General features: G+C 72.1%; 185 protein-coding genes, 2 tRNA genes, 2 pseudogenes and 2 riboswitches. Of the genes and pseudogenes, 101 read left to right on the top strand and 88 right to left on the bottom strand.

What is annotated here, in order from left to right:
- Positions 1 to 47: 47 nt before the first annotated feature.
- Complete coding sequence (locus tag AC5JJ1_RS29395; RefSeq protein WP_495788666.1) at positions 48 to 641, top strand: D-glycero-alpha-D-manno-heptose-1,7-bisphosphate 7-phosphatase; 594 nt, start codon at positions 48 to 50, stop codon at positions 639 to 641.
- Here AC5JJ1_RS29395 and AC5JJ1_RS29390 read toward each other — a convergent pair.
- Complete coding sequence (locus tag AC5JJ1_RS29390) at positions 590 to 2254, bottom strand: glycosyltransferase family 2 protein (RefSeq protein WP_495788665.1); 1665 nt, start codon at positions 2252 to 2254, stop codon at positions 590 to 592. The two genes, AC5JJ1_RS29395 and AC5JJ1_RS29390, sit on opposite strands and share 52 nt — an antisense overlap.
- Before the next feature lie 107 nt (positions 2255 to 2361).
- On the opposite strand from AC5JJ1_RS29390, the gene AC5JJ1_RS29385 reads away from it, so the two are divergent.
- The 3 genes from AC5JJ1_RS29385 (at position 2362) to AC5JJ1_RS29375 (ending at position 5588) form a co-directional block, all read left to right on the top strand.
- The gene (locus AC5JJ1_RS29385) at positions 2362 to 3471 is read left to right on the top strand and encodes a hypothetical protein (protein ID WP_495788664.1); all 1110 of its coding nucleotides are present in this window, start codon (positions 2362 to 2364) and stop codon (positions 3469 to 3471) included.
- Between the two features lie 143 nt (positions 3472 to 3614).
- Entirely contained in the window at positions 3615 to 5006 is a 1392-nt protein-coding gene (locus tag AC5JJ1_RS29380) for a leucyl aminopeptidase family protein (RefSeq protein ID WP_495788663.1), read from the top strand.
- A gap of 168 nt (positions 5007 to 5174) precedes the next feature.
- On the top strand, positions 5175 to 5588 hold the full coding sequence (locus AC5JJ1_RS29375) for a MarR family transcriptional regulator (protein ID WP_495788662.1): 414 nt from the start codon (positions 5175 to 5177) through the stop codon (positions 5586 to 5588).
- 54 nt (positions 5589 to 5642) lie between these two features.
- Here AC5JJ1_RS29375 and AC5JJ1_RS29370 read toward each other — a convergent pair whose 3' ends face one another.
- From AC5JJ1_RS29370 to AC5JJ1_RS29350, 5 genes are all read right to left on the bottom strand, one after another.
- Entirely contained in the window at positions 5643 to 6575 is a 933-nt protein-coding gene (locus AC5JJ1_RS29370; RefSeq protein WP_495788661.1) for a 2-hydroxyacid dehydrogenase, read from the bottom strand.
- A 3-nt stretch (positions 6576 to 6578) separates the two neighbouring features.
- Entirely contained in the window at positions 6579 to 7022 is a 444-nt protein-coding gene (locus tag AC5JJ1_RS29365; RefSeq protein WP_495788660.1) for a hypothetical protein, read from the bottom strand.
- Positions 7019 to 8620, bottom strand: a complete 1602-nt coding sequence (locus AC5JJ1_RS29360; RefSeq protein WP_495788659.1) for an ABC transporter ATP-binding protein — start codon at positions 8618 to 8620, stop codon at positions 7019 to 7021. Before AC5JJ1_RS29360 ends, AC5JJ1_RS29365 begins: the two co-directional genes overlap by 4 nt.
- Positions 8617 to 9651, bottom strand: a complete 1035-nt coding sequence (locus tag AC5JJ1_RS29355; RefSeq protein WP_495788658.1) for an ABC transporter permease — start codon at positions 9649 to 9651, stop codon at positions 8617 to 8619. The genes AC5JJ1_RS29360 and AC5JJ1_RS29355 overlap by 4 nt, the downstream gene beginning before the upstream one ends.
- A 75-nt stretch (positions 9652 to 9726) precedes the next feature.
- On the bottom strand, positions 9727 to 9945 hold the full coding sequence (locus AC5JJ1_RS29350; protein WP_495749972.1) for a DUF3072 domain-containing protein: 219 nt from the start codon (positions 9943 to 9945) through the stop codon (positions 9727 to 9729).
- A gap of 188 nt (positions 9946 to 10133) precedes the next feature.
- Here AC5JJ1_RS29350 and AC5JJ1_RS29345 point away from each other — a divergent pair, with 188 nt between their 5' ends.
- Together AC5JJ1_RS29345 and AC5JJ1_RS29340 are read left to right on the top strand one after the other, a co-directional pair.
- Entirely contained in the window at positions 10134 to 11279 is a 1146-nt protein-coding gene (locus AC5JJ1_RS29345; protein WP_495788657.1) for an extracellular catalytic domain type 1 short-chain-length polyhydroxyalkanoate depolymerase, read from the top strand.
- Positions 11280 to 11330: 51 nt separating this feature from the next.
- On the top strand, positions 11331 to 12281 hold the full coding sequence (locus AC5JJ1_RS29340; RefSeq protein ID WP_495788656.1) for an aldo/keto reductase: 951 nt from the start codon (positions 11331 to 11333) through the stop codon (positions 12279 to 12281).
- A gap of 3 nt (positions 12282 to 12284) precedes the next feature.
- Here the strand turns inward: AC5JJ1_RS29340 and AC5JJ1_RS29335 are convergent, their stop codons facing one another.
- Positions 12285 to 12605 (bottom strand): hypothetical protein, encoded by a 321-nt coding sequence (locus AC5JJ1_RS29335; RefSeq protein WP_495788655.1) that lies wholly within the window; start codon positions 12603 to 12605, stop codon positions 12285 to 12287.
- A gap of 170 nt (positions 12606 to 12775) precedes the next feature.
- Between AC5JJ1_RS29335 and AC5JJ1_RS29330 the strand changes: the two genes are divergently transcribed.
- The 4 genes and pseudogenes from AC5JJ1_RS29330 (at position 12776) to AC5JJ1_RS29315 (ending at position 15890) form a co-directional block, all read left to right on the top strand.
- Positions 12776 to 13654, top strand: coding sequence for a manganese catalase family protein (locus tag AC5JJ1_RS29330; protein ID WP_495788654.1), 879 nt, complete (start codon positions 12776 to 12778; stop codon positions 13652 to 13654).
- A 371-nt stretch (positions 13655 to 14025) separates the two neighbouring features.
- Positions 14026 to 15351, top strand: coding sequence for a chromate efflux transporter (gene chrA, locus AC5JJ1_RS29325; RefSeq protein WP_495788653.1), 1326 nt, complete (start codon positions 14026 to 14028; stop codon positions 15349 to 15351).
- Between the two features lie 78 nt (positions 15352 to 15429).
- A pseudogene (locus AC5JJ1_RS29320) lies at positions 15430 to 15549 on the top strand (LysR family transcriptional regulator); the annotation flags it as partial.
- A gap of 14 nt (positions 15550 to 15563) precedes the next feature.
- Positions 15564 to 15890 carry an NIPSNAP family protein gene (locus AC5JJ1_RS29315; protein ID WP_495788652.1) on the top strand — a complete coding sequence of 109 codons (327 nt, stop codon included), beginning with the start codon at positions 15564 to 15566 and terminating at the stop codon, positions 15888 to 15890.
- 61 nt (positions 15891 to 15951) lie between these two features.
- Here the strand turns inward: AC5JJ1_RS29315 and AC5JJ1_RS29310 are convergent, their stop codons facing one another.
- The 8 genes from AC5JJ1_RS29310 to msrA form a co-directional block, all read right to left on the bottom strand.
- Positions 15952 to 17127 carry a BaiN/RdsA family NAD(P)/FAD-dependent oxidoreductase gene (locus AC5JJ1_RS29310; RefSeq protein ID WP_495788651.1) on the bottom strand — a complete coding sequence of 392 codons (1176 nt, stop codon included), beginning with the start codon at positions 17125 to 17127 and terminating at the stop codon, positions 15952 to 15954.
- Positions 17124 to 17528 (bottom strand): hypothetical protein, encoded by a 405-nt coding sequence (locus AC5JJ1_RS29305; protein WP_495788650.1) that lies wholly within the window; start codon positions 17526 to 17528, stop codon positions 17124 to 17126. Before AC5JJ1_RS29305 ends, AC5JJ1_RS29310 begins: the two co-directional genes overlap by 4 nt.
- A gap of 48 nt (positions 17529 to 17576) precedes the next feature.
- Positions 17577 to 18539, bottom strand: coding sequence for a sensor histidine kinase (locus tag AC5JJ1_RS29300; protein ID WP_495788649.1), 963 nt, complete (start codon positions 18537 to 18539; stop codon positions 17577 to 17579).
- 179 nt (positions 18540 to 18718) lie between these two features.
- A complete protein-coding gene (locus tag AC5JJ1_RS29295; RefSeq protein ID WP_495788648.1) occupies positions 18719 to 19663 on the bottom strand; it encodes a sterol desaturase family protein in 945 nt (314 codons plus the stop codon).
- A gap of 5 nt (positions 19664 to 19668) precedes the next feature.
- On the bottom strand, positions 19669 to 20436 hold the full coding sequence (locus tag AC5JJ1_RS29290) for a polysaccharide deacetylase family protein (protein WP_495788647.1): 768 nt from the start codon (positions 20434 to 20436) through the stop codon (positions 19669 to 19671).
- Positions 20412 to 21554: a YncE family protein gene (locus AC5JJ1_RS29285; RefSeq protein ID WP_495788646.1), complete on the bottom strand. Its 1143-nt coding sequence runs from the start codon at positions 21552 to 21554 to the stop codon at positions 20412 to 20414. The genes AC5JJ1_RS29290 and AC5JJ1_RS29285 overlap by 25 nt, the downstream gene beginning before the upstream one ends.
- A 70-nt stretch (positions 21555 to 21624) precedes the next feature.
- Positions 21625 to 22062: a peptide-methionine (R)-S-oxide reductase MsrB gene (gene msrB, locus AC5JJ1_RS29280; RefSeq protein ID WP_495788645.1), complete on the bottom strand. Its 438-nt coding sequence runs from the start codon at positions 22060 to 22062 to the stop codon at positions 21625 to 21627.
- Between the two features lie 12 nt (positions 22063 to 22074).
- Positions 22075 to 22623: a peptide-methionine (S)-S-oxide reductase MsrA gene (msrA, locus tag AC5JJ1_RS29275; RefSeq protein WP_495788644.1), complete on the bottom strand. Its 549-nt coding sequence runs from the start codon at positions 22621 to 22623 to the stop codon at positions 22075 to 22077.
- Positions 22624 to 22759: 136 nt separating this feature from the next.
- Here msrA and AC5JJ1_RS29270 point away from each other — a divergent pair, with 136 nt between their 5' ends.
- From AC5JJ1_RS29270 to AC5JJ1_RS29250, 5 genes are all read left to right on the top strand, one after another.
- Entirely contained in the window at positions 22760 to 23596 is an 837-nt protein-coding gene (locus AC5JJ1_RS29270; RefSeq protein ID WP_495788643.1) for a hypothetical protein, read from the top strand.
- Between the two features lie 22 nt (positions 23597 to 23618).
- Positions 23619 to 24734 carry a THUMP domain-containing class I SAM-dependent RNA methyltransferase gene (locus tag AC5JJ1_RS29265; protein WP_495788642.1) on the top strand — a complete coding sequence of 372 codons (1116 nt, stop codon included), beginning with the start codon at positions 23619 to 23621 and terminating at the stop codon, positions 24732 to 24734.
- 56 nt (positions 24735 to 24790) lie between these two features.
- Positions 24791 to 26479: a tetratricopeptide repeat protein gene (locus AC5JJ1_RS29260; RefSeq protein ID WP_495788641.1), complete on the top strand. Its 1689-nt coding sequence runs from the start codon at positions 24791 to 24793 to the stop codon at positions 26477 to 26479.
- The gene (locus tag AC5JJ1_RS29255) at positions 26479 to 27330 is read left to right on the top strand and encodes a 4-(cytidine 5'-diphospho)-2-C-methyl-D-erythritol kinase (RefSeq protein WP_495788640.1); all 852 of its coding nucleotides are present in this window, start codon (positions 26479 to 26481) and stop codon (positions 27328 to 27330) included. Before AC5JJ1_RS29260 ends, AC5JJ1_RS29255 begins: the two co-directional genes overlap by 1 nt.
- A 53-nt stretch (positions 27331 to 27383) precedes the next feature.
- A tRNA-Gln gene (locus AC5JJ1_RS29250) sits at positions 27384 to 27458 on the top strand.
- Positions 27459 to 27753: 295 nt separating this feature from the next.
- Here AC5JJ1_RS29250 and AC5JJ1_RS29245 read toward each other — a convergent pair.
- A complete protein-coding gene (locus AC5JJ1_RS29245) occupies positions 27754 to 29130 on the bottom strand; it encodes an MFS transporter (protein ID WP_495788639.1) in 1377 nt (458 codons plus the stop codon).
- A 128-nt stretch (positions 29131 to 29258) separates the two neighbouring features.
- Between AC5JJ1_RS29245 and AC5JJ1_RS29240 the strand changes: the two genes are divergently transcribed.
- Positions 29259 to 29777: a MarR family winged helix-turn-helix transcriptional regulator gene (locus AC5JJ1_RS29240; RefSeq protein WP_495788638.1), complete on the top strand. Its 519-nt coding sequence runs from the start codon at positions 29259 to 29261 to the stop codon at positions 29775 to 29777.
- On the opposite strand, the gene AC5JJ1_RS29235 is transcribed toward AC5JJ1_RS29240, so the two are convergent.
- From AC5JJ1_RS29235 to pal, 4 genes are all read right to left on the bottom strand, one after another.
- The gene (locus AC5JJ1_RS29235) at positions 29765 to 30556 is read right to left on the bottom strand and encodes a cupin domain-containing protein (RefSeq protein WP_495788637.1); all 792 of its coding nucleotides are present in this window, start codon (positions 30554 to 30556) and stop codon (positions 29765 to 29767) included. The genes AC5JJ1_RS29240 and AC5JJ1_RS29235 overlap by 13 nt on opposite strands.
- A 155-nt stretch (positions 30557 to 30711) precedes the next feature.
- Complete coding sequence (locus AC5JJ1_RS29230; protein ID WP_495788636.1) at positions 30712 to 32601, bottom strand: monovalent cation:proton antiporter-2 (CPA2) family protein; 1890 nt, start codon at positions 32599 to 32601, stop codon at positions 30712 to 30714.
- A 3-nt stretch (positions 32602 to 32604) separates the two neighbouring features.
- Entirely contained in the window at positions 32605 to 33150 is a 546-nt protein-coding gene (gene kefF, locus AC5JJ1_RS29225) for a glutathione-regulated potassium-efflux system oxidoreductase KefF (RefSeq protein ID WP_495788635.1), read from the bottom strand.
- Positions 33151 to 33220: 70 nt separating this feature from the next.
- Entirely contained in the window at positions 33221 to 33751 is a 531-nt protein-coding gene (gene pal, locus AC5JJ1_RS29220; RefSeq protein WP_495788634.1) for a peptidoglycan-associated lipoprotein Pal, read from the bottom strand.
- 112 nt (positions 33752 to 33863) lie between these two features.
- Here pal and AC5JJ1_RS29215 point away from each other — a divergent pair, with 112 nt between their 5' ends.
- On the top strand, positions 33864 to 35264 hold the full coding sequence (locus AC5JJ1_RS29215; RefSeq protein WP_495788633.1) for a phospholipase D-like domain-containing protein: 1401 nt from the start codon (positions 33864 to 33866) through the stop codon (positions 35262 to 35264).
- A gap of 17 nt (positions 35265 to 35281) precedes the next feature.
- On the opposite strand, the gene AC5JJ1_RS29210 is transcribed toward AC5JJ1_RS29215, so the two are convergent.
- A complete protein-coding gene (locus AC5JJ1_RS29210) occupies positions 35282 to 36067 on the bottom strand; it encodes a hypothetical protein (RefSeq protein WP_495788632.1) in 786 nt (261 codons plus the stop codon).
- 166 nt (positions 36068 to 36233) lie between these two features.
- On the opposite strand from AC5JJ1_RS29210, the gene AC5JJ1_RS29205 reads away from it, so the two are divergent.
- From AC5JJ1_RS29205 to AC5JJ1_RS29185, 5 genes are all read left to right on the top strand, one after another.
- Positions 36234 to 36761 carry a prolyl-tRNA synthetase associated domain-containing protein gene (locus AC5JJ1_RS29205; protein WP_495788631.1) on the top strand — a complete coding sequence of 176 codons (528 nt, stop codon included), beginning with the start codon at positions 36234 to 36236 and terminating at the stop codon, positions 36759 to 36761.
- Positions 36762 to 36859: 98 nt separating this feature from the next.
- A complete protein-coding gene (locus AC5JJ1_RS29200; protein ID WP_495788630.1) occupies positions 36860 to 37810 on the top strand; it encodes a tetratricopeptide repeat protein in 951 nt (316 codons plus the stop codon).
- Between the two features lie 10 nt (positions 37811 to 37820).
- Complete coding sequence (locus AC5JJ1_RS29195) at positions 37821 to 38492, top strand: LON peptidase substrate-binding domain-containing protein (RefSeq protein ID WP_495788629.1); 672 nt, start codon at positions 37821 to 37823, stop codon at positions 38490 to 38492.
- A 10-nt stretch (positions 38493 to 38502) separates the two neighbouring features.
- Complete coding sequence (locus tag AC5JJ1_RS29190; protein ID WP_495788628.1) at positions 38503 to 38700, top strand: Trm112 family protein; 198 nt, start codon at positions 38503 to 38505, stop codon at positions 38698 to 38700.
- Between the two features lie 6 nt (positions 38701 to 38706).
- On the top strand, positions 38707 to 39078 hold the full coding sequence (locus AC5JJ1_RS29185; protein ID WP_495788627.1) for a gamma-butyrobetaine hydroxylase family protein: 372 nt from the start codon (positions 38707 to 38709) through the stop codon (positions 39076 to 39078).
- Between the two features lie 106 nt (positions 39079 to 39184).
- Here AC5JJ1_RS29185 and AC5JJ1_RS29180 read toward each other — a convergent pair.
- The 3 genes and pseudogenes from AC5JJ1_RS29180 to AC5JJ1_RS29170 form a co-directional block, all read right to left on the bottom strand.
- Positions 39185 to 39439 (bottom strand): annotated as a pseudogene (locus AC5JJ1_RS29180) (PIN domain-containing protein); the annotation flags it as partial.
- Positions 39433 to 39660: a type II toxin-antitoxin system Phd/YefM family antitoxin gene (locus AC5JJ1_RS29175; protein WP_495788671.1), complete on the bottom strand. Its 228-nt coding sequence runs from the start codon at positions 39658 to 39660 to the stop codon at positions 39433 to 39435. The gene AC5JJ1_RS29175 and the pseudogene AC5JJ1_RS29180, both read right to left, overlap by 7 nt.
- A 90-nt stretch (positions 39661 to 39750) precedes the next feature.
- Entirely contained in the window at positions 39751 to 41022 is a 1272-nt protein-coding gene (locus tag AC5JJ1_RS29170; RefSeq protein ID WP_495788626.1) for a UbiH/UbiF/VisC/COQ6 family ubiquinone biosynthesis hydroxylase, read from the bottom strand.
- Between the two features lie 182 nt (positions 41023 to 41204).
- Between AC5JJ1_RS29170 and AC5JJ1_RS29165 the strand changes: the two genes are divergently transcribed.
- From AC5JJ1_RS29165 to AC5JJ1_RS29145, 5 genes are all read left to right on the top strand, one after another.
- Positions 41205 to 41543, top strand: a complete 339-nt coding sequence (locus AC5JJ1_RS29165; protein ID WP_495788625.1) for a P-II family nitrogen regulator — start codon at positions 41205 to 41207, stop codon at positions 41541 to 41543.
- A 55-nt stretch (positions 41544 to 41598) separates the two neighbouring features.
- On the top strand, positions 41599 to 42930 hold the full coding sequence (locus AC5JJ1_RS29160) for an ammonium transporter (RefSeq protein ID WP_495788670.1): 1332 nt from the start codon (positions 41599 to 41601) through the stop codon (positions 42928 to 42930).
- 87 nt (positions 42931 to 43017) lie between these two features.
- Positions 43018 to 43818, top strand: coding sequence for a TorF family putative porin (locus tag AC5JJ1_RS29155; protein ID WP_495788624.1), 801 nt, complete (start codon positions 43018 to 43020; stop codon positions 43816 to 43818).
- 131 nt (positions 43819 to 43949) lie between these two features.
- On the top strand, positions 43950 to 46460 hold the full coding sequence (locus AC5JJ1_RS29150) for an FtsK/SpoIIIE family DNA translocase (protein ID WP_495788623.1): 2511 nt from the start codon (positions 43950 to 43952) through the stop codon (positions 46458 to 46460).
- On the top strand, positions 46460 to 47050 hold the full coding sequence (locus AC5JJ1_RS29145; RefSeq protein ID WP_495788622.1) for a DUF4412 domain-containing protein: 591 nt from the start codon (positions 46460 to 46462) through the stop codon (positions 47048 to 47050). The genes AC5JJ1_RS29150 and AC5JJ1_RS29145 overlap by 1 nt, the downstream gene beginning before the upstream one ends.
- Here the strand turns inward: AC5JJ1_RS29145 and AC5JJ1_RS29140 are convergent.
- Positions 47008 to 47997, bottom strand: a complete 990-nt coding sequence (locus AC5JJ1_RS29140) for a hypothetical protein (protein ID WP_495788621.1) — start codon at positions 47995 to 47997, stop codon at positions 47008 to 47010. The genes AC5JJ1_RS29145 and AC5JJ1_RS29140 overlap by 43 nt on opposite strands.
- Positions 47998 to 48127: 130 nt before the next feature.
- Here AC5JJ1_RS29140 and AC5JJ1_RS29135 point away from each other — a divergent pair, with 130 nt between their 5' ends.
- The 6 genes from AC5JJ1_RS29135 to AC5JJ1_RS29110 all read left to right on the top strand — a co-directional run bounded on the left by AC5JJ1_RS29135 (position 48128) and on the right by AC5JJ1_RS29110 (position 52708).
- Positions 48128 to 48769 carry a LolA family protein gene (locus AC5JJ1_RS29135; protein WP_495788620.1) on the top strand — a complete coding sequence of 214 codons (642 nt, stop codon included), beginning with the start codon at positions 48128 to 48130 and terminating at the stop codon, positions 48767 to 48769.
- Between the two features lie 69 nt (positions 48770 to 48838).
- A complete protein-coding gene (locus AC5JJ1_RS29130; protein WP_495788619.1) occupies positions 48839 to 49612 on the top strand; it encodes a gamma-glutamyl-gamma-aminobutyrate hydrolase family protein in 774 nt (257 codons plus the stop codon).
- 356 nt (positions 49613 to 49968) lie between these two features.
- On the top strand, positions 49969 to 50655 hold the full coding sequence (locus AC5JJ1_RS29125; protein ID WP_495788618.1) for a fumarylacetoacetate hydrolase family protein: 687 nt from the start codon (positions 49969 to 49971) through the stop codon (positions 50653 to 50655).
- Between the two features lie 118 nt (positions 50656 to 50773).
- Entirely contained in the window at positions 50774 to 51616 is an 843-nt protein-coding gene (locus AC5JJ1_RS29120; protein ID WP_495788617.1) for an exodeoxyribonuclease III, read from the top strand.
- A gap of 1 nt (position 51617) precedes the next feature.
- Positions 51618 to 52283, top strand: a complete 666-nt coding sequence (gene tsaB, locus AC5JJ1_RS29115; RefSeq protein WP_495788616.1) for a tRNA (adenosine(37)-N6)-threonylcarbamoyltransferase complex dimerization subunit type 1 TsaB — start codon at positions 51618 to 51620, stop codon at positions 52281 to 52283.
- Complete coding sequence (locus tag AC5JJ1_RS29110; protein ID WP_495788615.1) at positions 52280 to 52708, top strand: GNAT family N-acetyltransferase; 429 nt, start codon at positions 52280 to 52282, stop codon at positions 52706 to 52708. The genes tsaB and AC5JJ1_RS29110 overlap by 4 nt, the downstream gene beginning before the upstream one ends.
- On the opposite strand, the gene AC5JJ1_RS29105 is transcribed toward AC5JJ1_RS29110, so the two are convergent.
- Positions 52695 to 52880, bottom strand: a complete 186-nt coding sequence (locus AC5JJ1_RS29105) for a sulfurtransferase TusA family protein (protein ID WP_495788614.1) — start codon at positions 52878 to 52880, stop codon at positions 52695 to 52697. The genes AC5JJ1_RS29110 and AC5JJ1_RS29105 overlap by 14 nt on opposite strands.
- 160 nt (positions 52881 to 53040) lie before the next feature.
- On the opposite strand from AC5JJ1_RS29105, the gene AC5JJ1_RS29100 reads away from it, so the two are divergent.
- From AC5JJ1_RS29100 to AC5JJ1_RS29090, 3 genes are all read left to right on the top strand, one after another.
- On the top strand, positions 53041 to 53508 hold the full coding sequence (locus tag AC5JJ1_RS29100) for a Ros/MucR family transcriptional regulator (protein WP_495788613.1): 468 nt from the start codon (positions 53041 to 53043) through the stop codon (positions 53506 to 53508).
- A gap of 155 nt (positions 53509 to 53663) precedes the next feature.
- Positions 53664 to 54146 carry a Fur family transcriptional regulator gene (locus AC5JJ1_RS29095; protein ID WP_495788612.1) on the top strand — a complete coding sequence of 161 codons (483 nt, stop codon included), beginning with the start codon at positions 53664 to 53666 and terminating at the stop codon, positions 54144 to 54146.
- A complete protein-coding gene (locus AC5JJ1_RS29090) occupies positions 54143 to 54985 on the top strand; it encodes a GNAT family N-acetyltransferase (RefSeq protein WP_495788611.1) in 843 nt (280 codons plus the stop codon). Before AC5JJ1_RS29095 ends, AC5JJ1_RS29090 begins: the two co-directional genes overlap by 4 nt.
- Before the next feature lie 34 nt (positions 54986 to 55019).
- Here AC5JJ1_RS29090 and AC5JJ1_RS29085 read toward each other — a convergent pair whose 3' ends face one another.
- The 8 genes from AC5JJ1_RS29085 to AC5JJ1_RS29050 form a co-directional block, all read right to left on the bottom strand.
- Positions 55020 to 56339 carry an ABC transporter substrate-binding protein gene (locus tag AC5JJ1_RS29085; RefSeq protein ID WP_495788610.1) on the bottom strand — a complete coding sequence of 440 codons (1320 nt, stop codon included), beginning with the start codon at positions 56337 to 56339 and terminating at the stop codon, positions 55020 to 55022.
- A gap of 113 nt (positions 56340 to 56452) precedes the next feature.
- Positions 56453 to 56662 carry a hypothetical protein gene (locus tag AC5JJ1_RS29080; protein ID WP_495788609.1) on the bottom strand — a complete coding sequence of 70 codons (210 nt, stop codon included), beginning with the start codon at positions 56660 to 56662 and terminating at the stop codon, positions 56453 to 56455.
- 81 nt (positions 56663 to 56743) lie between these two features.
- Positions 56744 to 57493, bottom strand: a complete 750-nt coding sequence (locus tag AC5JJ1_RS29075; RefSeq protein ID WP_495788669.1) for an ABC transporter ATP-binding protein — start codon at positions 57491 to 57493, stop codon at positions 56744 to 56746.
- 86 nt (positions 57494 to 57579) lie between these two features.
- The gene (locus AC5JJ1_RS29070; protein WP_495788608.1) at positions 57580 to 58368 is read right to left on the bottom strand and encodes an MlaE family ABC transporter permease; all 789 of its coding nucleotides are present in this window, start codon (positions 58366 to 58368) and stop codon (positions 57580 to 57582) included.
- Positions 58368 to 59444: an alanine racemase gene (alr, locus tag AC5JJ1_RS29065; RefSeq protein ID WP_495788607.1), complete on the bottom strand. Its 1077-nt coding sequence runs from the start codon at positions 59442 to 59444 to the stop codon at positions 58368 to 58370. Before alr ends, AC5JJ1_RS29070 begins: the two co-directional genes overlap by 1 nt.
- Positions 59431 to 60957 (bottom strand): replicative DNA helicase, encoded by a 1527-nt coding sequence (locus AC5JJ1_RS29060; protein ID WP_495788606.1) that lies wholly within the window; start codon positions 60955 to 60957, stop codon positions 59431 to 59433. Before AC5JJ1_RS29060 ends, alr begins: the two co-directional genes overlap by 14 nt.
- A gap of 164 nt (positions 60958 to 61121) precedes the next feature.
- Entirely contained in the window at positions 61122 to 61571 is a 450-nt protein-coding gene (locus AC5JJ1_RS29055; protein WP_495788605.1) for a family 16 glycosylhydrolase, read from the bottom strand.
- A gap of 328 nt (positions 61572 to 61899) precedes the next feature.
- Entirely contained in the window at positions 61900 to 63030 is a 1131-nt protein-coding gene (locus AC5JJ1_RS29050) for an MFS transporter (RefSeq protein WP_495788604.1), read from the bottom strand.
- 99 nt (positions 63031 to 63129) lie between these two features.
- On the opposite strand from AC5JJ1_RS29050, the gene AC5JJ1_RS29045 reads away from it, so the two are divergent.
- From AC5JJ1_RS29045 to AC5JJ1_RS29025, 5 genes are all read left to right on the top strand, one after another.
- Complete coding sequence (locus tag AC5JJ1_RS29045; protein WP_495788603.1) at positions 63130 to 66069, top strand: helicase-related protein; 2940 nt, start codon at positions 63130 to 63132, stop codon at positions 66067 to 66069.
- A 15-nt stretch (positions 66070 to 66084) separates the two neighbouring features.
- The gene (locus tag AC5JJ1_RS29040; RefSeq protein ID WP_495788602.1) at positions 66085 to 66387 is read left to right on the top strand and encodes an RNA-binding S4 domain-containing protein; all 303 of its coding nucleotides are present in this window, start codon (positions 66085 to 66087) and stop codon (positions 66385 to 66387) included.
- A gap of 74 nt (positions 66388 to 66461) precedes the next feature.
- Positions 66462 to 66794 carry a ferredoxin FdxA gene (gene fdxA, locus AC5JJ1_RS29035; RefSeq protein WP_495788601.1) on the top strand — a complete coding sequence of 111 codons (333 nt, stop codon included), beginning with the start codon at positions 66462 to 66464 and terminating at the stop codon, positions 66792 to 66794.
- Positions 66795 to 67070: 276 nt separating this feature from the next.
- Positions 67071 to 67868 carry a CarD family transcriptional regulator gene (locus tag AC5JJ1_RS29030; protein ID WP_495788600.1) on the top strand — a complete coding sequence of 266 codons (798 nt, stop codon included), beginning with the start codon at positions 67071 to 67073 and terminating at the stop codon, positions 67866 to 67868.
- A gap of 2 nt (positions 67869 to 67870) precedes the next feature.
- Positions 67871 to 68812 (top strand): ketopantoate reductase family protein, encoded by a 942-nt coding sequence (locus AC5JJ1_RS29025; RefSeq protein ID WP_495788599.1) that lies wholly within the window; start codon positions 67871 to 67873, stop codon positions 68810 to 68812.
- Here the strand turns inward: AC5JJ1_RS29025 and AC5JJ1_RS29020 are convergent.
- From AC5JJ1_RS29020 to AC5JJ1_RS29000, 5 genes are all read right to left on the bottom strand, one after another.
- Positions 68792 to 69988 carry an MFS transporter gene (locus tag AC5JJ1_RS29020; protein ID WP_495788598.1) on the bottom strand — a complete coding sequence of 399 codons (1197 nt, stop codon included), beginning with the start codon at positions 69986 to 69988 and terminating at the stop codon, positions 68792 to 68794. The genes AC5JJ1_RS29025 and AC5JJ1_RS29020 overlap by 21 nt on opposite strands.
- Positions 69989 to 70044: 56 nt before the next feature.
- Complete coding sequence (locus AC5JJ1_RS29015; protein WP_495788597.1) at positions 70045 to 70440, bottom strand: GFA family protein; 396 nt, start codon at positions 70438 to 70440, stop codon at positions 70045 to 70047.
- Positions 70441 to 70465: 25 nt separating this feature from the next.
- The gene (locus tag AC5JJ1_RS29010) at positions 70466 to 71155 is read right to left on the bottom strand and encodes a DJ-1/PfpI family protein (protein ID WP_495788596.1); all 690 of its coding nucleotides are present in this window, start codon (positions 71153 to 71155) and stop codon (positions 70466 to 70468) included.
- Between the two features lie 150 nt (positions 71156 to 71305).
- The gene (locus AC5JJ1_RS29005) at positions 71306 to 71866 is read right to left on the bottom strand and encodes a TIGR04282 family arsenosugar biosynthesis glycosyltransferase (RefSeq protein ID WP_495788595.1); all 561 of its coding nucleotides are present in this window, start codon (positions 71864 to 71866) and stop codon (positions 71306 to 71308) included.
- Complete coding sequence (locus tag AC5JJ1_RS29000) at positions 71863 to 72522, bottom strand: TIGR04283 family arsenosugar biosynthesis glycosyltransferase (RefSeq protein WP_495788594.1); 660 nt, start codon at positions 72520 to 72522, stop codon at positions 71863 to 71865. The genes AC5JJ1_RS29005 and AC5JJ1_RS29000 overlap by 4 nt, the downstream gene beginning before the upstream one ends.
- A gap of 89 nt (positions 72523 to 72611) precedes the next feature.
- On the opposite strand from AC5JJ1_RS29000, the gene AC5JJ1_RS28995 reads away from it, so the two are divergent.
- Positions 72612 to 73730 (top strand): PA0069 family radical SAM protein, encoded by a 1119-nt coding sequence (locus AC5JJ1_RS28995; protein WP_495788593.1) that lies wholly within the window; start codon positions 72612 to 72614, stop codon positions 73728 to 73730.
- Positions 73731 to 73774: 44 nt separating this feature from the next.
- On the opposite strand, the gene AC5JJ1_RS28990 is transcribed toward AC5JJ1_RS28995, so the two are convergent.
- Positions 73775 to 74161: a cupin domain-containing protein gene (locus AC5JJ1_RS28990; RefSeq protein ID WP_495788592.1), complete on the bottom strand. Its 387-nt coding sequence runs from the start codon at positions 74159 to 74161 to the stop codon at positions 73775 to 73777.
- A 110-nt stretch (positions 74162 to 74271) separates the two neighbouring features.
- Between AC5JJ1_RS28990 and AC5JJ1_RS28985 the strand changes: the two genes are divergently transcribed.
- The 4 genes from AC5JJ1_RS28985 to AC5JJ1_RS28970 all read left to right on the top strand — a co-directional run bounded on the left by AC5JJ1_RS28985 (position 74272) and on the right by AC5JJ1_RS28970 (position 77649).
- Positions 74272 to 74646 carry a cupin domain-containing protein gene (locus AC5JJ1_RS28985; RefSeq protein WP_495788591.1) on the top strand — a complete coding sequence of 125 codons (375 nt, stop codon included), beginning with the start codon at positions 74272 to 74274 and terminating at the stop codon, positions 74644 to 74646.
- Between the two features lie 7 nt (positions 74647 to 74653).
- A complete protein-coding gene (rnhB, locus tag AC5JJ1_RS28980) occupies positions 74654 to 75262 on the top strand; it encodes a ribonuclease HII (protein ID WP_495788668.1) in 609 nt (202 codons plus the stop codon).
- A gap of 84 nt (positions 75263 to 75346) precedes the next feature.
- The gene (locus tag AC5JJ1_RS28975) at positions 75347 to 76435 is read left to right on the top strand and encodes a site-specific DNA-methyltransferase (RefSeq protein ID WP_495788590.1); all 1089 of its coding nucleotides are present in this window, start codon (positions 75347 to 75349) and stop codon (positions 76433 to 76435) included.
- Positions 76432 to 77649, top strand: coding sequence for a M20/M25/M40 family metallo-hydrolase (locus AC5JJ1_RS28970; RefSeq protein WP_495788589.1), 1218 nt, complete (start codon positions 76432 to 76434; stop codon positions 77647 to 77649). Before AC5JJ1_RS28975 ends, AC5JJ1_RS28970 begins: the two co-directional genes overlap by 4 nt.
- 7 nt (positions 77650 to 77656) lie before the next feature.
- On the opposite strand, the gene AC5JJ1_RS28965 is transcribed toward AC5JJ1_RS28970, so the two are convergent.
- On the bottom strand, positions 77657 to 78703 hold the full coding sequence (locus tag AC5JJ1_RS28965) for an A/G-specific adenine glycosylase (RefSeq protein ID WP_495788588.1): 1047 nt from the start codon (positions 78701 to 78703) through the stop codon (positions 77657 to 77659).
- On the opposite strand from AC5JJ1_RS28965, the gene AC5JJ1_RS28960 reads away from it, so the two are divergent.
- The 3 genes from AC5JJ1_RS28960 to AC5JJ1_RS28950 are packed head-to-tail and all read left to right on the top strand — an operon-like array spanning position 78704 to position 84401.
- Positions 78704 to 79168 carry a DUF721 domain-containing protein gene (locus AC5JJ1_RS28960; protein ID WP_495788587.1) on the top strand — a complete coding sequence of 155 codons (465 nt, stop codon included), beginning with the start codon at positions 78704 to 78706 and terminating at the stop codon, positions 79166 to 79168.
- 17 nt (positions 79169 to 79185) lie between these two features.
- Positions 79186 to 79794, top strand: a complete 609-nt coding sequence (locus AC5JJ1_RS28955; protein ID WP_495788586.1) for a DsbA family protein — start codon at positions 79186 to 79188, stop codon at positions 79792 to 79794.
- Positions 79791 to 84401 carry an AAA family ATPase gene (locus AC5JJ1_RS28950; RefSeq protein ID WP_495788585.1) on the top strand — a complete coding sequence of 1537 codons (4611 nt, stop codon included), beginning with the start codon at positions 79791 to 79793 and terminating at the stop codon, positions 84399 to 84401. The genes AC5JJ1_RS28955 and AC5JJ1_RS28950 overlap by 4 nt, the downstream gene beginning before the upstream one ends.
- 3 nt (positions 84402 to 84404) lie before the next feature.
- Here AC5JJ1_RS28950 and AC5JJ1_RS28945 read toward each other — a convergent pair whose 3' ends face one another.
- Positions 84405 to 85463 (bottom strand): DUF4118 domain-containing protein, encoded by a 1059-nt coding sequence (locus tag AC5JJ1_RS28945; RefSeq protein ID WP_495788584.1) that lies wholly within the window; start codon positions 85461 to 85463, stop codon positions 84405 to 84407.
- A 140-nt stretch (positions 85464 to 85603) separates the two neighbouring features.
- Here AC5JJ1_RS28945 and AC5JJ1_RS28940 point away from each other — a divergent pair, with 140 nt between their 5' ends.
- From AC5JJ1_RS28940 to AC5JJ1_RS28910, 7 genes are all read left to right on the top strand, one after another.
- On the top strand, positions 85604 to 87469 hold the full coding sequence (locus AC5JJ1_RS28940; protein WP_495788583.1) for an ABC transporter ATP-binding protein: 1866 nt from the start codon (positions 85604 to 85606) through the stop codon (positions 87467 to 87469).
- Positions 87470 to 87603: 134 nt separating this feature from the next.
- The gene (locus AC5JJ1_RS28935) at positions 87604 to 87900 is read left to right on the top strand and encodes an AtpZ/AtpI family protein (protein ID WP_043338289.1); all 297 of its coding nucleotides are present in this window, start codon (positions 87604 to 87606) and stop codon (positions 87898 to 87900) included.
- Between the two features lie 19 nt (positions 87901 to 87919).
- Positions 87920 to 88678, top strand: a complete 759-nt coding sequence (locus tag AC5JJ1_RS28930) for a F0F1 ATP synthase subunit A (protein ID WP_495788582.1) — start codon at positions 87920 to 87922, stop codon at positions 88676 to 88678.
- Positions 88679 to 88732: 54 nt separating this feature from the next.
- Positions 88733 to 88957 carry an ATP synthase subunit C family protein gene (locus tag AC5JJ1_RS28925; protein WP_043338292.1) on the top strand — a complete coding sequence of 75 codons (225 nt, stop codon included), beginning with the start codon at positions 88733 to 88735 and terminating at the stop codon, positions 88955 to 88957.
- A gap of 61 nt (positions 88958 to 89018) precedes the next feature.
- Positions 89019 to 89621 carry a F0F1 ATP synthase subunit B family protein gene (locus AC5JJ1_RS28920; protein ID WP_495788581.1) on the top strand — a complete coding sequence of 201 codons (603 nt, stop codon included), beginning with the start codon at positions 89019 to 89021 and terminating at the stop codon, positions 89619 to 89621.
- On the top strand, positions 89621 to 90127 hold the full coding sequence (locus AC5JJ1_RS28915; protein WP_495788580.1) for a F0F1 ATP synthase subunit B: 507 nt from the start codon (positions 89621 to 89623) through the stop codon (positions 90125 to 90127). Before AC5JJ1_RS28920 ends, AC5JJ1_RS28915 begins: the two co-directional genes overlap by 1 nt.
- Before the next feature lie 120 nt (positions 90128 to 90247).
- Positions 90248 to 91825 (top strand): ABC transporter substrate-binding protein, encoded by a 1578-nt coding sequence (locus AC5JJ1_RS28910; protein ID WP_495788579.1) that lies wholly within the window; start codon positions 90248 to 90250, stop codon positions 91823 to 91825.
- Between the two features lie 40 nt (positions 91826 to 91865).
- Here the strand turns inward: AC5JJ1_RS28910 and AC5JJ1_RS28905 are convergent, their stop codons facing one another.
- The gene (locus AC5JJ1_RS28905; protein ID WP_495788578.1) at positions 91866 to 92957 is read right to left on the bottom strand and encodes a TRAP transporter substrate-binding protein; all 1092 of its coding nucleotides are present in this window, start codon (positions 92955 to 92957) and stop codon (positions 91866 to 91868) included.
- A gap of 14 nt (positions 92958 to 92971) precedes the next feature.
- Between AC5JJ1_RS28905 and AC5JJ1_RS28900 the strand changes: the two genes are divergently transcribed.
- Positions 92972 to 93997: an NAD(P)-dependent oxidoreductase gene (locus tag AC5JJ1_RS28900; protein ID WP_495788577.1), complete on the top strand. Its 1026-nt coding sequence runs from the start codon at positions 92972 to 92974 to the stop codon at positions 93995 to 93997.
- Here AC5JJ1_RS28900 and AC5JJ1_RS28895 read toward each other — a convergent pair.
- From AC5JJ1_RS28895 to AC5JJ1_RS28860, 8 genes are all read right to left on the bottom strand, one after another.
- A complete protein-coding gene (locus tag AC5JJ1_RS28895; protein ID WP_495788576.1) occupies positions 93963 to 94886 on the bottom strand; it encodes a DMT family transporter in 924 nt (307 codons plus the stop codon). The genes AC5JJ1_RS28900 and AC5JJ1_RS28895 overlap by 35 nt on opposite strands.
- Positions 94887 to 94937: 51 nt before the next feature.
- Entirely contained in the window at positions 94938 to 95126 is a 189-nt protein-coding gene (locus AC5JJ1_RS28890; protein WP_495788575.1) for a hypothetical protein, read from the bottom strand.
- Complete coding sequence (locus AC5JJ1_RS28885; protein ID WP_495788574.1) at positions 95123 to 96061, bottom strand: alpha/beta hydrolase family protein; 939 nt, start codon at positions 96059 to 96061, stop codon at positions 95123 to 95125. The genes AC5JJ1_RS28890 and AC5JJ1_RS28885 overlap by 4 nt, the downstream gene beginning before the upstream one ends.
- Before the next feature lie 50 nt (positions 96062 to 96111).
- Positions 96112 to 96663, bottom strand: coding sequence for an NUDIX hydrolase (locus AC5JJ1_RS28880; RefSeq protein ID WP_495788573.1), 552 nt, complete (start codon positions 96661 to 96663; stop codon positions 96112 to 96114).
- A gap of 2 nt (positions 96664 to 96665) precedes the next feature.
- Positions 96666 to 99563 (bottom strand): aminomethyl-transferring glycine dehydrogenase, encoded by a 2898-nt coding sequence (gene gcvP, locus AC5JJ1_RS28875; protein WP_495788572.1) that lies wholly within the window; start codon positions 99561 to 99563, stop codon positions 96666 to 96668.
- Complete coding sequence (gene gcvH / locus AC5JJ1_RS28870; protein ID WP_495788571.1) at positions 99560 to 99937, bottom strand: glycine cleavage system protein GcvH; 378 nt, start codon at positions 99935 to 99937, stop codon at positions 99560 to 99562. Before gcvH ends, gcvP begins: the two co-directional genes overlap by 4 nt.
- Positions 99938 to 99949: 12 nt before the next feature.
- Positions 99950 to 101056, bottom strand: a complete 1107-nt coding sequence (gcvT, locus tag AC5JJ1_RS28865) for a glycine cleavage system aminomethyltransferase GcvT (RefSeq protein WP_495788570.1) — start codon at positions 101054 to 101056, stop codon at positions 99950 to 99952.
- A gap of 46 nt (positions 101057 to 101102) precedes the next feature.
- Positions 101103 to 101198, bottom strand: a riboswitch (glycine riboswitch).
- A 3-nt stretch (positions 101199 to 101201) separates the two neighbouring features.
- Positions 101202 to 101293, bottom strand: a riboswitch (glycine riboswitch).
- A 58-nt stretch (positions 101294 to 101351) separates the two neighbouring features.
- Positions 101352 to 101879, bottom strand: a complete 528-nt coding sequence (locus tag AC5JJ1_RS28860) for a hypothetical protein (protein WP_495788569.1) — start codon at positions 101877 to 101879, stop codon at positions 101352 to 101354.
- A gap of 107 nt (positions 101880 to 101986) precedes the next feature.
- Between AC5JJ1_RS28860 and ispH the strand changes: the two genes are divergently transcribed.
- The 6 genes from ispH (at position 101987) to AC5JJ1_RS28830 (ending at position 107287) form a co-directional block, all read left to right on the top strand.
- Positions 101987 to 102970 carry a 4-hydroxy-3-methylbut-2-enyl diphosphate reductase gene (gene ispH / locus AC5JJ1_RS28855; protein WP_495788568.1) on the top strand — a complete coding sequence of 328 codons (984 nt, stop codon included), beginning with the start codon at positions 101987 to 101989 and terminating at the stop codon, positions 102968 to 102970.
- A 7-nt stretch (positions 102971 to 102977) separates the two neighbouring features.
- Positions 102978 to 103958: a homoserine kinase gene (locus AC5JJ1_RS28850; protein ID WP_495788567.1), complete on the top strand. Its 981-nt coding sequence runs from the start codon at positions 102978 to 102980 to the stop codon at positions 103956 to 103958.
- Positions 103948 to 104409 carry a ribonuclease HI gene (gene rnhA, locus AC5JJ1_RS28845; protein WP_495788566.1) on the top strand — a complete coding sequence of 154 codons (462 nt, stop codon included), beginning with the start codon at positions 103948 to 103950 and terminating at the stop codon, positions 104407 to 104409. Before AC5JJ1_RS28850 ends, rnhA begins: the two co-directional genes overlap by 11 nt.
- An 84-nt stretch (positions 104410 to 104493) precedes the next feature.
- Positions 104494 to 104994, top strand: coding sequence for a Pvc16 family protein (locus tag AC5JJ1_RS28840; RefSeq protein ID WP_495788565.1), 501 nt, complete (start codon positions 104494 to 104496; stop codon positions 104992 to 104994).
- Positions 104995 to 105073: 79 nt separating this feature from the next.
- The gene (locus AC5JJ1_RS28835; protein ID WP_495788564.1) at positions 105074 to 106114 is read left to right on the top strand and encodes an SDR family oxidoreductase; all 1041 of its coding nucleotides are present in this window, start codon (positions 105074 to 105076) and stop codon (positions 106112 to 106114) included.
- A gap of 6 nt (positions 106115 to 106120) precedes the next feature.
- Positions 106121 to 107287, top strand: a complete 1167-nt coding sequence (locus AC5JJ1_RS28830; RefSeq protein WP_495788563.1) for a patatin-like phospholipase family protein — start codon at positions 106121 to 106123, stop codon at positions 107285 to 107287.
- Here AC5JJ1_RS28830 and AC5JJ1_RS28825 read toward each other — a convergent pair.
- From AC5JJ1_RS28825 to AC5JJ1_RS28810, 4 genes are all read right to left on the bottom strand, one after another.
- A complete protein-coding gene (locus AC5JJ1_RS28825) occupies positions 107275 to 107412 on the bottom strand; it encodes a hypothetical protein (RefSeq protein WP_495788562.1) in 138 nt (45 codons plus the stop codon). The two genes, AC5JJ1_RS28830 and AC5JJ1_RS28825, sit on opposite strands and share 13 nt — an antisense overlap.
- Positions 107413 to 107987: 575 nt before the next feature.
- Positions 107988 to 108815 (bottom strand): aldo/keto reductase, encoded by an 828-nt coding sequence (locus AC5JJ1_RS28820; RefSeq protein WP_495788561.1) that lies wholly within the window; start codon positions 108813 to 108815, stop codon positions 107988 to 107990.
- Complete coding sequence (locus AC5JJ1_RS28815) at positions 108796 to 110022, bottom strand: MFS transporter (protein ID WP_495788560.1); 1227 nt, start codon at positions 110020 to 110022, stop codon at positions 108796 to 108798. Before AC5JJ1_RS28815 ends, AC5JJ1_RS28820 begins: the two co-directional genes overlap by 20 nt.
- Positions 110019 to 111317: a family 1 glycosylhydrolase gene (locus AC5JJ1_RS28810; protein ID WP_495788559.1), complete on the bottom strand. Its 1299-nt coding sequence runs from the start codon at positions 111315 to 111317 to the stop codon at positions 110019 to 110021. Before AC5JJ1_RS28810 ends, AC5JJ1_RS28815 begins: the two co-directional genes overlap by 4 nt.
- 177 nt (positions 111318 to 111494) lie before the next feature.
- Between AC5JJ1_RS28810 and hflX the strand changes: the two genes are divergently transcribed.
- From hflX to AC5JJ1_RS28770, 8 genes are all read left to right on the top strand, one after another.
- The gene (hflX, locus tag AC5JJ1_RS28805) at positions 111495 to 112799 is read left to right on the top strand and encodes a GTPase HflX (RefSeq protein WP_495788558.1); all 1305 of its coding nucleotides are present in this window, start codon (positions 111495 to 111497) and stop codon (positions 112797 to 112799) included.
- 71 nt (positions 112800 to 112870) lie between these two features.
- Positions 112871 to 113290, top strand: a complete 420-nt coding sequence (locus AC5JJ1_RS28800) for a cupin domain-containing protein (protein ID WP_495788557.1) — start codon at positions 112871 to 112873, stop codon at positions 113288 to 113290.
- 67 nt (positions 113291 to 113357) lie between these two features.
- Positions 113358 to 114272, top strand: a complete 915-nt coding sequence (locus AC5JJ1_RS28795) for a dioxygenase family protein (protein WP_495788556.1) — start codon at positions 113358 to 113360, stop codon at positions 114270 to 114272.
- A 31-nt stretch (positions 114273 to 114303) separates the two neighbouring features.
- A complete protein-coding gene (locus AC5JJ1_RS28790) occupies positions 114304 to 115566 on the top strand; it encodes an amino acid ABC transporter substrate-binding protein (protein ID WP_495788555.1) in 1263 nt (420 codons plus the stop codon).
- Positions 115567 to 115572: 6 nt separating this feature from the next.
- Positions 115573 to 116454: a branched-chain amino acid ABC transporter permease gene (locus AC5JJ1_RS28785; protein ID WP_495788554.1), complete on the top strand. Its 882-nt coding sequence runs from the start codon at positions 115573 to 115575 to the stop codon at positions 116452 to 116454.
- The gene (locus AC5JJ1_RS28780) at positions 116451 to 117434 is read left to right on the top strand and encodes a branched-chain amino acid ABC transporter permease (protein ID WP_495788553.1); all 984 of its coding nucleotides are present in this window, start codon (positions 116451 to 116453) and stop codon (positions 117432 to 117434) included. The genes AC5JJ1_RS28785 and AC5JJ1_RS28780 overlap by 4 nt, the downstream gene beginning before the upstream one ends.
- Positions 117431 to 118147 carry an ABC transporter ATP-binding protein gene (locus tag AC5JJ1_RS28775; protein WP_495788552.1) on the top strand — a complete coding sequence of 239 codons (717 nt, stop codon included), beginning with the start codon at positions 117431 to 117433 and terminating at the stop codon, positions 118145 to 118147. Before AC5JJ1_RS28780 ends, AC5JJ1_RS28775 begins: the two co-directional genes overlap by 4 nt.
- Entirely contained in the window at positions 118134 to 118868 is a 735-nt protein-coding gene (locus tag AC5JJ1_RS28770; RefSeq protein WP_495788551.1) for an ABC transporter ATP-binding protein, read from the top strand. Before AC5JJ1_RS28775 ends, AC5JJ1_RS28770 begins: the two co-directional genes overlap by 14 nt.
- A gap of 1 nt (position 118869) precedes the next feature.
- Here AC5JJ1_RS28770 and AC5JJ1_RS28765 read toward each other — a convergent pair whose 3' ends face one another.
- The 4 genes from AC5JJ1_RS28765 to AC5JJ1_RS28750 all read right to left on the bottom strand — a co-directional run bounded on the left by AC5JJ1_RS28765 (position 118870) and on the right by AC5JJ1_RS28750 (position 124418).
- Positions 118870 to 119283, bottom strand: a complete 414-nt coding sequence (locus tag AC5JJ1_RS28765; RefSeq protein ID WP_495788550.1) for a DUF2237 family protein — start codon at positions 119281 to 119283, stop codon at positions 118870 to 118872.
- A gap of 107 nt (positions 119284 to 119390) precedes the next feature.
- Complete coding sequence (locus AC5JJ1_RS28760; RefSeq protein ID WP_495788549.1) at positions 119391 to 121592, bottom strand: DUF6311 domain-containing protein; 2202 nt, start codon at positions 121590 to 121592, stop codon at positions 119391 to 119393.
- 351 nt (positions 121593 to 121943) lie between these two features.
- On the bottom strand, positions 121944 to 123539 hold the full coding sequence (locus AC5JJ1_RS28755) for a phosphoenolpyruvate carboxykinase (RefSeq protein WP_495788548.1): 1596 nt from the start codon (positions 123537 to 123539) through the stop codon (positions 121944 to 121946).
- Positions 123540 to 123692: 153 nt separating this feature from the next.
- Positions 123693 to 124418, bottom strand: coding sequence for a HugZ family pyridoxamine 5'-phosphate oxidase (locus tag AC5JJ1_RS28750; protein ID WP_495788547.1), 726 nt, complete (start codon positions 124416 to 124418; stop codon positions 123693 to 123695).
- 83 nt (positions 124419 to 124501) lie between these two features.
- Between AC5JJ1_RS28750 and AC5JJ1_RS28745 the strand changes: the two genes are divergently transcribed.
- Positions 124502 to 125203: a response regulator transcription factor gene (locus tag AC5JJ1_RS28745; RefSeq protein WP_495788546.1), complete on the top strand. Its 702-nt coding sequence runs from the start codon at positions 124502 to 124504 to the stop codon at positions 125201 to 125203.
- 59 nt (positions 125204 to 125262) lie between these two features.
- Here AC5JJ1_RS28745 and AC5JJ1_RS28740 read toward each other — a convergent pair whose 3' ends face one another.
- Both AC5JJ1_RS28740 and AC5JJ1_RS28735 read right to left on the bottom strand, forming a co-directional pair.
- Positions 125263 to 126351 carry a fatty acid desaturase gene (locus tag AC5JJ1_RS28740; protein WP_495788545.1) on the bottom strand — a complete coding sequence of 363 codons (1089 nt, stop codon included), beginning with the start codon at positions 126349 to 126351 and terminating at the stop codon, positions 125263 to 125265.
- A 246-nt stretch (positions 126352 to 126597) separates the two neighbouring features.
- Positions 126598 to 126897 carry a hypothetical protein gene (locus tag AC5JJ1_RS28735; protein ID WP_495788544.1) on the bottom strand — a complete coding sequence of 100 codons (300 nt, stop codon included), beginning with the start codon at positions 126895 to 126897 and terminating at the stop codon, positions 126598 to 126600.
- A 379-nt stretch (positions 126898 to 127276) separates the two neighbouring features.
- Between AC5JJ1_RS28735 and AC5JJ1_RS28730 the strand changes: the two genes are divergently transcribed.
- The 8 genes from AC5JJ1_RS28730 to AC5JJ1_RS28695 all read left to right on the top strand — a co-directional run bounded on the left by AC5JJ1_RS28730 (position 127277) and on the right by AC5JJ1_RS28695 (position 135825).
- Positions 127277 to 127399 (top strand): hypothetical protein, encoded by a 123-nt coding sequence (locus AC5JJ1_RS28730; protein ID WP_495788543.1) that lies wholly within the window; start codon positions 127277 to 127279, stop codon positions 127397 to 127399.
- Between the two features lie 132 nt (positions 127400 to 127531).
- Positions 127532 to 128428, top strand: coding sequence for a hypothetical protein (locus AC5JJ1_RS28725; protein ID WP_495788542.1), 897 nt, complete (start codon positions 127532 to 127534; stop codon positions 128426 to 128428).
- 41 nt (positions 128429 to 128469) lie between these two features.
- Positions 128470 to 129369 (top strand): LysR family transcriptional regulator, encoded by a 900-nt coding sequence (locus tag AC5JJ1_RS28720; protein WP_495788541.1) that lies wholly within the window; start codon positions 128470 to 128472, stop codon positions 129367 to 129369.
- A gap of 118 nt (positions 129370 to 129487) precedes the next feature.
- Entirely contained in the window at positions 129488 to 131317 is a 1830-nt protein-coding gene (locus AC5JJ1_RS28715) for an MHYT domain-containing protein (RefSeq protein ID WP_495788540.1), read from the top strand.
- A gap of 43 nt (positions 131318 to 131360) precedes the next feature.
- On the top strand, positions 131361 to 131840 hold the full coding sequence (locus AC5JJ1_RS28710; protein WP_495788539.1) for a response regulator: 480 nt from the start codon (positions 131361 to 131363) through the stop codon (positions 131838 to 131840).
- A 511-nt stretch (positions 131841 to 132351) separates the two neighbouring features.
- On the top strand, positions 132352 to 133476 hold the full coding sequence (locus AC5JJ1_RS28705; RefSeq protein ID WP_495788538.1) for an FIST signal transduction protein: 1125 nt from the start codon (positions 132352 to 132354) through the stop codon (positions 133474 to 133476).
- The gene (locus AC5JJ1_RS28700; RefSeq protein ID WP_495788537.1) at positions 133476 to 134831 is read left to right on the top strand and encodes a sensor histidine kinase; all 1356 of its coding nucleotides are present in this window, start codon (positions 133476 to 133478) and stop codon (positions 134829 to 134831) included. The genes AC5JJ1_RS28705 and AC5JJ1_RS28700 overlap by 1 nt, the downstream gene beginning before the upstream one ends.
- 112 nt (positions 134832 to 134943) lie before the next feature.
- Positions 134944 to 135825, top strand: a complete 882-nt coding sequence (locus AC5JJ1_RS28695) for an NAD(P)-dependent oxidoreductase (protein ID WP_495788536.1) — start codon at positions 134944 to 134946, stop codon at positions 135823 to 135825.
- 2 nt (positions 135826 to 135827) lie between these two features.
- On the opposite strand, the gene AC5JJ1_RS28690 is transcribed toward AC5JJ1_RS28695, so the two are convergent.
- The 6 genes from AC5JJ1_RS28690 to AC5JJ1_RS28665 all read right to left on the bottom strand — a co-directional run bounded on the left by AC5JJ1_RS28690 (position 135828) and on the right by AC5JJ1_RS28665 (position 143871).
- Positions 135828 to 137192, bottom strand: a complete 1365-nt coding sequence (locus tag AC5JJ1_RS28690; protein ID WP_495788667.1) for an HlyD family type I secretion periplasmic adaptor subunit — start codon at positions 137190 to 137192, stop codon at positions 135828 to 135830.
- 498 nt (positions 137193 to 137690) lie between these two features.
- Complete coding sequence (locus AC5JJ1_RS28685; protein ID WP_495788535.1) at positions 137691 to 138974, bottom strand: iron-containing alcohol dehydrogenase; 1284 nt, start codon at positions 138972 to 138974, stop codon at positions 137691 to 137693.
- On the bottom strand, positions 138971 to 140491 hold the full coding sequence (locus tag AC5JJ1_RS28680; RefSeq protein ID WP_495788534.1) for a xylulokinase: 1521 nt from the start codon (positions 140489 to 140491) through the stop codon (positions 138971 to 138973). Before AC5JJ1_RS28680 ends, AC5JJ1_RS28685 begins: the two co-directional genes overlap by 4 nt.
- Before the next feature lie 10 nt (positions 140492 to 140501).
- Complete coding sequence (locus AC5JJ1_RS28675) at positions 140502 to 142025, bottom strand: ABC transporter substrate-binding protein (protein ID WP_495788533.1); 1524 nt, start codon at positions 142023 to 142025, stop codon at positions 140502 to 140504.
- A 38-nt stretch (positions 142026 to 142063) separates the two neighbouring features.
- Positions 142064 to 142954 carry a carbohydrate ABC transporter permease gene (locus tag AC5JJ1_RS28670; RefSeq protein WP_495788532.1) on the bottom strand — a complete coding sequence of 297 codons (891 nt, stop codon included), beginning with the start codon at positions 142952 to 142954 and terminating at the stop codon, positions 142064 to 142066.
- 8 nt (positions 142955 to 142962) lie between these two features.
- Complete coding sequence (locus AC5JJ1_RS28665) at positions 142963 to 143871, bottom strand: carbohydrate ABC transporter permease (protein ID WP_495788531.1); 909 nt, start codon at positions 143869 to 143871, stop codon at positions 142963 to 142965.
- Positions 143872 to 144055: 184 nt separating this feature from the next.
- Between AC5JJ1_RS28665 and AC5JJ1_RS28660 the strand changes: the two genes are divergently transcribed.
- The gene (locus AC5JJ1_RS28660; protein WP_495788530.1) at positions 144056 to 144856 is read left to right on the top strand and encodes an HAD-IIB family hydrolase; all 801 of its coding nucleotides are present in this window, start codon (positions 144056 to 144058) and stop codon (positions 144854 to 144856) included.
- Between the two features lie 7 nt (positions 144857 to 144863).
- Here the strand turns inward: AC5JJ1_RS28660 and AC5JJ1_RS28655 are convergent, their stop codons facing one another.
- The 14 genes from AC5JJ1_RS28655 to AC5JJ1_RS28590 form a co-directional block, all read right to left on the bottom strand.
- Entirely contained in the window at positions 144864 to 145721 is an 858-nt protein-coding gene (locus AC5JJ1_RS28655; RefSeq protein ID WP_495788529.1) for a TIGR01459 family HAD-type hydrolase, read from the bottom strand.
- Positions 145722 to 145726: 5 nt separating this feature from the next.
- The gene (locus AC5JJ1_RS28650; RefSeq protein WP_495788528.1) at positions 145727 to 146986 is read right to left on the bottom strand and encodes an FGGY-family carbohydrate kinase; all 1260 of its coding nucleotides are present in this window, start codon (positions 146984 to 146986) and stop codon (positions 145727 to 145729) included.
- Positions 146983 to 147987 carry a class II aldolase/adducin family protein gene (locus tag AC5JJ1_RS28645; RefSeq protein ID WP_495788527.1) on the bottom strand — a complete coding sequence of 335 codons (1005 nt, stop codon included), beginning with the start codon at positions 147985 to 147987 and terminating at the stop codon, positions 146983 to 146985. Before AC5JJ1_RS28645 ends, AC5JJ1_RS28650 begins: the two co-directional genes overlap by 4 nt.
- The gene (locus tag AC5JJ1_RS28640; protein WP_495788526.1) at positions 147984 to 149519 is read right to left on the bottom strand and encodes a glycerol-3-phosphate dehydrogenase; all 1536 of its coding nucleotides are present in this window, start codon (positions 149517 to 149519) and stop codon (positions 147984 to 147986) included. The genes AC5JJ1_RS28645 and AC5JJ1_RS28640 overlap by 4 nt, the downstream gene beginning before the upstream one ends.
- Positions 149516 to 150193 carry a class II aldolase/adducin family protein gene (locus tag AC5JJ1_RS28635; protein WP_495788525.1) on the bottom strand — a complete coding sequence of 226 codons (678 nt, stop codon included), beginning with the start codon at positions 150191 to 150193 and terminating at the stop codon, positions 149516 to 149518. The genes AC5JJ1_RS28640 and AC5JJ1_RS28635 overlap by 4 nt, the downstream gene beginning before the upstream one ends.
- 13 nt (positions 150194 to 150206) lie before the next feature.
- Positions 150207 to 151250 carry a 2-hydroxyacid dehydrogenase gene (locus tag AC5JJ1_RS28630; RefSeq protein ID WP_495788524.1) on the bottom strand — a complete coding sequence of 348 codons (1044 nt, stop codon included), beginning with the start codon at positions 151248 to 151250 and terminating at the stop codon, positions 150207 to 150209.
- Positions 151240 to 152808: an FGGY family carbohydrate kinase gene (locus AC5JJ1_RS28625; protein WP_495788523.1), complete on the bottom strand. Its 1569-nt coding sequence runs from the start codon at positions 152806 to 152808 to the stop codon at positions 151240 to 151242. The genes AC5JJ1_RS28630 and AC5JJ1_RS28625 overlap by 11 nt, the downstream gene beginning before the upstream one ends.
- On the bottom strand, positions 152805 to 153899 hold the full coding sequence (locus AC5JJ1_RS28620) for an ABC transporter ATP-binding protein (protein ID WP_495788522.1): 1095 nt from the start codon (positions 153897 to 153899) through the stop codon (positions 152805 to 152807). Before AC5JJ1_RS28620 ends, AC5JJ1_RS28625 begins: the two co-directional genes overlap by 4 nt.
- Complete coding sequence (locus tag AC5JJ1_RS28615; protein ID WP_495788521.1) at positions 153896 to 154990, bottom strand: ABC transporter ATP-binding protein; 1095 nt, start codon at positions 154988 to 154990, stop codon at positions 153896 to 153898. Before AC5JJ1_RS28615 ends, AC5JJ1_RS28620 begins: the two co-directional genes overlap by 4 nt.
- Positions 154987 to 155838 carry a carbohydrate ABC transporter permease gene (locus tag AC5JJ1_RS28610; RefSeq protein WP_495788520.1) on the bottom strand — a complete coding sequence of 284 codons (852 nt, stop codon included), beginning with the start codon at positions 155836 to 155838 and terminating at the stop codon, positions 154987 to 154989. Before AC5JJ1_RS28610 ends, AC5JJ1_RS28615 begins: the two co-directional genes overlap by 4 nt.
- The gene (locus tag AC5JJ1_RS28605; protein WP_495788519.1) at positions 155831 to 156769 is read right to left on the bottom strand and encodes a carbohydrate ABC transporter permease; all 939 of its coding nucleotides are present in this window, start codon (positions 156767 to 156769) and stop codon (positions 155831 to 155833) included. Before AC5JJ1_RS28605 ends, AC5JJ1_RS28610 begins: the two co-directional genes overlap by 8 nt.
- A gap of 46 nt (positions 156770 to 156815) precedes the next feature.
- Complete coding sequence (locus AC5JJ1_RS28600; protein ID WP_495788518.1) at positions 156816 to 158258, bottom strand: extracellular solute-binding protein; 1443 nt, start codon at positions 158256 to 158258, stop codon at positions 156816 to 156818.
- A complete protein-coding gene (locus AC5JJ1_RS28595; RefSeq protein WP_495788517.1) occupies positions 158255 to 159298 on the bottom strand; it encodes a sugar-binding transcriptional regulator in 1044 nt (347 codons plus the stop codon). Before AC5JJ1_RS28595 ends, AC5JJ1_RS28600 begins: the two co-directional genes overlap by 4 nt.
- 342 nt (positions 159299 to 159640) lie before the next feature.
- Positions 159641 to 160231 (bottom strand): TetR/AcrR family transcriptional regulator, encoded by a 591-nt coding sequence (locus AC5JJ1_RS28590; RefSeq protein ID WP_495788516.1) that lies wholly within the window; start codon positions 160229 to 160231, stop codon positions 159641 to 159643.
- 187 nt (positions 160232 to 160418) lie between these two features.
- On the opposite strand from AC5JJ1_RS28590, the gene AC5JJ1_RS28585 reads away from it, so the two are divergent.
- The 3 genes from AC5JJ1_RS28585 to AC5JJ1_RS28575 all read left to right on the top strand — a co-directional run bounded on the left by AC5JJ1_RS28585 (position 160419) and on the right by AC5JJ1_RS28575 (position 167077).
- Positions 160419 to 161549, top strand: coding sequence for an efflux RND transporter periplasmic adaptor subunit (locus tag AC5JJ1_RS28585; protein ID WP_495788515.1), 1131 nt, complete (start codon positions 160419 to 160421; stop codon positions 161547 to 161549).
- A gap of 126 nt (positions 161550 to 161675) precedes the next feature.
- Positions 161676 to 164843: an efflux RND transporter permease subunit gene (locus tag AC5JJ1_RS28580; RefSeq protein WP_495788514.1), complete on the top strand. Its 3168-nt coding sequence runs from the start codon at positions 161676 to 161678 to the stop codon at positions 164841 to 164843.
- Between the two features lie 1043 nt (positions 164844 to 165886).
- Positions 165887 to 167077, top strand: coding sequence for a sensor histidine kinase (locus AC5JJ1_RS28575; RefSeq protein ID WP_495788513.1), 1191 nt, complete (start codon positions 165887 to 165889; stop codon positions 167075 to 167077).
- Positions 167078 to 167423: 346 nt separating this feature from the next.
- Here AC5JJ1_RS28575 and AC5JJ1_RS28570 read toward each other — a convergent pair whose 3' ends face one another.
- The 3 genes from AC5JJ1_RS28570 to ygfZ all read right to left on the bottom strand — a co-directional run bounded on the left by AC5JJ1_RS28570 (position 167424) and on the right by ygfZ (position 172189).
- The gene (locus AC5JJ1_RS28570; protein ID WP_495788512.1) at positions 167424 to 170801 is read right to left on the bottom strand and encodes a hypothetical protein; all 3378 of its coding nucleotides are present in this window, start codon (positions 170799 to 170801) and stop codon (positions 167424 to 167426) included.
- 87 nt (positions 170802 to 170888) lie between these two features.
- Positions 170889 to 171356, bottom strand: coding sequence for a M23 family metallopeptidase (locus AC5JJ1_RS28565; RefSeq protein ID WP_495788511.1), 468 nt, complete (start codon positions 171354 to 171356; stop codon positions 170889 to 170891).
- Entirely contained in the window at positions 171353 to 172189 is an 837-nt protein-coding gene (gene ygfZ, locus AC5JJ1_RS28560) for a CAF17-like 4Fe-4S cluster assembly/insertion protein YgfZ (protein ID WP_495788510.1), read from the bottom strand. The genes AC5JJ1_RS28565 and ygfZ overlap by 4 nt, the downstream gene beginning before the upstream one ends.
- Positions 172190 to 172289: 100 nt before the next feature.
- On the opposite strand from ygfZ, the gene AC5JJ1_RS28555 reads away from it, so the two are divergent.
- The 7 genes from AC5JJ1_RS28555 to yghU all read left to right on the top strand — a co-directional run bounded on the left by AC5JJ1_RS28555 (position 172290) and on the right by yghU (position 179302).
- Positions 172290 to 173210, top strand: coding sequence for a glycosyltransferase family 9 protein (locus tag AC5JJ1_RS28555; protein WP_495788509.1), 921 nt, complete (start codon positions 172290 to 172292; stop codon positions 173208 to 173210).
- Positions 173207 to 173971, top strand: coding sequence for a glycosyltransferase family 2 protein (locus AC5JJ1_RS28550; RefSeq protein ID WP_495788508.1), 765 nt, complete (start codon positions 173207 to 173209; stop codon positions 173969 to 173971). The genes AC5JJ1_RS28555 and AC5JJ1_RS28550 overlap by 4 nt, the downstream gene beginning before the upstream one ends.
- A 40-nt stretch (positions 173972 to 174011) precedes the next feature.
- The gene (locus AC5JJ1_RS28545) at positions 174012 to 175031 is read left to right on the top strand and encodes a glycosyltransferase family 4 protein (protein ID WP_495788507.1); all 1020 of its coding nucleotides are present in this window, start codon (positions 174012 to 174014) and stop codon (positions 175029 to 175031) included.
- On the top strand, positions 175028 to 176116 hold the full coding sequence (locus AC5JJ1_RS28540) for a glycosyltransferase (protein ID WP_495788506.1): 1089 nt from the start codon (positions 175028 to 175030) through the stop codon (positions 176114 to 176116). The genes AC5JJ1_RS28545 and AC5JJ1_RS28540 overlap by 4 nt, the downstream gene beginning before the upstream one ends.
- Positions 176116 to 177876, top strand: a complete 1761-nt coding sequence (asnB, locus tag AC5JJ1_RS28535) for an asparagine synthase (glutamine-hydrolyzing) (RefSeq protein ID WP_495788505.1) — start codon at positions 176116 to 176118, stop codon at positions 177874 to 177876. Before AC5JJ1_RS28540 ends, asnB begins: the two co-directional genes overlap by 1 nt.
- Positions 177877 to 177902: 26 nt before the next feature.
- Entirely contained in the window at positions 177903 to 178367 is a 465-nt protein-coding gene (locus AC5JJ1_RS28530; RefSeq protein WP_495788504.1) for a DUF302 domain-containing protein, read from the top strand.
- Positions 178368 to 178435: 68 nt separating this feature from the next.
- On the top strand, positions 178436 to 179302 hold the full coding sequence (yghU, locus tag AC5JJ1_RS28525) for a glutathione-dependent disulfide-bond oxidoreductase (protein ID WP_495788503.1): 867 nt from the start codon (positions 178436 to 178438) through the stop codon (positions 179300 to 179302).
- A gap of 41 nt (positions 179303 to 179343) precedes the next feature.
- Here yghU and AC5JJ1_RS28520 read toward each other — a convergent pair whose 3' ends face one another.
- Positions 179344 to 180672: an MFS transporter gene (locus AC5JJ1_RS28520; protein WP_495788502.1), complete on the bottom strand. Its 1329-nt coding sequence runs from the start codon at positions 180670 to 180672 to the stop codon at positions 179344 to 179346.
- Between the two features lie 191 nt (positions 180673 to 180863).
- Complete coding sequence (locus tag AC5JJ1_RS28515; protein ID WP_495788501.1) at positions 180864 to 181598, bottom strand: calcium-binding protein; 735 nt, start codon at positions 181596 to 181598, stop codon at positions 180864 to 180866.
- Between the two features lie 202 nt (positions 181599 to 181800).
- On the opposite strand from AC5JJ1_RS28515, the gene AC5JJ1_RS28510 reads away from it, so the two are divergent.
- Positions 181801 to 183129, top strand: coding sequence for a dihydroorotase (locus tag AC5JJ1_RS28510; protein WP_495788500.1), 1329 nt, complete (start codon positions 181801 to 181803; stop codon positions 183127 to 183129).
- A 3-nt stretch (positions 183130 to 183132) separates the two neighbouring features.
- Here the strand turns inward: AC5JJ1_RS28510 and AC5JJ1_RS28505 are convergent, their stop codons facing one another.
- Together AC5JJ1_RS28505 and AC5JJ1_RS28500 are read right to left on the bottom strand one after the other, a co-directional pair.
- On the bottom strand, positions 183133 to 183822 hold the full coding sequence (locus AC5JJ1_RS28505) for a hypothetical protein (RefSeq protein ID WP_495788499.1): 690 nt from the start codon (positions 183820 to 183822) through the stop codon (positions 183133 to 183135).
- A 73-nt stretch (positions 183823 to 183895) separates the two neighbouring features.
- Positions 183896 to 184210 carry a hypothetical protein gene (locus AC5JJ1_RS28500; RefSeq protein WP_495788498.1) on the bottom strand — a complete coding sequence of 105 codons (315 nt, stop codon included), beginning with the start codon at positions 184208 to 184210 and terminating at the stop codon, positions 183896 to 183898.
- Between the two features lie 80 nt (positions 184211 to 184290).
- On the opposite strand from AC5JJ1_RS28500, the gene AC5JJ1_RS28495 reads away from it, so the two are divergent.
- The 9 genes from AC5JJ1_RS28495 to AC5JJ1_RS28455 all read left to right on the top strand — a co-directional run bounded on the left by AC5JJ1_RS28495 (position 184291) and on the right by AC5JJ1_RS28455 (position 195251).
- Positions 184291 to 184935 (top strand): tetratricopeptide repeat protein, encoded by a 645-nt coding sequence (locus AC5JJ1_RS28495; RefSeq protein WP_495788497.1) that lies wholly within the window; start codon positions 184291 to 184293, stop codon positions 184933 to 184935.
- Complete coding sequence (locus AC5JJ1_RS28490; RefSeq protein ID WP_495788496.1) at positions 184935 to 186281, top strand: outer membrane protein assembly factor BamB family protein; 1347 nt, start codon at positions 184935 to 184937, stop codon at positions 186279 to 186281. The genes AC5JJ1_RS28495 and AC5JJ1_RS28490 overlap by 1 nt, the downstream gene beginning before the upstream one ends.
- Before the next feature lie 143 nt (positions 186282 to 186424).
- Positions 186425 to 187765: a ribosome biogenesis GTPase Der gene (gene der, locus AC5JJ1_RS28485; RefSeq protein WP_495788495.1), complete on the top strand. Its 1341-nt coding sequence runs from the start codon at positions 186425 to 186427 to the stop codon at positions 187763 to 187765.
- A gap of 132 nt (positions 187766 to 187897) precedes the next feature.
- Positions 187898 to 187988 (top strand) — tRNA-Ser (locus AC5JJ1_RS28480).
- Positions 187989 to 188663: 675 nt separating this feature from the next.
- Positions 188664 to 190052: a UvrD-helicase domain-containing protein gene (locus AC5JJ1_RS28475; RefSeq protein WP_495788494.1), complete on the top strand. Its 1389-nt coding sequence runs from the start codon at positions 188664 to 188666 to the stop codon at positions 190050 to 190052.
- Positions 190049 to 190690, top strand: a complete 642-nt coding sequence (locus AC5JJ1_RS28470) for a DarT ssDNA thymidine ADP-ribosyltransferase family protein (RefSeq protein WP_495788493.1) — start codon at positions 190049 to 190051, stop codon at positions 190688 to 190690. The genes AC5JJ1_RS28475 and AC5JJ1_RS28470 overlap by 4 nt, the downstream gene beginning before the upstream one ends.
- Positions 190687 to 192435: an ADP-ribosylglycohydrolase family protein gene (locus AC5JJ1_RS28465; RefSeq protein WP_495788492.1), complete on the top strand. Its 1749-nt coding sequence runs from the start codon at positions 190687 to 190689 to the stop codon at positions 192433 to 192435. Before AC5JJ1_RS28470 ends, AC5JJ1_RS28465 begins: the two co-directional genes overlap by 4 nt.
- 585 nt (positions 192436 to 193020) lie before the next feature.
- The gene (locus AC5JJ1_RS28460; protein WP_495788491.1) at positions 193021 to 193713 is read left to right on the top strand and encodes a uracil-DNA glycosylase family protein; all 693 of its coding nucleotides are present in this window, start codon (positions 193021 to 193023) and stop codon (positions 193711 to 193713) included.
- 608 nt (positions 193714 to 194321) lie between these two features.
- Positions 194322 to 195251, top strand: coding sequence for an MYG1 family protein (locus AC5JJ1_RS28455; protein ID WP_495788490.1), 930 nt, complete (start codon positions 194322 to 194324; stop codon positions 195249 to 195251).
- Positions 195252 to 196001: the final 750 nt, after the last annotated feature.

Here is a 196001-nt window from a genome sequence, read left to right as displayed (position 1 = left end):
GGCCGCATCGCACAGGACGGAACCATCACCGAGGTGCTGGGGGAAGCGTGAGGCGCGCTCTCTTCCTCGACCGCGACGGCATCATCAACATCGACCACGGCTATGTCCACCGGCCGGAGCAGGTGGCGTTCGTCCCCGGCATCTTCGCGCTGTGCCGGCTGGCGGCGGCGCGCGGGCTGCTGCTGGTGGTCGCCACCAACCAGTCAGGCATCGGGCGGGGGCTCTACACGGAAGGCGATTTCCACGCGCTGATGCGCTGGATGGGCGAGCGCTTCGCGCGTGAGCGCGCGCCGCTGCATGCGGTGGAGTTCTGCCCGGACCATCCGGAACACGGCATCGACCCCTATCGGCGGGAGAACCTGCGGCGGAAGCCGGGGCCGGGGATGCTGCTGGATGCGGCGGCGGCGCATGGCATCGCGCCCGGTGCCTCGCTGATGCTGGGCGACAAGGCGAGCGACATGCAGGCGGCGCTGGCAGCGGGCATCGGCACGCGCATCCTGGCGAGCGGGGATGCCGCCGAGATCGCGCGAGCGCCGGCCGGGACCCTGGTGCTGCCGTCCGTCGATGCGGTCGCCGAGTGGCTCGCGGCTCAACCCTGGCGCGGCGGCGAGTCGGACAGCACCGGGACCGAGCGGCCGTAGTCGAGATTGGGGTTGGCGAAGGGGTCGCGCCGCAGCGCCTCGCCCCAGCGCCTTTGCATATGGCCGATCTCGCCGGCGAAGCGCCGCGCCTTCGCCCCGGTCACGTCGCCGCCGCGGGTGGCGGATTCGTGGTGGTAGAGCTCCGCCAGCGGCGTCCAGAGGATGCGCCATCCGGCCTCGCGGATGCGCAGGCAGAGATCGACATCGTTGAAGGCGACGGCCAGCGCCTCCGCATCCAGCCCGCCCACCGCCTCGAACACCGCGCGCCGCACCGCGAGGCAGGCGGCGGTCGCGGCCGAAACCTCGCGCACCAGGACGAGGGAGCCGGCATGGCCCGTGGCGCCGCGCGCGGCCTGCGGCAGGTAGTGTCCGGCGACGCCGCCCTGGCCGATCACCACGCCGCCATGCTGCAGGGTGCCGTCCGGATACAGAAGCTTGGCCCCGACCGCGCCGATGCCCGGCCGCAGCAGCAGCCCGACCATCTCCCGCAGCCAGTCGGGGCCGATGACCTCGATGTCGTTGTTCAGCAGCAGCAGCACCTCGCCCCGCGCCTCGGCCGCCGCCCGGTTGTTGAGGGCGGAGTAGTTGAAGGACCCGGGCGCGGCGAGGATGCGCACCCGCGGGTCCTGGCGCAGCCGGCTGAACAGGGCGAAGGTCTCCGGCGCCGCGCTGCCGTTGTCGACGATCAGCAGCTCGATCGAGGGATAGTCGGTGCGCTCCAGCAGGCCGGTGGCGCAGGTCTCGAGCATCGCCGCGCCGTCCCGCGTCGGAACGATGACGGAGACCAGCGGGGCCGGCTCCGGCAAGGCTGCCGAGAGCGGTTGCCAGGCGGGGGCCGGACCGGCCTCCCGCCGCCTGTGATAGAGCACCTGCGGGATGTGGCGGATGCGCGCCGGGCCGCAGGCGGCGGCGACGCGCGCTGCTAGGGCGTGGCCGGGCCCGTCCTCCGCCGCCAGCGCCGCACGCCGGACGACGCCGAGACGGCTCACAAGCTCCGGCTGCTGCTCCAGCAGGACGGCGTCGAAATCCGGCTTGAACCAGGGGCTGTGCCGGGCGCCGGCGTCATCGATCCCGTCCTCGTCGGAATAGACCAGCGCCGCCTCCGGCTGCGCCGCAAGTTCCGCGGCGACGGCCCCGAGCGCGTGCCCGGCCAGGCGGTCGGCCACATCCAGCATGGCGAGGAAGGGCCCGCTGCCGAGGCCGGCGGCCGGCCCGGGCGGCAGCAGGCGGACCCGGGGGTCGTCCGCCGCCCATGCAAGAGCTTCCGCCGTGACCAGGCAGAGCTCCCAATGCGGATAGGCCTGGCCGAGCAGGGCGTCGATCGCCGCCTGGACCGCCGCCGGCGACGCCCCGTCGGCCGGCATCACCAGGGAGATCAGCGGCCCTTCGGGCGGAGCGGTGCTGGCGGCCGGGGCGTGGCGAGCCAGCCAGGCGCGGTAGATCGCGGGATCATTCGGGCCTTGCAATTTTTCGTGAGTAAGCCAGGGCAGGCGGCGCGTGACCCGCCGCGCCAGGCCGCCGAGCTGCAGCCGCAGCGGCAGGGCGGAAGCTGGCAGCAGCCCCCACAGCCCGCGCCAGAGGCGCCGCAGGGTCAGGCGGGGGACGGGGCGCATCGCATGGTCCTCGGCTGCGATTCGTGCGAGACGGCGCCGTCTTGGCATCCCCGGGGATGCGGACCAAGCCCCGCCCTTCCTTCCAGCCGGATCGTCGCCGCCCGCCCATGCCTCCCGAGCCCTACCGGCTGACCGCGCTGACCGAGCAGCCGCCCGGATTGCGCCGCGCCATCCATGGCTACAGCACCGCCGGCACCTGGGGCCGGCTGGCCCGGCGCGTCCTCGAGGTCGGCGTCGAGGTCGGCCGCAGCCTGCCGCGCGATGCCTGGCGCCGCCTCCGCCCCGGCCCGCCGCCCCTGCTGCGGCTGGAGCCGGGAGAGGATCCGCGCCCCGGGGCGCGCAGCGTCGCCCTTTATGTGCAGTACGCCGCCTCCGGCCGCATCTCGGAGATGGTGCGGCGGCAGGTGGCAGCGCTGGCGGCGGAGGGCTTCGCCGTCGTCTTCATCACCATGGCCGCCGCGGTGCCGGAGGCGGACTGGCAGGCGATCCGCGCCCATGCCGCGCTCGTGGCGCAGCGGCGGAATTTCGGCCTCGACTTCGGTGCCTGGCGGGACCTGGCGCCGGAGGCGGCACGGCGCTGGCCGGAGGCCACGGAGCTGATGCTGGCCAATGACAGCGTGCTCGGCCCCATCCGCCCAATGGGCCCGGTAGTCGCGGCGCTGCGCGGCGGCGGCGACGGCTTCTTCGGCATGACGGAGAGCATCCAGGGCGGGCCGCACCTGCAGAGCTACATGCTGCTCGCCCGCGGCGCCGCGGCGGCCGGCGACCTGCTCCGGTTCCTGGCCGTGATGCGCATCAGCCATTCCAAATGGCTCGTCGTGCAGCGCGGCGAGCTGCGCCTGGCCCGCTGGATGCGGGGGCGCGGGCACCGGGTCGCCGCGCTCTTCGGCTATGAGCGGCTGGTCGGGGCGGTGCTGGCCGATCCGGCGGAGCGGGCGCTGCTCGCCGCCTCGCATCCGCTGCTGCACGGGCTGGAGGGGATGGCGCCGGAGGCCCGCGCGGCGCTGCTGGCGGAGCAGCCGCTCAACCCCACGCATCATCTCTGGGCGGGGCTGGTCCGCTGCCTCGGCTTTCCCTTCCTCAAGACCGAGCTGGTGCGGCGCAACCCGGGCCGGCTGCCGGGGGTGGAGGACTGGCCGGCGCTGGTGCCGGTCGAAGCGCCCTGCCCTCCGCCGGTGGTCCGGGACCATCTCGCGACACTGTCATTACGGAACTAGGGGGCAGTAACCAGATTCGTTACTAGGCTGTCGCAACTTGCTTTACACCGTGGGCCGGACGGCGCAGGCTGCGGGGCGGCACACGCTATGGTTGCAGATCCTGGCCTGGACATTGTTTCGTCCATCTGAGATTGTTTCAATTTATGATCGATTGCCTCACCCAGCCTGGCACGACCGGCTTGCCCCTATACGTGGTGGGGCCCGCGGCAACAGGCCCGCTGCTGGAGCGGCTGCCGGCCGGGGCGGCGGGCTTCCTCCGCGCCACCGGCTTCGCCGGCCGGGCGCAGGAGCTGGCGCTGCTGCCGGGCGAGGGCGGCATCGCCGGCGCCGTGCTGGGCCTCGGCGAGGGGGCGGTGACGCCCTGGTCCTTCGGCGCCCTGGCCCAGGCCCTGCCCGCCGGCAGCACATGGCAGCTGGCCGAGGCAGCGCATGCCGAGGCGGCGGTGCTCGGCTGGTGCCTCGGCGCCTATCGCTACACGCGCTTCAAGGCGCCGAAGCGGGCGCCGGCGCGGCTGGTGCCGCCGGCGGGCACCGAGACGGCGATCGCCACGGCCGAGGCCACCTACCGGGTGCGGGACCTCATCAACATGCCGGCCAACCTGCTCGGCCCGGCCGAGCTGGCGGCTGAGGTCCGCTCCCTCGCCGAGGCGCAGGGCGCCGCCTGGCGTATTATCGAGGGCGAGGCGCTGGCGGACGGCTTCCCCGCCCTCGCCACGGTCGGCCAGGGGGTGGGGCCGGGCAGCCCGCGGGCGCCGCGCCTCGCCATGCTGGAATGGGGCGAGCCCGGGGCGCCGCTGGTCGCGCTCTGCGGCAAGGGCGTCTGCTTCGACACCGGCGGGCTCGACCTGAAGCCGCCTAGCGGCATGCTGCGGATGAAGAAGGACATGGGCGGCGCCGCGACCGTGCTCGGCCTGGCCGAGCTGGTGATGCGGATGCGCCTGTCCGTGCGGCTGCTGGTGCTGGTCGGTGCCGTCGAGAATGCCGTGTCCGCCCATGCCTTCCGCCCGATGGACGTGCTGCGCACCCGTGCCGGCATCAGCGTCGAGATCGGCAATACCGACGCCGAGGGGCGCTTGGTCCTCTGCGACCTGCTCGCCTACGCGGCGGAGCGGGAGCCGGCGCTCATCATCGACTGCGCGACGCTGACCGGCGCGGCGCGGGTTGCACTTGGGCCCGACTTACCCGCGCTTTTCACCCCCGACGATGCGCTCGCGGAAACGCTACTGGCGGCGGGGCTGGTGACCCATGATCCAGTGTGGCGCTTGCCTTTGCATGAAGTTTACGATTCGTGGCTGGAGAGTACGGTAGCGGACATGAACAACGTGTCGTCTCGACCCATGGCGGGTGCGATCGTTGCTGCGTTGTTTCTGCGGCGTTTCGTGCCCCAGGGCGCCCGCTGGGCGCATCTGGACCTTTATGCCTGGAACGACGCCAACCGTCCCGGACGGCCGGAAGGCGGGGAAGCCCAGGCTTTGCGGGCCTTGGCGCAAGGCATTGCGACCCTGTTCGGACCGGCAAGCGGGCCGGTCCGGTAACGAGAACGAGATGGTGGGGAAACTTTTTTGGTCCAGCCGCTCTGATGCATAAGCGGGCGAACAGTATACAGAACTGAAGTGACTTCAAAAGTGGTGATGCCGGCTGGCAGGTCAGGGCCTGCTCGCCGGATGTGTTCAAGGGCCCAAATGGGCGAGGGGATTGGAGACATGGCGGTACAGAGCAACCCCGACCAGCTGGTCGGCATTCTGCGGGACACGGTGGTGGCGCTGGTCCGGCGCGACGGGCCCGACCTCTCGGCACGTCAGCTGGGGGTGTTCCTCACGGTCTACCTGACCGACGGTCCGCACACGGTCCGCGGCTTGGCGGCGGAGCTGAACGTCTCCAAGCCGGCCATCACCCGGGCGCTCGACCGCCTTGGCGAGCTCGACCTCGCGCGCCGCAAGGTAGACCCGATGGACCGCCGCAGCGTCATCGTGCAACGCACGCTGAAGGGCACGGCCTTCCTACGCGACATGCGCCAGATCATGTCCGAGGCGGAGACGCAGACCCACGAGATGCCGGCCGTCGCCAACGAGGCCGCCAATGCCGATACCTCGCGCGAGAACCGCAAGGCCGGCTGAACCGACTTCCTGCAAGGTCCCCGCAAGGCTGCGCGCCGGTTTTGTGGGGAGGGTTCAGTAACCAGCGGCGACGTCGACGAGGTTCAACGGCGGCAGCCCCGCACGCGCCCGGTGGATGTTCTCCACCACCTGAGGCGCCGCGCTGCGGGGGATGGTGATGCTGGCGGCATGGGGCGTCAGCACTACCTTCGGATGCGCCCAGAGGGGATGCTCCGGCGGCAGCGGCTCCGGCTCGAAGACATCGAGCGCGGCGCCGGCGAGGCGGCCGCCGTCGAGCGCGGCCAGCACATCGGCCGCGACCATATGGCCGCCGCGGGCGGAGTTCAGCAGATAGGCGCCTTCGGGCAGCAGGGCGAGGCGTACCGCGTCGAGCAGGCCGCGCGTCTCCGGCGTCAGCGGCAGCAGGCAGACCAGGATGTCGCTCCGGCCGAGCATGGCGGCGAGGCCCTCCTCGCCATGGAAGCCCTCGACGCCGGGCAGGGATTTCGGCCGCCGCGACCAGCCCATCACCGGGAAGCCGAGCGTCAGCAGGGCGCGGGCCGCATCGCCGCCGAGCGCACCGAGGCCGAGGATGCCGATGCGCCGCCGCGCCGTGTCGGGTGCCGGCAGCTCGCGCCAGACCCGCGCCGCCTGCTGCGCGCGATACTCGAGGTCCTGGCGGTGGAAGCGCAGCACGTTGAGCAGGACCCATTCGGTCATGCCCTGGGTGAGCCGCTCATCGACGAGGCGCGCCACAGGCACGCCGGGCGGGGGGCCCGGCGGGCGCAGCAGGTGGTCGACGCCGGCGCCCATAGAGACGAGCAGCCTGAGATTCGGGTAGCGGCGCAGCTCGGCCAGGTCATGCGCCGTCCAGCAGACCGCGGCCTCGATCTCGGCGGGGTCGCCCGCCTCGGGGAAGAGACGGATCTCGAGGCCCGGATCGACCTCGAGCAGGGCATCGCGCCAGTCCTCCATGGTGGAGGCCTTGGTGGAGAGCAACACGGCCATCGCCTAATTCCCTCTCGGTTCGAGGATCTGCAGCCCGTCCGGCAGGGCGCGGATCCAGGCGCGCCAGTCCTGCCGCGGGGTCGCCGCCCGCTCCTCGCCATCGGCCAGGCGCGCGTAGAGGCTCAGCACGCCCTGCGACCACCAGAGATCGAAGTGGCGCTCATCAGCGAGCACCAGCGCGGCGGTGCGGTCGAAGACACCGTCCTTCACCTGCGGCACATGCCTCGCCAGCCACCACCAGCAGCCGGCCGCCAGCACCGCGGCGCCGAGATAGAAATGCACCAGCACGGTGGCCCCGAAGGAGAGAAGCAGGATGACCGCCGCCGGCGCCACGTTCTCCCGCGTGCGATAAACCGGGCTGCCTGGCGAGTTCATCCGGCGGATATGCACGCCGAGCTTCACCTGCCCGGACGCCGTCAGGGCGCGCAGCCGCTCCAGTTCCGTCATGCTCCCGCCTCGGCGCGTAGGTCGAATGCCGCCGCCATCAGCGCGCGGGTATAGGGCTCGCGTGGCGCGGTGGCGAGCTGCTCCGCCTCGCCCTCCTCCACCACGCGGCCGTCCTTGAGCACGATGATGCGGTGGGCCAGCGCGCGCACCACGCGCAGGTCATGGCTGATGAACAGATAGGCCAGGCGGTGCCGCGCCTGCAGCGCCCGCAGCAGCTCCACCACCTGCGCCTGCACGGTGACGTCAAGCGCGCTGGTCGGCTCGTCCAGCACCAGCAGGCGCGGCTTCAGGACGAGCGCGCGGGCGATGGCGATGCGCTGGCGCTGGCCGCCGCTGAACTCGTGCGGGTAGCGCTGCGCCATGCCGGGGTCGAGGCCGACCTCCTCCAACGCGCCGGCGACGGCCGCCTGCCGCGCGGCCAGGGTGAGCCCGGGCTCGTGCACCTCGAGCCCCTCGCCGATGATCTCGCCGGCGGAGAGGCGGGGCGAGAGCGAGCCATAGGGGTCCTGGAAGACGATCTGCATCCGCTGGCGGAGCGGCCGCAGCGCCCGGCGGGAGAGCGGCTGGATGTCCTGGCCCTCGAAGCGGATGGCGCCCTCGCTCCCCTCCAGCCGCAGCAGGGCCAGGCCGAGCGTCGTCTTGCCGCTGCCGCTCTCGCCGACGAGGCCGAGCGTCTCACCCTCGCGCACGGCGAGCGAGACGCCGTCGACCGCCTTCACCGCCCCGACCTGGCGGCGCAGCAGGCCGCGGCGGATGGGGAAGTGGACGCGCAGCTCATCCGCCTCCGCCACCAGCGGGGCCCCGGGGGCGACCGGCGCCGGGCGGCCCTGCGGCTGGGTGGCCAGCAGCATTCTCGTGTAGGGGTGCTGCGGCCTGGCGAAGAGGGCGGCGGCAGCGTCCTGCTCCACCGCCTCGCCATCCCGCATCACCACCACGCGGTCGGCATGGCGGCGGACGATGGCGAGGTCATGGGTGATGAGCAGCATCGCCATGCCGAGCCGCGCCTTGAGCTTCGCGAGCAGCTCGAGAATCTGCGCCTGGATGGTGACGTCGAGCGCGGTGGTCGGCTCGTCGGCGATCAGCAGCTTCGGATCGTTGGCGAGGGCGGCGGCGATCATCACCCGCTGGCGCTGGCCGCCGGAGAGCTGGTGGGGGTAGGCGGCGAGGCGCTCCTCGGCGCGCGGCAGGCCGGCCCGGTGCAGCAGCTCCAGCACCCGGGCGCGCAGCGCGGCGCCGGCGAGCAGGCGGTGCAGCGTCACCGCCTCCCCCACCTGACGGCCGATGCCGTGCAGCGGGTTGAGCGAGGTCATCGGCTCTTGGAAGACCATCCCCGCCACGCCGCCGCGCAAACGTTGCAGGGCGCGCTCATCGGCACCCAGCACCTCGGTGCCGTCGAGGGTGATGCGGCCGGAGAGGATGCGCGCCGCAGGCGGCAGCAAGCGGAGCGTGGAGAGGGCCGAGAGCGACTTGCCGCTGCCGCTCTCGCCGACCAACGCCAGGGTCTCGCCGCGGCGGAGGGTGAAGGAGAGGCCGCGCACCACCGGCCGCGCGCCGAAGGCGATGGTGAGGTTTTCGACCGAGAGCAGCGGCGCCGTCATCGGCCGCCGCCCGGGAGCTTGCGCGGGTCGAGCGCGTCGCGCACCGCCTCGCCGATGAAGATCAGCAGCGTCAGCACCCCGCCGAGCACGATGAAGCCGGTGAAGGCCAGCCAGGGCGCCTGGAGGTTGTTTTTGCCCTGGCTCAGCAGCTCGCCCAGCGAGGGCGAGCCGGGCGGCAGGCCGAAGCCGAGGAAGTCGAGCGAGGCAAGGATGGTGACGCTGCCCGAAAGGGTGAAGGGCAGGAAGGTCAGCGTCGCCACCATCGCATTCGGCAGGATGTGCCGCGCCATCAGCCGCGTGTCCGACACGCCGAGCGCGCGGGCGGCGCGGACATAGTCGAGGTTGCGGCCGCGGAGGAATTCGGCGCGCACCACCCCCGTCAGGTTCATCCAGGAGAAAGCGAGCAGGAAGACCAGCAGCACCCAGAAGCTCGGCTGGATGATGCTGGCCAGGATGATCAGCAGGAAGAGCTGCGGCATGCCCGACCAGATCTCGATGAAGCGCTGGAAGAGCAGATCGGTCAGCCCGCCATAGAAGCCCTGCACCGCCCCCGCCGCGACGCCGATGACGGAGCCGAGGATGGTCAGGGTGAAGCCGAACAGCACCGAGATGCGGAAGCCGTAGATGACGCGCGCCAGCACGTCCCGCGCCTGGTCGTCGGTGCCGAGCCAATTGCGGGCGGAGGGCGGCGAGGGCGCCGGCCGGCCGAGGTCGCGCACCACCGACGCGTAGGAATAGGGGATGGCCGGCCAGAGCATCCAGCCGCCGCGCTGCGCGATCTCCTCGACCAGCGCCGGGTCGTGCCAGTCCGTCTCGGTCGGCAGGCCGTCGGGGAGGATGTCGCTCTCGGCATAGTCGGCGAGGACGGGGACGAACCATTGCCCATCCACCCGCGCCACCAGCGGCCGGTCATTGGCGATGAATTCGGCGAAGAGGGTGACGAGGAAGAGCGCGGCGAAGATCCAGAAGGACCACCAGCCGCGCCGGTTGGCACGGAAATTCGCCAGCCGTCGCGCATTCAGCGGGCTCATCGGCTGGTGGAGGGCCTGTCCGGGATCATCCCCCCTGCTTAAGCATGGGGGGATGGCTCCGGACAAGCGGGGTGGTTACGTGCCCCGGCCGGTCTTGGCCTGGAGCTCGTCGATGCGGCGGGAGGCATCGGCCTTAGTCATCTCCGGGTCAAATTCCTCGCCTGCCTCCTCGCTGAGGGTCTTCAAGTAACTGGCCTGGGCGCCGGTCATCTTCTGGTCGCCGGTAGTCCAGTCATCCGGGTCCTTGATGGTGTTGGAGCCGGGCTCCGGGTCGCGCTTCGGGTTCTCGGTCATGGTCGGCGTTGCTCCTCGCGGTCGTGTTCCCTTAACGTTCATGACAAGCAAGCGTTGCAGCCTGGAATGCGGGTCTGCCGAGACTTATGTTGCAGTGCAGCGAAACCAGGGCCGCACCGGCACGCTGGGGTCGCAAGAGATGCGGGCCATTCCGCTTCACCGCCCGAAAGGACCAGCCTTTGAACCAGATGCGCAGCCGCCTGTCCGACCTGGTTCGCCAGCAGCAGGCCAGGATGAGCGCCGCGGCCGGCGCCGCGACGGAGGCGGACGACCTCGTCGAGCTGGCCGGCTTCGGCGCCGACCCCGGCTCCGTCCGCATGCTCGCCTACCTGCCGGAGGGCCTGCCCCAGGGCGCGCCGCTGGTGGTCGCCCTGCATGGCTGCACCCAGACCGCGGCCGGCTATGCCGCGGGCACCGGCTGGACGGCGCTCGCCGAGGCCGGGCGCTTCGCCGTGCTGCTGCCGGAGCAGCGCCAGGCCAACAACCCGAACCGCTGCTTCAACTGGTTCGAGCCGGGCGATTCCACCCGCGGCCAGGGCGAGGTCGCCTCCATCCATTCCGCCATCCGGCACATGGTGGCGACGCGGGGGATCGACCCGAAGCGGGTCTTCGTCACCGGGCTGTCGGCCGGCGGGGCGATGGCGGCTAACCTGCTCGCCACCTATCCGGAGGATTTCGCCGCCGGCGCCATCATCGCCGGCCTGCCCTTCGGCGCCGCGGCCAGCATGCCGGAGGCTTTCGAGGCCATGGCGAGCGGGAAGCCCCGCTCGGCCGCCGAATGGGCAGCGCTGGTCCGCGCCGCCTCGCCGCATCGGGGGCCCTGGCCGCGCGTCTCCATCTGGCAGGGCGATGCGGATACCACCGTGCGGCCGGCCAATGCGGAGCAGCTCGTCCGGCAATGGGCGGCGCTGCACGGCACCACCGGGGCGCCAATCCAGTCCGGCAGCGGCGCGCACCGGGCCCTGGCCTGGCGCGATGCCGAGGGGCGGGTGGTGCTCGAGCACCATGCCATCGCCGGCATGGCCCATGGCGTGCCGCTCGATGGCAGCGGCATCGGCCAAGCAGGGCCCTTCTTCCTCCAGGCGGGGATCGGCTCCACCGCCGCCATCGCCGAGTTCTTCGGGCTGCCGGTGGAGCAACCGGCACGCCGGCCGCAGGGCCAGGCGCGCCCGGCAAGCCGTCCTGTCCCCGGCCGGGTCATCGACCAGGACGGAAACCAGGCCGAGCAGCCGGCGGGGGAGGATTTCACCCTAGGCGGGATCAAGCTCGACTCGATCGACCCGGGCGGGGTGATCCGCAAGGCGCTGACCGCGGCCGGGCTGATGAAGGGCTGACATCCCCGGGGGCTGACACCATGCTCCTTCCCGCATAAGGGGAGACGGGTGATGGAACAGCGCAGCCTCGGGCGGTCCGGCATCAAGGTTCCGCCGCTGATGTTCGGCGGCAATGTCTTCGGCTGGACCATCGACAAGGCCCAGTCGCACCGCATCCTCGACCGGCTGGTGGATACCGGGCTCTACGCCATCGACACGGCGGATGTCTATTCCGCCTGGGCGCCCGGCCACCAGGGCGGCGAGAGCGAGACCATCATCGGCGAGTGGCTGAAGGCGAGCGGCAAGCGTAGCCAGGTCGTCATCGCCACCAAGGTCGGCATGAAGATGGGCTCGGGCGACCAGGGCCTCTCGCGCGACTGGATCATGCAGGAGGTGGAGGCCAGCCTCCGCCGCCTGCAGACCGACGTCATCGACCTCTACCAGGCGCACAAGGACGACGAGACGGTGCCGCTGGAGGAGACGCTCGGCGCCTTCGCTGAGCTCGTCAAGGCGGGGAAGGTGCGGGCGATCGGCGCCTCCAACTACTCGGCGCCGCGGCTGAAGCAGGCGCTGGAGGTGAGCGCCCGGGAGGGCCTGCCGCGCTACGAGACCCTGCAGCCACTCTACAACCTGATGGACCGCAAGGTCTTCGAGGAAGCGCTCGGGCCGCTCTGCCAGGCGGAGGGCATTGGCGTCATCAACTACTATGCGCTGGCCTCGGGCTTCCTCAGCGGCAAGTACCGATCGGAGGCGGATTTCGGCAAGAGCAAGCGCGGCGGCAACATGGGCAAGTACTTGACGCCGCGCGGGCATAAAGTGCTGGCGGCGCTCGACGCCGTGGCGGGCGAGACGGCGGCAACGCCGGCGCAGGTGGCCATCGCCTGGTTGCTGGCCAAGCCGGCGGTGACGGCGCCGATCGCCAGCGCCACCAGCCTCGAGCAGCTGGGCGACCTGCTCGGCGCGACGGTGCTCGGCCTCAGCCCGGCGCAGGTGGCGGCGCTGGACGAGGCGAGCGCGGAGTAGCGCTCAACCTTTTCCGGTCATCTTCGCAAAGACGGCACGGTCCCGGTTCTCCTGCATCAGCATGCGGAAGCCCGGGATCGTGTCGAGGCCGAGGCCGAGCGGGATGCCGGTCTCCTCGTCCGCGGTGACCTTCGCATAGCTCTCGCCGGTGAATTTCTCCCATTTGCCGGCGGGTTTCTTCACCTCGATATGCACGACCGTCGCCTTCATCACCATGCGCACGATCGCTTCCTTCGGCGAGGAGGGCTTGGTGAGGCTCGGGTTGCCGGCGATCATCACCCAGCCGTTCGACATCGCCCAGGCGGTCAGCTCTTCTTTGGTCATCGGCGGTATCCTTTTGCACCCTGAGCGATAGGCCGAAAGCGTACGCCTTGCACGGGGGACTTCCATGGGCGCTTCACGGAAGGCGGAGAGGCGGGGCTCGTTGCCGGGCTCGGCCCGAACCCATGCCGGTGCCATCGGTTCGGTGGGTACCAACCCCGTTGGAGATCCAGATGTTCTATACCGATGGCAAGCTGCAATATCCCGTCCGCGTCGAGCGGCCCAACCCGGTCTTCGCCCGCGCCCTGCAACAGGCGATCGGCGGCGTCGAGGGCGAGATCCGCGTGATGATGCAGTACCTGTTCCAGGGCTGGGGCTCGCGCGGCCCGCAGAAGTACCGCGACATGCTGATCAACACCGGCACTGAGGAAATCGGCCATATCGAGATGCTCTCGACGGCCGTCGCGCTGAACCTCGAGGGCGCGCCGCTCTCCTTCCAGGAGGAGGCTGCGGCCGACCCGGTGGCGGGCGCAGTGCTGTCGGGCATCAACATGCGCCACATCCTCTCGACCGGCCTCGCGGCCACGCCCGAGAACTGCAACGGCGTGCCCTTCAATGCGAGTCATGTCTATGCCAGCGGCAACATCGCCGCCGACATGTACGCCAATGTCGCCGCCGAGGCGACCGGGCGCGTGCTGGCGACGCGGCTCTACAACATGACCGACGATGCGGGGATGAAGGACATGCTTTCCTTCCTCATCGCCCGCGATACCATGCACCAGCAGCAGTGGCTGGCGGTGATCGAGGAGCTGGGCGGGTCGACGGCGAACCTGCCGATCCCGAACAGCTTCCCGCAGGAGCAGGAGGCAAGCCAGTTCTCCTACGCCTATTTCGGCCATCGCATCGACGGCCAGGTGCCGGCCGGGCGCTGGACCGAGGGCGCCTCGATCGACGGCAAGAACCAGTTCACGACGATGAAGTCGGAGCCGCTGGGCGGGATGCCGACGCTGGCGCCGCCGCGGCCGGACAGCGGCGCGCAGTCCGACCAGATCAGCGCCTCCCCCGTCGCGGCCAACGACCCGCTGGCCGGCGGCACGCCGAGCGTCGCCTGATCGCCTGACAGGGCGCGGTACCCCGGCCGCCCGTGGGGCCAGGGGTACCGCGACCACCCCGTGAGGTGAAAGCCCGATGACCGCGTCCGCCGTCAGGAGTGGACGCGTCATGGCTTCGCCCAGCACCATCATCCCGGCTTGCCTGCCTTGGTCGGCATGCCCGAAGCGCCCGTCGTTATCGATCCGCACCTGCCGGAGAAGGCCGGGGCCGATCCGCGGCGGCTCCCGGCCAGCCTTGCCGGTCCCTGCCGCGCGGCCCCGGGCGCGACGGCGGGGAGGCAGGGCCAGGCGGCATGAGCGGCGAGGCAGCCGAGGTGCATGGCGCCGGCAACTCGGCTATGGGGGCCCCTCCCGAGCCCCTGGACCCCCTGATGCCGCCTGCCTCCTTCCCGAGCCTCGCCGAGGCGCTCCGCGTCTGGCTGCGCATCGGCTGCCTCTCCTTCGGCGGGCCCGCCGGGCAGATCGCTCTTATGCACCGCGAGGTGGTGGAGCAGCGGCGCTGGGTCTCCGACGCCCGCTTCCTGCATGCGCTGAATTTCTGCACGCTGCTGCCGGGGCCGGAGGCGCAGCAGCTCGCCACCTATCTCGGTTGGCTGATGCATGGCGTGCGCGGCGGCCTCGCCGCGGGCCTTCTCTTCATCCTGCCCGGCGCCCTGGTGATGCTCGCGCTCTCGGCCATCTATGTCGCCTTCGGCGAGGTGCCGCTGGTCGCCGCGCTGTTCTTCGGCCTGAAATGCGCCGTGCTGGTGCTGGTGGTGGAAGCGTTGCTGCGCGTGGCGCGGCGCGCGCTGAAGGGGACGATTCCGTGGCTGCTGGCGGGAGCGGCCTTCGCCGCGCTCTTCCTCTTCGGCCTGCCCTTCCCGGTGGTGGTGCTGGCGGCGGCGCTGGCCGGGCTGCTGATGCCGCAGGCCTTCGCCGCCGGCGGCCATGGGCGGGCGCAGGACGGCCCCCCTGCCCTCCTCGATGCGCTGATCGCGGCGGAGCCGGGGCGCATCCCCCGCATGGGCGCCTCGGCACGGCGGGCGGGGCTGGCGGCGCTGGCGATGTGGCTCTGGCCGGTCGTGCTGCTGATGCAGGCAGGTGGCCTCTACGGCGACCTCGCCTGGTTCTTCTCGAAGATGGCGGTCGTCACCTTCGGCGGCGCCTATGCCGTGCTGGCCTATGTGGCGCAGGAGGCGGTGGAGGGTTATCGCTGGCTCTCGGCGGACCAGATGCTGGCCGGGCTCGGCCTCGCCGAGACGACGCCGGGGCCGCTGATCCTCGTGCTGCAATTCGTCGGCTACCTGGCGGGCGGCACGGCGGGGGCGCTGCTGGTGGTCTGGGTGACCTTCGCGCCCTGCTTCGCCTGGATCTTCCTCGGCGCGCCCTATGTCGAGCGGCTGCACGACGTGCCGCGGCTGAAGGGGGCGCTGGCCGGGGTGACGGCGGCGGTGGTCGGCGTCATCGCCAACCTGGCGCTGTGGTTCGGGCTGCGGGTGCTGTTCGGCGTGATCCGCGAGGTGCCGCTCGGGCCCATGCGGCTGGAGGTGCCGGTGCTGGCGACGCTCGACCCGCTGGCGCTGCTGCTGGCGGTGCTGGCGGGGGTGGCGCTGTTCCGGATGAGGCTCGGCGTGGTGCAGACGCTGGCGCTGACCGCGGTGGCCGGGCTGGTGCTGAAGCCGGCGGCGGACTGGCTGCTGTCCGGGTTTGGTGGGTGAGGCGGGCCTGGGCGCTTCCCCGGCGCATGGCCGGCCATGCCGGTGGCCGCTGCCGGCGCGGGCGGCCATGATCGGGTCATGGCCCCGCACCCGGCATCCGCGATCGACCTGAGGCTGCTCCGTCAGTTCGTGGCGGTGGCGGAGGAGCTGCACTTCCGCCGCGCCGCCCAAAGGCTGGCGATGTCGCAGCCGCCGCTATAGAAGCAACCCCCGTGCATCAGCTGCGCATCTACGAGATCTTCGAGCACAACAAGGCCGCCTTCCATGCGCGCTTCCGCGACCACGCCGCCCGGATCATGCGCCGGCACGGCTTCGACATCCTGGCGATGTGGGAAGCGCGCGGCGAGGCCGGGCCGGAATTCGCCTATCTGCTCCGCTGGCCGGACGAGGCCGCGATGACGGCGCGCTGGGCAGGCTTCATGGCCGATGCGGAGTGGTCCCGCATCAAGGATGAGACCGCCGCGCAGCACGGCGCTCTCGTCGGCCGCATCGAGAACCGGGTGCTGCGGCTCACCCCCCATTCGGATGCTCCTGGCTGACACAGGGCGCGAGCGAAAGTCCGGGGAGGCCAGCCCCCCGTTGCGGTCAACTCTCCCCGAGTCACACGGCCTCGCCCGCGACCCAGCCGCTGCTCCAGGCCCATTGGAAATTATACCCGCCGAGCCAGCCGGTGACGTCCACCGCCTCGCCGATGACGAAGAGGCCGGGGACCGATTTCGCTTCCATCGTCTGGGAGGACAGCGCAGCGGTGTCGACGCCACCGAGCGTCACCTCGGCCTTGGCATAGCCTTCCGTCCCTGCCGGGCGCAGCTCCCAGCGCTTCAGCAGCGCGGCGAGCCCGTCGAGGGCACGGTTGGGCAGTTCGGCCATCGGCTTCGCCGGCAGATGCGCCTCTGCGAGCGCCGCGGCCAGGCGCGCGGGCAGCAGCTCGCCGAGCACCGTCTTCGGCTCGGCCTTGGGGCGGGCGCGCTTGCGCTCGCGCAGCACGGTCGGCGCGTCAATCTTCGGCAGCAGGTCGAGGGCGATCGCCTCGCCCTCCCGCCAGTAGGAGGAGATCTGTAGGATCGCCGGACCGGAGAGGCCGCGATGGGTGAAGAGCATTGCCTCGGGGAAGGCGCGCTTGCCGCAGCGGGCGATGGCCGGCAGGGCGAGGCCGGAGAGCGGGCGCATCAGCGCGAGCGGTTCGCCCTCGAAGGTCAGCGGCACCAAGCCCGGCCGCGGCGCGACCAGCGGCAGGCCGAAGCGGCGGGCGATGTCATGGGCGAAGCCGGTCGCGCCCATCTTCGGGATGGACAGCCCGCCCGTCGCCAGGATGAGGGCGGGCGCCGCGACGTCGCCGCCCTCCGTGGAGACTCGGAACTCCTCGGCCTTCTCCACGCCGGTGATGCGCAGGCCGAGCCGCAGCTCCACCCCCGCCGCCGCGCATTCCGCCAGCAGCATCGCCACCATCGCCCGCGCCGAGCCGTCGCAGAAGAGCTGGCCGAGCGTCTTCTCGTGGTAGGCGATGCCATGCTTCTGCACGAGCGCGACGAAGTCCTGCTGCGTGTAGCGCGCCAGCGCCGAGCGGGCGAAATGCGGGTTGGCGGACAGGAAGCGGTCCGGCGCGCAATGTAGGTTGGTGAAGTTGCACCGCCCGCCGCCGGAGATGAGGATCTTCCGCCCCGCCTCCGGCGCGTGGTCGAGCACCAGCACGCGCCGCCCGCGCCGGCCGGCGCTGATCGCGGCCATCAGCCCGGCGGCGCCGGCGCCGAGGATGAGGGCGTCGTAGGGGGTCAAGCGAGGGTGGAAGCGTCGTGGACCGGGGGCTGCACCGCGCCGCCCGCCACGTGGATCCAGCCGCCGATCCGGACGGCGGCCACTGCCTGGCGCCGCCAGCCATCGGTCTTCAGGTCGCAGCTCTCCATCTGGCCGAGAACACGGGCCTGGGTGAAGCGCCCGCGGTCGCCCCGCCCCGCGCCATTGCCGTGGATGACAGGCATGCGGCCGGTCGGGCCAGCAGGGGCCGAGCTGCCGGTGACGCGCTGCGCCTCCTGCCCGGCCGCCAGGCGGTGCGCCACGCCGCCCCGCAGGCGCTGGACGGCATCCAGCGACGGCGCCGCCGGCGGGAGCGGCGCGCCATGCCGGAGCCGGGCGAAGACTGCTGCTGCTGCGGCGGTCGGCAGGTGGCGGCGATGCATCGGGGGCGGGCGTCTCCGGCAGGGGGCACGGCAGCATAGCCGCGCCGCTCAGCGGCCGGTATCGCCCCCGGTACCGGTGGCCGCCAGGGGTGGGGGCGAAGGCGGCGCCTCCGGCAGCGGCGTGCCGCCTTCCGGCCGCTGCACGGGGAAAACCAGGCTCACCTGCGTCCCGCCCACCTCGCCTCCGACAAGGCTCATGCGTCCGCCGAGCTGCGCGGCGAGCGCCTGGATCAGCCGCTGCCCGGTCCCCTGGCGCGGCTCCTCGCCGGCGAGGCCGATGCCGGTATCGGCGACGACCAGGCTGTAGACGTCGTCGTCACGCCCGAAGGCGACGCGGATGACGCCGCTGCGGCTGCCCGGGAAGCCGTGCTTCAGCGCATTGGTGACGAGCTCGTTCACGACGAGGCCGAGATCGGCCGCCATGGCGAGCGGCAGGGAATGCGGCTCGGCGGTCACCGTCAGGGCGATGGGCCGCCCCGGCTCGATCCCGATGCGAAGGTCCTCGACCAGCCCGTCGAGGAAGACCTTGCTGTCGACGACCGCCGTCTCCGCCCGGCGGGACAGCCGCTGGTGCAGCCGGCCGAGCACCTGCACCCGCCCGGCCGCACGCTGCAGCGCCTGCGCCGCCTGCGGCTCAGTGCGCGCCTGGGCCTGGAGCATGCCGATGAGCCGCTGCATGTCGTTGCGGACGCGATGGGACATCTCGTCGAGCAGAAGCCCCTGCTGGTTGGCCGCCATCTCGGCCTCCCGCCGCGCCGCGGCCTGGCGCCGGAGCTGGCGGCGCTGCGTCGCGATCAGGGCGGCGGTCAGCTTGGCGACGGCGAACCATAGGAAAGCATCGATGAAGGCATCCAGGCCGATGCCGCCAGCCGCCCGCAAATCCTGCCAGAGGATGAGCGCGAAGCCGAGCGTGGCGCAGGCCAGTCCGATGGCCAGCCCGAACCCGGCGGAAGCCAGCACCACAGGGACGAGCAGCACCAGCATCCGCGGCGCGGCGCCGAGGCCGGGCACGAAGGCGACGGCCAGGAAGGTGGCTGCGATGACCAGAGCGGCGCCCGGGCGAACCCAGCCGGCGAAGGCTGGCGATCGAAAGGCAGGAACGGACAGGGGTGCACTCCTTTCGTGGCAGAACACACGATACTGCGGGGGGACGGCGCGGCATCGATACACTGCACGCAGAGTTGAGCAGCTCAGTCCCGCCCGGTGAGTGCCAGCGCCACGCGCCGGAAGCCGGCCCATTGCTGCCGGAGCCAGCCGCCGGTCGCCATCGCCTCCTCCATGCCTGGGGCGCCGGTGCGGGGATAGGCGCCCCGGTTCCAGTCGGCGGTGCCGAAGATCCAGTCCCAGACCGGCAGCAGCACGGCGTAGTTCTTGCCCGTCGCGCCCGCCGAGAGCTCCCCATGGTGCAGCCGGTGAAAGCGCGGCGAGACGATCAGCCGCTCCCCCACCCGGCCGTAGCTGAGGCGGACATTGGCGTGGCTCATGCTCTCGGCCAGGCGCAGCACGAGGAGGATGAAGGGGAACTGCCCCGGCGGCACGCCGATCAGCAGGGCGATGCCGCCGAACCAGAGGGCGGCCAGCACATCGTCCAGGATGTGGTTGCGGTCATCGGTCCAGAAGGTCATCTGCCGCTGGGCATGGTGGATGGCATGCAGCGCCCACCACCAGCGGAGGCCGTGCTGCGCCCGGTGGCGCCAGTACTCGCCGAAATCCAGCACCACCACGTAGACGAGGAAGGCGAGCAGCGGCGCGGCGCGGAGCGGCGGGAAGATCTCCTCCAGCGTCGGCGGCAGCAGCCCGGCCTCGGTCAGCCAGCCCTCCCAGCGGGATTGCAGCGAGGCGAGCAGCACGAAGGCGACGAGCGGCAGCACCCCGAGCCGGGCCAGGAAGGTGTAGACCATGTCGGTGCGGACGGCGCGGCGGTCGGCGACCGGCTCCACCGGCCGCCAGGCCTCGAGCGGCCGGCAGACCAGGTAGACGATGGCGATGGTCAGCAGCCCGTAGAGGCCGAAATCCAGCCAGTCATAGGCCTCCTCCGCCCAGTCCATCAGGCCGAGGGCATAGAAGGCGGGCTGCACCAGGGTCTCGAAGAGCCAGCCGGTCAGGCCGGCCCAGGCGGTGGTGAGGGCGTCCATCTCTCTCAGGCTCGGCCTTGCGGCGGCAGGGTGGCGAAGCAGAAGCCCCGCGCCTGGAGGCCGGCGATTACCTCCTCCAGCACATGGGCGAAGGGGTCCTGCCGGCTGCGGATGCCCCAGTGCACCACCACCACCTCGCCGTCGCGGGTATCGGCGATGGCGCGGCGGGCGAGCGCAGCGTTCGGATGGGCGGCGCTGTCCAGCTCGTCGCCCCAGAAGCCGCGTGCCGTCCAGCCCTGGTGGCGGAGGCCGCAGGCCGCGGCGAGGGCGATGGCATTGGGCGTCGTCCGCCCGCCCGGCGCGCGCCAGAGCGGCAGGATGCGCGCCTCGGGGGCCATCTGCCGCAGCCGGGCGATGGGGCGCTCGAGCTCGGCGCAGAGGGCGCGCTGGTCCAGCACCTCGCTGCCCGGGCCGGTGCGGTTCGCGTAGCGCACCTGGCCCGGGCCCGGGTCGGCACGGAAATACCAGTGCCGCCAGGTATGGCTGGCGAAGGCATGGCCCTCCGCCGCCCGGGCACGCCAGAAGGGCGCCCAGCTGTCGTCAAGGGTGCGGTCGCCGCGGAAGGTGGGCTCGTCGGCGAGGAAGAGCGTGGCGCGCACCTCCCGGCGGCGGAGGATGGCGGCGATCTCCTCCGCCTCGCGGCTCCAGCCGGTGTCGATGGTGAGGTAGACGGTGCCGCCGCAGGCTTGCTGGGCCCAGGCCCGGGTGGCCGGCAGGCCAGCGAGCCCGCCGAGCAGCGCCCGCCGCCTCACCGCCGCAGCCAATGCCGCCACCAGGACGCGGCCTCGGCCGGCGGCTGCGCAGCGGGCTGCGGCGTGACGACGGCGGGGACGGCCGCCGGCGCCGCCGGGGTCGCGCGCGCGGGCTGCACCGGGGCCTCGCTCTGCAGGTCCTCCGGCTCGGCCGCGAGGGTCGCCGGGCGCGGGCTGGCCAGGCCGGCGGTCGGGGCAGGCGCCATCGCCTCCCGCCGCGGCTGGACGAAGATGCCATGCGGCGAGCGGCCGACGGGGATGGTCTCCGCCTGGCCCGTCGCCGGATCCACCACCGCGACCTTGGCGATCCAGCGCAGCGTGACCCAGAGCCTGCCCTCCGGGTCGAAGGCGATGCAGTCCGGCCCGCCGGGGATGTCCCAGCGCGCCTTCGGCTCCAGCGTCTGCGGGTCGAGCAGGGTGATGCGGCTGTCGACGCGGCTGGTGACGTAGAGCGCCCGGCCATCGGGGGCGGGGACGATGGTATGGGCGCCGCGGCCGACGAAGACGGTGCGCTCGACCTTCGCCTCGGCCGGGTTGACCACCGCGACGTGGTCGGAGCCCATGATGCCGACCAGCAGCCGCCCGTTGTTCCAGATCACGCCCGCCGGCTGGGAGCCGACCTCGACGGACCAGGCAGGCTTCCGCTCCGCAAGGTCGATCGCCATCAGCCGCCGCGCGCCCTGCAGGGTGATGTAGGCGAACCGGCTGTCGGGGGAGAAGGCGAGGTGGCTCGGCTTGTCCGGCACCTTCAGCCGGGCGAGCAGGGTGCGGCTCCCGGCCTCGTAGATGTCGACCTGGTCGCGGCGGAGGCTGGTCACCACCAGGACCTTCCCGTCCGGGCTGTGCTCCATGTGGTAGGGGTTGCTGAAGCGCTCGCGCCGCGTCACCTCGGCCGTCGCCGGGTCGAGGAAGAGCAGCTCGTTGCCACCCGAATCGCCCACCATCAGCTCGCGGCGGTCGGGGGTGAGGATGAGGTGGTGCACCTCCCGCAGCACGGGGATGCGGCGCACCTCTTCCCGGCTGATGCTGTCCACCACGCTGATGGAGGCATCGGCCGAGTTGAGGACGTAGACCAGGTTGGCCCGGGCGAGGCCGGGCAGGGCGAGGGCGAGGGCGAGAGCCGCGGGCAAGAGCCGCATTCTGGAATGCCTTAGGACGGGATGACCCAGGAATTCAGCGCGGCTCGGTAAATGGCAAGTTGATAGTCGTTCAACCCTTGGCCGAAACGGGCTCGAAGCGGAGCGAGACGCCGTTCATGCAGTAGCGCTGGCCGGTCGGCGCCGGCCCGTCGGGGAAGACATGGCCGAGATGGCCGCCGCAGCGGGCGCAGTGCACCTCCGTCCGCGTCATGAAGAAGCTGCGGTCGGTGGTGGTGCCGACATTGCCCTCGATCGGGGCGAAGAAGCTCGGCCAGCCGGTGCCGCTCTCAAATTTCGTGCCCGATTCGAAGAGCGGCGTGCCGCAACCGGCGCAGACGAAGGTGCCGGGGCGCTTCTCGGCATTGAGTGGGCTGCTGCCCGGGCGCTCCGTGCCGTGCTCGCGCAACACGCGATAGGCCTCGGGCGAGAGGCTGGCGCGCCACTCGGCCGCGGTCTTCTGCACCGGGTAGTCGGCCTCGGGGGCGGTTTCCTTGCGGAAGAGGGACATGTCGTGGACTCCTTACGCTGCCGGGCGCTTCAGCCGGTCGGCATAGGCCTTGCGGAATTTGGCGACCTTCGGGGCGATGACGATGCGGCAATAGCCGCTCCCGGGGGTGCGGGCGAAGTAGTCTTGGTGCTCCACCTCGCCCGGCCAGAAGCGGTCGAGCGGCTGCACCTCGGTCACCAGCGGGGCGTCCCAGATGTCGCTCGCGCCGATCTCCGCCATCACCTCGGCGGCGATCCGCGCCTGCTCCGGCGAGTGGGTCAGGATGATGGAACGGTACTGCGGCCCCACATCGGCGCCCTGCCGGTCCTTGGTGGTCGGGTCGTGGATGGTGAAGAAGACCCGCAGCAGGTCCGCATAGGAGAGCTCGGCCGGGTCGAAGGTGACCTGCACCACCTCGGCATGCCCGGTCTTCTTGCCGCAGACCTCCTCGTAGGTCGGGTTCTCGGTATGGCCGCCGGCATAGCCGGAGACGACCTGCGAGACGCCGCGCAGGTCGCGATAGACCGCATCCAGGCACCAGAAGCATCCGCCGCCCAGGGTTGCCAGTTCCGTGCCGCTCATCGCAGCCTCCTTCCCGATGCTTGCGCCCAATATAGGGAGCCGGAGGCCGGGATGCAGCGGGCCGGCCTGCCCTGGCTTGGTCGCAATTGGCCAATATGTCCCAGCCGGATTGCGTGCCGTCCAACCGGGGTAGCCCATGACCACCGCCACCGATGCCTGCGACTGGAGCCTCGTCCTCTTCACCCAGGGCGAGGCCGCGCGGCCCGACCGATGCCTCGCCGCCATCCGCCGCGCCGCCGCGGGCCGCGATGCGCAGGTGACCGTGCTGCTGCGGGGCGACGAGCAGGCGGCGGCGGCGCTGGCCTGGCGGCTGGGCGCGGCGGCCGCGGGCCTCCGCCTCTATGCGCTGCCGCAGGGCGACTGGGCGAATGCCTGGAACCAGTACATCCATGCGCTCCGGCCGCAGGCGGCGATGCATGTCTTCGTCGAGGACCATGCCGCGGTCGGGCCGGGGGCGCTGCAGGCCCTCGCCGCCGCGCTGGCGGTCGAGCCGGTGGCCGAGGCGGCGACCGCCCTGCCCTCGGCGGGCCGGCAGGTGGCGGCGCGGCGGGCCCGGCTGCGCCGGGGCGGCCGGCTCCACGGCACCTTGCATGCGCTCAGCGGCCGCTTCGCCGAGGCGCTGGCGGCGGAGGGCTTCCGCCTGCCGGTCGGGCTGGAGCGTATCCGACCCGTCCTCGCCCGCCGCCTCGACGACCGCATCACCGTGGCGGAGGAGGCGAGCTGGCAGCCCCTGCCGCAGCGCATGGGCGAGGGCTGGGGCCGGCGCCTCCGCGCCGCCCGGGCGCGGATCGAGGAGGCGGCGCTGGCCGGCCAGGAAAGCCTGCCGGAATGCGCCCTGCCCCTGCTGCACGACTGGCTGGCGCGGCAGGCCGGGCCCGGCGAGGGGTTCTTCGACTGGCTGGCCCGGCGGCGGCTGGCGCTCGAATCACTGCCCTCGCCCGAGGCGCTGCGGCCGCGGCCGGTCCTGTCATGAGCGCCGCCCCCATGCGGGCGCGATGACGGCCGGGGGCGGCTTCGAGATCTTCCTCGCCACGGCGCCGGGGCTGGAGCCGGCGCTGCTGGCCGAGGTGCAGGGCAAGGGGTTCAGGCAGCCGAGGGCGGTGCCGGGCGGCGTCGTCCTCCGCGGCGGCTGGCCGGAGGTCTGGCGGGCCAATCTCTGGATCCGCGGTGCCGGGCGGGTGCTGGCGCGGATCGACGCCTTCCCCGTCACCCATCTCGCCCAGCTCGATGCCCGCGCCCGCCGTGTCCCCTGGGCTGGCCTGCTGCGGCCGGAGGTGCCCGTCCGGGTCGAGGCGAGCTGCAGCGGCTCGCGCATCTACCACAGCGGCGCCGCGGCCAAGCGGATCGCCACCGCCATCCACGAGACGCTCGGCGCCCCGCTGGCGAAGGCGGGCGGGGTGCTGGTCCGGGCCCGGATCGAGCGCGACCTCTGCACCCTCAGCGTCGACACCTCCGGCGAGCCGCTGCACAAGCGCGGCTACAAGGAGGCGATCAACCCGGCGCCGCTGCGGGAGACGATGGCCTCGCTCTTCCTGCAGCAATGCGGCTTCGACGGCACCGAGCCGCTGCTCGACCCGATGTGCGGCTCCGGCACCTTCGTCATCGAGGCGGCGGAGATCGCGGCAAGGCTCAACCCGGGCCGCAACCGGCACTTCGCCTTCGAGCGGCTCGCCACCTTCGATGCCGAGGCCTGGGCCCGCATGCGGGCGGTCCGCAGCGAGCGCGAGTCCGCCGCCCGCTGCTTCGGCAGCGACCGCGATGCCGGCGCGGTCGGGATGAGCCAGGCGAATGCCGCCCGCGCCGGCGTCACCGGCATCACCGAATTCCGCCAGGCGACGATCAGCGAGATCGCGCCGCCCGACGAGAGGCCGGGCCTTGTCGTCATCAACCCGCCCTATGGCAGCCGGATCGGCGAGCGGCAGGCGCTGCTGCCGCTCTACCGCGCGATGGGGCAGGTGCTGCGGAGCCGTTTCGCCGGCTGGCGCGTCGGGCTGGTCGCCAGCGAGCCGAGGCTCGCCCATGCGACCGGCCTGCCCTTCCTCCCGCCAGGGCCTCCGGTGCCGCATGGCGGGCTGCGCGTGACCCTCCACCGGACCGCGCCGCTGCCCTGAGCGGCCGGCGACGCGGCGATATCGCTCCGCAGCATTCTGCTCTAGCCTCACGGCCGATGCAGTTTCCCGGTCCCCCGTCCCGGCTCGCCCTCCTGGCGGCCGCTCTCCTCTCCGCCTGCGCTGCCAGCGGCCCCCGCGGAGCCTCCGGCCCGGCCGGTCAGCCCGCCTTCGGCGCCTATCTCACCGGCCGCTTCGCCGCCGCCGAGACGGATACCAGGACCGCCGCGGACGCGCTGCTGGAGGCGCTGAAGGCCGACCCGGACCAGCCGGAGGTGCTGAACCGGGCCTTCCTCGCCGCCCTGCTCGACGGCCGGTCCGAGGCCAACCGCCTTGCCCGCCGCCTGCCGGACAACCCGGCCGGCAACTTGCTGCTCGCTGGCGGCGACGTGCAGGGCGGCCGCTGGGACCGGGCGGAACAGCGCCTCCGCGCCATCGGCCGCAGCGGGCCGGTGCAGGTGCTGCAGCCGGTGTTGCTCGCCTGGGTGCAATTCGGCCGCGGCCAGGTGGACCAGGCGCAGGCGACGCTCCGCCCGCTGGTCGAGGCCAACCGGCTGCGCGCCCTGAACGCGCTGCACGCCGCCCTCATCGCCGACCTGGCCGGCAAGCCGCGCGAGGCGGAGCGGCTGGCCCGCCTCGCCATCGCCGACCAGCCGCAGGCGCCCTGGCGCCTCGCCGTGCTCGCCGCCGGGGTGCTGAGCCGCGCCGGCCGCACCGAGGAGGCGAACCGGCTGATGGACGAGGTGGTCGCGACCGGCGAGGATGCGGCGCTGGCCGCCGCCCCGGCCAACCGGCGGCTGGCGCTGGCCGCCCGCGGCGTCGCCTCGCCGACGGATGGCATCGCCGAGGCCTATACCGCGCTCGCCAGCGCGCTGCGCGGCCAGGGTTCCAACGACTTCGCGCTGATCCTGGCGCAGCTCGCCCTCCGCCTCCGGCCCGGCTTCGCCCCCGCGCTGGTGCTGGTGGCCGACACGCTGGGCGACCAGAGCCATCCGGAGCCGGCGCTCGCCGCGCTCGGCCAGATCGCCGCCGACGACCCGCTGGCGCCGGTGGTCGCGCTCCGCCGCGCCGGCCTGCTCGACAAGCTGGGCCGGACGGAGGAGGCGGTGGCGCTGCTGCGCGGGCTGGCCGCCGCCAACCCGACCCTGCCGCAGCCCCCGGCCCGGCTCGGCGACCTGCTGCGCCGGCACGATCGCTTCGCCGAGGCGGCGGAGGCCTATGACCAGGCGCTGGCCCGCAGCGGGCCGGTGGATGCCGCGGACTGGCCCCTCTTCTATGCCCGCGGCATCGCCCGCGAGCGCTCCGGCCAGGCGGCGGCGGCGGAGGCGGACCTGCTCCGCGCGCTCGAGCTCTCGCCCGACCAGCCCTATGTGCTCAACTACCTCGGCTACAGCTGGGCCGAGCAGGGCAAGAACCTCGACCGCGCCAAGGCCATGCTGCTGCAGGCGACGGAGCTGCGCCCGCAGGACGGCAACATCGCCGACAGCCTCGGCTGGGTGCTGTTCCGCCTTGGCAATCTGCCGGAGGCGGTGACCTGGCTCGAGAAATCGGTCGAGCTGGAGCCGCGCAGCAGCGTCATCAACGACCATCTGGGCGACGCCTACTGGGCCTCGGGCCGGCAGCGGGAGGCGCAGTTCCAGTGGCGTCGGGCGCTCGCCCTCGACCCCGAGCCGGCCGAGGTGCCGAAGATCCAGCAGAAGCTGCGCGAGGGCCTGCCGGGCTACCCCGCCTCCACCGCGCAGCGCTGATGCCGGCCGAGCCCGCGCCCGCCAAGGTCAACCTCTACCTGCACGTCACTGGGCGGCGAGCGGATGGCTACCACCTGCTCGACAGCCTCGCCGTCTTCGGCCCGGCGGCGGATGAGGTCGCGGCCGAGCCGGCGGAGGGATTGTCGCTCGCCCTTGACGGCCCCTTCGGCGCCGGGCTGGCGGCTGAGGCGGACAACCTCGTCCTCCGCGCCGCGCGCGCCCTGGCGGAGGCGGCGGGCATCGCCCCGGGGGCCGCGCTGCGGCTCACCAAGCGCCTGCCCATCGCCTCCGGCATCGGCGGCGGCTCGGCGGATGCGGCGGCGGCGCTCCGGCTGCTCGACCGGCTCTGGGGCCTCGGCCTCGGCGAGGCGCGGCTGGCGGCGATCGGGGCCCGGCTCGGGGCGGATGTGCCGGTCTGCCTCGCCTCCCGGCCGATGCGGATGCTGGGGGTGGGGGAGGTGCTCTCCGCGGCTCCGGCGCTGCCGGGCTGCGGCCTGCTGCTGGTCAATCCCGGCCTCGCCCTGGCGACGCCGGCGGTGTTCCGCGCTCGGCAGGGGGGCTTCACCCCGCCCGCCGCGCTGCCCGCCGCCTGGCCCGATGCGGCGACCATGGCGCGCGACCTGGCAGCGCTGCGCAACGACCTTGAGGCGCCGGCGATCGGCCTTTGCCCGCCGGTGGCCGCGGTGCTGGAGGCGCTGCGCGTCCTGCCCGGCTGCCTGCTGGCGCGGGTGAGCGGCAGCGGGGCGACCTGCTTCGGCCTCTTCGCCACGCCGGCCGCGGCGGAGGCGGCGGCGCCGACGCTGCCCCAGGCGTGGTGGCGCGCGGCCGGGCCATGCCACCCGCCCGGATGAGGCGCTTGGGGCTTTACGCGGCGAGGCGCCGGCCCTATCCAGTGCGCCGCCGCTGGGGCGTAGCCAAGCGGTAAGGCAGCGGTTTTTGGTACCGCCATTCCCAGGTTCGAATCCTGGCGCCCCAACCATCCCGCGTCGCCATGAGCCAGCATGGCGCCCGACCTGCACCCGGACGCCTCGGCCAGTTTGCCGGGGCAGGCTCGACCGATATGGCAACACGGGGCGGGGCAGCCTGCTCGCCCGGACAGGAGCCAGGGCGGCCCGGCGTCGAGGTCCTGCAGGCTTCGCCCGGAACCTTCGGCCTGGGGCCGGATACCGACGAGAGCGGCCTCCGTTCGCCCCGGCTCACGGAAGCCGCTCCAAGCTGTCGTGCGGTCGAGCAAATACCTCCGATCGGATGATCCCATCCGATCGGAGTTTGCTTCAGGCCGTGTCCAGCAGGGGCGATGGCCGCTCGGCGGGCGCGGCGGCCGCCGTCGGCTGGGCCGGATCGCCCGATGCCGCCAGCTGCCCCTCGAGCCCCTTCAGCAGGAAGCTGCAGCCGAAGGCCAGCACGGCCGATGCCATCAGGAACCAAGCGGGCGCCGCCAGGTTGCCGGTCAGGCCGATGAGCCAGGTCGCCAGCAGCGGCCCGAGCGCGGAGAAGATGACCGCGCCGAGATTCATCGAGAAGGCGACGCCCGAGAAGCGCACCGATGTCGGGAACAGGTCAGCCAGGATCGCGGCGAAGGTCCCGTGGGTGAAGCAGGCGGCCAGCCCGATCAGGCCGAACAGCAGGGGAAGCGGCAGGTCGCGGCCCAGGATCGCGCCATAGGCGGGGATGGCGCCCACCGCGAGGACGACCGTGCCGAGGCGGTAGACGTAGCGGCGGGGGACGAGGTCGCCCACCCAGGTCGCCAGGATCAGGGTCACCGAGGTCACCGCCACCGCGATGTTGATTGCCGAGGCCACCTCGGGCGGCGCATAGCCGACGGAGCGGACGAGGTAGCCGCCCATATGCGCGAAGAGCAGCCCGTTGAAGGCCGCCACAGCACCCGTCGCCCCGATGCCGACGAGGATGCGCCCGCGATGCAGCGCGAAGAGCTCGGCGAGCGGCCCGCGCGTCCGCACGCCGGAGGCGCGCATCTGCGCCAGCCGCGCCTGCATGCGGGTGAAATCAGGGCTTTCGGCGAGGGACCGCCGCAGGAGGAAGGAGAGCAGCCCCAGCACGCCGCCCAGGATGAAGGCGATGCGCCAGCCATAGGCCGCCATCTGGTCGGGCGTCATCACCCCGTGGAGGATGGTGGACGCCCCGGTCGCCAGCAGCACGCCGGAGGAGACGCAGCCGAAGACCAGCCCGCAGGCGAGCGTCGCCCTGTGCCGCGGCACGCTCTCCACCGCATAGGTCAGGGCGCCCGGCAGCTCGCCGCCGAGGCAGAGCCCCTGCACGAAGCGCAGCGCGACGAAGATGATCGTCGCCGTCACGCCCCATTGCTCGTAGGTCGGCATCGCGCCCATGGCGATCGTGCAGGCCGACATGCCGAGCAGCGAGAGCAGGAAGGAATGGCGGCGGCCCTCCGTGTCGCCCTTGCGGCCGAAGAACAGGCCGCCGATCGGCCGGGCCAGGTAGCCGACCGCGAAGGCGGCCAGCGTCTGCAGCTGCGACACCAGCGGGTCGCCGGCCGGGAAGAAGGCCCGCCCGACATAGGCGGCGAAGACCCCGAAGACAACGAAGTCGTAGAACTCCAGCGCCCCGCCGAGCGAGGACAGGAAGATGACGCGCAAGGCCGCGCGGTCGACGCCGCGGAAGGCTTCACCCATGGACGGACCTCCTCCTTGGCGGGCCGCCGGGCGGCCCGTCGTTGACCTCGCCGCGCCAGGCCGGCGCATGGCGCCGCCCGGCGCCGGCGCCCCTGGCATCGCCTGCGCCTTCGCGCGACGATGATGGCGTGCAGCCCGATCCCGACCGCGCCGCGGCGCCCCGACCCGAGCCTCTCGACGCGGCGCCAGCCGGCGCCGGCGAGACCACCTTCTTCAAGTTCGTGCTGCTGGTGAACCTCGTCGCGCGCCCCTTCGCCCGGCTGCACGAGCGGGCCGATGCCCTGCCGCTGGCGGAGTGGCGCGTCCTGCGCACCCTCGCCTTCGCGCCGGGCCCGATCACCGCGAGCATGCTCGGCGACCGGCTGGGGATGGACAAGATGGCGGTCAGTCGCGCGGTCCGCGGCCTTGAGGCCCGTGGCCGGCTGCATCGCGGCCCGGATCCAGCCGATGGGCGCCGCATCGCGCTTTCGATCACGCCGGCCGGCCGGGCGCTGGTGGCCCGCATCGAGCCCTCCGGCCAGGCGCGCGAGGCCGCCCTGCTGGCGGCGCTGAGCGAGGCGGAGCGCGCCACGCTGGACGGGCTGCTGGACCGCCTGGTGGCGCAGGCCCGCGGCCTGCCGGACCCGGCCACCGATCAGAAGCCGTAGGGGTCGGGCCGGCCCGACCCGTCGAGCCAGGCCACCGGCCCGTCCGCCCAGGCGATGAGCCGGGCGCCGTAGTCCGAGGCGATCTCGACCGAGGCCCCCGGCTCCAGGATCACGAAGGACCCGCCGCGGGCCTGGACCTCGCCGATGCGAACCTCGCCGCCGAGCACGAACCACTCGATGCCGGCGGAGAGCGTATGGGCCGGCACCTGCGTTTCCGGCAGCAGGTTGAGGATGGCGAGGCGCCGGTTCTCACCGATCACGCGGTGGTCGAACACCAGCCGGCGCGTCAGGCCGCCGATGCTCGTGCCCTGCGGCTTCAACCCGGCGACGGCGATGTTGATGTCGGGCGGGACCTCCGGCGCCGGGTTGCGGAACGCGGCCTCCCGCGCCCCGGTGTGCAGGCGCCCGTCGGCGCCCTCCTCCGGCGGGTAGAGCACCGGGCCCTCCAGCCGCGCCGCGAGCACGCAGCGGTCATAGGCGACGGCGTCATGCGTCGTGCCGGCGAGGTTGATCCCGAAATCCCCCTTGCGCGCCGCGCCGTCGTAGTCGTGCAGGGCGCCGTCGAGGAAGTAGGAGTAGGCCGGCGCCTGGTGCTGGTGCAGCCCGCTCCGCGTCATCGGGTCGAAGCCGACGAGGCCGAGATACTGCCCCGCCTCGCGGCTGGCCCGCACCGCCTTCTGGGAGAGGCCGGGGCGGCCGGTCGAGGTCCAGGGGGCGGCGAGCATGTCGAAGGCGTAGATGCCGGCCGGGCGCTGGCGGGCGGCGAGGATGGCGGCCATGGGCGGCTCCGCGGATGATGGTAACAAACGTTACCAAGGGCCGGGAGCCGATCGCCAGCCCTTTCTCCACACTCCCGCGATCGTGCGCCCGCCCGCGGGCGAGGAGGGGCGGCCGGGGCGCGGGCCCCGGATCAGGCCGGACCTGACGCGTCCGGTCAGCCCTCCGCCCGGTTCGGCGCGGCATGGCGCCGCACCTCCTCGACCAGGCTGGTGGTGTCCCAGCCCTCGTCGATGGCGATGCGGCCGCGCGCCCGGTCGCGCTCCAGCACGCTGGAGAGCTGCTCCGCCGCCTCGCGCACCGCCTTGCGGTAGCGCCCGTCATCGCTCCGCAGCGCACCCAGCCGGTGCAGCGTGCGCAGGTCATGCCGGCGGAACAGCCGGCCCGCCCGCTCCGCCTCATAGGCCGGCAGGCCGAGGCGGCGCAGCGCCTCCACGCCGAGTTCCAGCGCCGAGCCGAAGGTCTCGCGCACCATGGCGTGGGCGCCGGCCTCGATCACCGCATAGGCGTGGCTGCGGTCGGTCGCCCGGGCCAGGATCTCCGCCTGGGGGAAGTGCCGCCGCACCGTGCCGATGATGGAGAGCGTCGTCTCCGGCGCGTCCGTCGCCACCACCACCAGCGCCGCCTCCGCGGCGCCCGCCGCCTGCAGCAGGTCGAGCCGCGAGGCATCGCCGTAGAAGACGCGGAAGCCGAAGCTGCGCAGCGCCTCGATCGTCTCCATGTCGTGGTCGAGCACGGTGACGGAGTGGCCCTGCGCCATCAGCAGCCGCCCGACGATCTGCCCGAAGCGCCCGAAGCCGGCGATGATGACGCTGCCCTGCGGCTCGATCGCATCCGGCTCCGGCGGCAGGTCGGCATCGGCCAGGCGGTCGGCGAGCCGGCCATAGGCCATCATCAGCAGCGGCGTCACCGGCATGGAGAGGGCGACGACGGAGACCAGCAGGCTCGCCTCGGCCAGGGGCAGCACCTCGTTCTGGGTGGCGAAGGCGAGCAGCACGAAGGCGAACTCGCCGCCCTGGGAGAGCAGCAGCGTGGTCAGCAGCACCTCCGTCCGCGGCCGCCGCGCGGCCAGCCCCAGCCCCGCCAGCACCGCCGCCTTGACCGCCACCAGGAGGATGACGAGCCCGGCCACGGTGAACGGCGCCGCGGCCACCTGGGCGAAGTCGATCCCCGCCCCGACCGAGAGGAAGAAGAGCCCGAGCAGCAGCCCCTTGAAGGGCTCGATATCGCCCTCGAGCTCGTGGCGGAACTCGCTTTCGGCCAGCACCACGCCGCCGAGGAAGGCGCCGAGCGCCGGCGAGAGGCCGACGGATTCCATCAATAGCGCGATGCCGACGACGAGCAGCAGCGCCGAGGCGGTGAAGATCTCGCGCAGCTTCGTCTCGGCGATGATGCGGAAGACCGGCCGGGTCAGCAGCCGCCCGCCGACCACCACCGCGGCGACGGCGCCGAACACGGCGATCGCCTGGCCCCAGGGCGGCAGCGTCCCGATCCAGCCCTCGTCATGCGCCCCGCCGCCGCCGGCGACGGGCGCCAGGGCGAGCAGCGGCAGCACGGTCAGGATCGGGATGACCGAGACATCCTGGAAGAGCAGCACGGCGAAGGTCGTCTCGCCGCCGCCGGTCTTCAGCAGGCCGCGCTCGGCGAGGATCTGCAGCGCGATGGCCGTCGAGGACATCGCCAGGATCAGACCCGCGGCCAGCGCCGTCCGCCAGTCGTAGCCGAAGGCGAGGCCGATCGCGCCGACCGCCGCCGCGGTCAGCCCGACCTGCAGGCCGCCCGCGCCGAGCACCGGCCCGCGCATTGCCCAGAGCCGCGCCGGCTGCAGCTCCAGCCCGACCAGGAAGAGCATCATCACCACGCCGAATTCGGCGAAATGCATCATCTCCCCGGCATCGCCCGCGAGATGCAGGCCGAAGGGCCCGATCGCCACGCCCGCCAGCAGGTAGCCGAGCACCGAGCCGAGGCCGAGCCGCTTGGCGATCGGCACCGTCGCCACCGCGGCCAGGAGGTAGACGAAGGCCTGCGCCAGGAAGCCCTCAGCCATGGCTCAGGCCTCCACCATGTCGCGCAGCTCCTGCAGCAGCGTGGCGTACTCCGCCGCGTGCCGCTCCAGCTCCGGCGTTTCCATCAGATGCGTGCCGTGCAGGATGAAGGGCGGCAGCCAGCGCATGTGGCAGAGCCGCGCCGTCGCCTCGAAGGGGCGGAGGAACTCCTCGATGGCGTAGCGGTTCAGCCCGCCCGGCGTGTAGGCTGACTCGCCGCCGCCGGCCGTGACGGCCGAGAGCAGCGACTTGCCGGCCAGCGCCGTCCCCTCCCGCCCGTAGGCGAAGCCGTGCTCCAGCACCAGGTCCTCCCATTCCTTCAGCATGGCGGGGGAGGAGTACCAGTAGAGCGGGTGCTGGAAGACGATGACGTCGTGCTCCAGCAGCAGCGACTGCTCCGCCTCCACGTCGATGAGGAAGTCGGGATAGGCCTCGTAGAGGTCGTGCAGCCGGACGCCCTCCACCTGCCGCGCGGCGGCGGCCATCGCGGCATTGGCGCGGGAGCGCCGCCTGACGGGATGGGCGAGTAGCACGAGGATGCGCTGGGGCATGCGGGCTCCGGACCTGGGGGGCCTAAGGTCGGTGCCCTCCGCCTCCCCGGTCAAGCCAGCCGTTCGGCGCCTACCGCACCGTGGTCACCGCGCGGCGGTTCTCCGCCCAGGCCTGCTGGTCCGAGCCGAGGGCCACCGGCCGGTCCTTGCCGAAGCTGATCGTCGTCACCCGCGCCCCCGCGACGCCCTGCGAGACCAGCACGTCGCGCGCCGCATTCGCCCGCCGCTGGCCGAGGGCGAGGTTGTACTCGCGCGTGCCGCGCTCGTCGGCATGGCCCTCCACCATGACCGTCACCGGGCGGTATTGCTGCAGCCAGGCCGCCTGGCGCTCCAGCACCGGGCGCTGGTCGGCGCCCACGGTCGCGCTGTCGGTCACGAAGTAGACGCGGTCGCCGACATTCGCGGCCAGGTCCTCCTGGCTGCCCGGCCGCGCATTCGCCCCGCCGCGCCCGCCCCCGGGCCCGGCCGGCCCGCCGCCCGGCGCGGCCGCGCCGAGGCTGGAGCCCCCGCCCTGCCCGGCCGCGGTGGCCGAGTCTGAGTTGGAGGAGCAGCCGGCCAGCAGCGCCATGGCGGCCAGTGCAGCGAAGGTTCTGATGAGCATGCGATCCAAATCCCCGAAGCCGGCCGCATATGGCAGCAGGTGCTGACTGGTTTATGAGTGCCGCCCCGGCCGTGTCCACGCGGCACCGGCCCGGTCATAAGGCCAAGGAGGGATGATGGCGACCATTGGCCTGATGCTGCTGCATGCCATGCTGTCCTCGCTGGTGACGGTGCATGTCCTGCTGCGCAAGCGGGATGTCGGGGCCTCCATCAGCTGGATCGGCCTCGCCTGGCTTTCGCCCTTCCTCGGCTCGACGCTCTACTGGCTGCTCGGCGTCAACCGCGTCGCCAACCGCGCCAGGGCGATGCGGCGGCCGGGGGGCCGGCGGGCCGTGCGGGCGGAGGAGTCCTCCCCGTGCCGCTACTCGCCGGGGCTTGCCGCCCTCGACCGCACCGCGCGCCGCCTGACCGGCCAGCCCGCCCTCACCGGCAACCGCATCACGCCGCTGCAGGATGGCGATGCCGCCTATCCGCGCATGCTCGCCGCCATCGAGGCGGCGGAGCATTCCGTCCTGCTCTCCAGCTACATCCTCCGCGACGACGCGGCCGGCGGCCCGATCCTCGATGCGCTGATCCGCGCCGAGCGGCGCGGGATCGCGGTGCGGGTGCTGCTCGACGGCATCGGCAGCGGCTACTTCCTCTCGCCGGCCTACCGGCGGCTGCGGCGGCACGGCGTGCCCGCCGCCCGCTTCATGCACACCTCGCTGCCCTGGCGCATGCCCTTCCTCAACCTGCGCTCCCACAAAAAGATCCTCGTCGTCGACGGGTGCCGGGCCTTCACCGGCGGGCTGAACATCGGCCGCGAGAACCTGCTCGCCAGCCGCCCCCCGTCGCCAGTGCGCGACATCCACTTCGCCATCGACGGGCCGGTGGCGGCGCAGCTCGCCGAGGCCTTCGCCCGGGACTGGCAATGGGTCACCGGCGAGGCGCGGCCCCTGCCGGAGCCCCTGGCCGCGCCGGCCCGGGCGGGGGAGGTGACGGCCCGCGTCATCACCTCCGGCCCCGACCAGGACCTCGAGAAGATCGAGACCGTGACGCTCCAGGCCATCGCCTGCGCGGAGCGCTCGGTCCTGGTCCTGACGCCCTATTTCCTACCCGACGGCCGGCTGATGACGGCCCTCGGCCTCGCCGCCCTGCGCGGCGTCGCGGTCGACATCGTGGTGCCGGAGCGGAGCAACCACCGCATCGTCGACTGGGGCATGCGCGCGCATGTCGACCCGCTGCTGCAGGCCGGCTGCCACATCTGGTTCAATCCGCCGCCCTTCGACCACTCGAAGCTGATGGTGGTGGACGAGAGCTGGAGCCTCATCGGCAGCTCCAACTGGGACATGCGCAGCTTCCGGCTGAATTTCGAGCTGGATGTCGAGATCTACGACCCGGCCATGGCTGCCGCCCTCGCCGCGGTCATCTGGCAGCGGCGCGGCCGGCGGCTGCGGGCGGCGGAGCTGGCGCGGCGCCCCCTGCCGGTGCGGCTGCGCGATGCGGCGATGCGCCTGGCGCTGCCCTATATCTGATCATCGCCTCGCCCTGATCATCGCCTCTCGGGCCCGATCCGGCAGGGCACCGAGGCCGGCGCCCTGGCGTAGCTGCAAACGACGTAGCCGGGCAGGTCGAGCGCATCCTCGATGCGGGCGAAGCCGGTCTGCTCGCCGGGCCGCAACAGCCCGGTCTCGTGCGACAGCAGCTTCGAGCGGTCGGCGGCGTAGAGCACCTTGATCGGGAAGTCGCAGCGGTTGGTGAAGCGGATGGCGCGCTGCCTCGGCTCGCCCCCGGCCTCGCCGCCGCGCCGCAGGTCCCGCTCCGCGCAGGCCGGCGTGACCAGTGGGGCCACCGGCTCCGCCTCTGCGGGGACGACCGGCCGCGCCTCCATGGGCTTCACCGGCTCGGCCCCCGCGGAGGCCACCGGCGGCGCCTCGGCGGGAACCAAGGGCTGCGCCTCCCTGGAGGTGACCGGCCGCACCTCCGTTGGAGTGACCGGCCGTGCCTCCCCAGGGACGACCGGCTGCGCCTCCCTTGGAACGACCGGCTGCGCCTCGGGGGCAGCCGCCGGCTCCGGCTCAGGCGATGCCGGCCCGGTCGGCGCCGGCGCGGGCGCCGCCGCAGCCAGGACCGGACGCGCCTCGCCGCAATCCTCGCCGCGCCGCGCCAGCTCCCGCCGCATCTGGCCGCCGCTGATCGGGTTGCCGCGCCAGGTGCAGAGCTGCGCCGTCGGCACTTCCCGCATCCGCTCCGCCCCGACCTGATCGAGCACGGCGCAGGCGCCGAGCGGCAGGACGAGCCCGAGCAGGGCAGCGACACGGGACGGGCGCAGAGGCATTGGAGGGGAATTCCTGGGCAGGCGGCGCCATCCAAGCCCCACAGTTCCGCAAAGGTCTAGCCCGGGCCGGCGGTCGATGCGCAGGCGGCTTTCGGCGGCCGGGGGGTTGCTCCGCGGCCCGGCTTTCGGCACAGCCACCCCTCACCCGGCCGATCAGACAGCCCCGATGCCCGAAACTCCCCAATCCCTGCTGGCGCGCCTCGCCGCGCTCGGCATCGAGACCACCACCACGGAGCATGCCCCGGTCTTCACCGTGGCGGAGAGCCAGGCCCTGCGCGGCAGCCTGCCCCAGGGCGAGGAGGGCGGCCACAGCAAGAACCTCTTCCTCCGCCCGGCGAAGGCAGGCCCTGGCCCGCATCTGCTGGCGGTGCTGGAGGAGGGGCGCAAGCTCTCGGTCAATGCCCTGGCCCGCGCCGCCGGCGCGGGGCGGGTGGAGATGGCGCCCGCCGAGGACCTCCGCCGCCTGCTCGGCGTCGAGCCCGGCTCCGTCACCCCCTTCGGCCTGGTCAACGCCCCGCCCGGCGCGGTGCGGGTCGTGCTCGATGCCGGGTTGCTGCGGGACCATGCGGTGGTCCATTTCCATCCGCTGGTGAACAGCATGACCACCGCCATCCGCCCGGCCGACTTGCTACGCTTCCTGGACAGCCTCGGCCACCGGCCGGAGGTGCTGGAGATGCCGCCCCCGGCCGCGTGAAATATTGAAACGGACCCCGGGCGCCCACCATCTGCGCCCTGCCCATTGCCCTTGCGCCGGACCGGCGCATCTATGACCGCAGACCAAGGAAATCCGCCATGGACGTCATCTTCGACCCGAACCGCCAGGCTCCCCCTGCCGGGGCCCCTGCCGGCGGCGCCGACCTGATCATGGATGGCGACCAGAAGACCTTCATGAAGGACGTGGTCGAGGCCAGCCGCGAGGTTCCCGTCCTCGTCGATTTTTGGGCGACCTGGTGCGGCCCCTGCAAGACGCTGACGCCGGCCATCGAGAAGGTGGTCCGCGCCGCCGGCGGCCGGGTGAAGCTGGTCAAGATCGACATCGACAAGAACCGGGCGCTGGTCCAGCAGCTGACGCAGCTCGGCCTGCCGCTGCAGAGCGTGCCGACGGTCGCCGCCTTCTGGCAGGGCCAGATCGCCGACCTGTTCCAGGGCGCCCTGCCCGAAGGTGAGATCAAGCGCTTCGTCGAGGGGCTGCTGAAGCTGGCCGGCGGCCAAATGCCCGCCGCCGACCTGCTCGCCGAGGCCAAGGCGGCCGCTGAGGAGGGCGACCACCAGACCGCGCTCCAGCTCTACGGCGCCCTCGTTCAGGAGGAGCCGGAGAATGCCGAAGCCTTCGCCGGCGTCGCCCGCAGCCTGATGGAGCTCGGCCAGGAGGAGCAGGCGCTGCAGGTCCTCGACAACCTGCCGCCGAAGATCGCCGACCACGCCGCCATCGCCTCGGTTCGCAGCACGCTCGAGCTCGCCGCCGAGGGCCGCCGCGCCCGCGAGAAGACGGCGGAGTTCGAGCAGCGCCTCGCCGCCGACCCGGACGACCATGCGGCGCGGATCGAGCTGGCCGTGGCGCTGAATGCCGCCGGGGACCGCGAGGCGGCCGTCGACGCGCTGCTTGAGGCCTTCCGCCGCGACCGCGCCTGGAACGACGAGGCGGCGCGCAAGCAGCTGCTGAAATTCTTCGAGGCCTGGGGCTTCTCCGACCCGGCGACGGTGGCAGGGCGGCGCAAGCTGTCCTCGCTGCTGTTCCGCTAGCGCCGCCTCGGTGGCAGCCCCCCGCGCCGAGCGTGACGCGCTTCCGGCCGAGATTGCGGTCTTCCCGCTGTCCGGGGCCCTGCTGCTGCCCGACGGGCGGCTGCCGCTGAACATCTTCGAGCCGCGCTACCTAGCGATGACCGAGGACAGCCTGGCCGCCGGCCGGATGTTCGGCATGGTCCAGCCGGACCCGGGCGCCCCGCGCGGCGCGACCGGGCCCGGCCTCTACCGCATCGGCTGCCTCGGCCGGCTGACCTCCTTCGCCGAGACGGAGGACGGGCGCTTCCTCGTCACCCTGACCGGCATGGTCCGCTTCCGCGTCGCCGAGGAACTGGAGATGCGCCGGGGCTACCGCCGGGTGCGGGCCGATTACGGCGCCTTCCAGGCCGACCTCCAGCCGGCGGCGCCGCCCGAGCTCGACCGCCCCGGCCTGCTCGCCGCCCTCCGCCCCTTCTTCAAGGCGCGCGGGATCGAGGCGAATTGGGAGGCGGTGGAGCAGACCGAGGACGCCGCGCTGGTGACGACGCTCGCCATGGTCTGCCCCTTCGAGGTGCCGGAGAAGCAGGCGCTGCTGGAGGCGGCGACGCCGGCCGAGCGTGCCGCGATGCTGATCGCCTTGCTCCAAATGGGCGCCCATGGCACGCCATCCGGCGACGCGCCGCCCCGTGGGCGGCTGAGCTAGAGGACCACGCATGAGCCACGCCACGACCGACGCCCCCGAGGTGGATCCCGCCCTGCTCGAGATCCTGGTCTGCCCGCTGACCAAGGGCCCGCTGCGCTACGACCGCGCCGCCGGCGAGCTGGTCAGCGACCAGGCCCGCCTCGCCTATCCGATCCGCGACGGCATCCCGATCATGCTGCCGGACGAGGCCCGCCGCCTCGACGACTGAGCGGCCATGCCGACCCCGACCGAAATCCGCCTGAAGCGGGCCGAGCGCCTGCTGGAGGTCGCCTTCGACGACGGCAGCCGCTTCCGCCTGCCGGCCGAGTACCTCCGCGTCGAGAGCCCCTCGGCGGAGGTGCAGGGCCATGGGCCGGGGCAGAAGGTGCTGGTCGCCGGGCGGCGCGAGGTCGGCATCCTCCGCCTCGAGCCGGTCGGCCACTACGCCATCCGCATCGCCTTCGACGACCTGCATGACAGCGGGATCTATTCCTGGGACTACCTGCACCGGCTGGGTGCGGAGCAGGAGGCGCGCTGGGCGGCCTATGAGCAGGCGCTGGCGGAAAAGGGGCTGAGCCGCGACCCGCCACCGCGGCGGAAAGGCTAGGCGCAGCCGAGGACGGGGATGCCGTAGCGGGCGAGCTTGGGGTCGACGTCATCAACGTGAACCCCTCCGCCTTGGCCTGGGCCGCCAGCATGCGGTCGAACGGGTCGCCATGATCGGCGAAGCGAGGCAGCCTGGCAGCCGCCAGCACATGCGGCACCTCCAGGGGCAGCAGCCCGAACCCGCCCGCCTTCGCAGCCGCGGCGACCTCGCCGGCCTCGGCGAGCAACTTGCCGCGGCCGGATTTCAGGACGATCTCCCGAAGGGTCACGACGCTGATCAGCCGCTCCACGCTGGGATCGGCCAGCACCCGCCGCGCCTCCGGCCCCGGCCTGAGATGGTCGCCGACCAGGCAGATCAGCACATGGGTATCGACCAGCAGCCTCGCTTCGGCGGCTCGGCATCCTCGCCGTAGAACAGGGCGTTGATCTCAGCGTCCTCGTCGTCGAAGTCGCCGGCGACCCAAACCTTTCCCTTCAGCACGCCGAACACCACGGACGGCTTCGGCGTCACCGGGACGAGCTTCGCCAGCGGCGTCCCGCGCCGGGTGATGATGATCTCCTCTCCCGCCTCGACCCGCGCCAGCAGGCGCGAGAGCTGGGTCTTCGCGGCATAGGTGTCGATCCTGTCCGGTATGGCCGGGCTTCCTGACCAGACCAGGGGACTAGACCGGCCCTACCCCGCCTTCAACAACCCCTGCCCCGCCAGCAGCCCCGTCACCCCCGGCCCGAGCCCCATCGCCTGCCGGGCGAAGGCCCGCTTCAGCCCCGGCATCCGGTCGACTGCCGCGATGCCGAGCCGCCGCGCGATCCTGACCGGCGCGAAGTCGTTGCCGAAGAGCCGCTCCAGCGCATGCATGCCCGTCAGCATCAGCAGCGTGTCCGGCCGCCGCCGCGCCTGGTAGCGCGCCAGCACCGCCGGTGCGCCCGGGTCCCCGCCCGCATTCCAGGCGGCGATCACCTCCTCGGCCAGCGCCGCCACGTCGCGGAAGCCGAGGTTGAGCCCCTGCCCGGCGATCGGGTGCACCCCATGCGCCGCATCGCCGACGAGGGCGAGGCGCGTATCCGTCCAACGCTCCACCAGCAGCGCCGAGAGCGGGTAGGACCAGCGCCGCCCGATCGGCTTCACCCGGCCGAGATGCGGCCCGAGGCGGCGCCCCAGCTCCCGCCCGAAGGCCTCGTCGCCGAGCGCCAGCATCCGCTTGGCGATCGCCGTCCGGTCCGCCCAGACGAAGGCGGAGGCATGCGGGTAGGCCGCGGTGCCGAAGCGGTCCGGCCCGGCGAGCGGCAGCTGGGCGAAGGGCCCGTTCGGCAGGAACTGCTCGAGCGCCACCCCCTCATGCGGCAGCTCATGGGCGAAGGCGCCGACCATGCCGATCTGATGGTAGTCGAGCGTCGTCGCGCGGATGCCGGCCTGGCGCCGCAGCGGGCTGTTGCGGCCCTCGGCGGCGACCACCAGCCGCGCCCGCAGCACCTCCCCGGTCGAGAGGCGCACCGTCGCCCCGTCGGCCTGCCGCTCCACCTCGGCGGTCGCCGGGGCGAAGACGCGGAGGTTGGGCATCCCCGGCATGGCGGCGTTCAAGGCCATCCGGAGGCTCCGCGCCTCCACCATGTAGCCGAAGGGCTCGTCCGAGACCTCGCTCGCCTCGAACATCAGGGAGAGCGGCGAGGCCGGCTCGCCCGGCCGCCCGTCGGCGACGCGGATGCAGCGGATGCCGCAGGGCTCCGCCGGCAGCCGCTCCCACACCCCGGCGGCGTCCAACAGGCGCTTCGAGGTGAGGGCGATGGCATAGGCCCGTCCGTCGAAATCCGGCAGCGCCATGGGCGGCAGCGGCGCGCTGTCCACCACCGCGACGGGGAGGCCGGCGGCGGCCAGCGTCGCGGCGAGGGTGGCGCCGACCGGGCCGGCGCCGATCACGCAGGCGGCCAATTCGGGGTTCGATGTCATGGCTGGCTCATCCCATGGCTGCAGCTCGGGGTCCATCTGCCCAAGCCCTGCCCGCCCTGCCCGTAAAAAAGGCAGGCCTGCAAACAATCGCGACGCACTCCCTGGCCGCGCCACGGCCCGCGCCTGTGGCACGGGATTTGTAGGCAGCTCCAACCGGGACCATCGAGGAGGACCATGGGCAGATGAAGCTGGTGATGGCGTTCATCAAGCCCTTCAAGCTGGACGAGGTGCGCGAGGCGCTCACCCCGCTCGGAGTGCAGGGGCTGACGGTGACCGAAGTGAAGGGCTTCGGCCGCCAGAAGGGGCAGACGGAAATCTACCGCGGGGCCGAGTACCAGGTCAGTTTCCTGCCGAAGATCAAGATCGAGGTCGTCGTCTCGGACGAGCTGGTGGAGGCGGTGATGGAAGCCGTCGCCAAGGCCGCCCGCACCGACAAGATCGGCGACGGCAAGATCTTCGTGCTGGACGTGGAGCGGGCCCTCCGCATCCGCACCGGCGAGACAGACACCTCGGCGCTCTGACATCTCGGCGCCCTGGCGCCGCATGACGCTCAATCGGAATACAGGGGAACACATGATGAGGATGCCCGCACGCGTGCTGGCGCCGCTGGCCGCAGCACTGCTCGCCACGACGCCGGCCCTGGCGCAGGACGGCCCGAAGATCGACACCGGCGACACCGCCTGGATGCTCACCAGCACCGCGCTCGTGCTGATGATGACCATCCCCGGCCTGGCGCTCTTCTACGCCGGCATGGTGCGCAAGAAGAACGTGCTTGCCACCATGATGCAGAGCTTCTCGATCGCCGCGCTGGCGACGGTGGTCTGGATGGTCGCGGGCTACAGCCTGGCCTTCGGCGAGGGCGGCCCCTGGATCGGCGACCTCTCGAAGCTCTTCCTCTCGGGCATCGCCGAGAACTGGGACAAGCCCTTCACGCTCGGCAGCGGCGACGGGGCGGTGGCCTTCACCATCCCCGAGACGGTCTTCCTGATGTTCCAGATGACCTTCGCCATCATCACCCCGGCCCTCATCACCGGCGCCTTCGCCGACCGGATGAAGTTCAGCGCCATGGTGCTGTTCACCATCCTCTGGTCGCTGCTGGTCTACTCGCCGATCGCCCATTGGGTCTGGCACCCGAATGGCTGGATCTTCGCCCTCGGCGCGCTCGACTTCGCCGGCGGCACCGTGGTCCACATCAATGCGGGCGTGGCCGGGCTGGTCGCGGCCCTCGTGCTCGGCAAGCGGCTCGGCTTCGGCCATGACAACATGGCGCCCTACAACCTGGCGCTGGCGGTCATCGGCGCGGGGCTGCTCTGGGTGGGCTGGTTCGGCTTCAACGCGGGCTCGGCCGGCGGGGCCGGGGCGCGCGCGGGCATGGCGATGCTGGTGACGCAGATCGCAGCCGCCGTCGCGGCGCTCGCCTGGCTCTTCGCCGAGTGGGCGACCAAGGGCAAGCCGAGCGTGCTGGGCGCCATCTCCGGCGCGGTCGCGGGGCTCGTCGCCATCACGCCCGCCAGCGGCTTCGTGCTGCCGGTGCCGGCGCTGATCATCGGCGTCGTGGCCGGCCTCGGCGGCTTCTGGGGTGCGACCGGCCTCAAGCATCTCTGCGGCTATGACGACAGCCTCGATGCCTTCGGCGTGCATGGCGTCTGCGGCATCATCGGCAGCCTGCTGACGGGCGTCTTCGCCTATGGCGCCCTCTCGGCGACCACGGCGGTGCCGGCGGGCCTCAGCGGCTCTTTCGAGCAGTTCATCATCCAGGCCGAGGCGACGGGCGCGGTCATCGCCTACACCGCGATCGCCAGCTTCATCCTGCTGAAGGTCACCGACGTGATCGTCGGCCTCCGCGTCGCGGAGGAGGAGGAGCGCGAGGGCCTCGACGTCACCCAGCACGGCGAGCGCATCGCCTGAGACCAGGCGGCCGGATGGGAGCCTCGCTCCCTCCGGCCCTTTTTTTGTCCACTCACGTTACGACATCAGAACCTGGGGGTTACCCGAATGACGACAACCAAGCCCGGCCTGCTCGCCGCGCTCCGTAGTGCCTGGATCGCCGCCGCCGCCCTGCTGCTGCCGGCCATGCCCGCCGCGGCGCAGACCACCATCGACTCGCTCGGCCTCACCGTCACGCTGACGCCCGCCGTCGCCAACGACTACCTCTTCCGCGGCATCAGCCAGACGCGCAACAACTGGGCCTTCCAGGGCACGGTCGACGTCCAGCACGACAGCGGCTTCTACATCGGCTCCTTCCTCAGCAATGCGAAATTCCTGGCAAACCCCTGGAACGACACCCGGCAGGAGCTCGACCTGCTGGCCGGCTACCGGTTCACGCTGGGCGGCGTCGCGCTCGATGTCGGCTACATCGCCTATCTCTACCCGGGCCAGGACAAGGCGCCGGGGACGCAGCTGAACGAGTACCAGGAGGTCGCGCTCAAGGCTTCCTACACCATCGACATCGTCAAGCTGATGGGCGCCTTCAACTACTCGCCGAACTTCTTCGGCCGCTCGGGCGACGGCTTCTACATCGAGGGCGGCGCCGACGTGACGCTGCCCTACGGCCTCACCGCCTCCGCCCGCCTTGGCCATCAGTGGATCCAGCGCAACCCGCTCTTCGGCACGCCGGACTACCTGTGGTACTCGATCGGCGTCTCGCGCGAGATTTATGCCGGCGTGACCGCCTCGGTCGCCTGGTACGGCACGGACATCAACAAGCGCGACTGTGTCCCCGTCGCCGGCCGCGCCGATGGCGGCCAGCGGATCTGCGACGGCCGGGTGCTCTTCACCCTGAGCCGAGTCTTCTGATCCGGGCCTCTCCGGGGGCCAGCTCGGGGCGCCGGCCGCAGGGCCGGCGCCCTTTTTCGTGGATTCCGTGGCCCGGCAAGCATTTGCACGCTATCCTTGGGGCCTGTTCTGAAAACCGGACCCCGCGACCTATGCCCGCGCCCCGCCTTTCCGCCGCCGACCGCCCCAATGGCTCCGCCCGCCTCCGCCGCTTCGCCTCGCCGGCGGTGAAGGCGGCGATGCGGCGGCGCCTCTTCGAGCTCCTGGCCCTGCTCGCCGCCCTCGCCGGGCTCGGCCTGCTGGTGGCGCTGGCCAGCTACGACCCGGCCGACCCCTCCCTCTCCACCGCCACCGCCCGGGCGCCGACCAACCTCGCCGGGCCGGCGGGCGCCATGCTCGCCGACCTGCTGATGCAGGGCTTCGGCTGGGCGGGGGCGCTGCCGGGCCTCGCGCTGCTGGGCTGGGCCTGGCGGCTCGGCAGCCATCGGGGCCTCGGCCTCTTCCCGGCGCGGCTGGCCGCCCTGCTCGCCGCCATGCCGCTGCTCGCGGCGCTGCTGGCCCTGGCGCCCATCCCGGCCGGGATCCCGGTCGAGGCCGGGGCGGGCGGCGCGGCGGGCGCCGTGGTGCATGGCGCCGTCGCCCGCCAGGCGGTCGCCCTGCTCGGCCCCTTCGGCGGGGTGGTCGGCGATGTCGCCCTCGTCGCCCTGGCGCTCGCCTGCTCCGCCGCCGCGCTCGGACTCTCCCCCAGCGAATGGCTCGGCCTCGGCCGGGTGGCGCGGGCCGGCGCCGGCGGCGTCGCCCGCTTCGGCGCGGCCGGCCTGTCGCGGGCCGGCGGCGCCGGGGCGCGGCAGGCCCGCGGCCTGCTCGGCCGAATGGGCGGCGGCATCGCCAGCCTCTTCCGCTTCCGCCGGCGCCGCCCGGCCGGCCCGCCGCCGAACGACCTGGCGAGCGTCCTCCGCGCCGCCGATGCCGCGGCCGAGGCGCCGCGCGTGCCCCGCCGCGAGCCGCGCCTTGGCGAGGAGCGCAGCGAGCCATCGGTTGCCCCCGCCCCCGCCCCGCACAAGCCGCCCAAGGTCGCCGCCCCGCCCGCGCCCGCGAAGCGCAGCGAGTCGGTGCGCCAGCCGCAGCTCGACCTGCAGGACAGCCCCTGGCGCCTGCCCCCGCTCTCCCTGCTGCAGGAGCCGCCCGCCAAGCGCGTCGGCCGCCCCTCGGAGGATGCGCTGCAGGCCAATGCCCGGCTGCTCGAGCAGGTGCTGGAGGATTACGGCGTCCGCGGCCGCATCGCCGCCATCAACCCGGGCCCCGTGGTGACGCTCTACGAGCTGGAGCCGGCGCCGGGGACCAAGTCCGCCCGCGTCATCGGCCTTGCCGACGACATCGCGCGCAACATGCATGTGACAGCGGTGCGCATCGCCACCGTCCCCGGCCGCAACGTCATCGGCATCGAGCTGCCGAACGCCAAGCGCGAGACGGTCTATTTCAGCGAGTCGATGGCCGCCGAGGAATGGGTGCGCCACCCGGGCCGCCTGCCGCTGGCGCTCGGCAAGGACATCGGCGGCAACCCGGTCATCGCCGACCTCGCCCGCATGCCGCATCTGCTGATCGCGGGCACCACCGGCTCGGGCAAGTCGGTCGCCATCAACACGATGATCCTCTCGCTGCTCTGGCGCTTCAGCCCGGAGGAGTGCCGCTTTATCATGATCGACCCGAAGATGCTGGAGCTCTCGGTCTACGACCGCATCCCGCACCTCCTGGCGCCGGTGGTGACGGAGCCGCCCAAGGCGATCGGCGCGCTCAAGTGGACGGTGCGCGAGATGGAGCGGCGCTACCGCGCCATGTCCCAGCTCAGCGTCCGCAATATCGGCGGCTACAACGAGAAGGTCGTCGAGGCCCGCCGCCGCGGCGAGGTGCTGACGCGCAAGGTGCAGACCGGCTTCGACCCGGAGACCGGCAAGCCCGTCTTCGAGGAGCAGCCCCTCGCCCTCTCGCCGCTGCCGATGATCGTCGTCGTCATCGACGAGATGGCCGACCTGATGATCGTCGCCGGCAAGGAGATCGAGGCGGCGGTGCAGCGCCTGGCGCAGATGGCCCGCGCCGCCGGCATCCATGTCATCATGGCGACGCAGCGTCCCTCGGTCGACGTCATCACCGGCACCATCAAGGCCAACTTCCCGACGCGCATCAGCTTCCAGGTGACCAGCAAGATCGACAGCCGCACCATCCTCGGCGAGCAGGGCGCGGAGCAGCTGCTCGGCCAGGGCGACATGCTGCACATGGCGGGCGGCGGCCGCGTCTCCCGCGTGCACGGCCCCTTCGTCTCCGACACCGAGGTGGAGCGGGTGGTGGAGTTCCTGCGCGAGCAGGGCGAGCCGGCCTATATCGAGGAAGTGACCGAGAGCGACGAGGAGCTCGAGGGCGGCGAGGGCCTGTCGCTCTCCGGCATCGCCGCCGGCAGCGACAGCGAGAAGGGCCTGTTCGACCAGGCCGTCGCGCTCGTGAGCCGTGAGGGCAAGGCTAGCACATCCTTTATCCAGCGGCATCTCAACATCGGCTACAACCGCGCCGCCAAGCTCATCGAGCAGATGGAGAAGGAAGGCGTCGTCGGTCCCGCCAATCACGTAGGCAAGCGGGAGGTCCTGGCGCGCCGCACCGAGGAGGATTGATGCGCAGCTTTCCGATTGCCGGCCTGGTCGCAACGCTTGCGGCCATGTCGCCCGCCTGGGCGCAGGACCGCCCGCCGCTGGTGCCGTCGCGCGACGTCAGCGTCACCTACCACGTCGCCGGCGGCCAGGCGGGGCAGGACATGCGCATGGCCTGGCGCGTCGCCGACCAGAAGCTCCGCGTCGACATGCCCGGCGGCATCGGCTGGTCGGTGATCGACCAGCAGGCCAAGACGATGTTCGTGGTCATGGAGCAGCAGCGCATGATCATGCGCATGCCGATCAACAACGGCCCGGGCGGCATCAGCATCCCGACCCAGCCGCCGGAGACGGCGAGGTTCACCCGCGGCGGCACCGCGACCATCGCCGGCCAGGGCTGCACCCTCTGGCGCTACGAGAACCAGGGCGCCACCGGCGAGTCCTGCATGACGGCGGACGGCGTCATGCTGCGCAGCACCGGCACGGTGAACGGGCAGACCGCCGTCCTGGAGGCGACCGAGGTGAATTACGGCCCGCAGGACGCGGCCCGCTTCACCGCGCCCTCCGGCTATCAGCAGATGCAGATGCCGGCCGGCACCCCGCCGGCCCGCTGAGGCCACAGGCTGAGGGCCCGGAGCAGCAGCCGGGCCCGCACCCGCTCCGCCGCCAGCGCCCCGGGCGGCAGCGGCCGGAGGGCGAGCGCCGGGCTTGCATCCTCCACCGCCGCCCAGGCCGTGCCGAAATGCCGGGCTCGCAGCATCGCGGCGAGCGCCCCGGCCGGCAGGCCGAGCCGCCGCGCCAGGCGCCGCAGCGCCGCGTTCTCCGGCGCGGCGCTCCCCACGCCCCCGGTCCAGAGCCGCCGCAGCGCGGCCCGCGCCCGCAGCCGCCGGCAGGCGGGGCCGAGTCGCTCGAGCGCCGGCAGCGCCGCCGGGCCCGTCACCATCGCATCCGCCTGGCGGACCGGCACGTCCCGCGCCTGGAGGCCGGCGAGAAGCCCCTCCGGCCCGGGCAGCGGCATCGCCGTGCCGAGCAGCCCGGCCCGCAGCGCCAGCGTCCCCGCCGCCCCGGCCATCGGCGCCGCATCGCCCGCCGGGTCGAGCCGCGCCGCGATCGCGTCCAGCAGGCCGGCATAGTCCCAGCCCGGCTCCGCCGAGCGGACCCGCCCCGCCACGGCCGGCGCCCCGGCCGTCAACGCCCCGGCATGGGCGGCGAGCCAGCCCGGCTCCGGCAGCCGCTCCGCCTCGGCGACCAGCACGGCGCCCGCGGGCCCGACCCATTCGGCCGCCGCCAGCAGGCCCTCGCGCCAGGTCTCGCCGGGCCGCGCCATCCGCAGCGCGAAGGGCAGGCTGCCCGGCAGCGCCGCGGCCGGCATCGGCCGGTCCCGCGGGAGCAGGACGACGCCGAGCCCGCCCTCGGCCGGCCGCAGCCCATGCGCCATCCGCTGCGCCTCGAGCCGGTGCAGCCAGCCGGGCATGGCCGCCGCCGCCCCGGCCAGCACCAGGGCAAGCCGGGGCTGCGCCAGGCGCGGGCGGGCCGGGGCATACAGGGTGTCGAAGATCATGCGGGGCGCAAAGCCATCGTGCGGGCAGGGTGGCCCACCGGCGCCCAGCACCGGCATCACGCTGCCGATACGTGTCTTCACGGTCCGGTGGGGCTTTCCCTCGCCGCCCTGCCGGTCCACATGCTGGGCGATGGACCGCCGCACCCTGCTCGCCTTGCCGCTCGCCCTGTCGTCGCCCTGGGCCGCCGGCCCGGCCTCCGCCCAATCCCCCGGCCTCAGCGACCGCGACCGGGCCGACATCGCCCGCGCCGAGGCCTGGCTCGGCGCGCTCCGGACGATGAAGGCGCGCTTCCTGCAGATCGCCCAGAACGGCGCCGCCGCCGAGGGCACCGCCTGGATCCAGCGCCCCGGCCGCATGCGCTTCGAGTACGACCCGCCCGAGCCCTTGCTGCTCGTCGCCAGCTACGGCCAGTTCTTCTACTTCGACCGCCAGCTCAAGCAGGCAACGACCATCCCGCTCGCCTCGACGCCGCTCGGCATCCTGCTGCGCGACGAGGTGCGCCTCGCCGGCGACGTCACCGTCACCCGAGTGGAGCGGGGCGGCGGCGTCTTCCGCATCACCATCGTCCGCACCGGGCGCGCGGCCGAGGGGCGCCTCACCCTCGTCTTCGCCGACAACCCGGTGGAGCTGAAGCAATGGGCCGTGGTCGACGCCCAGGCGCAGGAGACGCGGGTGACGCTGTTCCAGCCGGAATATGGCAGCCGCTTCCCCGCCCTGCTCTTCGACTTCAACGATCCGCGCTTCCGCGAGGAGCTCGGCATCCCGCAATGACGAATTTGCGGCCATTCGTGCGGTTGTCGTCTTGAACGCGCCGCACTGCCGCGCGATTTTGCGGGGGTGATGAAGCCCCTCATCGGAATCTCCTGCTGCGTGAAGGCCTTCGGCATCTTCGCCACGCCGAACCACGCCGCCTCCGACAGCTATGTCCGCGTGGCGCTCGGCCCTGTCGGCGGCATCCCCGTCCTGCTGCCTGCCGCCGGGGAGGCCCTGGTGCCGGAGATCCTGCCGCGGCTCGACGGGCTGATCCTCACCGGCAGCCGCTCCAATGTCTGCCCGGATTTCTACGAGGGCCCGCCCCATGCCGAGGGCACGCCCGAGGACATCGCCCGCGATTCCACCACCCTGCCGCTGATCCGGGCCGCCATCGCCGCCGGCCTGCCGGTGCTGGCCATCTGCCGCGGCTTCCAGGAGCTGAACGTGGCGCTGGGCGGCACGCTCGACCAGCGCATCCAGGACCTGCCCGGCCGCCTCGACCATTCGACGCCGTCGGACCAGAAATACGGCCGCATCCGCACGGCGAAGGCGCATGGCGTCCGCCTGGCCCCAGGCAGCCTGCTGGCCCGGGTCAGCGGCCGGACCGAGATCCCGGTGAACTCGCTGCACAACCAGGGCATCGCCCGGCTGGCCCCGCGGCTCGTCGCCGAGGGCTGGGCCCCGGACGGGACCGTTGAGGCCGTCCGCGTCCGCGATGCGGTCGGCTTCGCCTATGGCATCCAGTGGCATCCGGAGTATGATTGGGAGACGGATGCGGTCAGCCGTGGCCTTCTCGAAAATTTTGGCGAGGCGGCGGAAGCCTGGGCCGCCCGGCGGCGTTTGCCCCTCGCAGCCGAGTAAAGGGGGCATCACGCCTGCGTGATACAGCCCCCACGGGACAGTCGCATGGCTGCCTCGCGCAAACGCCTTTTGCGTACGGCTCCGTCTTTCGCTACTGTCAGCACGCTGGCTGCCTTAAAAGGCCAGCGGTGATGCCCGGTTTCCCCTACCGGCTCGCCCGACCATTCCGATCGGAACTAGCGTACCGACGCCCGGGCACCCCCCTGTCCGGGCGTCTTTTTTATGCGTTCCATCAACTTACAGGCGATTTTTTTCCGGGTCCATAAGCAACCACGCGCAAGCGGCGGCTTCCTGGCCCTGGCCCGCGCTGCTATGCCCGCGCCGAACGATATCCGCGTCAGGGAGGCATCCAGCGCATGTCCGACTATGTCATCACGCCGCCGGTGGTGGCCGCCGTCCCCATCCGGGGCAGCAGCCAGATGTTCCCGGTCCGCCGCATCTTCTGCGTCGGGCGGAACTATGCCGAGCACGCCATCGAGATGGGCAGCGACCCGACCCGCGAACCGCCCTTCTACTTCGCCAAGCCAGCCGATGCGCTGGTGGTGAACGAGGCCGACATGCCCTACCCGCCAATGACCAAGCAGCTCCACCACGAGATGGAGCTGGTGGTCGCCATCGGCTCCGCCGGCGCCGATATCGGCGTCGAGGATGCGCTAAAGCATGTCTGGGGCTACTGCGCCGGCCTCGACATGACCCGCCGCGACCTGCAGAACGAGGCGAAGAAGACCGGCCGGCCCTGGGACATGGGCAAGGGCTTCGACAACTCCGCCCCGATGGGCGCGCTGGTGCCGGCCAAGGGGGTCGACGTCTCGAAGGGGAAGATCGAGCTGCGGGTGAACGGCAAGGTCACCCAGACCTCCGACCTCTCGAAGCTGATCTGGTCGGTGCCGGAGGTGATCTCCAACCTCTCCCACCTCGTCCGCCTCGCGCCGGGCGACCTCATCATGACCGGCACGCCGGAAGGCGTCGCCGCCGTGCAGCGGGGCGACCTGCTGGAAGGCTTCGTCGAGGGCGTCGGCGAGGTGCGGACGCGCATCGTCTGATCACGCCTCACAAAGCCGCGGCGCGGTTCCGCGGGGGCCCCGGTCGGCGCTTCCCGCGGTTCGGCGTCGCGGGGGCCGCGCTATTGTGGCCCCTGCCCGGCCCGTCTATCCCTCGGCCATGCCGCACGCTGCCCCATCCGACGCCGTTCCAGCCCGGACCCTCCGCATCGCCACCTGGAACATCAATTCCGTCCGCCTGCGGCGCCCGCTGCTGGCCGGGCTGATCTCGGCGCTCGACCCGGACGTGCTCTGCCTGCAGGAGACCAAGTGCCCGGACGACCTCTTCCCGCTGGAGGAGATCCGGGCGATGGGATTCCCGCACATCGCCCATCGCGGGATGAAGGGCTACAACGGCGTTGCCGTCCTCTCGCGCATCCCCTTCGAGATCCGCCACGACGACCCGGACTGGTGCTCGAAGGGCGATTGCCGCCATCTCGGCGTCGCCCTCGATGTCCCGGGCGGCCCGGTCGAACTGCATGACTTCTACGTCCCCGCCGGCGGCGACACGCCGGACCGCGAGGCCAACCCGAAATTCGCCCACAAGCTCGACTTCGTCGCCGAGGCCACCGCCTGGACGAAGGAGCGTGGCCCGGCGCGGCGCAGCGTGCTGGTCGGCGACCTCAATATCGCCCCGCTCGAGCATGACGTCTGGAGCCACAGGCAGATGCTCGGCGTCGTCTCCCACACCCCGGTGGAGGTGGAGGCGCTGACCGGCTGGCAGCAGGCCGGCGACTGGCACGACGCCCTCCGCCACTTCGTCCCGGCCGAGGAGAAGCTTTATACCTGGTGGTCCTACCGCGCGAAGGACTGGGAGACCTCCGACCGCGGCCGCCGCCTCGACCATGTTTGGGTCAGCCAGGACCTGGCCGGCGCGCTCACCCGCCACCAGGTGCTGAAGCCCGCCCGCGGCTGGACCCAGGCGAGCGACCATGTGCCGGTGATGGTCGAACTCGCGCTCTGAGATGGCGCTGATCCTCGCCCTCGACGCCGCGCTGGCCGGCTGCTCCGCCGCCCTGGTCGAGGGCGACCGGGTCCTGGCCGCCCGCGCCGCGCTGGGCGAGCGCGGCCATGCCGCCTTGCTGCCGCCGATGGCCGAGGCGGTGCTGCGCGAGGCCGGCCTTGCCGCCCCTGGCCTCGATGCCGTCGCCGCCGTCGTCGGCCCGGGCGGCTTCACCGGCATCCGCGCCGCGCTGGCCCTGGCCGAGGGCCTGGCCCTCGGCGCCGGCCGCCCCGCCATCGGCGTCACCACCGGCGAGGCGCTGGCGGCCGCCCTCCCCCCCGGCCCCCGCGCCGTCTGGTCGGTGATCGACAACCGCCGCGGCCGGGTGATGCTGGAACGCTTCCCGCCCGGCAGCCTGCAGGTCGAGGGCCCGCCGGAGGTCGTCGCCGAGGCGGACCTGCCCCGCCCGGGCGGCCCCGTCGCGCTGGCCGGCGACGCGGCGCCCGGCGTGGCCGCCCGCCTCGCCGCCCGCGGCCTCGATGCGCTGCTCAGCGATTCACGCCTGCCGAGCGCCATCGCCGCCGCCCGCGTGGCTGCCCTCCGCCTCGCCGGCGCCCTGCCGCCGCTCCCGGCCCGTCCGCTCTATGGCGAGCCCCCGGCGGTGCGGCGCCCGGGACGCCCGGGATGAGCCCGGCCCAGCCGGAGGACGCGGCATCCCTCGCCGCGCTGCATGCCGCGGCCTTTCCCCCGGCCGAAGCCTGGGGCCCCGATGCGATGCGGCTGATGCTGGAGATGCCCGGCGCCTTCGGCCTCTGGCGCCCGGCGGAGGGGCTGGTCCTCGCCCGCGCCGCCGCCGGCGAGGCGGAGATCCTGACCCTCGCCGTCGCCCCCGCCGCCCGCCGCCGGGGCCTCGGCGCTGGCCTGCTCGCCAGCGCCATGCAGGGCGCCATCCTCCGCGGGGCGCGGGAGATGTTCCTCGAAGTCGCCGCCGGCAATGCCCCGGCGCTGGCCCTCTACGCCGCCGCCGGCTTCGCCGAGGTCGGCCGCCGCCGCCGTTACTATGCCGGCGGCGAGGATGCGCTGGTCCTCCGCCGCCCGTTCAGCCCTTCCTGAGGAGCAGCAGCGCCGTCCCGTCCCCGGCCTCCGCTTCGGCCAGCACCGCGTGGCCCTGCTCCGTGGCGGTCCTCGGGATGTTGCGCCGCGGCTCCTCGCCGCGCAGCCGGACCAGCAGGGTCTGGCCGGGCGCCATGCTGTCGAGGGCCAGCCGCGTGCGAACGAAGGTCATTGGGCAAGTCTCGGCCGTGATGTCTATCTGACGGTCACCAGTCAGTTCTTTCGCGTTTACAAGACTCAAGGTTTGTTGCCCTTCAACCGGTCGAAACGGATTGCGAAACGGCCTCGACAGGTACTATAGGGCAGAGACTTCAAACAGGAAGACGTGCCAGATGGCTGAAGAATCCCCCTCGACTGAACTGCTTGGACTGACCGCTGAAATCGTTGCGGCGCATGTGTCCAACAATCCGGTCGCCTTGGCTGATCTGCCGAACCTGATTCAGGAAGTATATAAGACGCTGGCCTCGGTCGGTCAGCCGATCGTGAAGTCGCAGCCTGACCGGCCGCAACCGGCTGTGCCCGTCAAGAAGTCGATCACCCCCGAATACCTGATCTGCCTCGAGGACGGTAAGAAGCTGAAGATGCTGAAGCGGCATCTGCAGACCTCCTACAACCTCACGCCCGAGCAATACCGGGAGCGCTGGGGCCTCGGCTCGGATTATCCCATGGTGGCGCCGAACTATGCCAAGCATCGCTCGTCGCTCGCCAAGAAGATCGGCCTCGGCACCAAGCCGCGCGGCCGCCCGCCGCGGGCCGGCCGCCGCGAGGCCGCGCCCGCCGCGGCCGCCAAGACCGCCTGATCCGCCAGCGTCGCCCGGGGGCCGCCCCCGGGGCTCCGCCCCTGGATTGCGGGGCGGCGCCGGGGGCTGCCTCCGCCATGGTCGCGGGCGCGGCATCGGTTTATGGTCGCCCGTCCGATCTCAGCGACCCCCAGGAAGGGCAGACCGCCAGCCGCATGGATACGCCCGCTTCCGCCGACCGTGAGGGCATCTCCCGCATCGAGAGGATGTGCATCGAGCGCGGCCTCAAGATGACCGGCCAGCGTCGGCTCATCGCCCGTGTGCTCTCGGAGAGCGAGGACCACCCCGACGTGGAGGAGCTGTACCGCCGCGCCGTGGCGCAGGACAGCCGCATCTCCATCGCCACCGTCTACCGTACCGTCCGCCTGCTGGAGGAGAAGGGCATCCTCGAGCGGCGCGACTTCGGCGGCGGCCGCGCCCGCTACGACCAGGCCGATCGCGGCCAGCACTACCACCTGATCGATGTCGACACCGGCAAGGTGATCGAATTCGCCGACCCGCGGCACCAGGCCCTCGCCCAGGAGATCGCCGCCCGCCTCGGCTTCGAGCTGGTGGACCACCGGCTGGAACTCTTCGGCCGCCGCTTCCCGGAAGGCGCCGCGCCGCGCCGCCCGGCCAAGCCGCGGGACGAGGCATGAGCGCCGATCCCTTCGCGGCGCCTGCCGCCCCGACCGCCGATGCCGGATTCGGCGAGCTACGTGCCGGCAATCTCGGCGTCCGCATCGCCGAGACGGTAGGGGAGGTGGACGCCGCCCAAGCGCTCCGCTTCCGCGTCTTCTACGAGGAGATGGGCGCCAAGCCGGATGCGGAGACGCTGGCCAGCGCCCGCGACCGGGACGCCTTCGACGCCGTCGCCGACCACCTGCTGGTCATCGACCACGACCTGGGCGAGGGCCCGGCCTCCGTCGTCGGCACCTACCGGCTGATCCGGCGGGAGGCGGCCCGGGCGGTCGGCGGCTTCTACTCCGCGGCCGAGTACGACATCGCGCCGCTGCTGGCCCTGCCGGGGCCGATCCTCGAGCTCGGCCGCTCCTGCGTCGATGCCAACCATCGCACCCGGGGGACCCTGCAGCTGCTCTGGCGCGGCATCGCCGCCTATGTCTTCCGCCACCGGATCGACCTGATGTTCGGCTGCGCCAGCCTGCCGGGCACCGACCTCGACGCCCTGGCCCCGGCGCTCAGCTACCTGCACGCCCATCACCTGGCGCCGCCGGCGCTGCGGCCCCGCGCGCTCCGCGAGCGCTACGTGGCGATGGACCGGCTGGACCCGGCCGGCCTCGACATCCGCGCGGTGCAGAACGACCTGCCGCCGCTCATCAAGGGCTATCTCCGCCTCGGCGGCTTCGTCGGCGACGGCGCGGTGCTCGACCCGCAGTTCAACACCACCGATGTCTGCATCGTGGTGAAGACCGAGCTCATCACCGACAAGTACTCGAAGCATTACGAGCGGAAGCTCGGCCCCGGCATCTTCGACTGACGGGGCGGGGGTCGCCCCCGCCCCGCCCAGCTCGTCACCCCCGGTAATGCCGCTTCGCCCGGCGCTCCGCCTCGCGCGCCGCGGCCTCGGGCGTCGCCTGGCCGGCGGCGACGGAGGCGCACATCTGGATCAGCACGTAATCCGCCGCGACCGCGCCGGAGGCGAGGCTGATCGGCCCGCGATAGCCGCTCCAGAAGGGCGTGTTCATCGTATCTGCGAAGACGGCGAGCTTGGGGTCGGAGGACCAGACGCTGCTCTGCCGGTAGGCATTCAGCGGATGCGCCCAGTAGCCGAGGCAGCCGACCAGCCAGGGGTCGTACTGCTCCGCCTCCATCATGAAGGCGAGGAAGGCCTTGGCCGCATTCGGGTAGCGCGTGTGCTTGAAGACCATGGCGTTCATCACCGTCGTCGAATGCGGCGGCGCGGCGGCCAGGCCCTTGGGCATCGGCGCATGGTTCATGTCGTCGGCGATGGCCCGCGTGTTCGGGTCGTTCTTCACGCTGAAATAGAGCGAGACGCCATTGGCCGTCAGCCAGATATCCTGCGAGGAGAAGGCCCGGTTGTTGGAGATGTCTGACCAGGACAGCGTGCCGGAGATGAAGGTCGGGTACAGCTCCTTCAGGTAGGTCAGCGCCGCCACCGTCTCGCGGCTGTTGATGGCGACCTTGCCCTCCTCGTCGACCAGCGCGGCGCCGTGCGACCAGAGCAGCCACTGCGCGAAGCCGTTGCCGTCGCCCACCGCGTTGCCGAGGGCGAAGCCTGGCGGCTTGCCTGCCTGCCGCAGTGCCTGGCAGAGCTTGAGGAAACCCGCATGGTCATCCGGGATGGCGTCGAACCCGGCCTCCTTGACGGCCGAGATGCGGTAGTTGGCAGGCCCGATATTCCCGCCGATCGGCAGGCCCAGCCAGGTCTGCGACCGGTCCTTCTTGCCGTATTTCTCGGCGAGGAAGGTCCATCCCCCATAGCGCTGCCCGAGATACTCGGCGATGTCGGAAACCTCGACGACCTTGTCCTGGTAGATATGCGGATCGTCGCCCCAGCCGATGACGACGTCCGGGCCGCTGCCGGTATTGGCGACGACCGCGGTCTGCGGCCGGAGGTCCTCCCAGCCGACGAAATCGACCCGGACGGGGATGTTGTACCGGTCCTGGAAGGCCTGCGCGTTGCGGCGGAAGATGACCTCGTCCGGCTCGACGAAGCGCGCCGGGCGGATGATGCGGAGGCTCGCCCCCTGCTCCGGCGTCAGGCGCGGCGGCGCCACGTCGCGGCGCGGGATGGCGGATTGGCCGAAGGCCGGGCCGGCGAGCGCGGCGGCACCGAGGGCGAGCGTCGCCCTGCGGGTCAGGTCGTGCATGCTTTGTTCCTCCCCAACTCGAATTGGGCCGAGGCGTCGCCCAGGGCGCCGGCCTGGCCGGGCGAGGATGCGCCGCGTTCGGTGCGGAAAGCGAGAAAAAGCCGCAGCGGGTGTCAGTCAGGCTGGTCCACGAAGCCGCGATAGACCGCGAGCACCGTGTCGTCGACCAGCAGGCCGCGGTCGAGGAAGCGGTGCAGGATCTTGGAGTCGACCTTTCGGCCGGAGGATTTCATCCGGGCCGCGAGGTCATGGATGCTGAGGCCATGCCGGGCGACATAGGCCTGCAGGTCGGTCTTCACCCGCTCGCGCTCGGACGGTGTCATCGGCCAGGCTCCTCCTCGATGCGGGCCGCTGCTGACGGCGACCTCGCCGGGGGAAATCAAGGCAGAGCCGGGCGACGAAGTCTACCGCCGCAGCTCCATCTGGATCGGCCCCTCGCGCTCGCCATTGGCGAACTGGTCGACCATCGCATTCCCGCTATGGCCGAGCTCCGCCGCCGGCCCGGTCCAGACGATGCGCCCGCGATGGATCATCGCCGCCGTCTCGCCGATCCGCCGCGCGCTCGCCATGTCATGGGTGATGGAGACCGCGGTCGCGCCGAGGCGCGTCACGCAGTCGACGATCAGCCCGTCGATCACCGCGCCCATGATCGGGTCGAGCCCCGTGGTCGGCTCGTCGAAGAAGATGATGTCGGGCTGCGCGGCAATCGCCCGCGCCAGCGCCACGCGCTTCTGCATGCCGCCCGAGAGCTCCGCCGGCGAAAGGTCGCCGACCGTCTCGGCGAGGCCCACCTGCGCCAGCACCTCGACCGCCCGGTCGCGCGCCTTGCCGCGGGTGATGCGGTTCTGCGCCAGCAGCTTGAAGCAGACATTCTCCCAGACGGGGAGGCTGTCGAAGAGCGCGCCGTTCTGGAACAGCATGCCGATGCGGTCGCCGAGCGCCTCCCGCTCCCGCCGCGGCAGCGTCAGCACGTTGACCCCGTCGATCTCGATCACGCCGGCATCCGGCTCGATCAGGCCGAGGATGCACTTGATCGTCACCGACTTGCCGGAGCCGGAGCCGCCGAGGATCACCATCCCCTGCCCCGCCGCCACGTCGAGGTCGACGCCGTCCAGCACGCGCTTCGGCCCGAAGGACTTGGCCAGGCCCCGCATCCTGATCTTGGGCGTGGCGTCGGCGGCCCGCTCCAGGCCTCCGCTGCCCGGCGCCGCCTGCACCCTGCGGTCGTCGGATCCGATGCTCATCGCGCGAAGAAGATCTCGGTCAGCACGTAGTCGAGCGCCAGGATGAGGATGGAGGAGGCGACCACGGCCGCCGTCGTCGCCCCGCCCACGCCCTGCGCGCCGCCCTTGCTGCGGTAGCCGCACCAGGTCCCCATCAGCGCGATGATAAAGCCGAAGACCGCCGCCTTGACGAGGCCGGATATCACGTCATCCGCCTCGAGGAAGTCGAAGGTCGACTTCAGGTAGGCCGCCGAGACGAAGCCGAGCTTCAGCGTGCCGATCAGCCAGCCGCCCATCACGCCGAGGATGTCGGCGACGAGGACGAGCAGCGGCAGGGCGATGGTCGCCGCCAGCAGCCGCGGCGCCACCAGGTACTTCATCGGGTTGGTCGAGAGCGTGGTCAGCGCGTCGATCTGGTCGGTGACGCGCATGGTGCCGATCTCGGCGGCGAAGCTGGCGCCGATGCGCCCCGCCACCATCAGCGCCGCCAGCACCGGCCCGAGCTCCCGCACCAGGGAGATGACGACGACGCTGGCGATGGCGCTCTGCGCGTTGAAGCGGGCGAAGCCGGTATAGCTCTGCAGAGCGAGGACCATGCCGGTGAAGACGGCGGTCAGCGCCACGACCGGCAGCGAGAACCAGGCGACCTCGAGGAAGGCGCGCCAGAACAGCCGGCCGTAGAAGGGCGGGCGGACCAGATGGCTCACCCCTTCGAGCGCGAAAAGGGTCACGTCGCCGATCGCCCGGCAGGCGCCGAGCGTCGCGCGGCCGAGGGCCGCGAGCGGATCGAGCAGGACGGCCGCCATCAGGCGCCGATATGGTCGCGGCGGTAGCGGGCGCCGAGCGAGGTCAGGATCTCGTAGCCGATGGTGCCGGATGCATCGGCCAGGTCGTCCGGCGTCTGCCCCGGCCCGATCAGGCCCATCCGGTCCCCGGGCGCGGGCAGCGGGACATCGGTCACGTCGAAGGTAATCAGGTCCATGGATACCCGGCCAACCAGGGGCACGGGCCGACCGGCGAGGATGCCGGTGGCCCGCCCCGAGAGGGCGCGAAGGTAGCCATCCGCATACCCGGCGGCAACCGTGGCAATCCGGGAGGGCCGGGCGGCGGTCCAGCTCGCCCCGTAACCCACTGGGGCGCTTGCTGGAATCTCCCGCACCTGCAGGATCGGCGCCGCCAGCGCGACCACCTGGCGCATCGGGTTCGGCCGGCCCGGGGTCGGGTTGATGCCGTAGAGGGCGCAGCCCGGCCGCCCCAGGTCGCTGGCGAAATCCGGCCCGAGGAAGAGCCCGGCGGAGTTGGCGAAGCTCCGCGGCGCCGGCGGCAGGCGCGCGCAGGCGGCCCGGAAGCGCCGGGCCTGCTCGGCATTGAGCGGATGCTCCGGCGCATCCGCGCAGGCCAGATGCGTCATCACGTAGCGGAGGTCGAGCCCGGCCAGCAGCCCGTGGTCGGCGGCGACCCGCTCCAGCTCCGTCGCGTCGAGGCCAAGCCGCGCCATGCCCGTATCGACATGCAGGATCGCCGGCAGCGCCCGGCCCGCCCGCCGCGCCGCGGCCCCCCAGGCCGCCAGGTCCGGCAGCCCGTTCAGCACCGGCACCAGCCCCTCGCTGCCATCCGCTCCCGGCGGGAAGCCGTTGAGCACGGCGACCATCGGCCCCGGCCCGATCGCCTCGCGCACCGCCACCCCTTCGGCCAGATGGGCCACGAAGAAATGCCGGCACCCGGCGGCCAGCAGGGCGCGCGCCACCGGCGCTGCCCCGAGCCCGTAGCCATCCGCCTTCACCGCCGCGCCGACCGCCCCCGGCGCCGTCTCGGCGAGCTGCCGCCAATTCGCGGCCAGGGCGGCAAGGTCGACGGTGAGGACGCCCTCAGTACCCGTCATGGCCGATATGCGCCTGGTCCAGGTCGCCGAAGCGGGTGAACTCCGCCTCGAAGAAGAGCGGGATGGTCCCGGTCGGGCCATGGCGCTGCTTGGCGATGATCAGGTCGGCGCGGTTGTGGACGGCCTCCATGCGCTGCTGCCACTGGTTCAGCGCCTCCTGGAACTTGTCCTCGCTGTCATGCGCCACCTGCTTCGGCGCCCGCTGCGCCTCGTAATACTCGTCACGGTAGACGAACATGACCATGTCAGCGTCCTGCTCGATCGAGCCGGATTCGCGGAGGTCGGAGAGCTGCGGCCGCTTGTCCTCGCGCTGCTCGACGGCGCGGGAGAGCTGGGAGAGCGCCATCACCGGCACCGCCAGCTCCTTTGCAATCGCTTTCAGCCCCTGGGTGATCATCGAGATCTCGAGCACCCGGCTCTCCGGCCGCGTCCCCGCTGCCGGGCGCATGAGCTGGAGGTAGTCGACAACGATGAACTCCAGCCCCCGCGTCCGCTTCAGCCGCCGGCAGCGGGTGCGGAGCGCCGAGATGGTGATGGCCGGCGTGTCGTCGATGACCAGCGGCAGGGTCGCCAGCTCCCGGCTGACCTCGACGAAGCGGTCGAAGTCGCGCTGCGAGATGTCGCCGCGGCGGATCTTGTCGCCCGAGATGCGGGAGGCCTCGGAGAGCAGGCGGGTAGCGAGCTGGTCGGCGCTCATCTCGAGCGAGAAGATGGCGACGGTGCCGCGCGGCTGCACGTCCGGCCCCTTCTCCCGCGCCTCCCGCACCAGGGCCTGGGCGGCACCGAAGGCGACCTTGGTGGCGAGCGCCGTCTTGCCCATGCCCGGCCGTCCGGCCAGGATCAGCAGGTCGGATCCATGCAGGCCGCCGGTCTTGGCATCGAGGTCACGGAGGCCGGAGGACAGGCCGGAGACGCCGCCCGGCGTCGAGAAGGCCCGCTCAGCGGCCAGCACCGCATCGGTCAGCGCCCGCTCGAAGGTGACGAAGCCGCCCTCCGAGCCGCCATCCTTGGCGAGGTCGAAGAGCCGCTGCTCGGCCGCCTCGAGCTGCGCCTTGGCATCGAGCTCCGCCTCGGCGCCATAGGCGCGGTTCACCACCTCCTCGCCCACATCGACCAGCTGCCGGCGCAGCCAGGCATCATGGATCATCCGGCCGTATTCGCCGGCATTGATGATGCCGATCATGGCCGAGAGGAGCTGGGCGAGGTAGGCCGGGCCGCCCACCTCGTCGAGCAGGCCGGAATGCTCGAATTCCGGCCGGAGCGTCACGACATCGGCCAGCTGCCCCGCCTCGATCCGCCGCTGGATGGCGCGGAAGATCCGCCCGTTCACCGCATCGGCGAAGTGCTCGGGCGCGAGGAATTCGGAAACCCGTTCATAGGCCTTGTTGTTGGCCAGCAGCGCGCCGAGCAGCGCCTGCTCCGCCTGGAGGTTGGAGGGCGGCAGCCTCTGCGAGAGGCCCAGCAAGCCGCCATCGAGGCCGGCGAATGGGGCAGACGGGTCCATGGTGTTCATGACGCCAGTCTAGCCCAGTCGGACGCCTGTGGATCATGGGGATGCCTGTGGATAACGGGGGCAACCTCAGCGGCTGCCTCCAGCGTGGCTTCCCGGTCGCCCTGATCCCGCCGAGCCGGCGATCCACGCCCCGAGTGGTCCCACCCAGGGCGATCGCGGGCCGCTCAGCCGATCCAGGTGTCGGTGTAGCTCACCTCGTAGACCGTCAGCGAGGTGTGGCTGTTGTTGTTCAGCATGCCGAAGACGGAATCGACCCCGCCGTGCTCGAAGTCCTTGCCGACATTCTGGGTGATGGTGCCGAAGGTATGGCCGTCCACCTTGAAGACGAGCTTGCCCGGCGTCCAGTCCAGCGAATACTTGTGCGGCTTGCTCTCGTCGATCCCCTCATAGGTCGCGGTGCGATAGCCGTCCCCGCCGCTGGCGGTCCTGTGGTGGGCGGTCCCGTAGACCTTGCCATTGTAGATCTCGGCGAGGTCCATCTCGTTGCCCGGCCACTTGTCGTTGCCCGGCCAGAGCATGACCGCGGAGCCGGCCTGGTTGCCCTTCAGCGCGGCGACCACCTCGTAATGGCCATAGCCGTTGCCGGCGCTCGCGCCGCTCGGCCACTGCATCATGCCTGAATTGCCCGTGAGCGTGACCTGCCCGGCAATGCTCGTGTCGATCTTGCCCCAAGCGTGATTGAGCTTGCCGACACCATTGGAAAAGGTTTCATAAAAGTTAGCCAAAACTGCGACCCTCCATCACTTCAATGAAACACCGTAAACGGTTGCGTGAACACGAAGAGGTGTTACGGCGTATTTCAGCGGAAGGTCAACAGAAACAATGCTGCTGACATTCAAAGTCATTGTCGATCGGGATCATTCCTTCGCCTGGCCGAATGCGGAACGATAGGCCGGATACTTCCCGCCCCCTGGCTTTCCGGGATCGACGCTTGCCCGGTACTCAACCTGGAGCCCGCAGGATCAGGCGCAGCCGCGCCGCCACCGGCAGGGCGATGGCACAGAGCCCGGCCATGGCCCAGAAGCCGCCGCCGCCATAGGCGGCATAGAGCGGCCCGCAGAGATAGGTGAGCACCCCCGCGGCGAGCCCGACCCCGAGCGAGGCATGCAGCGTCTGCGCCGTCGCCGCCTGGCCCGGCGGCAGGCCGCCCAGCACCCGCATGGCGCCGAGATGCATCGCGCCGAAGGTCAGCGCATGCAGCAGCTGCACGGCGACGAGCGCCGGCAGCCAGCTCGTCGACGCCGTCACGCTCCAGCGCAGCACGCCGGCGAGCGCCGCCAGCATCGCCATCCCCGCCGGACCCAGCCGCTCCACCAGCGGCCTGCCCCAGAGGAACAGCAGCACCTCGACCACCACCCCCTCGCCCCAGAGCAGGCCGATGACGCCGGAGGAGAGGCCGGCCGCTTGCCAATGCAGCGTGGCGAATCCGTAGTAGAGGGCATGGCTCCCCTGGATCAGCGCCGAGACGGGCAGCAGCCAGCGGAAGGCCGGCTCGCGGAAGGGCGCCCGGAAGCCGCCGCGCCCGCCGCCCGGGACCTCCAGCCGCGGCAGCCCCCGCGCCGCCAGCGCCGTCAGCAGGAAGCAGAGCGAGGCGATCCAGATCACCGCCTCCGCCCCCGCCACCTGCACGGCGAAGCCCGCCAGCACCGCGGCCGCGATGTAGCTCGCCGACCCCGCCGACCTGGCCCGCCCGTAGTCGAACCCCATCCGCCGCGCCGCGCCGAGGCAGAGCGCATCCGAGAGCGGCACCACCGGCGCGCTCACCAGCGCATGCAGCATGGCGACGGCGACGAGCGCCCCGAAGCCGGGCGCCCAGGCGAAGCCGGTCACCATGCCGGCCGCCAGCCCCGCGGCCAGGACGAGGATGCTCCGCGCATCGCCGAAGCCGTCTGCCCCCCGCCCCACCGCTGGCGCCGCCAGCAGCCGAACGGCGGAGGAGACCGCCAGCACCGCCGCGATCTGCCCCGGCGTCAGCCCATGCCCGACCAGCACGGCGGGCAGGAAGGGCTGCAGCACCCCCACGGTGGCGAACTGCGCGGCATAGAGCAGCGCGAACCGCAGCGGTGCGCTCATCGCGGCGGGTGAACAGGCAGGGGCTTCGGCATGCCGCCGAGTAGCGCGGCCCTGGCCGAGGTTGCAATCCGCGGCCATCCGGCCCATGCATGGCGCCGCATGCCGGACACCCATCCCCCTATGTTCGACGCCAGGGTTCGCGCGGTGCTTGGCCCGACCAACACCGGCAAGACCCATTTGGCGATCACCCGCCTGCTGGCGCACAGCAGCGGCATCATCGGCTTCCCGCTACGCCTGCTGGCGCGCGAGAATTACGACCGCATGGTCGCGGCCAAGGGGGAGAGATACGTCGCCCTCATCACCGGCGAGGAAAAGATCGTCCCGCCCGAGGCGAGGTGGTTCGCCTGCACGGTGGAGGCCATGCCGCTCGACCGCCGCGTGGAGTTCCTCGCCGTCGACGAGATCCAGCTCTGCGCCGACCCGGATCGCGGCCATGTCTTCACCGACCGGCTGCTGAATGCCCGCGGCATGGTCGAGACCATGTTCCTCGGCGCCGAGACCATCCGCCCGCTGCTGCAGCGCCTCATCCCGCAGGCCGAGATCGAGACGCGCCCGCGCCTCTCCCAGCTCACCCATGCCGGCCCGCAGAAGCTGACGCGCCTGCCGCCGCGCAGCGCCGTCGTCGCCTTCTCCGCCGGCGAGGTCTATGCCATCGCCGAGGCCATCCGCCGCCGCCGCGGCGGCTGCGCCGTGGTCATGGGCCGCCTCTCGCCGCGCACCCGCAATGCCCAGGTTGCGCTCTACCAGAACCGCGAGGTCGATTTCCTGGTGGCGACGGACGCGATCGGGATGGGCCTCAACATGGATGTCGACCACGTTGCCTTCGCCGCCCTGCAGAAATTCGACGGCCACAAGCCCCGCCAGCTCACCGCGCAGGAGGCCGCGCAGATCGCCGGCCGCGCCGGCCGCGGCATGCGCGACGGCACCTTCGGCGTGACCGGCGACTGCCCGCCGCTGCCCGACGAGATCGTGCAGAAGATCGAGAGCCATAATTTCGAGCCGCTGCAGACGCTGGCCTGGCGCAACAGCGAGCTCGACTTCACCAGCGTCGACGCGCTGCTTGACAGCCTCGCCGCGCCGGCGCCGCAGCCGGGCCTCGCCAAGGGCAACGACGCGACCGACCACATCACCCTGTCCATGCTGGCGCGGGAGGATGAGGTCCGGGCGCTCGCCACCGGCCGCGCGCGGGTGCGCCTCCTCTGGGAGGCCTGCCAGATCCCCGACTTCCGCAAGCTCTCCGACGACAGCCATGCGGCGCTGTGCAGCCGCGTCTTCCGCCACCTGGCCGAGGACGGCGTGCTGCCCGACGAATGGGCGCTCGGCCAGATCGCGCAATGCAGCAGCATCGAGGGCGACCTCGACACGCTGATGGCCCGCCTCGCCAGCATCCGCGTCTGGTCCTATGTCGCCGCCCGCGCCGACTGGCTGAAGGACGCCGCGACCATCCAGGGCGAGGCCCGCAAGGCGGAGGACGCCGTCTCCGACGCGCTGCACGAGCGCCTCACCGCCCGCTTCGTCGACCGCCGCGCCGCCCACCTGATCCGCCGCCTGGACGACACGGAGGAGGAGCTGCTCTCCGCCGTCACCCGCCAGGGCGAGGTGGTGGTCGAGGGCCATCCGGTTGGCAAGGTCGAGGGCTTCCTCTTCCACCCCGAGGCCGAGGCGGAGACGGAGGAGCAGCGCAAGCTCATCCTCCGCGCCGCCCGCCGCGCGCTGAAGGAGGAGATGCCGCGCCGGGTCGCCGCCCTCGAGGTGGCGAAGGACGATGCCTTCGCGCTCACGCCCGCGCATCGCATCACCTGGAACAACGGCGCCGGCATCGCCGAGGTCGCCCGCCTCCGCCCAGGCTCCGAGCCCTCGAAGCCGCTGGTGGAGCCGCTGCCGAGCGAGTTCATCGACGGCGCCCAGCGCGAGCGCGTCCGTGCCCGCCTTGCCAAATTCGTCGAGGGCCTGGTCGCCAAGGAGCTCGGCATCCTCTCGGCGGTCGAGGCCAAGGCCGAGGCGGAGGGCGCGCTGCGCGGCCCCGCCTTCCTGCTGCGCGAGCAGCTCGGCCTCGCCCTCGGCGGCACCGAGGGCAACATCAACCCGGACCTGCGGCAGAAGCTGAAGGCGATCGGCGTCCGCGCTGGCCGCTTCGCCCTCTTCGTGCCAGAGGCGCTGAAGCCGCGCGCCATGGCGCTGCGCGCCCAGCTCTGGGCCATGTCGCGCAACATCGACACGCCCGGCCTGCCCGCGCCAGGCCTCGTCGCCCTGCAGAAGCCGGAGCCGGGGATGGCGACGCCGCCGGTCTGGGCCGACTGGCCGCCCGGCTTCGCCGCGACCATCGGCTGGATCGAGGCCGGGCCGGTGCTGCTTCGCCTCGACGTCGCCGAGCGCATCGCGGCCGAGCTCGGCTACCTGACGCGCCGCGCCCCGGCCCCGCCGCCGCCCGACCTCGCCAGCCGGCTCGGAGTGAAGGCGGACACCCTCGGCGTGACGCTGACTGCGCTCGGCTTCCGCCTGATGGAGCCGCAGGCGCTGGAGGAGGGGCAGTACGGCCCACCGACGCCGCTCCGCATCGCCCAGCCGCGGCCGCAGCACCATGCCCGCGGCGGCGACCGTCGGCCGCAGCCTCACCAAGGACAGCCGCAGGGCCAGCGCGACCGCCGCCCGCCGCAGCAGGCGCGGCCGCAGCCGCCCGCCCTGCCGGAGGGGATGTACGGCCCGCCGCTGCCGCCCGAGCTGCTGCGCGGCCCGCGCCCGCCGCATCACGGCAAGCCGCACCACCAGCACGGCCGGCCGCAGAACCAGGGCAAGGGCCCGCCGCCGCATCGCGGCCCACGTCCCGAGGGGCGCGGAGAGGGGCGTGGCGAAGGCCGGCCCGAGGGGCGTCCCGAGCATCGCCCCGAGGGACGGCACGAGGGCCGCCCCGACCAGCAGCGCCCGCGCCATGACGGCCCGCCCCGCGGCCCGCGCCCGCCGCAGCCGCCGCGCAAGCCGGAGCCGCGGATCAACCCCGACTCGCCCTTCGCCATCCTGGCGCAGCTCAAGCTGCGCTAGGCCGTGCCTTAGGTCATGGCCGAGGCGGAAGACCAGGACTGGCAGCGGCTCGACAAATGGCTCTGGTGCGCGCGGGTGGCGAAGTCCCGCGCCGCCTGCGCCCGCATCGTCGAGAAGGGCGGCGTCCGGGTGAACCGCCAGCCGACGGACAAGCCGCACTACAAGCTCCGCCCGGGCGACGTGCTGACCTTCGCCCTCGGCAGCGCCGAGCGCGGCGTCGTCCGCATCTGGCGCGTGCAAGCGCTCGGCGACCGGCGCGGGCCGGCGAGCGAGGCGCAGACGCTCTTCGAGGACATCTCCGGCGACACTTCAGCCTGACGGCTTGCCAGCCGGGCCGCGCCGGTCCATGTCTCCGCCCTGCCGCATGGGCTGCGCCAAAGGACCGAGCCGCCGTGACTTATGTCGTTATCGAAAATTGCATCAAGTGCAAGTTCATGGACTGCGTGGAGGTCTGCCCGGTCGACTGCTTCTATGTCGGCGAGAACATGCTGGTGATCCACCCGGACGAGTGCATCGACTGCGGCGTCTGCGAGCCGGAATGCCCCGCCGAGGCCATCGTTCCCGACAGCGACGACCGTGCCGCCCCCTATGCCGAGCTCAACCGCACTTATGCCGGGGAATGGCCGAACATCACCCGCAAGGGCGAGCCGCCGGCCGATGCCGACGAGTGGAAGGACAAGCCCGGCAAGCGGGACCTGTTCAGCACCAATCCCGGCAAGCCGTGAGGGCTTGGCCGTCTCAGTCCTGAGACTGCGCTCTCCGGCTGGGCAGCCGGGTGACACCCCCGGAAAATAATGCTATGCTGGCGGCATAAAGGCGGAACCGTTCCGGCGGGTTCGGCCGAGCCTCGCAGGCGCCCAGGATGGCCTGCTCGCGGCGCTGCGGCCCTCGAATGAACCGGATCGGTCTTGAGCCGATGACATGTCCTGGCGATCACCCCATCTGTGCGCCCCTTCCCGGCGCGCCATGGCATCGCCGGTGACGCAGGAGAGTTACCTGGAATGAAGCAACCCGCCCGCGCCAAGCCATCGGCCCCGAAGGCCGAGAAGGGCCGCCCTTCCGGCCCTGCGGCGCGCCCGGCCGAGGCGAAGCCTGCCCGTGCGGTCGCCGCCTCGGTTGCCAAATCGCCCGCGAAGCACGCTGTCAAGCCCGAGGCCGAAGCCCCGGCCCCCCAGGGCATGGCCGAGGCTCAGGCCGCTGCCCCGCTGCCCCCGCCCATGGCGACGCTCTCGAGCCCGGTGCCGCCCAGCGGCCCGATGCCGATGCGGCGCGACACCCATCCCTCCATCCCGCCGCGGCAGCCCTCGAAGCCCGTGGAGTTCAAGGCCGGCGACCATGTCGTCTACCCGACCCATGGCGTCGGCACCGTGCAGGGCATCGAGAGCATGTCCGCCGCCGGCCTGTCGCTGCAGGTGATCGTCGTCACCTTCGACGAGAACCGGATGACGCTTCGCGTGCCGATCAACAAGGCCGCCTCCTCCGGCCTGCGCAAGCTCGCCGCGCCGGATTCCATGCAGGAGGCGCTGGACACGCTGAAGGGCCGCGCCCGCATCAAGCGCACCATGTGGTCCCGCCGCGCCCAGGAATACGAGGCGAAGATCAACAGCGGCGACCCCGTGGCCATCGCCGAGGTGGTGCGCGACCTGCACCGCAATGCCGGCCAGCCGGACCAGTCCTTCTCCGAGCGGCAGATCTACGAGCAGGCGATGGACCGCCTCGCCGCCGAGCTCGCCGCCATCGACCGCACCGACAAGGCCGCGGCGACGACCAAGCTGCTGGACCACCTGAAGGCCGGCTGAGCGTGCGCATCCTCTGCCTCGGCGCCGGCGCCCTGGGCGGCTATTTCGGTGGCCGCCTGGCGCAGGCCGGGGCGGACGTGACCTTCCTCGTCCGCCCGCGCCGCCAGGCCCAGCTGGCGGCGGAGGGCCTCGTCATCGAGAGCCCCTTCGGCGATGCCCGCCTCCCCGTCCGCACGCTGGCGACGGCGGGGCCGGGCTTCGACCTCGTCCTCCTCACCTGCAAGGCCTACGACCTCGACGCCGCGATCGAGGCCATCCGCCCCGCCATGGGGCCGGGCACGGCGGTGCTGCCCGTGCTCAACGGCCTGTCGCACATCGCCCGCCTGCAACGGGAATTCGGCCAAGGCCAGGTCCTCGGCGGGCTGGCCAAGATCCAAGCGACGCTGACGCCGGCCGGGGTCGTGAAGCAGCTGAGCGACTGGCGCTGGCTCACCTTCGGCGAGCTGGACGGCACCGCCTCCGCCCGCACCGAGGCGCTCGCCGCCCTGGCCGCCCCCGCCACGGGGATGGTCGCCGAGGCCGTGCCCGACATCACGTCCCGCATGTGGGAGAAGCTGGTCCATCTCGGCACCACCGCCCTCGGCACCGTGCTGATGCGCGCCAATACCGGCGAGATCGCCCGCGCCCCGGGCGGCATCGCCCTGATGCACCGCATCCTCGAGCGCAACGCCGCCATCGCCGCCGCCCATGGCCACCCCGTCCGCCCCGGCTTCATGGACGAGTTCCGCCGCCTCTTCGCCGACCCGGCGGGGGCCTATGCGGCCTCCATGCTGCGCGACCTCGAGGCCGGCGGGCGGATCGAGGCCGACCACATCCTCGGCTTCCTGCTCGAGGCCGCGCAGGCCGCCGGCATCCTGCACGAGCTGCACCAGGCCGCCTACATCCACGCCAAGGCCTTCGAGCAGCGCCGCGACGCCGGGCGCCTACCGGCGCCGCAGCCTTAGCCCCAGCGCCAGGATCGCCGCCGCCCCCACGGCCAGGGCCGGCGCCGCGCCCATCCCGGCGATCGCCAGCCCGATCACCACCGGCCCCAGCGACTGGCCGATGAAGAAGTGGAAAGCGTGCAGCGCCACGGCCGAGCCGCGCGCCTCCGGCGCCAGCTCCGTCACCCGGGTCTGGATGCTGTTGTGGATCATGTAGAAGCCGGTCCCCAGCGCCAGCCCCGCCGCGACGAAGACCGCCACCGCCGGCGCCAGCCCGAAGCCGATGAGGGCGAGCGCCGCCAGCCCCGCCCCGAGCACCACCATCCGCCCCTGGCCGATCCGCGCCAGCAGCGGCCGCGCCACCATGGCATAGACGACGCCGCCGAGGCCGAAGGCGGCGACCGTCAGCCCCGCCTCCGCCGTCGCCCCGAGCGAGCCGCCGAGCCCCCGCCCCTCCAGCATGGGCGCGAAATAGGGGAAGGTGCCGAAGACCAGCAGCCCCTCCACCGCCACCGCCCCGTAGAGCAGCCGCGCCTGCGGCAGGGCGAGGAGCCCCTTGTACCGCCGGACCGCCCGCGCCGCGTCGAACCGCCCGCGCGGCTCCGGCGCCCGGCCGAGCGGGAAGGCCAGCATCACCGCCGCCGCCACGGCGGCGAGCCCGGCGCAGAGCAGCATCACCCCCCGCCAGCCGATCGCCTCGCCCAGCGCTCCCGCCACCGCCCCGCCCGCGATCTGCCCGACGATGGCGAAGACCAGCAGCCGGCTGAGCGCCACCTGCCGCCCCTCGATCGGCACCGCATCGCCGACGGCCGCGAGCGTCAGCGGCATGATCCCGCCCGCCGCCGCCCCCGCCAGGGCCCTGAGCGCCAGCAGCAGGCCGAGGCTCGGCGCCAGCAGCGCCAGCAGGCTGAACACCGCCAGGGCGCATAGCCCGCCGAGGACGACCCGCCGCTTCCCCACCGCATCGCCGATCGGCCCGAGGATCGGCTGGATCAGCGCATAGGGCAGCGCATAGGCCGAGGCGAGCAGCGCCGCCTGGCCGACCGGCGCGTTGAACTCGGCCGCAAGCGTGGTGACGAAGGGATCGAGCACCCGCCCGCCGAAGGATCCGGCGAAGCAGGCCGTGCCGAGCAGCAGGATCAGCCGCCGGACATCCGTTGCGGGTTCGGTGACAGGCGTGATCTGGTCGGGAGGCATCGGTGCGAGTGTGCGCTGCACCGCAGCATGGGGCAACAGGCGATGCCCCGGCCCGGTCAGGCGCCCTGCGGATGGTGCCGGTCGGCCTCGACCTGCACCCAGCCCCGCTGCGATTCCTCCCAGACCGACCGGGCGGGGCGCGGCTGCTCCGCCTCGGGAAAGCAGCCGACCGCCACGGCGACGAAGCCGGGCGCCCGTTCGGCCGTCCAGTAGACCGAGGAGCCGCAAGCCGGGCAGAACCGGGTCCGCACGGCGCCGCCCGACGCGCCGGCCCGGGTGTATTCGCTGGCGGCTCCCGCGATCCGCACCTCGCCGGCGGGATAGAAGGCCCCGGCGCCGAACGGTGCGCCGGTCCGCCGCTGGCATTCCGTGCAGTGGCAGGCGACCACCAGCCGAGAGGGGCCGGGCACCCGGGCGGTCAGCGCGCCGCAGCTGCATCGGGCCTCGATCACGCCGCCCCCTGCCCTGCCCGCCCGATCAGCCGGCGAGCCGCGTCGCCACCCGGGCCAGCAGCGCCTCGCGCTCCGCCCGCATCGCGGCGCCCCGCCGCCGCGCCGCCTCCAGCACCGCGGGCGGCGCCGTTTCCGGCCTCCCGGCCTGGAAGGGCGGCGCGGGGGCGTATTCGATCTGCAGCTGGATCGCCTGCGCCGCCTCCGGCCCGGCGATCTCGGCGGCGATGGTCAGCGCGAAGTCGATCCCCGCCGTCACCCCGCCGCCGGTGACGAGGTTGCCGTCCCGCACCACCCGCGCCTCCACCGGCACGGCGCCGAGCGCGGCGAGGAAGTCGTGGCTCGCCCAATGCGTCGTCGCCTGCCGGCCCCGCAGCAGCCCCGCCGCGCCCAACACCAGCGCCCCAGTGCAGACCGAGGTGAGGTAGCGCAACCCGGGGGCCTGGGCCCGGAGGAAGCCGAGCACCGCCTCGTCCTCCATCAGCGCCGCCACCCCGGGCCCGCCGGGCACGCAGAGGATGTCGAGCTGCGGGCAGTCCGCCATCGCCGTATCCGCCAGCATGACGAGGCCGGTATCGGCCCGCACGGGCCCCGCCTCCTTCCAGATCAGCCGGACCGCCGCCCCCGGCAGCCGGCTCAGCACCTCGAAGGGCCCGGTGAAGTCGAGCTGGGTAAGCTTCGGGAACAGCAGGAACCCGATGGCGAGCGGCGCGGTCATGGCTGGTCCTCCTGGGGCCGGTTGAACGAGGCCGGGTCGGCCCACCGGATCCTGGCCGCCCCGGTCCGGCGGCTCTCGACCGCGAGCCTTGCCCACGGGCCTTGCGCATCCTGGCACGGCTCCGCGCGAGCCGGCCACCCGTGACCTTCCCTATCGCAGCGCCCGCAGGTCGGCCGCATGGTCCACGTCGCGCAGGCGCCGCAGCAACGCCACCCGGTGGCGGGAGAAATTGGCGAGCGTATCCGCCAGCGCATGCTCGCTCGACCAGCGCACCCGGGCAAAGGGTCGCTCCGGCCGCCGCGGCCCGAAGCCGACCAGCCAGTAGCCGCCATCCTCCGAGGGGCCGAACACCGCATCCACCCGCCCGAGCGCCCGGAAGGCGGCGGCGATGTCGGCCGGGCCGAGGCCCGGGATGTCGCTGCCGATCAGCACCGCCCGGCGGTGCCGCCCGAGGGCGCGGGCCATCCGCTCGCCGAGGTCGCCGCCGCCCTGCGGGTGCAGCGCCACCCCGGCCCGCCAGCGCGCCCGGTCCGGCGTCGCCGCCAGGACGAAGCGCCAGCGCCGGTCATGGCCGAGCCGGCGGACGAGCCGCGCCACCTGGCCGCGATGGAAGCGCAGCGCCGCAACATCGCCCACCTCGCGGGCCAGCCGCCGCTTGACGGTGCCGAGCCGCGGCGCCCGGGCGAACAGGATCAGCGCGTCGCCCTTCATCCGTAGAGCCTTCGGATCACCCCCGGCGGCAGGCCGAGGAACCAGAGCGAGAGGCAGAGCAAATTGCGGGCCGAGCGCCGCCGCCACCCCTCCCGCCGCCAGCGCGCCGCCGAGGTGAGCGCCAGGGCTGGCATCGGCGCCAGCCGCCGCCGGCCGAGCCGCCGCACCAGGTCGACATCCTCCATCAGCGGGACCGGGCGGAAGCCGCCGACCTGCTCGTAGAGCGCCCGGCTGATCAGCAGCCCCTGGTCGCCATAGGGCAGGGCCAGCACCCGGCAGCGCCAGGCGACCTGCCGCTCCAGCCGTCGCGCCTCGGGCGAGGGGTCGTCGAGGGCGAAGCGGAAGTAATGCGCCCGGCCGGCCTCGCGCATCGCCGCCCGCACCGCCTCCCGCCAGCCCGGCCCCGGCCTGGTATCGGCATGGAGGAAGAGCAGCCACGCGCCCTCGGCCGCCGCCGCCCCGGCCGCCAGCTGCACCCCCCGCCCGCGCGGCGAGGCGAGCACCCGCGCGCCGGCGGCCCGCGCGAGGTCGGCGGTGGCATCCGTGCTGCCGCCATCCACCACCACCACCCGCAACCCGGCGCAGGCGGCGAGCACGGGGCCGAGGCTCCCGGCGGCGTTCAGCGCCGGGATGACGATAGTCAGGCTTTGTTCCAAGGATTCTTTAACCAAGCGTTCCTACGATGTTCTTGACAGGCCGGTTCCGCCTTGGCAGGGTTCCAAGGAACAGAGAAGGAACGGTCGTCATGCCGGACGGATCGTCTGTTTCCGCCCTCCTGACGGGCACGCGCAAGGGCCGCGGTGCCCTCTCCAACCCGCCCGTTCGCTTCGAGAGCACGGCGCGGGAGGCCTTCGACGACGGCTGGGACAGCCTGGCCGACCTTGCAGACCTGCCGCCGCTGCCGACCACGCTGCTGCGCGAGCGCTCGCGCAGCGCGCTGACCTACAACGACAGCCCGGATCTCGGCTTCGACCGCTCGATCAACAGCTATCGCGGCTGCGAGCATGGCTGCATCTACTGCTATGCCCGTCCGAGCCACGCCCATATCGGCCTCTCCCCCGGCCTCGACTTCGAGACGCGGCTGCTCTTCAAGCCCGACCTGCCGGCGCTGCTCGAGAAGGAATTGCGCCGCCCCGGCTACGTCCCGAAGCCGGTCGCGCTCGGCGCCAATACCGACCCCTACCAGCCGGTCGAGCGGACCCTGCTGCTGACCCGCCAGGTGCTGGAGGTGCTGGAGCGCTTCGGCCACCCCGTCACCATCGTGACCAAGTCGGCCGGCGTGCTGCGCGACCTCGACATCCTGACGCGGATGGCGCAGCGCAACCTCGTCCATGTCTGCCTCTCGGTGACGACGCTCGACGCATCCCTCGCCCGGCGGATGGAGCCGCGCGCCGCGACGCCGCTGCGGCGCCTGCAGGCCATCCAGGCCCTCGCCCGCGCCGGCATCCCCGCGGGCGTGCTCGCCGCGCCGATGATCCCCGGCCTCAACGACGCGGAGCTGGAGCGCATTTTGTCCGAAAGCTGCAAGGCCGGCGCCACCCGCGCGGGCTATGTGCTGCTGCGCCTGCCGCTCGAGCTCCGGGCGATGTTCGAGGAGTGGGTTCGCACCCACCTCCCCGACCGCGCCGCCCGCATCCTGGCCCTGGTGCGCGAGACGCGCGCGGGCGCCATGTATGACAGCCGCTTCGGCACCCGCCAGACCGGCACCGGGCCCTATGCCGACATGCTGGCCAACCGCTTTCACCTGGCAGCCCGCAAGCTTGGCTTCGGCAACAGCCGCGTCGCCTCCCAGGCCCTGGACTGCAGCCAGTTCGCCCCGCCGCCGGAGCCCCCCATGCCGGCGCGGCAGTTGGAACTGCTGTAGAGGATGGTCGGGCCAGCATCCCCCGGCCCGGCCATCCGCCCCCCCTACTCCTCCGCGGTGAAGAATTTCTGCCCGGCGGCGAAGACATTCGGCCTGAGGAAGATGCCGAGGATCAGCGCGCCCTCCGGCCCCGCCCAGGCGACATGGGTGTTACCCTGCGGCCGCCAGACGAACTGGCCCGGCAGGCACTCCCCCTCCTCGTCGACGAAGCGGCCTTCCAGCACATAGGTCTGCTCGATCGCCGTGTGCTCGTGCAGGGGCACCTCGGCGCCCGGCTCGAGCTTCAGCAGCAGCGTGCACATGCCGGACGGGTCGCTGTAGAGGGTCTTCGAGCGGATGCCGGGGAAGGCGCTCTCCTCCCAGGGCATGCTCGCCGGGTCGAGGAAGACGGAGGGCGGCGAGGGTTCGGGCGCGAGCAGGCGTTGGCGCATCGGGACGCTCCCTTGTTTGGTTGATCGAAAGCCTATGCCCCCGCGCGGCCCTTCGCTAGGATTCGTGCGCTTGGGAAAGGAACGGACGGATGCGCTCGCGTCGGGGATTCATGGGTTGCGCCCTCTGCGCCGCGGTCGGCCTGGCGGCGACGCGGGCGGCGGCGCAGACGGGCGGCGTCAGCCGCAGGATGCTCGGCACCATCGACTATCCGGGCGACGGCAAGGTCTCCATCCCGATGACGATCGAGATCGCCCCCAATGCCGTCATCGCCCGCCACACCCATCCGGGCGTCGAATCCTCGGTGGTGACCGAGGGCGAGGTGATGCTCGAGGTCGAGGGCCAGCCCGCCCGCACCTACAGGGCCGGCGAGGGCTTCCAGGTGCCGCCCGGCGTGCCGCATGGCGGCCGGGGCGGGCCGGTGACCTCGAAGATCGCCGCCACCTACATCGTCGAGAAGGACAAGCCCCTCGCCTCCCCGGCCTGACTTCGCGCTGGAGGCCGAGGCCGGCGGCCGCGTCGCCGGCGTCGACGAGGCCGGGCGCGGCCCGCTGGCCGGGCCGGTGCTGGCGGCCGCCGTCGTCTTCCCGCGCGGCGTGCCGCCGGCGCTGGCCGCGCTGCTCGACGACAGCAAGCGCCTGACCGCCGCCGCGCGCGAGGCCGCCTTCGCCGCGCTGCGCGAGGCTGCGGCGCGGGGCGAGGCGGAGTGTGCCATCGCCGCCGCCTCCGCCGCCGAGATCGGCCGCCTGAACATCCTGCGCGCCACCCACCTCGCCATGGCGCGCGCCGTCGCCCGGCTGGCCGCGCCGCCCGCCCTCGCCCTGGTCGACGGCAACCGCGCGCCGCCCCTGCCCTGCCCGGTGCGCTGCGTGGTCGGCGGGGACGGCCTCAGCCTCTCCATCGCCGCCGCCTCCATCCTCGCCAAGGTGGTGCGCGACCGGGCGATGGCGCGGCTCGACCCGCGCTGGCCGGCCTATGGCTTCGCCCGCCATGCCGGCTACCCGACGGCGCTGCACCGCGCGGCGCTCGCCCAACATGGGCCTTCGCCGCATCACCGCCGGGGATTCGCGCCCGTCGACCAGGCGGCGCTTCGCTTTGGTTGACCCGGCGAGTCCGCCCGGCGATTGTGGCGCCTCGCCGATTCGGTGCGGGAAGGGTTGTGGGGCCCAGTCTTGGGGGAGGCTATCTTGGGGACCGGGCTCGACCTTGCACTCGACCAGATCCTGGTCGGGGACTGCATCGAACAGATGCAGCGCCTGCCGCCGGCCTCGGTGCACGCGATCTTCGCCGACCCGCCCTATAACCTGCAGTTGAAGGGCGACCTGCGCCGGCCGGATGACAGCCTGGTCGACGGCGTCGACGACGAGTGGGACCGCTTCGCCGACCTCGCCACCTATGACGCCTTCACCCGCGCCTGGCTCGGCGAGGCGCGGCGGGTGCTGCGCAAGGACGGCACGATCTGGGTGATCGGCAGCTACCACAACGTCTTCCGCCTCGGCACCGCCTTGCAGGACCTCGGCTTCTGGGTGCTGAACGACGTCATCTGGCGCAAGGCGAACCCGATGCCCAACTTCCGCGGCCGGCGCTTCACCAATGCGCATGAGACGCTGATCTGGGCCGCCCGGGGCGAGGAGAGCCGCTACCGCTTCAACTACGCCGCCATGAAGTCGCTCAACGAGGACGTGCAGATGCGGAGCGACTGGTTCATCCCGCTCTGCACCGGGCAGGAGCGGCTGCGGGACGCGAAGGGGGCGAAGCTCCACCCGACGCAGAAGCCGGAGGCGCTGCTGCACCGGGTCATCCTCGCCTGCACCAATCCGGGGGAGGTGATCCTCGACCCCTTCCTCGGCACCGGGACGACGGCCGCCGTCGCCCGGCGGCTCGGCCGGCGCTATGTCGGGATCGAGCGCGATCCCGCCTATGCCGAGGCCGCCCAGGCCCGGGTGGATGCGATCGAGCCCCTGTCGGAGACCGCCGCCTTGACCATGGCCGGCAAGCGCGAGCAGCCGCGCATCCCCTTCGGCGCGCTGGTGGAGCGCGGCCTGGTGCCCCCCGGCTCCCTCCTGGTGGACCGAGCGCGGCGCTGGCAGGCGACGGTGACGGCGGATGGCTCGATCCGCTGCGGCCGGGCGCAGGGCTCAATCCACCAGGTGGGCGCCGCGGTGCAGGAGGCGCCGAGCTGCAACGGCTGGGCCTTCTGGCATGTCGAGCTGCCGGGCGGCCGGCTGCGCCTGCTCGACGAGATCCGGGCGGAGCTGCTGGGAGGGGGCCAATGAGCGCCGCGGACACCATCGCCGCCATCCTCGCCGACCCGCGCTTCCAGGCCGCCGTCGCGGTGATGGAGCGGGAGCATGACCGCACCGTCGGGGACATCATCCGCCTGACCGAGATCCCCTCGCCGCCCTTCAAGGAGGAGCGCCGCGCCGCCGCCTATCTCGGGATGCTACGCGAGCACGGGCTCGAGGAGGTGGAGCAGGACGCGGTCGGCAACGTCATGGGCTGCAGGCGCGGCACGGGCAACGGCACCACCGTCGTCGTCGCGGCGCATCTCGACACCGTCTTCCCAGAGGGGACCGACGTGCGGGTCAGGCGCGAGGGAACCAGGCTCTTCGCCCCCGGCGTCGGCGACGACACGCGGAGCCTCGCCGTCAACCTCGCCTTCCTCCGCGCCATGGATGCGGCGGGGATCCGGACGCAGGCGGACATCCTCTTCCTCGGCGATGTGGGGGAGGAGGGGCTCGGCGACCTGCGCGGCGTCAGGCACTTCTTCACCGAGGGGCGGCACCGCGACCGGGTCGGCGCCTTCTTCACCGTCGACAGCCCGGAGGTCGACCGCATCGTGACGGGCGGCATCGGCAGCAAGCGCTACCGCATCGCCTTCCGGGCCCCTGGCGGGCACAGCTTCGCGGCCTTCGGCCTGGTGAACCCGGCCTATGCGATGGCGCGGGCCTCCCTCACCCTCGCCCAGCTGACGGCGCCGCGGGAGCCGCAGACGACGCATTGCGTCAGCGTGCTCGGCGGCGGGACCTCGGTGAATGCCATCCCGAACGAGGTGTGGATGGAGGTCGACCTCCGCTCGCAATCCGCGAAGGAGCTGGCGCGGCTGGAGCGGGAGTTCCTTGCGGGCGTCGAGGCGGCTGTTGCCGCCGAGAATGCCGCGCGCTCGACGCGGGAGGGGCCGGTCGTGGCGGAGGTGACGCCGATCGGCGACCGGCCGGCCGGGCATACCGCGCCGGGAGCGGAGATCGTGCAGCTCGCCGTCGCCGCCGTTGCCGCGCATGGCTTTGCGCCGCGGCAGGAATATTCCTCGACGGATGCCAACATCCCGATGAGCCTCGGCATCCCGGCGATCAAGATCGGCTCCGGCGGGCGCGGCGGGCGGGCGCATTCGCTGGAGGAGTGGATCGACGTGGAGCCGGGCGAGAGCCTGCGCGGCATGTCGGCGAGCCTGGCGGCCATCCTGGCCGTGGCGGGGATGGAGCCGGGCTGAGCGGCCCTCAGCCAGCGAGGGCCAGCAGCCGCCGCATCACCGTCGGCAGGGCGGTCGCCGCCTCCGCCCTGTCGCGCGCCTCCATCCCCTCCGGCGGGTCGAGGCGCGGGACGGCTGCGGCGTAGAGCAGCATCTCCAGCTCGAAATGCGTGAAGCCATGCCGCGCGACGCCCGGCAGGCGCCGCCAGGGGAGACCGGGGACGGGCGCATGGGCCAGGGCCTCCGCCTCGGTCCAGGGCTCGTCGCGCCAGGGGGTGCCGGGGAGTTCGAGCATGCCGCCGAGCAGGCCGCGCGGCGGGCGGCGGCGGAGCAGCAGTCGCCCCTCGGAATCGGCCAGCAGGAAATGCGCGCCGTGGCGCAGCAGGCGGGCGCGCTTCGGCGACTTGCGCGGCAGCTCGCCCTGGATGCCGCGCTGCTGGGCGAGACACCCGCCGCGCCAGGGGCAGAGGGCGCAGGCCGGCGCCTTCGGCGTGCAGATGGTGGCGCCGAGGTCGAAGAGCGCCTGGGCGAAGTCGCCGGGGCGGGCGCGGGCCGCCGCATCCACCATGAAGCCGGAGGCCGCGGCGGCGAGGCGCTGCTTGGCGGCCGGCAGCGGCGTCTCCTCGGCCAGGAGGCGGGCCGTGACCCGCTCCACATTGCCGTCCGCCGGCATCACCGGCTCGTCGAAGGCGATGGCGGCGACGGCGGCGGCGGTGTAGGCGCCGATGCCAGGCAGGGCGCGCAGCGACTCGGCGGTGCGGGGGAAGCCGCCCATCGCCGCGACGGCCCGCGCGCAGGCATGCAGGTTGCGCGCGCGGGCGTAGTAGCCGAGCCCGGCCCATTCCTCCATCACCGCGCTCTCCGGGGCGGCGGCCAGAGCCTCGACATCCGGGAAGCGGGCCAGGAATCGCTCGAATCGCGGGCCGACCGCGGCCACCGTCGTCTGTTGCAGCATGACCTCGGAGAGCCAGACGCGGTAGGGATCGGGGCGGCCGCCATCGCTGCGGCGGAAGGGCAGGGTCCGGCGGTGGCGGTCGTACCAGGCGAGCAGCGCGGCGGCGGGGGGTAAGGGCATATGGCGAAAGATAGCGAGGATCGGCGATTCGTCTGGGGGCCGCGCCCGCTCGGGACGCTCATTCCGCATCTGACGCGGCCGGTCTTCCGCAAGAAGAGCCCGGCCGGCGCCCTGCTGATGGCCGACTGGGCGGAGATCGTGGGGCCGAGCCTCGCCGCCGTCACCAGCCCGAAGCGGGTGACGGCGGGCACGCTCACCATCGGCTGCGTCGGCCCGGTGGCGATGGAGCTGAGCCATCTGGCGCCGCAGCTGATCGAGCGGATCAACGCCCAGCTCGGCAAGCCGGTGGTGGAGCGGCTGCGCTTCGTCCAGCAGGCCGCCAGCGCGGCCCCGGCGCGGCCGCGGCCGAAGCCGGAGGCGCCGCTGCCGGAGCGGGTGGAGGCGGGGCTCGGTAACCTTCCGGCAGGGGATTTGCGCGAGGCGCTGGCAAAGCTCGCCCGGGGCGTCTATCGGAACCGAGGATGACACTGCCTGGAGGCCGCATGCCCCTCTCCCGCCGCCTGATCCTGGCGATGCCGGCCCTCGCCGCCGCGCCCGCCCTCGCCCAGACCGCCGATCCGCGGATGGCCGAACGCGGCACCGGCCGGCCCGATGCGCCGGTGACGGTGACCGAGTTCTACTCCCTCACCTGCTCCCACTGCGCCGCCTTCCACCAGAACACCTTCCCCATGGTGAAGCGCGACCTGATCGAGACCGGCTCGCTGCGGCTGGTCTGGGTGGATTTCCCGCTCGACCAGCTGGCGCTGGCCGCCGCCTGCGTCGCCCGCAGCCTGCCGATGGAGCGCTACGAGGGCTTCATCGGCGCCCTGCTGGCCAACCAGGACCGCTGGGCCTTCACCCGCGGCGACCCGCGCGAGGAGCTGGCGAAGATGGCCGCCCTCGCCGGCATGAGCCGCGCCAGATACGACGAGGTGTTGGCGGATGACGGGCTGAAGCGCGCCATCCTCACGCAGCGGCAGGCGGCGGAGAAGGAGTTCAACGTCTCGGCCACGCCGAGCTTCTCCTTCAAGGGCCGCAAGACGATCAACCAGTCGGGCGACATGCCCTTCGATAAGTTCAAGCAGCTGTTCGAGGAAGCGAGGCGCGGTTGAGCGACGAGGTCCAGACGGAGGAGGCCCCGGCCTCGGAAGAGCCTCGGCGCGATGCGCCGAGGGCGACGCTCGCCCGGCTGCGCATCGCCGGCTTCAAGAGCTTCGCCGAGGCGACGCTGGTCGAGGTGCTGCCGGGGCTGACAGGCATCGTCGGGCCGAATGGCTGCGGCAAGTCCAACGTCGTCGAGGCGCTGCGCTGGGCGATGGGCGAGACCTCCGCCCGTTCCATGCGCGGCGGCGAGATGGAGGACGTGATCTTCGCCGGCACTGCGACCCGGCCGGGGCGGAACCTGGCCGAGGTCTCGCTCTACCTGGAGGAGGCAGCCGGCCTCGCCCCGCCGCCCCATACCGACGCGCCGGATCTCGAGATCATCAGGCGCATCGCGCGCGGCGACGGCTCCTCCTTCCGGATCAATGGGCGCGAGGTCCGGGCGCGCGACGTGCAGACCATGTTCGCCGATATCGGCTCGGGCGCCCGCGCCTCGGCCATGGTGAGCCAGGGGCGCGTCTCCGCCATGATCGGCGCCAAGCCGGAGGAGCGGCGGCAGGTGCTGGAGGAGGCGGCCGGCATCAGCGGCCTCCGCGCCCGGCGGCACGAGGCGGAGCTGAAGCTGCGCCAGGCGGAGACGAATCTGGGCCGTGCGGAGGACCTGCTCGGCCAGCTCGAGACCCAGCGGCAGTCGCTGCAGCGCCAGGCGCGGCAGGCCAACCGCTACCGCAACCTCTCGGGCCTAGTGCGCGGGGCGGAGGCGGAATGGCTCGCCCTGCTGCGCGCCCGGACGCAGGCGGCGCTGGCGCTCGCCTCGGCGGAGTTCGCCCGCGCCTTGGCGGTGACCAAGGCGGCCGGGGCCGAGGCCGAGGCGGCGGCGATCCGGAGCTTCGCCGCCGAGCGGGGCATCCCGGCGCCGCGCGAGGCGGAAGCCATGGCGCGCACCGCGCTGGAGCGTCGGCGCGTCGAGGCCGAGGGGCTGGATGCCGAGGAGCGCCGCGCGCGCGAGGCGCTGGCCGCGGCCGAGGCGCGGCTCGCCCAGATCACCCGCGACCTCGCCCATGCCGAGGCGGTGGAGGGCGATGCGCTGGCGGCCGAGCGGCGGCTGGCGCGCGAGGACGCCGCGCTCGCTGAGGCGGAGGCGAGCCTGCCCGCCCGGCTGGAGGCCGCCGCGGCGGCGCTCGCCGAGGCGACGGAGGCGGCGCGGGCCGCCGAGCGCGCCGCCAATGCGGCGACGGAGGATGCGGCCGCCATCGCCGCCCGCGTCAATTCGGCGGGCATGGAGCTCGCCGCCAGCACCGAGCGGGCGCGGCGGCTGGTCTCGCAGCGCGATGCGCTGGCGGCCGAGCATGCGGCGGCCCTGGCCGCCTGCCTCGCGCCCGCCCGGCTGCAGGCGGCCGAGGCGGCCTCCAGCCAGGCCGTGACGCGGCTGGAGGGTGCCCGCACCGCCCTCGCCGAGGCCGAGGCCGCCCGCGCCGCGGCGCAGGAGGCCCACGCCACGGCCCGGCGCGACACCGCCGCCGCCGAGGCCGAGGCGGCCCGCGCCCGCACCGCCCTCGCCGAGGCCGAGCAGCGCACAGGGCGCATCGCCGCCCAGCATGGCCGCCTCTCCACCGACCATGACGCGGCCCTCGCCCAGCGCATCGCGCCGGAGCGGCTGGCCGAGGCGGAGGCCGCGACCGCCGCCGCCGAGGTCGCCCTGGCCGAGGCGCGTACCCGCCTCGACGCCGCCGAGGCCGCCCGCGTCGCCGCGCAGGAAGCGCATGCCACCGCCCGCCGCCGCATGGTCGAGGCCCGGAGCGGCCGCGACCGCGCCCAGGCGGAGCAGGCCGCCGCCGGCCAGCGCGCCGCCGGCGCCCGGGCGCAGCATGCGAAGCTGCTGGCCGAGCGGGATGCCGCCCGCGCCGCCGCCGTGCCGGCCGAGACCCTCGACGCCGCCCAGGCCATGGCCGCGGAAGCCGAGGCTGCCCTCGCCGCCGCCCTGGCTGCCGTCGGCGAGGCAGAGGCTGCGCGCGCTGCCGCCGCCGCCCGCCATGCCGAGGCCCGCGCCGCCGCCGCTGAGGCCGAGGCCGACCGCGCCCGCGCCGCCGCCGAGGTCGAGGCGCTGAGCGAGACGCTGGCTGCCGGCGAGGCGGCCGGGAGCGCGTCACCGCCGGTGCTCGATGCCGTCTCCGTCCCGCCGGGGCTGGAGGGCGCCCTGGGCGCGGCGCTCGGCGAGGCGCTGGAAAGCCCGGCCGACCCCGCCGCCGCCCGGCACTGGCGCCAGCTGCCGGCCTTCGAGGCCGCGCCCGCCCTGCCGGCCGGGCTCACGCCGCTGGCCACCCTGGTCGAGGCACCTCCCGCCCTCGCCCGGGCCCTCTCCCAGATCGGCCTGCTGCCCGAGGGGGCAGATGGGGCGGCGATGCAGGCGCGGCTTGCACCGGGCCAGGCCGTGGTGGCGCGCGACGGCGCCGCCTGGCGTTGGGACGGGCACACCGCGCGCGCCGATGCGCCCAATCCCGGCGCGGTGCGGCTGCAGCAGCGCAACCGCCTCGCCGCGGCCCGCGCACGGCTCGGCGATGCGGAGGCGGCAGCGTCCGCCGCGGCCGGCCTGCGCACGGCGGCCGAGGCGGCCGAGGCCGCTTCCGGCACCGCCGAGGCCGGTGCGCGCGAGGCCCGGCGCCTTGCCGAAGCCCGGCTCGCCGCAGCGCGGGCCGAAGCCAGCCGTCTGGCCGCCGCCGCCGCCGAGGCGGCAAGCCGGCTCGGCGCGCTGGAGCCGCAGCTCGCGCGGCTGGCCGAGGCGCTGGCAGAGGCAGAGGCGGCCGAGCAGGCAGCCGCCGAGGCGTTGGCCGCCCTCCCCGCTCCCGAGGCGGCGGCGGCCGAGGTTCAGGCTGCGGCGCGGGCTGAGGCGGAGGCCGGCGCGGCCGAGGCCGCCGCGCGTCGCCACCGCGCCGAAGCCGAGACCGGGCTCCAGCGCGCGCGCTCGGCAGCCGCCGGCCTCGTAGCCTCGGCCGCGCAGGCGGAGAGCCGGATCGGCGCCCTCGCCCCGCAGCTCGAGCGGCTCGGAGCGGAGCGGGCGGAGGCCGAGGCAGCGCTGGCCGCGCTGCGCGAGGCGCAGGCCGGCCTGCCCGATCTCGATGGCTTGCGGCGCACGGCCGAGGCCTTGCGGCAGCGCGAGGCCGAGGCCGTCGCGGCCGAGGCGGCGGCGCGCACGGCGCGCGGCGGGGCCGAGGCGGCCGTGCAGGCGGCGCGGGAGGAGGCGGCACGGCTCACCGCCGCCGCGGCGCAGGCGGAGAGCCAAGCCGCCGCCCTCGCCCCGCAGCTCGGGCGCATCGCCGCCGATGCGGCCGAGGCCGAGGCGGCGCTGGAGCGGGCACGGGCGGCGCAGTCGGCGCTGCCGGACCTGGGCGGCATCCGCTCCGGCGTGGAGGCGGCACGGGGCACCTTGTCCGGTGCGCGGGCGCAGGAAGGGGCGGCGCTCGAGGCGCAGGCCGCGCTGCGGGCCGAGCGCGAGCGGCTGGCGACCCGCCGGGCCGCCATCGCCGCCGAGGGCGCGGACTGGGCCGGACGCCGGGCCGATGCGGCCGGGCGGCTGGAAGAGCTGCGCCAGCGCACGGCGGAGGCCAGGGCGGCGCATGACGAGCTCGCCGCATTGCCGGAGGCGGCGGCGGCAACCCGTCGCCAGGCCGGGACGGTGCTGGCCGAGGCCGAGGCGGCGCATGCGACGGCCGCCGCCGCCCTCGCCGCCGCCGAGGCGGAGCGGCAGGCATCGGCCGAGGCACGGCGGGAGGCGGATGCCGCCTTCGCCGCGGCGCGCGAGGCGCAGCTGCGGGCCGAAGGGGCCGCGAGCCAGGCCGAGGCAGCGGCCGCGGCCGTCGAGGAGCGCGTTAACGAACGCCTCGGCGAGGGCGCGGCGCTGCCGGCGCCGGAGGAGCTCTCCGATGCCGCCGAGGACCGCGCCCGGCGCAAGCTGGAACGCCTGGCCCGCGAGCGGGAGGAGATGGGCCCCGTCAACCTCCGCGCCGATGTGGAGATGGAGGAGATCGAGGCCCGCATCGCCACCATCACCCGCGAGCGGGAGGAGATCGGCACCGCCATCGCCAAGCTGCGCGGCTCGATCGGCGCGCTGAACCGCGAGGGGCGGGAGCGGCTGCGGACGATCTTCGACCGGGTGAACGCCGAGTTCCAGAGCCTCTTCGGCCGGCTCTTCGGCGGCGGGCGGGCGCATCTGGCGCTCGTCGGCTCGGAGGATGCGCTGGAGGCGGGGCTCGAGATCTATGCCGAGCCGCCGGGGAAGAAGCTTTCGGCCCTCTCGCTGCTTTCGGGCGGCGAGCAGGCGCTGACCGCGCTCTCGCTCATCTTCGCGGTCTTCCGCTGCCAGCCGGCGCCGGTTTGCGTGCTCGACGAGGTGGATGCGCCGCTCGACGACGCCAATGTCGAGCGGCTCTGCGACCTGCTGGAGGCGATGGCGGCCGAGAGCGGCACGCGCTTCCTCATCGTCACCCACCACCCGCTGACCATGGCGCGGATGCACCGGCTCTACGGCGTCACCATGCAGGAGCGCGGGGTGAGCCGGCTGCTCAGCGTCGATCTCGGCCGGGCGGTGGAGATGGTGGAGGGGCAGCAGGCGGCGGAATAGGGCTCACCCCCTGCGCCCGGGCGCCTGGGCGGGGAAGCGCAGCTCCACATGGGTGCCGGCGCCGCCCGCCCCCGGGCCGCGGGTGAAGCTGCCGCGCAGCTGCGCGGCCATGCCGCGCAGCAGCCGCGTGCCGAGGCCGGTGCCGAGCGGGCGGGTGCGGCTGCCGCTGCCGGTCTGGTCCTCCGGCGAGGTGCCGGTGCCGTCATCCTCGATGGTCAGCAGGAAGTGGCCGTCGAGCCGCGTGAAGCGCACCTGGACCCGTCCCGGCCGGTCGTCGGGGAAGGCGTATTTCAGCGCGTTGGTGACGCATTCGTTCAGCACCAGCCCGACCAGGATGGCGCGCTCGGAATCGAGCGGATGGGTCTCCGCCTCCGCCGTCAGCACGACGGGGCGCAGGCCCTCCGTCGCATGGGTCCGGGCGAGTTCCATCGCCAGGCCCTCGACGAAGGCGCGGCTGTCGACCAGGGCCGGGTCGTCCTCATGGATCGCCTCCTGGGCGAGGAGCGTATGGACGCGGGCGAGTGCCCGGGCGTGCTCGGCCGCCTCGCGCAGCCCGTCCTGGGCCGCGGAGGAGGGTGCGGCGCGGGCGCGCAGCAGCAGCAGGGCGACCAGCGACTGCAGGTCGTTCCGGGTCCTGTGGCGGAATTCCTGCAGCAGCAGGCGGCGCTGGGCGTCGGTGCGGGCCAGCGCCTCATGCGCGTCGCGAAGCCGCAGCAGCGTCGCCTGGGAGGCACCGATGACCAGGCTGATGAAGATGCAGATCAGGATGAACAGGCCGAGCGCCCAGAGCTGCCGGGGATCCCCCACCTGGAGGCTGCCATGGGGCGGCAGGTAGGCCCAGCACAGCCAGAAGGCGGAGATGGCGGTGGCGAACAACCCGGCCGTGCTGCCGAACAGCGTGGCGCTGACGAGGACGCCGAGGATCGGCATCAGGAAGACGTTGGTGCTTGGCAGCAGCGTGCCGACTCCCTCCCGCGCGACGAAGGCGCCGAGGACGACCAGCCCGGTCAGGAGAAGGCGCAGCCAGAGCGGCAGGGATTGCGCCCGGCCAATGGCGGCCATGAAAGCCGAAAAGTAGATCATTGCGCTGACAACGATCTCAGGCGTCGAGGGACGCCTCACCGCGCGATTTCGTGAAGCGGGAGCGGCGGCCGGCCTCGCCATTGCTTGACCTCGGAGGCCGGCGGGCGCGTTGTGGCGCCATGCCTTTCCGCTTCTTTGAGCGCCTGGTTGACCCGGTCGCGCCTCCCGGATCCCCTGCCACGCGGATCCTCGGCACTGCGGTCCCCGGGGGGCCGCCGCCGCGGAGCCTCGCCGGTTTCTACTGGCACTTCATCAGCCAGGCGCGGGCGCTCTTCGCCGCGCTGTTCTTCGCCGGGCTGCTGGTGGCGCTGATGGATGCCGCCATTCCGGCGATGATCGGCCGGGTGGTCGCCCTGCTGACCAGCCATGCGCCGGACCGGCTCTGGGCCGAGGCCTGGCCGAGCCTGGTCGGGATGGCGGCGCTGGTGCTGGTCGGGCGGCCGGGGGCGCTGCTGCTGCAGAACCTCATCACCCAGCAGGGCATCAACGGGAATTTCACCTCGCTGGTGCGCTGGCAAAGCCATTGGCAGGTGGTGCGCCAGGGGCTGCCCTTCTTCCAGGAGGATTTCTCGGGACGCATCTCGAACCGGGTGATGCAGGCGGGGCCGGCGCTGCGCGAAAGCGTGGTGCAGGTGGTCAATGCCGTCTGGTACATCCTGGTCTACGGCACCGCGGCGCTCGGCCTGCTGGCGGGGGCCGACTGGCGGCTGGCCATGCCGATCGCCGTGTGGTTCTGCGCCTATGCGACCTTGCTGCGCTTCCTCGTGCCCAGGATGCGGGACCGATCCCGCGAGGCGAGCGCCCAGCGCAGCCAGCTCACCGGGCGGATCGTTGACAGCTATACGAATATCCAGACGGTGAAGCTCTTCGCCCGGGCCGAGCAGGAGGATGCCTTCGTCCGCGAGGGGCTGCTCGGGCTGAATGCCGCCTTCCAGCGGCAGATGCGCCTCGTCACGCTGAACGGCTTCCTGCTCGGCACCCTGAACGCCGCGATGCTGACGGCCACCGCGGCGACCGGCATCTGGCTCTGGAGCCACGGGCAGATCGGCCTCGCGGCGGTGGCGACGGCGCTGCCGATGGCCTGGCAGATCGCCAACATCTCCGGCTGGGTGGCCTTCAACGTCACCGCGATCTTCGAGAATCTGGGCGTGGTGCAGGAGGCGATGAACTCCATCGCGGTCCCCCCCACCGCGCCCGACCCGCCGGGGGCGGTGCCGCTCCGGGTCCCGCGCGGCGAGATCCGCTTCGAGGGGGTGCGCTTCGCCTATGGGCGCGAGACGGGGGTGATCCAGGGCCTCGACCTCACCATCGCGCCCGGGGAGCGCGTCGGGCTGGTCGGGCATTCGGGGGCGGGGAAGTCGACCCTCGTGAACCTCATGCTCGGCTTCTTCCGCCCTGAGGGCGGGCGCATCCTGATCGACGGCCAGGACATCGTCGGGGTGACGCAGGAGAGCCTGCGCGCCGCCATCGGTGTCGTCACCCAGGACACCGCCCTGCTGCACCGCTCGATCCGCGAGAACATCCGCTACGGGAGGCCGGAGGCGGGGATGACGGAAGTAGAGGCCGCCGCCGCCCGGGCCGCCGCCGCCGGGTTCATCGAGCAGCTGCAGGACTGGCGGGGACGGGCGGGCTACGACGCCCATGTGGGCGAGCGGGGAGTGAAGCTCTCCGGCGGGCAGCGCCAGCGCATCGCCATCGCCCGCGTCCTGCTGAAGGATGCGCCGATCCTGGTGCTGGACGAGGCGACGAGCGCCCTCGATTCCGAGGTGGAGGCCGCCATCCAGGACCAGTTGGCCGAGCTGATGGCGGGCAAGACGGTGATCGCCATCGCCCACCGCCTCTCGACCATCGCCCGGATGGACCGGCTGGTGGTGCTGGAGCACGGCCGCATCGCCGAACAGGGGACGCATGAGGGGCTGCTGCGGCGGGGCGGGGTCTATGCCCGGCTCTGGCGGCAGCAGAGCGGCGCCTTCGAGGCGGTGTGAAACCGTACCGACCCGCCATGAATCGGCTGAAAAGCGCGTGCCCTCGGCGATAGCGGCGCGCGACGGATTGACACTCCGCGGGGGGGGCCTTAGGAGCCCGGTGCCTTCCGCCGGGGTCCGACGGAGGAGCGAGGGTGAACGAGCGCGACGACTTCGAGCGGCGACTTCGGGAGGCACGGACCCGCCAGGGTCTCGACAAGCCGGCCGAGGATGCCAAGGGGGGTCTTCCGCCCGGTCCGATGGGGATCGGGTTCCGCGTCGGCGTCGAACTGGTCTCGGCCCTGGTGGTCGGGGTCGGGATCGGGCTGCTGCTGGACCGGTGGCTCGGGACGAAGCCCTGGCTTTTCCTGCTGTTCTTCGTGGCGGGCGCCGCTGCCGGAATCATGAACATCTACAGGCTGTTCAACCCGCGCAGTGGCCGGAAGATTTGACGCGACGGGAGAGGCAGCTGTGGCCGCTGAAGGCAAAGCTATCGACGCGCTGAGCCAGTTCGAGCTGGTGCCGTTCATGGGCGCCCTCGGCGAGTCCGTGCGCTTCAGCCAGTCGAACGCGCATATGCTGCTGGCCTTCGGGCTCATCACCGCGCTGATGATGTGGGGCACGGCCAAGCGCGACATCGTCCCCGGTCGGCTCCAGGCCCTGGCCGAGAGCGGCTACGAGTTCGTCCACGGCATCGTCACCGGCCAGGTGGGCGACCAGGGCAAGCGCTACTTCCCCTTCGTCTTCTCGATCTTCATGTTCGTCCTGTTCGGCAACATGATCGGCCTGTTTCCCTACGCCTTCACCTTCACCAGCCACATCGCGGTGACCTTCGCCCTCGCCGCGCTGGTCTTCGTCGTGGTGACGGTGGTGGCGCTGGCCATCCACGGCACACATTTCTTCGGCTACTTCTTCCCGGAGGGGGCGCCCAAGGCGCTCGCCCCGCTGATCATCCCGATCGAGGTCATCTCCTACCTCTCGCGGCCGATCAGCCTCTCCGTCCGTCTCTTCGCCAACATGGTCGCCGGCCACGTCATGCTGAAGGTGTTCGCCACCTTTGTCGTGATGATCGGCTCGGCGGCCGGCGTGCTGGGCCTCGTCGGCGCGGCGCTGCCCATGGCGATGAACGTCGCCCTGGTCGGGTTCGAGATCCTGGTCGCTTTCCTGCAGGCCTATGTCTTCGCCATCCTGACCAGCATCTACCTGCACGACGCGGTGCACCTGCACTGAGCCCGCCGTCGTTCGGACCTTCCACAACCACACCACCCCTGAAGGGACACTCACATGGAAGTCGCTGCCGCCAAGGCCCTCGGGGCCGGTATCGCCGTCATCGCGCTGTTCGGCGTCGGTCTCGGGATCGGCAACATCTTCTCCTCGCTGATCACCAGCGTGGCGCGCAACCCGGCCGCCCGTGACGCCGTCTTCCCGATCGGCATCCTGGGCTTCGCCCTGACGGAAGCGGTGGCGCTCTTCGCCCTGCTGATCGCCTTCCTCATCCTCTTCACCTGAGCCTGGCCGCACGGGGGGCGGCAGCCGGCTGCCCTCCGTTCGCCATGCAAGGGAGACGAGCATGAAGAAGACCATCCGGATCGCGGCCCTGCTCTCGCTCGCCACCCTGCCCGCCATGGCGCAGGTGGCGTCCGAGCATCCGGGCGCGACCAGCAGCGCCGGCATGCCGCAGCTGGATTTCGGCAATCCGTGGACGATCGCCCAGGTCATCTGGATGCTGATCATCTTCGGCGCCCTCTACTACGTGATGGCGCGCTACGCGCTGCCGCAGGTGGAAGGCGTGCTGGAGGCGCGGCGCGCGCGGATCGAAGGCGACCTCGAGAGCGCGCAGGCAGCGAAGCAGCGGGCCGATGCCGCGATGGCCGACCACCAGGCCGCGACCGCCAAGGCACGGGCCGAGGCGCAGGCTGCGGTTGCCGCCGCCACCCAGAAGGCGCAGGGCGAGGCAGCGGCGCGGGCCGAGGCGCTCAACGCCAGGCTCGCCGCGCAGATCGAGGCGGCCGAGCAGCAGATCGCCTCGGCGCGGGACAATGCCATGGGCGCGCTGCGCCAGGTGGCGACCGACACCGCGGATGCGCTCGTCACCCGGCTGATCGGCCGGAGCGACAGCGCCGCCATTGCCAAGGCAGTCGAGCGTGAGCTCGCGGCGCGGGGGCAGGCCTGATGGGTCACCATTACGAACACTTCTGGCTCGACCCGAAATTCTGGGTCGCGGTCTCCTTCGTCATCTTCTTCCTGCTCGTCGGGCGGATGGCCTGGGCGCGCATCACCGGGATGCTGGATGCGAAGGCGGACCGCGTGCGGGCCGAGCTCGCCGAGGCCTCCCGCCTGCGGGTCGAGGCGGAGGCGCTGCTGAAGCAGGCCGAGGCCGACCGCGCCGCAGCGCTGACCGAGGCGCAGGAGCTGCTGGCCCGTGCCCAGGCCGAGGCGCAGCGCGTCGGCGAGGCCTCGGCGGCGGAGGCGGAAGCCTCGGCCAAGCGGCGCGAGCGCATGGCGCTCGACCGCATCGCCGCGGCGGAGGCCGGGGCGGTGGCCGAAGTGCGGGGCGCTGCGACCGACATCGCGGTGGCGGCGGCGCGCAGCGTTATCGCCGAACGGATCGACGCCAAGGCCGATGCGGCACTGATCGACAGCGCGGTCGCGGGACTGCCGGCGCGGCTGCGCGCCTGACGCCCGCTGCCGTCTCCTGGATTGTTACGGACGGAGGCCGAAAGGCCTCCGTTCTGCTTTTCGGGCGCGGCGCTCCGGGTTAGGTTGCCCAGGTCGATTTCGCTGGGAGACCCAACAACAATGCGTCGTTTTGCCCTGGCTGCTGCCCTGCTCTGCGGCACCGCCCTCTGCGCCCAGGCCCAGACCTTCCGCTGGGCCAATGATGGCGACACCAACTCGATGGATCCCTATACCCGGCAGGAGACCTTCCTGCTGTCCTTCGGGTCCAACTTCTACGAGCCGCTGGTGCGGCGGAATGCGCAGATGGAGCCGGAGCCGGCGCTGGCCGCACGGTGGGAGCAGCCCTCGCCCACCGTCTGGCGCTTCCATCTCCGCCAAGGGGTGAAGTTCAGCGACGGCACGCCCTTCACCGCCGACGACGTGGTGTTCAGCGCCCAGCGCGCTCGGGCGCAGGGTTCCAACATCCAGTCCGTCCTGGCCTCGGTGAAGGAGATCCGCAAGGTCGACGACCACACCGTCGACTTCGAGACGCACCAGCCGAACCCCATCCTGATCCAGGAGATCACCAACTGGGGCATGTTCTCCCGCGCCTGGGCCGAGAAGAACAACGCCACGCGCCCGGCGGACCTCACCTCGCGCGAGGAGAATTTCGCGACGCGCAACGCCATGGGCACCGGCCCCTTCCTGCTGGTGAGCCGAGAGCCCGACCGCCGCACGGTGCTGCAGCCGAATCCCAACTGGTGGGACAAGCCGGTGCACAACCTCCAGCGCGTCGAGTTCAACGTCATCGCCAATGACGCCACGCGCGTCGCGGCGCTGCTCTCGAACGAAGTCGACTTCATCTACACCGTCCCGCCGCAGGACGTGACGCGCATCTCCAACACGCCGGGCGTGCGCATCATCCAGGGGCCGGAGCTCAGGACCATCTATCTCGGCCTGGACCAGTCGCGGCCGCAGCTGCTGAAGTCGGACGTGGAGGGCAAGAACCCCTTCCAGGACGTGCGGGTGCGCCGCGCCATGCTGCTGGCGATCGACGTCAACGCCATCCAGCGCACCGTCATGCGCGGCCAGTCGCGGCCGTCCAACCTGCTCTACGGGCCGGGGGTGAACGGCTTCGTCGAGGCGGATGACGTCCGCCCGGCGGTCAACGTCAACGAGGCGAAGAAGCTGCTGGCCGATGCCGGCTACCCGAACGGCTTCGGCGTCACCATGGACTGCCCGAACGACCGCTACGTGAACGACGAGGCGATCTGCACCGCGACCGTCTCCATGCTGGCGCGCATCGGCATCCGGGTGACGCTGAACGCCCAGACCCGCGCCCGCTTCTTCGCCGAGGTGAACGCGCCGCGCTACAACACCAGCTTCTACATGCTGGGCTGGACGCCGGCGACCTCGGACGCGCACAACGCGCTCTTCAGCCTGGCGGGCACGCGGAACGGCACGCGCGGCGTCTTCAACAACGGCGGCTACTCCAACCCGCGCTTCGACGCGCTGGTAGACCAGATCGCGGTGGAGACGGACCCGGCGAAGCGCCAGTCCTTCATCAGCCAGGCGAGCAAGATCCTGCAGGAGGATGTCGCCTATATCCCGCTGCACCAGCAGCAGATCGTCTGGGCGGCGCGGCAGGGCGTCGAGGTGCCGCAGACGGCGGACAACTACATCCAGCTCCGCCTGGTGCGGATGCCGGCGGCGCGCTGAGCGCCGGAACGGGGGCGGCCTGCGGGCCGCCCCCTCCCCCTCACCGCTGCGCGGTCGCGGCGGCGAGGAAGTTGCCGAGCGAGTCCTCGGCGACGCGCAGCCACTGGGTCTGCTCGAGGCGGAAGGCATCCCATTTCTCGTGGATGCGCTTGAAGCGCGGATTCTGCCCGCCGATCTCGGCATAGAGGTCCTGGCTCGCCTTGTAGCAGGCGGTCAGCACGTCGCGCGGGAAGCCGCGGAGCTGGGTGCCGGAGGCGAGGAGCCTGCGCAGCGCGGCCGGGTTCAGCACGTCATAGCGCGCGGCCATCCAATGCCAGCCCTCGGTGCAGGCGGCGTTCAGCACGGCCTTGTACTGGGCCGGCAGCTCGTCATAGGCCTTGGCATTGACCATCATGTCGATGGAGGGCGAGTACTCCCACCAGCCCGGATAGTAGTAGTACTGGGCGACGCGGTTGAAGCCGAGCTTCTCGTCGTCATAGGGCCCGACCCATTCCGCGCCGTCGATCACGCCGCGCTCCAGCGCCGGGTAGATGTCCGACCCGCCGATCTGCTGCGGCACCACGCCGAGCTTGCTGAGCACATTGCCGCCATAGCCGGCGATGCGGAATTTCAGCCCCTTCAGGTCCTCGACCGACTTGATCTCCTTCCTGAACCAGCCGCCCATCTGCGCCGCGGTGTTGCCGGCCGGGATGCCGACGACACCCTGGTCGCGGTAGACCTCGGCATAGAGATCACGCCCGCCGCCATGGGTCAGCCACGCCCAGTGCTGGCGGGTGGACAGGCCGAAGGGGATGCAGGTGGCGATCGCCAGCGACGGATCCTTGCCGAGGTAATAGTAGGCGCTGGTGTAGCCGCATTCGACATTGCCGTTGCCCACGGCATCGAGCACCTGCAGCGCCGGCACAAGCTCGCCCGGGCCGAAGGGTTGGATCTGGAAGGCGCCGTCGGTCATCTCCGAGACGCGCCTGGCGATGAACTCCTGCGTGCCCCAAAGGGTGTCGAGGGATTTCGGGAAGCTGCCCGGGCAGCGCCAGCGGATGCGCGGCTGGGCGGAGGCGAGGTTCGGCGTGGCCAGCGCAGCGGCGCCGGCCGTGCCGGCAGCGCCCGTCGCGATGAAGCGGCGGCGGTTCATGCAGGAAGACTCCCTTGTTTCGTTTCCCAGGCCCAGCTTGCGCGGAAGCGGCGCCCAGCGCAACGAGCGGATGGCTTTCCGCGCCGGCGGCGCGATGCCAGTCTTCCCGTTCCAAAGGGAGACGACGCATGGGTGACAGGATCGGGTTCATCGGCCTCGGGCGGATGGGGCGCGGCATGGCCTCCAACATCCGCCGCAAGCAGCATCCGCTGACGGTGCACGACATCGCGCCGGGGCCGGTGGCGGCGCTGGAGGAGCTGGGCGCCGCCTCGGCCGGCAGCGCTGCCGCCGTCGCCCAAGCGAGCGACGTGGTGCTGACCATGCTGCCCGGGCCGCGGGAGGTGCAGTCCTCCATCCTCGGCGCCGACGGCATCCTCGCCAACATCAAGCCGGGCGGGCTGGTGATGGACATGTCGACGGTGGACCCGGAGACCACGGATGCACTGGCCGCCGCCTGCGCCGCGCGCGGCATCGGCTTCGTCGATGCGCCGGTCGGGCGGCTGGCGCTGCATGCGGATCGCGGCGAATCGCTCTTCATGGTCGGCGCGAGCGAGGCCGACTTCGCGCGCGTCAAGCCGCTGCTGGAGGCGATGGGGACGACCATCCACCATTGCGGCGGGCCCGGCGCGGGGACGCGGACCAAGCTGGTCAACAACTACCTCGCCATCATCCTCTGCCAGCTGAATGCGGAGGCGCTGTCGCTCTCCGCCGCCTTCGGCCTCGACCTCGAGAAGACGCTGGAGGTACTGCACGGGACGACGGCGACCAACGGCCAGCTCAAGGTGAACTGGCCGAACAAGGTGCTGGCGGGCGACACCGAGCCGGGCTTCGCCATCGACCTGGCGCACAAGGACCTGTCGCTGATCGTCCAGGCGGCGAATGCGGCGAAGGTGACGCTGCCGGTGGCGGCTGCCGCGCGCGAGGCCTTCAGCAGCGCCCGCGGCCGCGGCTGGGGGCAGAAGGATTTCTCGGCGATGCTCGATGCGCAGTGCGAGCTGGCGGGGATCAAGCCGCCGCGCCTCGGCGCCTCCAGCGGCTGACGAGGCGCCCGTCGATCAGCGCCAGCCCCGCCGCGACCCCCGCCATGCCGAGCGCATGGCGGGGCGCCAAGGCCTCCCCCAGCACCAGCGCGCCGAGCAGGATGGCGGAGACCGGCACCAGCAGGGTCACCAGCAGCAGGTTCACCGGCCCGGCCGAGGCCAGCAGCCGGAAATACAGCAGATAGGCGAGCGCGGTGGAGAGCAGGCCGAGCCCCGCCAGCGCCGCCGCCATCGCGGGCGAGGGCACCGGCAAGGCCCAGGGCGGCGAGAGCAGCAGGACCGGCGGCAGCAGGAGCAGGGTCGATGCCGTGGTCTGGCCCGCCGCCGCGACCAGCGGCGGGATGCCGAGCGCGCGGACCCGCAGGCCGAACAGCCCGGCCAGGGCATAGGCGAAGGTCGCCAGCAGCATCGCCGCCGTCGCCAGCGCATGGCCGGAGAGGCCCCCCGCAAGGTCGGCGCCGACCATCGCCGCGACGCCGGCGAAGCCCAGCAGGGTCCCCGCCAGGCGGCGCGGCGTCGCGCGCTCGGCCCCCGCCGCATGCGCCACCAGCACGCCCCAGAGCGGCGTCGTGGCGTTCAGGATGGAGGCGACGCCCGAGGGCAGGCTGCCCTGCGCCCAGACGATCAGGCCGAAGGGAACCGCATTGTTCAGCAGCCCCATGCCGAGGAAGGCAGCGAGCGCCGCGCGGTCGCGCCGCACCGGCAGCCGCAGCGCGGCGACCAGGCTCCAGAGCGCCGCCGCGGCGATCGCCACGCGCAGCAGCACGATCGGCAGCGGCGGCCATTCCCTGACCGCCACGCCAACGAAGAAGAAGGACCCGCCCCAGAGGACGGAGAGAGCGACCAGCAAGGCCCAGTCGCGGGAGATCATCTGCGGCGCGTGTTGCATCGGGCCAGCCTGCCCGCGGCGCCCCAGGCCGTGCCATCCGCCGGTTGCGCTTCAGTCGTCGCGTCCGCCCGGCGTGCTGTCGGTGATGCCGGGCGGGTCCGGGTAGAGGTCGGAGGGAACCTTGGCCTTCGGGTTGGTCGTGGTGCCGCCCTGCTGCACCTTGGCCGCCGTCGTCTTGGAATTGGGGTCGGCGGTGTTCATCGTCTCGGCAGCGCCGGTCGGCTTCTGGTCGGCCATCATCCGAAATCCTTGCAGGTGAGGCGGTCGCCCGGCGCCAGCAACCCGGGCATGCCGGCGAGCAGCGCCGCGCGCGCGGCGGCATCGCCGAGCAGCGTGGCGCGGAGGAAGGCCGTGGCGAGGCCCGCCGTGCGGGCATGGAAGGCCGGGTCGGCCCAGCGCGGGCCGGCGGCGCGCTCATCGGCAAAGGCGGCATGGGTGGCGCCGGCCAGCACCGCCAGGGCCTGGGGCGGGCCGCTGATGGAGCGGAAGGGCAGCTCCCGGTCCTCCGCCGTGACGCTGTCGATGAAGCCGGAATCGAGCGTGCCGGTGACGTGCAGCATCGGCCGGGCGATGCGGCCGAAGGCGAAGCGGGGCGAGAGGCCGCGCGGCGGGATGGGCGAGAGGGCGATGCCGGCCTTCAGCCGCGCATCGGGCAGGGCGAGGCCATGGTCGCCGCCCGGCAGGCGCTGGCCGAGCAGGTGCTGCACCAGCCAGGCGCCGTAGGAATGGCCGGCGGCGGCGAGGCGCTGCGCGTCCACCCGCTCCCGCAAGCCGGGGCGGCGGGTCAGCTCGCCGAGCGCGAAGATCCCGTCCTGCAACCGGGCGAAGGCCTGGCCGGCATCGAGCGCCGCGGCGGCCATGGCGGCCGAGATGTCGGCCCGGCCCTGCCACAGGCCGGCATCGGTGCCCGGATGCTGGACATGGAGGACGAGGAAGCCGGCCTCGGCCAGGGCCTGGCCCAGATAGGCCAGCCCCTCGCGCGAGCCGCCGAGGCCGTGGGAGACCAGCACCGCCGGGGCCGGGCCCTCCGCATCGGGCAGGCGGATCAGCACCGGCAGGCTGCGGTTGCGGGCGGGGTCGGTCCAGGTGTCGCGGATCATGGGCGCCGGCGCGGCGGCCAGGGGGGCGGGCCTGGTGGCGAGGCCCGCAAGGGCGAGGAAGCGGCGGCGTTGCATCGGGTCCGGAGGGTGGTCACCCGGGCGGAACGCCGCGTCCCGCTGACGGTTCAGGCGCCCAGCCGGCCGCTTTCCCGCAAGGCGAGCAGGAGGCCGCCGACATGGTTGGCATTGGCGACCGCCCCCTCGGCCAGGCCGGCGAGGACGGCGGCCAGCGGCAGGACCTCCACGGCGATCTCCTCGCCATGATCGAGGCGCTGGGCGCCGGCCGGGACGGCGCCCTCGGCGAGGACGACGTGGACGCGGTTGCCGGCATGGGCCGGGTCGTTCCGCAGCGTGGCGACGAGGCGGAAGGCGGGGGCGTCGTAGCCCGTCTCCTCGGTGAATTCGCGGCGGGCGGCGGCGACCGGGTCGGCTTCCCCTGGCTCCACGATGCCGCCGGGGAGCTCCAGCGTCATGCCGCCGAGGCCGGGGCGGAACTGGCGCACCAGCACCAGCCGGCCATCCGGCGTCAGCGCCACGACATTCACCCAGTCCGCCCAGTCGAGCATGTACCAGGGGTCGAGCACCGCGCCGGCCCCGGTCTCCCAGGCCTCGGCGCGGAGATGGACCCAGCGGTCGCGGTGGACGGTGCGGTTGCCCGTCCGCCGCCAGGGCCGCACCGTCACTCCGCGGCCTGGAGGTGCATCCGCTCCGCATAGGCCTCGAGCGGCGCGCAGGTGCAGACCAGGTTGCGGTCGCCATGGACATTGTCCACGCGCTTGACCGGCGGCCAGTACTTGTTGCCGCGGACGAAGGGCAGCGGGAAGGCCGCCTCTTCCCGGCTGTAGGGATGCGTCCACTCGCTCGCCATGACCTCGGCGGCGGTATGGGGCGCGTTCTTCAGCGGGTTGTCGGCGCGGTCGCTGCGGCCCTGCTCCACCGCGCGGATCTCGGCGCGGATGGCGATCATGGCGTCGCAGAAGCGGTCCAGCTCCTCCTTCGGCTCGCTCTCGGTGGGCTCCACCATCAGCGTGCCGGAGACGGGCCAGGACATGGTCGGCGCGTGGTAGCCGTAGTCCTGCAGCCGCTTGGCGATGTCCTCGACCATCACGCCGCCGCCCTGCTGGAAGCCGCGGCAGTCGAGGATGCACTCATGCGCCACCATGCCGCGCAGGCCGCGGTAGAGCACGGGGAAGTGCCCCTCCAGCCGGCGGGCGATGTAGTTGGCGGAGAGGATCGCAACCGCAGTCGCCCGCGTCAGCCCCTCGGCGCCCATCATGCGGATATAGGCGTAGGAGATGGGCAGGATGGCGGCGCTGCCGAAGGGCGCCGAGGAGACGGGGCCATAGCCCGTCGCCGGGCCGGCGCCGCGGTGGAAGGGGTGGTTCGGCAGGTGTGGCGCAAGATGCGCCGCGACGCCGATCGGGCCGACGCCCGGGCCGCCGCCGCCATGCGGGATGCAGAAGGTTTTGTGCAGGTTCAGGTGGCAGACATCGGCGCCGATGGCGGCCGGCGAGGTCAGGCCGACCTGGGCGTTCATGTTGGCGCCGTCCATGTAGACCTGCCCGCCATGGCGATGGATCAGGGCGCAGATCTCGCGGATCTGCTCCTCGAAGACGCCATGGGTGGAGGGGTAGGTCACCATCAGCGCGGCGAGCCTCTCCGCATGCTGCGCCGCCTTGGCCTCCAGGTCCTTGAGGTCCACGTTGCCGTCGCGGTCGCAGCCGACGACGACGACCTTCATCCCCGCCATCACCGCCGAGGCCGGGTTGGTGCCATGGGCGCTGGAGGGGATGAGGCAGACATCGCGCTGCGCGTTGCCCTGGGCGCGGTGCCAGGCGCGGATGGCGAGCAAGCCGGCATACTCGCCCTGGCTGCCGGCATTCGGCTGCAGCGAGACGGCGGCGAAGCCGGTGATGGCGCAGAGCCAGGACTCCAGCCGCTTGATCATCTCGAAATAGCCCTCGGCCTGATCCTCCGGTGCGAAGGGGTGAATGTCGGCGAAGCCCGGGAAGGTGACCGGGATCATCTCCGCCGTCGCATTCAGCTTCATCGTGCAGGAGCCGAGCGGGATCATGCTGCGGTTCAGCGCGACGTCCTTGTCCTCGAGCCGCTTGAGGTAGCGCAGCATCGCATGCTCGGAGTGATGGCTGCGGAAGACCTCGGCGGTGAGGTAGGGGCTGCGGCGAACGAGGGCCGGCGGCAGGCTGGCCTCCGGCCGCAGCGCATCGAGCGCGCCGCCGCCGAGCAGCTCGGCGAGAGAGGCGAGCTCGTCCCGCGTCACCGTCTCGTTGAGGGCGATGGAAACGCAGCCCTCATCGACGCGCCAGAGGTTGAAGCCGCGCGCCACGGCGCCCTGCACCAACGAATCCGCACGGTCGCCGGCCTCGATGGCGATGGTGTCGAAAAAGGCAGCATGCCGCAGCGTAAAGCCGCCGCGCCGCGCCGCATCGGCCAGCAGCCGCGCCTGGAGGTTCACCCGGCGGGCGATGCGCGCCAGTCCCTCCGGCCCGTGCCAGACGGCATACATCCCCGCCATCACGGCGAGCAGCACCTGCGCGGTGCAGATGTTCGAGGTCGCCTTCTCGCGGCGGATATGCTGCTCGCGGGTCTGGAGCGCGAGGCGCATGGCCGGATTGCCCGCGGCATCAACCGAAACGCCGACGAGGCGGCCGGGCAGCAAGCGCTTGAGCGGGTCCTTCACCGCCATATAGGCGGCATGCGGCCCGCCATAGCCGAGCGGCACGCCGAAGCGCTGGGTGCTGCCGATGACGACATCGGCGCCCATCTCGCCGGGCGGCGTCAGCAGGCAGAGCGAGAGCGGGTCGGCGGCGACGATGGCGAGGCCGCCCACGGCCTGCACCGCGGCGATCTCGGGCGCGAGGTCGCGCACCTCGCCGGTCGTGCCGGGATAATTCAACAGCAGGGCGAAGGGCTTCTCGGCCGCGGCCGCCTCGGCGATGCCGGCGGGCGGGGCGACCACGACGCGGAGCCCGACCGGCTCGGCCCGCGTCCGCACCACTGCCAGCGTCTGCGGGTGCAGGTCGGCGGCGACCAGCAGCGTGTCGCCCTTGCCCTTATGCGCCGCATGGGCGAGCGCCACCGCCTCGGCCGCCGCCGTGCCCTCGTCGAGGAGGGAGGCATTGGCGACCGGCAGGCCGGTGAGGTCTGCCACCATGGTCTGGAAGTTTACCAGCGCCTCGAGCCGCCCCTGGGCGATCTCCGCCTGGTAGGGCGTGTAGGCGGTGTACCAGCCGGGGTTCTCCAGCACGTTGCGCAGGATCACCGGCGGCACATGGGTGCCGTGATAGCCGAGGCCGATCAGCGACTTCACCCGGCTGTTCCGCTCGGAGAGGCCGCGCAGCTCGGCAATGACCTCGGCCTCCGTCGCCGGCGGCGGCAGGCCAGTCAGGTCGGCGCCTGCGATGGCGGCCGGCACGGTGCGGCTGGCCATCTCCTCGAGGCTCGCCGCGCCGACGACGCGCAGCATCTCGGTGATGTCCTCGGGGCCCGGGCCGATATGGCGGCGGGCGAATTCCGTGCCTTCCTCCAGCGCGGCCAGTTCGACAAGAGCGCTCATGCCTGGCTGTCCACGAAGGCGGCGTAGGCGCTCTCATCCATCAGCGCGGCGACGGCGGCGGGGTCGGCGGGCTCGATCTTGAAGAACCAGCCCTCGCCCGTCGGCTCGCGGTTGATGAGGCCGGGGTCGTCCGTCAGCGCCGCATTCACCTCGACGATGCGCCCGGCGATCGGGGCATAGACGTCGGAGGCGGCCTTCACGCTCTCGACCACGGCGATCGCCTCGCCGGCCGCGACCTCGCGCCCGATCTCGGGCAGGTCGACGAAGACCACGTCGCCAAGGGCGTTCTGCGCATGGTCGGTGATGCCGATGGTGGCGGCATCGCCCTCGGCCCGCACCCACTCATGGTCCTGGGTGTATTTCAGCTCTGGCATGGCTCGGTGTCCTCAGCGGGCGTAGCGGTGGGGAACGAAGGGCATGGGCGCGATGCGGGCCGCAAGCGGCCGGCCGCGCACGATCAACTCGATAGGGGTGCCATCGGCGGCATGGGGGCGGGCGACATAGCCCATCGCCATCGGCGCCTCGAGCGAGGGGCCGAAGCCGCCGGAGGTGACGCTGCCGATGGTCTCGCCGCCCGGGGCATGGATCATTGTCTCGCCGCGGGCCGGCTGGCGCCCCTCGGGGCGGAGGCCGACGCGGACCCGGGCGGTGCCGTTGGCCAGCTCCTCCCGCACCCGCTCGGCGCCAGCGAAGTCCCAGGCCATGCGGCGGCGCTTGCCGATGGACCAGGTGAGGGCGGCCTCGACCGGGCTCGTCGTCTCGTCGATATCGGTGCCGTAGAGGCAGAGCCCGGCCTCGAGCCGCAGCGAATCGCGGGCGCCGAGGCCGGTGGGCTGCACGCCGGGCAGGCTCAGCAGGTGCTTCGCCAGCGCCTCGGCCGATTCGGCGGGGGCGCCGATCTCCCAGCCATCCTCGCCGGTATAGCCGCTGCGGCTGGCGATGACGGGGATGCCGCCGATCTCGGCCTCGGCGATGCCCATGAAGGAGAGCGCCGCGAGCGCCGGGGCGACCGGCGCCATGGCCGGCGCGGCGCCCGGCCCCTGGAGGGCCAGCAACGCCCGGTCCGGCCGGCGGTGGAGGCGGACGCCGGCGGGCAGGACCGATTCGACCAGGTCGAAATCATCGTGCTTGCGGCTGGCATTGACCACCAGCAGCAGCCGGTCGCCCAGATTGGCCACCATGAAGTCGTCGAAGATGCCGCCCTCCGGCGTCATCAGCAGGCCGTAGCGCTGGCGGCCGGGCTTCAGCCCCTGCACATCGGCGGGCGTCACCTGCTCCAGCGCCGCCGCCGCGCCGTCGCCAACCAGCTCGGCCTGGCCCATATGGGACACGTCGAAGAGGCCGGCCGCGCTTCGGACGTGCAGGTGCTCGGCCATGATCCCGGCCTGGTACTGGACCGGCATGGCATAGCCGGCGAAGGCGACCATCCGGCCCCCGAGGGCGCGGTGCAGGCCGGCGAGCGGCGTCTCGAGCAGTGTATCGGTCTCGGCCACGGGTCCCCCGACCGCATCTGCGGCGTGAGTTGAAGTCCGTGGCCCCCCTCTGTCCGGTGAACCTGAGAGATTCGGCGGGCGGCCTTGGGCCGGGCCTTACTCCTTCGGTGCCGGTGCCTTGCGGCACCAGGCTTTCCAGAGGCCCCTTCTCCGCGCGGCCCTTCTGCCTGAGCGTTTCCGGGGGCCGGTTGCGCCTTCGGCGGGGGCGTCGCCACCCCTCTCTCCCGCGCGGTATCTGCGGGTGAGACTGTCTACTCCCGCAGGGGCTGCGGGCGCAATGGCCCGTTGCGGGCGATCAGCGCGGCCCGCGGCGGCGGTTGAGCGCCAGGTCCTGCTCGTCGAGCTGGAAGGAGACCAGGATCCGGTAATCCCCCGCCCGCCGATTCGCCCCGACCGGCAGGCTGATGGAGACCGGTGCGCTGCTGACCGAGGCCCGCGTCTCGTTCCGGCCGAAGACCACCCTGTCGGTGAAGTTCTGCCGGCTGAGGATGGCATCCGTCTGCCGGTCGAGCACGGCGACGAACCAGGGCAGCTCGACCGCCCGCCCCTCGGAGGCCGGGCCGCGCTCCACCGAGAAGCCGGCCGTCATCGTCACGTCGATGCTGCGCTCGCCCCGCCCGGCCTTGCAGGTGCCGTTGATGCTGACCAGCCGGGCATCGTAGTCGAGGCCGGTGAGGTCCTGCGGGCCGCCGGCGCGGTAGCGGGTGAGGTCGGCCCCCTCCCCCAGCAGGCCCGGATTCGGGCAGGCGATCGGCAATTGGGTGCCGATGCCGCCGCCGCACCCGGCCAAAAGCAGCGCCAACAGGACAAGACTCGACCGCATCACCATATCCCCCTTGAGCCCGGACGGCGGGCCGCTAGTGTGCGCCCCGCCCACTGTGCCCGCCGGCCCTTCGGCACGGCAAATAGCGCCAGCGAGCGAGAGGCACCATGGACCTGCACCCCCACGCGCCCGAGCGCAACCTGCCCCGCCTGGACGTCCTCCTGGCCGGACCCCGCGGCTTCTGCGCCGGCGTCGACCGCGCGATCAAAATCGTGGAGGAGGCGATCCGCCGCTACGGCGCCCCCGTCTATGTCCGGCACGAGATCGTCCACAACCGCTTCGTGGTCGAGAGCCTGGAGCGGCAGGGCGCCATCTTCGTGGAGGAGCTGGACGAGGTGCCGGACGATGCGCCGGTCGTCTTCTCCGCCCATGGCGTGCCGAAATCGGTCCCGGCCGAGGCCAGCCGCCGCAAGCTCTTCTACCTCGACGCCACCTGCCCGCTGGTCAGCAAGGTGCACCGCGAGGCGGAGCAGCATTTCAGCCGCGGCCGGCACATCCTGCTGATCGGCCATGCCGGGCATCCGGAGGTGGTGGGCACCATGGGCCAGCTGCCCGAGGGCACCGTCACCCTGATCGAGGACGAGGCGCAGGCCCGCACGGCGCCGGTGCCGGAGGACCGGCCGCTGGCCTTCATCACCCAGACCACCCTCTCGGTCGACGACACGACGGATATCGTGGCGGCGCTGCGCGAGCGCTTCCCCGGGATCCACGCGCCGGCGAAGGAGGACATCTGCTACGCCACCACCAACCGCCAGGCGGCGGTGAAGGCGATCGCCGACCGGGCGGAGCTGATGGTGGTGGTAGGCGCGCCCAATTCCTCCAACTCGCTGCGCCTCGTCGAGGTCGCCGAGCGCGCCGGCTGCCCGCGGGCGGTGATGGTGCAGCGGGGCCGCGACCTCGACCTCTCGCTGGCCGAGGGGCTCTCCACCATCGGCGTCACCGCCGGCGCCAGCGCACCCGAGGTGCTGGTGGAGGAGGTGCTGGCCCGGCTGCGGGAGCGCTTCACCCTGGCCATCGAGGAGGTGGTGGTGGCGGAGGAGACCATCACCTTCAAGCTGCCGGGCGCGCTGCAGACCGAGGGCGCGCGCTAGCCCCGCAATGGCCGTCTATACCGAGGTCACCGACGAGGCGCTCCGGGCCTTCCTCGCCGCCTATCCGCTCGGCGGGCTGCTCGCCTTCCGCGGCATCGCGGAGGGGGTGGAGAACTCGAACTACGCGCTGAAGACCGAGGCGGGCGACTTCATCCTCACCCTATACGAGAAGCGCGTCGACCCGGCGGAGCTACCCTGGTTCCTCGCGCTGATGGAGCACCTGGCGGGGCGCGGCCTGCGCTGCCCGCAGCCGGTGCAGGCGCGGGACGGCCTCGCGCTGCGCGAGTTGGCGGGGCGGCCGGCGGCGATCTGCACCTTCCTCCCCGGCGTCTGGCCGCGGCGCGTGCGGCCGGAGCATGGGGCGCCGCTCGGCGATGCCCTGGCGCGGCTGCATGCGGCCGGCGCCGACTTCACGGCCGAGCGGCCGAACGGGCTTGGACCTCAGAGCTGGCGGCCGCTGCTCGACCGCTGCCGGCCGGGCGGCGATGCGGTGCAGCCGGGCCTCGTCGCCGAGCTGGACGGGCGGCTGGAGGCGATCCTTGCCGACTGGCCGGCGCCGGGGCGGCTGCCGGCCGGACAGATCCATGCCGACCTGTTCCCGGACAACGTCTTCTTCCTGCCAGGCCCGGGCGGCAAGCCCGAGGTCTCCGGACTGATCGACTTCTACTTCGCCTGCACCGACCTGCTGGCCTATGACATCGCCGTCTGCCTCAATGCCTGGTGCTTCGATGCGGACGGCGCCTACAACGTGACGCGGGCGCATGCGGTGCTGGCCGCCTACCAGCGGATCCGCCCGCTCTCGCCAGCCGAGCGCGCGGCGCTGCCGGTGCTCTGCCGCGGCGCCGCCATCCGCTTCCTCCTCACCCGCCTCTACGACTGGACGGCGACGCCGGCCGGCGCGCTGGTGACGCGGAAGGACCCGCTGGAATACCTGGGGAAGCTCCGCTTCTTCGCCGCTGCCGAAGGACCGGGCGCCCTTGGCCTCTGACGACCCCCAGGCACCGGTCGAGATCTGGACCGATGGCGGCTGCAAGCCCAATCCCGGCCCCGGCGGCTGGGCGGCCATCCTGCGCTACGGCGAGACGGAGCGGGAGCTCTCCGGCGGCGACCCGGAGACGACCAACAACCGCATGGAGCTGATGGCGGCGATCAGCGCGCTCGAGGCGCTGAAGCGCCCCTGCCGCGTCGTCCTCCACACCGACAGCGAGTATGTGCGGAACGGCATCAGCCGCTGGATCAACGGCTGGGTCAGGAACAACTGGCGCAACGCGGCGAAGGAGCCGGTCGCCAACATGGCGCTGTGGCAGCGGCTGCTGGCGGCGGCCAAGCCGCATCAGGTGGAGTGGCTCTGGGTGCGTGGCCATGCCGGCGACCCGATGAACGAGCGGGCGGACCGGCTGGCGACCGAGGCCAGGCTGCGGCTGGCGGGCCAGCCGTAAGCGCCTCCGGACGAAGAGGGGCCCGTCGGCGGAAACCGCGAATCGGGCCCGGCCGTTGGCACCGGTACAGCGTCGGAGTCCGCCATGCCCATCGCAGCCGCCAGCGCCGCCCTCACCCGCCACCTCCGCGACAGCCTGGAGCGCGACGGCGCGCTGCAGGGGATGGAGGTGGAGGCGATGACCCTGTCCCAGGCGCGGACCAATCCGGGCCATGGCATCGCCCTCATCCTCTGGCGCGTCCAGCCGGAGGAGCCCCCCGGCGACACCTCGCCGCTGCGCACCGCCTCGAAGGCCGATCCGCCCGAGGGGACGGGCATGCGCCTCCGCTACCTGCTGACGGTGCGCGGCCATGACAGCGCGGCGGAGCAGGCGATGCTCGGCCATTGCATGCAGGCCCTGGAGCGGAACCCGGTGATCCAGTCCGCCGGCGAGCCCGGCGACATCGAGGCGGAGGCGCTGGTCGTGACCCTCGAGCACCTGCCGGACGAGACCTACCTCCGGCTGCTCGAGGCCTGCGGCGATCCGCCGCCGCTGCTGTTGCCCTACATGGTCCACAGCATGCGGCTGCGGCCCGGCTTGGGCTGAGGGCGGAAGGAACCCCCGAGCGGGGCGGCTCGTTCCTCCTGTCATATTGCATCGCAACATGACTGGCACAGGATACCCGATGCCCGAGTCTCGTATCATCGTCATCACCGGCGCCTCCAGCGGCATCGGCCGCGCCACGGCGCTGGCCTTCGCCCGCCGCGGCGACCGGGTGGTGCTCGCCGCCCGCCGCGCCGCCATGCTCGAGGAGGTGGCGCGAGAATGCATCGCCGCGGGCGGCGAGGCGCTGGCCGTGCCGACCGACGTCACCGACGAGCAGCAGGTGGAGGAGCTCGGCCGCCGGACGATCGCGCGCTTCGGCCGCCTCGACGCCTGGTTCAACAATGCCGGCGTCGCCGCCTTCGGCCGGCTGGACGCCATCCCGATGGAGGCCTGGCGGCGGCTGATCGAGATCAACCTCTTCGGCTATGTCCATGGTGCCAGGGTCGCCATGCGGCATTTCCGCGCCCGGGGCCGCGGCGTGCTGGTGCAGAACGCCTCCATCGTCGGCCGCACGGCGAAGCCGGACGGCACCGCCTATGCCACCAGCAAATTCGCCATCCGCGGCTTCTCCGAGGCGCTGCGGCAGGAGGTGCTGGACCAGCCCGGCATCCAGATCTGCACCGTGCTGCCCTCGGTGATCGACACGCCCTTCTTCCAGCATGCCGCCAACTACAGCGGCCGCCAGGTCCAGGCCGCGCCGCCCATCTACACCGCCGAGGAGGTGGCGGAGACGGTGCTCCGCTTGGTCGAGCGGCCGGAGGCGGAGGTGATCGTCGGCGGCTTCGGCCAGATCGCCGCGGCGCAGGAGCGGTTGGCCCCGACGCTCGCCACCTGGTTCACCGGCCGCAGCCTGCACCGCGGCTTCCTCGCCGATGAGCCGAGCGGCGACAGCCCCGGCATCCTCTTCGCGCCCAGCGAGGATGGCCTCGGCGTCGATGGTGGCTGGCGTGAGCGGGCCGGCGCCGGCGGCGCGCCGCTCGCCGCGGCGACCAGCCTGGCCGCCCTGCCGCTCGCCTGGGCGGCGCTGCCGATGCACCTGGCCGATCTCGGCCTCACCGCCGGGGCGCGATTGCTGGAGGCGATGGTCCCGGCGGCCAAGCCCGGCCCGGTCTCGAGGTAAGCCGCCATGGACATGCATCATCCGAGCCCGGCGGCCGAGGCCGCCCCGGCCACCGCCCCGCGCCGTGCCCTCGTCCTCTCCGGCGGCATCGCCCTCGGCGCCTTCGAGGCCGGGGCCTATGCCGCCTATGACTCCATCGAGGGCGGGGCACCGCCCTGGGTGCTCGGCGCCTCGGTCGGGGCGCTGAACGCCGCGATCATCGTCGGCAACGCGCCGGGGCAGCGCGTCGCCGCGCTGCGCCGCTTCTGGGACAGGGCGGCGACGGAGCCGATGCCGGTCGCCGGCGCGCTCTTCGGCCCGCCGCCGGACGCCGGGCTCTGGCGCCGCGGCTACAACCAGCTGAGCGCGGCGCAGACGTTCTTCTTCGGCAACCCAGCACTCTTCCGGCCGCGGCTGCTGCCGGAATTCGGCCCCGCCGCCTCGCTCTACGAGCTGGGGCCGCTGATGCGGCTGCTGCCGGAATTCATCGATTTCGACCGGCTCAATGGCGGCGAGGTGCGCCTCACCATCACCGCGACGGATGTGGAGACGGGCGAGCGCATCGTCTTCGACACCGCCGAGGGCGCGCGGATCGGGCCGGAGCACCTGGCGGCCTCCTCGGCGCTGCTGCCCCTCTTCACGCCGGTGGAGGTCGAGGGACGGCTGCTGGCCGATGGCGGCATCTCGACCAACGCGCCGATCGACATCGTGCTGGATGCGCCGGGGGCCGGGCCGCTGCAATGCCTGGTGGTGGAGCTCTTCGCCCGCTCCGGCAGCCGCCCGGCCTCGCTGAGCGCGGCGATGGCGCGGGCCGGGGACCTCGCCTTCGGCAACCAGACGCGGCAGGCGCTGGAGAGCCGCATCCGCGAGTACCGCATGCGCGCCCTGATCGGCCGCCTCGCCGCCGAGCTGCCGCCGGAGCGGGAGCGCGAGGCGGAGCTGGCCGCGCTACTCGCCCATGCCGAGGCGATGGTGGTCTCGCTCAACTACCATGCGGCGGAGGACGAGGCGGGGGCGGGCAAGGCCTTCGACTTCTCCCGCGCCACCCTGGCCGACCGCTGGGCGGCGGGCGAGGGCGGCATGCGCGAGGCGTTGGCGCGCATCCGCCAGCCGGAGGCGGCCACCGTGCTCGCCCCTGGCCTGCTGCTGCATGAGGTGGAGGCGGTCTCCCGCCCCGCCGATCAGCCCCGGTAGCGGCTGCCGGCGGGCGGGAATTGCCGCTCCTGCGCCCGCCGGGCAAAGCCGTGGCATTCGCGGCAGGCGGCTTCGAGCCCGGGACGGTCGGCGATGGTGATCCGCCCGCTGCCACAGCGGATCATCCCGGCCTGCCGCGCCGGCGGCGACGGTGACGCCGGCGCGGCGCAGGCCGGGCATCATGGACAGGAGCTCGTGGGTGATCGGGAGGGTGTCGCCCTCGCTGCGGTCATGCGCCATCAGCAGCCAGCGGGCCAGGCGCCGCTCGATGCTGTGGCGGCCGTTGCAGGCCGCGGTCTAGGCGACCTGTCCCTGATGCGCCAGCACGAAGCGCAGCGCCGTGCTGGCCTCCAGCGCCTCCCGGAAATCCGTCGCGGCGAAGCGCCAGGCGGTGCCGGTGGATGGCGCCATCACCTCGCCTGGCCCGGCAGGCAGCGAGCAGCCGCTTCCGCGGCGCCGTCTCGGGCGCGTCGATGCAGGGCACGCCGGATGGACGTGGCGGCGACGGAACCCGTGCCAAGGGCGTAGCCTGTCGGGCTCACGCCAAGGAGGTTCCAGTCCCGCCTCGGGCCAGGAGGGAGGACGACCTCGGCAACCAACCGCTCCCCTACGCGCCGTCCGCGATGCGGGTGCCTTGCGGGTGGCCACCGACACGGGTGAAAACGCTCGGCAGCACGGTCAAGAAGGCACTATCCGGCGGTCAGGCGTTCCAGTCGGGTGCAATGCCGGGGTTCACCATGCGCCTGTCCTTCGGCAAGGCGGCGAGGGCCGCCCGGTCCTCGGCATCAAGGCGAAGGGACACAGCCTCCATGTTCTCCCGCTGCCGCGCCGGCGAGGCGGCCTTGGGGATGGCCGCCACGCCCTCCATGCCGAGCAGCCAGGCCAGTGCCACCTGCCCGGCCGTCGCGCCATGCCTCGCCGCGATGCGGGCGATCACCGGGTCCTGCAGCACCTCGCCCTTGGCGACGGGCGTATAGCTGGTCAGCACCATCCCCTGCTCGCGGCAATAGGCCAGCAGGCGGGACTGGTCGAGATAGACGTGGTGCTCGACCTGGAGGCAGGCGAGCGGGACGATGCCGAGCTCCACCGCCCGGCGCAGCAGGCCGAGGGGAAAATTCGCCACGCCGACGGCGTGCGCCAGCCCCTCCTCCCGCATCTGGGCGAGGGCCTGGAGTGCGTCCGGCAGGTCGAGCTCGGGGCTCGGCCAATGGATCAGCAGCAGGTCGACATGGGGCTGGCGCAGGCGCCCGAGGCTCGCCTCCGCCGCACGGCGGATCTCGGCGCCGCGGGGCTTGTCGTTCCAGACCTTGGTGGTGAGGTAGATTTGCTCGCGCGGCAGGCCGGAGGCGGCAAGTGCGGCGCCCACCGCCTCCTCGTTGCCGTACATCTCGGCGGTGTCGACATGGCGGTAGCCCATGCCGAGGGCGGATTCGACCGCCGCCTGGCACTCCGCCCCGCGCATCGGCCAAGTGCCGAAGCCGAGCGCCGGCATGCGGGTCAGCGCCGTCTCAAGCAGCGGAATGGTCATGGGCAAATCCCCTGTCGATGGCGAGAGGTCGGGTTTCCGGCATGGTGAGCCAGAACAGCGCCGCGCCCAACCCCGCGATCGCCGCCAGCCCCAGGAAGGCGGCGTCATAGCCGTAGCGTACGACGAACAGGCCGGAGAGCGCCCCGCTCACCACACCGCCCAGGCCATGGACGGTGCCGACCGCGCCCTGCGCCGCGGCGAAATGCCCGGTGCCGCGCGTCAGGTCGGCGATGACGACGGGGAAGAGCGCGCCGATCAGCCCGGCGCCGACGCCGTCCAGCAGCTGCACGCCGATCAGCCAGGCCGGATGGTCGAAGGCGGTGTAGAGCACCCCGCGCAGGGCCAGCGCCAGGAAGGCGGCGAGCAGCAGCGGCCGCCGCCCCCAGGCCTCGGCCCGGGCGCCGGCCAGCGCCGCCACCGGCACCATCACCGATTGCGCGGCGATGGCGCAGATAGCGGTCAGCGCCACGCCCATGCCGATATTCTGCAGGGCGAGCTTCTGCGCCACCAGCGCCAGCATGGAGCCGTTGGCCATGTGGAAGAGCGCGCCGGTCAGGGCGAAGGCGATCAGCGGCCGGCTGCCCACCAGCACCCGCCAGCCCTGGCGTGGGGCAAGCCTTGCGGCCCCGGGCAGCAGGCCACGCGCCACCGCATGGTCGATGCAGCGGGCGGGGATGGCGAGCGCGGCGGCGGCGCTGGCAAGGCCCGTCCCCGCCATCACCCAGAACAGCACCGGCATGCCGAGGAAGGGCGCCGTCGCCAGGATCAGCAGGTTCACCGCGCCGTTGCCGGCATGGAACAGCGCCTCGTTCCGGCAGGCGCGGCGGGCGAAGGCGGCGGGCCCGACGATGCCGAGGGAGATGGCGGCCAACGTCGGCGCGATGGAGGTGCCGGCCAGGCCGCCGATCACGCCCGCCAGCGCGACGGGCCAGAAATGCGGCGCCAGCGGGATGACGAGGCAGGAAGCCGTGACCACCAGCACGGCGCCGGCGATCAGGGCGCGCTTTGCCCGGATGGCGTCGACCATGAGGCCGATCGGCGTCTGCGCCAGCAGCCCGGCGAGGCCGCCGATGGACAGCGCCAGGCCGATCTCCCCGGCATCCCAATGATGCTCGGTCAGCAGGTAGACGCCGAGATAGGCCCCGAGCCCGTAGCGGACATCAGAGAGCAGGATGTTCAGGACATCGAGGGCCCGGGTGGGGCTCACCCGGTCTGGCGCAGCTCGGGATGCACGCGCTCCTCCCGTGTCCACCAGCCGGGCGCCTCCAGCAAGGGGTGGTTGATGCGGCCATGGCGGCCGAGGGCGGCGATGCCTTCCGCCACCAGCGTCGGGCGGGGGCGGCCGGGGGCGCGGATGTCGAAGGCGCCCGGCTCGTACAGCCCGCCGCGGCGGGCGAGCAGGCTGCACCAGTCGACGGCGCCGAACAGCGCCCAGGGCGTCACCGCATCGAAGGGGGCGCCCTCGCCCCGCAGCGTTCCGACCGCCGCCCAGCATTCGGCGAGCCAGCGAAGCTGCTCGTCCTCGGTGCAGCCGATATGCGCCTCGGTGACGGCGAGCGGCAGGCCGGGGTAGCGCTGCCAGGCGTCACGCAGCCGCGGCAGCCAGCCGGTGCTGCCGGGCTGCATCGGCACGCGCACGGCCTCGGTATCGGCATAGCGGTGACGGCCGTTGCCGCCATGCGTCGCCGCCGGGTAGAGGCCGAGCCGGTGGTCGAGGAAGCGCTCGCTGGTCACGTAGTAATTGAGGCCGAGCAGCATCGGCGCGGTGTCGCCCGTGGCCAGATCCTCCAGCAGTGCCTCGGGCACGCCGGCGGCGAGCAGGCGGCCATGCCAGGGATGGTCGTGCCCAACCCGGCCGCACAACAGGTCGATGCTGAGCCAGCGCCGGCTGTTCTCGTAGCGGGCCTGGTAGGCGAGCGGCGCGGTCGAGAAGGTCCAGCCGAGATCCTCGGTCTGCACCAGGCGGGCGCCGGGGACGGAGGCGCGGATGGCCCGCATCGCCAGCAGCACGCCGTGGCATTCATGGGCAAGGATGCGGAGGAAGCAGGCCTCGTCCGTGCCATGCGGGAACCAGTGGCCGTAGAGGCCGGAGAAGCGCGCCGTGGTCAACGGCTCGTTCACCGGCGTCCAGTCGGTGACCCAGGGATAGCGGCGGGCGACGCGGCCGGCGAAGTCGGCCAGCAGCGAGGGGAAGCGCGGGTCGTCGAGCCCGGTATAGGCCGGGCCGCTGCCGTGATGGACCAGGCCGAGGATCGGCTTGATGCCGAGGCGGCGGAGCTCCGCCAGCCGCTCGTCATGCCAGGCCCAGTCGCAGTTCAGCGGGCTGTCCGGCGCCACTCGCTCCCACGAGACGGTGTAGCGCAGGCGCTCGATGCCGAGTGCGGCGACCGCCTCGAGATCGGCGATCCGGTCATGATGCCCGGTTTCCCGGATCTGGTCGCGCCATCCGCAGGCGGAGCGGAGGACGCTGCATTCTAGGCCACCCCAAAGCGCCGGCCTCACGCGGGGCGCTCCTGTCCGATCCCATCCGCTGCCATGCATAGCCGCTCCAATCAGTAACTCATAAGCGCGGCTCGGCAAGATAGAGTTCCTAGCCAGGAAGCAGCGTTTTCGTGGGCCGTCCCGTCAACGCGCGACAGCGCAGCGCGTTACGCCCCGACCCATGCCGCGGACGGAACCATGAGCGACTCCCTGCATCCCACCGAAGCCGCGCCGATGCGGAGCGCGGTGATCCTGCCCCTGGCCGACGCCGCCGCGGGGGACCGCAGCGCCGAGGCGCGGCTGGCCGAGGCGGAGGAGCTGGCGCGTTCCATAGGATTGGATGTGCGCTTGCGTACCGCGCTGCCCCTGCGCCACCCGCGGCCGGCGACGCTGCTCGGCTCCGGCCAGGTGGCGAGCCTGGGCGAGCAGGTGCGTGCCGGGCAGATCGGCCTCGCCGTCGTCGACGCGGCGCTGAGCCCGGTGCAGCAGCGCAACCTCGAGCGGGAATGGGGCTGCAAGGTCATCGACCGCACCGGTCTCATCCTCGACATCTTCGGCGAGCGGGCGCGGACGCGGGAGGGCGCGCTGCAGGTGGAGCTGGCGCATCTGCAGTACCAGCGCAGCCGCCTGGTGCGGTCCTGGACCCATCTCGGCCGGCAGCGCGGCGGCTTCGGCTTCCTCGGCGGCCCCGGCGAGACGCAGATCGAGGCGGACCGGCGCATGATCGGCGAGCGCATCGCGCGCCTCCGTCACGAGCTGGAGGAGGTGCGCCGCACCCGCGGCCTGCACCGCGAGGCGCGGCGGCGCGTGCCCTTCCCCGTCGTCGCGCTGGTCGGCTACACCAATGCGGGCAAGTCGACGCTGTTCAACGCGCTGACCGGCGCCGGCGTACTGGCCGAGAACCAGCTCTTCGCCACGCTGGACCCGACGCTGCGGGGGGCGCAGCTGCCCTCCGGCCGGCGCGTCATCCTCTCCGACACGGTCGGCTTCATCTCCGAGCTACCGACGCAGCTCGTCGCCGCCTTCCGCGCAACGCTGGAGGAAGTTGCCGAGGCGGACCTCATCCTGCATGTGCGGGACGCCGCCCATCCCGACAGCCAGGCGCAGCGCGAGGATGTCATCGGCGTGCTCGACGGCATGGTGCGCGACGGCACGCTGCGCGAGGACTGGCAGCGCCGCAGCCTCGAGGTGCTGAACAAGGCCGACCTGCTGGGCGGTGTGGCCCAGGTGCCGGCGCGGCCGGGCAGCATCGCCATCTCGGCGCGCACGGGGGAGGGGCTGACCGACCTCTTCGCCGCCATCGACGCGCGGCTCTCCGAGGGGATGGTGACGGTCGGCTACGACATCCCCGCTTCGGACGGGGCGCAGCTCGCCTGGCTCTACGGCCATGGCGAGGTGATCGGACGGCAGGACAGCGACGATGCCATTCACGTGACCGTGCGCCTCGCCCCCGACGACCGCGCTCGGTTCGAGCGGCAGCAGCAGGCGGGGCTGGAGCGCTAGCGCCGAATATCCTTCTTGCCGCGGCACCGTCCGGGTGTAGCCTTCGGCCCAGATAACGGAGGAGAAGGTCCATGGACGGTTCCGTCGCGGGCGCTGCGCGTCCGGAGATCAAGCTCACCGTGGCGAAGAAGGAGGACCAGCCCTTCGTGAAGGGCCGGCGCAAATTCTTCCGCTACCGCGACCTCGGCGTGCAGGCGGCGACCGGCGGCAAGCTTCGGGCGCAGGTGATGGAAGCGATCACCGGCATGACCGAGCCGACCGGCTGGCACACCCATGAGTGCGAGGCGCAGTTCATCTACATCCTGAAGGGCTGGGTGGAGCTGGAATTCGAGGACGGCACGCGCACCCGCTCCGGCGTCGGCGATGCGATCCTCATCCCCGGCGGGATGAAGCACAACGAGATCGCCACCTCCGACGACGTGGAGATCCTCGAGCTCTCCATCCCCGGCGACATGGCGACCCGGGCCTGCGACCCTCCCCAAGGGGGCTGATGCCGAGGATTGACCGCCGCCGGGCGGAACGAGCATCCTCGCCGCACAGCAGAGGGAGGAAGCCGCCATGGCCGATCTCGACCGCGAGAGCGTGACCCGCGAGGCGCTGGCCCAGATGGCGGCGACGCCGGACCCCAGGCTGCGGGAGATCATGGAGGCGGCGACCCGTCACCTCCATGCCTTCGCGCGGGAGGTGAACCTCAAGCCGGATGAGTGGCTCGCCGGCATCGCCTTCCTCACCGCGGTCGGCCAGGCCTGCACGCCCTACCGCCAGGAGTTCATCCTGCTCTCCGACGTGCTCGGCCTCTCACGCCTCGTCAACCTCATGCACGATGCCGAGGGGCGCGAGGCGGCAGGGACGGAGACCAGCCTGCTCGGCCCCTTCTTCCGCGAGCAGGCGCCGGAATTCGCGCTCGGCGAGAGCATCGCCGTGCACGACACGGGGGGGACGGAGATCGTCATCTTCGGCCAGGTGACGGATGCCGAGGGCCGGCCGCTGCCAGGCGCCGGAATCGATGTCTGGCAGACCAATGCCGAGGGGCTCTACGACCTGCAGGCGCGCGACGCCACGGTGATGGACATGCGCGGCCGCTTCCGCGCCGATGCCGAGGGGCGCTTCCACCTCCGGACGGTGAAGCCGATCGGCTACAGCATCCCGATGGACGGGCCGGTCGGGCAGTTCGTGCACCGGCAGAACCGCCACGGGATGCGGCCGGCGCATATCCACATCCTCGTCAGCGCGTCCGGCCACCGCGAGCTGGTGACGGCGCTCTATTTCGGCGACGACCCGAATATCGACAGCGACACGGTCTTCGGCGTCTCTGACTCGCTGGTGGTGCGGGAGGCGATGGGCCTGCCCGGCGCGCCGCGCGCGGACCTGCCGGCAGTGCATTACGATTTCCGCCTCTCGCGCCTCGGCGCCGGTGACGGCGGCGGAAGGGTTGGTTCTGATCCATCACGGCTGATGCCGGCGGCGGAATAGCCGCGGCGGGGTTTCGGGGAGGACAACACGAATGACCAGGATGACGCGGCGGGAGCTCGGCCGGCTTGCGGCCGGGGCGACCGTGCTGGCGGCGGCGCCGGGCCTTTCCTTCGCCCAAGGGTCCAACCCGATCCGGATCGGCTATTCCATGTCGCTCTCCGGCGGCCTGGCGCCGAATGGGCGTTCCTCCCTGCTCGCGCACAAGATCTGGCAGGAGGATGTGAATGCCCGCGGCGGCATCCTCGGCCGGCCCGTCGAGCTGGTCTTCTACGACGACCAGAGCAACCCGGCCAATGTGCCCGGCCTCTACACGAAGCTGCTCGATGTCGACAAGGTCGACATGGTCACCTCCTCCTATGCGACGGTGATGATCGCGCCCTCCATGCCGGTCGTGATGCAGCGCAACATGTGCTACGTCACACTCTTCGGCGCGGGCGTGAATGAGGCGTTCCAGTACAATCGCTACTTCAGCATGAACGTCACCGGCGACGACATCCGCGCCACCTACGCGAGGGGCTTCCTCGACGTCGCGGCCAAGCTGCCGACGCCGCCGCGGACCATCGCCATCCTCGCCGTCGACAACGAATTCGCCCAGAAGGCGGCGGAGAGCGCACGCTACCTCTCGAAGCAGCGCGGGTTGCGGATCGTCTATGACCGGTCCTACCCGCCGACGACCGTCGACTTCACCCCCACCCTGCGATCCATCCAGGCGGCGCGGCCAGACCTGATCTTCATCGGCTCCTACCCGCCGGATTCCAACGGCATCCTGCGCGCGGCCAGCGAGTTGCGTGTCACCGCGCAGATGTTCGGCGGCGGCATGATCGGGCCGCAGATCGCCGCCGTGCAGGCGCAGCTCGGCCCCATCCTGAACAACCTGGTGACCTGGGACGTCTACGCGCCGGAGCCGACGATGGACTTCCCCGGCGTCCGCGCCTTCCAGGAGAAGTACCGGGCGCGCGCCGTGCAGGAGCAGGTGGATGTGCTGGGCAACTACCTCCAGCCCTATGCCTATGCGCAGATGCAGGTGGTGGAGCAGGCGGTGGGCCGCGTCGGCAAGGTCGACCAAGCGGCGCTGGCCGCCGACATGCACGGCAATGTCTTCAGGACCGTCGTCGGCGACATCAAGTTCGGCGCCAGCGGCGAATGGGCGGAGCCGCGCAACCTGCTGGTGCAGTTCCAGGGCATCACCGACGGCGACCTCGAGAAGTACAAGCGTCCGGGCACCAAGGTCATCCTCTTCCCAGAGAACCTGAAATCCGGCGAGCTGCGCATCCCCTACGGCGCCCCGGCCTGACCGCGCATGGACGCCGACCTCGTCCTGCTGCTGAACGGCGTCGTCTCCGGCCTGCTGCTGGGCGGGCTCTACGCCGCAGCGGCGGCGGGGCTCGCGGTCTCCTTCGGGATGCTCGATATCGTCAACATCGCGCATCCGGCGCTGATGGTCGCGGGCGGCTTCCTCGTCGTGCTGGTCGGCACCGCGCTCGGGCTCGACCCGCTGCTGGCGGCGGTGCTGCTGGCGGTGCCCTTCTATGTCCTCGGCGTCGCCATTTACACCTTCTATCACCACTTTTTCGAGCGACGCGGGGATGAGGCGCTGCAGGGCCTCGCCTTCTTCTTCGGCGTGATGTTCATCATCGAGGTCGGGCTGGTGATGGCCTTCGGGCCGGAGCAGCGCTTCCTCGACCCGCCCTATGCCTTCGTCACCTGGCGGCTCGGCGAGATCGATATTCCGCTCCGGATGCTGGCGCCGGCGTTGCTGGCGATGGCGGCGATCGGGGCGCTGTGGCTCTTCCTCCGGCGGAGCTTCACCGGGCTCGCCATCTCCGCCGTCGCGCAGGATGCCGAGGCGCTCCGGCTGATGGCCGTCGATCCGGTGCGGATCAAGCGGCTGGCCTTCGGCCTGTCCGTCGCACTGGCGGCCATCGCCGGGGGTGCCCTGGTCGTGGTGCAGCCGGTGGAGCCCTCATCGGGCCAGGTCTTTATCGGCCGGGTCTTCGCCGTCTGCATCATGGGCGGCATGGGCAGCCTGCCGGGCTGCATCCTGGCCGCCTTCGTCTTCGGCGTTGTCGAGAATGTGACGGCGAGCTTCTATGGGCCGTCCTGGTCGCCGGCGGTCGCCTTCGGCTGGCTGCTGGTGGTGCTGGCGGTGCGGCCGCAAGGCCTGTTCGGGAAGCTGGCATGAGCGGCGCCTCGCTTCCCCTCGCGCCGGCGCCGGCGATCGCGGCGGTCGGCCGGCGGCACCTGCCCTTCTGGCTCGGCGCGATGGCCGTCGCCGTGGTGCTGTTCGCGGCACTTCGGGCCATCGGCAACGACTACGGCTACTTCGCCGGCTACTTCATCCTCCAGTACGTCGTGCTGGCGACGGCGTGGAACATCCTCGGCGGCTATGCGGGCTACGTGAATTTCGGCGCGGCCGGCTTCATGGCGGCCGGCGCCTATACGGCGATCGCGTTGCGCAAGGCGACGGGGCTCGACCTGCTGCCGGGCATCGCGGCGGCGGCGGCGGTCGGGGCGCTGCTCGGGCTAGGGACGGGATACCTGACGCTCAGGCTGCGCGGGGTCTATTTCTCCATCGCCACGCTCTGCCTCGCCGTCGTGCTGCAGACGCTAGTGGTAAACTGGGACTATGTCGGCGGCTCGCGCGGCGCCTATATCGTCCGCCCGCGGGAGGTGGCGCCCTTTACCAGCTATGGCGAGTACCTGTTCCTCGTCATGCTGGTGCTGGCGGTGCTGGCGGTCGGCATCGCGCGCACGGTGGAGGTGACGCGTCTCGGGCGCGGCCTCCAGGCCATCCGCGACAACGAGCGCGCGGCGGAGGCGGTGGGCGTGCCGACCCTTCGCCTCAAGCTGGTCGCCACCGCGCTCTGCGGCGCGCTGATGGCCGTCGCCGGCGCGCCGCTGCCCTATTACAGCGGCTACCTCAACCCGGAGGGCGCCTTCAGCCTGGCCTATGCGGTGAACGCCATCGCCATGCCGCTGATCGGCGGGGCGGGCACCTGGGCCGGGCCGGTGATCGGCGCGGTGCTGCTCGGCAGCCTGCAGCAGGCGGCGACGGTGACGATCTCCTCCGCGCTCAACCTCTTCATCGTCGGCTGGATGCTGGTGATCTTCGTCGCCGTGGCACCGCGCGGCATCCTCGGCTGGTTCAAGAAGCGCCGATGAGCGAGGTGCTGCTCAAGGCCGATGGCGTCGGCAAGCGCTTCGGCGGCTTCACCGCGCTGCAGGCGGTCGACCTTGAATTGCGCACGGGCGAGCGGCTGGGGTTGATCGGGCCGAACGGCTCCGGCAAGTCCACCTTCGTCAACTGCATCTCGGGCGACTTCGCGGCCCATGACGGCCGGGTGAGCCTGGGCGGGCGCGCGCTGGACGGGCTGAAGCCGCATCGGCGGGCGCGGCTGGGCCTCGCGCGGACCTTCCAACTGCCGCAGCCCTTCGGCAGCCTCTCCGTGCTCGAGAATGTCCGGGTGCCGGTGCTCTTCGCCGGGCAGGCGGGCTCGGCGACCGCGCGGGCGATGCAGTGCCTGGAGCAGGTGGAGATGGCCGGCAAGGCGGAATGCCTGCCGAAGGAGCTCACCCAGGTGGAGCTGCGGCGGCTGGAGCTGGCGCGGGCCATCGCGCTCGAGCCGAAGCTGCTGATCGCGGACGAGGCGATGGCCGGCCTCTCCAATGCAGAGGTGGACCAGATCCTCGCCTTGCTGTTCCGGCTGAACGCCGCCGGCACCGCCATCATCATGATCGAGCACATCATGCGGGCGGTGACGGCCTTCGCCGAACGTCTGGTCGTCTTCGTCGCCGGCCGCAAGATCGCCGATGGCGTGCCGCGCGAGGTGCTGGCGCTCGGCGAGGTGGAGGACGCCTATCTTGGCCGGCAATAGCCTCGAGGTCGTGGGCATCGATGCCGGCTATGGGGCGGTGCGGGTGCTCCAGGGCGTCTCGCTCAGCGTGCCGGCGGGGCAGACGGTGGTGCTGCTCGGCACCAACGGCAATGGCAAGACGACGCTGATGCGCAGCATCATGGGCCAGATCCGCGCCACGGCCGGCCGCATCCGCGCCAGCATCGAGGGGCGGGAGACCGAGCTGGTCGGCCTGTCGCCGGAGCAGGTGGTGGAGCTCGGCATCGTGCTGGTGCCGGAGGGGCGGCGGCTGTTCCCCCGCCTCAGCGTCGAGCAGAACCTGCGGCTCGGCGCCTACCGGGCGACCGCGCGGGCGGCGATCGCCGAGAACATGGCGCTCTGCTACGACCTCTTCCCCCGCCTCGCCGAGCGCCGGGCGCAACTGGTCGGCAGCATGAGCGGGGGCGAGCAGCAGATGGTGGCGCTCGGCCGGGCGCTGATGTCGGCGCCGCGCATCCTGCTGGTGGACGAGCCCTCGGTCGGCCTCGCGCCGATCATGGTGGCGCGGACGATGGAGATGATCGCGGAGATGAAGGCGCGGCTCGGCCTAACCGTGCTGATGGCGGAGCAGAATTTCCACCAGGCGGTGCGCTTCGCCGACCGGGGCTATGTCATCGTCCACGGCCATATCGAATTCGAGGCCGAATCCACCGCTGCGCTGCACGACAACGACCTGGTGCGGCAGGTCTATCTCGGGCTTTAGGCTAGCCCGGGAGCGCGTGCGCCTTCAGGTCGTCCAGCGCGCAGATCTCGAGCGTCGCCACATGCGTCGCCTCCAGCAGCACGCGGGGCGCGGCGCCGGCCTGCCGAGCCTGCTCCCAGCGCGCGGCGCAGAGGCACCAGCGGTCGCCCGGCTTCAGCCCGGGGAAGCCGTATTGCGGCACCGGCGTCGAGAGGTCGTTGCCGCAGGTGCGGGAGAAGGCGAGGAATTCCTGCGTCACCTCCACGCAGACGGTGTGCAGGCCGCGATCATCCGGCCCGGTATTGCAGCAGCCGTCACGGTAGAAGCCGGTGAGCGGCGCGACGGAGCAGGGCAGCAGCGCGCCGCCCAGCACATTGGTCGAGGGCGGCTGGCCCTTGGGTGGCCAGCGCCCCGGTCCCATTCCCCCATCCGGCATCGGCAAGCCTCCATGTAACGCGGGCGGTCAGCACCCGGCCGTGGCGCCGGGCAGGGGAAATCTGCGCCGGATCGCCGGGCGCGGTCCACAGGCTTGGCCAGGGCCCATCAGCGCGGCTCCAGCCTGACGGCTTCGAGGCCGAGGACGCGCTGGCGCTCGTCGATCGAGGCCCCGCCGCCCTGCGCCAGCAGGACGCGAAGGGCGAGCAGCCCGTCCTCCCAATCCTCCGGCGGCACGGCGAGGGTGATGCTGTTGCCCGCGGTGCCGGCCTGGCGCGCGAGTTCACGTCCCTTCGCCTTGACGATCACTGTCTGCCCGGACGCCGCCAGGCCATGCAGGCGCAGGGTCAGGCTTGCCGCCCCCTCCCAATTCGGCGGCATGGGCAGGACCAGCTCGGCCTCGGGTGCCGTGAGGCGGACGCCCCAGCGCTCCGGCATGGACCAGCCCGGGCCCAGCAGCCTGCTGCCGCCCTCGCCGGTGGCGAAGCGCAGCTCGGCCCCCGGCTGCAAGGGCGCGGGAGCGGCTGGCGGGGCCTCGGTGAAGCCGGCGATCAGGCCAGGGTCTCCGCAGGCCAGGCCCATCTCGAAGCCGCGGCAGGAGGCGCTGGCGGCCGCGCGCAGCAGCAGGCTGTCCGGCCATTGGCCCGCGAAGAAAACATGCAGCCTGTCGCGGTCCGCCAGCCCCGCCAGCGCATCCCGGTGCGCGGCCTCGCAGTTCCGCCCGTCGGTCAGCCGCGTGACCGGCCCTCCCTCGACGCGCAGCCCCGCCCGCATCGCCGCCATGGCGAATTGGGACAGGTCCAGCGGCCATTTGCCGGGGCGCGTGCAGGCCAGCGGCGGATGCAGCATCACCGTCCGGCCCTCCAGCCCGGGATGCCGCAGCGGGGACGGGTCGAAATCCGCCGGCATGGGCTCGCGGAACGTTGCGCGCAGCATGCGGTCCAGCTGCGCCATGTCGCCTGCCTGCAGGAGGACCAGGCCCGCCAGCACGGCGCCCATGGCGCGGCGGTGCCGTGCCCGCGCCAGCACCGCCAGCGCCAGGACCGGGAGCAGATAGGCCAGCGGCCAGAGGAACCGGCCGGAAGCCCGCAACTGGTTCACCAGGCCGTCCAGGCTGCGCGGCAGGGGGATGACCGGCAGCGGATGGCCGCCGATGAGGATGCGGTTGCTCAGCGCGAAGAGAAGGCAGCCGAACAGCACCAGGCCGAGCGGCAGGGCCGCCCGCCAGAGGCCGGGCGGTGCCTGCACCCCATGGCGGGCCAGATGCAGCGCCGCGGCAGGCAGCAGCAGCAGGATGCCGATGCCGAGATAGTTGAAGCCCTCATACTGGCCCCCGGTGGCGTCGATGATGCCATTGACCAAGGGTCCCGCCGGCAGCGTGCCGAACAGGCCGGACAGCTGCGGCACGGCGGGGCTCAGCAGGTTCATCGAGAAGAAGCCGAAGCCGGTCGGGGTCCCGTTCTCCGTCTGGTAGCCCAGCAGCCAGGCCGCGAGGACGGAACTCGCCAGGAAGCCAGCGAAGCCGACGCCGCCGCGCAGGACGGAGCCCGCGGCAGGCCGCCGCGCCGCATCGGCGAGGAGGCCGCCCAGCGCCACGCCCGCCACCATGGCCCAGAGATAGGCGTGCAGCCCGATCACCAGGAAGCCGAGCGCCGCGAAGCCGGCCATCACCGCCAGGGAGACCCCGCGCCGCACAGCCTGCACGGCCAGCGCCAGGGCCAGCAGCAGCGTCCAGTGCGAGGCCAGCGCCAGGTGGTGCATGTGCAGGCGCATGATCCAGGCCGGCACGAAGGAGGCGAAGGCGATGCCCGCCAGCAGCACCTCCCACCGCCGGATCCCCGCCGCCCGCAGCAGGGCCAGGGCCGCGACCGGCTGCAGCACGAAGCCGAGCATGATGCAGAGCCCCATCGGCGCGACCCGGTCTGCCGAGAGGCCGAGCGCCTTCAGCAGCACCACCAGCCAGGGCATGCTGTCGGTATAGACGATGGGCAAGGGAGCTCCCGCCGAGAGCAGGGCCGTCGCCGTGAGCGGGAGGCGCCAGCCGTCGCGCAGCAGCGCCTCGGCGCCGATGACGGCCATCGCCATGTCGCCGGGCGGCCGCTGCCAGAAGGCGTCGCCGGCCGCGACAAGGCCGGGCCGCAGGAGCAGGGCGAAGTGCGCCAGCCCGAACAGCCCCGCCAGGACGGCCTGCAGCCAGGCCGGTGACCGGTCGGCGCGGGCCGCTGCCGGGCGTCGCCCGGCGCCATCGGCCGGGGCGAAGGAATGTCGGCCGCCGGCGCTCGCCTCGGTCGCATGTCCTGGCTGGGGCAATGGCCTCGCGCTCCTCATCTGCCACCGCGGTTAAAGCGCCCGGGATGGCAGTGCGGCAAGACGCGGTCTGGCGAGGAACGGGTTCCTACCGAAGCTCTGGAGCGGTCTCCATCCGCCTCGGCTCACGGAAGCCGCCCCAAGCTATCGTTTGTCGAGCAAACACCTCCGATCGGATGATGCCGTCCGATCGGAGGCTGCTCCAGGCCGGAGAGGGCCCGCGCCGCGGACGGCACCGATCACGGGGACCAGGAGCGGGAAGCACGCCCGCGAGCGATGGTGGAGGCCCCGGTGCGGGCCGCCACCATCATGCAGGGCGCCGGCGCCGCGGCCTTCGCCGCGGCGCCCGGTTCCTCAGGCGGCCGCGCGGATGGCGGCGGCGAGCACCGCCTCGCTGACATCGCCCGAGAAGCTCTCGAAATTCTTCTCGAAGCGCGCGACCAGCTCCTGCGCCGTGCGGTCATAGGCGGCCTTGTCGGCCCAGGACTCGCGCGGGTTCAGCACCTCGGCGGGAATGCCAGGGACGGATTTCGGGATCTGCAGGCCAAAGAAGGGGTCGGTGACGTATTCCACCTCGGCCAGCGAGCCGTCGAGCGCCGCGCGCAGCAGGGCGCGGGTGTGCTGGATCGACATGCGCTTGCCGATGCCATAGGCGCCGCCGGACCAGCCGGTATTCACCAGCCAGCAGCTCGCGCCATGGCGCTTGATGAGTTCTTCCAGCAGCTTGCCGTAAACTTCCGGGTGCCGCGGCAGGAAGGGCGCGCCGAAGCAGGTGGAGAAGGTCGCCTGCGGCTCGCGGCCCAGCCCCTTCTCGGTGCCCGCGACGCGCGCCGTGTAGCCGGAGAGGAAGTGGTACATCGCCTGCGCTGCCGAGAGCTTCGAGATCGGCGGCAGCACGCCGAAGGCATCCGCCGTCAGCATGACGACGTTCTTCGGCACGCCCGCGCGTCCCGCCTTCACCGTGTTCGGGATGAAGTCGAGCGGGTAGCAGGAGCGGGTGTTCTCGGTCAGCGAGCCGTCATTGAGGTCGAGCCGGCCGCGCTCGTCGCCGACGACATTCTCGAGCACCGCGCCGAAGCGGTGCGAGGCGTCCCAGATCTGCGGCTCCGCCTCGCGCGAGAGGCGGATGACCTTGGCGTAGCAGCCGCCCTCGAAATTGAAGACGCCCGTATCCGACCAGCCATGCTCGTCATCGCCGATCAGGCTGCGCTCCGGGTCGCTGCTCAGCGTGGTCTTGCCGGTGCCGGAGAGGCCGAAGAACAGCGCCGTGTCGCCGCCCTTGCCGAGATTGGCGCTGCAATGCATCGGCAGCACGCCCTTCTCGGGCAGCAGCCAGTTCATGACGGTGAAGATCGACTTCTTGATCTCGCCGGCATAGGAGGTGCCGGCGATCAGGATGGTCTTCGCCGCAAAGGAAAGGGCGATGCAGGTGCCCGTGCGGCAACCGTCCTCGGCCGGGTTTGCCTCGTATTCCGGCGCGTGCAGGATGGTGAAGTCGGGCGTGAAGCCGTCCAGCTCCTCCCGTTCCGGGCGGATGAACATGTTGCGGGCGAAGAGGGCGTGCCAGGCATTGGTCGTCACCAGCCGCACCTTAATGCGGTGCGCCGGGTCGGCGCCGGCATAGAGATCCTCGGTGAAGAGCTCCGGCCGGGCGCCGAGCCAGTTGCGGACCTTGGCGGCGAGCCCGCGGAACTTCTCGGGCGCCATCGGCTGGTTGATCTTGCCCCACCAGATCTGGTCATGCACCTCGGGGTCGTCGACGACGAACTTGTCCTGGACGGAGCGGCCGGTATGCACGCCGGTCACCGCCATGAAGGCGCCCTCGGCCGAAAGCCGGCCCTCGCCCCGCCGCAGCGCATGAGCATAGAGGCCGGCGGCAGTGAGGTTGGCATGGACGGTCGTGGCGCTGGCCACGCCGGTCCCGGCAAGGGCGGTCTCGGGCGCTGACATGCAGTGTCTTCTCCGGTTCGTTCAGGGCGGCAGCACCCCAACCCGGTGGGGCGAGGCGCCTTCGCGGGACGTGCAGCCCACGCATACTGGCTTAAATTAAGGCGCGATCACGGCCGGGGTCAACGCGGGAGACCACACATTGCCGCCAGATCATCAACCTTGGCGTGAGCGGCCATCCCGTGCTGCCCGCACCAGTTCGGCCCGCACCCCGCCCGGATCGGCGACCGGCGCGCTGAAGGGCAGGCGCCGCACCGCCTCCCCGGCGGCGAGGTCGGCGCCGTCGACATCGACGGTGACCATGCGCCAGTCGCCCGGGGCGCCGCCGAGCAGGCCCGTGGCGATGGCGGCGACGGCGTCGGCATGGTCGGCATTGACATGGCCGATGATGTCCTCCGCCGCCGCCTCGATCGCCGCCACCGCCTCGGCCGCCGGCATGAGGTCGCCGAGGCGGATGCGGTGGGCGCGGGCGAAGCCGCCGACCAGCAGGGCCCCGCCCGGCCGGATGCGCCAGAGGGCGAAGTCGCCGAAATCGGCATACATCGCCGCATAGGGGTGCTTCGCCAGCCAGCGCGCCTTCAGCGCGGGCAGCTCGGCCTCCGGCACCGGCTCGGCGAGGCCGGTCAGCGTCACCCGGGGCGCGGTCTGCGGGTTCACGCTCTCGGGCGTGCCGCTGACCAGCAGGGCGCAGCGCGGCTCCGCCCGCAGCTGACGGGTATGCTCGGAGAGGGAGGAGAGCAGCAGCAGCGGCGCCCCATCCGGCGCCGTCCCCGGCGTCACCAGGCTGGCGAAGGGCTGGCCCTCCGCCGCCGTCGCCAGGGTTGCCGCCGCCGCGGCGCGGAGCAGGCAGCGGGCCTCGAAGCCCAGGTTTTCGGTCCCCATCACGCGATCCCGTCCGGGTTGTGCCACAATGCCATCCTATATGGAGTGTCTGACCCAACGGACGAGCCGGCGGAGACCCGACCATGCCAGCCACGATCGCCCTGGTGGACGACGACCGCAACATCCTCACCTCCGTCTCCATGACGCTGGAGCAGGAGGGCTTCACCGTCCGTACCTATACGGATGGCGAGAGCGCGCTGCAGGGCCTGCTCGCCCGCCCGGCGGACCTCGCCGTGCTCGACATCAAGATGCCGCGCATGGACGGGATGGAGCTGCTGCAGCGCCTCCGCCAGCGCAGCGCCATGCCGATCGTCTTCCTCACATCCAAGGACGAGGAGGTGGACGAGCTGATGGGGCTGCGGCTCGGCGCCGACGACTACATCACGAAGCCGTTCAGCCAGCGCCTGCTGCTGGAGCGCATCCGCGCCCTGCTGCGCCGCAACGAGGCGAGCCGGGCCGAGGGCAGCGGCCAGCCTTCGGGCGGCGTCATCGTCCGCGGCGACCTCGTCCTCGACGAGACCAAGCACACCTGTCACTGGAAGGGCACCGACATCCAGCTCACGGTGACCGAGTTCCTACTGGTGAAGGCGCTCGCGCTGCGCCCCGGCATGGTCAAGAACCGCGACCAACTGATCGACGCCGCCTATGGCGAGAACATCTATGTCGACGACCGCACCATCGACAGCCATGTGAAGCGGGTGCGGAAGAAGTTCCGCCAGGCCGACGACGACTTCGCCCAGATCGAGACGCTCTACGGGATCGGCTACCGCTACAAGGAGAGCTGATCTCCCTCCGGGCGGCGGGCGCACTCCCCGCCGCCCGGAGCGACATCCCGCGCTGCCCGTCAGGCCCGCCCGATCGTCTCCGGCCGCGTTGCCGCCAGGCTGGCCAGGTTGGCGTCGATGGCACTGATCAGGCCCCAGTTCTCGATATAGCCGGAGGGGAAGCCGGGCGAGCCGGCCTCGAGATCCTGCTGGCGCGCATGGATGTAGTCGGTCCAACGCCGCGTCGCCGGGCGGCGGTGGTGGAAGTCGTGGCAGGGCGCATCGCCGACCAGCACGAAAAGGCGGACGAAGAGGTGCACGGTCAGCATCTCCAGCCACCAGCCGGCCCAGAGCGCCAGGCCGCGCGGGCTGTTGGCGCGCGCGGCCGGCGGCTCCCGCCCGGGGAAGACGCCTGCCGTCGCATGGCAAACGAATTCGCGGTTGCGCATGGCGATGAGGTCCGGCTCGGGGAAGCGATGCTCGCAGAGGATGCGGAGCACGGTCGCCGCCTGCAGCAGCACCGTCACCGGCAGCACCCAGGCGACGAGGAAGGCGGGCAGCACGCCGCAGGCCGCGGCGAGGAGGAACGCACCCGCCCAACCGATGCGCCCGACCCGGTCATGCGCCGCATCGCCGGTGAAGAGGCTGGCGCCGATCCGCCGGCGCAGGAAGCGGGTGTGGAAGGCCGGCGAGACCAGGCTGACGCAAACCCGGCGCCACAGCTCCCGCTTCGGCAGGCCCGCCTCGAGCCTGCAGAGGCCGAGGACGAAGTCGGCGAACTCGTCCTCCTCCGTCAGCAGCTTCTTCGGGCTGTGATGCAGCATGTGCTCGTGCTGGTAGTCGTCGAAGCGCTTGAACAGCAGCAGTGCCGAGACCAGCCGGCCGACCTGGCGGTTGCGCTCCCGGCTACGGAAGACGGTGCCGTGCGAGCAATGGTGGAAGATCACCACCTGGAACAGCCCAAGCCCGCAACTCGTCGCCAGCAGCCCGAGCGGCAGCAGCAGCCAGAGGCCGAGCGTCGGCTCGGCAAGGAGGAAGGGCAGGGCGGAGAGGGCGACGCCACCGAAGGTCCAGAGCAGGGCGATGGCGACGAAGCGCTCGCCTGGCCGCTCGACCATGGCTTCGCCGGGCGCGGGCCGCGCCGTCAGCCATGTGAGGAAGGGCTGCATCCAAGGCTGGATGCGCCCCGCCATGACTTCCCTCGGATTGGTAGTTGCGGGCTTCGAGACGAAAGCCTGATCCGCTGAATCACTGAGCCTGACAAAGGTCATCTGTAGCACTCCAAGACCACGGGAGAGCTATAGCGCGGCTCAAGGTGTATACTTCAGCAACTATTTCGTTTCAGAGCGCCACAATCGTCCCAGCAACCCCGCCTTTCCTCGGTAGCTGCGACGATAGCTGCGGGAGGTCATGCGTCAGGACAGGCCGAGCCAGGACTCCCACGGGGCGGGGCTAGGCGGGGTGAGGCGGTTGAGCCGGGTGGCGGCGAAGCGGCTTGCGACGGCGGCGGGCATCGCCACGGGGCCGAAATAGGCCGCGTCGCGCATGTCCTCCGGCGCGCAGACCACGATGCCGTCCTCCCACTCCCCCCGATCCATAACCTCGGGCCAGTCATGACCGCGCCAGAGCAGCGGGCGGAGGCCGGAGGCGTCCTCGACCCAGTGCCACCCGCTCCGCTCGGGTTGCGCGGGAACCCCGTTCCAAAGACTCGTCATGCGGGTCCCTCCCGAACCACCGGTGCTGTCCGTCGAATGCAGAGGCCCCGGGCGCCAGGGCAATCCCAAGCGTCCCACGGGATTCGACCAGGGGCGCAGGATGACAAGCCGGGACACAAAATGAAACAGCAATGCGCTGCGTCGGCCGGGAAGGGCTGGCACATTTAGATGACTGTGGGGTCCTTGCCTCTCGCCGACTGGAGGCGGGGATCGCCCCGCCCTGCCCGGCGCCATTCCTGCGGCTTAGGCGCCGCCCGCCATCCACCGCGTGGATGATGTCCATCCGACCTTCCGCTTGGCCTTTTGCCGCGGCCGGACCGATCTTCCAGCCCAAGGAGCGGGCGGCCGCCGCGCTGCCGCCAGACCAGGAGACTCGATCATGCTGCACAACCTCATCGCCTCCGACCGCCTCGGCGAGGCCGCCGCCTATGCCCTTGCCGCCGCCTATTTCGGCGCCTTCATCCTCGCCCTCGAGGCGGCGCTGAGCAAACTGGTCTATTAAACGCTTCATTATTCCCTATAGCGGAACAGTACCTTCCCTGGCGAGCGGCTTCAGCGCATCGGCGGGTTGCCTGACACTCCGAACGAGAGGCAGGGCGCAGCGCCCGCGCCGCCCGCATCGGAGAACAGCAGCATGATCACCCAACACTCGCCATGGCATGCGGGCGAAGTCGCCCTGCAGTCCTCGCTCGGCATGGCGGAGCGCATGGCCGTGGTCGGCCAGCATGTCCTGCGGGACCACCTGATCGAGCAGCACCAGCTGTTCTACCCCCAGCTCCCCTTCCTCATCCTCGGTGCGGTGGATCCCGAGGGCGACCCCTGGGCTACTATCCTCGTCGGCCGGCCCGGCTTCCTCTCCGTGCCGGATGCCGGGACGCTGCATGTCGCAGCCCGGCGCGACCCGGCGGACCCGGCCGATCGCGGCATGGAGGCAGGCGATGCCGTCGGCCTGCTCGGCATCGAATTGCCGACGCGGCGGCGCAACCGACTGAACGGCCGCCTCCGCCGCGAGCCCGGCGACGAGGGCTTCGCCGTTGCGGTGGAGCAGAGCTTCGGCAATTGCCCGCGCTACATCATCCCGCGCGGCCTCGCCTTCACCGGGGACGGAGCCGAGGCCGGCGCCGCCGCCCTGCCGCGCCTCGACCCGGCCGCCTTGGCGATGATCGGGCGCGCCGACAGCTTCTTCGTCGCCAGCCATGTCGGGGAGGCGGGGCCGGGCCGGCAGGTCGATGTCTCGCACCGCGGCGGGCGTCCCGGCTTCGTCCGCGTCGAGCCCGATGGCTCGCTCACCATCCCCGACTATGCCGGCAACATGTTCTTCAACACCCTCGGCAACATCCTGGTGACGCGGCGGGCCGGGCTGCTCTTCATCGACTGGGCGACCGGCACCCTGCTCCAGCTCACCGGCCCGGCGGAGATCCTGCCGGACGGGCCGGAGCCTGCCGGCTTCGAGGGCGCCCAGCGCCTCTGGCGCGTCACGCCGCGGCGGATCATCCGCCGCCGGGCCGCCCTGCCGCTGCGCGGGGCATAGGATGGCGGGGCCGTGCTAGGCTCCCTCGGCAGGAGGGCGCGATGGACCGCTGGCAGGCGATGCGCATCTTCGCCAAGGTCGCCGAGACCGGCAGCTTCGCCGCGGCCGGCCGCCAGCTCGGCCTCAGCCCGCCCGCCGTCACCCGCGCCGTCGCCGCGCTCGAGGAGGCGATCGGCACCCGCCTCCTCACCCGCACCACGCGCCTCGTCCGCCTCACCGAGGCCGGGGGCCGCTATGTCGAGGATTGCCGCCGCATCCTCGCCGACGTCGCCGAGGCGGAGGCCGCAGCCGCCGGCGCCTACGCCACCCCAACCGGCACGCTGAGCGTCACCGCCTCCGTCCTCTTCGGCGAGGTCTATGTGCTGCCGATCCTGACCGAGTACCTGGACCGCCACCCGGCGGTCAGCATCCGCGGCCTCTTCCTCGACCGCGTCGTGAACATCGTCGAGGAGGGGATCGACGTGGCGATCCGCATCGGCCACCTGCCGGACTCGGGGATGGCGGCGCTCCGGGTCGGCACGGTGCGGCGCGTGGTCTGCGGCGCGCCGGAGTATTTCGCCCGACACGGCGTCCCGGCCCATCCGGGCGAGCTGGCCCGGCACCGGACCATCGCCCCGATCGGCGCCTCCGCCTCGCTGGAATGGCGCTTCGGCCCGGGGGGATCGCGCAGCGTCACAGTGCAGCCGCGGCTTGCCTGCAACACCAACGCGGCGGCGATCGCGGCGGCCGCGGCCGGCTGGGGCGTCACCCGGCTGCTGAGCTACCAGGTCGCCAGCCTGCTCGCCGAGGGCAGGCTGCAGCGGGTGCTGGCCGAATTCGAGGAGGAGCCGCTGCCGATCCACGTCCTTCACGTCGAGGGCCGGCATGCCGCGGCCCGGGTGCGGAGCTTCGTCGAGCTCGCCGCGGGGCGGCTGCGCGCCAATCCGCTGCTGCAAGGGTAGGCTGGCGCGGCTTGCATTCATGCCGTGGCCTGTGATGAAAGGATAAGGAGAGTCTATTCCGGGAGGTCCGGCCCCGCCGATGCATCACCTGCACAGCGCGCATGAGCCTGTCCTCGTCATGCTCTCAGTTCTCATCGCGGTGCTCGGGTCCTGGACGGCGCTCGACCTGTTCCACAGGGTCCGGGCGAATGCCGGCGCCGTCCGCCTGTGGTGGCTGGCCGGCGCCGCGGCGGCCACCGGCGGCTCCATCTGGTCGATGCATTTCGTGGCCATGCTGGCCTACGACCTCGGCCTCCCCGTCCGCTACGATGTCCGGCTGACCATCCTCTCCCTGCTGCTGGCCGTCGGCGCGACCGGGCTCGGCTTCGCCCTGGCCGCGGGGCGCACCGCATTGCCGGGGCGCGGGCGCATCGCCGCCGCCGCCCTCGCCATGGGGCTTGGCATCTGCCTCATGCACTATGTCGGCATGGAAGCGATGCGGATGGCGGCGCTGCCCGTCTACGAGCCGCTTCTGGTCACGGCCTCCGCGGCGGTGGCGATCGGCGCCTCGGCCCTGGCCCTGGTGCTTGCTTTTGATGAGCGGTCGGCGCCGACCCGGGCCATGGGCGCCCTCGCCCTCGGCCTGGCGATCGCTGGCATGCACTATACCGGCATGGCTGCCGTCAGCTTCCTGCCGGTTCCCGGCCCGCCCTCCCGGCCGGCCGAGATCCCGGCCCAGGCGCTGGCGATCGGCATCGCCGCATGCACCCTGCTGCTGCTCGCCCTGGCGCTGGTCGCGGCCATGGTCGACCGCCGCGTGGAGGCGCTGGCGCTGCGCGAGGCCGTCGCCCTGCGCCGCAGCGAGGAGCGGCTGCGCGGCGTGCTGGAGCGCATGCCCGTCGGCATCCTGGTCATCGACGCGGGCCTCGGCCGGATCCTCCTCGCCAATCCGGAGGCGGAGCGGATCCTCGGCCGCCAGCTGGGGGCGGCAACGCCCGCCACGCTGGACCAGCTGGACGACCCGCTGGCCTCCGCCCTCCGGCAAGGCGTGGCGATGGGGCGCCAGCCCCTGGCCCATCGCCACCCCGATGGCACCACGCTGCATTTCGATCTCAGCCTTGCCCCGATGCCGGACGGGGAGGGGCGGCAGGACCTCGCCATCGCCACGCTGCAGGATGTCACGGCCCGGGTGCAGGCGGAGCAGCGGCTACGCCGGGCCCAACGGCTGGAGGCGATGGGCCAGCTCACCGGCGGCGTGGCGCATGACTTCAACAACCTGCTGATGGTCGTCTCCGGCAACCTTCAGCTGCTGATGCGCCGCACCACGGACGAGGCCCTGCTGCGCCTGGCCCGCAGCGCCGCCCAGGCCGTGCGGCGCGGCGCTGACATCACCGCCCGCCTGCTGGCCTTCGCCCGCGAGCAGGCGCTCAGGCCGGGGCCGGTGGAGCTGACGGAATTGCTGCCCGATGTCGCCGAGAGCGTCCTAGGCCGGACCCTCGGCGGGCTGATTCGCATCGAGACGCAGGTGGAGCCGGGGCTTTGGCCGGTGCTCGCCGACCAGTCCGAGCTGGGGGTCGCGCTGCTGAACATCGCCATCAATGCGCGCGATGCCATGCCGGAGGGCGGGCGGCTTGTCATCGCCGCCGCCAATGTCCCGGCGGACGAAATGCCGGACCGGTTGCCCGGCGGGCTGGTGCCCGGGGATTACGTCGCCCTCACCCTGACCGATAGCGGGGCGGGGATGAGCGAGGAGGTGCTGGCCCAGGCCTTCGAGCCCTTCTTCACCACCAAGCCGGTCGGCCGGGGCTCGGGCCTCGGCCTGTCCCAGGTCTACGGCTTCGCCCGGCAGTCGGGCGGCACGGCCCAGCTCGCCAGCCGCCCCGGCGAGGGCACGCAGGTGACGCTCTGGCTGCCGCGCGCGGCGCCGGCCACGGCCGACGCCCTGCTGACTGGCGAGCGCGTCGCATGAGCGCCCTGCCGTCCCGCGCCCCGGCTTCCGCGAGGGCATGAGCATGGCCCCTTCGACAACGCTCCGCCACCTCATCCTCGGCCCTGGCCCTGGCCCGGGCGGGGACGGCCTGGCCGACAACGGCTCCTGCGGGACGCCTGCGATCTCGCCGGTCCCGGCATACGTGGAGCCCTCGCTGGCCGGCCACCGCGTCCTGGTCGTCGACGACGAGCCCATGATCCTCGAGATCCTGGTGGAACATTGCGCCGCGCTCGGCCTCACCGTCTTCGAGGCGCCCGACGGCGAGCCGGCGCTGCGGGAGATCGAGCGGCATCCGGAGATCGAGGTGCTGGTCACCGATGTGCGGATGCCGGGGCTGGACGGCCCGGCGCTGGTCGAACGAGCGCTGGTGCTGCGGCCGTCGCTCAAGGTGATCTTCGTCACCGGCTACACCACCCACCACAGCAGCGCCTGGCCGATCCTGCGCAAGCCCTTCGAGCTCGATGAGCTCGACACGGCCCTGCGCCAGGCGCTGCTGCGCTGAGGACCGCGCGGCCATCGCCGCGCCCGGTGCGGCTTCGGTGGCGCTGCCAACCCCGCCGCGGACTTCCCCCGCGAACCGGCGCACCGGTTTGAAGAAAAGCATCAGGTTGTGTATTACCCGTTGATACAACTTGTGCGAGTGATTAACCTTGAGATGGGTGAGGTGCCGGCGGGCACTTCCGAGATGGATTTCTCGGCCGGTTGATGACAGGATCGTGAGACAGCCCCGCCAAAAGACGGGGGACCTTTTTTCTATCTCTACCCGCGATGTATGCCTTAAGGACCAATGCAATCCCACGGAGCGGCAGCGTCTGGTATTGCAACCACCGTTGTGGCCACGGTTTGGGAGTGTTTCAAGATGCCAATCCGTTCCAGAGCGAGCGAGGCGCCCTTCCATGTTTGATGCCCATGTCACGGCACCGCCGCAGGATGCTGGCACGGTCCGGCTGGGTTACGCCAGGCATGCCGACCCACGCATCGCGGTCCGGCAATGTGCCACAGCCATGGGGCAGATGACGCCCCTGCTGATGCTGGCCTTCTGCGGCGGGCGGCATGCGCCGGAGGCGGTGCAGGCGGCGCTGCGCGAGGAGTTCGGCCCGGTGCCCGTCTATGGCGGATCCGCCGCCGGGGCGATCGGGCGGGACGGCTTCGGCTATGGCGGCTTCGAGATCGGCCTCATCGCCTTCGAGGACCCGGCGCTGGCGCCGCAGGCGGTGGTGACGCATGGCCTGCTCGCCGATGCCCGCGCCGCCGGAGAGGAACTGGGCCGGGCCGTTGCCGCCGCCGCCTCCGAGGGCGCCGCGGTGCTGCTCCTGTTCGACAGCGTCGCCAGCGGCTCCCCGCCGCGGCTGCACCATGCCAGCCGGATCGTCGAGGGCTTCCACGCCGGGGCGGGGAACAAGCCGGTCTGCCTGTTCGGCGGCGGCCTGCTCACCGACATGAACCTCTCCGACGGCTGGGTCTTCGACGGCGCTGGCATCTCCAAGCATGCGGCCGTCGCCCTCATCTTCCCGCCCACCGTCGTCGCCGAGACGATCATCATGCATGGCTGCCGCCCGGTTAGCGCCTTCATGGAGATCACCCGCATCAACGGCGCCGAGGTCTACGAGCTCGACGGCAAGCCCGCGCTGGAGGTGATCGAGGCCATGCTCGGCCTGCCGCTGGGCGGCTCGCGCGGGCAGGAGCTGTCCCTGGTGGCGACGCTCGGCCAGAAGCAGGGCGACCCCTTCGCCCCGCATGACGAGAATGCCTATGTCAACCGGCTGATCCTGCGCGCCAATCCGCAGACCGGCTCGGTGACGCTGTTCGAGCCCGATTTCGCCGAGGGCGACCGGGTGCAGATCATGAGCCGCGACAACCGGTTGATGCTCGATTCGGTCGAGCGCGGCGTGGCCGATGCCAACCGCCGCCTGATCGGGCCCGACAGCCTGTTCGGCCTCTACATCGATTGCGCCGGCCGGGCCAGCGCCCGCAGCGGCGCACCGATCGAGGAGGCGGAGGTGATCTGCCACGGCCTCGATCCCAGCCTGCCCTTCCTCGGCTTCTACTCCGGCGTCGAGATCGCGCCCTTCGCCAACCAGCCGAGCCGGCCGCTCGACTGGACCGGCGTCCTGGCCGTGCTGAGGAGGCGCAAATAATGACCACCAGCGCCCCTCTTGCCTCCCTCGGCCAGGTCGAACGCGAGCTCGCCTACTACCGGCGGGAATGCAACGACCTCGGCGCCCGCCTGCTCCGCCTGCAGGAGGAGCAGAGCCAGGCCTTCCGCGAGGCGCGGCGCAGCCGCACGGTGGCGAAGCTGATCCGCGAGGCCTACCGCCTGGCCGACCTGCACATGACGGCGGGGGAGATCGGCGCGGCGCTGCTCGAGGTGGTGGTGGAGAACGTGCTCTGCGACGGCGCCGCCCTGCTGCAGCGGGACGCGACGGACGAGGGCTGCTTCCGCGTCGTCCATGCCATCGGCCAGGTCGCCACGCCCACCCTTCGCCTGCCGATGCCGCCGGGCTTCTTCTTCACCACCGCCCGCAGCGTGCTCGAGCCGCAGGCCTATGCGCTGACCAGCATCCTCGGCCTGCCCTACATCCTCTGGGCCTATGACCGCTCGACCGGCCATGCGCTGATCCTCGGCAACCGCTCCGAGAGCAATGTCAGCCGCCCCTACGAGCCCGGCGACCAGGAGCTGATCGAGGGCGCGCTCTCGGTCTATATCGACGTGCTGCTGCGCAAGCAGGCGGAGACGGAGCTGCGCGTGGCGAAGGCCGCCGCCGAGCGCGCGAGCGAGGCGCGTAGCCGCTTCCTCGCCACGCTGACGCATGAGCTGCGCACGCCGCTGACCGCGGTCATCGGCTTCTCCGAGATGCTGCTGCCGGGCTCGCGCCACAACGCCTCGCAGGCGAGCACCGAGCGCTATGCCGCGCATATCCACGATGCCGGGCGACACCTGCTCGCGCTGATCGACGGCATCCTCGACTATTCGAGCCTGGAGCAGGCGCTGCCGCGCCTCTCGCCGCTCTGGCTGCCCGCGGCGCAGCTGCTGGAGGAGACGTCGAGCCTCGTCAGCGGCGTCGCGCAGATGCGCGAGGTGACGGTGGAGATCGGCCCGGCGGCGGAGACGCCGCTGGCCGTCTTCGTCGATCCGCTGCGCTTCCGCCAGGTGCTGCAGAACCTGCTCGGCAATGCGGTGAAATTCGCCCCGCCCGGCAGCGCCGTCGAGGTCTCCGTGTGCCGCGGCGGGGATGGCGGCGCGGTCTTCTCCGTGCGCGACCACGGCTGCGGCATGCTGCCGGAGGACATTCCCCGCGCGCTCGAGCCGTTCCAGCAGATCGATGGCGGCGTGGCGAGGCGGTCGGGCGGCATCGGGCTCGGGCTGCCGATCGCCAAGGGGCTGGCCGAGGCACATGGCGGCCGCCTCATCCTCGACAGCGCCCCCGACCAGGGGACGACGGCACGGGTGACCCTGCCGCCGGAGCGGGTGCGGGAGCAGGGCTGCCGCTGAAGGCCGGTTGCCAAGCGGCATGCGGGTGGCGAAGCTTCCGGGCGTGACCCCGCCGGGGGATGGGCCCACGGCCGGCGCCATCCGCCCACAACCCGCATCCAGGATGATCGGCATGGAAATCCGCACGGTCGGCGTGGTCGGCCTCGGCAATATGGGCCTCGGGATGGCGTCCAGCCTCGCCCGGGCCGGCTTCGCCGTGGAGGGCCATGACATCGATCCGGTCCGGCGGGACGCGGCCGAGGCGGCCGGCATCCGCTTCCGCACGGACCTCGCCGGCTTGCTCGGCACGGCCGATGCGCTGGTCTTCTCGCTGCCCTATGCCCGCGACGTGGAGGCGGTCGCCACCGCCCCCGGCGGGCTGCTGGAGCGGCGCGACCGCAAGGTGGTGGCGATCGACACCTCCACCTCGGACCCCGGCACCTCCCGCCGCCTCGCCGCGCGCCTGGCCGAGGCCGGGCATGGCCTGCTCGACGCGCCGGTGAGCGGCGGCCCCTCCGGCGCAGCGGCCGGCACGCTCACCATGATGGTCGGCGGCAGCGAGGCGGACCTCGAGGCGGTCCGCCCCGTCCTCGCAGCCCTGTCCGGCACGGTGATGCATGTCGGCCCCTCCGGCGCCGGCAACGTCGCCAAGCTGGTGAACAACATGCTGGTCGCCGCGCATCTGGTGACGACCGGGGAGGCCCTGCGCCTCGCCGTGGCCGCCGGCCTGCCTGCCGAGGCGGTGCTGCCTGTGGTCAATGCCGCGACCGGGCGCAGCGCGGTGAGCGAGGCGATGGTGCCCCGCTGGGTCCTGCCCGGCAGCTTCGACAGCGGCTTCTCGGCCGGGCTGATGCGGAAGGATGTCGGCCTCGCCATCGCGCTCGCCGAGGAGGTCGGCTGCCCGCTGCCGCTCAGCGCCGCCGCGGCCCGGCTCTGGACGGAGGCGCGCGACCGCATCGCGGATGCGGACGACTTCACCCGCATGGCCGATTTCCGCGCCCTGCCCGCGGGCTGAGCTCAGTCGCGGAAGGCGCGGCGGAGGAAGTTGCGGACCGGCGCCAGCACCATGGTGATCGGCGTACGCGGCGTGCCGAGGATGTAGAGCTCGGTCGGCATGCCGGCCATCAGCTGCACCTCCGGCACCAGCTCCAGCGCGCGGGGGTCGAGCGTGATGCGCACGGGGAAATAGGGCGCGCCGCCGTCCGGCGGGGTGACCGCATCGGCGCCGACGGTGGTGACATGGCCATGCACCATCGGCACGCTGCGCATCTTGTAGGGCGTCAGGCGGATGTTTACCGCCTGGCCGACCGTGACCCGTTCATTTCCCTCTTGCTCGACCCGGCCCTCGATCACCAGCCGGTCCCGCAGCGGCACGAGGTCGAGGATGGGCTGTCCCGCCAGGATGCTGGCGCCCGGGGTGAAGGCCTGGACATTGGTCACCCGCCCATCCTCCGGCGCCAGCACCTCGCGCCGCGCCAGCACGTCCTCCGCCGCGCGGAGCTGCTGCTGCGCGCTGGCGATGGCGGCCTCGGTGGCCTGGATGTCGGTGGCGATGTCGGCCAGGCGCTGCAGGCGGATGCCCTCCAGCTGCCGCTGCGCCTGGACGATGCCCTCGCGCAGCTGCGCCTCCTGCGCCGCCGCCCGGCCGATGGCGGCGACGAAGCCCGCCTCCTGCTGCTGCAGGTTCAGCACGAGGAAGCGCGAGGCGAAGCCCTCGGTCAGCAGGCGGCCATAGCCGGCGATCTGCTCGCGCACCGCCAGCACCTGGCGCTGCGCGCCCTCGCGCTGGGCCCGGGCGCCGGCGACCTGCGCGTGCAGCTGGGTGACGGCGCGCTCCTGCACCGCCGCCTGCCCGTCGAAGGCTGCCCAGCGGGCCGCGAAGAGCGCCTGCTCGGCCTGGAGGAAGACGGCGATGGCGGGGTCCGCCTCGCCCTGCGCCGCCACCTCCGGCGGGAAGGCGAGCTGGCGCTCCCCGGCCTGCTCGGCGGCGAGGCGGGCGGCCCGCGCCCGGCCGCTCCAATAGGCGGCGCGGGCCTGGATGGCATCCGCCTCGGCTTGGGTGACGTCGAGCTGCAGCAGCGGCTGGCCGGCCTGCACCACGCTGCCCTCCTGCACCATGATCCGGCGCAGGATGCCCGGCTCCAGCAGGTTCACCGTCTTCCGCCGCCCCTCGGGGACCAGCTGGCCCGGCGCCACCACCGCCTGCTCCACCCTCGTCATGGTCGCCCAGGCGATGAAGGGAACCAGCGCCAGCCCGAGCCCCAGCGCCGTCAGCCGCAGCATGTGGCCGAGGCCCGGGCGCTCCGGCACATGCCCGACCTGCTGCCGCAGCACCTCGAGCGGCACCGGCGGCAAGGCGGTGGGGCGGCCTTGCGGGACCATGAGCTGCAACGGCTGGGGCTCCTTCACTGGGTCGGGAGGCGGATCGGGGCGGTCTCCCCTCATAGTTGAGCCATCTTACCAGATTTTTGCGGCAGGCGGCGAAGGCCCCGGCGCCTGCCTCCGCCGATGATGTGGCCGAGGGAGCACAGCGAGCGGTTCGCGGTGGTGCCGGCCCGTGCAGGCGAACGGTTGGAGAACGCCGTGCCGGTGCGTGTCGGCGCCGCCATCGGTCCAGGCTGTCCCGAGACTTGTCCCCAAGCTTCTCCACGATGCTGGGGATAAGCGAATGCTTGACCTTCGCGCCAGGATACCGGCGGGTCCGGCGAAGCGGCCTGGACCGAACCCCGAGCAGGTGGAGGCACTTGGTCGGCGTAGTTCGCCTGCCCGGCCAAAGGTCAGGTCAGCTTCCGCAAGCCGCCCGGCATCGGCAGGGGCGACGGCGCGGATCGGGCTCCGCGATGATCCCAAGCGCAGGGGCGGCCTGCGAAGGCCAGCCGGTCAGGACTCCGCCGCGGCGAACTCGGCCAGCAGGCCAGCCTGCGCAGCCAGGTCGAGGAAGCAGTACCGGTCGCGGATCTCGTGCGCATGGCCGACCGCATCGGCATAGAAGCCCGGCGCAAGGCCGAGCGCCTCGCCGGTGGCCGGCATGCTGCTCGCGGCGATGATGCGCTCCATCTCCTCCAGCGGCAGCATCACCCTCAGCAGGGCGGCGCGGATGGCATCCCAGCGGTCGGCGAGGCGCGCGTTCAGCCGCTCGGTCGCTTCGGCATCGAACGGCTTCTTCGCCATCGCCGCCCGGCAGGCCGGGGCAAAGCGGCCGAAGCGCACGGCGAAATCCGCATCGGGCTCGAGGGCGCGCAGCACCGGCGGCGCCGTCTCGGCCAGCATCCGGGCCTGCAGCCGGGCCATGGTCCAGGTGGCGACGCCCACCTGCTCGCCATGCAGGCTGCCGGGATGCGGGGCGGCCAGCATGTCGATGTAGTGGCTGATCTGATGCTCGCCCATGGAGCCGCAATGGCTGGTGCCGGTGACCAGGACGCCGAGGCCGGAGAGCACCAGCAGCCGCGTCAGCAGCCGCACGCCCTCCGCATCCCCCTCCCCCAGCCGCGCGGCCGCGGCGAGCAGCGGCGGCTCCTCCTCCCGCATCAGGGCATAGGGCGTCTCGGCATAGCGCGTGTCGAGCAGCAGGTGGGAGAGCAGCCAGTCGACCTGCGCGGTCGAGCGGCAGATGGTGTCGCCGAGCCCGGCCAGGATCATCCGCCGCGGCGCCCGCGCCATCACGCCGAGATCGAGGAAGACGCCGAGCGGCGCATGCGCCGGCAGGCTGAGCTTGAAGCCGTCGCGCGTGATCGAGACGGTGTTGGTGACATAGCCGTCCATGGAGGGCGCGGTGCCGAAGACCGCGCAGCGCCGCCCCGTCCGGTGGGTGACGTATTTGCAGAGGTCGTTGACGGTGCCCGAGCCGATGGCGACCAGCCCGTCCGCGCCCCGTGCCCGCTCCTGCAGCGCGTCGGCCGTCGCCTCGTCCGCCTTCGGGTGATCGAGGACGATCAGCTCCGCCCCCGGCAAGGCGCGGTGCACGCGGCGGCCCAGCACCTCCGCCGTGTTCTCGTCGGCGACGACGGCCAGCCGCTCGCCGAGGCCGAGGCCGGCGAGCATCTCCTGCTCCCGCCCCTCCAGGCTGTCCTCGATGGCGATGCGGCGGATGGTGGTGCGCAGCGGCCCGCCGAGCTCGGGCGCCTGGAAGCGGCCGGCCAGCACATCGGCGATCGGATCGGTCACGTATGGTCTCCGCGGAAGGCGGCAAGCCGCGCGAAGCTGTCGCGCAGCGCCGGGTAGAGGCTGCGATAGATCGCCAGCAGCTCGGCGTAGCGGGCGGCGCGGGCGGGGTCGGGCTGGTGGCGCTCGCGCAGCGCGCCCTCCATCGCCCGCGCCGCCGCGGCGGGGGTGGCGTGCCAGCCTGCGGCGACGGCGGCCAGCATGCCGGCGCCGAGCGCCGAGGCCTCGACCGTCTCGCTCGCCACCACGGGCTTGTTCGTGGCATCCGCCATCACCTGCCGCCAGAGCCGGCTGCGCGCGCCGCCGCCGATGGCGAGGAGCTCCGTCACCGGCTCGCCGGTCGAGGCCTCCATGGCGGCGAAGCCCATGGCGCAGTCGAGCGCGATGCCCTCGACCAGGGCGCGGTAGGCATGGCCGCGGCCATGCTCCGGCGCGAGGCCCACCAGCGCGCCGCGCGCATCCGGGTCCCAATGCGGGCACATCACGCCGCTCCAATAGGGCAGCAGCAGCAGCCCGTCCGCGCCGGGCGGCAGCGCCTCCGCCTCCGCCTCCAGCCGGTCGTAGCAGCCGGGATCGGTGCCGGGGTCGAAGCCGAGCAGGCGGCGCACCAGCCAGTCGGTCAGGAAGGCGCCGGTGCGCAGGCAGAGCTCGAGGATGTAGCCCTCGTTGTCGAGGGCGAGCTCGGTGCGGAAGGCGGCGTCGGTCCGGTAGGCGCGCGAATGCACGCCCGCGACCGTCGCCGTGCCGAGGTTGAGATAGGCCCGCCCGCCGCCGAGCACGCCGCAGCCGAGCCCCGCCGCCTGCCCGTCGCCGCCGCCGGCCGCGACGATGGTGCCGGGCCGCAGCCCCGTCTCCGCCGCGGCCTCCGGCGTCACCGCCCCGATCGCCGTGCCGGGCGGCAGGGCGGCGAAGAAGCGGCGCTCGTCGAGGCCGATATGGCCGAGGATCTCGGCCGAGTAGCGCCGCTCCGCCATGTCGAAGACGGCATGCGGATCGGCGCTCGCGGCGCTCGTCGCCCGCACGCCGCTGAGGCGCCAGGCAAGGTAGCCGTGGACATCGACGAAGTGGGCCGTGGCGCGAAAGGCCTCGGGCTCCACCCGCCGCATCCAGTGCAGGGTGTAGAGCGAGGGCGTCAGGTCCGGCATGCGGCCGGTGATGCGGTGCAGCCGCTCCGCCCCGAAGCTCTCGGCGAGCAGCGCGACGTCGCGCCGCGCCCGGCCGTCGAGCCAGAGGATGCCGGGCCGCACCGGCCGCCCCTCGGCATCCAGGAAGCCGAGCGTCTCCCGCTGGTTGGAGATGGCGAGCGCGGCGATGCGCCCCGGGTCTACCGCCGCGGTCAGGCCCTGGAGCGCGGCGGCCGCCGCGCCCCACCAGTCCTCCGGCGCCTGCTCGAAGGCCGCCGGCGCCGGGTTCGCCATGGGCACCGGCGCGCGGCCCTCCGCCACCGGCCGCCCCTGCGCGTCCCAGGCGATCGCCTTGGTCGCGGTCGTGCTGCTGTCGAGGCCGATGACGAGGTCCATGCGCCCGCCCCTAGCGCCCGCGGAAGGGCGTCGCGGCGCGGTCGGCGACGCGCTTGATCGCCGCCATGCACTCCGCCGGGCTGCGGTGCTGGCCGGCCAGCAGCTTGCCGAGCTCCACCGGGATGGTGTTGTTCGACAGCTCCGCCCAGGCGGGGAATTTCGGCTCCGAGCCCATGGCGTTGTTGATCGTCCACTCAATCGCCGGGAAGTGGCGCGTGGTGCCGGGCCCGACGCGGGCATTCTCAAGCACGCGCGGGTCCTTGAAGGCCGAGCTCCGCACCGGCGAGGCGCCGCCGCCGAGCGTCGAGCTGCGCGCCACCACGTCCTTCGAGCAGACCCACTGCATGAAGATCCAGGCCGCGTCCTGGTTGCGCGAGTAGCGCGAGATGGCGAGCGAGGAGCCGCCCTGGTGGCCGATATGCGGGATCTCGAGGAAGCCCGCCTCGGAGGGCGGGCGCAGCTTCGCCTCCTTCGGCGGCCGTGCCGCCTCCATCAGCCCGCGCACCTTGCTGTCCGGGCCGTCGAAGGCGGGGAAGAACTCGCCCCAGCTAATGCAGAGCGCGGCGTTGCCTTGGGTGAGGGATTGGCCCTCGCCGTCCCAGGTCCAGGTCCTGGCGGCGGGCGGCATGTGCTTGACGAGCTCGAGCATGTACTCGAGCCCGGCGATGCCCTCCGCATCGCCGCCCGAGAAGGTGCCGTCCTTGGCGAAGACCGAGCCGCCCTGCGACCAGAGCCAGGCCGTCCAGTCGCAGTTGAGCGAGTAGTGGCCCGAGCGGAGCTGGCCGGTGGTGCCGAAGATGCCGATGCCGCGCTCCGCCTGGTCGATGGTGCGGACGGCGTTCAGGTACTCGTTCATCGTCGTCGGCACCTGGAGCTTGTGCTTCTCCAGCAGGTCGCGGCGGTACATCATGATGAAGATCGGGATGTCGAAGGGCAGCCCGATCATCTTGTCGCGGAACATCGAGATGCCCTCGACCAGCGGCTTCGAGAAGTCGTCGATGTCGAAGCCGGGCATGGCGAGGTCCGGCTTCCTGGCCAGCAGCTCCCGCGGGTCCAGCGTGTCGGGCGCGAACAGCGCGGTCCAGGACTGGTCGAGGTAGTAGAGGTCGTAGGTGCCGAGCTTGCCCTGGCTGTCCACCGTCGCCTTCTGCAGCACCTGCTCGAGCGGGACGATCTCGATCTCCACCTCGATGCCGGTATTTGCCGTGAACTCGTCGCGGGCGAGCTGGTTGGCGACGATGGTGGGCGGCGTCGCCTCCGAGGTGTAGCGGATCTTCTGACCACGAAACTTGCTGCCGACGTCGCGCAGCCAGCGGATCATCGCCTGGTCGGCCTGCGCCGCGGCGGGGTTGCCAACGGCCGGCAGCAGGCTGCCGGGCCGCTGGCCGCCGAGGAAGCCGGCGGCGAAGGAGGAGAGGCCGACGCCGGCGAGCGACAGGCGCCGCAGGAACTCGCGCTTGCCGATGCGGCGTGCCGCGAAGTCGCCGGATGCGTCGGCGATGAAGGTCTTTCGGTCGTGCTCGCTGAAGCTCATTGTCCTTGTCCTCCCTGTTGCGCGACCGGGTCGCGCCGTTACTCCTTGATCGATCCCAGCGACAGCCCGCGCACCAGGTGGCGCTGCGTCGCCAGGATGAAGATGAAGGCCGGCACCAAGGCGGCCGTGCCGAGCGCCGTGATGAAGCCCCACTCCGTGCCGGTCGAGGTCACGAAGGTCGAGATCTTGACCGGAACCGTCCTGATCTCGCTGGTCAGCTGGAGCGAGATCAGGAACTCCGTCCAGGAGAAGACGAAGCAGAGCACCGCCGTCGCGGCCAGGCCGCCGCGGACCAGCGGCAGGGCGATGCGGCGGAAAACGTCGAACCGCCCTGCCCCGTCGATCATCGCGGCCTGGTCCAGCTCGAGCGGAACGTCGTCGAAGAAGCTCTTCATCAGGAGCGTCGCCACCGGCAGGTTGACCAGCATGTGCGCGAGCACGAGGCCGAGCAGGGTGTCGCGCAGGCCAAGGTCGCGGAAGACGAAGAAGAGCGGAATGGCGACGGCGACCGGCGGCAGCATGCGCTGGCCGAGGACGAAGAGCAGCAGCCCCCGCCGCGCCCTGAAGCCGAAGCGCGAGAGCGCGAAGGCGGCGGGCGTCGCCAGCATCAGGGCGAGCAGGGTGGAGCCGGCGGCGGTCACCATGCTCTGGGCGATGCTGGGCAGCGAGAAATAGCTGCTCGCCCCGCCGGCGGCGCCGGCCGCCGTTGCGCCGGGCGCTAGCTCCAGCCGCGACTGCCCCAGCAGCGTCACCGCATAGTTCCGCAGCGTCGGCGTGAAGTCGAAGAAGACCGGCGGGTTGGCGAAGATCGCCGAATAGGGCTTGAAGGAAGCGAGCACCCACCAGAAGACCGGGAAGAGCAGCAGCCCGACCGCGAGCAGCGCCCCCGCATCCCGCAGCAGCCCGAGGCGCGCGGAGCGGCCGGCCATCCGCCCGCTCACAGCCGCACCCGCGCGAGGCGCATGAAGGTGGCGGCCGCGGCGTTGATCAGCAGCAGGGTCAGCAGCGAGAGCACGGCGGCGCCCGGGAAATTCGCCAGGCCGAAGAGCCGGCCGGCATACCAGCTCAGCGTCTCGGTATCCGTCCCCGGCCCGCCCGAGGTCATCACATAGACATAGTCGTAGACGCGAAAGAGATCGATGCCGCGGATCAGCACGGCCAGCGCGATGATGCGCCCGAGCATCGGCAGGGTCAGGTAGCGGAAGGCGGCGAAGGGGCTCGCGCCGTCGATCGCCGCCGCCTCGAAGGGCTCGGGCGGCAGGGCGCGCAGGCCGGCGAGGAACATGAGCACCATGAAGGGCACCCATTGCCAGACATCAACCATGACGAGGCCCGCGAAGGCAAGGCCCGGCGTGCCGAGGATCGGCGTGCGCGGGTCGAGCAGACCGGCGGATTGCAGCCCGATCGCCAGCACGCCGTACTGCCCGTCCAGCATCAGCAGGAACATCAGCCCCGCGACCGCGGGCGGGATGACGAGCGGCAGCGACACCAGCGCGCGCAGCACGCCGTAGCCGCGCCGGTCGCTGTCGAGCAGCAGCGCAAGGCCGAGGCCGAGCACGAGCTGCAGCGCGAGGGAGCAGCCCACATAGAGCAGCGTCGTCCCCATCGCCTCCCACATGCGCTGGTCGGCGAGCATCTCGGCCCAGCCCTCGAAGCCGACATATTCCAGGCTGCGCGTGTAGATGTTCTGGCGATGGAGACTGAGCCAGACGCTGTATCCCAGCGGGTAGATTCCGAAGGCCAGCAGCACCGCGATCAGCGGCGCGATCCAGGGCAGCGGGTGCTCGGTGCTCAGGACACGCGTCAGGCGGAGCAAGGGGGCGCGCGACGCGCGCCCCGGCGGCATCGTTGGAGCCTCGGCTGCGGCGCGGTGCTGCACGCTATTCTTCCTCCGGAGGCCGCGCTGCTTGCGCGCGTGCAAATGCCTGTTGTACTGCGGGAATTGCGCGAGAGGCTGCCGGAGCGCCGCTCGCGGTGTCAAGCAACAAGCCGTTCACGGCGAAGGGGGTGACAGGATGGATGCAGGCAGCATGCGGCCGATCGCGCAGTGGCCCCACGAGGAGCGCGCCGGGATCGACCTCCTCTTCACCGACATCGACGACACGCTGACGCTGCACGGCCGCCTGCCGGCGGCAGCCTATGCGGCGCTCGAGCGGTTGACGGCGGCCGGCATCCTCGTCGTGCCGGTCACCGGCCGGCCCGGCGGCTGGTGCGACCAGATCGCGCGCCTCTGGCCCGTCGCCGGCGTGGTCGGCGAGAACGGCGCCTTCTGGTTCCGCCATGACCCGGCGACCGGGCGCATGCAGCGGCGCTTCCTGCAGGATGAGGCGACACGGGCGGCGAACCGCGCGCGCCTTGCCTCGCTCGGCCAGCGGATCCTCGCCGCGGTGCCGGGCACCGCCCTCGCCTCCGACCAGGGCTACCGCGAGAGCGACCTGGCGATCGACTTCTGCGAGGACGTGCCGGCGCTGCCGGAGGAGGCGGTGGGGCGCATCGTCGCGCTGTTCGAGGCCGAGGGCGCGACGGCCAAGGTCAGCTCCATCCACGTCAACGGCTGGTTCGGCGACTACGACAAGGTGACGATGGCGCGGATCTTCGCGCGCGAGGCGCTGGGCATCGAGCTCGACGCCGCGCTCGGCCGCGCGGTCTTCCTCGGCGACAGCCCGAATGACGGGCCGATGTTCGCGGCCTTCCGCCACGGCGTCGGCGTCGCCAACCTGTGCCGCTTCGCTGGGCGGATGCCGGTGCTCCCGCCCTATGTGACCGATGGCGAGGGCGGCCACGGCTTCGCCGAGGCGGCGGAGGCGATCCTCGCGGCGCGCGGCGCCTGAGCGGGGCTCAGCCGCGCGCATCGGCCGCCTCCGCCGCGAAGCCTTCCATGACGAGGTCGGGCCGCGCGCCGTGCTCGGCGCAGGCCGCCTCCAGCGCTGCGCCGCGCAGGCCGGCGGCGACGCCGGTCAGGACCAGCCCGGCACCGCAGCCCGCGCGGCGCGCGCCGGCGATGTCGTGCTCTAGGCTGTCGCCGAGGCCGAGGATGCGCGCCGGCGGCGGGTCGCCCAGCGCGCGCAGCGCCGCGGCATAGATCGCCGGATGCGGCTTGCCGATCCAGGTCACCTGTCCGCCGAGCGCCTCATAGAGTTCGGCGATCCGGCCGGCGCCGAAGGCCTGCCCGCCGGCGACGAGCATGGTTCGATCGGGGTTGAGGCAGAGCGCCGGTACGCCGGCCTGCGCCGCCGGCGCCAGCAGCGCGGCATAGTCCTCGATCGGGACGCGCTCGCCCTCGCTCGCCGCGATGATGACGAGGTCGGCCTTCGCCGCCTCCGGCACGACCTCGATGCCGAGGCCCTCGACCGGCGAGCGGTCGCCGTCGCGCGAGAGCAGCAGGCAGCGCCGCGCGTCGCGGGCCTCCGCCAGCGCGCCCTCGGCCAGCAGCCTCCACCCGACCTCGCCCGAGGTCAGCAGGATGTCGTACAGCGCGTCCGGGAAGCCGAGCCGCGCGAGGCGCTGGCGGTTGCCGGCCGCGCGCTTGCCGGAGTTGGACAGCAGCACCACGCGCTTGCCGGCGGCGCGCAGCGCCGCCAGCGTCTCCGGCGCGCCGGCATAGGGGCGCTGTCCGTCATGCAGCGTGCCGAACTGGTCGAGCAGCAGCCCGTCATAGCCTTCCGCCGCCGCGATGGCATCGGGGACGGGGCGCATCGCCCTCAGGCCCCCTGCGCCGCACGGAGGGCCAGGCGCGCGGCGCCGGCCGCTGCCTCTTCGGACGCCGCGGGCAGGAGCGGCACGCCGAGGAGGCGCGCGCGGATGGCGCCCCAGGCCGCGTTGCGGGCGCCGCCGCCGACGGTGCGGACCGAACGCGGCCGCGGTGCCCCGAGCGCGGCAAGCCGCGCATAGCCCGCGGCCTCCACCCGGGCGATGCCCTCCAGCAGCCCGTGCAGGAAATGCGCATCGTCCGCGGGCCGCGGCGCCTCGCGCGGGTCGAGCCCGGGGTCGCTCACCGGGAAGCGCTCGCCCGGCGCGGGGAGCGGATAGTAGTCGAGCCCGCTGGCGCGGGCGGGATCGATGCGCGTGCTCAGCCTGGCCAGCGCCGCCGCGTCGAAATGCCGGGCCAGCGCCGCCCCGCCGGTATTGGAGGCGCCGCCGGCCAGCCACATCGCTCCGAGGCGGTGGCTGTAGACGCCCGAGGCTGGGTCGGAGACCGCCCGGTCGCAGGCGAGTTTGAGCACGAGGGTTGAGCCGAGCGAGGTGACGGCCTCCCCCGGCTCCGTCGCGCCGGTCGCCAGGAAGGCGGCGCAGCCATCCGTCGTGCCGGCCGCGACCAGGGCATTGCGCGGCAGGCCGAGCCGGGCCGCCATCGCCGCATCGATCGGCCCGAACGCCGCGCCCGGCTCCGCGACGCGCGGCGGCAGCAGGGCCGGGTCGAGCCCCGTGCGCCCGATCCAGCCCGGCCAGCGCCGCGCCACCGGGTCGTAGCCGGTCTTCAGCGCGTTGTTCTCGTCCGTGGCGTCGAAGGCGCCGCGCAGCCGCCCCGCGATCCAGTCCGCCTGGTGCAGCAGCCGCGCGAGGCCGGGTCTCTCCCGCATCGCCAGCGCGCGGGCGAGCGGCGAGCTGCCGCCGAGCGCCGCGCTGTCCGAAGGTGCCGCGCGGCGCACGGCCTCCACCGCCGCCTCCGGCGCCTGGTCGTTGTAGAGGCTGCCCTCGCCGAGCGGCGCGCCCGCGGCATTCACCGCGACGAGGGTGCCCGAGGTGCCGTCCACCGCGACGGCCGCAACCGCGCCGAGATCGGCGCTGCCGCGGAGCGCGGCGAGCGCGGCCTCGACGCCCGCCCACCAGCCCTCCGGCGCCCGCGCCCGGCCCTCCGGGAAGGGCGCGGCGGCGACGGCGAGCACCGCGCCCGCCGCATCCAGCAGCGCCGCGCGCACGCCGCCCGTGCCGATGTCGAGGCCGAGGGCGATCCCGCTCATGGCGCGGCCGCCGCCTGGCGCAGCTTCTCGGCATCCCAGCCGAGCAGCTCCGCCTCCGCCGCCGCGGTCAGCGCCAGGATCGGCTCCTCCGGCGCGAGGCGCCCCGTGACATCGGCGAGGCAGCGGGCGAGCGCGGGCACCGCGGCCACCGCGTCGCGCCGCCGCAGCGCGCCGAGGCCGGGCGCGAGCAGCAGCGGCTCCGTCCGCTCCGCCGCGCCCTCGCCGGGGGCGAGGCAGGCGATGCCCGGGCCGAGGAACACCACGTGGTCCGGATAGAGCGAGCCGCGGCGCGCGACGGCGAGGCGCTGCGGGTCGGTCGCCACCGCATGCGCCTCCTCGGCCGGCTCGTAGGCGCTGCCCGCGGCCAGGCGCCCCAGCGCGGGCAGGTCGGGCGGCGGGGCGGGACGGGGCGGGCGGCGCAGGCGGCGCGCCACCTCGGCCAGCCGCGCCGCCGCCTCCGCCGCGGTCGCGCCGCCAGCGACCAGGCCGTGGTTGCCGAGGACGACGACATCGGCCTCGCCCGCGCCGCGCGCCAGCATCAGCCGGGTCAGCGGCAGGCCGGGGCGCACATAGGGCGCGAAGATCCAGCGCAGCCCCCGCAGCCGCTCCGCCAGGGCAGCCTCGGCATCCGCGCGCGCCGCCCAGGCGATGGTCTCGACGCAGTGGGTGTGCAGCACCACCGGATGCGGCAGGGCGGCATGGAAGGTGGTCTCGATGGAGGGGCGGAGGCCGGCGGCATTCGCGGCCTGGTCGACGAAGTCCTCGGCGCGCTCGGCGGCATCGCCCGGCGCGGCGATGGCCTCGCGCAGCGCATCGAGGCGCACCGGCACCAGGATCGGCCGCCGCTCCGCCTCGGCAAGCCAGGTGCCGGAGGCCTTCACCCAAAGCAGGCCATCGCGCTTCAGCGAGACATTGCCGCCCGGTCCCTGCACCTGCGCGGGGTCGCGCCCGAGCGCGGCGGAGACGGCGAGGAGGTCCGCGAGGCCAGGATCGGTGCTCATGCGACCGGCGCCCCGGTCATCCAGTCGGCGAAGGCGGCGCGCTCGGCTGGGCTCATATGCAGGCCGTGGCGGGTGCGGCGCTCCAGCACGTCCTCGCCGGTGCGGGCCCATTCGGTGCGGCGGAGGAAGTCCGCCTCCCGCTCGTAGAGCGCCGCGCCGAAATGGCGGCCGAGATCGCCGCGATCGCGCGCGCCCTCCAGCAGCGCCGCCGCGCGGGTGCCGTAGCTGCGGGCGTAGTGGTGCGCGACGTCCGGCGGCAGCCAGGGATGCCCGCGCCGGAGCGCGGCGAGGAAGGCGTCGAAATCGCCGCCGGGCAGGTCGCCGCCGGGCAGCGACGCCCGCGCCGTCCAGTCCGGCCCCGGCCGCCGCGGCAGGTGCGGCGCGAGCTTGGCGAGGGCATGCTCGGCCAGCTTGCGGTAGGTGGTGATCTTCCCGCCGAAGACCGAGAGCAGCGGCGCCGCGCCCCGCGGCGCCTCCACGTCGAAGACGTAGTCGCGGGTCACGGCGGAGGCATTCCTGCCGCTGTCGTTGTCGTAGAGCGGCCGCACGCCCGAGAAGCTGTGCAGGATGTCGCCGGGCCCGAGCTCGGCGCGGAGGTAGCGGTTCACCGCGGCCAGCAGGTAGTCGCGCTCGGCCTCGTCGATCGCGACCTTGCCCGGGTCGCCCTCATAGGGGGTGTCGGTGGTGCCGATCAGGGCGAGGTCGCCGGCATAGGGCACGACGAAGATCACGCGGCGGTCGATGTTCTGCAGCAGGTAGGCGTGCGGCCCCTGCCAGAAGCGGCGGATCACCAGGTGGCTGCCCTTCACCATCCGCACCCGCGCCGCGGCATTGCTGCCGACCACGCCGCGCAGCACCGCCTCCACCCAAGGGCCGGCGGCATTGACGAGGACGCGGGCACGCACCCGGCGCTCGGCGCCCCCGTCCGGGGCCAGGGTGACCTCCCACAGCCCATCCTCGGTGCGGCGGGCCTGGCGGGCGGCGGTGCGCACCAGGATTTCGGCGCCGCGCGCCTCGGCATCGAGCGCGTTCAGCACGACGAGGCGCGAATCCTCCACCCAGCAATCGGAGTACTCGAAGGCGAGCGGATACTCGGGACGGATCGGCGCGCCCTCCGGCGCCTGCCGCAGGTCCAGCTTGCGGGTGCCCGGCAGCGTCTCCCGCCCGCCCAGATGGTCGTAGAGGAAGAGGCCGAGGCGGACCAGCCAGGCCGGACGCTGCTCCGGGCTGTGCGGCAGCACGAAGCGCAGCGGCCAGACGATATGCGGCGCGGCGCGCAGCAGCACCTCGCGCTCGATCAGCGCCTCCCGCACCAGGCGGAACTCGTAGTATTCGAGGTAGCGCAGCCCGCCATGGATCAGCTTGCCCGAGCGCGAGGAGGTGCCCTGCGCCAGGTCGTTCTTTTCGCAGAGCAGGACGGAGAGGCCGCGCCCCGCCGCGTCGCGGGCGATGCCGGCGCCGTTGGCGCCGCCGCCGACGACCAGCAGGTCGTAGGGCTCGCCCTCCCCGCGGCGGGCCGGCGCCGCGCTCACTCGGCGGCGGCCTGGCGCGGCCGCTCCTGCAGGCCATAGGTGGCGAAGCTCCTGTGCGTCTCGGCGATCTCGGCGTCGGTCAGCATCACCGGGCCGCCGACCTGCAGGCTCAGCCAGTATTGCCGCGCGATGGTCTCGAGCTCGACGGCGAGCCAGATGGCCTTGTCCATGCTCGGCGCGCAGACGGTGATGCCGTGGTTCGCCATCAGGCAGGCGTTGCGCCCCTCGAGCGCGGCCAGCACATGCTGCGCGAGCTCGGCCGTGCCGAAGGTGGCGTAGGGGGAGCAGCGCACGTCGTTCCCGCCGAAGGCGGCGATCATGTAGTGGCAGGCGGGGATCCCGCGCCGGGTGATGGCGAGCGCCGTGCAATAGGTCGGGTGCGCGTGCACGACCGCATGCGCATCCGGCCGGCCGAGCATGATGCCGTGATGGAAGCGCCACTCGGTCGAGGGCTTGAGCGGCCCTTCCCAGGCCTCCGGGTCGCCCTCGAGCGGGATGGAGGCGACCATCTCCGGCGTCATCGCCTCATAGGGCGTGGCGGAGGGCGAGATCAGCATCCGGTCGCCGATGCGGACGCTGACATTGCCCGAGGTTCCCTGGTTGATGCCGAGCGCATTCATGCGCCGGCAGGCTCCCACCACGCTCTCGCGGGCCTCCATCTCGGTCATGCTCATGCGGTGCTCCTCCTCAGCACGGGTTCAGCGGCGGCAGGCCGAGCAGGTGGCGGCGCACCTCCTCGGCGGCGGCCTCGGCCGCGATGGTGACGGTCTTGACGGAGGCGCCGGCGATGTGCGGCGTCAGCGTCACGTTCGGCAGGCGGAGCAGCGGCCAGTCCGGCGGCACCGGCTCCACCGCGAAGGTCTCCAGCATGGCGCCGCCGAGATGGCCGGCGGCGAGCGCCTCGTACAGCGCGTCGTAATCCACCAGCGGGCCGCGCGCGGTGTTCACCAGCACCGCGCCCGGGCGCATCCGGGCCAGTGCGTCGCGGTCAATCATATGCGTGGTCTCGGGCGTCACGCGCGGGTGCAGGCTGACGATGTCGGCTTGCGCGAGCAGCCGGTCGAGGGCGACCTGCTCCACCCCGTCCTCGCGGTCCGCGGCGGAAAGCTGGACGTAGGGATCGGCCACCAGGACGCGGCAGCCGAAGGCCTTGAGCAGCCGCACCACCCGTGTGCCGACCTGGCCGTAGCCGATGATGCCGACCGTCATCTCGGACAGCTCGCGCCCCGTGCGGTCGGCGCGGTAGAGGTCGCCGCGCCACTCGCCGGCCCTGAGCGCCTCGTGCCCCGCGCGGATCAGGCGCGTCTCGGCGAGGATGGCGCCGATGGTGAACTCGGCGACGGCTGAGGCATTGCGACCCGGCGTGTTCACCACCCGCACCCCGCGTGCCCGCGCCGCCGCCATGTCGATGTTGACCGGGCCGCCACGTGAGACGGCGATGAGGCGGAGCGCCGGCAGCCGCGCCAGCATGCCGGCCGAGACGGGGGCGAGCTGGGTGACCAGCACCTCCGCACCGCCCACGAACTCGACAATCCTGTCCGGGTCGCCCTGGTACTCCTTCAGCCCCTCAAGGCCGGCGGTGGCGTAGCCATGCTCCATCGGCTCGTCCGGCCAAGGCAGGCGGAGGCTGCGCAGCCGCACGGCCTCCTCGCCGCAGGCAGCGCGGATCGCCGCCTCGAAGCGTTCGGGCAGCATGAAATTGTCGCCGATGATGGCGACCTCAGGCGGCATGGCCATCCGCCTCCTCCCGGACGTTATGCAGGTCGCGCCACCAGCCGCGCAGCGCCGAGCAGCCCTCGCGGTAGAGCGGAAAGAGCGCGGCGTAGCGGGCGGCAAGCGCCGGGTCGGGCGGCTCCGCCTCGCTCAGCAGCGGCGCGATCCAGGCGCGGGCGCAGGCCGCCATGTCGGGGAAGAGGCCGAGATGGACCGCGGCGATCATCGCCGTACCCGCCGCCCCCGCCTCGGGCTGCGCCACCACCCGCACCGGCCGGTCGAGGCAGGCGGCGAGCACGGCGCGCATGGTGGCGGAGCGCGCGGCGCCGCCCGCCACCCGCACCTCGGCCGGCACGCCGCCGGCGGCGAGGTAGCAGTCGCGCGCTGCGAAGCCGAGGCCCTCGTAGACGCCGCGCATCAGCCCGCTGAGGCCGACGCTGGTGTCGAGGCCGAGGAAGGCGGCGCGGGCATGCGGGTCGGTGAAGGGTCCGCGCTCGCCGGCCGTCGAGATGAAGGGATGGAACAAGGTCCCGCCCGGCCGCGCCCCTGCCGCTGCGCGGTCGAGCGCCGCCAGCAGCGCTGCGCGGTCCGGCGACGCCCCGCCGAGCGACGCCGCTTCCGCCGCGATGCCGAGCAGCCAGTCGATGTTGAGCGTCGCCGCCATGTTCGACTGCGCCTGCAGCGTGTGCCCGGGGACCGGGAAGGCCATGCAGTAGCCGGTCATGTCCGCCGCGCAGGGCTTGACGGCCTCCGGCCCCGCCGCCAGCCGCAGATGCATCCCCGTGCTGCCGAGCAGCGAGACGCCCGCCTCCCCCACGCCGTAGAGCCCGCCGCCGAGCGCGGAGCAGACCACGTCCACATAGCCGGGCACGACGGGCAGCCCGGCCGGCAGCCCGACCCGCCGCGCCGCCTCGGGCGCGAGGGGCCGCGTCTCCCGCGTGCCGTCGAGGATCGGCGGCAGCAGGCGCGCGAGGTCGCGGAGGCCGAGCGCCTCGGCCACCTCCGCCCGATAAGCGCGGTCGCGCCAGGCGCCGAAGGTGAAGCAGGCCTCGGAAGGATCGGTCGCGGCGACGCCTGTGAGCTTCAGGAAAAGCCAGTCCTTGCAATGCATCGCCGAGGCGGCGCGCCGCAGCGCCTCCGGCCGCCGCTGCGCCAGCCAGAGGAGCTGCGCCGATTGCTGGCAGGCCGCGAGGCCCGTGCCGGTATGGGCGAAGGCCGCAAGCGCCGCCGGCGTCCCGCGCAACGCATCGACGATCGCCCCCGCACGGCCGTCCAGCCAGAGCAGCGCCGGCCCGACAGGCTCGCCCGCCGCGTCCACCAGCCAGGTGCCGTCGCCCTGGCCCGTGACGGCGAGGACCAGCACCTCCCGCCCCTCCAGCCGCGCGGCGAGCTCGGCCAGCACCGCGGCGGCATCCTCCCAGGTGCGGGCCATGTCCTGCTCCGCCCCGCCGCCGGGCAGGCATTCATAGGCGTTGCGCCGGCTGGCCGTGGCCACCACCCGGCCCTCCCGGTCGAAGGCGACCGCCTTGCAGACCGAGGTGCCGGAATCGAGGGCGAGCAGGACCGCGCCGCTCATACCCGCCGCCCCCCATGCGCGAGGGCGCGGCCCGAGCCGGCCTCGAAGAGATGCGCCTCCGCCGGGTCGAGCCCCAGCGCGATCCCCTCCCCGATCCGCGCCGGCACGCGGGCGAGGGAGACGGCGACGAGCAGCCTGCCGCAGACCTCCAGCGCCACATGCGCCTGGTCGCCGAGCCACTGGTTGGAGACGACGGTGCCGCGCCACGGTCCCTCGCCCAACCACAGCCGTCCCGGCCGCACGCCCAGCACGACCTCGCCCTCCGTCACCGGGGCAGGCAGGTCGAGGCACCAATCCGGCGCGACCTCGCCATCCGCGCCGCGCAGCCGGAGACCGCCCGGCCCGGCGATGGCGGGGATGGCGTTCATCGGCGGCTCGCCGAAGAAGGTGGCGACGAAGAGGTTGGCCGGCGCGTCGCGCAGCGCGGCGGCAGGGCCGAATTGCTGCAGCTCGCCCGCCTCCATCACCGCGATGCGGTCGGCCATCGCATGCGCCTCCGCCTGGTCGTGCGTCACCAGCACGGCGGTCAGGCCGCGCTCCTTGATCAGCGCCTTCACCCGGCCGCGCAGCACCGCGCGGAGCTGCGGCTCCAGCTGGCCCATCGGCTCGTCCAGCAAGTGCAGGTGCGCGTCGCGCACGAGGGCGCGGGCGAGGCCGGCGCGCTGCTGCTCGCCGCCCGAGAGCGCTGCGGGCTTGCGGTCCATCAGCGGCGCGATGCCGAGCAGCTCCGCCACCTCGGCGACCCGCCGCCGCCCCGCCTCCCCGCCCCGTCCGCCGAGGCCGAAGGCGATGTTCTCCCGCACCGTCAGCGGCGGGTAGAGCGCGTAGCCCTCGAAGGCCATGGCGACGCCGCGGCGCGCGGGCGGCAGCGCCTCGATCTGCTTGCCCGCGAGGGTGATGCCGCCGGCGCTGACGGCCTCGAAGCCCGCGACCATGCGGAGCGTCGAGGTCTTGCCGCAGCCGGAGGAGCCGAGAAGTGCCACGATCTCGCCCGGCTGCACCGCAAGGTCGAGGTCGCGCACCGCCTGCACCGGCGCGCCGCCGCGCCGGCCCGGATAGGTCTTGGAGACGGCCCGGAGCTCGAGGCTCATGCGACGGCCACCTCCCGCCGTGCGCCATGGGCGATGCGCCGGCCGCCGGAGAAGAGCAGCGCATGGCCCCGCTCGGCCGCGGCCCAGACGGCGGCACCGACCGGGGGCGCGGCGCCGGGCAGGCTCGCCACCAGCTCCTCGCCCGAGGCGGCGCGCAGCAGCACCACCTGGCGCTCATGCAGCGGGGTCACGGCGACGACGCTCACCGGCGCCGCGCCGGGCGTGGAGCTAGGCAGCAGCGAGAGATGCTCCGGCCGCAGGCCGAGCTGCGCATCCGGCGGCAGCGCGCCGAGATCGTCGGGCAGCGGCAGCTCGAGCCCGGCGGCGCGCAGCCTCCCGCCCGGCATCGACTCGGCGGGCAACAGGTTGATCGGCGGATCGCCGAAAAGGCGTGCGACCTCGACCGTCGCCGGTCGGTCGTAGACCTCGTCCGGCGCCGCGTCCTGGGCGATGCGGCCGTCGAGCAGCACGGCGACCCGGTGGCCGAGCGCCATTGCCTCTCGGTAGTCCTGCGTCACGTAGATCGCCGCTGCGCCGGAGCGGGCGAGCAGCCGCGGCAATTCCAGCCGCATCTCGTAACGCAGCTTGGCGTCGACGTTGCGGAGCGGGTCGTCGAGCAGCAGGGCGCGCGGCTCGGCCGCCAGCGCCCGGGCCAGCGCGGTGCGCTGCTTCTGGCCGTTCGAGAGCTCCCGTGGCGCGTGGTCCAGCACATGGCCGATCCGCAGCAGCGCAGCGACGGCGCCGACCCGGCGGGTGATCTCGGCCTCCGGCAAGCGGCGGGCGCGCAGCGGGCTGGCGATGTTCTCCCGCGCCGGCAGGTGCGGGTAGAGCGCGAAATTCTGGAAGGCCATGCCAAGTCCGCGCGCCTCCGGCGGCAGGCCGGCCACCTCGCGGCCGGCGACCCAGACCTCGCCCCCGGCGCGCTCGAGGCCCGCGACGGCACGCAGCAGCACCGTCTTGCCCGCGCCCGAGGGGCCGAAGAGCACCACCGTCTCGCCCGGCGCCACCGCGAGATCGACGCCGCGCAGCACCTCCTGCTTGCCGAAGGCCGCCGTGAGGCCGCGGATCAGAAGCCCCTCCGCGCCGCTCATCCCTTCACCGCCCCGAGGCTCAGCCCCTCGACCAGCCAGCGCTGCGCATAGAGGGCGAGCGCGAGGGTGGGCAGGATGGAGAGCACGATCGCCGCCGCGATCTGCCCGTACTGGATGCCGGAGGCGGTGACGAAGGCGAGCGCGCCGACCGTCACCGGCTGCTTGTCGGCCGAGGCCAGGATGAGCGCGAAGACGAAGTTGTTCCAGGCGAAGATGAAGGCGAGCAGGCCGGCGGCCGCGATGCCCGGCATGGCGAGCGGGATAGCGATCTTGCGGAAGCCCGCCCACCAGGAATGGCCGTCCAGCCGGTAGGCATTCTCCACCTCCGCCCCCGCCTCCTCGAAATGCGAGCGGACGATCCAGAGGACGAGCGGCAGGCAGATGAGCTGGTAGACCCAGACCAGCCCGGCATAGGTGTCTGCCAGGCCGAGCTGGTTGAAGTAGAGCGAGAGCGGCAGCAGCACCAGCAGCGGTGGGGCGAAGCGGAAGGAGAGCAGGGTGAAGGCGATGTCCTCGCCCAGCCGGAAGCGGAAGCGCGCGAAGGCATAGGCCGCCGGCACGCCGAGCAGCAGCGACAGCCCGACCGAGAGGCTGGCCAGCAGCACGGAGTTGCCGAGGTTGCGCAGGAAGGTCACCTGCAGGGTGCCCGATGCCGTCTCCATCGTACCCGTCAGCAGGGCCTTGTAGTTCGCCAGCGAGGGCTCGAAGGCGAGGCTCGGTGGCAGGCGCAGGATGGTCTCGTTCGTCTGGAAGGACATCAGCAGGATCCAGACGATCGGGAACAGGAAGAAGACCAGCACCAGCGCGAGCGCAAGGCCGCGCAGGACCCGCAGCAGGAGGTCAGCCATGCGCCCGCCCTCCCTGCCGCAGCCGCATCCAGTGGCGGATGAAGAGGCGCGAGAGGGCATATGTCACGGCCCAGAGCACGACCAGCAGCGCCGCGGAGCGGCCAACATTGGTGTACTGGAAGAACTCCAGATAGGCCTGCACCTGGAAGACCATCAGCGCATCCCCCGGCCCGCCCTGGGTCATGGCGTAGACGATGTCAAATTGCTGGATCGAGTCGAGCGTGCGGAACAGCGTCGCCGTCAGCAGGAAGGGCGCCAGCATCGGCAGGGTGATGCGCAGCAGCACGAAATGCGCCGGCACGCCATCCAGCCGCGCCGCCTCGAAGGGCTGCGGCGGCAGGGAGCGCAACCCCGCCAGCAGCAGGATCACCATGAAGGGCGTGTAGACCCAGACATCGACGAGGACGACGGTGAACATCGCGCTCGACGGGGCGGAGGCCCAACGGAAGTCGCCCGCGCCGAGCTGCGCCGCGCCCCAGGCCAGCACGCCGAAGCTCGGGTTGGTCATCAGCTTCCACATGAGGGAGGCGAGCGCCGGCGCCGTCATCAGCGGCAGCAGCAGCACCACCGCCGCGGCGTCGTTCACCCGGCTGCGGCGCCAGAGCAGCAGCGCGATGGCGAGGCCGAGCAGCAGCTCGACGCCCACCGTCGCCAGGGTGAACACCGCCGAGACGCGCAGCGTGTTCCAGAAGGCCGGGTCGCTCAGGAAGTCGGTGTAGTGCTCCACCCCGATGAAGCCCCGGGTGAAGGGCATCGCTAGGTTGTAGCGCTGCAGGCTGTACCAGAGCGCGGTGAAGAAGGGCACCAGGATGCCGACGCAGACCAGCAGCGCCGGCAGGCTCAGCAGGTAGGGCAGCCAGGCGCCGGCGCGCCGAGTGCGGCGGCGGGTCGCGGCGGCCGGCAGGGGTAAGGTGGGTGCAGACTGGCTCATGCTGCCCTTTCGGCAGGGCGCGGCAAACACCGCGCCCCGCGCCGCCTCAGCCTAGGCCGGCCTGGCGGAGCTGGCGGGTCACGCTCTCGGCCAGGCGGTCGAGGCCCTCGTCCACCGGCACCTCCTTCGCCACCATCCGCTGCAGCGAGGCCGCCCATTCCGTCGTCAGGTTGAAGAAGAGCGGCTGCGGCGTGAAGTAGATCTTCGAGCCGGGTGCCGAGGCGTCGTACTGGTCGAGGTAGCCGGGATAGGACTTGGCGATGCGCGCGCGGAACTCCTCGTCTTTCCAGACGCTCGCGCGCACCGGGTTGACGAAGTCCATCTTGCGGGCGCCGAACAGCCCGTGCTCCGTGCCCGAGGCCCATTGCATGAAGGCCCAGGCCGCGTCCTTCTGCCGCGAGAAGGAGGACATGGCCAGCGACCAGATCCAGACATTCGGCGTCGGCGCCTGCGCCGCCGGGTTCGGCTTGAAGGCGGCATAGGCGATGTTGCCGCGCTCCCGGTTGTCGCCGCCATTCATGAAGTAGCCGAGGATGTCGGCGTCGAAGATCATGGCCGAGGCCCCGGCGCCGAGGTCGGTGCCGACCTGGTACCAGGTGTAGGTCGCCCAGTTCTTCGGCCCGCCCTCCTGGATCATCCTCACCCAGAGGCGGTGGAACTCCTTCGACTGCGGCGTCGCCATGGCGGGGCGCAGCTTGCCGCCCTCCACCGTGAAGTCGCGCTGGCCGTAATTCGCATAGCCCGAGAGGAAGCCCGGGTGGATCGTCGCCCAGGAGCGGCTGCCGCGCACGCCGACGCCGTAGAGCTGCCCGCCGCCGTCGCGGCTGACCTTGGCCGAGGCCTCGACCAGCTCCGGCAGGCTCTTCGGCACGCCGACGCCCATGCGCTCCAGGATGCGGCGGTTGTAGGCGAGGCTGTTCAGCTCGAAGCCCCAGGGGATCGCCCATTGCTTCGAGCCCGGCCCGCCGAGCTCCGCCCCCGGCTGGCCGGACCAGGCGGTGGAGGCGCGGAGGTTCGGCAGCACGTCGTCCCAATTGTAGTTCGGCGCGGTCTTGCCGGCGTCGCGGATGTACTCGTTCAGGTCCACCAGCCAGCCGGCCGGGCCGTACTGCCAAGTCTGGTAGGCGCCGGTCATGAAGGCGTCGTATTCGGCCGAGCGGCCCGAGAGCGTGGCGGTGACCCGGTCGAAATACACATCCTCGGGGAAGACGTCGTAGGCGACGTTCATGCCCGTCAGCTGCTTGAAGCTGTCGAGGTTCGCCACCATCGCGTCGGTATAGGGATGCTTGTTCAGCAGCAACTTGATGGAACGGCCGCGATGCCGGCCCCAGTCGAAGCCCTGCGCCAGCGCCTGCGTGGAGGCGGCGTTGAGCATCGCGCCCGCGGCGCCCGCGCCGATGCCGAGCGCGGCCATGCGCCGGCCGAATTCGCGCCGGCCCAGGCGGCCCTGTACCAGCGCCTCGCAATAGTCCCGTGCCTTCTCGGTCATTGCTTGTTCCTCCCTCGGCCTATGGTGCAGTTCTCCGGGCGAGCCGGCCTGGACGCGCCTTGGCGCAGCGGCTTCTCGAGCAACTGGCGCGCCGTCAGCTCGTCGGTGATGAGGCCGCTGACGAACCCGCCCGCCAGCACGGCCTGGATCGCCTCGGCCTTGCCCGGGCCACCCGCGATCGCCACCGCCTCGCGCCCTGCCAGGGCAGCGGGCTCGAGCGCCAGCACGCGGTCGTGCAGCGGCGTGTCCACCGGTCGCCCGCGCGCGTCGAGGAAGCGCCCCAGCGCCTCCGCCACCGCACCGGCGCGGCGGAGCGTCTCGATATCGGCCGATGAGATGATGCCCGACCGGTGCAGGAAGCCGCCGCTCCGGGCATCGCCCACGCCGAAGACGAAGAGCGTCGCCTCCTGCGCCACGGCGAGGGTCTCGGCGATCGGGCGCTGCGCCGCCAGGACGGCGCGGGACGCGGCGTCATCGGCATAGAAGGGCGCCGGCAGGAGCCAGGCCTCCGCCTGGGTCTTCTCGACTAGGCGGTGGATGACGTCGAAGGGCCCGATGCCGCTGCATCGCGGCACGCCGCCCAGGATGGAGACGAGGCGCACCGGCCTCGGCGCGGCGAGGCGCGGCAGGCGCTCCACCACCGCCGAGAGCGTGCGCCCATGGCCGACGCCGATCAGCGTATGCGTGCCCCGCTCGAAGACATCGAGGAGGAAGGAGGCACCGGCCGGGCCGAGGGCGGCGAGCGGGAGGCCGTCCTCACCCAGATCGGGGACGACCTGCGCGATCGTCAGGCCGAAGCGGTCGGCGAGCCGGCGCTCGAGGTCGAGGCAGCCGGCATGCGGACCTTCCACATAGACGCGGACCAGGCCGTCGCGGGCCGCGCGGGCGATGAGGCGATGCGCCTTGGCCGGCGCGATGCCGAGGCGCGCGCCGACTTCGGCTTGGGTCAGGCCGCCGGCGTGGTAGAGCCAGGCCGCGCGCGCCGCAAGCGTCGCCTCGGCAACTGGCTCCCTCGAATCATCTCCTCCGTTCAGGACCATGGCAGACCTGAAATTTATTTTCTCGGCTGAAAATCTTCGCGCCCGGCGCTGCCGGCTTGCAAGCCCGAATTCTCAGGCAGCCAGCCTCCACCTTGGCAAAGGGAGCGGTCTCGCGCCGACGTGAAGCGCAAGCCAAGCCGATTGCCGGCTCGGTCAATCTTGGGGACGTTGCGCCGCGTCGACGTTGTTGAGCGGCGGCACGCAAGTTCGCGCTATCGGCGATGCCTCATGGGCAAGCCGGATACGGCAAGTAAACGGATGACAACGGCGGGCACGAAACGGGCGTCTGTGCGCGGAGCCTGCGCGGGACGCGACCGGGCGGCATCGTCCGGACGCGCAGCCTCAGCGGCCCTTGCCGCTCAGCGTCTGCTCGAGGATCATCGCGGCGCTCCGCCGCAGCACGGAGGCGGCCTGCGCGCTGCCCATGTAGGGCAGGCTCGACCAGGCACCATCGACCAGCATGGCCAGCGTATCGCCGAGCAGCGTCGGATCCTCGGCTCCCGCCTCCCTCGCCAGGCCCGCAAGCTGCTGGCGCATGCGGGTCTTGTGGACGGCAACGAACTGGTGCGTCGGATGGTCCGGATCGCGGAACTCGGCCTGCGCCAGCAGCAGCGGGCAGCCGCAATACTCCGGGCGCTCCAGCTTGTCGGCGACGGCGAGGATCACTGCGCACAACTTCTCGGACGGGCTTTCGGCCCGGCCCGTCGCCTCGGCGAACCAGGCTTCATAGGCCGCCGCATCCTCCTCGAGGATGGCGGCGACGAGCGCATCCTTGCTCGGGTAGCTGCGGTAGAGGCTCATCTTCGTCGCCTCGGCGACGCGGCAGACCTCCTCGATCCCGGTGGCGCGGATACCCTGACGGTGGAACAGGTCCTTGGCCGCGCTCTGGATGCGCTGGGCAGCCTTGGGCTTGTCGGCGGTCACGCTGGACATGATCACTCCCGTTCCCGCGATGCCGGAACCATGCGGCACCGCAAAATTACCTCTTGATGAGACTGACCGGTCACTTACTATATGGGACGAACCGGTCGGTAACATCCGGCCCCGGAGATAAGCGATGCTCCCCGATCCCCGCAAGGCCCCCGCTGAAACAAAGGCCGTGAACCCTTGGTTCGGCTGGTTGGCCCGGACCCTTCCCGCCCCGACCACCCTCGCCCTGCTCGCCGGCACCACCCTGCCCGCCCCCGGCCTCGCCCAGGGCGGGCCGCCGACCCCGAGCGTCGTCGTCGCCACCCCCCTCGCCCGCCAGGTCATGGAATGGGACGAGCACACGGCCCGCATCGAGCCCTCCGCCCGGGTCGAGATCCGCCCCCGCGTCTCCGGCCAAGTGGCCGAGGTGCATTTCCGCGACGGCGCCCTGGTGCGCACCGGCGACCTGCTCTTCACCATCGACCAGCGACCCTTCCAGATCGCCGTCGAGACCGCCCGCGCCGAGCTGGCCCGCAACGAGGCGCGCCTGACCCTCGCCGAGCAGCAGGTGCAGCGCTACACACCGCTGGTGCAGCAGCGCTTCGCGCCGGAATCCGAGATGGACACCCGGCGGAGCTCGCTGCGCGAGGCCCAGGCCGGCATCGCCGCCGCCCGCGCCGCCCTGCGCCAGGCGGAGCTCGAGCTGGAATGGACCGAGATCCGCGCCCCCCGCCCCGGCCGGGTCAGCGACCGCCGCGTCGATGCCGGCAACCTGGTGCAGCAAGGCACCACGCTGATGACGACCCTGCTCGCGCTCGACCCGGTTTATGCCACCTTCGATGCGAGCGAGGCGCAGTACCTCCGCTTCGCCCGGGCGGCGGGGGGCGGGCTGCGGCAGGGCGGCGCCACCGTCCACCTGCGCCTGCTGGACGAAGCCGATTACGGCCATGAGGGCCGGCTCGACTTCGTCGACAGCACCTTCGACGCCCGCAGCGGCACCATCCGCGGCCGCGCCGTGGTGCCGAACCCGGACCTGTTCCTGACGCCGGGCAGCTTCGCCCGCCTTCGGCTGCAGGCCGGGGAGACGCCGGCGCTCATGGTGCCGGATGCCGCCGTCACCGCCGACCAGTCGGGCCGCATGCTGATGACCGTGGCGCCGGACGGCACGGTCGCGCCGCGCACCGTGCAGCTCGGCCCGCTGGTCGACGGGCTCCGCGTCGTCCGCAGCGGCCTCGCAGCGGAGGACCAGGTGATCATCGGCGGCCTGCACCGTGCCCGGCCGGGCTCCAAGGTCGCCATCGAGCAGGGCCGCATCGGCCCGAGCCCGCTCGCCGCCCGCTGATCCCTCACCGGGCAGACCCTCGCCGGCCCGGTGAAGACCCCGCTTTTGCCAGGCCTGCGATTGACGCCCTGGGTGCTTCCCCCCAGGGCCATCGCGGCCAAACCGCACCCTGAAAGGCTCCGTGCCGTGCGCCTCGCCCGCTTCTTCATTGACCGCCCGGTCTTCGCCGCGGTGCTGTCGATCGCCATCACCCTCATCGGCGCGCTGGCCGCGCTGCGCCTGCCCATCGCCGAATACCCCGAGATCGCGCCGCCCACCGTGCAGGTGACGGCGCTCTATCCCGGCGCCTCCGCCGAAACCATCGCCGGCACCGTCGCTGGGCCGATCGAGCAGGAGGTGAACGGGGTGGACGGCATGCTCTACCTCTCCTCCCAGTCGACCGGCGACGGGCGGGTGACCGTCAGCGTCGTCTTCCGCCAGGGCGTCGATGTCGACCAGGCCCAGGTGCTGGTGCAGAACCGCGTCGCCATCGCCGAGCCGCGCCTGCCCGAGGAGGTGCGGCGCCTCGGCATCACGGTGAAGAAGGCCTCGCCCGACCTGCTGATGGTCGTGCACCTGACCTCGCCGGACGGCAGCCGGAGCCCGGACTACGTCTCCAACTACGCAACCCTCGCCATCAAGGACCGGCTGACGCGGCTGGACGGCGTCGGCGACGCCCAGGTCTTCGGCGCCCGTGACTATGCGATGCGCGTCTGGCTCGACCCGGACCGCACCGCTGCCCGCGGCCTCTCCCCCGGCGACGTGGTCCAGGCGCTGCAGCGGGCCAATGCACAGGTCGCCGCCGGCGCCATCGGCCAGGCGCCGCGCGCCGCGGAGGCCGGCGCCTTCGAGGTGAGCGTGCAGGCGCAGGGCCGCCTCGTCTCGCCCGAGCAATTCGACGAGCAGGTGGTGGCAACCGGCGCGGGCGGCGCCCCGGTGCGGCTGCGCGACGTGGCGCGCACCGAGATCGGCGCGGCCGACTACACCATCAACGCGCTGTTGAATAACCAGGTGGCGACCGCCATCGTCATCTTCCAGCGCCCCGGCAGCAACGCCCTGCAGACCGCGGCCGCCGTGCGGGCGACGATGGAGGAGGCGGCGCCGACCTTCCCCACCGGCATCGGCTACAGCGTGGTCTACGACCCGACGCGCTTCATCGCCCAGAGCATGGAGGCGGTGCTGCACACCTTCGCCGAGGCCGTGGCGCTGGTGGTGCTGGTGGTGATCCTCTTCCTGCAGAACTGGCGGGCGGCGGTGATCCCGCTGATCGCCATTCCGGTCTCCATCATCGGCACCTTCGGCGTGCTGCTCGCGCTCGGCTTCACGCTGAACTCGCTCACCATGTTCGGCCTGATCCTCGCCATCGGCATCGTCGTCGACGACGCCATCGTCGTCGTCGAGAATGCCGAGCGGCACATGGCCGAGGGCCTGTCGCCGCTCGAGGCGGCGCGGCTGACGATGGACGAGGTGGGCTTCGCCCTCATCGCCATCGCCCTGGTGCTGGTCGCGGTCTTCCTGCCGACCGCCTTCATCACCGGCATCGCCGGCGCCTTCTACAAGCAGTTCGCGGCGACGATCTCGGTCGCCACGCTGCTCTCGGCGCTGGTCTCGCTGACGCTCTCGCCGGCGCTGGCGGCGCTGCTGCTGAAGCCGCACGGCCACGGGCCGCGCTCGCGCTGGCTGCTGCCGGTCGGGCTGTTCTTCCGCGGCTTCAACTGGGTGTTCGACCGGCTCTCGCTCGGCTATGGCGGGCTGACGCGGCGGCTGGTGCGGCTGCCGGTGCTGCTGCTCCTGGTCTATGCCGGGCTGCTGGGGCTGACGGGCCATGGCGTGCTGACGACGCCGACCGGGCTGATCCCGCCGCTCGACCGCGGCTACTTCATCGCCGCCTTCCAACTCCCCCCGGGCGCCAGCCTCAGCCGGACGGATGCGGTGGTGCGCCGCGCCTCGGAGGCGATCCTGGCGACGCCCGGGGTCGAGAGCGCCGTCGCCTTCGTCGGCTTCGACGGCGCGACCTTCACCAACGCGCCCAATACCGGCGTGGTCTTCGCCAGCCTCAAGCCCTTCGAGGAGCGGACGCGGGCCGGCCTCACCGGCAACGGCATCCTGGCCGACCTGCAGCGCCGGCTGATGGGCGACCCGGACGCGCAGGTCCTCGTCATCCCGCCCCCGCCGGTGCCCGGCATCGGCACGGGCGGCGGCTTCAAGCTGATGATCCAGGACCGCGCCGGCCGCGGCCCGCAGGCGCTGGAGGCGGCGACGCGCCAGGTCATGATGGCGGCGAACGGGACGCCCGGCATCGCCTTCGCCTTCAGCCTCTACAACACGGCGACGCCGCAGATCCGCGCCGACATCGACCGGACGCGGGCGGAGATGCTCGGCGTGCCGATCTCCCGCGTGCACGAGGCGATGGGCATCTACATGGGCTCCGCCTTCGTCAACGACTTCAACCTGCTCGGCCGCACCTGGCGCGTCACCGCCCAGGCCGACATGCAGCACCGGATGGCGGTGGAGGACATCGCGCGGCTCCGCACCCGCGCCGATGACGGGGCGATGGTGCCGCTCGGCAGCCTTGCCACCTTCCACGAGACCTCCGGCCCCTACCGCGTGCCGCGCTACAACCTCTACCCGGCGGCGGAGCTGCAGGGGGCGGCGCTGCCCGGCATCTCCACCGGCCAGGCGATCGCGGCGATGGAGGAGGTGCTGAAGGCCAACCTGCCGGAAGGCTTCGGCTATGAGTGGACCGAGCTGGCGCTGCAGGAGCGCATCGCCGGCAACACCGCGCCCATCGCCTTCGGCTTCGCCGTGGTCTTCGTCTTCCTCGTGCTGGCGGCGATGTACGAGAGCTGGCTGCTGCCGCTGGCGGTGGTGCTGATCGCGCCGATGTCGGTGCTGGCGGCGCTGCTGGGCGTGAAGCATGCCGGGCTCGACAACAACGTGCTGGTCCAGGTCGGGCTCGTCGTGCTGGTCGGGCTGGCGGCGAAGAACGCGATCCTCATCGTGGAATTCGCCCGCGCGGCGGAGGAGGAGGGGATGAGCCGCTGGGATGCCGCCGTCGCCGCGGCGCGCACCCGGCTGCGGCCGATCCTGATGACCAGCCTCGCCTTCATCCTCGGCGTGCTGCCGCTGACGGTGGCGACCGGGGCGGGTGCGGAGATGCGCCAGAGCCTCGGCGTCGCCGTCTTCTACGGCATGCTGGGCGTGACGCTCTTCGGCCTGGTCTTCACGCCGGTCTTCTACGTGGTGGCGCGTGCCCTGGCGCGCCGCCGCAGCCCGCGCCTCGCCGAAGGGCAGCCGGGCATATCGCCTGGGTGAGCGGACAGGCCGCCGCGGCCCGGGAATGACCGAGGTCGGATGGACGAAGCCATGCGTCCATCCCATTCTCTCCCAACCTGTAGTGACGGCACCGTCGCAGCCGGTCATCCGCCGGACATCCCTCGTGCGGTGCGCCAGGGTTGCCGAAGCTCCGCCTTCCTCAGCGGCCCGACCCCATCCGGCGCGGGGAATCCGCAGGCGCTTGGCACGGCGGCGTGCCGTGTCGTCCTTCCCGATCCTTGTCCGGGTTGCGGCGTGCGCTCCCGCCCTCGTCGGCTTCCGGCTCCCGGCGCCAAGGGTGCGCGACGCAGCGCGAGCGCAAGGTCGTCCGCCGCACAAGGCTTCCGGAGGCGTTCGAAGTCCTGCTGCCCCTTCGCGGCGAGACCGTGGTCGTAGCTGGATCACGCAGCCGGCACGCGCTCCTCAAGCCCCTGACGAATGACCGGCTCTCGCCGCGCTCGCCGGTGATGGCGGCGGCCAGCCTGCGGTCCTTGAGGTCCTAGCCATTGGGTGGCGACGTTGGTGACGAGGCTCTCGGCCCGTTTCTTCGAAGCTCATGCGCAGGCTCGGCTCGCCATAGAGCGTCGCCTTTGCAGGAGGAAGGCCATGGCGAAGGGCGTCCTGCCGCAGCCTGCCCCGCAGCAGAGAAGCGAGTGCCGGCGGGCCTGCTGCCGAGGGTGACGTCGTCGAGGCCGGCGATGCCGGTCGGCGCCCTCGGCAGGGCTAGCCTCGATGCCGACACTCGGGGGCATCGCTTGGCTCATCCTGGGGGCCCGCGTCCCCCAGCGAATAAGGAGGCGCCATCTCGTATCACCCAGCCCATGCCATGGTCGGCCTGCCAAGCCGCGGACAGCCCCCTCGCACGTCTTCCACCGTCGGCGTAACCGGACATCGAGTGAACACCGCCCTGCCCCGCCGCCGATCCAGGGCGGTGGCAGCGGGAACGCCACCTCCCCAAGATGTTTTCCGGCAACCTTCTTGTCATGTTCCCCGTTTTAGCCACGGTGCCGGCGGCGAGCGGCAGCCCGTCAGGAGAGGCAGCCTTGGACGAACGCAGTCATCCGTCCGGGGAGGATGATCCAAGCCAAATCGTCGAGGCGTTGCGCCTCGCCCGCGCCGAACTCGCCGCGGCCCGCCAGGAGGCAACCGAGGCGCGGGCCCGCGCCGAGAGGGCGGAAAAGTCGGCCGCCATCCTCTCGGACCTGACGGCAGCGCTCGGTGCGCTCTGGGTCGCCAACGCGGACAGCGGCGAAGGCCTCTACGTCTCGGATGGGGTGAGAGGCCTGCTCGGCGTCTCGCCCGACGACGTGCTGCCCGAGGCCGGACGCTGGCTCGCCCGGGTGCATCCCGATGACCGCGACGCCGTCGCAAACCGGTTCAACACGCTGTGCCGCGGAAAACCGGCCGAGGTGACCTATCGCGTGCTGCCGCCCGACGAAGGGCGCGCCGGCGCGGCAGGCCGGCCCGCCGCGCGCTGGGTCAGCGATCTCGGCTTCCCGATCATGGATGACCGTGGGCGCGTGCGGCGCGTTGCCGGCTTCGCGCGCACTGCCGGTTGCGAGGGAGGGGAGGAAGGGCTGCGACGGCTGCTGCTGGCGGAGCTGAACCATCGCGTGCGCAACGCCCTGGCCGCCGTGCAGTCGGTCGCCGCCAGTACGGCCCGGGGCGCGGCGGATGCCGGCAGCTTCTGGGAAGCCTTCGCCGGCCGGCTGCGCGCGATGGCGCGGGCGCATGACGTGGTCGCCGGCCGCGGCTGGACGGAGGGGGCGGACCTGCGTGCGCTGCTGGAGGCGGAGCTCGCGCCCTATCTCCAGACCGCCGGGGCGCATGGGCCGCGGGCGGAGATCAGCGGCCCGCCGGTCCAGTTCGGTCCGGCGACGGCCCTGGCCCTCGCCCTCGCCCTGCATGAGCTGGTCACGAACGCGGCCCGCCACGGCGCGCTGGCCGTTGCGTCGGGCCGCCTGCAGGTGCGCTGGTCGGTCTCGGCCGAGTCACCAGTCGACCGATCCTCCCCGTCGCGGCTCCGCCTCGATTGGCTGGAGCAGGGGGGGCCGGCGCCGGCGCCGCCATTGCGCCGGGGCTTCGGCACCCGCCTGTTGTCGAACGCCCTGCCGGCGCAGCTCGGGGGCCGGGTGTCGCTCGACTTCGCCCCGTCCGGTCTGCATGCGGTCATCGAGGCGACGCTCCCGAGCCTTGGCGAGCCGGTCTACGCACCGCCCCCGGCCCACCGGTAACGCGGCCGGACCGGCGCCCTGCCTGGCACGGGCCTCCGACAGCCTTGGGGTCTCGGGCCCCCTGCACGGGGGGCCGACCCGCAGCACCGTGGCGGTGCGGAAACTGGTCCTTCAAGCCCCTGCACGATAGCGTCCCGCCCCGCTCGCCCAGACCGCGGCCGCGGCTCCGCACCCGACACCCGCGACCGGCCTCAGGCTGCTCCGCCCGACCGCCGCGGATGCGCTGCGAACCTCGGCAGCCTGTCAGGACAAACTCCGGCCGGGCGGCCTCACCCGTTCGGGGCGATTGACGCGCCTCGGCAAAAGGCCAGAGCGGCTTCCGTACGCATTAGCTACGGGCGCCGTTCTAGATCAGGTGATAGTCCGGCAGCGCATAATGCTCCGGCACCGGGTCGAGCGTCGGCAGCAGTTCCGGCAGGAGCGCATGATCGAGCCCGGGATCGAATGTCCGGATCGGCTCATGGCCAAGCGACGGCATGGTGTCCGACGCCGGCCCGAAGGTGAAGCTGTCCGTCAGGATGGTGTCGCCCACGACCGGATGCAGCCCGGCCTGGTCGGCTCCTTCCTTGCCATCCAGGGCCGAGGTCGCAGGGATGCCCTGCTCCGTTACGGGCACCGTCCCAGGCTGTTTGGCGCCTGCCGGGTCCACGGCGGCCGAAGCCGGTACGGACGAACCCTCCAGCGCACCACGATCCGCCGCTGGCACGGCTTCAGGGTTGAGCGCCCCTAGCGGAGTGCTCACGATCGGCCCAGCAGGCGCCGCATCAACCGTCGTCGACGCTTCAACCCCGGTCTTCGCCGTATTCGGCAGGCCGGTGACAACCGGCTCAACCGCGCTCGCAACGGTCCCGTGATCCGTTGGCGTTCCAGCCGCCGGAGCCTTCGTGTCACCGCCCGGCACCGGCACAGGCAGCCCGATATCGGCTCCCGGGCCACCAGCCTTCGGCAGGCCGGCGAGAACCGGCTCGATCGTGCCCGTTGGGGTCCCGTGATCCGTCGGCGTTCCGGCCGCTGGACCTTTGGTGTCGCTGCCCAGCACCGGTCCCAAGACCGGACCAGGCAGATCATGGTCTGCTACAGGACCATCCGCTTTCGGCAGGCCGGCGAGAACTGGCTCGACCGTGCCCGTAGGAGTCCGGTGATCCGTCGGCGTTCCAGCCACCGGATCCTTCGTGTCATCGCCGAGCACCGGCTTCAAGACCGGCACAGGCGGCCCGTGATCGGTTGCAGGGCCATCCGCTTTCGGCAGGCCAGCCAGCACCGGCCTCAAAGCACTGCCGGCCGCGCCGGAATCCATTGCCGCCCCTGATGCATCGGTGATCCCGGGCGAGACGCCCGATACCGGTCCAGGGGCCTCGCCAGATGGGCCATGAGCGGCATCCGATCCGGTTCCTGGATCGGGCATTCCCGGCAGGCCGGCCAGCACCGGCCCCGCCGGGCCAGTTGGCGTGCTCTCGTCCTTCGGCGACGCGGTCGCCGATTCGACGGTCGTAGGCAAGCCGCCTAGCGATGGGCCCGAAGGTCTGCCAGGCGCATCATCGCCATTCCCCGATCCAGCCTTGGAGCCACCGGCATCGAGTTGGCCGCCCAGCACTGGCCCCAGCGGCTCGCCGGACGGGCCATGCTCCGTCGACTGCCCCGGATCGGCCGGCCCCGGCAGGCCGCCCAGCACCACGTCCAAAGCCCCGCCGAAAGGTCCGTGATCGGGGTCCGACCCGCCTCCTGGATTGCCCGCGCCCGGCAGGCCACCCAGCACCGGCCATGGCGCGTCGCCAGCCGGCCCGTGATCGGCTCCTTCCCAACCAACCGGATCGGGTGTCCCCGCCAAGTCACCGAGCACCGGCCCGACCGCGCCGATCGGCGTGCCCTCGTCCTTTGACGGGCCGGCCTCGGACTCCGCCGTTCCGGGCAGGCTGCCGAGCACGGGCCCCAAGGGCCCGGCAGGCGACGCATGATCGCCTCCCAGCCCGGTCCCCAAATCGACCGTCGCTGGCAAGCCACCCAGCACCGGCAGCGAAGGGCTGCCCGGCACGCCGTGATCGGTCCCCGATCCGGCCGCTGGGTCGATCACCCCTGCCAGGCCACCCTGCACCGGCTCCAGAAAGCCGGGCGACGCGCCATGATCGCTCCCCGGAATACCTCCTGGATCGACCGCTCCCGGCAAGCCGCCGAGCACCAGCCCCGGCGGCCCGTCAGTGGTGCCAGGACCTGCCGCCAACCCGCCCCCGGGATTGATCGCCGCCGACAGGCCGCCCTGCACCGGCCCCGAAGCGCCAGCCGCCGCGCCATGACCACCCGCCGGAGCGCTTACCCCCGGCAAGCCGCCGAGCACCGGCCCCAGCGGCCCGTCGCTCGTGCCGTGATCCGCCGCCAGCCCGCTCCCGGAAGCGATTGTCTCCGGCAACGCTCCAGCCATCGGCCCGGCCGTGGCGTCGGCTGCCGTGCTGCCCAGGCCGGAGGCCAGCGCCCCTTCGGCAACCGGTCCGGCCGAGCCGAGTCCGGTGCCGACAACGCTTCCCAGGACCGGCAAGCTGGCTCCTCCGGAATCCGGGCCCGGCACACCGCCCTTCGCCAGCTGGCCGACGCCGCCCTGGTCGATGGCCCCGTGGGTCGTGCCGAGGGCCGGGACCGCCGCATGGTCGCTCCCGCCGCGGCCGGCCAAGGCTGTCGGCTGCTGATCTGCCTGCGGGGCCGAGCCAGACGCGCCGCCATCCGCCTTCGTCTCGGCGATCACGGCCTTCACCGGCGCCGCCACCTTCCCCAGCTCGACCCCGGGGAGATCCAGCGACGCCAGCCCCCCCACCGCCATGCCCGGCCCCGCCCGCGAGGCGACGTCCGCCGCCGGCGTCGCCCAGGCCACCGCCGCGTGATCGGAATCGGCGACGGCATGGCTGGACTGGCTCGGCATATCCAGCTTGGCGGCAACCACCTGGGCGACGGCCGGCGCGGCATGCACCACCTCCGCGGTCGGCGCCTGAGGCTGCGCTGCATCCACCGCCTTGGCGCCTTCCACGGCCTTGGCGCCCTCCACAGCCTTGGCCGCTTTCCCGGCATCGGTGACGGCACGGGCCTGCGCCACCGCCAGCAGGGCCGCATCGGCCCCACCGACCGCCTGCGCCTCCGCCGCCTGCACCATGCCAAGCCCCGCCGCCGCCTCGGCCAGCAGCCACGCCTTGCCGATCACCTCCGCCCCGGTGGATCGCACCTCGCGCACCGCCCAGGCATCGGCCTCGGCGCGCAGGATGTTGGAGGGGATGATGGTCGTCCCCCGCGCCATCTGGCGCTCCTCCCCGGTGTCGCCGCCCTGCCCGCCACGGGCCGGGGCGCCCGCGTCGCTCCCGCCCTGGTCCAGAAGGCTTCCCGGCTCCGACCCGGCCATAGCGATGCTGGCCCCGGCGGCGCCGGCGCTGCGCCCCGCGGCCATCTGCTCCGGCGCCACCGCCGCCGCCTCACCCGAGGCGGAGGTCCCGCCCTGCGGCCCCAGATTGTCCAGCACCGCCGCCAGCATCGCCGCGCTGAGCCCGAGCCCCGCCACCGGCGGCGAGATCATCCGCTCCTGCAGCCGTGCCCGCGTCCAGCGCCGCGTGCTCTCCTGCAGCTCCTTCTGGCTAAGGGGCGGGGGTGCCGGCCGCGGGCTCGCCTCGCCGGGCTCGAGGAAGGCGGCATCGGCCTGCGCCGCGCCACGCCGGAACATGCTCGCCCGCTGCCAGGTGTCGATGCCCATCCAACACGTCCTTCGTTGCGCGCGGTAAGCGGCTCCAAAGAAAATTGTATACAATAACCCCAGGCAATCCCGCCCATCACGCTCCGGCTAGCGGCACGGGCCGAGTGCCAGATGCGCCGCGGGGTCCTGCCGCACCCCATCCGCCAGCAGCTCGAAATGCAGATGCGTGCCGTAGGTGATGCCGGTCCGCCCGACCCGCCCCAGCCGCTCGCCCTGCGCGACCTCGCGCTTGCCCGAGGCCAGCGCCGGCACCACCGCACCCAGATGCGCATAGCGCGTCACCCAGCCGCCTGGATGGGTCAGGTCGATCTCGAGCCCCGCAGCCCCGCGCCGGCGGATCGCCGCCACCCGCCCCGCCGCGGCGGCCGTCGCCCAGGCCCCTGCGGGCGCCGGCAGGTCGATGCCGCCATGCAGGCGCGAGGCCCGTGGCCCCGCCCCCTCCCGCGTCCCGAAGGGCGAGGAGATGCAGGCCGGCGCAACCGGCGGCACGAGCGAAGGCGCCTCCCCCGCCGCCCCCAGCATCAGCGCGCTGAGGCCGAGCAGCGCCGGCCTCACCCGCGCGCCGCCACCTCGCCCGGCAGCGCCATCCAACCCGGGATGCGCGGGCGGATCACCGCCTCGCCGCAGCGCAGGGCCCGCCCATCCAGCGCCTCCAGCCGCAGCTGGGCGATGCCCCGTGCTCCACGCCCGGAGCGCATCTCGCCCATCTCCACCCCCTCGGCGGTGACGGGGGTGCCCGGCCCCGGCAACGGCCCCTCGACCTCGACCGGCACCAGCCGCCGCTTCAGCAGGCCGCGATACTTGGTCCGCGCCGTCAGCTCCTGGCCCATGTAGCAGCCCTTGCTCCAGGAGACGCCGTGGAGCTCGTCGAACCCCGCCTCCAGCAGCAGGCTCTGCTCGCCGAGGAGATCACGGCTGCCCTCGGGCAGGCCGAGCGCCAGCCGATGCGCATCCCAGTCCTCGGCGGCGGCATCCGCCGCCGGCGCCTCGGCCGCGACCAGGCGCCACCCCGCCGCCTCCAGCCGCGGATCGGCCACGGCACCCGCCGGCATCGGCGCCCCGCCCCAACCGACGGCCACCGTCATCTCCCCGGACAGGTCCCGCAGCGCGACCTTCGAGCGCAGCCGGAACCGCCCGAGCCGCTGCGCCAGCATCCCCGCCTGCGCCCGCTCGCAATCGAGCAGCAGCCGCCCGCCCTCGGGCCCATCCTCGGCATGAATGAAGAAATCCGCCAGCCACTTCCCCTGCGGCGTCAGCAGCGCGGCGAAGACCGCCCGGCCCGGCCCGGCCGCGGCCACGTCGTTGGAGACCAGGCCCTGGAGGAAGGCCACCCGGTCCTCCCCCGCCACTTCCAGCACGCCCCTCTGGGGCAGGATCGCTATCGGCATGCAACGGAGTTGGCCCGCCCGCCCCGCCGCGACAAGCCCGGCGCGCGCGGAGCGTGATCGCCGCTTCTACAGGCGACGCTCATGCTCTAAGCCCGCCGCCGTGCGCATCCTCTTCATCACCGCGACCCGGATCGGCGATGCCGTCCTCTCCACCGGGCTGCTGGACCACCTCATCCGGCAATACCCGCAGGCGCGGATCGTCGTGGCCTGCGGCCCGGCCGCCGAGGGCGTCTTCGCCCGGATGCCGAACCGCGCCTGGACCATCGTACTGACCAAGCGCCGCTTCCGCCTGCACTGGCTGCAGCTCTGGCAGGAGGTCGGCACCCAGCGCTGGGACCTGGTGGTGGACCTGCGCGGCTCCGCCTTCGCCTTCCTCCTCTGGGCGAAGCGCCGCCTGGTGATGCGGGGCGGCCGCCAGCCGGGGCCCCGCACCGCCCATCTCGGCGCCTTGCTGGGCCTCGACCCGCCCCCGCTGCCAGTCGCCTGGTTCAATGCCGCCGACCGGGCCCGCGCCGCCGCCCTGCTGCCGGGCGAGGGGCCATGGATCGCCCTCGGACCCACCGCCAATTGGGACCGCAAGGTCTGGCCCGCCGAGCGCTTCGTGGCCTTGTTCGAGGCGCTGACCGCCCCCGGCCAGCCCCTCGCCGGCGCCCGCGCCGCCATCCTCGGCGGGCCCGGGACGCAGGAGGCCGCCATGGCCGCCCCCGTCCTCGGGGCGCTCGGCGACCGTGCCGTGGACCTCGTCGGCACCCTCTCCCTCCCCGAGGCCGCCGCCGTCCTCGCCCGCGCCGCCCTCTTCGTCGGCAATGACAGCGGGCTGATGCACCTCTCCGCCGCGACCGGCACCCCGACCCTCGGCCTCTTTGGCCCCTCCCGTGTCGAGGAATACGCCCCGGCCGGCCGCCGCACCGCCACCGCCATCGCGCCGGGCAGCCCCCGCCTCGACAGCATGGCCGACCTCACCCTCGACCAGGCCCTCGCCGCCGCCCAGACCCTGCTGGCCGAGCCGCAGCCGGCATGAGACTCTCCGCCCTCGTCGTCGCCCGCAACGAGGCCGCCCGCCTCCCCGCCTGCCTGGCGAGCTGCGCCGCGGCCGACGAGCTGGTCGTGGTGCTCGACCGCAGCACCGATGCAAGCGCCGAGGTCGCCCGCGCCCATGGCGCCCATGTGCTGGAAGGCGAATGGGGGCTGGAAGGCGACCGCCGCAATGCCGGCATCGCCGTCTGCAGCGGCGACTGGATCCTGGAGGTCGATGCCGACGAGCGCGTCCCGCCCGAGCTCTGGGCGGCCATCCGCCAGGTGATCGCCGCCTCGCCGCACGGCTTCCATCGCGTCCGCCTCGACAATTACGTCGGCGACCGGCTGATCCTCCATGGCTGGGGCGGCAGCTTCGGCACCACGCTAAAGCCGGTGCTCTTCCGCCGTGGCGCCAAGCGCTGGCGGCCGCAGCGCGTCCATCCGGGCCTCGACTGGACGGGGACGGAGGGCGAGCGCATCACCTCGGCCGGCATCCGCCACGAGGTCGACCGCGACATCTCCGACATGCTGCGCCGCCTCGACCGCTACTCCTCGGCGAAGGCGGCGGATCTGCTGGCGGCCGGCGACATCGGCTCCCTGCCCGATAACATCCGCCGCTGCCTTTCCCGCATCATCAAGTGCTACCTGGGACGGCGCGGCTACAGGGAGGGCGCCTGGGGATTACTGATCGCCCTCTGCGCCGGCCTGTTCCCCCTGCTCGCCCATCTCAAGGCCCGGCTGGAGCCGGAGCGGCACCGCGGATGAGGCCGGCTTCGTCCCCGCAGAACCACCAGCGGCACTGCGCATGAGGATCGCCCTTGCCACGGAAGGCCCCCGCCTTGGCCCCGCCGCCCTCGCCGAGCGGCCGCTCGGCGGCGTCGAGACCGCCTTCGCCCTGCTCGCCGCCGCCTTCCTCGCCCGTGGCCACACGCTCGACCTCCGCGCCGGCACCGATCCGCCAGAGACCCGCGACGGCCTCCCCTGGTCCCCCCTCGCCCCCGGCGGCCCACCGGCCGAGCTTGTGATCGCCAACCGCCTGCCCCGCCTCTTCCGCGCCCTGCCGCGCGGCCGGCGCGTGCTCTGGCTGCACAATCCCGGCGGCTACCTGCGGAAGCCCCGCCACCTCCTCCCCCTGCTCGCCGCCTGGCCGCGCCTCGTCACCCTCGGCCCCTCGCACAGCGCGAGCCTGCCCCGCCGGCTGCCCTTCCGCCCTGCCGAGATCCCCCTGGCCCTCGCCCCGCCCTTCGCCGCGGGCGCCGCGCCCCGGCGGCCGCCGCCGCCCGTCGCGGTCTTCACCTCCAACCCGCTGCGCGGCCTCGACTGGCTGCTCGATCTCTGGACGGGGCGCATCCGTCCCGCCGTGCCGGGAGCGGAGTTGCACCTCTATGGCGGCGCTGCCACCTATGGCGGCGATGCCCGCCTCACCGCCCGCGCCGCCCCGGTGCTCGCCCGCGCCGCCTCCCTGGCTGCGGAGGGCGTCCGCCTCCTGGCCCCCCTGCCGCGCCCGGCCCTCGCCGCGCGCCTCGGGGAGGCGCGGGTGATGCTCTATCGCGGCGACCCCGGCGAGACCTTCTGCCTCGCCCTCGCCGAAGCCCAGGCCCTCGGCCTTCCCGCCGTGGTGACGCCCCTCGGCGCCGTCGCGGAGCGGATCGTGGATGGCGAGACCGGCCTCCTGGCCCGCAGCGACGCGGCCTTCGCCGCCGCCGCCATCCGCCTGCTCGCGGACGACGCGGCATGGGAGCGCCTGCATGCCGGCGCCATCGCCCGCGGCCCCGGCCCGTCCTGGCCCGACATCGCCGCCCGTTTCGAGACGCTGGCCGGATGAGGCGCCCCGATGACCGGAGCGCCGGCCCCGGCCGCGGCGGCATGAGGATCGCGCATGTGATCGCCGGCGCCCCCATGGGCGGCGCCGAGGCCTTCTACGAGCGCCTGACGCTCGCCCAGCACCGGGCGGGCGAGACGGTCCTCGCCGTCATCCGCACCGATGCCGCCCGCGCCGCCCGCCTCGCCTCGGGCGGGCTGGAGCCGGTGCAGCTTCCCTTCGGCGGCTATTTCGACCTGCGCACCGGCCCGGCCCTGCGCGCTGCCCTGGCGGCCTTCCGCCCCGATGCCGTCATCTCCTGGGCCAACCGCGCCAGCCGCTTCACGGGGGCCCTGCGGCGCCGCGGCGCGCCCTGGCCGCTCATCGGCCGCCTGGGCGGCTACTACAACCTCAAATACTACCGCCATTGCGATGGCCTGATCGGCAATACCGAGGATATTCGCGACTGGCTCGTCGCCCGCGGCTGGCCCGCCGCCCGCGCCCACTACGTGCCGAATTTCGCCGCCGACCTCGCCGGGGCCAGGCCGGCCGCGCTGCCCGCCCCGCCCGGCGCCCGCCGCCTGCTCGCCCTTGGCCGCCTGCATGCGAACAAGGGCTTCGACGTCCTGCTTCGCGCCCTCGCCCTGCTGCCCGAGGCGCATCTCTCGCTCGCCGGCGAGGGGCCTGAGCGTCCGGCCCTCGAGGTCCTGGCCCGCGAGCTCGGCCTCGGCCCCCGCCTCGCCTTCCTCGGCTGGCGCCAGGATGCCGGCGCCCTGCTCGCCGGCTGCGAGGTCTTCGCCTGCCCCTCGCGCCACGAGCCGCTGGGCAATGTGGTGCTCGAGGCCTGGTCCGCTGCCCGGCCCGTCGTCGCCGCCGCGGCCGAGGGCCCGGCCGCCCTCATCCGCCCCGGCGAGACCGGCCTCCTCGTCCCGAAGGAAGACCCGGCCGCCCTCGCCGCCGCCATCCGCGGCCTGTTGGCCGACCCAACCCGCGCCGCCGCCCTCGCTGCCGCCGGCCGCGCCGAGTATGCCGCGCACTATGCCGAAGCCCCGGTGCTCGCACGCTGGCGCGCGTTCCTCACCGCCCTCGTCCCGCAGGAGACGGCCTGATGTGCGGCCTTGCCGGCCTCGCCCTCCGCCTGGGCCAGGTGCCCTCCGGCGCCACCCTCGACGCGCTGACCCGGGCGCTCGCCCATCGCGGCCCGGACGGGCATGGCCACCATGTCTCGGGCAATGTCGCCCTCTCCCACACCCGGCTCTCGATCATCGACCTGGTGACGGGCGACCAGCCGCTCTTCGCCGGCGCCGCCGCCCTGGTCGCCAATGGCGAGGTCTACAACTACCGGGAGCTGCGCGAACAGAACCAGCTGCACTGCGCGACCGGCAGCGATTGCGAGCCGCCGCTCCACCTCTTCCGCCGCGACGGCATCGGCTTCGCCGACCGGCTGCGCGGCATGTACGCCATCGCGCTGCACGACCGGGGCACCAAGCAGCTCGTCCTCTCGCGGGACCCCTTCGGCATTAAGCCGCTCTACCTCGCCGAGGTCGCGGGCGGCCTCGCCTTCGCCTCGGAGCCCCAGGCGCTGATCGCCGCCGGCCTGGTCGAGCCGCGCATCCGCCCCGAGGCCCGGGCGGAACTCCTGCAGATCCAGTTCACCACCGGCGCCGAGACCATCTTCGAGGGCATCCGCCGCATCCTCCCCGGCGAGACGGTGGTCATCGCCGACGGCGCCGTGACGGAGCGCCACCGCCGCGCCGCCCTCCCCGAAGGCGGCCCCGAGGAGATCTCGGCCGACGCCGCCCTCGCCCGCCTCGACGCGGCGCTCGAGGAGAGCGTCCTCCTCCACCAGCGCAGCGACGTGCCCTACGGGATGTTCCTCTCCGGCGGCATCGACAGCAGCGTCGTGCTCGCCCTGATGGCCCGCCTCAACGACCGCCCGGTGCTGGCCTTCACCGCCGGCTTCGACGTCCCCGGCGCGGCCGACGAGCGCGCCGCCGCCGCCCATCTCGCCGGGGCGGCCGGCGCCCGCCATGTCACCGTCTCCGTCACCGAGGCCGATGTCTGGCGCCACCTGCCCGAGATCGTCGGCGCCATGGACGACCCGGCGGCCGACTACGCCATCATCCCCACCTGGTTCCTCGCTCGCCGCGCCCGGCAGGAGGTGAAGGTCGTCCTCTCCGGCGAGGGCGGCGACGAGATCTTCGGCGGCTATGGCCGCTACCGCGCCGCGATGCGCCCCTGGTGGCTCGGCGGCAAAGCGCCCCGCTCGCGCGGCAGCTTCGACCGGCTCGACCTGCTGCGCGAGGCCCCGACCGGCTGGCGCGACGGCACCGGCGCCGCCGAATCCGCCGCCGCCAGCCCCGGCCGCACCCGCCTCCAGGCCGCCCAGGCCCTCGACATCGCCGACTGGCTGCCGAACGACCTGCTGGTCAAGCTGGACCGCTGCCTCATGGCCCATGGCGTGGAGGGCCGCACGCCCCTGCTCGACCCCGGCATCGCCGCCGCCGCCTTCCGCCTGCCGGACGCCATGAAGGTCCAGCGCAGCAGCGGCAAGTGGCTGCTGCGCGAATGGCTCGCCCGCCACTTCCCCGCCGCCGAGCCCACCAAGCCGAAGCAGGGCTTCACCGTCCCGATCGGCGCCTGGATCGAGGGGGTGGGCGACCGCCTCGGCCCCCTCGTCGCCGCTCAGCCGGGCGTCGCCGAGATCGCCCGGCCCGACCGCGTCGCAGCCCTCTTCCGCCATGCCGGGGGCGAGAAGCACCGCGGCTTCGCCGCCTGGCACCTGCTCTTCTACGCCCTCTGGCACCGCCGCCATGTCGAGCGGCGCGCCGTCCGGGGTGATGTGTTCGAGGTGCTCGGCGAGCGCTAGCGCCTTACTCCCTGGGAGACCGCCGCATGACCCGCCGCCTCGCTCTGCTCCTTGCTCTGCTCGCCGCTACCCCCGCGCTGGCGCAGGAGCCGGACGGCCTCGTCACCCAGCCCAGCGCCCATCCCGTGCGGGAAACGCTCGACCGCCTCGCCGCCGCCGTCCGCGCCGCCGGCTGGACCGTCTTCACCGAGATCGACCATGCCGCGGCCGCCCAGGTGGTGGGAATGCCGCTGCGCGCCCGCACCGTGCTCTTTTTCGGTACCCCCCGCGGCGGCACGCCGGCGATGCAGGCCCACCCGACCCTCGCCCTCGACCTGCCCATGCGCATCCTGGTCTGGGAGGACGAGGCCGGCCGGGTCTTCCTCACCCGCAGCACCGGCGAGGACATCGCCCGCCGCGTCTTCGCCCGCCATGGCGTGGCCATGCCCCCCGAGGCCCAGCGCTCCATGGAGGCGATGCTCGCCGGCCTCGCCCGTCAGGCCACCGAGTAGCGCCCCCTGGGTTTCGCCGTCCGCCGCCCAAGATCACCATCAAGGCGCATCAGAGAGGAGCATCAAGCATGTCCGACTACACCCCGCCCAAGGTCTGGACCTGGGACAAGGAGAGCGGCGGCCGCTTCGCCAACATCAACCGCCCCATCGCCGGCCCGACCCATGAGAAGGAGCTGCCGGTCGGCCGCCACCCGCTCCAGCTCTACTCGCTCGGCACGCCGAACGGGGTGAAGGTGACGATCATGCTGGAGGAGCTGCTGGCCCTCGGCCATGCGGGCGCCGAGTACGACGCCTGGCTGATCAGGATCGGCGAGGGCGACCAGTTCGGCAGCGGCTTCGTCGCCATCAACCCGAATTCCAAGATCCCGGCGCTCATGGACCGCAGTGGCCCGGCGCCGATCCGCGTCTTCGAATCGGGCGCCATCCTCACCTATCTGGCCGAGAAATTCGGCGCCTTCCTGCCGACCGAGCCGGCGAAGCGCGCCGAGTGCCTGTCCTGGCTGTTCTGGCAGATGGGCTCCGCGCCCTATCTCGGCGGCGGCTTCGGCCATTTCTTCGCCTATGCGCCGAGCAAGATGGAGTACCCGATCAACCGCTTCGCCATGGAGACCAAGCGCCAGCTCGACGTGCTGGACCGTCGCCTGGCCGAGAGCGAGTACCTGGCCGGCACGGACTACACCATCGCCGACATCGCGGTCTTCCCCTGGTATGGCGGGCTGGTGAAGGGCTGGCTCTACGGCGCGGCGGAGTTCCTCGCCGTCCATGAGTACAGGCACGTCAACCGCTGGGCGGACCAGCTCCATGCCCGCCCCGCCGTGCAGCGCGGCCGCATGGTCAACCGCGTGCAGGGCGAGCCCTCGAGCCAGCTCCACGAGCGGCACGAAGCGAGCGACTTCGAGACCAGGACGCAGGACAAGATCGGGGCGGCCGGCTGAGCGCCCGGGGCTGCGCCGCGCGGCGCAGCCCCCAAGCACCGTCAGTGCGCCAGGGCCGACCGGTTCGCCGCCGACGTCTCGAGCTGCCGGCTGACCTTCAGCGTCATGGCGACGATGCCGCCGACCAGGGTGACGCCGCCGAGGACGAGCAGCCCCGCAGTGAAATTGCCCGTCGCATCGCGCAGGTAGCCCATCATGTAGGGCCCGGCAAAGCCCGAGAGGTTGCCGATGGCGTTGATCGCCGCGATCCCCGCCGCGGCCGAGGTGCCGGTGAGGAAGGCGCTCGGGATCGGCCAAAGCAGCGGCGGCGTCGCCGAGACGCCGATCTGGCTGAGGCAGAGCAGGCCGAGCACCAGCACCGGCGAGGAGACGAGCCCCGCCCCGGCCACCCCGACGGCGGCCAGGATCATGGCGAAGCACACATGCTCCCGCCGCTTCAGCGTCCGGTCGGAGTTGCGGCCGAGCAGCACCATGCCGATGGCGCCGAAGACGAAGGGCAGCGCCGCCAGCAGCCCCGCCTGGACGTTGCTGACGCCAAACCCCTTCACGATAGTGGGAAGGAAGAAGGAGACGCCGTAGCTCGCGGCATTGAGGCAGAAATAGACGAAGGCGCAGGCCAGCACCCGCGGGTCGCTGAGCGACCGGCCGATGCTGATGTGCTCCGTCGTCTGCTTGTGCTGGTGCTCCGCATCCAGCCGCGTCTGCAGCCAGGTCCGCTCCTCGGCGGAAAGCCAGGTCGCCTGGGCCGGACGATCCGTCAGGTAGAAGATGACGCCAAGCGCCATGAGGATGGACGGGATCGCTTCGAGGACGAAGAGCCACTGCCAACCATCGAGCCCGCCGCCGCTGAGGTTCAGCAGCGCGCCGGAGACCGGGCCGCCGACGATGGAGGAGAAGGGGATCGCCAGCATGAACAGGGCGACGACGCGGGCGCGGTAGACCGAGGGGAACCACAGCGTCAGGTAGAAGATGATGCCGGGGAAGAAGCCCGCTTCCGCCGCGCCGAGCAGGAAGCGGAGGATGTAGAACACCCATTCGGTCGACAGCCCGGTCGCCGCCGAGATCGGCCCGATGAAGGCGAAGAGGCCGGAGATGAGGCCCCAGGTGAACATGATGCGGGCGATCCAGAGCCTGGCGCCGAATCGGTCGAGCGCCAGGTTTGAGGGCACCTCCAGCAGGAAGTAGGAGATGAAGAACAGCCCCGCCCCGAGCCCATAGGCCGTCTCGGTGAGGCCAAGCGCCGCATTCATCTGCAGCTTGGCGAAGCCGACATTCACCCGGTCCAGGTAGGCGACGAAGTAGCAGACGAAGAGGAAGGGCATCAGCCGCCACATCACCTTCCTGATCGTCGTGGTCTCGATGGCGTCCATGCGGCCGCTCCTCCCCAAGGTGTCACATCCCGACCGAAGCGTGGCTCGCCCGGGATGGTTCCTGACCCTGAACGAGGGGAAGCGGGCCGGCAGCGGGAGGCATCCCCGCAGCCATCCGCGCCCGGCTTGTGGCCTTGGTCCTGGGGAGGGGGTGGCTTGCGGCGCGCCTCCGGGGCGGGACCGGGGCGGCCCTACAGGATGAACCAGCTGGCCGAGGGCACCGCGCTGTTGCCGCCTGTCCAGTGCTCGATGGCGATTTCCATGTCCGGGGCCAAGCTGCCGCCAGTATTCATCTGGACCACATCGTAGCTGATGGCCGTGTTGCCGCCGTGGATTTCCTTGCCATAGGTGTCATAGGCCATGAGCATGACCTGGCCTGTGCCGGTGAAGGCGGCGCCGGCCTTGCTGCTGCCGATGAACTTGAAGGCCTGGTCGCCCAACAGGCCGGTATTCGCATCGACCGCGCTCAGGTCGATCTTGGAGCCGTTGTCCCAGCGCAGCCAGCTGATCCTGTTGCGCGCCGCGGCGCCGACCCCTGAGTCGCCGTCGTCGAACACGAAGCGCGCTTGGTCGCCGTAGAGCAGGTCCTGCCCCGTCCCGCCGTTCAGCAGCCCGTTGCCGCGCAGTGGGCTGTTTCCTTGCCCGCCGATGAGAGTGTCAGGCGAGTTGAGGCCGCCGACCAGCGAGTCGTTCCCCGCTCCACCCTCTAGGGAGTCGGAGCCGTAGCTCCCATCCAACGTGTCGTTGCCGTAGAAGCCATACTGATAGTCGTTGCCGTCGCCGCCCGGCAGGCGGGCGGCGCCGTTGCCGCCGTTCAGCGTGTCATGGCCCAGGCCGCCATAGATGACGTCGTTGCCGTCGAGGCCGTTGACGGAGTCGTTGCCGTTGGTCCAGGGATCGTTGCCATATTGCCCTCCATTCCGCACGGCTTTACTGGACCATGGGCAACTATCGGTGATTATTAAAGTATTGCATCGTCTTGTCCCCTCATGTCTTCCGTGCGTGCAAGGGTTTGGGCGAACCAGTCCGCGCCCGTCGCCGCCTCGATCCCCGAAGCGGTCGGACCCCTTCCCCCTCCGCCGCGTCGCGGGATAAACCCCCATAGGACTGCCGCAAGGAGACGCCCTAATGCCCGCCTTCGACCTCGTGCTGCGCGGCGGCACCTGCGTCCTCCCCTGGGGCGAGGAGGCGGCCGATATCGGCGTCCGCGCCGGCCGCATCGCAGCGATCGGCGACCTCCGCACCGCCGACGCCGCGGAGGCGATCAACTGCACCGGCCTCCACATCCTTCCCGGCCTGATCGACGCCCATGTCCATCTCCGCGACCCGGGCGACCCGGCGGTGGAGACGCTGGAGACCGGCACCCGCGCCGCCCTCCTCGGCGGGCTGACGGCGGTCTTCGACATGCCGAACACCGCCCCGTCCATCACCGACCGCGAGCGGCTGGACTGGAAGCGCGGCTATCTCGAGGGCCGCGCCTGGGTCGATGTCGGCCTCTATGTTGGCGCGTCGAAGAAAAACATCGCCGAGCTCGCCGCACTCGAGCTGCAACCGAATGTCTGCGCGGTGAAGGTCTTCGCCGGCAGCAGCACCGGCGACCTCCTGGTCGAGGACGACGCCTCGCTCGAGGCCGTGATGCGCAGCGGCCGCCGCCGCATCTGCTACCATTCGGAGGACGAGTACCGCCTGCAGGAGCGCAAGCCGCTCTTCCGCAGCGGCATGCCGCATCGCAACCACATGGTCTGGCGCGATGTGGCCTGCGCCCTCATCGGCACGAAGCGGCTGATGGCGCTGGCCCGCAAGACCGGCCGCCCCGCCCATATCCTCCATGTCTCGACGGCCGAGGAGCTGGAGCTCCTGCAGGACTACCGCGACGTCGCCACGGTCGAGGTGTTGCTCAACCACCTGACCCAGACCGACGAGGCCTATGACCGCCTCGGCGGCTATGCGGTGATGAACCCGCCGATCCGCGAGGAGCGCCACTTGCGCGCCGCCTGGGCCGCTGTGGCGGACGGCACGGTGGATGTCGTCGGCTCCGACCACGCCCCGCACAGCCGCGCCGCGAAGGAGCGCCCCTGGCCCGACGGCGCCGCTGGGCTGACCGGGGTGCAGACCATCGTCCCGCTGATGCTCGACCATGTGAGCGCCGGCCGCCTCAGTCTCTCCCGCCTTGTTGACCTGATGTGCGCCGGCCCCGCCCGCGTCTATGGCGCGACCGGCAAGGGGCGGCTGGCCGCCGGCTACGACGCCGACTTCACCCTGGTCGACATGAAGCGCCAGCGGACCATCGAGGAGAGCTGGATCGTCTCCCCCTGCGGCTGGACGCCCTTCGCCGGCCATCGCTGCACCGGCTGGCCCGTCATGGCGATCCTCCGTGGCGCCGTCGCGATGCGCGAGGACGAGGTGATCGGCACCCCGCGCGGCACCGGCGTCCGCTTCGCCGAGGCGCGGGGCTGAGCGCTACCAGAGCGAGAATTCGGTGCCGAAATTGGTGGTGGTGAGCCCCCCGCAGCGGGCCGCCTCGGCGCACTCGGCCCGGATGCGGCCCTCCGGCCCGAGGCCGAGGGCGAGCGGCACCGCCGGCTCCGAGAGCTTTGCATAGGCGAGGTCCACCTCGAAGCGCAGCGAGTCGTAGCGGTCGCGCTCGACATAGAAGATCAGGTCGCGCGACACCGCCTCGCCCGGCTGCAGATCGGAGGGCTCGGCCGGCAGGGCGGTGGCGCCCTCGAACAGCACGCCCTGCCGCAGCACCATCTCCTGCCGCGCCGCCTGGCCATAGCGCGCGGCGGTGACCTCGACGGCCCCCGCCAGGCTCTCCGGCGACGGCTCCGGCTCCGGCCCGGCGAAGCGCATCCCGGTGGCGATGACGTTGTAGGTGAGGCCCAGCACCCTGACCCCGGTCTCGCCCACATTGGTCCGCGTGACGGTGGAGCGGATGGCCAGCCGCCCCTCCCGCTCCCCCGCCTTCTCCAGCGTGGTGGTGACCGAGACGCTGGGCGGCGCCAGGCCCGGCTTGATCCGCGCCTCGTAGATGAAGGTGTAGACGCCCCAGGCCCCGGCCCCGAGGATGGCCAGCGTCTGCACCACCGTGCTCAGCCGGTCGAGGCTGAAGCGGCTGGTCTCCTGCGGCGTCCCGGCGGCCTGGCTCATGCCGCAACAACCCGGCACCGGGACGCCGGTTGCCTCACCACAGCCCCGGCCAGCGCCGCGTCCGGTTGGCCTCCTACGCCGCGCTGAGGGTCGCCGGCCCATCCGCCACGCCGCGCCGCCCCGGCAGCGGTGCCGCCCAGCAGTCGACGCGGCCGAGGCTCCGCGTGCAGTAGGGCGGCGGCGCCGGCGGCGCCTCCTCCGGCCTGCAATAGCCCTGCCCCCGGTCGAGCCGCACCACCGAGCAGTCCGGCCCCGTCGCCACGGAGACGACGGCACCCACCGGCGACCGCCCGATGGCGGCGACCGAGCCCGCGGTCACCGCCGCGCCGATGCCGAGCGGCGCGCAGCCGCCCGGCAGGACCATCAGGAGGGGGAGCATCGGACGCATGGCCCCGAGCCTATGCGCAGCGGACTTAACGCCCTGCCAACAGGCTGCTATGCACCCCCCGCTTCCAAGGAAGGGACCGCGTGGCCGACATCTTCGACGAGGTGCAGGAAGACCTGCGCGCCGAGCGCATGAAGCGGCTGATGGCCCGCTATGGCGGGCTGCTGGCCGGGCTGATGCTGCTCGCGGTCGCCGCGGTCGGCGGGCTGCAGGGCTGGCGCTGGTGGCAGTCCCGCCAAGCGGCGGAGACCGCCGAGACCTACCTGGCCACCAACCGCTCTGCCGCCGAGCCCGGCGCCGACGGCAAGGCTGCGGCCGACCGTTTCGCGGCCGTCGCGGCCGGGGCGCCGCCCGGCTACCGCAACCTGGCCCGCCTCCGCGCCGCCGCGCTGAAGGCCGAGGCCGGCGACCGGGCCGGGGCGCTGGCCCTTTGGGAGGACATCGCCCGCGATGGCTCGATCGACCCGCTCTACCGGGACCTCGGCACGGTGATGTGGGGCCTGCACTCGCTCGACGCCGGCGACCCGGCCGCGATCGAGAGCCGCCTCGCCCCGCTGGCCGAGGGGCCCTGGCGCGCCTCGGTGCAGGAGATCCGGGCGCTTGCCGCGATGAAGCGCGGCGCGACGGAGGAGGCGAAGCAAGCGCTCACCGGCCTGGCCACGGCCCCGGCGACGCCCCAGGGCGTGCGCGAGCGGGCCGGCAAGCTGCTCGCGGAGATCGGCGGCTGATGCGGACACCCCTCACCCGCCGCGCCGCCCTGCTCGGGGGCGCGGGCCTGCTGGCCGGCTGCGAGTCGATCACCGACACCTTCGACAGCGTCTTCGGCGAGCGGAAGGTCCCGCTGCGCGGCGAGCGCCGCCCGGTGCTGGCCGTGGAACGCCCGCTCAACGTCGAGGAGGGCCTGGCCCAGGCCCCCGTCACCCTGCCGCCCCCGGCGCTGAATGCCGACTGGCCCCAGGCCGGCGGCACCATCGGCCATGCGCCCGGCCACCCCGCCCTCGGCCTCCGCCTGGGCGAGGCCTGGCGCACCGCCATCGGCACCGGCACCGCCTATCGCCGCCGGCTGCTCGCGCCGCCCATCGTCGCCGGCGGCGCGGTCTATGCCGCGGATGCGCTCGGCCAGGTGACGGCGCTGACCGCGCTCGACGGCCGCCGCCGCTGGTCCTTCGACAGCCGGCCGGAGAAGGACCGCGACGGCGCGCTCGGCACCGCCCTCGCCTTCGACGACGGCACCCTCTACCTCGCCACCGGCATGGCCGAGGCGATGGCGCTCGACCCGGCGGATGGCAAGCCGCGCTGGCGGGTCGACCTGCCCGCCCCGGCGCGCGGCGCCCTCACCGTCGCCAATGGCCGCGCCTATGTGACGACGACGGAGAACCACCTCCTCGCCCTCTCGGTCGAGGATGGCCGCACCCTCTGGACCTATCGCGGCCAGCCGACCGTCACCATGGCGCTCGGCCTGCCCGCCCCGGCGGTCGAGGGCGACATGGTCGTCGCCGGCTTCGGCTCCGGCGAGCTGGCCGCCATCCGCGCCAGCGACGGCCGCGCCCAATGGAGCGAGACGCTGAGCTCCGCCGCGGGCGGGGGCCTCGCCGACATCGCCGCCATCACCGCCCTGCCGGTGATCGACCGCGGCCGGGTCTTCGCCAGCGGCCTCGGCGGCATCACCATCGCCCTCGACCTCCGCTCCGGCCGGCGCCTCTGGGAGCGCGACGTGGCCGCGGCGGATACGCCCTGGGCGGTCGGCGACTGGGTCTTCCTGCTGACGACGGGGGCCGAGGTCGCCTGCCTCGGCCGGGATGACGGGCGGGTCCGCTGGATCGCCAGCCTGCAGCGCTACAAGGACGAGAAGCGGCGGCGGAACGTCATCCAGTGGGCCGCGCCGGTGCTGGCCGGCGGCCGCCTGCTGGTCGCCGGCAGCAATGCCCAGCTCGTCGAGGTCGACCCGGCCAATGGCGACATCGCCGGCCGGGTCCGCCTGCCGGACGGCGTCATGCTGCCCCCGGCCGTCGCCGGCGGAGTCATGTACGTGCTGACGGAAGATGCGGTGGTGGCGGCGCTCCAGGGCGCTTGAGAAGGGGACATCCGGCGGCCGATGCGCCAGGCCTGCTGCCGCTCGCCTGGGCTCGCGGCCGCAGGCCCGGCTTTTCGTCCGGGCGAGCGAATTGCCCCTCCCGGGTGTTCCACCCGTCCGGGGTTTGCTCTAGGGGAGCCATCATGCTCCCCACCATCGTCATCCTCGGCCGCCCGAATGTCGGCAAGTCGAGCCTCTTCAACCGGCTCGTCGGCCGGCGGATCGCCATCGTCGACGACACCCCCGGCGTCACCCGCGACCGCAAGGAGGCCGAGGGCCGCGTCGCCGGCCGCGATGTCCGGCTGCTGGATACCGCCGGTCTCGAGGAGGCGGCGCCGGAGACCATCCAGGGCCGGATGCGCGCCAGCTCCGAGGCGGCGCTGCGCGAGGCGGACCTCGCCCTCTTCGTCATCGATGCCCGCACCGGGTTGACCCCGGCCGACCGCGCCTTCGCCACTTGGCTGCGCCGCCAGTCGGTGCCGGTCGTCCTGGTGGCGAACAAGACCGAGGGGCGCTTCGGCGGCCAGGCCGCCTTCGAGGCCTATGAGCTCGGCCTCGGCGACCCGGTGGCGGTCTCGGCCGAGCATGGCGACGGCATGGGCGAGCTGCACGACGCCATCCGCGAGCACCTGCCCGCCGAGGCGGAGGAGCAGGAGGATCCGGACCGGCCGCTGCGCCTCGCCATCATCGGCCGCCCCAATGCCGGCAAGTCCACCCTGTTGAACGCCCTGTTCGGCCAGGAGCGGATGATCACCGGCCCGGAGCCCGGGCTGACGCGCGATTCCGTCGCCGTCGAGTGGCGCGACGAGACCGGCGCGCTCGTCCGCCTAGTCGACACCGCCGGCCTCCGCAAAAAGGCCCGCATCGAGCAGGCGCTGGAGAAGATGTCAGCCGCCGCCTCCATCGCCGCGCTGAAGGAATGCGAGGTCGCCGTCCTCGTCGTCGACGCCCTGCAGGGGATGGAGGAGCAGGAGCTCCGCCTCGCCCGCCTGGCCGAGCGCGAGGGCCGCGCCGTCGTCATCGCGCTCAACAAGTGGGATGCGGTCGAGGATCGCGCCGCCACCCGCCGCCGGATCGAGGATGTGCTGACGGCGAGCCTCGCCCAGATGCGCGGCATCACCGTGGTGCCGCTCTCGGCCCAGACCGGCCGCGGGGTCGAGAAGCTGATGCCGGCCGTGCGCGAGACCTATGCGAACTGGAACCGCCGCATCCCGACCGGCGAGCTGAACCGCTGGTTCGAGGCCATGCTGACGCGCCACCCGCCGCCGCTCTCGGAAGGCCGCCGCATCAAGCTCCGCTACGCCACCATGCCGAAGGCCCGGCCGCCGACCGTGGTGGTCTTCGGCACCCGCGCCGAGCAGCTGCCGGAGGACTACCGCCGCTACCTGGTGAACGGCTTCCGCGAGGCCTTCGCTATGCCCGGCGTGCCGATCCGCCTGCAGCTCCGCGGCACGACCAACCCGTATGCGGAAAGCGATACCTAGCCGCTTGCCCCGCACGGGCCGCCTGATTATGGTCCGCCGCCCTGGGGCGGGTTCGCGGAACGCACTCCGGGGATAGTGCTTGATCGGGCAAGCGACGCCGTTCCGGGCCTACCGGATCGATGCTTGCCCTCCGGACAGGTGGCCGAGCGGTCGAAGGCGCGCGCCTGGAAAGTGCGTATACGTCAAAAGCGTATCGTGGGTTCGAATCCCACCCTGTCCGCCATAAATCCAGCGCAACAGGCTGATTTCGTTGAATATTTCTTGCATCGATCACATTCAGCCCCCATCCGAGCCCACACACTCAAAGAAGGTGGCAGTCCGTAACGGTGCTTGGTGAGGTAGCGTTAGGCTTGCAAGCCATGGCGCTCGTGAGGCGGACGCCGTGATGCGGTAGAGGGCGCATCAGCAACTCGTACGGTCCGATCGTACTGATTTGAGGCAAAACAGAGAGATCCCGGCCATTCTTGAGGCTAGGTCTGAGTGGCCGTACCGATCCGGTTCTCTATGCCTTTTCGGCGGCAGTCCAGTTAGATGGCGATCCTACCGGGACCCACCACCAAACTGCGGTAGGCTGGGTCGCATGTTTCACGCCAAGACCATTGGGCTGAGCGTCGACAGCCTGCACCGTGCCCGCGGCCTAGTTTGGTCGTCGGGATTCGGGACTCGGCAGACGGTCTTGGCTAGCCGAAACCACACAAACACACGGCTTCCGCTAAACCCCAGCGGTGAGTATCGTTCGGGGCGTATCGTCGTCATGCCCTCTGCTTGCCGATGGTTGCGGATGGCGTCGTCGGTGGTTGACATGGCCTTGAGCCCCGATCGGCGCCCGCGCAGGGACCTCCGTTAGAAGCTAGCGACAAGCCCGCCGTCGGCGTTTGAGGGACACATGAGAGTATTGTTGAGGCAACGTCCGACACCGGAACAGATCAGTATTGTGCGCCGCATCCAACAGGGCGTGTCCCTCATCCGCGGTGCTGCAGGTAGCGGTAAAACCTCAACGGCGCTCATGGCACTGCGCGCTGTGACGGGGGCGGCCGTGAACCAGCTACGCAACGACGGCCGCCTGCCCGCGGACGTGCTCGTACTCACATATTATAATTCGGTCCGCGGTTATGTCGCAACTGTAGCGCGAGAGGAATTAGCTGACTACTCCGATGATGTGCGCCTTTATGTTGCAACATTCGATAAATGGGCATTCACGACCTTAGGTTGGACCGGCTCGCTGCCGATTAAGGCAATCGAAAATCAGATAAGCTACCTTTCGCAATCATTCCCTCGAGACATTGCGTTCGTAGTCGATGAAGTCCATTACGTCCTTGGACGATTCAGAGCCGATGCGCTTGATGATTACCTCGCAGCGCAACGCACAGGTAGAGGTGCGTCTCCTCAGATGGACCGAGGCATGCGCCAAAGACTGTTAGACGAGGTCATCAGACCACTTCTCAAATGGAAGGCAGCAAGCGGCTACAAGGACTTTCACGATTTGGCCGCGTCGATGGCTGAGGCGGAACCCGAGGCGTTTTATGACGTGATCGTCGTCGATGAGGCGCAGGACCTGTCTGCGAACCAACTCCGAGCTGTGCTTCGTCATGCGGCGGCCGACGCCACGATTACAATCATCACCGATTCGGCGCAGCGCATCTATCCAAGGGGGGCACCGTGGGCTGAAGCGGGCCTAATGGTTCCCTCGAATCGAAGCTTTCGACTCACACGAAATTATCGAAACACCCGTGAGATCGCGGCGCTCGCAGCATCTATTGCTCGCGGAATTTCGATAGATGATGACGGCAGCCTGCCAGATCCAAGCGTTTGCGAGCGCAGCGGCGACAAGCCAGTCTTTTTAAAGGGTTTGTTCAATCGTCAGCTTGCCTATGCCTTGGCAAGGCTCGCAAGCATCGACTTAAAGAATGAAACCGTAGGTTTTTTGCACCTCAAGGGTGGCGGATGGTTTGGTGACGTCCGCACCGCTTTAAGGCAGGCCGGTTACGACTATTGCGAACTGCAAGGCGTGAATGAATGGCCGGAGGGCGATGCCAACATCGGGTTGTGCACGCTGCATAGTGCCAAGGGTCTCGAGTTTGACCATGTTTTCATGATCGGCCTTGCCCAAGCTCACACGTCGTACGGCAGTGCTGCAGACGACGACCGATACGAGAGTCTTCGTCGTCTGCTCGCCATGGGTGTCGGACGTGCCCGCAAAACGGTCTGCCTTGGGACAAAACCTAGCGAAGCCTTGGCTGTGTTGGATGTCATCGACCCTGCCCTCGTTGAGGAGGTTTTCGTATGACTGTGATTAACTGTATCACAGCGCGGCAGATCGAGGAGGTCGTGCACTTCACTACTAACCACGGCTGCCTAGGCACTCTTTATACGAAGCTACTTCAGTCTCGGCAGCGCTTAAGAGAAGATAATTTAGTGAAATATCTTTTTGCGCCAAATTCAGAACTAAGAAAAGATCCGGCGTATCTGGATCATGTGAGCCTCTCAATTTCGCACATTAATACCCAATTCTTTAATGTTAGCGCAAATTCATGGCACCGCGGCGAGCCAATATTTTGGTGTATTTTATCATTTAATCCAGAAATCCTTTGTGACGCAGGCGTCGAGTTTGCTACTACGAACAACATCTACACCTCGGTACATCGGGCCGAAGGTGCCGCTGGTCTTGAGGCGTTATTCGCCAACACAGTGGTTCGATGGCCTGGAAACGTTGTGCGACGCACTTCCACAATGCCGTCTTATTATCCAACCTGTTTCCAGGCCGAAGCGCTTTATCCTTCAGCGATTTCAACCGAGCATTTGCAACGGATCTATGTTAGAACCGCTTCCGATCAGAGTGAGGTCATTGGCTTCTTGAAAGCGTCCTTTCACCCTGACGTTGAGGTGCTGATTGCACCACACAAGTTTGGCAATAGGGCGTCATGATCTCAAACCGCGAATTACAAACTCGTTTGTCAGCTACCTGGGCAGCCTACGGTGACGCCCTCGGTTTCATTACGGAACTAGCTGACGCCGATCGGGTCCAGTATCGTGCGGGCTCTCGAAAGGTGACCCGGCCAGTCGAATGGCGCCGGAAGATCGGCAGCTATGGTGGAGCTAGCGTAATCATGCCTGCTGGATCTTATTCGGACGACACTCAACTGCGTCTTGCGACATCAAGGGCGATCCGCTCGGACGGCAGCTTTGACGTCGCATCATTCGCAAAGGTTGAACTTCCCGCCTGGGCAAATTACGCCCTTGGGGCAGGGATCGGTTCGCGCGAAGCCGCTGCCAACTTGGCACGAACGTCTGCTACATGGTATTCGAACTTCTTCGAGAACAAGCGAGCAACCTACGTCCTGGGGGGCGGGAACGGTGCGGCAATGCGAATACAGCCGCACGTTTGGTCAGCTCCCAATCTGAGCGATCGCCACGCAATATTCCGCGACGTGGTGCGTAACACGGTCTGCACACACGGTCATCCACGAGCAATCGTCGGTGCGTGTTTTCATGCAGCCACACTTGCGCTGGCGCTGGCTCACGGTGCTCCTCCAGACGTTAATGCGTGGGAGGAAGTGATTTCCTCTCTTCACGTCCTTCCTGATTTAATAATTACGGATGGCGATCTCCGCCTGTTTTGGGTCGGTCCTTGGCTTGAGAAATCCGGAGGCAAGATTGAGGATGCCTTTGCAAGGGTTATCGACGAATTGCTGTCGTACGTGGTTGCGCTTGCTGGCATTCAAGAGCACGAACTTTCTAAGGCATACAGTTTAGCTTTGGATGTTCTTACCGCTCGAGAGCCTGAATCACGGGGATCGGGTACGAAGACGGCGATGCTTGCGGCATTTCTTGCAGCGCGCTGCGACTTGTCGCAACCCTTCGAAGCTATTGAAATAGCTGCGAACTGCCTCGGATCGGACACCGATTCCATTGGAACAATGTTTGGCGCGATTGTGGGCGCTTGCACTGCTGCCGAAAGCAGTGAAGCCCTGCAAGACCGCCGATACATCGAGATTGAAGCGTCACGTTTAGCCGCGATAGCTACGAAGGAACCCACGACGTCGTTCCGATATCCCGACCTGCGATCTTGGAAACCAGCCAGGGCTGCCGTTGACGCGATCGCCAGAGCAGATGACTGTCTTATTCTCGAAGGAATTGGCCGCCTAAAGCCAGCCTTCGGTTCGCCAGTGCAAGATAGGAATGAGATGCATTTGCAGTGGTTTGAGCTTGAGTTTGGGCAAACGATACTTGGGCGGGTGCGCGACGAACCGCGCAAAGCTTCTTCGGCTCCATACAACCGAACCCCGTCTGAAAAATCTCCAGGCAAGGTCGCTGGAACCGCGCCGAAACTGCCGGACCTTTTCCTCGGCAAAGGAGATCGTGGCGTACCGCGGTCTGAGCCAGCACGGGCTGAACCAATGCGACCAGCACAGGCCTGGTCTGAACCGACACGCGCTGAACCAACACGCGCTGAACCAACACGCGCTGAACCAACACGCGCTGAACCGCCCTCAGCAACGCTGAACCAGATGCTTCAAGAAGTGATCGAATCGGGATTCGACCCCAAACTGGTTGGCAGTTTCCTGCTCGGACAGGTTGAGTCAGGACGATCCAATTTCGTCGAGCGTGGTATCGCACTTACCGCTACAGTCCTCACAGCCTACGAAGCCCGCATGCGAAGACGGAAGTAGTACCAAGTGCGCTCTCGTCCGCCGTGCCGTGCGCACGGCGCGGTGGCCTCGTGCAATAGCGCATTCGGTATGTCAGAGCGCTGCGTAGGGGTTTAGCAGGGCGTTACAGGCTAGTCCTTACTCCCGCGCCAGATTTTGCAGGGCTTCTAACTGAAGGTGGGTTCTGAGGCCATGCAAGCGGAACGGCTGAACAGGACATTTGCCTAGGTTGTAAGGACCTCGCACTGCGGGAATGCGGCCGTCTAGCCTGTAGTGCCGCGCCCAGAGTCGGGTTTAGAAAAGCTTTGACGTTGGTCATCGCCATGGCCGAGGGCTTTTCAACGCCAGGGCGTACCACACTGCATCATCCGCTCCGATGCAAATGCCTCCGACAATGAGGAGGTGTATTCGATCATCATCGCCAGCAGCCCCAACGTGCTTGCCTTCGCCGTCCGTCAGTTTCATGCCCTTTATCCCAACATCATCTGGCTTTAACGAAGCCGCATGAAGATTTGCGGAACAGCGATGCAGCCCTCAGAAGGTCGGGCATCGAGTTGGGGACCACTCATTGAGGTCGCAACTCTAGCCTTTGAGATCAAGCATCCTGTGGGCCTTACCCAGGTCCCAGTAGCGATCCCGGGACCTGCCTTCTTCCCTGGCGGTTGTGGCCTCGTTACCGCCGACCTGCGTCTCGGGACCAAGTTGCCGGTCGGCGGCATTATGGTCATCGGCCACAACTACGGCACCGTGGAGAGCTACGAGGACGACACGGCGCGTGGTGGAGAGGTGGAGGTATCAGCCACATGGAAGGGGCTGCGCAACGTGCTCACACACGCGGGTATCCGACTCGATGAGTGTTTCTTCACCAATGCATTTGTTGGTTTGTTGCCGCCCGGATCGCCCGAAGGGAGCCACGAAGGACACAATGACCCTACCTTCCTCGCAGCCTGCCAGAGTTTGATCGAATACCAGATTGTCAAGTTGCAACGGCCGCGGCTCATCCTGACACTCGGCCTTGTTGTTCCGGGCTTCCTTGCACCTTTATCTTGTGAGTTAAGTAATTGGTTTAAGATTGACGGTTACGCCGACCTCGACGGCAACCGCACTGGCGGACCAGTGCGCTCTGCGTCATTTCAGAGCCACCAAACCACCGTGGTAGCGCTCACGCATCCATGCCGTCCCGCCAACAGACGATTTCGCTCCTATGAGAAAAAGCGAGGAATCAACGCGGAGTTTGCCATGCTGCGCGACGGACTAGTGGCGTCTGCCCGCCAGTCGGTATCCGTTGGAGGCGGTTAGGCAGCGTGGTTGATCAACCAAGTCTTATGGGAACACTCTTGATGGTGGGCGAGTTCGAATAGGTCCTAGCACCATCTGGGCAGAAACAAAAATTCCAGAGCATTTTCAGACAGTTATTGGCCACAGGCAAAATTTCGTATCACATTGAAATCGCACGAAAATCAGGTCGTTTCCGCCCAGGTAGTGCTAGCGAAGCCACGTCCGTAGGCCCTTGGTCCAGGCCGAGCACCCAGCCACACCTGTTGTCACTAAAAGGCCGTTGGGAGGTGTCCTGAGGCCGACACGGGCTATTTGTCCGATGATGGACCATCATCGTTTTGCGCTACGATCCGGTTCACTAGAGAGATGACGGGCGCGCATACCTCCCACCACAGCCTGGTCCGCGCCTATCCTCACATGCCTCCAGCCGGACCAAGGTACTTGATGGATGGCTTTTCGCCCGTACCAGCGCAATGAACACCCCGCTTATTTGGTAAAAAATGCTCGCCGTTTATGACGCAGGTGAGGCGGGCGCCACATTCGGCTTAATTTGTGCGGGGTGGGGACGAATAGGTCTTCTCCCCTTCTCCGCATGAGGTTGCTCTATGCCCGCACGAGCCCGCCCCCTGTTGGTTACCCATTCGGGCACCTTCCACCTCGACGATGCCTTCGCCTATTCAGTCCTACGGCTTGCACTCGGCCTTAAAGCCCCGGGCGGCGACCACACCCTGGTGCGCACCCGCGATCCCGCAGTAATCACAGCAGCCGACCACGTGTGGGATGTCGGTGCACATTATGACTCCGCTGCCGGCCGGTTCGACCATCACCAGCGCGGCGCACCCCGGCGCGATGACGATGGCACGCCCCTCAGCGCGGCGGGCTTGGTGTGGCGCGTCCATGGCGAGGCCGCTGTGCGTGTCCTGCTGGCCGGCTGCGGCACGGACCTCGCCCCCATAGTCGCCGCGGCCATCGACGACGAGGTGGTCCGTCGGATCGACCAGATCGACAACGGCGTCGCATACCCCGAGGACACCCTTGGCCTGTCCTCCCTGGTGGAAGACTGCAACCTGCCTTGGAACCTGCCCCAGGCGGCCGCGCAGGAGGCCGAGGACGCCGCCTTCCTACGCGCCGCAGCCCTGGTGGCGGACGTTCTCCAACGCCGCGTGGCGGCCGTGCGGGCACGCCTTGCCGCCGAAGCCGTGGTGACGGCCGCGCACGCCACCTCCGCCGATCCCCGCATCCTGGAGCTTGATCGCAAGCTGCCCTGGCAGGGGGCCGTGTTCGCCCACGGCCTGCCGGTCCTGTACGCCGTTTATCCGGTCCCCTCCGGGACGTACATGGTGGACGCGATGCCGCCCGAGCCCGGCTCCTACGCGCAACGCCTCCCTCTGCCCGCGGCGTGGGCCGGCTTGCGCGAGGCGGCGCTGGCGGAGGTGTCGGGCGTGCCGGATGCGGTGTTCGTCCACCCGCAGCGCTTTATCGGTGGTGCACGCTCACGTGCAGGGGCGATGGCCATGACCGTGAAGGCAGTCGAGATTGGGGGTGGGGCAGCAGTGTAAGCCGACATCCTGCCCCACCTTCGTTTGCAGGCATTGGAGGTAGGGCGACCCACCTCCACCATCGTCAGAGCCGCGCGCGCCGCATCCGTTCTTCCTGGATGCGGGCCGCTCGCTTGCTCAGCCGCTGCCCTCGGGTGATGTGGGCGTCGGCCTCATGGGCGGTCACGCCGCTGACGGAAAGGCCGGCGTGGAACGATGCCGCCGCCTTGGTTTGGAGGCGGAGATATATCCGCCCGAGCCGGAGCAAGCCGACGGGGTCGGAGGGGTCAAGACAACAAAGGCTAACCATGATGATTGACCTCATCTTGGGGTGACCCGGCGACGCTGCCGGGCCTCTCCAATCCTCCGTCACGACCACTGGATTCCAAGCGGGATGTCCTGTCCTCCCTCGGGAAGACCCTACCAGGTCAGCGCGGGGGCCAGTTGGTCATCGCTCAGCGGTGCGCCAGGAAGGAGGAAGCCGGCTTCGGCTTCGGCTTCGGCTTCGGCTTCAGAATCCGGATGCCCAGTCGAGGGTCCAGCGTCGGCAGATCCTGAACGTCCGAGCCGAAGGCTACAGGCTCGGGGTTGCCCACCGCACCAGCCACCGCGAGGCGGCTTCGAAGTATTCGTCGTTAGAAGGACCGCGGCACGCCCTCACGGCCTAGCCAGGTTCGAGCAGCAGGACGGCAATGCGCGGTCTTTCCGTGGCGGCTTGCACAGCGACAATCAGGATGGTTGGCAGCGTCAATCAGGATGAGCGCGGCGCCG

This window comes from Belnapia sp. (genome assembly GCF_059504005.1).
The sequence above is the reverse complement of the archived record's forward strand: the minus strand, read 5'-3'. Positions and strand labels throughout refer to the sequence as shown.

What these genes read in the sequence shown, in the direction of transcription:
- AC5JJ1_RS29390 (WP_495788665.1), bottom strand. Translation starts at nt 2,254, where the DNA reads ATGCGCCCCGTCCCCCGCCTGACCCTGCGGCGCCTCTGGCGCGGGCTG.
- AC5JJ1_RS29385 (WP_495788664.1), top strand. Translation starts at nt 2,362, where the DNA reads ATGCCTCCCGAGCCCTACCGGCTGACCGCGCTGACCGAGCAGCCGCCC.
- AC5JJ1_RS29380 (WP_495788663.1), top strand. Translation starts at nt 3,615, where the DNA reads ATGATCGATTGCCTCACCCAGCCTGGCACGACCGGCTTGCCCCTATAC.
- AC5JJ1_RS29375 (WP_495788662.1), top strand. Translation starts at nt 5,175, where the DNA reads ATGGCGGTACAGAGCAACCCCGACCAGCTGGTCGGCATTCTGCGGGAC.
- AC5JJ1_RS29370 (WP_495788661.1), bottom strand. Translation starts at nt 6,575, where the DNA reads ATGGCCGTGTTGCTCTCCACCAAGGCCTCCACCATGGAGGACTGGCGC.
- AC5JJ1_RS29365 (WP_495788660.1), bottom strand. Translation starts at nt 7,022, where the DNA reads ATGACGGAACTGGAGCGGCTGCGCGCCCTGACGGCGTCCGGGCAGGTG.
- AC5JJ1_RS29360 (WP_495788659.1), bottom strand. Translation starts at nt 8,620, where the DNA reads ATGACGGCGCCGCTGCTCTCGGTCGAAAACCTCACCATCGCCTTCGGC.
- AC5JJ1_RS29355 (WP_495788658.1), bottom strand. Translation starts at nt 9,651, where the DNA reads ATGAGCCCGCTGAATGCGCGACGGCTGGCGAATTTCCGTGCCAACCGG.
- AC5JJ1_RS29350 (WP_495749972.1), bottom strand. Translation starts at nt 9,945, where the DNA reads ATGACCGAGAACCCGAAGCGCGACCCGGAGCCCGGCTCCAACACCATC.
- AC5JJ1_RS29345 (WP_495788657.1), top strand. Translation starts at nt 10,134, where the DNA reads ATGCGCAGCCGCCTGTCCGACCTGGTTCGCCAGCAGCAGGCCAGGATG.
- AC5JJ1_RS29340 (WP_495788656.1), top strand. Translation starts at nt 11,331, where the DNA reads ATGGAACAGCGCAGCCTCGGGCGGTCCGGCATCAAGGTTCCGCCGCTG.
- AC5JJ1_RS29335 (WP_495788655.1), bottom strand. Translation starts at nt 12,605, where the DNA reads ATGACCAAAGAAGAGCTGACCGCCTGGGCGATGTCGAACGGCTGGGTG.
- AC5JJ1_RS29330 (WP_495788654.1), top strand. Translation starts at nt 12,776, where the DNA reads ATGTTCTATACCGATGGCAAGCTGCAATATCCCGTCCGCGTCGAGCGG.
- chrA (WP_495788653.1), top strand. Translation starts at nt 14,026, where the DNA reads ATGCCGCCTGCCTCCTTCCCGAGCCTCGCCGAGGCGCTCCGCGTCTGG.
- AC5JJ1_RS29305 (WP_495788650.1), bottom strand. Translation starts at nt 17,528, where the DNA reads ATGCATCGCCGCCACCTGCCGACCGCCGCAGCAGCAGCAGTCTTCGCC.
- AC5JJ1_RS29295 (WP_495788648.1), bottom strand. Translation starts at nt 19,663, where the DNA reads ATGGACGCCCTCACCACCGCCTGGGCCGGCCTGACCGGCTGGCTCTTC.
- AC5JJ1_RS29285 (WP_495788646.1), bottom strand. Translation starts at nt 21,554, where the DNA reads ATGCGGCTCTTGCCCGCGGCTCTCGCCCTCGCCCTCGCCCTGCCCGGC.
- msrB (WP_495788645.1), bottom strand. Translation starts at nt 22,062, where the DNA reads ATGTCCCTCTTCCGCAAGGAAACCGCCCCCGAGGCCGACTACCCGGTG.
- msrA (WP_495788644.1), bottom strand. Translation starts at nt 22,623, where the DNA reads ATGAGCGGCACGGAACTGGCAACCCTGGGCGGCGGATGCTTCTGGTGC.
- AC5JJ1_RS29270 (WP_495788643.1), top strand. Translation starts at nt 22,760, where the DNA reads ATGACCACCGCCACCGATGCCTGCGACTGGAGCCTCGTCCTCTTCACC.
- AC5JJ1_RS29265 (WP_495788642.1), top strand. Translation starts at nt 23,619, where the DNA reads ATGACGGCCGGGGGCGGCTTCGAGATCTTCCTCGCCACGGCGCCGGGG.
- AC5JJ1_RS29260 (WP_495788641.1), top strand. Translation starts at nt 24,791, where the DNA reads ATGCAGTTTCCCGGTCCCCCGTCCCGGCTCGCCCTCCTGGCGGCCGCT.
- AC5JJ1_RS29255 (WP_495788640.1), top strand. Translation starts at nt 26,479, where the DNA reads ATGCCGGCCGAGCCCGCGCCCGCCAAGGTCAACCTCTACCTGCACGTC.
- AC5JJ1_RS29245 (WP_495788639.1), bottom strand. Translation starts at nt 29,130, where the DNA reads ATGGGTGAAGCCTTCCGCGGCGTCGACCGCGCGGCCTTGCGCGTCATC.
- AC5JJ1_RS29235 (WP_495788637.1), bottom strand. Translation starts at nt 30,556, where the DNA reads ATGGCCGCCATCCTCGCCGCCCGCCAGCGCCCGGCCGGCATCTACGCC.
- AC5JJ1_RS29230 (WP_495788636.1), bottom strand. Translation starts at nt 32,601, where the DNA reads ATGGCTGAGGGCTTCCTGGCGCAGGCCTTCGTCTACCTCCTGGCCGCG.
- kefF (WP_495788635.1), bottom strand. Translation starts at nt 33,150, where the DNA reads ATGCCCCAGCGCATCCTCGTGCTACTCGCCCATCCCGTCAGGCGGCGC.
- pal (WP_495788634.1), bottom strand. Translation starts at nt 33,751, where the DNA reads ATGCTCATCAGAACCTTCGCTGCACTGGCCGCCATGGCGCTGCTGGCC.
- AC5JJ1_RS29215 (WP_495788633.1), top strand. Translation starts at nt 33,864, where the DNA reads ATGATGGCGACCATTGGCCTGATGCTGCTGCATGCCATGCTGTCCTCG.
- AC5JJ1_RS29210 (WP_495788632.1), bottom strand. Translation starts at nt 36,067, where the DNA reads ATGCCTCTGCGCCCGTCCCGTGTCGCTGCCCTGCTCGGGCTCGTCCTG.
- AC5JJ1_RS29205 (WP_495788631.1), top strand. Translation starts at nt 36,234, where the DNA reads ATGCCCGAAACTCCCCAATCCCTGCTGGCGCGCCTCGCCGCGCTCGGC.
- AC5JJ1_RS29200 (WP_495788630.1), top strand. Translation starts at nt 36,860, where the DNA reads ATGGACGTCATCTTCGACCCGAACCGCCAGGCTCCCCCTGCCGGGGCC.
- AC5JJ1_RS29190 (WP_495788628.1), top strand. Translation starts at nt 38,503, where the DNA reads ATGAGCCACGCCACGACCGACGCCCCCGAGGTGGATCCCGCCCTGCTC.
- AC5JJ1_RS29185 (WP_495788627.1), top strand. Translation starts at nt 38,707, where the DNA reads ATGCCGACCCCGACCGAAATCCGCCTGAAGCGGGCCGAGCGCCTGCTG.
- AC5JJ1_RS29170 (WP_495788626.1), bottom strand. Translation starts at nt 41,022, where the DNA reads ATGACATCGAACCCCGAATTGGCCGCCTGCGTGATCGGCGCCGGCCCG.
- AC5JJ1_RS29165 (WP_495788625.1), top strand. Translation starts at nt 41,205, where the DNA reads ATGAAGCTGGTGATGGCGTTCATCAAGCCCTTCAAGCTGGACGAGGTG.
- AC5JJ1_RS29160 (WP_495788670.1), top strand. Translation starts at nt 41,599, where the DNA reads ATGAGGATGCCCGCACGCGTGCTGGCGCCGCTGGCCGCAGCACTGCTC.
- AC5JJ1_RS29155 (WP_495788624.1), top strand. Translation starts at nt 43,018, where the DNA reads ATGACGACAACCAAGCCCGGCCTGCTCGCCGCGCTCCGTAGTGCCTGG.
- AC5JJ1_RS29150 (WP_495788623.1), top strand. Translation starts at nt 43,950, where the DNA reads ATGCCCGCGCCCCGCCTTTCCGCCGCCGACCGCCCCAATGGCTCCGCC.
- AC5JJ1_RS29145 (WP_495788622.1), top strand. Translation starts at nt 46,460, where the DNA reads ATGCGCAGCTTTCCGATTGCCGGCCTGGTCGCAACGCTTGCGGCCATG.
- AC5JJ1_RS29140 (WP_495788621.1), bottom strand. Translation starts at nt 47,997, where the DNA reads ATGATCTTCGACACCCTGTATGCCCCGGCCCGCCCGCGCCTGGCGCAG.
- AC5JJ1_RS29135 (WP_495788620.1), top strand. Translation starts at nt 48,128, where the DNA reads ATGGACCGCCGCACCCTGCTCGCCTTGCCGCTCGCCCTGTCGTCGCCC.
- AC5JJ1_RS29130 (WP_495788619.1), top strand. Translation starts at nt 48,839, where the DNA reads ATGAAGCCCCTCATCGGAATCTCCTGCTGCGTGAAGGCCTTCGGCATC.
- AC5JJ1_RS29125 (WP_495788618.1), top strand. Translation starts at nt 49,969, where the DNA reads ATGTCCGACTATGTCATCACGCCGCCGGTGGTGGCCGCCGTCCCCATC.
- AC5JJ1_RS29120 (WP_495788617.1), top strand. Translation starts at nt 50,774, where the DNA reads ATGCCGCACGCTGCCCCATCCGACGCCGTTCCAGCCCGGACCCTCCGC.
- tsaB (WP_495788616.1), top strand. Translation starts at nt 51,618, where the DNA reads ATGGCGCTGATCCTCGCCCTCGACGCCGCGCTGGCCGGCTGCTCCGCC.
- AC5JJ1_RS29110 (WP_495788615.1), top strand. Translation starts at nt 52,280, where the DNA reads ATGAGCCCGGCCCAGCCGGAGGACGCGGCATCCCTCGCCGCGCTGCAT.
- AC5JJ1_RS29105 (WP_495788614.1), bottom strand. Translation starts at nt 52,880, where the DNA reads ATGACCTTCGTTCGCACGCGGCTGGCCCTCGACAGCATGGCGCCCGGC.
- AC5JJ1_RS29100 (WP_495788613.1), top strand. Translation starts at nt 53,041, where the DNA reads ATGGCTGAAGAATCCCCCTCGACTGAACTGCTTGGACTGACCGCTGAA.
- AC5JJ1_RS29095 (WP_495788612.1), top strand. Translation starts at nt 53,664, where the DNA reads ATGGATACGCCCGCTTCCGCCGACCGTGAGGGCATCTCCCGCATCGAG.
- AC5JJ1_RS29090 (WP_495788611.1), top strand. Translation starts at nt 54,143, where the DNA reads ATGAGCGCCGATCCCTTCGCGGCGCCTGCCGCCCCGACCGCCGATGCC.
- AC5JJ1_RS29085 (WP_495788610.1), bottom strand. Translation starts at nt 56,339, where the DNA reads ATGCACGACCTGACCCGCAGGGCGACGCTCGCCCTCGGTGCCGCCGCG.
- AC5JJ1_RS29080 (WP_495788609.1), bottom strand. Translation starts at nt 56,662, where the DNA reads ATGACACCGTCCGAGCGCGAGCGGGTGAAGACCGACCTGCAGGCCTAT.
- AC5JJ1_RS29075 (WP_495788669.1), bottom strand. Translation starts at nt 57,493, where the DNA reads ATGCGGGGCCTGGCCAAGTCCTTCGGGCCGAAGCGCGTGCTGGACGGC.
- AC5JJ1_RS29070 (WP_495788608.1), bottom strand. Translation starts at nt 58,368, where the DNA reads ATGGCGGCCGTCCTGCTCGATCCGCTCGCGGCCCTCGGCCGCGCGACG.
- alr (WP_495788607.1), bottom strand. Translation starts at nt 59,444, where the DNA reads ATGACGGGTACTGAGGGCGTCCTCACCGTCGACCTTGCCGCCCTGGCC.
- AC5JJ1_RS29060 (WP_495788606.1), bottom strand. Translation starts at nt 60,957, where the DNA reads ATGAACACCATGGACCCGTCTGCCCCATTCGCCGGCCTCGATGGCGGC.
- AC5JJ1_RS29055 (WP_495788605.1), bottom strand. Translation starts at nt 61,571, where the DNA reads ATGATGCAGTGGCCGAGCGGCGCGAGCGCCGGCAACGGCTATGGCCAT.
- AC5JJ1_RS29050 (WP_495788604.1), bottom strand. Translation starts at nt 63,030, where the DNA reads ATGAGCGCACCGCTGCGGTTCGCGCTGCTCTATGCCGCGCAGTTCGCC.
- AC5JJ1_RS29045 (WP_495788603.1), top strand. Translation starts at nt 63,130, where the DNA reads ATGCCGGACACCCATCCCCCTATGTTCGACGCCAGGGTTCGCGCGGTG.
- AC5JJ1_RS29040 (WP_495788602.1), top strand. Translation starts at nt 66,085, where the DNA reads ATGGCCGAGGCGGAAGACCAGGACTGGCAGCGGCTCGACAAATGGCTC.
- AC5JJ1_RS29030 (WP_495788600.1), top strand. Translation starts at nt 67,071, where the DNA reads ATGAAGCAACCCGCCCGCGCCAAGCCATCGGCCCCGAAGGCCGAGAAG.
- AC5JJ1_RS29020 (WP_495788598.1), bottom strand. Translation starts at nt 69,988, where the DNA reads ATGCCTCCCGACCAGATCACGCCTGTCACCGAACCCGCAACGGATGTC.
- AC5JJ1_RS29010 (WP_495788596.1), bottom strand. Translation starts at nt 71,155, where the DNA reads ATGACCGCGCCGCTCGCCATCGGGTTCCTGCTGTTCCCGAAGCTTACC.
- AC5JJ1_RS29005 (WP_495788595.1), bottom strand. Translation starts at nt 71,866, where the DNA reads ATGAAGGGCGACGCGCTGATCCTGTTCGCCCGGGCGCCGCGGCTCGGC.
- AC5JJ1_RS28995 (WP_495788593.1), top strand. Translation starts at nt 72,612, where the DNA reads ATGCCGGACGGATCGTCTGTTTCCGCCCTCCTGACGGGCACGCGCAAG.
- AC5JJ1_RS28990 (WP_495788592.1), bottom strand. Translation starts at nt 74,161, where the DNA reads ATGCGCCAACGCCTGCTCGCGCCCGAACCCTCGCCGCCCTCCGTCTTC.
- AC5JJ1_RS28985 (WP_495788591.1), top strand. Translation starts at nt 74,272, where the DNA reads ATGGGTTGCGCCCTCTGCGCCGCGGTCGGCCTGGCGGCGACGCGGGCG.
- AC5JJ1_RS28970 (WP_495788589.1), top strand. Translation starts at nt 76,432, where the DNA reads ATGAGCGCCGCGGACACCATCGCCGCCATCCTCGCCGACCCGCGCTTC.
- AC5JJ1_RS28965 (WP_495788588.1), bottom strand. Translation starts at nt 78,703, where the DNA reads ATGCCCTTACCCCCCGCCGCCGCGCTGCTCGCCTGGTACGACCGCCAC.
- AC5JJ1_RS28960 (WP_495788587.1), top strand. Translation starts at nt 78,704, where the DNA reads ATGGCGAAAGATAGCGAGGATCGGCGATTCGTCTGGGGGCCGCGCCCG.
- AC5JJ1_RS28955 (WP_495788586.1), top strand. Translation starts at nt 79,186, where the DNA reads ATGCCCCTCTCCCGCCGCCTGATCCTGGCGATGCCGGCCCTCGCCGCC.
- AC5JJ1_RS28945 (WP_495788584.1), bottom strand. Translation starts at nt 85,463, where the DNA reads ATGGCCGCCATTGGCCGGGCGCAATCCCTGCCGCTCTGGCTGCGCCTT.
- AC5JJ1_RS28940 (WP_495788583.1), top strand. Translation starts at nt 85,604, where the DNA reads ATGCCTTTCCGCTTCTTTGAGCGCCTGGTTGACCCGGTCGCGCCTCCC.
- AC5JJ1_RS28925 (WP_043338292.1), top strand. Translation starts at nt 88,733, where the DNA reads ATGGAAGTCGCTGCCGCCAAGGCCCTCGGGGCCGGTATCGCCGTCATC.
- AC5JJ1_RS28920 (WP_495788581.1), top strand. Translation starts at nt 89,019, where the DNA reads ATGAAGAAGACCATCCGGATCGCGGCCCTGCTCTCGCTCGCCACCCTG.
- AC5JJ1_RS28915 (WP_495788580.1), top strand. Translation starts at nt 89,621, where the DNA reads ATGGGTCACCATTACGAACACTTCTGGCTCGACCCGAAATTCTGGGTC.
- AC5JJ1_RS28910 (WP_495788579.1), top strand. Translation starts at nt 90,248, where the DNA reads ATGCGTCGTTTTGCCCTGGCTGCTGCCCTGCTCTGCGGCACCGCCCTC.
- AC5JJ1_RS28905 (WP_495788578.1), bottom strand. Translation starts at nt 92,957, where the DNA reads ATGAACCGCCGCCGCTTCATCGCGACGGGCGCTGCCGGCACGGCCGGC.
- AC5JJ1_RS28895 (WP_495788576.1), bottom strand. Translation starts at nt 94,886, where the DNA reads ATGCAACACGCGCCGCAGATGATCTCCCGCGACTGGGCCTTGCTGGTC.
- AC5JJ1_RS28890 (WP_495788575.1), bottom strand. Translation starts at nt 95,126, where the DNA reads ATGATGGCCGACCAGAAGCCGACCGGCGCTGCCGAGACGATGAACACC.
- AC5JJ1_RS28885 (WP_495788574.1), bottom strand. Translation starts at nt 96,061, where the DNA reads ATGCAACGCCGCCGCTTCCTCGCCCTTGCGGGCCTCGCCACCAGGCCC.
- gcvP (WP_495788572.1), bottom strand. Translation starts at nt 99,563, where the DNA reads ATGAGCGCTCTTGTCGAACTGGCCGCGCTGGAGGAAGGCACGGAATTC.
- gcvH (WP_495788571.1), bottom strand. Translation starts at nt 99,937, where the DNA reads ATGCCAGAGCTGAAATACACCCAGGACCATGAGTGGGTGCGGGCCGAG.
- AC5JJ1_RS28860 (WP_495788569.1), bottom strand. Translation starts at nt 101,879, where the DNA reads ATGCGGTCGAGTCTTGTCCTGTTGGCGCTGCTTTTGGCCGGGTGCGGC.
- ispH (WP_495788568.1), top strand. Translation starts at nt 101,987, where the DNA reads ATGGACCTGCACCCCCACGCGCCCGAGCGCAACCTGCCCCGCCTGGAC.
- AC5JJ1_RS28850 (WP_495788567.1), top strand. Translation starts at nt 102,978, where the DNA reads ATGGCCGTCTATACCGAGGTCACCGACGAGGCGCTCCGGGCCTTCCTC.
- AC5JJ1_RS28840 (WP_495788565.1), top strand. Translation starts at nt 104,494, where the DNA reads ATGCCCATCGCAGCCGCCAGCGCCGCCCTCACCCGCCACCTCCGCGAC.
- AC5JJ1_RS28835 (WP_495788564.1), top strand. Translation starts at nt 105,074, where the DNA reads ATGCCCGAGTCTCGTATCATCGTCATCACCGGCGCCTCCAGCGGCATC.
- AC5JJ1_RS28830 (WP_495788563.1), top strand. Translation starts at nt 106,121, where the DNA reads ATGGACATGCATCATCCGAGCCCGGCGGCCGAGGCCGCCCCGGCCACC.
- AC5JJ1_RS28825 (WP_495788562.1), bottom strand. Translation starts at nt 107,412, where the DNA reads ATGATCCGCTGTGGCAGCGGGCGGATCACCATCGCCGACCGTCCCGGG.
- AC5JJ1_RS28820 (WP_495788561.1), bottom strand. Translation starts at nt 108,815, where the DNA reads ATGACCATTCCGCTGCTTGAGACGGCGCTGACCCGCATGCCGGCGCTC.
- hflX (WP_495788558.1), top strand. Translation starts at nt 111,495, where the DNA reads ATGAGCGACTCCCTGCATCCCACCGAAGCCGCGCCGATGCGGAGCGCG.
- AC5JJ1_RS28800 (WP_495788557.1), top strand. Translation starts at nt 112,871, where the DNA reads ATGGACGGTTCCGTCGCGGGCGCTGCGCGTCCGGAGATCAAGCTCACC.
- AC5JJ1_RS28795 (WP_495788556.1), top strand. Translation starts at nt 113,358, where the DNA reads ATGGCCGATCTCGACCGCGAGAGCGTGACCCGCGAGGCGCTGGCCCAG.
- AC5JJ1_RS28790 (WP_495788555.1), top strand. Translation starts at nt 114,304, where the DNA reads ATGACCAGGATGACGCGGCGGGAGCTCGGCCGGCTTGCGGCCGGGGCG.
- AC5JJ1_RS28785 (WP_495788554.1), top strand. Translation starts at nt 115,573, where the DNA reads ATGGACGCCGACCTCGTCCTGCTGCTGAACGGCGTCGTCTCCGGCCTG.
- AC5JJ1_RS28780 (WP_495788553.1), top strand. Translation starts at nt 116,451, where the DNA reads ATGAGCGGCGCCTCGCTTCCCCTCGCGCCGGCGCCGGCGATCGCGGCG.
- AC5JJ1_RS28775 (WP_495788552.1), top strand. Translation starts at nt 117,431, where the DNA reads ATGAGCGAGGTGCTGCTCAAGGCCGATGGCGTCGGCAAGCGCTTCGGC.
- AC5JJ1_RS28765 (WP_495788550.1), bottom strand. Translation starts at nt 119,283, where the DNA reads ATGCCGGATGGGGGAATGGGACCGGGGCGCTGGCCACCCAAGGGCCAG.
- AC5JJ1_RS28755 (WP_495788548.1), bottom strand. Translation starts at nt 123,539, where the DNA reads ATGTCAGCGCCCGAGACCGCCCTTGCCGGGACCGGCGTGGCCAGCGCC.
- AC5JJ1_RS28750 (WP_495788547.1), bottom strand. Translation starts at nt 124,418, where the DNA reads ATGGGGACCGAAAACCTGGGCTTCGAGGCCCGCTGCCTGCTCCGCGCC.
- AC5JJ1_RS28745 (WP_495788546.1), top strand. Translation starts at nt 124,502, where the DNA reads ATGCCAGCCACGATCGCCCTGGTGGACGACGACCGCAACATCCTCACC.
- AC5JJ1_RS28740 (WP_495788545.1), bottom strand. Translation starts at nt 126,351, where the DNA reads ATGCAGCCCTTCCTCACATGGCTGACGGCGCGGCCCGCGCCCGGCGAA.
- AC5JJ1_RS28735 (WP_495788544.1), bottom strand. Translation starts at nt 126,897, where the DNA reads ATGACGAGTCTTTGGAACGGGGTTCCCGCGCAACCCGAGCGGAGCGGG.
- AC5JJ1_RS28730 (WP_495788543.1), top strand. Translation starts at nt 127,277, where the DNA reads ATGCTGCACAACCTCATCGCCTCCGACCGCCTCGGCGAGGCCGCCGCC.
- AC5JJ1_RS28725 (WP_495788542.1), top strand. Translation starts at nt 127,532, where the DNA reads ATGATCACCCAACACTCGCCATGGCATGCGGGCGAAGTCGCCCTGCAG.
- AC5JJ1_RS28720 (WP_495788541.1), top strand. Translation starts at nt 128,470, where the DNA reads ATGGACCGCTGGCAGGCGATGCGCATCTTCGCCAAGGTCGCCGAGACC.
- AC5JJ1_RS28715 (WP_495788540.1), top strand. Translation starts at nt 129,488, where the DNA reads ATGCTCTCAGTTCTCATCGCGGTGCTCGGGTCCTGGACGGCGCTCGAC.
- AC5JJ1_RS28710 (WP_495788539.1), top strand. Translation starts at nt 131,361, where the DNA reads ATGGCCCCTTCGACAACGCTCCGCCACCTCATCCTCGGCCCTGGCCCT.
- AC5JJ1_RS28705 (WP_495788538.1), top strand. Translation starts at nt 132,352, where the DNA reads ATGACGCCCCTGCTGATGCTGGCCTTCTGCGGCGGGCGGCATGCGCCG.
- AC5JJ1_RS28700 (WP_495788537.1), top strand. Translation starts at nt 133,476, where the DNA reads ATGACCACCAGCGCCCCTCTTGCCTCCCTCGGCCAGGTCGAACGCGAG.
- AC5JJ1_RS28695 (WP_495788536.1), top strand. Translation starts at nt 134,944, where the DNA reads ATGGAAATCCGCACGGTCGGCGTGGTCGGCCTCGGCAATATGGGCCTC.
- AC5JJ1_RS28690 (WP_495788667.1), bottom strand. Translation starts at nt 137,192, where the DNA reads ATGGTCCCGCAAGGCCGCCCCACCGCCTTGCCGCCGGTGCCGCTCGAG.
- AC5JJ1_RS28680 (WP_495788534.1), bottom strand. Translation starts at nt 140,491, where the DNA reads ATGGACCTCGTCATCGGCCTCGACAGCAGCACGACCGCGACCAAGGCG.
- AC5JJ1_RS28675 (WP_495788533.1), bottom strand. Translation starts at nt 142,025, where the DNA reads ATGAGCTTCAGCGAGCACGACCGAAAGACCTTCATCGCCGACGCATCC.
- AC5JJ1_RS28670 (WP_495788532.1), bottom strand. Translation starts at nt 142,954, where the DNA reads ATGGCCGGCCGCTCCGCGCGCCTCGGGCTGCTGCGGGATGCGGGGGCG.
- AC5JJ1_RS28665 (WP_495788531.1), bottom strand. Translation starts at nt 143,871, where the DNA reads ATGCCGCCGGGGCGCGCGTCGCGCGCCCCCTTGCTCCGCCTGACGCGT.
- AC5JJ1_RS28660 (WP_495788530.1), top strand. Translation starts at nt 144,056, where the DNA reads ATGCGGCCGATCGCGCAGTGGCCCCACGAGGAGCGCGCCGGGATCGAC.
- AC5JJ1_RS28655 (WP_495788529.1), bottom strand. Translation starts at nt 145,721, where the DNA reads ATGCGCCCCGTCCCCGATGCCATCGCGGCGGCGGAAGGCTATGACGGG.
- AC5JJ1_RS28650 (WP_495788528.1), bottom strand. Translation starts at nt 146,986, where the DNA reads ATGAGCGGGATCGCCCTCGGCCTCGACATCGGCACGGGCGGCGTGCGC.
- AC5JJ1_RS28645 (WP_495788527.1), bottom strand. Translation starts at nt 147,987, where the DNA reads ATGAGCACCGATCCTGGCCTCGCGGACCTCCTCGCCGTCTCCGCCGCG.
- AC5JJ1_RS28635 (WP_495788525.1), bottom strand. Translation starts at nt 150,193, where the DNA reads ATGAGCATGACCGAGATGGAGGCCCGCGAGAGCGTGGTGGGAGCCTGC.
- AC5JJ1_RS28630 (WP_495788524.1), bottom strand. Translation starts at nt 151,250, where the DNA reads ATGCCGCCTGAGGTCGCCATCATCGGCGACAATTTCATGCTGCCCGAA.
- AC5JJ1_RS28625 (WP_495788523.1), bottom strand. Translation starts at nt 152,808, where the DNA reads ATGAGCGGCGCGGTCCTGCTCGCCCTCGATTCCGGCACCTCGGTCTGC.
- AC5JJ1_RS28620 (WP_495788522.1), bottom strand. Translation starts at nt 153,899, where the DNA reads ATGAGCCTCGAGCTCCGGGCCGTCTCCAAGACCTATCCGGGCCGGCGC.
- AC5JJ1_RS28615 (WP_495788521.1), bottom strand. Translation starts at nt 154,990, where the DNA reads ATGAGCGGCGCGGAGGGGCTTCTGATCCGCGGCCTCACGGCGGCCTTC.
- AC5JJ1_RS28610 (WP_495788520.1), bottom strand. Translation starts at nt 155,838, where the DNA reads ATGGCTGACCTCCTGCTGCGGGTCCTGCGCGGCCTTGCGCTCGCGCTG.
- AC5JJ1_RS28605 (WP_495788519.1), bottom strand. Translation starts at nt 156,769, where the DNA reads ATGAGCCAGTCTGCACCCACCTTACCCCTGCCGGCCGCCGCGACCCGC.
- AC5JJ1_RS28600 (WP_495788518.1), bottom strand. Translation starts at nt 158,258, where the DNA reads ATGACCGAGAAGGCACGGGACTATTGCGAGGCGCTGGTACAGGGCCGC.
- AC5JJ1_RS28595 (WP_495788517.1), bottom strand. Translation starts at nt 159,298, where the DNA reads ATGGTCCTGAACGGAGGAGATGATTCGAGGGAGCCAGTTGCCGAGGCG.
- AC5JJ1_RS28590 (WP_495788516.1), bottom strand. Translation starts at nt 160,231, where the DNA reads ATGTCCAGCGTGACCGCCGACAAGCCCAAGGCTGCCCAGCGCATCCAG.
- AC5JJ1_RS28570 (WP_495788512.1), bottom strand. Translation starts at nt 170,801, where the DNA reads ATGGGCATCGACACCTGGCAGCGGGCGAGCATGTTCCGGCGTGGCGCG.
- ygfZ (WP_495788510.1), bottom strand. Translation starts at nt 172,189, where the DNA reads ATGCCGATAGCGATCCTGCCCCAGAGGGGCGTGCTGGAAGTGGCGGGG.
- AC5JJ1_RS28550 (WP_495788508.1), top strand. Translation starts at nt 173,207, where the DNA reads ATGAGACTCTCCGCCCTCGTCGTCGCCCGCAACGAGGCCGCCCGCCTC.
- AC5JJ1_RS28545 (WP_495788507.1), top strand. Translation starts at nt 174,012, where the DNA reads ATGAGGATCGCCCTTGCCACGGAAGGCCCCCGCCTTGGCCCCGCCGCC.
- AC5JJ1_RS28540 (WP_495788506.1), top strand. Translation starts at nt 175,028, where the DNA reads ATGAGGCGCCCCGATGACCGGAGCGCCGGCCCCGGCCGCGGCGGCATG.
- asnB (WP_495788505.1), top strand. Translation starts at nt 176,116, where the DNA reads ATGTGCGGCCTTGCCGGCCTCGCCCTCCGCCTGGGCCAGGTGCCCTCC.
- AC5JJ1_RS28530 (WP_495788504.1), top strand. Translation starts at nt 177,903, where the DNA reads ATGACCCGCCGCCTCGCTCTGCTCCTTGCTCTGCTCGCCGCTACCCCC.
- yghU (WP_495788503.1), top strand. Translation starts at nt 178,436, where the DNA reads ATGTCCGACTACACCCCGCCCAAGGTCTGGACCTGGGACAAGGAGAGC.
- AC5JJ1_RS28520 (WP_495788502.1), bottom strand. Translation starts at nt 180,672, where the DNA reads ATGGACGCCATCGAGACCACGACGATCAGGAAGGTGATGTGGCGGCTG.
- AC5JJ1_RS28510 (WP_495788500.1), top strand. Translation starts at nt 181,801, where the DNA reads ATGCCCGCCTTCGACCTCGTGCTGCGCGGCGGCACCTGCGTCCTCCCC.
- AC5JJ1_RS28505 (WP_495788499.1), bottom strand. Translation starts at nt 183,822, where the DNA reads ATGAGCCAGGCCGCCGGGACGCCGCAGGAGACCAGCCGCTTCAGCCTC.
- AC5JJ1_RS28500 (WP_495788498.1), bottom strand. Translation starts at nt 184,210, where the DNA reads ATGCGTCCGATGCTCCCCCTCCTGATGGTCCTGCCGGGCGGCTGCGCG.
- AC5JJ1_RS28490 (WP_495788496.1), top strand. Translation starts at nt 184,935, where the DNA reads ATGCGGACACCCCTCACCCGCCGCGCCGCCCTGCTCGGGGGCGCGGGC.
- der (WP_495788495.1), top strand. Translation starts at nt 186,425, where the DNA reads ATGCTCCCCACCATCGTCATCCTCGGCCGCCCGAATGTCGGCAAGTCG.
- AC5JJ1_RS28470 (WP_495788493.1), top strand. Translation starts at nt 190,049, where the DNA reads ATGACTGTGATTAACTGTATCACAGCGCGGCAGATCGAGGAGGTCGTG.
- AC5JJ1_RS28465 (WP_495788492.1), top strand. Translation starts at nt 190,687, where the DNA reads ATGATCTCAAACCGCGAATTACAAACTCGTTTGTCAGCTACCTGGGCA.